The organism is Vreelandella zhaodongensis, from assembly GCF_013415115.1.
Classification (GTDB): domain Bacteria; phylum Pseudomonadota; class Gammaproteobacteria; order Pseudomonadales; family Halomonadaceae; genus Vreelandella; species Vreelandella zhaodongensis.
The window spans coordinates 1-230,686 of sequence record NZ_JACCDD010000006.1 but is presented as its reverse complement, the minus strand read 5'-3'; the positions used below and the strand labels follow the sequence as shown (position 1 = coordinate 230,686).

Below are 230,686 nucleotides of genomic sequence, written 5' to 3'. Positions count from 1 at the left end.
CAGAAAGAATATCGCCAAACATGTTGCCCGTCACTACCACATCAAACTGTTTCGGCGCGCGCACCAGCTGCATGGCAGCGTTATCCACATACATATGAGAAAGCTCAACATCCGGATACTCCGGTGCCAAACGCTCCATCACCTCACGCCACAAAATAGTGACTTCAAGCACATTGGCTTTATCTACCGAGCAGAGTTTTTTGCCACGCTTCTGAGCCATTTCAAAGGCAACGCGACCAATACGCTCAATTTCGCTTTCAGAGTAGATGTAGGTGTTAAAACCTACCCGCTCGCCGTTACGCTCTTCAATGCCACGTGGCTGGCCGAAATAAATGCCACCGGTAAGCTCACGGACAATCATAATATCCAGCCCAGCCACTAGTTCCGGCTTCAAGCTAGAGGCGCTAGCCAGCTGCGGATAGAGCATCGCCGGGCGCAGGTTGCCGAACAAACCCAGGTTTTTACGCAGACCTAGCAGACCTTTTTCAGGACGCTTGGAAAGGTCTTCGAGCTTGTCCCACTTAGGACCGCCCACAGCGCCCAGCAAAATAGCGCTGGCTGCTTTGGCTTTATCAAGGGTTTCAGCAGGCAATGGTTCACCATGAACATCATAGGCGGAGCCACCGACAAGACCTTCTTCAACCTCGATGTCCAAGCCAGCTTCCTGGCAAGCCTTCAGTAAACGAGCCGCCTGGGCTGCAATTTCAGGGCCGATACCATCACCCGGCAGCAGTAATACCTTATGAGTCATGCAATTTCCTTAGCATTTCAAACGTTAAAGGTGGATTAACACTTACGCAGGCTGACGGAACAACCATGGACGCTGCCGGCGATGCTTCTCTTCGAAGCGGCGAATAGCGTCTTCATCTTGAAGTGTAATACCAATATCGTCCAAGCCATTTAGCAAGCAGTGCTTGCGGAACTCATCCACCTCAAACTCAAGAATCTCACCGCTGGGAGTAATCACCCGCTGATTCTCTAAATCGACATCGAGTTGATACCCTTCTCGAGCCTCTGCTTCAGCAAACAGACGGTCTACTTCCTCTTCCGCCAGGGTGATTAGCAAGATGCCATTCTTAAAGGCGTTGTTGTAGAAGATGTCCGCAAAGCTTGGCGCAATGACAACTTTAAAGCCAAAATCTTCCAGCGCCCACGGAGCATGTTCACGGGAGCTTCCGCAGCCAAAGTTACGCCGCGCCAGCAACACTTCCGCGCCCTGATAACGCGGCTGGTTCAATACAAAATCAGGGTTCAGCGGACGCTGTGAGCAGTCCTGTCCTGGCTGACCTTCATCTAAATAGCGCAGTTCATCAAACAGGTTTACGCCGAACCCTGTTCGTTTGATGGATTTCAAAAACTGCTTCGGAATAATCAAGTCGGTGTCGACGTTAGCCCGATCAAGCGGCGCTACCACACCTTCAAAACGTTCAAACTTTTTCATGATCTAGGCCTCCTGGGCGTGGTTGGCATCGTTAGCGGGCAAGGTGCGCACATCAACAAAGTGACCAGCAATAGCGGCCGCCGCTGCCATGGCAGGGCTAACCAAATGCGTACGCCCACCGTAACCCTGACGACCTTCGAAATTGCGGTTAGAGGTCGATGCGCAGTGCTCACCAGCACCTAACTTGTCCGCATTCATCGCCAAACACATGGAGCAACCCGGCTCGCGCCACTCAAAACCTGCCTCAGTAAAGATTTTATCAAGGCCTTCCGCTTCCGCTTGGCGCTTCACCAAGCCAGACCCAGGCACGACCATTGCCAGCTGGATAGAGTCAGCCACTTTCTTGCCTTTAGCCACTTTGGCGGCTTCGCGTAAGTCTTCAATACGCGAGTTAGTGCAGGAACCGATAAATACTTTATCAAGCTTGATATCGGTAATTTTTTGATTCGCCTGCAGGCCCATGTATTCCAGTGCGCGGGCGTGACTACGCTGTACCGTCTCATCCTTCGCCGCCTGGGGGTCCGGCACTTGGCCGGAAATACCAGTGACCATTTCAGGGCTGGTGCCCCAGCTTACCTGGGGCTCGATATCTTCAGCCTTAAGCGTTACCACCTTATCAAACTGTGCGTCGGCATCAGAAACCAGCTGACGCCAGTCGGCTACGGCGGCATCCCACTGCTCCGCCGTAGGTGCAAAGGGGCGCTCGGCAAGGTAGTCAATGGTGGTGTCGTCCACTGCAATCAGCCCCACACGGGCACCGGCTTCAATGGCCATGTTGCACACGGTCATACGGCCTTCCATGGAGAGAGACGCAATGGCACTGCCTGCAAACTCAATGGCGTAGCCCGTGCCACCAGCGGTACCAATTTCGCCGATAATCGCCAGTACCACGTCTTTAGCGGTAACGCCCAGACCAAGCTCACCTTCCACGCGTACCTGCATATTCTTCATTTTCTGCGCCAGCAGGCATTGGGTAGCCAGCACGTGTTCAACTTCCGAGGTGCCAATACCGTGGGCCAAGGCACCAAACGCGCCGTGGGTTGCGGTGTGGGAGTCGCCGCACACAACGGTCATACCCGGCAAGGTTGCGCCCTGCTCTGGACCTACCACGTGGACAATACCTTGGCGAGGGTCGTTGATTTTGAACTCTTCGATACCGTACTCAAGGCAGTTATCGTCCAGGGTTTGCACCTGAATTAACGATACGGGGTCTTTAATACCACTGTTGCCTTCAGCACGCTCTTTTACCGTCGTGGGTACGTTGTGATCAGGCGTTGCCAAGTTGGCATCCAAACGCCAGGGCTTACGATTAGCTAAACGCAGACCCTCAAACGCCTGTGGCGAGGTGACTTCGTGCAGCAGTTGGCGATCGATGTAAATCAACGCAGTGCCATCGTCACGCTGCTTCACCAAGTGCTGGTTCCAGAGTTTGTCGTAAAGCGTTTGACCTGACATGTTGCTCTCCTGGGCATTGCCCTGCTAGTTCGGTATAGCAGCCTCTACGTGCTGCTTAATAGTGCGATACCAGCAGTGTCACGCGAGTCGCACATAAAAGCAATTCATGTTATTCATAGATTAGATTCCAAACTGGAATACTTATTAAGAGATACCTATTCAGGGAGCTGCAAGTGGATACCCAAAGCCTGCAAGCGTTTCTGGCCGTTGCCGAAACCCAAAGCTTCTCCCGCGCGGCGGAACAGCTCTATTTAACACAGCCCGCGGTGAGCAAACGCATCGCCACCCTGGAGGATCTGCTGGGCACGCGGTTATTTGACCGTATCGGGCGGCGCATCGCGCTTACCGAAGCGGGCAATGTACTGCTGCCCAAAGCCCAGCACATACTGTTCACGGTAGAAGATAGCCGCCGCGCACTCGCCAACCTTTCCGGCCAAGTAGGTGGTAAACTCACTCTAGCCACCAGCCACCATATCGGCCTGCACCGCTTGCCACCACTATTGAAGCAGTACACTCAACGGCATCCAGAAGTGGCGCTGGACCTTCATTTTCTGGATTCCGAACTGGCTTACCAAGGCGTCGTAGACGGCACATTGGAAATGGCGATCGTCACCCTTGCCCCTCACCCCATTGAACAGCTTCACGTCGTAGAGCTATGGCGCGACCGGCTGTGCGTTGTATGCGCTACCGACCACCCACTCGCTCAACGTAGCTGTCACCACCGCGCCCCACTCAGCCTAGCTGAATTATGTGAATTCAATTGCGTGCTGCCAGGTGCAAAAACCTTCACCCGCACCCTGATTGGCCAGCGCTTTTCCGAAGCAGGCCTACAGCTTCCCGTCAGCATGGCGACGAACTATTTAGAAACGTTGAAAATGATGTGCAGCGTGGGCCTTGGTTGGAGCCTACTACCCGAAAACATGATCGATAGTGAGCTCGTCGAGCTAGACGTCGACACCGCGCCCATCCATCGCCCGCTGGGCTACCTCGTTCACACCAACCGCACGCTTTCCAACGCTGCCAGAAAAATGATTGAAGAACTGGAAAGCACCCGCGTGTAAGCGCATGAGCACCACACAGCGGCACCTTCGACATTATTATGTTAAGCGCCACTCTAAAATTTCATCACCATTCTCTAATACCTCACCTGTAGGCACCCACCCCAACTGCCGGTAAAAACCGTGAGCACGAACGCCTGCATTGCTATCGGCGGCTAGCCAAATTGGATTTGCACCGCTGCGCTGGAGTTGGTCAACCACGTTACCGAGCAACTGTTTGCCAACCCCCTTCCCTTCGAAATCGGCTAACACTGCGAGTACCAACACTTCTCCCGTCGCCATATCAGCGGTACAAAACCCAACAACGCGCTCTTGGCTCACACACACCCAGCCGAACCACTCACCAGATTCAAACCCTGCAACAATTGCAGCATGAGTAATCCCCATTTGCGCAAGCTGCTGTATGGAAATTGGGTTCTCACGAGTTTTCCCACGCACCTCGAAAAGTGCGCTTACATCATCGCTTTGCGTTTTTCGATAGTGCAGCCCCATCCGCATACACTCCTTATTACTCAATTTTCTATGATAAGAATACGGCACACGTAAGTAGCACGCCATGAACCATGCCGCTTCCGGTAAACACCCAAAGAATGTCATACACGGCAAATGGTGGTAAAAATGAGCGTATGGGAGCAAGCCGTCTCTGCAGATTAATCACAGGAGGATTGATGATGTGCTGCAAACCAAAGCAATCAATAAGGCGTTGGCCGTTGCTATTGATGCTGGTCTTTACTTTCACTGCTACTCAAGCACCCGCGTCGGAGCAACATACTCGCGACTTTTTTGCAGACAATGTTCTCCCTCTCTCTGACCCCGAACACCTCTCCCCATTGTATGACGCCATCGGTGAGCGCCGCTTCGTGCTGCTGGGTGAATCGACCCACGGAACTCACGAATACTATTACTGGCGCGCCAAAATATCCCGTGAGCTAATAACCAACCACGGCTTCTCATTTATTGCTGTCGAGGGTGATTGGAATGCCATTTATCAGCTAAACGACTTCGTGAAGCTGCGTGACGCTGCTGGAGACAATGCCGCGATAGATGCCCGCGCACTGCTGCGCAACCACTCTATTCGCTGGCCCCGTTGGATGTGGGTCAATGAGGACTTTGCGGACTTCCTAGACTGGTTGCGCACCCACAACGCCGAACTGCCCATGGAACAGCGGGTAGGTGTTTTTGGCATTGATATGCAAGACCCTCAAGACTCTATGGAACATGTGTTGGACTGGTTCCAGCACAACGACACCAGCAACTACCCACAGGTGGCTGATGCCTACCGCCGTATACTCGACTTCCCAGAAGCATTCCGTGGTTATGCTCAACACCTAGTGCACGGTGGAGAACGTCTCAACAACCAGATGGCGCTTGCCGCCGAGCTACTGCACGACCAGTTAGATGGCACCCCGGCAGACGCCGATAAAGCGACCTGGGTGGCTCGCGAAAATGCCTTAGTCGCCAAACGTGCAGAAGCGCAATTTCATGGTGCCACGCAGCAAGGGCCGGAATCCTGGAACGCCCGCGCCCGCTTTATGCATGAAGCACTTTTGCGGCTAGCCAAGCGCCACGGTGAAGAAAGCCGAGGAATCGTATGGGCGCACAATACCCATGTAGGGGATTCATCAGCCACTGGTATGAGTCATCGCGGCGAGGTCAATATCGGGCATCTACTGCGTGCTAGTGAAGGCGAAGACAATGTTTTCATTGTTGGCTTTGGGACTAACCAAGGCAGCGTTATCGCCAGCTCGGACTGGGGAGGCGAACAACGAGAGATGACGGTTATACCCGCACACCCAGAAAGCTATGAAGGCTTGCTGCACCAAAGCGGGATTACCCAGGGCCTGTTTGTGTTTGATGATGCTGCTCGGCAAGGAGATTTGCTAACGCCGCGCCATCAACGCGCCATTGGCGTGATCTATCGTCCTCCTAACGAAGCCTATGTGCCTACCATCCTGACGCGCCGTTACGACAGCTTTATTTATGTTGACGAGACCCAAGCACTAAAGCCCTTGTAAGAGGGCTTTTCTTTAAAACACCACCTACATTCTTTAAGTCCTGGTACCGCCTCAGTATCGACCGAAAACGTGAATACTGACTAAGGGCCACAATGCAATCACCTGTTCGCTTCCACCACGTCTCTGATCACACCTCCCAGTTCAGCTATCGCAGTGTTTCTGTCCTCAAATGATGCGGTAGTTTCGGTGATATAAAATGCCACGATAATAGGCTCTCGCTGTGTCGGCCATATAACAGCAGTTATCGCTCGCGAACCGAAACCACCTGCACCCGTTCGATCCCCAATCACCCACTCTTCAGGCATTTGTGATCTAAACAAGCCATCAGCAACTTCATTATTCACTAACCACTCGCGCAATTGTTTTTTAGATGGAGGCGCTAGCATATTCCCCACTACCAGCTTCTCAAGGTTATTAACCATTGCATTGGGCGTGGTGGTATCACGCTCATCACTTGGAACAGCCTCGTTTAGCTCTGTCTCCCAACGATCCAAGCGCGTAACACTATCCCCCAGCTCTCTAACAAACTCCGTCACGGCCTGTGGTCCACCAACCGCCTGTAGAATCAGGTTAGCCGCCGTGTTATCGCTGGTTGTCATCGTGGCTTCACAGAGTTCAAAGAGCGAGATCTCCCGATTATCCGCATACGCCTCGGTAACTGGTGAGTAAGTGACGAGATCAGAAGCAGTCACCTCCACTCGTCTTTCGAGTTGCTCACTCCCTTCATCAACACGCTGAAGCAGTGATGCACACGCTAAGGTTTTAAATGTACTGGACATCGCAAACAGCTGGTCTGCGTTGTATTCCCAGCGCTGCCCTGTTTCCAGGTCATGTGCTGCAAAACCAACACGTGCATCAAGCTGACTCTCTATACGGCCAACTTCTGTAAGTAACTTATCATCCTGAGCCATCAATACAGACGGAACAGCTATTAAGCAAACCGATAAAACCCAGCTCGAAACTCGTTGTTTACCATCCATTCCCATCATCCTTTTTAAATCACAAAATTTATAGCGACAGGTACAAGCAGCCACTTAGCCTGGGCTAGTTATGCTGCATTTTTCAATGCCTGCAGGATAAAACCTGCTTTGGCAGCCGTATATGCTTCTCTATCTAACCGGAATTCTGCTGCCCATAACCGCTTATTCTTCTCATACCGCTGGGCTAGCTCAGGATGGGTGCGAAGTATGTTCCGAAATGCCAAACGCTGATCCCATTCTCGACTACCGTAGACCATGAGGTGTAAATGATGCGTTCTACGCCCCTCGGCCCACCGCATAAGCCAACGCCGACCAACTAACGAGGCATTGAACTCCATCGATGTTGCATAGCTTGCATGGCACAACGGCTCCATTAATTCATCAGCACGTGACATCGAATCCACACCTGCCAAGATATCGATAACCGGCTTGGCAGCAAGGCCTGGTACGGCCGTGCTACCAAAGTGCTCGACCGCCAAAAAATCACCTGGAAGCAAATGCAACAGACGATCTCGCTCCTCCTCGAATATTCGTTGCCATTTCGCGTCATAGGGGAGGATCACCACTTCCTCATCAATCGCTCTCTCTAGGGATTCCTCTTCATCCATCTTTACTAGCCCTTGCAACATAGCGCTATGGTTAAATACCGTATTCACGTTCAACCTTCGCCACCCTAACCCGAAAGCTGGAATACCACCGTTCGTGGCCAAGTCGCTGGGCCTCTCGGTGCTCAGCGTTCCTTTTCCAATGGCTAATCGCCTCGAGGCTTTTCCAGTAAGATACCGTAATGCCCACCCCCTCCCTGGCAGTCTCAATACCCAGAAACCCTGGTTGCTCTGATGCGAGTGCCACCATTCGGTCAGCCATTTCCGCATATCCCTCGGCCACATCCGTACGATGGCTGCTGAAAATAACCGCATAGTAAGGAGGCTCTGGTGTGTTGGCGATTTCTGTCATAGCAATTTCTTTCATAATCACCTCAAAATCGATGTGCAGCTAACCTTTATAGCTCGCAGGAAAACAAGAACTGGGGCGCGAAGCACTAGCGGTAATGGACGATCACTTGGCACAACATGACTGGTTCGTCGCAGATCGCTACACCATCGCGGATATCGCCCTCTTCGCCTATACCCATGCAGCAGAAGATGGCGGATTCACATTGTCAGATTATCCCAACGTTTGCCGATGGCTGAATCGGGTAGCGTCTCAACCGAGCCACACTCCGATCACAGAAGAGTAAGCTTCTGAGGGCAAGCTGGTGACATTGCTTGCCCTCATGTAAGCAGTTTAACTTTCGACGAACGCTTAAAGAGAGGTCGACAGCGTTATGCGAGCTCCCGCTCTACCATTAAGATATTGAACCCCTCTGATTCTTCGGGTGGCTCAAAGTAACCCGTCACCATCCTGAAGACCTCCTCAGTGTCGAACTGTGCTCGTTCAGGTTGTTCCTTTTGCCGCTGTTTCAGCTGTTTTAGACAAATCTCATCATCCGCCACCACATAGTGCAGTTCGTGAGGTATCTGGCATTGCGAGTATATATCCTTGAACCATGCCCTTTGCTTCCTAGTGTTGCCGGGGAAGTCGAGAACCACAGTGGTACCGGCCATGAGTATTTGCTCAACATGTGTTCTGAGCAATGGCTTAAGGCGTGATGAGTAACTGATGTAGTCGTTGAAATTATTGATGTCGCCAGGGAAAAGAGCAGCTAACCATTCGTCTTCTGAAAAAAGCACCGCTCCGCGCTCACGAGCAATACTTGCAGACAACATGCTTTTCCCAGCGCCCATCTTTCCACAGAAGAATATCAACGTTCCGTAAGAACTCACTGCTTGCTCCTTATGAACAATGCAGGCTGCACGCGCGGCCTTGGACACTACTCCACAGCCTCTTCCAAATTCTCTAATGGAACCCACCCCGATTCTGTACTGGTAGGTTTTTCACACCATAACCAGCCGTTCAACATCCGTTTACCCATTAGCAGTTCACCTGCCAGCACATTAAGCTATCTAGCTGTGTAGTTATCACGTGCACGCCCAACTGAACCTTCCTGTCGCTCAATAACTTGCCCAGGCACCCAGCCTGGTTCCTGCCCGGGAGAACTGCAGAAGAACCAGTTATCCCACTCTTCAGCTCCCTCATACTCCTCGCCAACAACAAGAGAGTCACCTTTTCTGAAGGTGATTGGGTTAGGAAACTCACTTTCATGTGGACTAACAACGAGATATTTCTTAGTGCTCATATGGTTCTCTAATTCTGATTAACGCCCGTTTAAGATGTACGAACTTGTGAGCATTGTAGTGGCCACATGCCTCATCTAGCTATGACTCACTAACCCACTTTGAATAACTGGCACGCTCAATATCCACAACCTCGACGGTTAACGAACAACGTGGAAGCTCAAGTTTTTTGAGCTTCGCTAATACTGACGTTGAAAGCATCTGTTTCTGTTCAAGCGTTCTACCTGCCAGAATTTTTAACACCACATGAACAAAGTCTGACGCGGCCTGCCCCGTCAGGTAGCGTTGGTAAGCGATTGACCTTACTTTTATGTCACTGCCATCAGCCTCAAATAGCGCCGACTTCATGGCACCTGAAAATACCAATGGCAAGATCAACTCGCCGTCCAATGAAGCTGAATGTTCAACAATGCAATGTGGCACGAACTACTCCAAAAATATAACGCTGTTAATACGTACGGCTTGTCTGCGGAGATGCAACCACAATGGAGACGCCAATACGACTATTGCGCTTGTCAGGGCAAAGTCTTTGAAAGCCGGAACGAAAAGTTGCCATAGCCCAGCTCTCTATAGAAATCTAAAGCGTCAGCATTGAACGCCATTACCTCTAGCTTGATATCTTCAGCACCTTTCTCTTTTGCATAAGTCTCAGCAGCCGACATAAGCACTCGGCCTAAGCCCCTTCCACGATGGCTTTCGGCCACGACTATTGTGGCGACGTGCCCACGGGGCCGAGCAGTGAGAAACGGGTATGGCGTCGATGTTGATACCACCACAGCCGCGGCGCCTGTTAATACGCCATTGTTCTCTGTCACAAAAACCGCAGAGTCATCCCTGTTCATGAAACTCTGCCAGTATGGCTCATCACGATTGCTTCCATCTGGCTTGGCGAAGTCATTCGGCATATGCGCATAGTGAGTGCCATTAATCTCATTAGAAAGCTGACAAATGGCTTTCAGATCAGCTTCCCTAGCTTCACGGACAGGCAAATTGACGGTCTCCTTTTGTTACTAACGATGAGCTCAGTTGCAGCGCAGCCATTAGCATCAAATATAATTGATGCTGCAGCCACTCACCGAAGACAACCACCTCTGTAATTGCGAAAATATAAACCTTAGTGTACTTCACCCAGGGCCTGCATCCGCCAAGCACTTGATTTTATGTTTTTTCGAATCCCAATAAATAGCAAACGCTATTTGCATGCACACAGACTTGTAGCGGTTAAACGACGCCGATGAACTCCACTCCCAGTTAACCCAAGCAGGCCTGACAGCAACGGTACCGTTGGAAGATCATCCATGGGGAGACAGGGGGTTTGGCCTGATTGATCCCTCTGGCGTCATCGTTTACTGCTACCACCCTATTAAACCAACCGCGGAGTTCGAGAAATACGTTGTTGAAGAAGGCTAAATACTCTGCAACACATCGGGAGCGACAAACCACTCTTGGCGTTGGCCGTATGCTGACCCTCACCATTCTGTATGAAGTAGGTACTTTCTGGGAGATCACCCCGCCACAATTGAAAAGGCCAAGAATGCACCTACGTAGAGTAGGCCTACCATCGCTAAGGCAAATCCCATGTGGGCGGATTGCAGAGCTCCCTCGGTTCGGCTTGTGCCTGAAAGATCAAATATACCAACATGCTTGCGAAAGGTGATTAACGCGGGAGCAGAGCACGCAATTGCCACTATCGAGGCCGGTATTGCGCCGACAAAATAAGGCATGATAATTAACACCAATGGGCCGAGTGGTATTAATGCGAGTAGCATTATCGGACGGCACGCCCCCCTTCCAAATTCTCGGTAGGACTCGGACTGGCTCCAAACGAGCCTCATGGTTTTCACAGAAAATATCAGAAATAGTAGTAGCGGGAGTAAACTAAACACTATAGGTTCCTAACGGGGCTGTAGAAAAACCCGATTTCGAGCCATCTCCACCGCCTGTTGTCCTTATTTACCCAGCCTGTCATCTGACTGGAGATTAATGTCGGCGTCTAGCCATTTTAGGCCTGCGGCTGAGCAAATTCATTCCTAATAAATTTGTCATTCGCAAAGCCAGTATCGGCGGTGACGAGGTGTCTTTTTGGTAGATATTCTCAGAGCTTCTTAAAGCTCGCTTCAACCTGCTCTAGGACTGGCTTCAGGGTGCGATGTTCCTGGCCTTCACCAAAAGTCTGAGCGTCGATGATGATCTGATGTTTCTTATCCACCGTAGCTACACCGTCATAGCCCTGAATCGTGCCCTTACTGGTCGTCATTTTGGCACTTTCGTTATCGGTCAGATTGCTCTTCACTTCCTTGATCCGCTTCCCCTGGCCTATTCTTTGGCTGTGCGTCTTTAGGAAACGGCCCACTTTGTTCATGGCGGCATCTAGCGAGAATCGTCTTAGCCCGTCGGATATCTTTGAAAAAATAATATTGGTCTCGCAGCTCCACTGCATTTCACGGCTGGAGCTGATCTTGGTAGTTGATCACCACCATGGCGTTCTGATCGTAGTTATAAGCCTTGAAGCGCAGCATGCTGACCACTCCTCGTTTGTTTCCTCGATCCTACCAACACTTAGGTGTCAGAGTTTTTTTTATACAGCCTCAACGCTTTACTCACCGGAACACAGCGAACGCCAGCGAGTTATTTTTCCGGTGCAATCGCTTGTTCGCTTTTGAGCTTGACCCAGTTGCTAACCTGCTCTTTGACTTCTTGCACTATTGGTGTTTTGCCTGCGTTTCTATAGCTAAGCAAAGTAGGCTCACCTTCTTGATTTCGAAGCATGTGATCCATGTTTTCAATAATACGAACTGTGACTTCGCTTGCTGTTGTTAATGGTATTTGACGGGTGTCATCAGGATGACACTGAAAATCTTTGCTACCACCAATAGCCAAAATGGGGAGCTTATTCCGGTTCAAGTACGATTTAACATCGTAGTTAAATGTCTCTCTATAAAATTTGGTACTAACCCGAGAAAAAGAGACCCATATTTGCTTGGCTTTTGTTTTCTCCACCTTTCGCCTGAGATCTACCATGGTTTTTTGGGGATCTTTTGTATAAAAGAGCAGCCTGGCCAACCACCCTTTTATTCCTACCATTTTTTCTAAATCCCGATTAAGCACCTCGGCATTTTTAATGGAATCTTCTTCAAAGCTACGCAAACTCGCGCATAACATAATGATCCCTGCAATATCTGGCCTTTTTAAACCAATTTCAGGGGACAATACTGCACCCTCACTATGCCCAAGCACATACATGCATTTTTTATCAATTTCGACCCGTTGACGGGCATAGTCTATAGCTGAGCAGGCATCACTAACCATTTCACTCAACCCTGACTCTTTAAAGCTTCCATCGCTTTGAGCGCAGCCTCGCTTATCGTATCTCAACGCGGCGATACCATTCTCTGCAAAATGCTCAGCTAAAAATTTAAAAACCTGGACATTAAATCCAGATATATTCCCGTCACGGTCTTGTGGACCGCTGCCATGAACCATGATCACGCATGGGCAAGCTACGATATCTGAGGGCAGCGTCAGTGTGCCAGCAAGGGATGTGCCCTCTGATAAAAAGACGACGTCTTCTGTATGCAATGGAATCTCCGCCTAGAGGCCAATAATGGTTTTGTCGAGCTGCGGAGTCCCCCCTCACGGAGCGCGACAAGCTCAGAAAGCTGGCTCAGTGCCTTATTACAGGATGCAAGCATGCTAAACCAATAACTTGAATCCCTGTACACGAGTAAAAGCTGTCGCTCTTTCTTTTAATTAGCTCGGTAATGTCCTTATAGCTCGGAAGTGCCATATGTTCATCTAGAATTTAACGCCTGGCTCATAGCAAGCAAAAGCAGAGTGCAGCGGAGCTTTTGACTTCCTATGTAGCCACTGGTTATTCCGCCATCAATTTCCACTAATTTTACGCAAAATCGGCTCTAATGGACCTCGCCCGAAAATTTTGGCATAAACACCCACAAAAACCATGGCAATAAGAGCAATGATCAAAGAAGCCGGAATCAAAGCCGCATGGCCGAGCGAGTTAAACAGCCCCAAACCATAGGCACTGAACACAAATCCAGCCAGCACCCCTTGAGCAACATATGATGACAGAGAGTTTTGCCCAGCCAATACCAGCAAATGCGGCATTTTAATCATTCTTGAAAGACGAATGAAAAGGTATAAATAAATCAATGAGAGTGCAGGCGCACCTATGGCTATTAACACAAACCCGAGTAAAGATAATATTTCGTAAGTCTCTGGCACAATGCCGCCGACGACTGCTGCATACAAAATGTTCGTCGGTAAGGCGATAATGATTAGAAGTGGCAAATGCTGTTGAATCAGGTTATATCCATCGCTGTTTTCAGAGAAAAAGTCTGTTTTGGCGGCAGCTAAGCCCACAGCAAACGCACCCAAAGCTAATGGGCCTTGCAGGAGAACTAAAAATCCAAATGTGATAGGCCAGTCCGTAAATCTTGCCTGAGTCGCTTCGAGAAAGCCGCCTCCAAGGCTTGCGCCTCCCAGCGCGGAAAATGAAATAGCTTTATCAGCCATCACAGCGTCAATGAGCACCGCAAGTATGGTGAGAAAAATCATACTTAATGGCAACATCCAAGCCGCAAAGGTTATTAATCGCCGAGGCGTAAAGTCTTTTATCAACCAAAGAAATGTGCCCAGAAGTGCATACAAAAATAAGATATCACCACTAAACACCAATATTGCATGGGCGATACCTAACATGGCCAATCCGATCATTCTTCGAAAATAACGTCTTGCAAATGACTGCCCTTTCGACTCTGCTGACTTGTATTGAATGGCCATCCCCCACCCAAAGATAAATGAGAATAGGAGAAAAAACTTCAACTGGAGAAAACTCTCCACGAGAAATCCCACAGACTTATCATAAAAACCATCAGGCGGAGTAAACAAAGACTCTACTGACAATGCCATAAACGGCACATTCACCACACATATACCAATGAGTGCGGCCATCCTAATGATGTCAACTTCATTACTTCGCCGCACAGTACTCATGATGTGATTTATCCTTATGCATAACGCTTGCATACACGGCGGCCTAACAAGGCCGTCCGGTGGAGGCCATTTAGGGCCGGAACGAATTTGATGCACTTGTTAGGTGCTTTTACCGCCGTAGCTAAATCTGCAGATCTTCATAAGAGCAGATGCGAATGCGATCTCGAGGAACCCCGCATTCAACCAATCGTTCAACATGATGAATCTTCTCCTCTTCGCCGAAGCAGCATACTTTCCAGTGGGCATTCAAGGCGCTTACGGCCAATTTCTGAAAGTACGGGAGGTCGACCCTATTGAGCGAATGGCCAACTACTGTGATCTCAGTGATGTGCTCCAACGAGTCGAAGAAGATTTTATTCTTCTCCAACACCTCTGAAACTGGCTTTTTAAGCGCATAAAAAGGGTATTTTGCAGCACCTTCTGCATCTGAGAACATCGTCCGATTGCTATCTCCGTTTTCATCAAGTTCGGGCTCTTCCTCGATTGTGTCGCCATGTCCGAATATCAGGTCATCAAAGAGCTCTGCCCTTCCATGAAGGTGCAAGACTCTGTCGGCCGCAATGCCATACACCACTTCCAAAGTAGATGTGTAGTTAAATGAGGTGAATAACGCATCCTCTGGAACTGCAAGCTGGCTGACAGCTCCAGAAACATTTATTCCTTCTACCCATTCACGGAAGGAGTCTTTTATTCCCTCCACAATCTCATCCGCCTGCTCATTGAGCTCATCTTCAAGCCCGTATACAAAGCTAGGCCTAAAGTCATCAGCGGCAATATCGATGTGGTTATGGGCGTCGTAAAAATCGTTCCAGATAAAGTTACCTAGAGAGTTCTCAAAGTTACACCAGGGCCCGCCTTCTTCAAGCTCAATGGCGTAGTAGCTTTTCAACTCATCGAGCATAGTCTTGGCGAACTGATAGAAGTCACTGTATCTGGTCGGCAGTTGGTGCCGAAGGTCGAATCCGTTTCCTATTACCCAAAGCTCAGCCACCACCTACCTCCTAAAAAGCCCTAACGCCCACGTTCAGGTGCGTTTGAGGCGATGACCGCTTTTGTGAAAGCAAAAGTGGGCAGCGGGTCAAACGTCAACTGAAACGTGTTGTTATGTGACACTTTCTACTGGAACTCAGAATACAGGAACAAAATGGCTGAGGCCGTGGCATTCACTGCATATGTGGCCACATGCTCCGGAACTACCTTGGCCTGAGCCCCAGCCCCATGTGATGAACTCAAGCGATTTCTGAGAGTCGCGATCAGCATTAGAGGCTGCTCCCAATATTGGTCGAGCCGCCCACTTCCCAGCAAAGCCTTTAGCAGCGCGGAAGCGGTATCCTTTTCATTGAAAGAAATCAAATTTTTGGCGCACAAAACCTTCATGACGCTCTCAAAAGAACTGCCACACTTCGTCAGACAATCCCGATAGTCTTCTTTTCGATGATCTTCCAATGCCTTTAAAAATTCATCGTTCGCGTGTTTGAACTCAGCCCCACTTAATAGGTTAAGAGCAGGCTCCATAGCATTTTGATGAACAACCTCGCTATCCTTCCTGATGATTTGGGGGTATTCAGCAATTCGAATCGACATAGTCGGCGTTCCACGAAACGACGATTCCACCTCTTCCATCACATATCCGGTGAGGTGGTAAGGCAATGCATCTATTAGGAAAAATTCGTTGATTCCTTGAATCATCGGGTTATCTGTCCAGGAAACGCCAGAAAGGTTTGAGCGAAAGACTAACTCGATCAGGTCTAGAAAGTTCTCATCACTGCATGTGGTAAAGAAATTCAACAGATCGTCTTCTGGAGAGGAATGAGCAGATGCTCCGGAGAGACCAAACTTGCCGTAGAGATATGCAGCTTTGTTATGCAGTTGACCCAAGAACGCACGGAAATCGTACTGGAGGGTGTCGCGCAGCAACATCAACACGCGATTCCGAAATTCTGGTGTTAGGGGTTTTATCTCACCATTCGCGAAATTCTTCTCACGCCTTGAAAAGACGTCGAACAGCTTCTCAAACACGACGATGTCTCCGTGTCACGTAACGCCGCAAACAGGGGCGTGCGTCAGCACGTCCCTGCTGCTTTGCATTGTTAGCGACCCGAATCATTGGTCGGCGGCGGAGGGTTTGATGGGGGCTTAGGCCGAACATTTGTCGGGGGCGGATTAGTATTGGCCTGCTCACGCCCCCTGCCGCTTGATGGCGGCGGAGGGTTAGACCCTTTTCTCCTATTCGTCATTCTCGTCCTCCTCAAAATTTAGAAACTCTACCCATTTAACATCTTCAGCTCTTACAAGAACCCCATCCAGCTCTGGCAGATCTTGCTGATTACCATCAGGAAGAATCCAAGCGGGCAGCATTATGTAAAACTGGCCATTTCCTGGCTCCAATGGCCATTCTTTAGGCCAGCCATAAAGTCGACGACCATCCTTCATGTGAAGAATAACGAACGTCACTTTCTCAGAGAAAATATAGAACCATTCAGATGGATGCGAGGTTCTGGACGTAAGCTTGAATCGCCTTAAATGACGATGAAGAACATCAGCGTTTACCAAGTAAGCGAAGAGCCCTCCCATCAGGAGTGCAAGAACTAGAGATACAAACGTATCAGAGGAATCATCCCATTCCCCTATCGAGAACCAATTGGTTCCGATTACGTTTAGAATCCACTCCGTAGCAATTACTAAGCCGCGAACCAAAAATGTATAGATTAGCGCCTGAACCAAGCGTTCAAATTGGTGAGGCTTAGGGTGAGACGTAAGTCCGTAAAACACCCAAGCACACACAAAACCTGGCAAGAGGAATATGACCAAATCAATGATATTTCCAGACAAACCCTCTGTCATACACCCTCGCTAACGCCCGGCTTTGGGGCGGACTTGTAGCCGCGAAGCGGCGGAAAGGCCGTCCCAGCCCCGAAGGGGCGACAACAGCCGTTTGTTAGCGTTTTCCTGGGGCACTGCGTAAACGCTCAGAGACTTCAAAATCCATGAGTATTTTTTTGATTTCTTGCTCTCGTTTTCTCGGATCAAGCACTTCTTGAATGTAGCTTACGAACTCTCGCTGGGCAGCGATAAGCTCAGCTTTTATACTTTCGTTAGGGTCGGAATCTCTTAGAAGATCGTAGGCCACCACTACACAATCAAGAATAGCCTGTCGAATCCCACGATACGCGGGTTCTTTATGTGTGCCGTAATCGTCAGTCCATTGGTTTGGAAAATACCATCGGCCAGTGTCAATCAATGAACTTAGCTTAACTAACACAGGGCGCTTATGATCTCCGTTCAGCTCCGGGTGCTCGATAATGTGCGTTGCTTCAGAAATTGCGTGACAAACTTGCTCAGCCCATGCACGCACCGAGTTGAAATATTGATCGGTCCACTCTCTAAGCTTCAATTGGTGTTCTTTTTCTAGTAGCTCTGCGCTCTTCTTTGAGTGTTGAGCCGCTTCTTCTTGATAACGATCTGCGGATCTTGATGATCTAGCCGCCGCTATTGCCGAAATTATGGCGACCGCAGTTGCTAACCATGTTGCGACATCACCAATCTCAATACTTGGCACCATGATCTCCTTGCGCTAACAGTTTATTAGTGTGCATGCGCGTTTTCCTGGAAGGCCTACCTCTCTAAAAGCATTCCAATCGATTGATAAAAAAGAAATATCACCACCTCCCGCTCTAAAGCCTGCTAGAAAAATGCGCATGCGCGTTATCATTTTAAGCCATCCTTACATATTGCACATAAGCATACAAAGAAGCTCACCAACTGCTTGTTATATATGATTATTTAAAAAACCTTCCTTGAAATCGAGCACCCCTTCACTCCGATGGGATAGAAAAATACGCATTGCAGAATGAAAAGACCTAATTATACTGTTTATACATACAGCTAATAATGGGTTCACCAAATGGCCAGCAGCCCTTTCCTGAATGAGGTTCGCACGTCCATCCGCGTGCGTGGGATGAGTATCCGAACCGAGAAAACGTACATTTACTGGATACGTTTTTTCATTCGATACAATAATTGCCGTCATCCTAGTGAGATGGGAGCAACTGAAGTTGTACGTTTCCTAGGCTACCTAGCCACTGACCGCCATGTGGCAGTCAACACCCAGCGTATAGCGCTAAACGCGCTGGCGTATTTGTATAATCAATTCCTGAAACAGCCATTGGGAGATTTTGAATTCAATTATGCTTCTAAGCCACAGCGTTTACCTGAAGTGCTCATGGCGGCTGAAGTTGCCAGCATTCTCAAGGAGATGGTAGGAAGAGATAAACTGATTTTTTCACTTTTGTATGGCTCTGGGTTACGTATCTCTGAGTGTCTGCGCTTAAGGGTGAAAGACATCGATTTCTCCCAGGGATCAATAACAGTGAGAGACGGTAAAGGCTCAAAAGATAGAGTAACCATCTTTAGTTCGACGCTTTATGAAAGCACGAGAGGCATAATCAGCGCTGCAAGAACGAGACAATCAGAAAAGTGTTGGCCCTTCTATACTGGGTGTTTTGGCAAAAAAATACCCTTCTGCCTATCGGCAGCCTGCGTGGATGTATTTATTTCCGTCTAATAGCATCTCTCGCCATCCAGTCACTGGCGTGCTGTGTCGCCACCACTTGCATGATTCTGTGCCCAGAAAAGCGTTAAAGAAAGCCGTAGTTGCTGCAAAGCTGGCTAATAAGCGGGTCTCTTGCCATACATTTCGTCACAGCTTTGCTACCGAGCTGCTGAGAAATGGAAGAGATATTCGAACTGTTCAAGAGCTCCTTGGGCATTCTGATGTATCTACTACACAAATCTATACCCATGTGCTCGGCCAACATTTTGCAGGCTTAACAAGCCCTCTTGATGCGATTACCTAACTACTGAGCAGTTGATGTACTCCGAGGTAAACATACTACTGGCATCTCGCTAGCTAAGCACCATGAAAGCACGCTACCGCCCCGGTACAACTGGGCTACGTTAAAACGCTCCGCTGGCGACCGTCGGTGTTTTTCTTGTCTGATATTACGTTAAGCAAACTATATTTTGACATTACTCAGTTTTCTTCGATATAGCAAAGCAGAAACGCCGCTTTGTTATGCTTCTATCGTTGTATGTGCTGATCCGTGCCCTGCTCTTTCGCAGGTGCCTCGTTCGCTCGTTCCTCGCGAGATTCGTTACCACGCGCTACGAAAATGTGACGTTTCTTTTCGGCAAACGCTTTCTTCACTTCTCTTGTGCTAGCCAACTGTTAAGAATCCTATTAGCCTGCTAACTCAACCAGTAAGGGATTGAGATGCAAGAGACAACGACGCGGCAGCGGGTGGCGGGTGTGCTGGTGCTGCTGGGGCTTTTAGCGCAGATAGTGGGCTTTACCGGTGCAATGCCAACGGCACAGGCGGTGAGCTATTTGCTGTGGGCGGCGGTGGTGCTGCTGTGGCGGGATATCCCAAGGCGTTCGCGCATTCAGGCGGGGGTGTTGATTGTCCTTGGGGTGCTGATGCTAGTGGTGGCGCGAGTGGTCTACAGCGCTAATGTGGATTGGCCTGCCATGCTCCAGGGCAATGTGTTTGTGGCCACGATGCTGGTGGGCGTTAGCTTTATTTCTTTGATTGGCACCCACGGTAATAAGCGCCCACCAGGTAAGCGGGTGACTGGTGCAGATGGCGTGCTGCGCACGTGGCTGGGGGTACACTTTCTCGGCACTATTTTGAATCTTTCGACGGTCTTTATGGTCGGCGACCGTTTAGCCAGGCGCTCACCGCTAACCACGCCCCAGCTGTTAGCGCTGAACCGTGGGCTTTCAAGTGCGGCGTTGTGGTCGCCCTTTTTTGCTTCTATGGCGGTGGTGATTGCGCTGGTACCAGAGGTACAGTACGGCCAGATTGCGATGATTGGGTTCCCGTTGGCGATGCTGTCGGGGCTGTTAACCACACTAGAGCTTAGGCGGCGGTTTGATTTAGCCGAGGTGGATGGCTTTTCGCTTTCACCCCGCAGCCTGCTAATGCCTGCGGGAATGGCAGCGCTGGTGATGCTGTTTCACTTTTGGCTGACGCCGTCGCTCACCATTGTCAGCATCATTACCTTTTTACTACCAGCGGTGGCGGTACTCAGCAACCTGCGGGAAGGTTCGCGCTATACCCTACGGCGCATTCGACAACATACCGCTACACGGCTACCCGCAATGCGTGGTGAAATTTCGCTTTTTTTGGCGGCGGGCTTATTAACCCTGGGGCTTTCTACCCTGGTCGCGGCGGCGGCAGGTGACGACTGGACACTATTTGCCACCTTTGGGATGTGGCAGGCCATGGTGAGCTTTGCGGCGATTACGTTGAGTGCACTGGTGGGATTACACCCGATTATTGGCGTTTCCGTACTGGCATCTATTTTGAATTTAGCGAGTGGTGAGCAAACGCTGTTTGCCTTTGTCGCGCTGAGCGCCTGGGCGGTAGGTACCAGCGTTGGGCCGCTTTCCGGCATTAACCTTTCGCTGCAGGGGCGTTATGGGGTCAGCGGCTACCGCATGATGAAAAATAATTTACTGTATGCCGCCATGATGAGCCTGCTCTCGCTAGGGGCGATCGCAGGCCTGAGCGTGTGGGTCAATTAATTGTTGAGTGCGTTAGCCACTCAGGTTTCGATGATGTTACTGGGAAAACGATAGAAGTAGCGGTGGCCACACTGATGACATGGCTCTATACGTGCCACGCTTTCCAGCATTACCTGGGCATCGCAATGCACACAAGCCATCAGGCCGGGCGCGGCGACTTCACCTTCACAGTAATCCGCACGAGCAGCTTCCAAGTCATCTTCAAAGCGTTCACGCTCAACCACACTACGGTCGGCAATGGATAGCAGCGATTCCGCCACACGCCGTGAAAGGCTGTTAATATCAATACCTAACCAGCTGGCAACCTGCTTGCCGGTATCCGCCATGTAATAGCGCATGTCTTTCAGGTCACGCTCTACCCAGGCACGCAGCAGCGCGAGCTCGTCTTTAGTGTACTCTTCCAGCTCCGCTTCGAACTCAACGGCTTCGTCTAAATCCTTTTGTAGATTTTCCCAGGTAAGCTCGTTAGCCCCGTCCTGCATGCGCTCCAGCAGGCGCTCGTAGCCTTCGCGCAACCGGTGATCGTTATGTTGTTCCATGGTCACTCTCCTTTTGTCGACCCAGGGTGCCGCCTATCATCGGCTACCCGTTCAAGGATACACCTGCATAGGATACAATCGACGCTACTTATCTGACAGTCGTCATCTATTATTCACTTTACGCCCTTTTAGGGGCGAATTACCCCAAGGCATTGAAAACACCGATGGACGCACATTACAGCCCCCGTGAGATCGAACGTGACGCTCAGCAGTACTGGGACAAACACCAGTGCTTTAAAGCAGTAGAAGACGCCAACCGCGAAAAGTTCTACTGCCTATCCATGTTCCCCTACCCCAGCGGCAAGCTGCACATGGGTCACGTGCGTAATTACACTATCGGCGACGTTGTGTCCCGTTTCCAGCGCATGCAGGGTAAAAATGTCATGCAGCCCATGGGCTGGGACGCGTTCGGAATGCCTGCGGAAAATGCCGCGATTCAAAATCAGGTGCCGCCCGCCAAGTGGACCTATCAAAACATTGATTACATGCGCAACCAGTTGAAGGCGCTTGGTTTTGCCTACGACTGGAGCCGTGAATTCGCCACCTGCGATACCAGTTACTACCGTTGGGAGCAGTGGTTCTTTACCAAGCTGGTAGAAAAAGGCTTGGTCTATAAGAAAATGTCCACGGTAAACTGGGACCCGGTTGACCAGACCGTACTGGCCAATGAGCAGGTCATCGACGGTTGTGGCTGGCGTTCTGGCGCACCGGTTGAGCGTAAAGAGATCCCGCTGTGGTTCTTGAAGATTACCGACTACGCCGATGAGCTGTTGGCGGATCTGGAAAACGTCGAGTGGCCCGAGCAAGTTAAAACCATGCAGCGCAACTGGATTGGTAAATCCTGTGGCGTTGAAATGACTTTTGAAATTCAGGCAGAAGACGGCAGCGCTTGCGAGCCGCTGCCGGTCTACACCACCCGCCCGGATACGCTGATGGGCGTGACCTATGTAGCCGTAGCTGCTGGCCACCCGCTGGCGAAGCAGGCTGCCGCAAAAAACACCGAGCTGGCGGCGTTTTGTGACGAGTGCGCCAAAGGTGGCACATCAGAAGCCGAAATGGCCACTAAAGAAAAGCTGGGCATGCTCACTGGGCACAAAGCGATTCATCCGCTAACTGGCGATGAAGTGCCGGTGTTTGTGGCCAACTTCGTGTTAATGGAGTTTGGTACCGGTGCGGTGATGGCGGTACCTGCCCACGACCAACGCGACTGGGAATTTGCGACCAAGTACGGCGTAGAGCTGAAGCCTGTGGTGGCCGATGCCAACGGTAACCAGCCGGACATTTCCGAAGGTGCTTACGTCGAGTACGGTACGCTGATTAACTCAGGCGAGTTCGATGGCCTGGAATTCCAGGCAGCGTTTGATGCGATTGCCGCGAAGCTTGCGGAGCTTGGCCGTGGCGAGGTGAAAACCAACTACCGCCTGCGTGACTGGGGCATTGCTCGCCAGCGTTATTGGGGCGCACCAATTCCCGTGAAATACGGCCCGGAAGGCCAAACCGTACCGCTCTCTGATGACGAGCTACCGGTGGCATTGCCCATGGAAGTGACCGTAGACGCTTCCGGTTCACCGCTGAAGAAAATGCCCGAGTTTTCTGAACTGGGCGATGGCTGGGTGCGCGAAACCGATACCTTCGACACCTTTATGGAGTCTTCCTGGTACTTCGCCCGCTTCTGCTGCGCAGATAACCACGAAGCAATGCTCGATGAACGTGCCAATTACTGGCTGCCCGTTGATCTCTATATCGGCGGTATCGAACACGCGATTCTGCACCTGCTTTATGCCCGTTTCTTCCACAAACTGCTGCGCGATTTCGGCATGGTAGATTCTGATGAGCCGTTCCAGCAGTTGCTCACCCAGGGAATGGTCATCGCAGAAACCTTCTATCGCTTAAAAGATAACGGTGGCAAAGAGTGGTTTAACCCCGCCGACGTGGAAGTAAAACGCGATGAGAAAGGTCGCCCGTTAAGCGCCCTGCTGATGAGCGACGGCCAGCCGGTAGAAATGGGTGGCATCGAAAAGATGTCTAAATCGAAAAACAACGGTGTTGATCCGCAGTCGATGATCGACAAGTTTGGTGCCGACACCGTACGCCTGTTTATGATGTTTGCCGCACCGCCCGAGCAGTCGCTGGAGTGGTCGGATTCGGGCGTTGAAGGTGCGCACCGCTTCTTGAAGCGGATTTGGCGTCAGGTTACCGAGCACCTTGCTGCTGGCACACCGGGCAAATTGACGGTTGATGCGTTGAATGACGACCAAAAAGCACTGCGTCGTAAAACCCACGAGACAATCAAGAAAGCCAGTGATGACATTGGCCGCCGCACCACCTTTAATACCGCCATTGCCGCGGTGATGGAGCTGTCTAACGCGGTGGCTAAGTTCGACGATACGTCCGAGCTTGGCTTGGCGGTCAGTCGCGAAGCGCTTGAAGCATGTGTGCTGCTGCTGGCACCTATTACTCCGCACCTGTGTCACACACTGTGGCAACAGTTAGGCTATGACCAGCCCGCCATTGAAGCCCAGTGGCCCAAGGTGGATGAAGCCGCGTTAACCCGCGACAGTATCGAACTGGTGGTGCAAGTTAACGGTAAACTACGTGCACGCCTGGAAGCGCCGGCCAGTGCCGATAAAGCGGCCATCGAGACGCTGGCGATGGAGAATGAAAACGTCCAGCGCCATCTGGAAGGCAAAACGGTGCGTAAAGTGATCGTTGTGCCCGGCAAGCTGGTTAACATTGTGGTGAGCGGATGAAACCAGTCCAAGGCGTTACACGCCGCCGTTTTCTCGCTACCAGCATCGCCGCTTCAGCGGCGGTGCTGCTCAGCGGCTGTGGGTTCCGCTTGCGCGGCACCGACTCCATGCCACGCTTGCCAGCGCTCTCCCTCGAAGGCGATGACAACAGCACCTTGGCACAACAGCTACGGACGCGTTTGCAGCAGCAAGGTACGGAGATAAGCAGGGGTGCGCCCTGGCAAGTAACCCTGGGCACACCTCTGCTTCGGCAGCGACGTATTGGCAGTGAAGGGCGTGCTAGCCAGGATCATGAGCTCACCTTAAGCACTACCCTGTCTGTGCAGCAGCGGGAAACCAGTGCTTACGCCCTTAATAACGCGACAGTAGCCACCAATACTCGCATCCGAGTAAGCGACGATGACCTGCTCAACCGCGAAGCTTTGTTCCAAGAAGCCGAGGAAACCCTCGCTCGGCAGTTAGCGCAGCGTATCATCGAACGGCTGGCAAACCTTGAGGCCATGCAGTGAAGGTATTTGCCGACCAGCTCCCCGCTGCTCTCGCTAAAAAACTGCCTAAGGCGGTGATTGTTGCTGGCGATGAGCCACTGCAACACCGTGATGCCTGTGATGCCGTGCGCCTAGCCGCTCGGCAAGCCGGTATCGAAGAGCGAGAAGTGCTGGATGTAGAGCCCAACTTCGCTTGGGGGCGGCTGTTGGAAACGGCCAGCAACCTTTCCCTTTTCGCTTCCAATAAGCTGCTGGAACTACGTTTAGGCACACACAAACTGGGCCAGGAAGGCAGTAAAGCACTGGCACAGTACGCAGACATGATGGACGGCAGTGACGACCTATTGCTTATCAGCATGGGTAAGCTAGATGCCAAACAGCAAAAGAGCGCCTGGTTCAAAGCACTGGATAAGAAAAGCTTGTTCGTTCCCGTGTGGCCAGTGGATGCATCGCGCTTAGGCTACTGGCTGCGCGACCGTGCTTCTCTGCATGGTTTGCAGATTGACCTGGAAGCGGCCCGTTTGCTGGGCGAGCGCACCGAGGGCAACCTGCTGGCCGCGGACCAAGAACTACAAAAGCTCGCGCTTATTCATCCGCCTAATACGCGCCTCAACGTCGAAAGCATTGCTCAAGGCGTCGAAGACAATACCCGTTTTGATGTATTTAATTTGGCTGATGCTTGCTTGAAAGGTGAGCCTAGCCGCACATCGCGTATCGTCAATGGCCTACGCAGTGAAGGGGTTGAAGCCCCTATTGTGCTTTGGGCATTAAGCCGTGAGCTGCGCACTCTGCTCTCGCTTCATCAGCATCTGGATCAGGGCCAAAGCTTCGAGCACGCCTGCAAAACCCAAAAGCCGATGATTTTTGATAAGCGACGCCCTGCCTATCAAAAAGCCATTAGCCGCCTTTCGATGAAACGGTTGCACAAACTACTCTTAATGGCACAACGTTTGGATCTTGCGGTGAAAGGAGCTTCTGCAGTGCCCTTATGGCCTGGCCTTCACGACCTTGCCATGACCATGGCGGGCGGCAAGGGCATTTTGGCTGAAACCCCATGGACCTATCGCATTAGTGCAAATAATTAGTACTTTTCGTTTTTGCCTTAAATCCTGCACTAATTGTTTCTATACTGCTGACCCGAGAAACATAACAGCTTGGAAACCTCTGATTAACTATTGCGCTTGACCATACTGCGTTAAAAATCACCTCAAAATGCTCATTTACACCCTGTAAACTGCGCTTTTTCGTTGATTTTTGCCTTGTCTGGTCTGCGCTCATCACATTAATCAAAGGCTCCCTTGCTCCCTGATAAGTCTAAGGATGACAACGATGAAAACTTTTCGTGCTTACCTCTCGGCTTTATTGATCGCCGCTCTGGTGTTTACCAGCTTGCCTGTTGCTGCAGCTCCTACGGCTCCGCAAGAAATGGACGTAGCCTCTACTGGACAGGCTTCTACAGAACGGGCTCCTGTAGAATTAGTCTCAACGCAATCTGTTTTAGCAGGCGACCGTGCGAGTGCCGACCGCGAGCGAATTAATGACATTCTCGCCCGTGCAGATGTGCAAGATCAGCTGCTAAAGCAGGGTGTGAATCCTGATGACGTTGAAGCACGCGTAGCCGCGCTGAGCGATGCTGAAGCTAAGCAAATGGCTGAGCAATTAGAGCAGTTGCCCGCCGGTGCTGGTGTGATCGGAGCCTTGTTTGCGGTATTTATTATTCTGCTTATCACTGACATTCTCGGGCTGACCGATGTCTATCCGTTCACTCGCTGATTTGTCTGTCATGATAAAAGACCTTTTAAACGCCCGCTTTGCGGGCGTTTTACTGCTCGTCATTCTATCAGCTCTTCTGCTTGGCGGCTGTGCCCGCAGCCCAGTGCTGTTAGAGAGCACCAAAACAGACGTAACACCTCAGATAGAACTGACCCAAGTGCCCTTTTTCGCTCAAACCGACTATCAGTGTGGACCTGCGACACTTGCCATGGTGTTGAACCATCAGGGAGTCGATACCAGCCTCGAACAGTTGATTCCTCAGGTATTTTTGCCTGGCAGAGACGGCAGCGTTCAGCCAGAGATGCTAGCCACCGTACGCCGTTATGGGCAGCTGGCGATTCCTATTCGCGGCACCATGGATGCGCTACTTCGCCACCTGGAAGCCGATGACCCCGTCGTGGTGATGCAGAACCTTGCATTACCTGCGTTTCCCATGTGGCACTACGCGGTCGCCATTGGCTTTGACTTACCCAATGAAACGCTCATTCTGCGCAGTGGTGAAATCGAGCGGCATACCATGTCCTTCAGCCGCTTTGATGCGACCTGGGCACGCACGCAGCGTTGGGGATTTGTGGTCAGCGAACCCGGCACGCTACCAGAAGGCGTTTCAGCTCATAATGCCCTGCAAGCCATTAACGCCTATGAAGAATTACATGGGCCCATAGCCGCACTATCTAGCTGGCTGGCATTTACCGACCGCTTCCCCACTAACCCATTTGGCCAGTTTGCCCTGGGCAATGCATTGTATGCCGACGAGCAGCCTAAAGCCGCTCAGGATGCTTTTGAGTCCGCCACCCAGCTCGACCCTACTATGGGTGCTGCTTGGCTAAACTTGGCTATTCTGCAGCTGCACAGCGGTAGTACCGAAGAGGCGCGTCACGCGCTTAATCAAGCCGCCGAACGAGAAGGCGAATCGCAGTCTCGTGCGCAGCAATTACTCGATAAGCTGTGAGGTAAACGTTGTGGGAGTGTATCACTCCCACAATATTCGCTCGTTAAAACACTCTGTTTAAGCCATTTTGAGCGGCCACTCGGTACGCTTCGGCCATGGTGGGGTAATTGAAGGTCGTATTGATGAAGTACTTCACCGTATTCGCATCCCCTTCCTGCTGCATAATGGCCTGGCCGATATGTAGAATTTCCGACGCCTGATCACCGAAACAGTGGATGCCTAGAATTTCTAGCGTATCTTGGTGGAAGAGGATTTTCAGCATGCCAACGATATCGCCCGTTATTTGCGCGCGAGCCGTATCTTTGAAGAACGCTTTACCCACCTCATAGGGAACTTTAGCTTCGGTGAGTTCTCGCTCATTAAGCCCAAAAGAGCTGATTTCCGGAATAGTGTAGATCCCCGTGGGAACATTACTCACAAAGCGATAATCTTTGTCGAGCAGCTCGTTACACGAGTTTAATCCTTGATCATAAGCCGCACTGGCAAGACTAGGCCAACCAATTACATCGCCCGCCGCATACACATGTGGAAGCGCTGTGCGATATTGCTCATCGACACTAAGCTGGCCACGTCCATTGGCTTCCAAGCCAATGTTCTCAAGCCCGAGACTATCGGTATTGCCGGTGCGTCCATTAGCCCAAAGGAAGGCGTCTGCACGGATTTTTTTGCCTGACTTCAGGTGTACCACGACACCCGACTCATTGCCTTCAACACTCGCGTAATCTTCATTATGACGTATCAGTACACCGTGCTTACGCAGATGATAAGAAAGTGCATCGCTAATCTCGTCATCTAGGAATGAAAGCAAGCTGTCGCGGTTATTAATCAGGTCAACTTTGACACCTAGGCCTGAGAAAATAGAGGCGTACTCACAGCCGATAACCCCCGCCCCGAAAATAACCAGCGTACGTGGCGTATGCGAGAGACTTAAAATCGTATCAGAACAATAGATGCGAGGGTGCCGGAAGTTGATATCCGCGGGGCGATACGGGCGCGACCCAGTGGCAATCACTATTTTTTTAGCCACCAGCTCTTCCATGCCTTCCTGGCGATCGCGTACCACGATGGTATGTTCATCTTTGAAACGGGCGACGCCGTGGTAAAGGTCAATCCGGTTGCGCGCGTAAAACGTCGTGCGCATTTCCACTTGCTTATCGATCGTACCGCGCGAGCGCTCCATTACTTTAGGAAATGAGAACCAGCGGGGTTCACCGATATCGCGAAACATGCGATTGGTATTGAACGCCATGATCTGTTTCACCTGATGGCGCAGCGCTTTTGAGGGGATAGTTCCCCAGTGGGTACAGTTGCCTCCTACCTGAACCTGTTTATCAACAATGGCTACCCGCTTGCCATGCTTGGCAGCATTAATAGCAGCACTCTCCCCTGCAGGGCCAGTACCTATCACTACGACATCGTAATTATGAACCGCCATACAGTCTGGATCTCCTCATGCCTATTCTATAAACACATACATATTCTATAAACACATACATAAACGCCCGCCTGTTTAGCGAGCGTTTATGGTGCTACGTGGTTAAATACAAGGCAAAATTAAATACATAGCAAAAAATGATTAACGACGCGTTGCATCGTACCCCAGGTCAGCACCGCGACTTTCATCGCTACGGCGACGCTCGCTTACTCGCTTACGATTCTCTTCTTCGCAAACCTCGTCTTTACCACCGCAGATATCACAGCCTTCTTTTAAACCTAATTGATTCAAACCACCACAGGAGCCCGCGATAGGCTTACGCCCCATGAGAACACCCACGGCCATGGCGGTCATTACCAGTGCCATAAAACCAAATACCAGTAGCCAGATTGTCATGCGTACCTCCCACCATTGCATTGACTGCTCACCTACAGACAACGGCCATGTCAGTAAGTGCCACGTTTTCACTATTGTCTACATCTGCCAGCTATTGTACCTCACACACTCAAAAATGCTCAGCGGTGTGGTTTTTTTCGACATCCATATACAAACGGGGCTGACCCAAAGGCCAGCCCCGTATGTGCCCGCAGGCAGTTTTTAACAGACAGCCTTAGCCGCCGAAGTCATCCAGAAGGATGTTTTCCGGCTCTACGCCCATATCGAGCAATAGCTTGATAACAGACGCGTTCATCATGGGCGGCCCACACATGTAGTACTCACAATCTTCAGGCGCTGGGTGATCCTTTAGATAGTTTTCATACAGTACGTTGTGGATGAAGCCTGTCGGTCCTTCCCAGTTATCTTCTGGCTGTGGGTCTGACAAGGCCAGATGCCACTCAAAGTTCGGGAACTCTTCCGCCAGTTGATCGTACTCTTCATTGTAGAAGGTTTCACGCCAGGAGCGTGCACCGTACCAGAAGGAGATCTTACGCTGAGACTTCAAGCGCTTGAGCTGATCAAAGATATGGCTACGCATTGGTGCCATACCGGCACCACCACCGACAAAGATCATTTCCGCATCAGTGTCTTTGGCAAAGAACTCACCAAATGGCCCCATCACGGTAACTTTGTCGCCTGGCTTCAAGTTGAAGACGTAAGTCGACATCAGACCCGGCGGGTGGCTGGTGCCAGGAGGTGGCGTGGCGATACGGATATTGAACTTGAGGAGGCCTTTTTCATCCGGATAGTTAGCCATGGAGTAGGCGCGAATAACTTCTTCGTTATTCTTATGGGAAATTTTGAACATATCAAATTTTTCCCAATCACCACGATACTCTTCTTCGATGTCAAAATCGGCGAATTTAATATCGTAAGGCGGCGCTACCAGCTGCACATAACCACCGGCGCGGAAGGCAACTTCTTCGCCTTCGGGCAGCTTCAGGTTCAACTCTTTAATAAAGGTCGCGACATTAGGATTCGCGGTAACTTCACACTCCCACTTCTTAACGCCGAAGACTTCTTCCGGCACTTCTACTTTCATGTCCTGTTTAACAGGCACCTGACAAGAGAGACGCCAGCCATCTTTCTTCTCACGCATGGTGAAGTGCGATTCTTCGGTAGGCAAAATAGAGCCACCGCCCTCTTCCACACGACACTTGCACTGGGCGCAAGAACCACCGCCACCACAGGCTGACGAGAGGAAAATACCATTTGCGGCCAAGGTGTTAAGAAGCTTACCACCAGCCTGAGTCTGCAGGGTATGTTCGGGGTCGCCGTTGACTTCAATCGTCACGTCCCCGCTACTCACTAGCTTGCTACGCGCTGCCAGAATGATCCCCGTTAAGCTAATAACGATGACCGTGAACATGACAACACCGAGCAAGATGACAGATGTATCAACCATGTCGGTTTCCTATTGCTGAAGGTTTTCTGTACCTCGGCAGCGTAAGCTGCCGAGAAAACCGGCTCCGGTTAAAGCTGAATGCCTGAGAAGGACATGAAGCCCAATGACATTAAGCCAACGGTGATGAACGTGATGCCAAGACCCTGTAAGCCACCAGGCACGTCACTATACTTCAGCTTCTCGCGGATACCGGCCAGGGCAGTAATTGCTAGCGCCCAACCAACACCGGAACCGAAACCGTAGATTACGGATTCGCCAAAGTTGTAGTTACGCTCAACCATGAACAGTACGCCACCTAAGATGGCGCAGTTAACGGTGATTAGCGGCAAAAATACGCCCAGTGCGTTGTAAAGCACAGGAACATATTTATCCAGGAACATCTCCAGGATCTGAACAAGCGCGGCGATAACACCGATGTAGCTCAGAAGACCCAGGAACGACAGGTCGATGTTTTCAGCACCGCTGACGCCCGTCCAAGACAACGCACCTTCTGCTAGCAGCAGATTGAACACCAAGTTGTTAACCGGTACAGCAATCGTCAGTACGACAATAACCGCAATACCCAGGCCGAAGGCAGCAGATACTTTCTTGGATACCGCTAGGAACGTACACATCCCCAGGAAGAACGCCAGTGCCAAGTTTTCAACAAAAACCGAAGCAACGAAAAGGCTTAGATAGTGTTCCATGTTACACGGCCTCCTTCGGCTTGGTGTTGTGCTTCATCTTGAACTCGTTATCTTCTACTTGCTCAGGATGCGTAGAGCGGATTACCCAGATCAGCAGACCGATAATAAAGAAAGCTGAAGGTGGTAGCAGCATCATGCCGTTTGGCACATACCAGCCGCCGTTCTGCACAGTCGGCAGAATAGTGAGGCCAAATACGCTGCCAGAACCCAGCAATTCGCGGAAAAAACCAACGATCATCAATACAACGCCGTAACCAAGGCCATTACCAATACCATCTAGGAATGACATGCTAGGCGTATTGGTCATCGCAAAGCCTTCCGCACGCCCCATGACGATACAGTTGGTAATGATCAGACCCACAAAGACTGACAGCTGCTTAGACATTTCATAAGCATAAGCTTTAAGGATCTGGTCAACGACGATAACCAGCGAAGCAATGATGGTCATCTGAACAATGATACGAATCGAAGACGGAATGTGATGCCGAATCAACGATACGAACAAGTTAGAGAATGCACAAACGAAGATAACCGCTAGCGACATAACCAGCGACACGCTCATGCTGGTGGTCACCGCTAGTGCCGAACAAATACCTAAGATTTGCAGTGCAATAGGGTTATTTTTAAAGATCGGCGCCGTTAAGACGCTTTTAGCATTTGCATCTGCCATGATCAGGCTCCTTCCGCTTCGAGTTCAACGTCAGCGTCTTGTGCGTCTTCTTGATCGACGCTGCTGCGGAACTTGGCTAGATATTCACCGAAGCCTTCTGGGCTAAGCCAGAATTGCAGCATGTTGTTGACGCCATTGGCGGTCAGGGTGGCACCTGAGAGACCGTCTACCTCGTGATCGCCACTGCCGCTGCCTTTGGCTACGCGGATGGCAGGTATCAAGGCGCCTTCGTCGTCAAAGACCTGTTTACCTTCCCACTGAGCCTGCCAGCGCGGGTTATTCACTTCGGCACCGAGGCCCGGCGTCTCACTATGTTCGAAGTAGGTAATGCCAACGATGGTATTACCGTCACCTTCCACAGAAAGGAAACCGCGCATCAGACCCCATAGCCCTTGGCCACGGATAGGCAGAATGATCTGCTCGGGGTTATCAGGATCACCAACGAGATAAACAGTAGCGTAGTTCTCTACACGAGACAGACCAGCTGGATCACGCTCGCCTGAAAGCGTGCGTGAGGAAGCTGGATCGCGGCGCGCCTCAAAACCGTCGAAAGTCTCCGGATCATGCTGGTCGGAGTATTCGCCAGTTTCAAGATTCACCACTCGCGGCGTCACTTCGCGGAATGCCGCTTCCACGTCCATGCCACGCTCGTACAGATTAGCTACACGTAAAATATTGGTTTTACGGTCAAGTTCCTGGTTGAGCTGCTGTGCGGGACGCAGAGCTACGGCTGCCGTCGAAACGATTACCGAGCACACGATACACAGCGAAAACGCTACGATCAGGATCTTCTTGATGGAGTTGTTACCTTGTGCCATTAGGCAGTCTCCTCGGCCGGTACGCCAGTACGCTTGAGACGACGCTTCACATTGGCCTGGACGAACACGTGGTCGATCAGCGGTGCAAACAGGTTGGCGAACAGAATGGCCAACATGATGCCTTCAGGGAACGCCGGGTTTACAACACGGATCAGAACGGTCATAACACCGATCAGCGCGCCAAACAGCAAGCGGCCCTGGTTGGTCATCGCAGCAGATACGGGATCTGTTGCCATAAACACCATACCGAAGGCAAAACCACCAATGACAAGGTGCCAATACCAGGGCATCGCGAACATGGGGTTGCTATCCGAACCAATCAGGTTGAACAGTGTGCTGGTAACCACCATCCCCAGGAAGACACCTAGCATGATTCGCCAACTGGCAATTCTGGTCCACAGCAACACGGCGGCACCAATCATAATCGCCAAGGTAGACACTTCCCCTACCGAGCCGGGTATGAAGCCAAGGAAGGCATCCCACCAGCTGTAGGTGCTGGTCAGTGCCGTCATGCCGTCTTGGAATGCCATAGAGAGCGCAGTCGCCCCAGTATAGCCATCAGCGGCAACCCATACTGCATCGCCGGAAATTTGCGCCGGGTAAGCAAAGTAAAGGAAGGCACGGCCTGTTAGCGCTGGGTTCAGGAAGTTTTTACCTGTACCACCGAAGATCTCTTTACCGATGACAACACCGAAGGTGATACCCAACGCAACTTGCCAAAGAGGAATCGTTGCCGGCAGGATCAGCGCAAACAGAACTGACGTTACAAAGAAGCCTTCGTTAACTTCGTGACCACGTTTGATAGCGAACAACACTTCCCAGAAACCACCTACCACAAAGGTAACGAGGTAAATAGGTAAGAAGTAAGTTGCACCCAGTACAAAGTTAGCCCATAGACTGCCCGGGTCATGTCCAGATGCCAGGGTCATCATGATCGCTTCACGCCAACCGCTCATGGATGCATAACCTGCATCAATCGCGGTATTGGCTTGCCAACCAGCGCTCCACATACCAAAGAACATGGCAGGGAAGGTACACATCCACACTGTGATCATGATGCGCTTAAGGTCAACACCATCACGCACATGGGAAGTGGTTTTCGCAACGCTGGGCGGTGAGTAGAAAACAGTATCTATCGCCTCATAAAGCGGATAGAACTTTTCGTACTTACCACCTTTATGGAAGTGCGGCTCGAGATTATCGAGTGTTTGTCGAATACCCATCATCAGGCCTCTTTCTCGATCATGGTGAGATTGTCGCGCAGGATGGGGCCGTACTCATATTTGCCTGGGCAAACGTAAGTGCACAGCGCCAGATCCTCTTCGTCCAGCTCAAGACACCCAAGCTGCATGGCAACCTCAATGTCGCCCACAATCAGCGAACGGAGTAACTGTGTTGGCATTACATCCAACGGCATTACGCGTTCATAGTTGCCTACCGGCACCATGGCTCGCTCAGAACCATTTGTCGAGGTAGTCGGCGCGTAGTTGCTCAGGCCTTTGATTTTGGAGAGGTAGATGCCCATTATTGAGTGGCGGTTGGCACCTGGGGATAGCCATCCCAAAAAGGTGCGCTTATTGCCTTCTTCTAGCAAGCTCACTTGGCTATTGAAACGCCCTAAGTAAGTCAAACTGCCTTCAGCGGCAAAACCAGAGAACACAGAACCTGAAATAACGCGGGTGTCGTCAGGTTGGATGACCTCCCCTGCCAAGAGTTCCTCAGTACTAGCACCAATACGGGTGCGAAGCAGACGAGGTTTCTCAGCGCGTGGACCACCTACCGCAATGATGCGGCTCATGTCCAGCTTGCCTTCCACAAACAGCTTGCCAAATGCAATCACGTCCTGGTAACCGATGTGCCACACTTTCTTGTGCAGTGCGACAGGCGACAAGTAGTGAATGTGCGTACCGACCAGACCTGCAGGATGGGGACCTGCGAAGCTTTCGGTTTGTACACCGCTTACATCCCCGCCAGGAATGGAGGTGTCAGCACCCGTACACAGAAAAACGTTGCCCTCGGTCAGGCGGGTTAGCACCTTGAGGCCGTCTTCAAATGCTTGGGTATTTTCGTTAATGACTACCGCCGGGTCAGCGCTGAGTGGGTGAGTATCCACAGCAGTGACAAAAATATCGGCAGGAACGCCATCAATCGCTGGTGTGCGCGAGAAGGGCCGGGTGCGCAAGGCAGTCCATAGGCCTGATTCTACCAGTTGGTCGACAACAGTTTGACGTTCGAGCTGACCTAAAGCCCCACGATCATGAGAGGCGAATGTCATCGCTTCTTCATGTTCATCGACTTTAATAACGACAGACAGCAAACGACGTTTTTCGCCACGGTTTATAGCTACTACTTCACCGCTGGCGGGTGCTGTAAAGCGCACGCCATCAATTTTCTTGTCGGTAAAGAGTAATTGGCCTAGTTTGACCTTATCCCCTTCCTGAACTTCCATTGTTGGCTTCATGCCAACGTAGTCGGTGCCCAGGATTGCCACGTGGCGCACAGGCCGCGCATCTTCAATACGCTGCTCGGGCGCTCCCGTGATGGGGAGATCCAGGCCTTTTTTGACTTCGATCATAGTCTCGCCCAGTTGATGGATCGGATATACGAAGGTAAGGGGTTCGAATGCTTATTTTCTGCTCAGTGAATTCTTGTTTTCTGCTCAGATTGTTACCAGTCCGGATCAAGCAAGCTTGAACCACCCCGAAAAATCTATCGTATTATAAAGATAAGCGCGCCTAATGACCACATCCCTAATGGCCTCCAAAAGTGCTATATGCGCTTTTATATCGCCTAGCGCGGACACGAAAACGCCACCCGAAGGTGGCGTTTTACAATCATCTGCCGTTAAAAGCGCCGCATATGCGACTAATTCAGCGTTTACGCTTTAATTTGCCTGATGCGGCAACTTCAAAAACTCCACATTCGACATGTGCTGGAGAATACGAATAACTTGGCAGCTATAGCCAAATTCGTTGTCATACCACACATATACGACAGCATGATTACCGTTGGCGATGGTCGCTTTGGCATCCACAATCCCTGCATGGCGGTTACCAACGAAGTCCGACGACACAACTTCTGCCGAATCGACGAAATCGATTTGCTTCTGGTAAGACGAGTCAATCGACATGCGACGCAGGTAGTCGTTCAGCGCATCAGCATCGGTGCCCTTTTCCAGCGTCAGGTTCAGAATAGCCATGGAAACGTTGGGCGTCGGCACGCGAATGGCATTACCCGTTAGCTTACCTTCAAGCTCAGGCAGCGCCTTGGCAACCGCCTTAGCAGCACCTGTCTCGGTAAGTACCATATTGAGGGCTGCACTACGACCACGACGATCCCCTTTGTGGTAGTTATCGATCAGGTTCTGATCATTGGTGTAAGCGTGGACGGTTTCCACATGCCCCGTCACCACACCATATTCGTCGTTGAGCACTTTAAGCACGGGCACAATGGCGTTAGTCGTGCAAGAAGCTGCCGATACGATACGGTCGCTGTCGCCGATGGTGTCGTGGTTAATGCCAAACACGATGTTTTTGATATCACCCTTACCTGGTGCCGTCAGCAGCGCTTTTGCAGCCCCCTTGCACTCCAGGTGCTGACCAAGACCAGCTTCATCACGCCAGATCCCAGTATTATCAACGATCACAGCGTTATTGATGCCGTAAGCGGTGTAATCAATTTCACTCGGAGAGTCGGCGTAAATAACCTGAACCACGTTACCATTCACAGTAAGAGTACGCGCTTCAGCATCGACCGAAATAGTCCCATCGAAGGGGCCATGCACCGAATCTCGGCGAAGCAGGCTAGCACGCTTCTCAAGGTCTTTAGCCACATCGCCACGGCCGCGCACTACAATCGCACGCAGGCGCAGCAAGTTGCCGCCCCCCGCTTTTTCAACCATCACCCGTGCTAGCAAACGACCGATGCGCCCAAACCCATAAAGCACGACATCCTGAGGCTCACCTTTGCTGCCACCCGGCTGAAAGCCATCAATAATCTCAGCAAGCTCTTTGCGCAGGAAAGCATCTAGATCACCGCCGCCCTGGCGTTTAAAACTAACCGCAAGCTTGCCAACATCGACATGGGCGGGTCCAAGATTCATCTCGCTCATCGCCTGCACGATGGGGAAAGTATCTTCAACCGAGAGTTCTGTGCCTTCAATTTTGCGCACGAAACGGTGGTCTTTCAGAATCCGAATGACCGACCGCTTGATCAGGGAACGACCGAACATGGTAGCAACCACATTGTTCTGGCGATACAGCCGACCCACTAACGGAATCATTTGCTCAGCCAGAGCTTCGTTGCTTTGCCATTCCTGAAAAACGTTTTCGAGAGCTTGCTGACTCACGTGCGGCCTCATTGAGTAGTGAAAAGGGTTTTCATTGGGCATTATCCTGGGCTTAATAGCGTGCCGCAATGAATGGATAGTCGCACAACATGTAGGGGTATTACAGAAAGAGCGGATTGACTACAAAAAGAAATAGTGCATCACCACTCACCCTTACCGAGCACACTTAGCCTAGGGTTCTGCCTGAAAGTACTGATCGTGTATGATCCAGGTTCCGTTTCAGCGCAACACGATACCGTAACTATGCCCTCTTTCTCTCTGCTCGAACCACCCCAGCCATCAGGGACTCGCGACACGCTTTATCTGACAGCGCCGCCGGGCAGTGCGACTGCCCTAGCGTTAGCTCAGATCGCGTCACGCGCCCCGCTACTGGTTATTACGCCAAGTACTGCCAGCGCTCAGCGCCTGGAGCAGGACCTGGCATTCTATAGCAACGTTCCTGTGTTGCCTTTTCCTGACTGGGAAACCTTACCTTACGATAGCTTCTCCCCCCACCAGGACATTATCTCCGCACGCCTTAGAACACTCCGCCTACTCCAGGATGGCGTTCGCGGCATTGTTCTCGTGCCAATCAATACCCTGATGCAACGCCTACCGCCAGTATCGTACATTGCTGGACGAGTGATGACGCTGAAAGCGGGCGCCACACTTAATCGCGAAGCATTCCGTGAATCGCTGTCGCGGGCAGGCTATCGTGCCGTTGAGACCGTCTATGAACCCGGCGAGTACGCCATGCGGGGCGCCATCATCGACCTGTTCGCAATGGGTATGGATGAACCGATTCGTATTGACTTATTTGATGATGAAATTGACACGCTGCGGCATTTCGATCCCGGCAGCCAGCGCTCTACCAATAAAGTCGACGTTATTGAACTGCTTCCGGCTCATGAGTACTCGCTAAGCCGCAGCGCCATTGCCTGCTTTCGAGAACAGTTTGAAACGCTATTTGATGTCGACCCACGCCAATGCCCACTTTATAACGATGCCCTAAAAGCCATTCCCTCTCCCGGCCTGGAGCAGTATTTACCACTATTTTTTGACGAGACTGCTTCTTTATTTGAACACGTCACTGACGATACCCGCGTAGCGCTTCTGCCCGGTGTTTATGAAGCTGCCGAGCAGCACTGGCAATCCATTGAGTCACGCTACGCCAACTTAGGCGTTGACCCCACTCGCCCTCTACTACCACCACACCGCGCCTTTATAGCGGTTAATGACGTTTTCTCGGCGATCAAAGACCGCCCACGTGTTGAGCTGACCGACGACAGCCGTCAGCGTCATGCGCAAGCACCACAAGCACAAGAACTGCCCGCACTTGCTATTAACGCCCGCGCCAAGCAGCCACTTAGTGACCTGACCCACTTTCTCGACACACAAACCAACACGCGCATTCTGCTGGTAGCCGAGTCACGGGGTCGCAGAGAAGCGCTAGAAGAGGTGTTAGCACCGCTTAAATTGAAACTGCCCCACATTGATAGTTTCCAAGATTTCTTAACCAGCTCCCATCGCATTGCTATCACTGAAAGCTTGGTAGGCAGCGGTCTGTGGCTCACCGAGCCTGACATCGCAGTGATTAGCGAAACAGAGCTATTTGGCGATGTTGTCCGCCAAAGCCGACGACGCGAAAAAGCCACCGATGACAACGAGCTAGCGGTGCGCCATCTATCCGAACTTCGAGAAGGCGCCCCCATTGTTCACCAAGCCCACGGCGTAGGACGCTATTTAGGCCTGGAAGCCCTGGATGCAGGCGGCCAAGCCAACGAGTTTTTAGCGCTCGCTTATGCCGATGGAGCCAAGCTATATGTCCCTGTTGATAGCCTCCATCTCATCTCACGCTATAGCGGTGCCGATGATGAGCTCGCTCCGCTACATAAGCTGGGCTCAGACCAGTGGGAAAAAGCGCGCCGCAAAGCAGCTGAAAAAATTCGCGACACTGCCGCTGAGCTACTCGATATCTATGCCAGAAGAGAGGCTCAGGAAGGGTTTATATATGACGCGCCAGGCGATGAGTACGCGCGCTTCTCAGGCAGCTTCCCATTTGAAGAAACCCCCGATCAGCAGGCTGCTATTGAGGCCGTTATAGGTGACATGATCTCGCCTCAGCCAATGGATCGTGTGGTGTGCGGCGATGTCGGCTTTGGCAAGACAGAAGTCGCCATGCGTGCTGCTTTTCTTGCCGTACAAACAGGTCGCCAGGTCGTGGTACTTGTGCCCACTACGCTGTTAGCACGCCAGCATTTTGAAAACTTCCGCGACCGCTTCGCCGATACGGCAGTTAACATTAGCCTTATCTCACGCTTTACCAGCGGCAAGGAGATGACACAAAACCTAGAAGGCATCAAAAACGGCCAGACCGATATTGTAATCGGCACCCATAAACTGCTTTCGAAAAGCGTCGAGCTCCCCAAAATGGGGCTTTTAATCATTGATGAAGAGCACCGCTTTGGTGTTGCACAAAAAGAGAAACTGAAAACACTACGTGCAGAAATCGATATTCTTACACTGACCGCCACACCGATTCCCCGAACCCTGAACATGGCCATGAGCGGAATCCGCGACCTATCGATTATCGCCACTCCACCGGCGCGGCGCTTGTCAGTTAAAACCTTTGTACAGCAGCGGGATAGCAGCGTCATTAAAGAAGCATTACTGCGTGAAATATTGCGCGGCGGCCAGGTTTATTTTTTGCATAATGAAGTTAAAACCATCGAGAACGCCGCTGAGCAAATTCGTGAGTTAGTACCAGAAGCACGAGTTGCCGTTGCCCATGGTCAACTACCCGAACGCAGCCTTGAACGAGTGATGTCAGACTTTTATCACCGCAGGTTTAATGTACTGGTCTGCTCCACCATTATTGAGACGGGCATCGACGTCCCCAGTGCAAACACTATTTTGATTGAGCGCGCGGATAAGTTCGGCTTAGCGCAGCTGCATCAACTTCGTGGCCGAGTTGGGCGCAGCCACCACCAAGCATACGCCTACCTGCTAACGCCACCACCCAAGGCCATGACCCGCGATGCAGTTAAACGCCTGGAAGCAATTAGCGCCTCTGACGACCTGGGTGCGGGCTTTACGCTAGCAAGTCATGACATGGAGATTCGCGGCGCTGGCGAGCTGCTCGGCGACGAACAAAGCGGCCAAATGGAAACCATCGGCTATACGCTGTATATGGAAATGCTGGATCGCGCTGTGAAGGCTATCCGTGCGGGCAAAACACCCAATATAGATGCCCCTTTCAATACTGGTATTGAAATTAGTCTCAACCTGCCAGCGTTGATTCCTGACGACTATATTCACGACGTACAGCAGCGCCTAGTGATGTATAAACGCATCGCCAACACCCAGAGCAATGCTGAACTAAAAGAGCTACAGGTTGAGCTAATTGACCGTTTTGGCCTACTCCCTCAGCCGCTGAAAAACCTTATCCGCCAAACCAAGCTGCGCCATCGCGCTGAACAACTTGGCGTTGCCCGCATAGAAGCTGGCGAAAACCGCGGAAGAGTACTGTTCAACAATACCACCCAGGTCGATCCTCTAACGCTTGTGACATTGATACAGACCTCGCCACAGCATTACCGCCTGGATGGTTCAGATACCTTACGGTTTGAATTTGCAATGGAAACGGTCGAACAGCGCTTTGAGACAGTCGAGGCTCTACTCACAACCCTTAATCAAAAAGTAGCGGCGGCGTGAACCTTGGTGCAAACTTGTCATTAAGCAGCGCAGTGCGGCAAATCACGCTCATTTCACTATGTATTAGCTGTGCATACATTGATTAGGAACCATCATGAACACTCGTAAGCGTTTTAACCTTTGGGGCCCTACTAGCCTGGCTGTTTTGTTGGCAGCAAGCCTTACGGGCCCCGCTCATGCTCAGCCCTCCTCTGAACAAGACGACAAACCCACGTCGCTTTCTGAAGAGCTTTCTCAAGAAGCTGTTGAAGAAGCTACTGAAGAAGTTGCCGAAGCAACGGCCAGCGCCGAAGATGCTGCTGAGAAACGTGAGCTGCCTCGTGGGCACTTCCATCTACCGGAAAGTGGCGACATTATCGGTGAGCACTACACGGTCGTCGTCGACAACCCAAAAGACACGTTGATTGATATTGCTCGTCGGCACAACATTGGCTACGAAGAAATGCGCATGGCCAACCCTGGCGTCAGCCTATGGGTGCCTGGCGAAGGAACGGAAGTTGTCATTCCTGCACGCTACATTCTACCGCCAGCGGCCCGAGAGGGTGTTGTCGTCAACCTTTCCGAGCTACGTCTGTACTACTACCCCGCTGACAACCCAGGCATTGTCGAAACCTACCCTGTTAGCGTCGGTCGAGAAGAGTTTGCAACGCCGATCGGCATTACCCGCACGACAGTGAAGGTAAAAGACCCTGCTTGGGCTCCGCCTGCCTCTATGCGCCGTGAAGCAGCCGCCCGTGGCGAGCCGGCCCCCTCCATTGTACCTCCCGGGCCTAACAACCCACTGGGTCGTCACGCTATTTTATTGGCGATGCCCAGCTATCTGATTCACGGCACTAACCGCCCTGAAGGCGTGGGCATGCGAGTTAGCCGTGGCTGCATTCGCATGTATCCAGAAGATATTGAATCACTTTATGAGCGCCTACCAAGCGGCACGAAAGTCAACCTAATGGATGCCCCCTTTAAAGCAGGCTGGGGAGCAGACGGCACCCTGTTTGTTCAATCATACCCTCAGCTTGAAGAGAACGTTGGCGACTTTGAGCCTCTGCTTAACGCCATCGAGCGTGTAAGTGAGCTTGCCGCCGATCAAGTAGAAGTAGATTACGCTCAGGTCAAACTAGCCGTAGAAAACCCTGACGGCCGTCTGGTCGCACTTTATGGCCCTCAAGCCCCCGCCCCAACCCCTGAAGAAGAACCTCTGCAACTAGATGGCCTGTTTGAAGAAATTGAGCTGTCCACAAGCACTCATACTGAGAAAGACGCCTAAACGATAGGCATAAAAAAACCCCGCCAAAGCGGGGTTTTTTTACATCTACAGCAACCACTAAACCTGTTGGGGTTTAGGGCCCAGGCAGAATTACTTCTGCATGGAACGCTGGAACATACGGTTCATTTCTTCACGGTTCTGCTGAGACATCTGCAGAGCAGCTTGCGCGTCGCGCTGAGCTTGGTTAGCAGTGTTCATTGCTTGTGAAGCCATGCTGCGTGCTTCTGCGGCATCAGCCTGCGCAGACTCAGCAGTCATGCGAACTTCTTCCAGAGCGCTGGTAGAAGCACAACCAGCTAGGATTGCCAGTGAAGCGGCAGCGGCGGTCATCTTCAGAGTGTTCTTCAGAGTCATAGTGTTCTCCTTGAGTCTTCCTTGGGTACAACGTTAAGGGTATGACACAATTAATGCTAAAGCGTTAGCTTAACTATGTCTACCTGCAATGCAGGTTCTGTGCAGCGACTTGTACCAAGGTTAGGCACCAAGGCACACAAGTCAAACGCTGTTTTATAACAGACAACAGCGGTTGTCTATAGCCACGCATTCAAAACCTAAAACTTCCTTCAGCTTCACAAGCTTAGCGGATCACTACGCGAGTGCCAACTCCCACCAACGACGCGACACGCTCTATTTGCTCGTTAGTCACAGCAACACACCCTTGGGTCCAGTGAAATTGACCGTGTATATCCGGATCACCACCACCGATACCATGTATACCAATAGCGCCACCCAGTGCCGTATTTTGCGGCGGAGATCCGTGGCGCCGGTAGTAATCAAAATACGCATCATAATCCGCTTGGGAATAGATGCCCTTTTCAAGAGCCATTCGCGCATGAGGTGGCGTAGGATAATCGATACCGATGAAGATATGCCACTGACTTTCGTAATTAAATCGATTAATTCGGAACTCACCCAGCGGAGTGACATTACCACCCCGCACTCGCTGCGTTTTTGCGCCACCTCGCCCAAGAGAAACAGGGGCAATGCGCTCCACTAGTGAATTACCACGGAATACACTTAATGTGGCTTCTTTATCATCAATCAACAACCATAGTTCATCGCTATACCTGGGTGTCGCTGCACGGGAAAGCAGAGTCTCCACAAGGTCGGTTGATTGATAATCAGTTAAGGCACTGGTAGTTGCTGCGCTGGCCACAACAGGCCAGCCTAGCGCTAACGCTAAAAAACGGCGACGATTCACGGGCATCATTATTGCTCTCAATACGGGCCAGCATAACCAGCCAACAAAGCATTTATGGCGATTGTTATACCCTATTCATGGCGCAAATGTCAGTGCTTTAACACACGAAATAAGGCTCATCTGCATGGCAAGCTGTTAACCACATGGTTTTTCAACGATGATTTGATGCCTTTACGCTCTTAAATGTTTGCTGGCGGTCGTTCATCCATGGCTATTAGGCCATCCTATCTGGCCATGTCGCAGGTGTTCAAAACTCTCTGCCCCCGTTATGGTCACCACTCTTGGCTGGTCTCACGCAGCGACGCAATGTCATGCTTTGCGGCTTGAAGGTTATCTAGCAATTGCTCAGTGAGCGACAGCTGGCTCCCCACGGCAATCATTGAAGGGCTTTGTACCGCACGTCGTGCTGCCCCCTCATCACTATGTAGTTTCTCTAATTGGCCCACTAGCCAGCACAGCCAACTGTCCTGCCGCTGCATCGTGTCACGCAGTCGCTGCAACTCAGCAACGGCAGGGCCATCACTAGCAAGTAGCCGCTGCCAATTATGGCTGTCTAGACGAGCATGTTCGGTCACTTCTTTAAGTAATGAGTTCAAGGCAAGCTCAAAGAGCGCCAAGGCGCTCTCTTCTATCGCCATTTGGCTAGCGACAGAATGCTCATCATCAGCAATGGAGAGATGAGTAAGTAGCTCCGCTTGATAGAGCAACTGATTGGTTCGCGAACGCGGGCTCACTTCCGCTTATCCTCCACGTGCCATTTGCCTGCTTCAAAGGTTGCTTTCCAACCGGTGGCTTTACCCTCTTCATCCGTCATCACAAACTGCTCTTTATTTTTTCGCGAATAACGAATCTGTGCAGGGCGACCATCCGGATCTTCACTGGGGGCCTTTAGAATAAAGTGATATTTTTCTGGCAGCTCATCGGCGTGCGCTTTTAGCTCTTTTACCAGCGGCGGACGAGTTTCACGGTTTTTTGGAAACTTGCTGGCCGCAAGGAATAAGCCGCTGGCACCATCGCGCAGCACGTAGTGGTCGTCTACCTTTTGGCAGGCCAACTCTGGCATAGGGATCGGATCCATCTTAGGCGGCGCTACATCCCCACTACGCAATAATTTACGCGTGTTCTTACACTCGCTATTGGTGCAACCGAAATACTTACCAAAGCGGCCTGACTTAAGCTGCATCTCGGAACCACATTTATCACATTCGATAATGGGGCCGTCGTAGCCTTTGATTTTGAACTTACCTGCTTCAACCTCATAACCATCGCAATCAGGGCTATTACCACAAATATGCAGTTTACGCCCCTCATCGATCAGGTAGTTATCCATGGCCGTACCACACTTTGGACAACGACGTTTGGCACGTAGCGCGTTCGTTTCTGCTTCCTCTCCCGCGTCTTCAGCAACGGCTTCTTCACCAGGAATAAGATCGATGGTGGTTTTACAGCGCTCCTTAGGCGGCAGGTTATAGCCGCTGCAGCCGAGAAAGACCCCAGTAGAAGCCGTGCGAATCTGCATTTTGCGGCCACAGCTTGGGCAGTCGATATCCGTGGGAACCGGCTGATTAGGGCGCATCCCTTCTTCACTTTCTGCCTTACTAAGCTCCTGGCTGAACTCGTCGTAGAAAGCATCTAATAGCGCTTGCCAGTTGCGCTCACCTTCGGCCACTTCGTCAAGGCTATCTTCCATACGCGCGGTGAACGAGTAATCCATCAAGTCGGGGAAGGACTCTTTTAGTCGCTCGGTAACGATATCACCCAGCTTCTCGGCGTAGAAACGGCGATTTTCAAGCTTTACATAGCCACGATCCTGAATCGTGGAAATAATGGAAGCATAGGTAGAAGGACGACCAATGCCTTGTTTCTCTAGCTCTTTTACTAAACTGGCTTCCGTATAACGTGGCGCAGGCTTGGTAAAGTGCTGCTGCGGATCAAGCTTCTCCAGCGCCATCGCCGTACCTTTCGGCAAATCTGGCAGACTTTGGTCTTCATTTTTGCCGGTTGGCTTCATTACCCGGGTATAACCGTCAAACTTGAGCACGCGACCCTTGGCACGCAGGTCGTAACCATCAACCTCGACACTCAGCGTACTAGACAGGTACTCCGCAGGCGTCATCTGACAAGCAACAAATTGGCGCCAAATCAGCTCGTAGAGGCGCTCTGCATCTCGCTCCATACCAGAGAGGTCTGTGGCTTTACGCTCAACGCTAGAGGGCCTGATCGCTTCGTGGGCCTCTTGGGCACTCTCTTTGCTGCTGTACCGGTTAGGAGACTCTGGCAGGTAGCGAGCCCCATATTCGTCATTAATAAACGAACGGGCGCTCTCTACCGCATCCTTTGAAAGATTGGTGGAGTCGGTACGCATGTAGGTAATATAGCCAGCCTCGTAGAGACGCTGGGCCATGGTCATGGTTTTCTTGACGGAGAACCCTAGCCGGCCACTGGCGGCCTGCTGCAACGTTGAGGTAATAAACGGCGCGGAAGGTTTGGAGCTCGTCGGTTTATCTTCACGAGAGGTGATCGCAAGCTTGGCTTTGCGCAGCTGCTCAATACGTGAAAGCGTGTCTTTTTCGGAGGTGGGACGGAAGGGTTTGCCATCCTGACGTACCAGTGCAAACCTGACTAGCTCGCCATCTGGAGAAGCGAGATCCGCATGCACATCCCAGAACTCTTCAGGGATAAACGCACGAATTTCTCGCTCACGCTCAACAATTAGACGAACCGCGACGGATTGGACACGACCTGCTGATAAGCCCCTGGCAATTTTGGCCCACAGCAAAGGCGACAGCATAAACCCGACAACTCGGTCTAAAAAGCGGCGTGCCTGCTGTGCTTCTACGCGCGGGATATTAAGCGTACCTGGCGCTTTAAAGGCATCCTGAATCGCGTTTTTGGTAATTTCGTTAAACACCACACGTTTGTAGCGACTGTCATCGCCACCAATTGTCTCGCGCAGGTGCCACGCAATGGCTTCCCCTTCGCGATCCAAATCCGTTGCGAGATAAACGGCATCGGCTTTTTCAGCCAGCTTCTTTAACTCGGCGACGACTTTCTCTTTGCCTGGGAGCACTTCATAACGCGCTTCCCAACCATTACCCGGATCAATCCCCATGCGTCTAATTAACTGATCATGGGTCTTACGCTTTTTATACTCTGCCTTTTCATCCGCCGACATCTTGCGTGTTGCCGCAGCCTGGCGAGCGCGCTCCTTCGGGTCGGAGGCTGCCTTACCTGAGCCGCTGGTCGGCAGGTCACGGATGTGACCCACACTCGACTTTACGATGAAATCGTTGCCGAGGTATTTATTGATCGTCTTCGCTTTCGCAGGCGACTCGACGATGACCAGTGACTTGCCCATAGTGCTCCACTTTCCTATTGCTCAGGCGCTATCGCCCATGCTCTGAATACGTTGCCGCCCGCCGTTACCGCTTGACGACCATGAGAAAAATGCGCCTACCCTACCCCAGGCCTGCAACAAGCGCCAGTCACAACCGCCGCGTAGGTAACAAACTTATTCTGAACCGTGAGATCATCGAGACATCGTTTCGCTACTCACGTAGCTAGACACTAGACTGCCGATACGCAGACAGCAACCCAAAACACGGAAACAAAAAAAGCGCCCCTGTATAAAACAGGGGCGGAGATTAACCTATCACAATGCTTAACGCTTGCGCGGGGGCTTCCTGCGCGATGCCGTTCTAGACTTGGGCTTGCTGGCTACGTTGGATGCCGCTGCCTCCGCACTACTGGCAGTAACTGGGGTGCTTTCAGCTGGCTGCGCTGCTTTCGGTGGACGCGCTTGATCAAACAGTGCTTTTATCTGAGCAAATCGCTCTGCCACATGCTCGGAAAGCTCACCGCTTGCAGCCAGGACATGCTCAAGATGCTCAATATGACCATCAATCTCTTGATCGCTTTGACCTTTTAACAGCTCAGGCAAACACGATAACGCACGATCACGATCCAATTTCAAAATAAAGAATTGATCACGAACGAGTCGCTTGAACTCACTCAGTGTTGACGTCGGCTCAAGTTCACTACGCGATGCGCGCAAACGCTTAAAGTTACGCTCATCTGTAGCAGTAGCGCCACCTAGTACGTAGATAACCGAACGCATCACTGCTTCATGCGAACCGCCTTGGGCAATTTTATTGCGCAGCTCATTTTGACGATTTTCAATAAACCGGCGATGTTCGGGCTCAGCACCCGGACGGCGACGATGAACATGCGCATCGCCATGCAAGCCAACCGCAGCCTGCAACAGAGGTTGCCCATAAATATCCATGAACATTCTTTCTGTCGTGCTATCCCGCAAATCACGCAGTGCATTGAGACTAGCGACAATCTGATCGGAGCGCATGGTCTCTATTGCTTTAAACATATTGTCCTGACCTACCTCCTGACGATGGCGGCGAACCATGTCAGCCATTACCGGCAATGGCACCGTCAGTGGGTTACGGTCAGAAAGAAGCTTGTAACCGAGGCGAATGGGATGCATACGGCGAATCCAACGAGCCGCTTCAGGTGTCATGGTGGCCTGAATCCAGGGTTGAACATAAAGCCGATAAAAACCGAGGTTTATTTCGGATATTCGCGCAACTGTTGCAAACCGGCGGTCATCTTCAGGCTTATGCATCACGTCACGATCAAGCTCTTCAAAGTTACGTGCCGTAAACTCAAGCAAGTAGTCACGCTCAAGTAACTCTGCGTCGTCTCGCTCACTGGCATGCGAGACCGTTGTTTCATACAGTCCCGGCGGCATCACATCGATATAGTCCATGTTAGCCGTAAATTCGGTATGCTCTTTGCGTGACACACTGCCAGAAACAAAAATCCCTAGGTGTCCCGTCGTATCATGCTGGCAGTAAACAATCGTCTGTTCGTTGGCGATGATATCTTCTTCGCCTTCGTACAAATCACGGATCCAACCCAACGCTTGGGGCGGCGGCGTAATATCGTCACCACGCGAGCAGAACACGACAACAGGCGAACGCACATTACGTAAATCAATACGCCGACCATCGCGAGTCACTAACTGAGCGGTAGAAAGTCGATTGCCTACAAAAAGATTGTCAACGATATACTGAATTTCGTTACCACCCAGCACCACGTGACCACCCCACCAGCGCTCAAACTCTAGATAGCGCTCTGATTCGGTATCGATGTTGTCATACAGATGGTACTGCTTTTTCCAGTAGGTGTTGGCTGGGTTAAGACGTTCAAAGTTTTGCACCAACCAAGCACCATCAAAAAGACCGTTACCGATATCGCTGGTCAGCGCGGTAATCCAGCTTCCGCCGGTCATACCACCGGTATAGCGCATGGGCGCTTTACCATGCTCGCCTGCCCAATAGGAGAGAGGCGCGCCAGCAATGAGGATCGGGCCAAATACATCTGGCTCTAACGCAGCGGCCATCATGATTTGCCAACCTGCTTGGCAATTACCTACTACCATCGGCTTTTCGGCTGTTTTGGGGTGTAAAGCGATCACATGGCGTAAAAATGCAATCTCCGCCTCAACAACATCCTCAACCGTTTGCCCTGGCTCAGGAAAAGGCAAAAAGCCGATAAAATAGCAAGGGTGCCCGGCCCTCAACGCCACTCCGAGCTCGCTATCAGGCTTGAACCCGCCAATGCCTGGGCCATGCCCTGCACGAGGGTCGACTACCACAAAAGGACGTTTGTCTGGGTCAATCTCGATATGGCTGGGCGGCAGCACCCGAAGCAACTCATAGTTAGTGGGGTGCGGCAGTGTACGTCCATCAACCAGCACTTCGGTATCAAACCCCAGCACATTTGGCTTGGTTTGTTCCATATGCTCAAGATACTGGTTGCCACGTTCACGCATTACATCTAAGTACAGAACGCTACGTTCAACACTGTCGCGCCAGTAGCTCACTGCAGCTCGCCCGAACCCAAAGGGGTCGAGCACACTAGCAAGGGCCTCACCGCCCGGCAGAGCCGCTGATTGATCAGGCGTTCCTGGCAACATACTTTTAAGCATATTACCAGGCAGCAAAGGATGAGCGAGAAAGTTCATAAATTCTCCCATTGGGTTGATGCAAGACACCAACCACGAAGCGATGATGCTGCAATGCAATATAGTTTAGGCCACTCACTGCGTAACGTCGATGCTTACCTTTGCAATTTCATCATTGTTGTCATAAAGACACCCACACATCATCAGTGATAGCATTTCCAGCTGGTATGCTGAGATTTTTGTTTTGCGGCACTTTCTATCTTCGGAGGGTGTATTACTAGAGGCTGTTATGTCATCCCCTACGTTACTCAATCGTTTAACCTTCCGACAATTACAGGTGTTCCAAGCAGTCTATCGTCAGCGCTCTTACTCACGTGCAGCTGAACAGCTAGGCCTTACCCAGCCTGCGGTTAGTGCTCAGATACGCCAGCTTGAGCTTGCCCTTGGCCAGCCACTGTTCAAATATGCTGGCAAGACCCTGCACGCGCTACCCGCTGCCGATACACTGGCACTTTCTACTCGCGAAATCTTTGGGCAGCTTTTCCGGTTGCAAATGAACCTGTCCGAGATTAACGGTAAAATTTGTGGTGAGCTCAATATAGCTGCCGTTTCATCAGCTCAATACGTTGTTCCGTACTTGCTGGCACGATTCAGAGCACGGTATCCAGACGTACGCATACGCTTAAAAGTATGCAACCGCAGCCAAGCGCTAGAGCGGCTAGCCGAACAACAAGACGATGTCGTGATTATGGCCATGGTTCCAGAAGATGAAGGCTTAGTCGTCATGCCCATCCTTGAAAATGAGCTGATTGCTGTTGTATGGCCAGAGCATCCGCTACTTAGTATGAAAACGCCAACGCTGGGCGACTTTGCGCGACACTATCTATTGATGCGCGAACCTGGTTCTGGGGTGCGCAACGCATTTGAGCAGCTGGCTGCTGACCAGGAGGTAGGCCTTCCCCACCGCATTGAATTAGGCACGAATGAGGCTATCAAACAAGGCATTATGGCTCACTTGGGTGTTGCTGTTTTGCCACGCCTGGCCGTTCAACTTGAATTGGAACAAGGCTTGCTATCGGAACTACCTTTACCTAACTTTCCCATTCGTCGTTCGTGGTGCACAGTTTATCGTCGCGACCATTTCCCGACGCCGGTGGCCGATCTTTTTTTACGTTTTATCAGGGAGCACTTGGCAGATTTTCGCCGACATTTCCAAGCACCCTCTAGCCCTTTGCCTAGCCATGGCGTTTCCTGCCTCCCTTTACTGTCACTATAGTAGGCTGTCTATTTAGTGGGTCGATAAAGAGAGCTTAGTGTCTTGTTAACCAACAGATATGTTACATTAACCTACTACCTACGTATCATTCAGAATATTCAGGGTTTGGCATGTATTCGCGCAGGCGATCCAACTGTCAACGCCATGGCTTTAAAATGCCATCGCCACAACATATGGTTAAACGCCACAACGTTTGGGCATTGCCTGCCGCACAGTAGAGAGGCTCTCTCCTATGAGCAACAACCCCACAACGCGTGTCCCTAGCGGCGAAAAATTCCGCAATGAGCATGGCATGTCGGTCATTAAAGACGGCATGAAGCAACGTAAATCTCAGTCAGAAGAAGCGCCTCCTAGTCTTGACCGCAAACCCAAGTGGTTGCGTGCTCAGATCCCCGGTGGCGAACGCTTTGAGGCGGTTAAAAAGAACGTCTCTGCGCATCGCTTAAGCACAGTTTGTGCGGAGTCGCACTGCCCTAATATGGGCGAGTGCTGGAGCAATGGCACCGCCACCATCATGTTAATGGGATCTGTTTGTACGCGCGCATGCCGGTTCTGTGCCGTAGACACGGGCAACCCCAAAGGGTGGTTAGATCAAGATGAACCGGAAAATACCGCCAAATCAGTTGAGTTGATGGGGCTACGCTACATCGTGCTGACCTCCGTCGACCGTGATGACCTGGACGACGGCGGTGCTACGCACTATGCCAACTGTATTAAGGCTATTAAAGCCCGCACACCGGAAGTGGTTGTAGAAGCACTAACACCCGATTTTGACGCAGACAAAGCCGCTATCGAGCGCGTTGTTGACTCTGGCTTGGAAGTGTTTGCCCAGAACGTCGAAACTGTCGAGCGCCTTACCAGTAAAGTGCGCGACCCTCGCGCTGGTTATCGTAAAACGCTGGACGTGCTAGCACATGCCAAACAGCATCGCCCGAACGTCATTACCAAAACCAGCATAATGCTTGGTTTAGGTGAAACTGACGAAGAAATACTTAAAACCTTCGATGATCTAAGAGAGATTGGCGTTGATATCGTAACGCTTGGCCAATATTTACGACCAACCAAAAACCACTTGGCCGTAGAGCGCTGGGTCACCCCAGAAGAGTTCGACCGCTATCGCGTACTTGGCCTTGAAAAAGGCTTTATGGAAGTGCCTTCCGGCCCATTGGTTCGCTCAAGCTATCGCGCTGATCGTGTCTTTGAGAAAAACAACCTGGGTCTTGCATCACCCGCTGCCGTCCCCGGCCAGGAACCTGACGCTAACCGCATACCTGCATTTAATGTTGGGTGAGCTAACTACCACCAACTACCTGCACACACGCCATTCAAATATGAGTAACCTCATCGTGGGCATTATGTGCAGGTAGTTGGTTTTTCTGAGCCTAATCAAAGCGCTAACTAGCTAGCATCCACCAACTCACGACGCAGTAGTTCAGCTAATGCAGCTGCCAGCTGGTCGCCTACTTGGCTTGATGTAGGTGGCAATGCCACTAAATCAGCGAGTCGCGTCACCTTCATACCCGCATAACCACAAGGGTTGATACGCTCAAAGGGCGATAAATCACCATCGACATTCAGTGCAACACCGTGATAGCTCGCCCCTCTTCGAATACGCAGGCCGAGCGAGGCAATTTTGGCTTCGCCATGGGGCGTATCAACATACACCCCAGGCGCATCGGCCTTAGCCCAAGCTGCCACGTTATATAAGGCAAGCACCGCAATCACGGCATTTTCTAGCGCAGTCACCAAATCTCGCACACCAACTTTGCCACGCCGCACATCTAGCAATGGATAGAGCACTATCTGGCCTGGGCCGTGGTAGGTAACTTGCCCGCCGCGATCTGTCTTAACCACTGGAATATCACCAGGCATCAACAAATGCTCTGGCTTGCCTGCCTGCCCCTGGGTGAAAACAGGGTCATGCTCGACAAGCCAGAATTGATCAGGCGTCGTACTATCTCGCGTGTCTGTTAGCTCTCGCATCGCTTCCCAAACAGGCAAATACGTACGATGACCAAGATGGCAAAGCTCGATAGCAGCTTGATTAGCCATGCTCATACCACCATATGCACGCGGCCCGTCGCTTTGAGATCATCAAACAACTGCCTAATCTGCTGTTCGCCTGTGGCGACAATAGTGACACGTACCGACTGGAATCGGCCATTGCGGCTATCAACAACCTGAAGCGTTGACTCATCAAAGTCTGGGGCATGCTTAACGATGACTTGACAGACACTCGCCGTAAAATCGTCTGCCGCATCGCCCACTATCTTAAGTGAGTAATCACAGGGGAATGTGATTTTAGGTGGTTCACTGGCGGTTGGCTGACGCAAATCTCGCAAGCCTTTTTTCGTGCCTTCTTTCATATATCACCTTTGCACTGCTACTCAACACTCACTAAGCCATGTGCTTTCATCACGTGCTGCCAGTAAATGGCAACAAACACGCGTTAGTGCTATCTACTAGCCCGTGAAATTGCCAATCAAGCCGCTAAAGAATCGACGCACTTGGTCAAAAAACCGTTTAAACAGACCGCCCTCTTCAACACTTTCTAACGCGACTAGTCGACGCTCACTTACCACATCTTCGCCTAAATAAACTTCCAGGGTTCCTACCTCGTCACCGATAGCCACAGGCGCACGAAGATCCGAGTTTATGTTCAGGCTAGCACGAAGTTCTTCATTACGATTGCGCGGCAGCGTTACAAATACTTCGCCATTAACACCAACCCGTAGTTCATTGGAATCACCACCCCATACACGGGGCGTTGCTAACACCGCGTCCTGCTCATAAAGCTTCATGGTTTCATAAAAGCGAAAACCGTAGCTCAGCAGTTTTTGTGACTCCTGCGCCCGCGACTCCTCGGAGCTAGTGCCCATGACCACCGAAATTAAGCGCATGTCATCCCGCAACGCAGAGGACACTAAGCCGTAACCTGCTTCAGTCGTCCAGCCAGTCTTCAAGCCATCAACAGTAGGGTCTCGCCAGAGCAGACGGTTACGGTTCGGCTGGTCAATACCGCCGAATGAGAAGTTGCGCTGGGAGTAAATCGCATAGTGGTCGGGGTAATCATTAATAATATATTGCGACAAAAGTGCCATATCGCGAGCAGTGGAGTAATGCTCCTCACCTGGCAGGCCTGTCGCATTTTGGAAATTGGTATTGTGCATTCCCAGACGCGTCGCGTGCTGGTTCATTAGATCAGCAAACGGAGCTTCACCACCGGCCAGGTGCTCGGCCACGGCGACACTGGCATCGTTGCCAGAGACAATGATAATACCTTTTAGCAAGTCACTTATTGAAACCTGGTCACCTACTTCAATAAACATCTTCGAGCCGCCGGTGCGCCAGGCCTTCTCACTAATGCTGACCATGTCATCCAGGTTAATGGTGCCGCGATCTAGCTCCCGCTCTACGAGGTATGCGGTCATCAGCTTGGTTAAACTCGCCGGTGGCAGGCGCTCATCTGAATTGTGCTCCGCCAACACACGGCCACTATCAGCATCCATCAAGATCCACGAGCTAGCCGCTAGCTGAGGCGGAGCAGGAATAACCGTTTGAGGCTGTGGAATCACCTGTGCCATAACAGATGAGGTAACCGTACAGAGCGCTGCAAGTAAACACAGCTGAGCTGTTCGGCGAATAGACTTCGTTACATTCATCGCTAACTTCTCACTAAAAAAGAAAATGACATCGAACACGCATGTCGATTTTGAATCAACAAAATAGTCGCACTATTGCACAACAATTGCATGCGGAAAGCCCGCCTGGCGTAGCTCTTCTCGCGCTTGGTTTTCCTGGCCGGGGCTTACCGGCCCAACCTGCACACGGTGCATCTCAGCATCGCTCATCACTCTTACGCTACGAGGCAATTCGTCAGTTAATCGCTTTTGCAACCGTTGAGCGCCTTCTGCACTTCCTAAAGCGGCAATTTGCAAATAGACCGCACCCCCTGACGCATAGGCGGACTGCTGTGAATAGTGATCATTTGCCCCTGCCTGCGCAGATGAATTTGCCACAGATGTTGGCTCACTACCCTGACCTTGCTCCGCCAGCCATCGTTTAGGGTCAATGGCTTCGACTTTTACTGGGCCAGTGCCTTCATCTAAAAAGCCCAAACGCGCCGCTGCTGCGTAAGAGAGATCGATCTCTCGATCGCTATGAAACGGACCTCGATCATTAACACGCACAATCACCGACTGCCCACTATTCAAGCTAGTCACACGAGCAAAGGTAGGCAATGGCAGCGAACGATGCGCCGCTGTCATTTTATACATGTCATAAATTTCGCCATTTGAGGTGGCATATCCGTGAAACTTTTCACCGTACCAAGAAGCCGTCCCCCGCTTGGCATACCCCGTTGCATCGGGTAGCACGTGATAAGTTTCTCCCCACACTTCATAGGTCGAACGGTTGCCTGCACGGGATAGCGGCTCTATACGCGGTACGGCGTCGGGCACTTTGCTGACATCAGGTGGCTCAAGCGGGTATGCGTCACCCGCCATTGCATAACGCCCACCAGGGTCACTGCTGGTCGCTACCCCAGCTGCTGGCTGTGTGCCACTCATAGTAGGCGCGCTCGTTGGCTGTTCTAAACTGACACTGTCATCTTGTTTAGCTTCATGGCTGGCGCAGCCGCTGACGAGCATCACGATAGCCATTGCGCCACCAACACAGCGAACATCAGACAGCAATGTTTTCATCTTTGATCCTCAACCTGCTGAGCAATCGCTTCTGATAATTCCGCTACGGCCATTGCATAAAGGTGGCTGTGGTTATAGCGCATAATAACGTAGAGGTTATATTCACCCAGGCGATAGCCAATGTTGTCGTCAGCGAACTCAAGCCATACTGGGACGACAGGCAGCTCAGGATCGAGGTCAACCTCTGCCTCAACACCGGCGGCCATCGCATCTGCCGCGGTCACTTTAGGCGCGCCCGTTTGATTAAACGGAAGTTCCTCCGGTACTATCTCGGGGCCGGTCGCCTCATGATAGATGGCACCCTCGCGTTGCCAGCCATGTACCGCGAAGTAGTTGGCAACACTGCCAATGGCATCGGTCGGGTTTTCCCACAAATCACGCATACCATCGCCATCAAAGTCCACCGCATACGCTTGATAGCTAGTAGGAATAAACTGCGGGTACCCCATTGCGCCGGCATACGAGCCGTAGAGCTCAGAAGGCTCGACGTCCTGTTCATAAGCGATATCCAAGAAAGCGGCTAACTCTCCCCGGAAAAAATTGCCACGAACAGGGTGATAAAACGCCAGTGTTGCCAGGGAATCCAGCACACGATGCCGCCCTTTATGGCGCCCATAGTACGTTTCCACCCCTATAATGGCAGTGATTACTTCTGGGGGAACGCCGTATACATCTTCAGCCCGCGACAGCGCTTCCGCATGCGTGTTAATAAACTCCGCACCTTCTTCAATGCGCTGCTGAGTTAAAAAAATGTCACGGTACTCATGCCAGCGTAAGCGCCGCTCAGCCGCCCCCTCCATGGCATCAAGCACCGACTGGCTGAAGACGGCCTGATTGACGGCGTCCGTTAGCCACTCTTCAGGGATTCCCTTAGTCACTAGTTCTTCCACTAGTTTTTGGGTGCCTTCGTGAAACTGGGGATCAAAATGCGCAGTTTCATCAGCCCAAGCGCCAGAATAAGAAAACGCCAGCAATGCGGTGATCAAACAACCGCCTGCGCTAGTCCGGGCTATATTCATTGACTCACCACTCCTGTGAAAAGCACCATCACTTGTCCATTCAATATTAGCGGGGTAACAAACGCCGGTGGGCGTGTATGGACATGAGAATACCGAACCCTGCAAGCAAGGTCACGCTCGACGTTCCACCATAGCTCACCAGCGGCAGTGGCACGCCAACTACCGGCAAAATACCACTGACCATGCCAACATTAACAAACACATAGATAAAAAATGTGAGGATAATACTACCTGCCACCAGCCGCCCAAATGTATCTTGGGATGAGGTAGCTAACCAAAGACCGCGCCCTACGATCATGACGTAAAGACATAGCAGCATTAACATGCCAACCAAGCCAAACTCTTCGCCAAGAACCGCAATTATAAAGTCCGTGTGACGCTCAGGAAGAAACTCTAACTGCGACTGCGTACCTTGTAACCAACCTTTTCCCCAAAGGCCACCACTACCAATAGCGGTTGTCGATTGGATAATGTTCCAGCCAGCTCCTAATGGATCACTTTCTGGGTCTAGAAAGGTGAGAACTCGCTGACGCTGATAGTTATGCATATTCATCCACAGCACGGGTAAGCCTGCTGCAATGAATGCCCCCACCAGGGCAATAAGGCGCCAAGACAGCCCAGCTAGCAGTACAACAATGACTGCTGCGCTTGCCACAACAAGCGATGTTCCTAAATCGGGCTGAATAGCCGTCAGTAGTACCGGCACACCAATAATAACGGCACATACCACGATATCTCGTAACCGTGGAGGAAGTTGACAACGGTTCAAATAGGCAGCCACCATCAGAGGCACCGCCAACTTCATCATTTCAGATGGTTGAAAACGAATAACGCCGGGTATTTCTAACCAACGCTTTGCCCCCATTCCGACATCGCCAGCAACCTCAACCGCCACCAGCATTGCTAACCCCACACCGTAGGCCAAAGGTGCCCATCGCAAAAAAGTTGATGGTGAGAATTGAGCAATAATGACCATACCCACCAATGCAACACCAAAACGAACACTTTGTGCAATGACGGCTTCAATACGCTGACCCGAGGCACTGTAGAGCACTAACAAACCTGCCGCCATCAGCACCAGCAGCATGCCGAGCAGCCATGGGTCGATATGTATGCGCTCCCAAATGCTCTTACGACGTGCAATACCGCTATCCGGAGGGCGCACTGGATAACGGCGAAACGAACGAGGAAGAGTCTGCCAGGTTTTCATTAATTCCCCTCCACGCCAGCAGTATCAGCTTCCAGCTCTTCCTTAATCTCATCAATATCGGGTGCTTCATTGTCTAACAGCCATGCATCAGTCATCGCGCGAGCCAGGTGAGCGGCATGGGTACTCCCTCCACCCGCGTTCTCGACAATCACCGATACCGCAATTTGAGGATCTTCCAGGGGGGCAAACGCCATAAAAAGCGCGTGATCACGCAGGCGCTCCTCAAGCTCGGCAGCATTGTAGCGTTGATCCTGCCCCAGAGAGAACACCTGGGCGGTGCCTGACTTTCCGCCCATACGGTACTCTAGCCCCACCCCGGTGCGCCGAGCGGTGCCTTCGTGACCAGTCAACACTTTTTCCATGCCACTAAAAACCCGGTCCCACCAGGCCTCGTTATCAAGCTGAATATCTGGCAACGTATCCGGTAAGTCTCTGGCTAACGGTTCACCGCCAATTTCCATGGCAATACGTGGTTTCACCCAACGCCCTTGATTTGCCAAGGCCGCTGTTGCGCTGGCCAGTTGTAGCGGCGTCACCTGCCAGTACCCTTGGCCTATACCGACCGAGAGCGTTTCACCAGGGTACCAGGGCTGATTGAATCGCGCTCTTTTCCAATCACGGGAAGGCATCAGCGCCGCACTTTCACCCTGTACATCATGAGCCACCCGCTGTCCAAAACCGAAATTGGACATTTGTTCATGCAGCTTGTCGATGCCAAGGTCATGGGCCAACGAGTAATAGTACGTATTATTAGAGACGGCGATTGAACGCTCCATATCAACCCGACCGTGCCCCCAGCGCAACCAGTTACGATAGCGGCGAGAGTCGTTTGGCAGCTGATAAAAGCCTGGGTCATTAATCGTGCTGTTTGGCGTAATCGCCCCCTCTATTAGTCCCGCTAACGCTAAGAAGGGCTTAATAGTCGAACCTGGCGGGTAATGCCCGCGGATAGCGCGATTAAAGAGCGGTAAGTCGAGATCTTCCTGCAACCCACGGTAGGAGGCGACATCAATACCGGTGACAAACTGATTACTGTCAAACCCTGGGGTCGACACCATCGCAAGGATTTCGCCCGTTGCAGGTGCAATCGCAACGATAGAGCCACGCCTGCCATCCATCAGCTCGTAAGCCAGCGCTTGCATCGACTTATCAAGCGTTAGCGTTAGATTTTTACCAGGGACGGGATCCGTTCGCCCAAGCTCTCTGAGCACGCGTCCGCGAGCGTTGGTTTCTACTTTGCGCAAGCCAGCTTGACCATGCAGCTCCTCTTCGTAAAAACGCTCAACACCTGTCTTACCAATAAAGTGGGTGCCCGCGTAGCGCCCTGTATCCAATGTTTTCAACTCTTCAGCATTAATACGCCCGACATACCCTAGCGCGTGCGCCATTACTTCAGCATCGGGATAATAGCGCAACAGCTGCGCTTCAACCTCAACCCCAGGTAGGCGGTGACGGTTAACCGCCAGACGTGCAATTTGATCTTCGCTCAAATCGCTCATTAAAAGTGCTGGTTGAAAAGGACGCTGGCGCTGGCGAGAGCGAACATTGAAGGCTTCGATATCATCTTGGGGTAAGTCGAGCAGCTCAACTAGCAGCGTCAGCGTTTCTTCCAGGCTGTCTACTCGCTCACGCACAAGAGTCAAGTTGTAGGTAGGACGGTTTTCAGCCAGCAACACACCATTGCGGTCATAGATCAACCCACGATTCGGGGGGAGTGGCTCAACACGTACACGGTTTTTTTCTGAGCGGGTACTGTACAGATCGTGCTGTACGATCTGAAGATAGGCTAAGCGCCCTGTCAGCAAGCCTGTCAATATGACAACAACCAGTACGGCAAGCAGCGCCCTGACACGAAAAATTCGTAACTCTTGTCCAGGGTTTTTAAGCGTGTCAGGGCGCTGAGGCATGGGTAAAGATGACTCTCAAATCAAACAAAAAGCGTTTAGCGATGATAGGGGTGACCCACTAACAAGGTCCATGCCCGATAAAGCTGCTCAGCTAGCATGATACGGACTAACGGATGTGGAAGCGTGAGAGGCGACAGTGACCATGTTTTATCTGCCATTGCTGACAGGGACGGCTCTAAACCATCGGGCCCACCCACCAGCAGTGCAATGTCTCGCCCCTGCATCCGCCAGGCATCTGCCTCGCTGGCCAACTGTTCGGTGCTCCATGGTTTCCCTTTAACTTCCAGGGCAACAATGTATTCATCGCCGCGTAGCTTGTCGCGGATACGCTGTGCTTCCTGAGCACGCGCTTTAGCAACATCGGCATTTTTGCCGCGCTGACCCAGTGAAATTTCTTCAATTTCAAGTGAGAAATCACGCGGCAGCCGTTTGCGGTAAGTTTCGACGCCCTCCTCTACCCAAGCCGGCATTTTCGTACCCACCGCTAACAGCCTAATCCTCATGGTACCTAGGCTCGCTCTTCAAACCGTTTTAGCGATGCTTCGATCGCTCCAGTATCAGTCGGCATATCTGCCCACAAGCGTTCAAGGTCATAAAGAGCACGGGCTTCTGGCAGCATGATATGGACAACAACATCGCCTAGATCTACTAGTACCCAGTCGGCATTATCGCCACCTTCAACACCACGAGGTTTTAGACCAGCCGCCTTCGCTTTTTCGACAACGTTCTGCGCTAACGCAGCAACGTGACGTGTCGACGTGCCGCTGGCAATCAGCATCAAATCGGTGACTTCGGTTAATTTAGAAACATCTAGCTGCGTGATATCACGTGCTTTAAGCTCTTCTAGCGCGTCTACCGCTAGCATTTTCAATTTATCGATGTGCATGACTCCTAAAGGCAACCCCTTGTGGCAATAAAGTAATCATTAACTAGCAAGCCAGCCATTGTAACGGCTTCTTTCGCGACTGCCAGCGCTATTCATCTATTTGGTATAGCCCATACTTAAAAATAGCTTGCTCTACCGATTCTGGAAGCAAATAGCGCACGCTTTTGCCCGCCTGAAGCCGCTCGCGAATATAGGTGGCTGAAATAGCCATGAGCGAGGGTAGCGTCAACATCAGCAGGCCACCATGGGTATTATGCATTAACGACTGAACACTACTGACTTCACGATTTCCAACCAGTTCCTTTAATGCTTCCGGCCAGGGGGATTGATAGCCAGGCCGAGAGATCACTACCAAATGCGCAAAATCAAACAGCTGCTCGGCATTATGCCAACGTGCCAAGCGTAAGAAAGCGTCAAACCCAATTACCATCACCAACGGCACTTTGTCCCCATACTGCTGCCGCAACTCAGAGAGAGTATCCACGCTGTAGGAGGGGCCATCTCGGTGAAGCTCGCGATCATCCGCTAATAAACCCGGTGTATCTCCAATACCTGCTTTCAATAGTTCAAAGCGCTGTACAGCCGACACTTGTGGCGTATCACGCAACGGAGGCTGGGGAGCGGGAATCATATGCAACTTATCAAGCCCTAACGCTTCCCGCACCTCAATAGCACTGCGTAAATGCCCAAGGTGCACGGGGTCAAACGTTCCACCCAACATGCCTATTCGCATTGGCGCTATTTGCTTATGAACTGTTTGGCTATGTACTGGTCGCATCAAATTGTGCTCACTGCCTCACCTGACCATCTCCAAAAACGATATATTTCTGGGTAGTGAGGCCTTCCAGCCCTACGGGGCCTCGCGCGTGCAGCTTATCAGTAGAGATACCTATTTCCGCGCCCAAACCATACTCAAACCCATCGGCAAAGCGAGTAGAAGCATTAACAACCACTGAGCTTGAATCAACTTCTGCCATGAAGCGTCTTGCCAAACTGTAATCCTGGGTGACGATGGCATCCGTATGGTGAGAGCCAAACTGTTCGATATGACGCATCGCCTCATCGATACCATCCACCACTTTAATCGCCAAAATGGGCGCAAGGTACTCTGCAGCCCAGTCCTCTTCTGTCGCCAACACCACGTTAGGCAGCAATGCTTTGGTACGCTCGCAGCCCCTTAGCTCGACATGATGTTCGGCGTACGCGCTGGCTAATTGTGGCAGCACGATATCAGCAATCGGCGCGTCCACAAGCAGCGTTTCCATGGTATTGCAGGTGCCGTAGCGGTGAGTTTTGGCGTTGACAGCAATTGCCATGGCTTTAGCGGGATCCGCCGTGGTGTCGATATAAACATGGCAAACGCCATCTAAATGTTTAATCACCGGCACGGTTGCCTCTCGAGAGATCCGCTCAATGAGCGACTTTCCTCCCCGGGGAATAATCACATCAACATAGTCGGGCATACTGATCATGGCCCCCACGGCCGCTCGGTCCGTGGTCGCTACCACCTGCACAGACGCGGCCGGCAAACCCGCATCAGCCAACCCTTGCTGAATACAGTCGCCAATCGCAGCATTTGAAGCGCTGGCTTCAGAGCCGCCTCGAAGCAAGCAGGCATTTCCTGACTTTAAACAAAGACTCGCTGCTTCAAGCGTCACATTGGGACGAGATTCGTAGATAATGCCAATCACTCCAAGCGGCACGCGCATCTTGCCTACTTGAATACCACTCGGGCGATAACGCATGTCGGTAATTTCACCGACAGGGTCTGGCAACGCAGCGACTTGATGAAGCCCCTCAATCATTGCCTCGATACGCTGGTCATCGAGTGACAGGCGATCTAACAGTGCCGCATCCAAACCGCTCTCTTTCCCACGCTGCATGTCTAGCGCGTTCGCTTCCAGAATTAGCCGCTTTGAAGCCGCCAAGCGCAAGGCCATTGCATTGAGAGCTCGATTTTTCAGCCCTGTATCGGCTCGGCGCAGCTCGCTCGCGGCTGACCGAGCCTCTCGCCCAAGAACCTGAATATAAGCGGGCACATCCCCCGCAGCCAATTGCTGTTGGGCTTCGTTCTGGAATGCGTTTAAACCGCTCATACTGACTCCCTGTGTCATGTCGTGTGCAAGGTAAGTTGCATTATGTGGTAGTGGTACCGAGTGATTGTCAGTATGTTACGTTATTTGAACGTTATACTGATGTAATACGCGGCTTAATATTTACGCATGAGCGTCATCAAGCCGCTCACTAGGCAACCCTGCATTAAAGGTGAATAGTAAGCCACCATGCAAAGCAAGTACAAAATACGCCTGCTAAGAGCCAACTTATTCGCAGCAGCTTGTGTCCTGGCATTCTGGGCACTGACCGCACCTCCTGCCGCATCACTGGCATTATGGCTGTCAGTCGGCTGGTTGTTTGTTACGGCATTGCTACTTGATTTTAGCCATCGACGTTCTAAAGGGCTGCCGTGGCAGCTGCTAGCTGGCATGCTGCTCTTAGGCCTCATCGCGACAGCTCCAGAGCGCCACAGCATATTGATATGGGCATGGGCGGCTATGTTTATGTTGCCACAAAATCGCTGGGTAGCCGTCTTCAACGTGACAACCGCTTTTTTGAGCTGGTTGCTGATCTCTTCATTTCTTTCGCTTGCAGAGAGTCTACTGCTGTTAGCTGCTCTAACAATTCTGGGCATTCTATCTATTACACGGGCATGCCAATTAATTGATATCAACGGATCTATTCGCCAACGCTTGCGCCTTATCCCTGGTCTCAATTTATGGGCTGGAGAGCAGCTGTTAAAAGACCTCAGTCGAGAACAGACGCGCTCTGAGCGCGAAGCGATCTATGCTGAAGTATTCCTGATTCAGGTAAAACGCCACCAGCTTTGGTCAGCAGCACAAAAATTGTGCAGTCTCACCTATAGTTTCGAAAATGTTTATCGATTAGATAGCCATACATTAGCGACCCTAACGTTGTCACATAGCCCAAAGGAAGCCTCACAACGTCGCAAACTGCTGTGTGCGGCACTGCCAGAAAAGCAGCGCTATCAACATATGCCACTCATGGATATGGAACTATCTACCATAACACTCGAAACGCTAACCAGCCTCCTTCCGCAGCAGTTAGGGGAAGCCAATGATTGACCAGCCGCTGCCTAGGCGCTTAATGACATTTGCTTACACGTTCGGTATGGCGGTGATGGCAGGCTATACTCTGTGGCTTTACGGCATGGGCAATTATCGCGACCTTTTAGTCCCCATGTTTGTCACACTGCTCTTGATTACAGCCTTTTTAATGCACCACAGCCCAGGCTTAAACCCTGTTTTTCCTCGCATTATTGTGTTGAGCAGTATTTACATCGTCGTCTTGTCAGCATTTTATTATCAACCAACCACCTCGCCTGTATGGCTAGGCCTGCCTGTGACTGCCGCCTTTTTATTGCTCCCCATGTGGGGCGCTTTGTTGCTAACTGCCCTAGTAGGCCCTTTGTGGTGGCTGTTATTTGCTCACAGTGACTTACCTCTCGTTTTAATCACTGGCTATATTGCTTTAATCCTACTGCTGGCCTTACCTCCATGGGAGCATGCACGCCGACAGGCATTGTTAAGAGCCACTGACCCAAACGATAACGATTGCAATGCTTACCATATAGATACGCTTAAAGAGCGCTTACACAATGAGTTTCAACGTGCGGCAAAGCTCAATAAACGCCTAGCTGTCCTGGTACTGCATTTACCGCAACTGGATATGGTAGAAGAACAATTTGGCCGACGCGCTCAAACGGCCTTATTAGACGCACTTTGCAGTGAAGTTAACAGCCGATGCCGCGACCACGATCTACTCGGGAGAGCCAATAATTCGACATTTTGGCTGGTATTACCTGACACTAGCGAGAGCGGCGCGCTACTGGTACGCGAACGGCTTCAAAGGGCACTGTCACGCCGAGTATTAGTAGAAACCGGCCAGCTAGAAACGCGTATTGCGGTGTGCTTGCCTTGCCGAAATGAAAGTTATGAATGCTATGTGCAGCGCTTAGAATCTCGCTCAAAGGTGTTTACTAACACCTAATTTCTCTTTTATGGAGCTATCTGTGTCTTTCACCGACTCACTTTTTGCTCTCTCGCTATCTCCAACCATGCTTCTGCTGCTGGTACTGCTGATTGCGCTAGCGGAGTCTCTGGCAGTTGTCGGCTTATTGGTTCCAGGCGTGATGCTAATTACGGCTGTCGCGTCAGTTGCGGGGCACCAGGCCATTGGCCTTCCCTGGATCATCAGCGCCGCGCTGATAGGTGCCATTTTAGGCGACGGCATAAGTTATAAGCTGGGTTACCACCACCGTGAACAAGTCACCCAGCGCTGGCCCCTAGCTCAACACCCCGAATGGCTAGGTAGAGGTGCCCGTTTTTTTGAGCGCTATGGCATCTATTCGGTGTTTTTCGGGCGGTTTATAGGCCCCGTACGCCCCATTATCCCATTAGTGGCTGGGATGATGCGCATGCCGCCTCGTACGTTTTTGTGGGCTAATGTTACATCAGCCGCCTTATGGGCTCCGGCCTACGTTCTGCCTGGTTATTTATTGGGGCGCACTTGGCAACAGCATCTCAACCTGCCCCCCAATATAGAGGCAGCCGCTCTTATGATGGCAGCCAGCATCATCGTGTTAGCCATTGTGTTTTCATGGGGCAGAGCGCAGGTCGGGCGTCACGGCTGGGGCTATTTGGTAATTGCACGCGTTATACGCCGCATCCCCTTTATGCGACGCCCCTGGCTTGCCATGAGTCAGTCGGGCGAAGTGCCTATCGCATCGTTACTTTTGTTTATTGTGTCGTTAACGAGTTTTTCAGCATGGACACTACTGGTCATTCATCACCATGGCCCACTGATGATGGACCTACAAGCACAACGGCTGTTTAGCTGGCTAAGCAATGTTCCTACCGTACAGACAAGTCTTGTCTTGTCCGAAATAGGCGACAAGCTAGGAATCGCTGCCCTGCTGCTTCCCTGGGCACTATGGCTCCTCATCCACAAACGTCTGGATGCTCTTTATCACTGGGGCGCTGCCATTGGTGGTATTGCACTGCTCAATACGCTTGGAAAGTCCATTTTTGGGCGGGCCCGTCCAGAGACACCTGAACACTTGATCGGCTCGCTCTCTTACCCTAGCGCCCATACGTCCACGTTTGTTGTCGTCATTGGCCTGGGCGCAGCATTTTTAGTCCCTGCCTTACCTCACAGACGACACTTTTGGATTTACTGGCTTGCTATTGCACTGGTAACACCAATGGCTCTGTCTCGCTTGGTCTTAAATCTACACTGGCTTAGCGATCTCATTGGTGGCGCACTGCTTGGCTTACTTGTGTGCGCCCTTGTTCGCCTTAGCTGGCAACGCCGTTATAGGCCCCCCTTACTCTGTAGCTACTGGCAGTGGGCCATGGCAGCATCCTTCATACTGGTCAGCCTTCGCGTCACCTTGTTGCCACCTGTTTAATCCAGCAATTTTAATGAAACAATGGCTAGCCTAAGGCTAGCCATATACCAACGCCCATCATCAGCGTGCCTGCTATGCGATTAAGCAGACGTACATTACCGCTTTTGCCAAGCACATTACGCAGGGTTTTGCCGCCCGTGGCATATACCAGCATGCTGGCAAACTCGATAATTAAGATAACGGCAATGAGTAAGCTAAGCTGAGGGGCAAGCGGGCGGCTGCTGTCTAGAAATGGTGGTAAAAGCACCATAAAGAAAGCCCACCCCTTGGGGTTAGCCACGGCGGTGACTAATCCTTGAATCGCCAGCGATAGTCGGCCTGCCGGAGGGCCAGCATTTAGCTCGTTGGGGATGGCCATTCGCCCCCGCGAACGCCACATCATAATACCTAAATACCCCAAATAAGCGCCGCCAGCCCACTTAAAAGCGATGAATAGCTCTGGTTGGCGGAGCATTAACGCCGCAACACCTGCCCCAGCAGCGGCGGCGACAAAACCCACGCCGATTAATTCGCCAATCATCATCCACAGCGTGCGTTTTACCCCTTGAGTCATGCCCATCACCATCGCCAAGGTCATACACATACCTGGCGTGAGCGATACAAACAAAAAGGTAGGTACAAAGACAGTTAGCATCGCCCATGAGATCATTCACTCATCCTTATCATCAGCGTGTTCCACTGCTGCGCTGCCCTCTTCGCCCCAGCGAGGAATTAATGCGTGTGTAATGCCCAACTGGTTGAGAATACGAGCCACAATAAAATCAATAAGGTCTTCCAAACACTGCGGCCGATGATAAAACCCAGGAGCAGCTGGCAGAATCACCACCCCAAGACGACTTAGCGCCAACATATGCTCCAAATGAATGGGTGAGAACGGGCTTTCACGCGGCACCAGCACCAGTGTTCGACGCTCTTTGATAGCCACATCTGCCGCACGCTCAATTAAATTATTGCTTGCACCTGTGGCCACCGCAGATAGTGTGCCAGTCGAACATGGGCAGACCACCATCGCAGAAGGCGCGCCAGAGCCAGAGGCCACCGGCGCCATCCAATCCTCACGGCCAAAGCAGCGGATTTGACCAGGCTTAGCACCACTACGCTGAGTTAGCGCGTCTACCAAGCGCTTGGGCTGAGCAGGCAGTGTCACATCAGTCTCGGTAGCGATGACCATATGCGCCGCTTTGGAAATCATTACCCACACTTCATGCCCAGCGTCCACCAGCACCTCTATTAGGCGTAGGCCGTACTGCGCGCCAGAGGCCCCCGTCAATGCCACGGTAATAGGGGGGTTAAAGTCACTCACTCGAATGGCTCCTTAGCATTTAAGGCATTCAACAGGCGCTGATGTACGCCCTCAAAACCTCCATTGGACATCACTACAATACGGTCGAGGGGTGACGCTTGAATGACAACCGCATTCACCAGCTCATCGATGTCACTGAACAGTTTGCTACGCTCGCCTTGCTCGGCTACCAACGCCTCCATAGACCAGTCCAGGCCAGCTGGCTGAAACCAGAACACCGCGTCTGCTTCGGCAACGCTATCATTTAAACGTGTACGCAAAGCACCCAGCCGCATGGTGTTGGAGCGTGGCTCTATAACAGCCAATAAACGCCCCTTGGTAGTGGCTGCACGCAGCCCCCCTAGAGTCGCCGAAATGGCAGTCGGGTGGTGAGCAAAGTCATCAATGACTTGAACTCCGTTAACCTCACCAATCACCTCTTGACGACGACGAGGCGTTTGAAAACGAGCTAATGCAGCGCAGGCACGGGCAAGATCCACGCCACACCGACTAGCTGCGGCAAGTGATGCAAGTGCATTGCGTGCGTTGTGCTCGCCTGTTAACCCCCACTCGACGACACCGTCCTCTTCGCCGTCCGGCCCAACGTGGAGCACTTGAAAACGGGTTCCATCATCGCGCTCCAAACGCAACTGCCACTCGCTAGTGCTCAAACATCCAAAGTGCTCGACTGGCGACCACGCGCCCATTTCAAGCACACGCTCTAACGCTGGCTGCTGATCAGCCACCAGCAAATGGCCCTGGCTGGGCACGGTGCGGACTAAATGGTGGAACTGACGTTCAATCGCGGCCAAGTCAGGAAAGATATCAGCATGATCAAACTCCAGATTATTCATCACCGCAATATGGGGGCGGTAGTGGACAAACTTGGAACGTTTGTCAAAAAAAGCCGTATCGTATTCGTCGGCTTCCACAATAAAAGGGCTAGCGTGGCCACCCAAGCGCGCCGACACGCCAAAATTACGCGGTACGCCACCAATCAAGAACCCTGGCGCTAAGCCTGCGCTTTCCAGCAACCAGGCCAACAGGCTCGCGGTGGTGGTTTTACCATGGGTGCCAGCAACCGCAATGACCTTTCTGCCCGGAAGCACATAGTCGGATAACCATTGCGCGCCTGAGGTATATCGCAAACCGCTGTTGAGCAGCGCTTCGACTTCTTCATTTCCTCGGGACAGTGCATTGCCCACCACCACTAGGTCTGGCATGTCGTCGAGATTTTCGGCTCGATACCCCACCATCAGCGTGATGCCCGCTTCTTCCAGCTGAGTGCTCATGGGTGGATACACATTAGCGTCTGAACCACTCACCTGATGCCCTAGCTCGCGAGCGAGTAGCGCCAAGCTACCCATAAAAGTGCCACAGATACCAATAATATGCAGACGCATAGGTGAAGCGCTCCTTACGTAACTTTTCACTAGGTTGCTGAGACTAGCACGCAACGAGAACAGGCTCATCTAGTTCAAAGTAGCGCCACCTGCTCACCAACAGCCTAAGCTCGATCAGAAAGTGACAAAACGACCCGTTTGTTGCAGGATGCGCCTACCTTTTATCGACCCTTTTCCATTCACTTATCGTTATCGACCAACCACTGTGTTGGCGAGGGAGCTTACGATGCGTATTTTGATTCGTTATTTCTTTAGAGGCGTTCGCCTGATTTTGGCTCCGGTCATGTTGATCTCAGAAAAGCTTTCAACACCTAAGTCTATCGAGCGTTCACCGGAAGAGCAGGCCAAAGTGGATGCCGCCTGCCAGCGTCTCGCCCTCTATCAATTTCGGACATGCCCGTTTTGTATCAAGGTGCGTAAAGAGATCGCGAGGCTAGGCCTAAAGATCGAGCTGCGAGATGCGCAGCTCGATCCTGAACACAAAAAAGCGCTGCAAGAAGGCGGTGGCAAGGTAAAAGTCCCCTGCCTCAAAATCAGTCACGAGGATGGCCAAGAAGAGTGGCTCTATGAATCAGACGCAATTAATCGTTGGCTACACCAACACTTCGCTTAACTGACCGTTGACAGGATGCCGCTATGACGACGATGAGCTAAGTAGCGGCCCCCCACCTTCGTCTAACGACTGCACCTTTCAGCACCGCGCCTAGCCCTATCATTCAGCAGATGAATGATACCTCTCATTATTTCGATTGTATGACGCGACCACCACTCTCTATGTTAACAACATAGCTTACGAGCTAACCGTGTCTGTTTTACTGGCTTTTAAGCGCGTTATGCTTAACCAGTAAAGTGAACAATAAACAATACAAAGGGAATAATAATGACGCTCAAGAAAACGCTACTGGCTTCTGTCATTGGTGCCGTGGTTGCGGGCACGACGATGCTCCCCATGACCGCAAGCGCTGAAACCTTGCGCATTGGTTACTCTGCCGACCCTGAAACGCTTGATATTCATGAGCAGCTGTCTGGCGGTATGCTACGCTTTTCCCATTTAGCGTTTGATCCGCTGGTACGCTGGACAAAAGACTTCCAGTTCGAGCCGCGTCTAGCATCCGAGTGGGAGCAAATTGACGATACCCATATGCGCATGACACTGCGTGAAGGCGTTACTTTCCATTCTGGAAACGAGTTCACCGCCGAAGATGTGGTGTGGACCATTGAGCGTTTGAAAGAGAGCCCCGATTACCGCGCTATTTTTGAGCCAATTGCCAGTGCCGAGGCGGTCGATGATTACACCGTCGAAATCACAACGACAGCCCCCTACCCGTTGCTACTCAACCTCGCTACTTATATCTTCCCGATGGACAGCAAGTTCTATACCGGTGAAACCGATAGCGGCAACGATAAAGCGGAAATCATCAAATCAGGCAACTCATTTGCATCACGTAATGTTTCCGGTACTGGGCCGTTTATTGTCACCGACCGCCGCCAGGGCGTGCGAGTTGATTTTGAGCGGTTTGAAGACTATTGGGACACAGAAACTAAAGGCAACGTCTCTCGAATTGTGCTAACTCCCATTGCTGAAAATGCCTCTCGTGTCGCTGCTTTACTGTCGGGCGGTGTTGATTTTATTGATGCCGTCCCCCCCAACGACCTAGACCGTGTGCGTGATGCTAGCAATGCCAATCTGTTCGAGATTGCTGGTACACGTATCATTGGTTTCCAACTTAATGAAGAACGGGTTGAGGCCTTCCAAGACCCTCGCGTTCGTCAAGCCGTTGATCTCGCCATTAATCAAGAGGCTATCGCTGACCGCTTGATGCGCGGCTTCGCCACCCCTGCAGGCCAATTCTCCCCAGAAGGTTATTCCGGCCATAATCCTGACCTTGTGCCCCGCTACGATATAGAGCGTGCTCAGGAGCTAATGGCTGAAGCTGGCTACGAAGATGGTTTTAGCGTCGATATGATCGCGCCGAATAACCGCTACGTGAATGATGCGCAAATTGCTCAAGCCGTTGCCAACATGCTGGCGCGCATCAATATCGACGTAAGCTTGCGCACCATGCCCCTAGCGCAGTACTGGCCAGAGTACGATACCCGTCAGTCAGACATTGCCATGATTGGCTGGCACTCCGATACCGAAGACAGCGCTAACTTCTTCCAATACCTGTCTTTCTGTATTGATGACGAAACCGGCGCAGGCCAGTACAACTACGGCAGCTACTGCAACGAAGAGATTGACGCACTGGTCACCCAGGCAGATAGCGAAACCGACCTGGAAAAACGCAACGAAATGTTGCGTGAGGCCGAAGCGATGCTTTACGAGGACGTTGGCTATATCATGTTGCACTGGCAAAATTTAGCCTATGCTGCGGCGGATGGCGTAGATATCGAGCCGGTTGTTAATGCTATCGACTTCCCGTACCTCGGTGACTTGGTGATTGACCGTTAAGACCCGCTGTCTCGTAGCATAAACTTGCATGGATGCTTCGCTCTCCAGATGCCTGGAGAGCGAAGTGTTCTGGTTGGTTTAACAGCCATAGGCCAGCTGCGAAACATGCCTCCTATTTTCACTATCAAATCTTATTTTTAATTAAACCTATGACATAGGTGGCGTACGCCATGATTGCTTTTTTAATCAAGCGCCTGATGCACGCAATATTGGTGATGTTTGTCATCAGTGTACTGGCCTTCGCCATTCAGGATAACCTGGGTGACCCTGTACAGCAGATGGTCGGACAGTCGGTTCCCGAAAGTGAGCGTGAGGCTATTCGTGAACGCTTAGGCTTAAATGATTCCTTCCTTGTGCAATATGCCCGCTTTGCTAAAAACGCGGTACAAGGTGATTTCGGCTACTCTTACTTCTACCGCGAACCTGCGCTAGAGGTCATTGCACGCCATTTACCTGCCACACTTGAGCTAGTGTTTGCCGCCACGCTGATTATTGTGGTGTTTTCTGTTCCGATCGGAGTATATAGCGCCATTAAGCCGCGCTCACCGATATCACGATTTTTTATGGGCGTGTCCATCATCGGCATTTCCATCCCCGTATTTCTAACCGCCATTTTGTTAATTCAGATTTTTGCTATAGGCATCACCATTACGCTGTTCCCACAGGGCACTGGCTGGGGAGCCTGGCTAAATGGACTGCTCTCCACTGAAGGCAATATGCCCTCGTTTGGACGCGGCTACGATTTAGTCCATGTGGTAGGGCATTGGGATACCAACCTGGCTACCTGGGATGGTGTAAAACACTTGGTGCTTCCAGCGGTTTCACTCGCCTCTATCATGCTGCCGCTGTTTATCCGTCTAATTCGTGCAGAGATGATGGAAGTACTGCAATCAGACTATGTGAAATATGCACGTGCAAAGGGAATTTCCATGCGCCGCGTGTACTTTGTTCATGCACTTAAGAACACCATGCTGCCGGTAATTACCGTTGGCGGTGTTCAAATCGGCACGATGGTGGCTTACACCATTTTGACCGAAACCGTCTTTCAATGGCCTGGAATGGGGCTGATGTTCCTTGATGCCATCAACCATGCTGATATTCCGCTAATTGTTACCTACCTGATGATTGTCGGCCTCATTTTCGTGGTGACCAATACCATCGTGGATTTGATCTACGGCTTTGTGAACCCCACCGTAAAACTGACTGGGAAGCCAGCATGACAACGTCTACAACAACGACCACTCCCAGCCGCTGGAAGCGCCTACGCGACTCCTACCTGTGGTACAGCTTTAAGCGAGACCGCACTGCTCAGTTATGTTTGGCAGTCTTTATCTGCCTAGTCATAGCGGCTTTTTCAGCGCCCATGCTGGCGCCTACAGACCCCTATGATTTGCGCCATATCGACATTATGTCCTCCGAGCTACCACCGTTTTGGATTGATGGCGCCGATGAGCGTTACAGCCTGGGCACCGATGCGCAGGGGCGCGATTTATGGTCGATCATTCTCTACGGCACCCGTGTATCATTACTCATTGGTTTTGGCGCGGTGATGCTCCAAGCATTGCTAGGCGTTACCTTTGGCCTGATGGCTGGCTACTTAGGCGGACGTGTAGACGCTTTTTTAATGCGGCTAGCGGATATTCAGCTGTCGTTTTCCACATTGATGGTTGCCATTGTGGTGGGAGCCGTGGTGAAAGCCACCATGGGTAGCGCGTTTTATAGCCAATACGCCGTACTAATGCTGATTTTAATTATCGGGCTAGCCGAATGGCCTCAGTACGCACGTACAGTGCGCGCATCCGTCTTGGCTGAAAAGAATAAAGAGTACGTCGATGCCGCTCGTGTAATGGGCCTGCGCAGTAAACGCATAATGTTCCGCCACGTGTTACCCAATACGCTTTCGCCCATTTTTGTTATCTCCACCGTGCAAATTGCCAATGCCATTATTTCCGAAGCGGCCTTGTCGTTTCTGGGCTTGGGGATGCCTGAAACCCACCCTTCTCTTGGATCACTGATCAAGTCCGGCTTTGACTATATTCAGTCAGGATCCTGGTGGATCACACTGATTCCGGGTGCGGTACTAGTTGTGCTGGTGCTGTCTATCAATCTATTGGGCGATTGGCTGCGCGATGTCATGAACCCACGACTCTATAAAGGCTGAGGACACCATGGCACTTCTTGAAGTCTCTCAACTCGACGTGCGTTTTGCCCTTCGTCAGGGCGAAGTCCGAGCACTGCGCGACGTCTCTTTCACACTTGAACGCGGCGAGCGCTTAGGCATCGTTGGTGAGTCTGGGGCAGGTAAATCCGTCGCCGCTTTCTCGCTGCTTAACTTGATCGCCAAGCCTGGGTTTATTGCCGGTGGCACGATTACGTTTGACGGCCAAACGCTCAACACAATGTCCGAGCGTGGTCTGCGCAAAGTGCGCGGTAATCGTATATCAATGATCTTCCAAGACCCGATGATGACGCTGAACCCAGTGCTTTCTATTGGCGAACAGATGGTTGAATGCTTAAAAGCCCATCGACGCATCTCTACGAAAGAAGCCCGCGCGATTGCACTCGATAAACTGCGACAAGTGCAAATCCCTTCGCCAGAAACGCGTTTGGATCAGTATCCCCATGAGCTTTCCGGCGGCATGCGCCAGCGTATTATCATTGCCATTGCGCTACTGCTTGACCCAGATATTATTATTGCCGACGAGCCTACGACGGCGCTGGATGTCACCATCCAAGCTGAAATCATGGCGCTGTTGCTAGAGCTTTGCGAGCAACATAACGTCGGACTTATATTGATTACCCACGACTTAGGGGTCGTCAGCCAAGTGACTCAACGCATATTGGTCATGTATGCAGGTCGCGTCATCGAGCAAGGCTCCACACGCGAAATCATCAATGACCCACAACACCCCTATACCCAGGGATTGATTAACGCACTGCCCCAAATGGCAACCCCGGGCGAAAGGCTCAATCAAATTCGTGGCAGTATGCCATCGCTATCTAACTTGCCCAGTGGCTGCGCTTTCCATCCACGCTGCGATTTTATCAACCGTGCTGATGGTCAACCACGCCCTGCATGTACCCAACAAGTGCCTGCGTTTGTTGAGTCGGGCAACTGTCGTGTCGCCTGCCATATGGTGGCTGAAATGCTTGAAGACCGTCGCCTGAAGGAGGAGTCCCCATGAATGCTCAGGCAGAAACGCTTAGTGTTACTTCTACCCCGACACAAAACGAAGAGAGTAGCGATTCATTGCTGCAAATTCGCGGGTTAAAAAAGCGCTTTTCACTATCAGGGGATTTCCTAGACCAGCTCCGCTTTAAAGGCGGCAAGCTGGTTCGTCACCAAGAGTATGTGCATGCGATCAACGGCGTTAATCTCGATATAAAACGCGGCGAAGCACTTTGTGTGGTTGGCGAGTCTGGGTGCGGTAAATCCACCGTTGCTCGCACCGTGATGGGGCTTATCACCCCTTCAGAAGGTGAGATTCATTATGGTGGCGAACGTATTGACCATTTAAGCTCACGCCAATTGCTGCCCTATCGCAAGCGTATGCAGATGATTTTTCAGAATCCTTACGCATCGCTGAACCCGCGAATGACCATTCAGCAAACCCTGGAAGAACCCCTTCGCTTGCACCATCCAGACTGGAATCAAGCAAAGATTCTCGACAAAGTCGGAGATGTGATGCGCTCAGTTGGGATCGACCCCGACTGGGGCAAACGCTTCGGGCACGAGTTTTCCGGTGGTCAGCGCCAGCGTATCGCCATTGCTCGTGCTTTGGCCGTTGACCCAGAGTTCATCGTTGCTGACGAGCCTATTTCAGCGCTCGATGTTTCCATTCAAGCCCAGGTATTGAACCTGCTGATGGATGCTCAGCGCGACCGTAATCTCACCTACCTATTTATTACTCATGACTTAGCAGTCGTTGAACACTTTGGCACTCGGGTAGCCGTCATGTACTTGGGGACGGTATGCGAGGTTGCCACCACTGCAACACTGTTTGCCAAACCGCGCCACCCGTATACCCAGGCACTGTTATCAGCTATTCCCCGCTTGAAAGATGACCGACCACAGCATATTCGTCTCACTGGCGAGGTGCCTACACCGGTTAATTTACCAAGCGGCTGTGTTTTCCACGGGCGCTGCCCTTACGTCAACGACCGCTGCAAGCGGGAAATCCCTGCTTTACAAACCCAGGATGACGGCACCCGCGTTGCGTGCCACGCTGTTGAAGAAGGTCGGCTATGAAAGCGCTGTTAACAGCAACATCAGGCTTGGCAGCACTACGAGGTAAGACATGGAAATTCGCTGGCTAGACGACTTTATTGCCCTGGCCAGAACGCGACACTTCTCCCGCGCAGCGGATGAGCAGCATGTCACGCAACCCACTTTTTCGCGGCGCATCAAGCTGCTGGAAGAGGAGATGGGGGTCACGCTGATCAACCGGCAAACACTGCCGCTTTCGCTCACGCCAGCGGGAGAAGAGTTTCTAACGCTTTGCGAGCAAGTCACCGACCGGGTGCGCTTGACTCGTGATCGCGTGCGTGAAATTAGCGCCGGACAACAACGCCGCATTATGGCTGCGGCGCCGCAAAGCCTGCTCGCACATTTTTTGCCGGAGTGGCTTGCCGCCACTGGCTGGCAAGAGAGAATACAGCCATATTTACGTGCTACCAGCTGGGTAGCCAGCGACTATTTTCAGGCGCTTGCTCGGGCGGAGTGTGACCTGGCTATCTGTTACTGGCCAATAGGTCGGTGCGATTTAGAGATAGACACCAGCGCCTGCACGTATCGCGTTATTGGCCATGAGCGTTTGATTCCCATCACAGGGCTGAACGCGGACGGTTCTCCCTGCGCCTTACTACCTGGCTCGCGGCAACAGCCAACCCCATGGCTGGCATACCCCAAGCGCGGTTTGTTGGGCTCGGCGGTGAAAGCGCACCTTGCTCGCCTACCTCAAAGTACCTATCTCACTGCGCAAAACGAGAATCTTTATGCCGCAGGCATCAAAGAACTGGTGCTTCTTGGTTACGGCATGAGTTGGTTACCAGAGCGCACCGTCGCAGCAGAACTGGCCAACGGCACCTTAGTCCGAGCGGGCGATAGTCGCTGGGATGTGCCCATGGAATTACGACTATACCGACACCAACATCAGTCTCACGCGGAGCTCGATAAACTCTGGAGTGAACTCGCCTTATCACGACTCTGAGCAAGCTTTTAAGAAGGCTTTTGAGAAAGGACACGCCACCACCATGTCAACTACCCTGTTTAACTTACAACGCGACCACTTAGCCCATCTACAGCGTGCCTACTCTGACATACTCGCCAAACACGAGTTGGATAGCCTCGCTATTTACAGTGGTCATGCCAGCCCACATTTTGGGGACGACCAGTCACCCACCTTTCAAACCTATGGCCACTTTATGCACTGGGTGGGCATGGACGACATTCAACATAGCTGGCTGGTAATTCAGCCAGGTAAACGCCCGCAGCTGTATCTCTATGCACCTGCCGACTTCTGGCACTTGCCGACCCACTTGCCCGACGAGCCCTGGGTTGCTGAATTCGATGTGCAGCTATGCCCCAGTATCACAATGCCTTCTCTACCTGGTCGTGCAGCCATCATTGGTGATATTGATCGCCTTGATGCGATGCCAGCACAAGCGCGAGATGCCCTGCAGCACCCCGTTATGCTGGTTCACGCGCTAGACGAACTGCGTATGTTTAAAACTCAGTATGAAATTGCTTGTCTGAGGGAAGCGAATCGCTTGGCAATGGCAGGGCATCAAGCTGCACAAGCCGCTTTCGTTGGTGCATCTGCAGAGCTGGACATTCAACTGGCTTATTTGGGCGCTAGCAGACAGCGTGAATCAGACGTGCCTTACCAAAACATCATCGGTCTTAATCAGCATGCGGGCGTGCTGCACTACCAGCACTACAACCTGACCACCCCTAAGCAACGGCACAGCTTGCTGGTTGATGCAGGGCGTCGTTTTCGCGGCTACTGCGCTGATATTACCCGCACTTACGCAGGGCCCGATGCACCTAACATGTTTCACGAATTGTTAGGTGCCCTGCACACCTTAAAAAACAACCTTGTGGAAAGCGTTGCGCCAGGCGTTGAATTTATGGCGCTACATGAGCAAATGCACCACCAGCTGGCTGACATTCTCATCACACACGACCTATTTCGAGGCAGCACCAAAGAAGCCGTCAGTGAAGGGGTTACGCGAGCCTTTTGCCCACACGGCTTAGGTCACTCGTTGGGCCTGCAGGTTCACGATGTGGCAGGGCTACGCCATCCGGATGGAACGCCTTCGCCCGCGCCGGAGGAACACCCAGCGTTACGATTAACCCGTACGCTACGTCCAGGCATGGTAGTAACAATCGAACCAGGGTTTTACTATATTCCTATGCTGCTAGAGCCATTGCGCAGTAAGGCACTGCCCATTAACTGGGTGCTGGTCGACTCATTAGCAGCGTGTGGCGGCATCCGGATTGAAGATAACGTACTAATTACCGAAAACGGCTTTGATAACTTAACGCCATAACCTAATCGTGCATTGCGATATAAAAGTACGCCCAGCTTAAAGCTGGGCGTACTGTTTAGACGTACTTCAACAACGTTTGGTTTAGCGATTAGAAGCGGTAAGTAACACCGCCACCGATAGTGACTGGATCAATATCTACCTTGCCAATCGTCGCACCGCCTGAATCAATATCGGCACTCACATCAGCGTAGTTGACGAAACCGTTCAGCATAATGTTATGTGTCACAGCAAGGTCTACCCCTGCTTGCCCAACGATGCCGTAGCTTTTGTCAACGCTCAGACCCTCAGGCTCACCCGAGAAGCGCGTGTAGTTCAAGCCTGCCCCCACGTAAGGCTGCACTCGCGAATCCATACCACCCATTGGATAGTAGTTAACCAGAAGGTTGATCGGCATGCGGTCTACGCTACCCACGCCACCACCTGGGTTTGTGTTCAGGTCATGTTCAAACTTCTCGGAGCTATTAAGCTCAACACCTACGTTGTCAGTGAACAGGTAGCCAGCACCGAAAGTAACACCACGGGCACTTTGGACATTGAGCGATGCGTCACCGACGTTACCGTTGCCAGACCCAGTATTCGTTTGCGCAACACCGATACGTACGAACGTATCGCCTGCTTCGTAGGCTAGTGCTGCTTGGCTTACCATGATCGCGCCAGCTGAAATAACAGCAGCCGAGATTAATTTAATTTTTTTCATCAGGGTTATCCTCTTTAATAATGCACATGTTCCATTGCGCTAGGGATTACGATGCCGATCAATCGACCTACTTGTACAGTATATAATAAAAGAACAGCGTTTCAAAACCTTCTGTAAAATATTAATATAAGTAAATTTTCGTTTACTATTTTCTCTACGCATAAAAAAAGTCCCCCGAAGGGGACCCAGGTGGAGCACGCCAGCTCACTCGGTGTATCGCTTACCAATCTCTGCCGGGGCGATATAGCAAAGAAGGGAGAGTGGCATCTTGCATCTGTCTACTCTGTTCATTTGCTTCTTGTTTAATATAATGCGAGCTGTGTGCCAGATTTTTAATAAATTTTAAAAAACATATACTTACTTAAAAACCGTTGGTTTTTAAATTCTTCATAACGCATTGCAGCAAACAAAATGCACCAGCGCTGCGCATTTCAGAGTGGCCTTGCTTCACAATGCGTCAACATAGTGTTGCTAAAGCAGTAGTAACTATGGCGTTACGATGATTTTCACCTGTGCCTTGTCACTTAGTAGCGCTTCAAATCCCTCCTCCACGATATCTGCTAGCGGGATACGCTGAGTCACCATGTCTTGCGCTCGGAAGTAGCCACGCTGCATTAGCGCCATCACCGCTGGATACACATGGCGATAGGCAATAATACCTTTCATGGTGCGCTCTTTAATGACCAGGTCGTTGGGATGGAAACTGGCCTCCCCTTCCCAAATACTCACCACGATCACTTCTCCGCCTTCGTGAGTACTATGCAAAGACTGATTCAGTACGGCCGGAATCCCAGTCACCTCGAACGCTACGTCAACGCCGCCATTGCTCAACATTTGTAGCTTAGCCACTGCATCTTCTTGCTGTGGGTCCACTACAATAGCGCCAAGCGCTTCGGCCTTGGCTTTACGTGAAGGTGCTACTTCCACGGCGTAAATTTGAGCGGCGCCTGCTGCTTTTAGTGCTTCGATGGTCATTAACCCAATCGGGCCAGCGCCAAATACTGCCGCGCTATCCCCCGCTTTCAAACTACTTTGACGAACGGCATGCAAAGCAACCGCCGCTGGCTCTACCAATGCACCTTGCTCGAAGCTGAGATCATCCGGCAGCTTATGCACCATGTGCTCCCCCATCACGGTGAACTCCGAGAAGCCACCGCCGCCGCCAGAAAGGCCATGAAAACCCAATAGCGGCGTGAGGTTATAGCGCTCCATTTGATAAGCACCGTTCTGATTAGGTGAAAGAATCGGCTCTATGGCAACGCGATCCCCCACTTTCACCCGTGTTACTTTGTCGCCTACCTCAACCACTTCACCAGCGAATTCATGCCCCATGATAATCGGTGCTTGTTCACCGCTAATCGGGTGCGGCTTATCGACCGGAATAAAAATCGGCCCGGCAGCGTACTCATGCAAATCGCTGCCACAAATACCACAAGCAGCCACTTTGACCTTTACCTCATGAGGGTCGTTAATCGTCGGTATCGGCATTTGCTCAACACGAAGATCTTTCGCTGCGTACCACACTGCTGCCTGCATCGTTGACTGGCTCATATACTGCCCCTTATCTCATGCTCTGTGATGAACTGGCTGCAGGCCATAGACAGGGGTGTCTAGCCCTTCCATGCGTGCTTTTAACTGCAGCGCCAAATAACGTGAGTAGTGCCGCGACTGGTGTAGGTTGCCGCCATGGAACCACAGTGCCTCTTGCTGAGTGGGCTTCCACATATTGCGCAGCTCGCCCTCCCATGGGCCGGGGTCTTTGGTGGTATCGGAACCTAATCCCCAACACTTACCCACTTTATCGGCCACTTCTTGAGAAATAAGCCGTGCCGCCCAGCCATTCATCGAACCATAGCCGGTGGCATAGACAATCAAGTCAGCGTCAAGCTCACTGCCATCGGTAAGCGTGATGGAGTGTGGGTTAATGTGGTCAATGCCCACACCGCTGCGCAGCTTGATATCGCCACTGGCCACCAAGTCGCATGCGCCTACATCGATGTAGTAACCCGAACCACGGCGTAGATACTTTAAAAACAGCCCCGATTCATCGTCACCAAAATCGAGCATGAAACCTGCTTTCTCAAGCTTTTGGTAAAACTCAGCATCGCGCTTTTTAATCGCTTCAAAGGCGGGGCGCTGAAAATCCGGCAGCACCTTGTAAGGGATTGAGGCAAACACCAAGTCGGCTTTTTCATGGGTTAAGCCACTCGCCACAGCCTCTTCCGAATAAAGCGGCCCCAGCACCTCCTCCATCAGCGAATCCGACTTCACAATATGGGTAGATGAACGCTGCAGCATGGTGACATCAGCGTCGTGCTCCCATAGTGCGGCGGCAATATCATGTGCCGAGTTATTAGAGCCCACGATGACGCATTTCTTACCTTTATAGGCGTCCGGCCCCGGGTGCTGGCTAGAGTGCTGCTGCTCACCTGCAAAGTTTTCTGCTCCTGGGAATTTAGGCACATTGGGCATTCCTGACATACCGGTAGCCATCACCAACTGTTTGGGTCGTAGCGTGATCTCTTCGCCGTTGCGCTTAACCTTAACCACCCACTCACCTGCGACCTCGTCGTAGCTAGCATTCTGACACTCGGTTGAACTCCAATAATTGAGCTCCATCACTTTTGTGTACATTTCCAACCAGTCCCCCACTTTGTCTTTAGGGGCGAATACAGGCCAGTTATCTGGGAAGGGGATATAGGGAAGGTGGTCGTACCACACTGGATCGTGCAAGCAGAGTGACTTGTAACGGTTACGCCAGGAATCTCCCGCGCGCTCGTTTCGCTCAATGATTATCGTTGGCACGCCCAGTTGCCTTAGCCGTGCGCCTAAACCAATACCACCCTGGCCACCGCCAATAATCACGCAGTAAGGCTGCCGGATGTAGCCCAGTTCAGCTTCTTCACGTTGTCGTAACTCTAACCACGTTTCACGCTGCTTATTGGCACCGTGCTCAGCCCCTTTTGGGCGATGGTGATTGCACTGCTCAGGGTAGTCGTTCAGCGCTTGCATGGTGGTTAACAACGTCCAGCACCTGCCTTCTTTAAGGCGCAAATAGCCTTTACCGCTGGCAACCGCTGTTTCAAAGGTAAACCACGCATCGTAGATATCGCCGTTTTCAGTGGCCTCGCCGTCTAACTGCCAGTTCGAAGGCTGTACGTTATTGAGCGTGGTATTGAGCATGGCCTGAATTTCATCTTTGCCTTCGCAGGTTTTTAAATTCCAGGTGAAGGTAAGAAAGTCACGCCAGTAGCACTCGTCTCCAAACAGAGACAGAACTCGCTCAATATCCTGGGCCTGAAGGGCAGTATCAAAATCGTGCAACCACGCTTGAACAGTATCCGTGGGGGGTTGCTGGACTTGTGCCGTTATCTTTGACATAGCGGGTACTCCATGTGCAGTTGTTATTGTTGAGTTAACTGTGATGCACCCAATACATAGCAGCCGCCGTGCCAAACCAACCATATAAAAAATAAGCAATTGAAAAATATATAATTTATTCACATGCAGACAAATAGATAAGACAGCGAAAGTGCCGTACACCTGTCACGCTGTTTACAGCTAAACGTTACAGGTGTAACGCACGACTAACGGCGTAAGCAGCCCACGTTGACTCTTGGGGGAAAGCGCATAGGCTAAAAGGACAATAACAACAGCGCCCATTGAGTAACGCCATGCTGCATCACACACCCTTACCCACACGGCTTCAATCTGAACAGCGTCGACATATCGAGCATATTTTTCAGCTCGGTGAAGGGCTAGAGGCTCCCTGCTTGCCTGAGCAGGCCACCATTCGTCGCTCCTGGCTGCGCTGCCTGAACGAATATCAACTAGACCCCACTCATCCACGCCCAGCGCGGGTAGTGCCCCAGCAAACACTGATTGAGCACCGCGAGTCCGTCGATGAGTTACTGCATGTCGCCCGTGCCGGGGTCGATCAGCTCTATGGACAAATAGCCCAGCTTGGCTACGTGCTACTCGTCACCGACCACCGCGGCATTACCGTTGAGTTTCGCGGTGATCCCAACCAGGACCAGCAATTACGCAAAGCTGGTCTATACCTGGGGGCTGACTGGGACGAACGCTTTGCCGGCACCTGCGCTGTCGGTACCTGCTTGCATGATCGCCAGGCGATTATCTGCCACCGCCAAGAACACTTCGATGCATCCCATATCTCGCTGACCTGCACCGCCGCTCCTATTGCTGACCCTCAGGGTAATGTGATGGCCGTGTTAGATATCTCCGCGCTGCAGTCACCTACCCAGCACGAAAGCCAGAATTTCAGCCTATCGCTGGTAACGCTTTATGCACGCATGATTGAGGATGCCTATTTTCTTCAGCGCTACCGCGACTGCCTGATGGTGCGTCTAGATACCTCGCGGGAATTCGTCCACGTCAACGGGCGTGGTTTAATCGCCATTGAAGAGAATGGACAGGTGATCGCCGCCAACGCTGTGGGCCGAAAACTCATTGCCGAACACCAGCACCGCTGGCCACCTTGGTCCGCGAATCACACCCCAATGCTTGGCGAACTATTTGAGTGTGAGATCGCCGATATACTGAGCATTAATAGCGGCACTGATGATCAATTGCGCGCCTTCCGCGCTCGTGCCAGCAACACCATCCACTTTATTAGCCTGCTGGAACCCCGCCGCCCCCGCATGTCGCAACGGGCAACGCCGTCTGCTTCTGAGTTGCCGGAACCCTTAGCTCGGCTGGGCGCCGACGACCCCGCGATGCGCAAAGTACAAAAACTGGCCGAACGCTTGCGCAATGAAGCTAACGTTAACGTATTGATTAGCGGCGAAACCGGTACCGGCAAAGAGGTAGTTGCACGGGCGTTGCACGAAAGCGGCAACCGCGCCAAACAGCCGTTTATTGCGGTTAATTGTGCGGCCATTCCCGAGTCACTGATTGAAAGCGAATTGTTTGGCTACGAACCTGGCTCCTTTACCGGCGGCCGCTCAAAAGGGATGCGCGGTCTTATTCCACAGGCCCATGGTGGCACGCTGTTTTTAGACGAAATCGGCGATATGCCATTAGCGCTACAAACCCGACTGTTGCGCGTGCTGTCCGAACGGGAAGTGATGCCGCTAGGGGCTAACACGCCGGTAAAGATCGATATTCGCGTTATTACGGCCACCCATCGGCATATCGAAGAAATGATCCAACAAGGGGAATTCCGTGAAGACCTCTATTACCGGCTAAACGGTGCACAGCTTCGACTACCCGCGCTACGCGAACGCGCCGATAAACTATTTGTTATTCGCCGCGTGTTTGAAGACGTCGCTGCCGAACGCGCCACGCGTGCCTCCCCGCGCCTGCGCGCAGATGCCATTAGTGCGCTGCTCGCGTATTCCTGGCCCGGCAATATCCGCCAGCTTAAAAACGCCCTCGCCTTTGCCCTAGCCACTTCGGAAAGCGACGAAATAACCGTTCACGACCTACCAGAACAATGCCTTAGTCAGCGCATTACCCGCAACGTGGCGGCCCAAATTGAAACGAACGCCAGCGAAGCCCTTTCAGGTTCACTTACTCACCTGCTTAAGCAACATCACTGGAATATCAGCGCGGTTGCCCGTGAGCTAGGCGTTTCGCGGCCCACGGTATATCGGCAAATGCAGCGCCAAGGGATTGTGCCCCCCAACTGGCAGGGCTGATAGCCAATTGCTCTATCCACTAGTTGGCCATGGGGTTTACCCTCACGTACACTTGTTTGAATCTATTTTTAAACAACTCGTTTCGACAAGCCGAGGCACTCCCCATGGCGTTTGATTCAACCTCTTCTTACATCGCAACTGATGCACTCAAACAGGCAGTCAATGCCGCGGTTGTGCTACAGCGTCCACTACTCATCAAAGGTGAACCCGGTACCGGTAAAACACTGCTGGCCGAGGAACTCGCTGAATCCCTGGGCACTAAGCTGATTACTTGGCATATCAAGTCCAGCACCAAAGCCGCTCAAGGGCTTTATGAGTATGATGCGGTCAGCCGCCTGCGCGATTCCCAGCTAGGCGTTGAAGGCGTGGAAAACGTAGGTAACTACATCAAGCCCGGCAAGCTGTGGGAAGCTTTCACCGCAGGCGAGCGTGTGGTACTGCTGATTGATGAAATCGACAAAGCGGATATCGAGTTTCCCAACGACCTGCTGCAAGAGCTGGATCGTATGGAGTTTCATGTTTATGAAACCGGCGAAACCATTCGTGCCGAGCAACGCCCGATTATCGTGATCACCTCGAATAACGAAAAAGAGTTGCCCGATGCCTTCCTGCGTCGCTGCTTTTTCCATTACATCGAATTCCCCGACCGCGAGACCATGCAGGCGATTGTGGATGTTCACTTTCCGGATATCGCCCCCAGGCTGGTCGGCGAAGCTTTGGAAGTGTTTTTCGACCTGCGCAACGCCCCAGGCCTCAAGAAAAAGCCCTCCACTTCGGAGCTAGTGGATTGGCTCAAGCTGCTCATGGCCGATGAACTGGCCCAGGAAGCACTCTATCACCGCGACCCAACCAAAGCCCTACCGCCGATGGCAGGCGCACTAGTTAAAAATGAGCAGGATACTCACCTGCTGGAGCGTCTGGCGTTTATGATGCGTCGCCAAAAGAGTACGGGGCGTTAAGCCATGTTTATTGGTCTGTTTGATGCCCTCAAACGTGCCGGTGTGCCCGTTTCTCTACGCGAATTACTTGATCTTCACGCCGTGGTCGAACGTGGCGTCGTGTTTGCCGATATGGAAGCGTTTTATCAAGTGGCGCGTACGGTCATGGTCAAAGATGAGCGCTACTTTGACCGCTTTGATCGCGCCTTTGCCGCCTGGTTTAAAGGCCTTGAAGACATGGATTCGGCAATCGAGGCGCTCATTCCCGATGAGTGGCTGCGACGCGAATTTGAAAAGCAGCTCAGCGACGAAGAGAAAGCCAAAATTGAGTCGTTAGGTGGTCTTGAAGAGCTGATTGAGACCTTTAAAAAGCGCCTGGAAGAGCAAAAAGAGCGCCACGCGGGCGGCAACAAGTGGATTGGCACGGGTGGCACCAGCCCTTTTGGAGCGTATGGTTACAACCCCGAAGGCATACGTATTGGCCAGGATGGTTCGCGCCACCGTCGCGCTACCAAAGTTTGGGACGAGCGACGTTTTCGCGATTACGATGACTCGCTTGAACTGGGCACCCGCAATATCAAAATGGCCTTACGGCGGCTGCGCAAGTTTGCCCGCCAAGGAGCGCTGGACGAGTTTGATGTGGACAGCACTATCCGCGAAACCGCGCGGGATGCAGGGTTGCTCAACATTCAAATGCGCCCCGAACGTCATAATGCGGTTAAAGTGCTGCTGTTTTTAGATGTCGGCGGATCGATGGATGATCATATTCGCGTCTGCGAAGAGTTATTCTCAGCGGCACGTTCCGAATTCAAACACTTGGAACATTATTACTTCCACAACTGCCTTTACGAAGGGGTTTGGCGCAATAACATGCGTCGCCGTAACGAACGCATCCCGACCATGGATGTGTTGCACACCTACGGGGCGGACTATCAGGTGGTGGTAGTCGGTGATGCCGCCATGTCGCCTTACGAAGTTACTCACTCTGGCGGCAGCGTGGAGCACTTCAATGACGAACCAGGTGGCGTGTGGCTAAAGCGCTTGGCTGATACGTTTCCACGCTTGGCGTGGTTAAACCCCATGCCACCCCGTGCCTGGGAGTACACCTATTCGACCCAGTTAATTCGTGACGTTATCGATGACCGCATGTATCCCATGACCATGGAAGGGCTGGAGACAGCCATGCGTGAGCTAGCCAAGTAGCATCTCATCAAGACGGATAATGCTAGCACCTCGCCTAACATCGTTAGCCAAAAAAATGGGCGCGTTCGATTGAGCGCGCCCATTTTGAAACATGATAAATACAGGTTATCCGGTGTTACGTCATGCGTGACACTACATCATGATTGGTTAGTTTACGGTGCAAGATAGCCATCACGACATGGCCCACAATCAACGCCAGCAGCGCCCAACCGAGTTCACCATGCAGCAGACCACCCAAATTCACCATCCAATCAATGCGCTCGCCTTCAAAGCCAGGCATTAAATTGATACCAAATACATCCAGTGCGCGACCTGAGCCATACTGACGAATCAGCGCGATGGTCGGCACCGCAATCATTAGCCCATATAGAACCAAATGGCCAAATTTAGCCATAACACTCACGGATGGCGGGCGGCGTGATGTATTAATTAACGCCCACACCGCACGTAACAACACCAACAGCATCAAGGTAACCCCTACCGTGCGGTGGGTACCCCACAGGAAAGATTCCAACGCCGTATCTTCCAAAAATACCCGGGCAGCTGCACCGCTAAACTGCCAAACAAATAGCAGTGCCATCCCCCAGTGCAGCGCCTTACTGACGACACCATAGCGGGTAGTAGTATCCATTATTGCCAGCGCCATACGCCCTTCCCTTTAATTAAAGATAAAACATACCGCTATTTTACCCAGGAAAATGGACAACATCATGACGTCAGCGTGCAAGTTCGTTGCATAAAATGGAACGCCTTGTTGCTTTCCAGCCTAAAGCGTTGCAGGAAAGCTGTTGAGACCTGACAAAAACGCATCCTTAGCCTCAGCAAATGCAGTGGGGTCATGCTTAAATCGGCGCAGTATTAGCGCTTCATCCAGGCTCAGCGTGGGCGTCAGTTCATCGCTATGCTTAGCAGGATGACGGGCGCCTAAACCAACACGTTGCCCATTTTCCCCATCAAACCAACGCTTGATACCACACTGCTGGTAAAACGCTTCTTGGCCAGCATCGCTTACCTCAACGCGTAGCGGCGCCTTAAGACTTAGCTCACTGATTAAGCGCGCTTTAGCGCCATCAACAAACTCGCAGGCGTGAGTTACCGTCATGCCCTCGCCAGCCTCATCCAACACCAGCAATGCCAGTGCCAAAGGCTTGCCATCACCATCAACACCCGCTAGCAAACGAGCTGCTTCTTGGTCGAACAGCACATTTTTCGTGCCGGTAAAAACCACCAGTGGCGTTAACCCAGCTTGCTGACCGTATACATTGGCACACAGGGTTGCCAAACATGCATCACGCGGGGCGCTCTGACTAATATGGACTACCTTCATTACGCTCTCTCATGAGGATTTAAAATCACACCAACAACGGGCAAAACCTTAAAAGCTCGCCAGCCTAGAGCAAAGCTATCGCTAGCACCACCCTCTTTTCCCAAAGCAACTACACTCTAGTGGCAGAGTCGCACTAATCGCGACTCGCTTATTTGTCGCTAAGGAGAGCCAATGCCGCAGTATATCGACGATCCCACGTTACCCAAACCGAGTTTCCCTGGTAGTCACATGGTTATCGATGATCACTATGTGTTTATTTCAGGGCTGACCGTTACTGATCTTTCTAACGGCAAAGCCACCCGTGGAGATGTCAAAGAAGAAACTCGCCTCGTCATGCGCGAACTTGAACGCATGCTAGAGCAAGAAGGTGGCAGCCTAGCGGATATTGTACGGGTAGACATCCACCTTGCTGACTTAAGGCAGATCAATGCATTAGACAGTATCTACGCGGAGTTTTTTGAACCTGGACGCTACCCGGCACGCACCTGCACAGAGTCACCTAACATTTGCGGGGGTAGCACCGTCGAAATCACCTTGATGGCAAAGCGTCCACCGCAAGAATAATCCTCAAGCATTCTGGGCGCTTAATGCGCCCTTACCATCGCCAAGATGGCCTCAATATCCAAGTGCGCTTCCAGCGTGTCTGCCAGTCGTTCCAGCGCTTGCTCACGATGGGCGCGATAATCGACGGGTGTCGCACTTTCTAGGCCTAACTGAGTAAGCAGCGCTTGGCAGGCATCGGGGTGATCAAACAACCCATGCAGGTAAGTCCCCATCACTTGGCCATCTATGCTGATAGCCCCATCCACGTGGCTACCTAAATCAAACAGCGGCCGATTGAGTGCAGCCCCGCTGCTCACGCCATTGTGAATTTCGTAGCCCGTCACTGTCGCTTCTTGCCCCACCATGACACCACTGACATTTCGCAGCTGCTTACCCGCGACCATACGCGTGGACACCTGCAACAGCCCCAAGCCTGCTACCCTCCCAGGCACGCCTTCCAGGCCGTCTGGGTCATCTACCCACTCGCCCAGCATTTGAAAACCACCGCAAATTCCCAGTACCTTTCCGCCGTAGCGCAGATGGCGGGCAATGGCATCTCCCCAGCCCTGGCGTGCTAGCCACGCCAAATCGCTGGCGGTGCTTTTACTACCGGGCAGTATAATCACATCAGCAGGCGGAATCGGTTGGTCTGGCTCCACAAAGCTTAGCGATACCTGAGGGTGTAAACGAAGCGGGTCAAAATCCGTGTGATTGCTGATACGCGGTAGCGTGGGAACAATGACCTTAAGGGTGTGATTAGCCTTTTCAGCGTGAACTAGGCCAATGCTATCTTCAGCGTCCAACAGCAGGCCCTGCAGGTAAGGCAACGTACCCAGCACCGGCTTGCCAGTCCGCGTTTCTAACCACTCAAGCCCTGGTTCAAGCAGGGCAATATCGCCCCGGAAACGGTTAATAATAAATCCTTTCGTGCGTGCCTGCTCGCTGTCGCTTAATAGCGCCAGCGTTCCTACTAGCTGAGCAAACACACCGCCACGGTCAATATCGCCCACCAACAATACCGGGCAGTCGGCAGCTTCGGCAAAGCCCATATTGGCGATGTCGCCTTTACGCAGATTGATTTCCGCCGGACTGCCCGCGCCTTCGGCAATGATCACATCAAAGCGGCTTTCCAAGGCCTGCCATGCCGCCATGACGCTCTCTTTCGCCGTGCGCTTAAACGCATGGTAATCCAGTGCATCCATATGGCCATGCACCTTGCCGCGTAAAATCACTTGGGCACCACGATCGGTTTCCGGCTTTAACAGCACCGGGTTCATATCACTATGGGGAACCACCCCCGCCGCCTGAGCTTGTAGTGCAGTGGAGCGGCCAATTTCACCGCCGTCGCTAGTGACAGCACTATTGAGTGCCATGTTTTGCGGTTTAAATGGCGCGACTGAAATACCACGACGCGTTAACACGCGACAAAGCCCGGCAACCACCGTGCTTTTGCCCGCATCCGAGGTGGTGCCCTGAATCATCAATGTGGTCATAGACTGCCAATTACCAAGCGTAAGTGTAATTTACCATCGCAGCGGAATCGCTTGGGGCATCAGCATCATGGCCTGGTTCAAGTGTATGCAACAGATTAAACTGCCACAGGCTGCGGTCACTCGTCGGGAATGCGTACCCCAGCTCAATATCCAATTGACGGCCTGAAGGCTCAAGCGAGGCACTGCGAGTCTCGCGGATGACACTACCGTCTAAGCGACGCCCTACTGGCACATCGAAGAGTGCATTTGCGCTAGCGATCCGCAGTGGCTGGCGGAGGGTAAATGCAGCGCGTTCATCGGCACGCTGACCGCTTCCAGACCACTGTACGCCCAACGCCATTTGCTGTGCCTTTATATCATCTATTCGGGTCAATAGACCGCTGCCGACAGCGCTGCCTCGCCCCTGCTCAAACTCTGCAAAACCGCTAAAACCATTATTAAATGCTGCCTGTAAGCCAATGCCTGCAAACGCCATTTGGTTTTGCTCGCCCAACCCCAGGGCTCCGCTGCCACTGGCCCCCAACAGGCCTTGCTGCTCATCTAACTGGCCTACATAACCACTAACACTAAGGGCAGGTGACACCTGAAGTGCCAGTCCTACGTCTGAACGGTTTGCACGGTAGTCGCTGTGACTCTCCATGCTGTTTACACCACCGACCCAGTGGGAGGCCGTCAAGCTTAGCTGCTCACCCAGCGGATAGCGGGTTTTTACACCATTGACTGACTCAAATGCCTGGGTCAATTCAGACCCTGCTTGAAAGGAGATCATCGGCATCATGGCCGACTCCATATAGCCACTCATGGGATCAGGCTGGTCGCCAGCAAAGCTAAATGCGCTCAACTGTACGTCACCAAAAGTACCGTCGAAACGACTACTCAAGACATCACCCATACTGTTATTGCTAGACGTAAAACGGTAATTCCCCTGCTCGATGGATTGCGTCTGTTTCGCATAGGCAGATGCCTGAGACAGCTGCTCCATTTGATCACGGAGCTGTATCGCACGCCGTGTGCGCGGCTGAGCATGCAAACCAAGGTTGAGTTGGTAATCACGCCCGAGCGCATCGAATACCGCTACATTATCAAGCACACCAGACGCCGCTACCGCATTGCCATAAGCACCGGACAGCTGCATAAACGAACTATCCGCCGACTCACCACCTTCAGATATACGCTGGCTCTGGCTTACCACCAGCTCACCTTCTGGCGCTAGCGCTGCATCGATATCTGCTTCGCCCTGGCCTAGATAGTAAGCGCCGCAATTCAAAGTGCCTGTTTCGCCACAACTATTGTGCTGAAATAACTCATTGTCCTGTCGTGCGGTATCCAGCAGCCGCTGGCTTGCTTCCCGAGCCGTCAGATGAGGCCACTGAGCAACTATTCCCGCCGCATATTCGGAGACACGCGCTGCAGAAATAGACGTCCCTTGAGCCTCTTCCTGGCGATTAGCATATTCAGCGCCTACTGTGCGCTCTTGTAGACGACTATCATCACCTGGATAGCTACTGAGTGGATGAATCGAACCATCTTCTGTCGTACCTACCGCAATGAGCATCATGCGATACAAATCGGGGTGCCTATCATAAATAGCGTTGCCCTGAGTATCGATAGCGCCGCCACTATTGCCAGCGCTGACCACGTAAACGGCTCCTTTGCCATCATTCGCATCCACTACCCGCTGAAACGATGCTCCGGAAGATACGCCATTAAATGAAAGCCGAGGGTCGCTCGCTTCAAGGCGACGAGAGAAACTTGCATTGATTACGCGTGCGCCCCTGAGTGCCGCTTCACCTATGGCGTAATCAAGCGCATTGCTAAAAGTATCTCCTTGGCCGTCTTCAACTTTGAGCAGATCAAGACGCGCACTCCCCAACGAACCTCCGGTAATCGTCGAGGCCACCGCATTACCATGCCACTCATCAACACCACTAACATCTGTCGTGTTGGTATGGACATCTAAGCTGTCTATTACTCGCTCAGCGCTGGTAATCGTGGCGACATCAAAGGCGCTGTCAGCCACTGCAACACGAACCAGCCCAGGTTCGAGAGGAGCAGGACTAGGACGAGATGGCGAACTGCCTGATGCGTGCTGACCGCCGCCGCCACCACCACTTGAGCTGCATCCTGATAAAGACAGCCCAATCGCTATCCCCGCTGCCAGGAAGAGAGGCCGCTGTTTGAGCATCATGGCCACCTTTTGTATCAATATAAGGCTTTACGTATATGCCTCCTAGAGGCGGTATACGAAAAGAGGAGCTGTGTGCATTTAATACTGAGAGAACTCTGTACGCAAGGGATGGGGTTTCAGCAGACAAGCTTGCTAATTTCCGCTAGGGTAGCGCCTCACGCTGCCAAACGAATACGTATTAGATGCAAGAATTACTCAATAATATTGTCGCCGAGCTAGCCCTTGAAACCGAACGGGGCAAAGTGGCCGACTACATTCCTCAGCTTGCTCATGTGGATCCTCACCAGTTTGCCATTAGCCTGGCCACGGTAGACGGCCAACGTTACTCTGCGGGCTGCGCCACCACCCCTTTTTCGATTCAAAGCATTTCCAAGGTCTTCACTCTAACCATTGCGCTTGGAAAATGGGGCGACGGGTTATGGTCGCAGGTCGGGAGAGAGCCTTCTGGCGACCCGTTCAACTCCATTGTTCAGTTGGAACATGAAGGCGGCAAACCACGCAATCCGTTTATTAATGCTGGGGCGATTGCAATCGTTGACGCCATCATGATGGGTCACGAGCCTAAAGAGACACTGGCAGAAATTCTTAGTTTTGTGCGCTACATCGCCGACGATAACAGTATCTGTTTTGACCATCAGGTAGCGGCTTCCGAAATGCAGCATAAAGACCGCAACGCCTCACTGGCTCATTTTATGAAAGCCTTTGGCCGCCTGCGTCATGATGTCGACAAGGTGCTCGGCACCTACTTTCACCAGTGTGCGATTGCCATGAGCTGCGATCAACTTGCCCACGCTGGGCTGTTTTTGGCCTCTGACGGCGTCAATCAGCCGAGCAATTTACGCGTGGTATCGCCTCAGCGGGCGCGCCGAATTAATTCACTAATGATGATGTGCGGCCACTACGATGCGTCGGGGGAGTTTGCCTTCCGCGTTGGCCTGCCCGGCAAAAGTGGCGTAGGCGGTGGGATTTTGGCTATTGCACCTGGGCGTGGTTCGCTGGCCGTCTGGTCACCCGGACTGGATAAATACGGCAATAGCCTATTGGGCACACGCGCGTTGGAAATGTTTGTCCAACACACCGGTTGGTCGGTGTTTGGGCATTAATTCAGAGTTAATGCGGCTCGAGCAAGGGAGAATGCTGGGCCGCTTCCCACGCCTGCACCTGCTGCTTCGTTTCAATGCCCCAGCGGTAGCCGCCTAGCGCACCGCTTTGTTGGATTACCCGATGGCAGGGAATCCAAAGTGCAATGGGGTTAGCGCCTACCGCATTACCCACCGCTCGTGATGATTTCGGCGTGCCTAGTGCCTGGGCAATTTGCGAGTAGCTCGCCAACTGCCCTTCAGGAATGGTGAGCAGCGCGCGCCATACGGCAATCTGGAAATTAGTACCGCTCACGTGGAGCGACAGCGTGGCAGGCGAATGGTTAGCGCACGTCGTTTTAGTAGATGTTGTAAACAGGGCCTCTACCGCATAACGAGTGGTGTCAGGGCGATGGCAGAGCGTACTGCGCGGCCACTGTTTCGCTAGTTGCGCCAGCAGCGCTTCCTGGCTGGTTGACACCACAAAGGCCATTCGACAAATCCCTCTCGGTGTCATCGCCACTAACATCTCGCCAAAAGGCGTGGGATGCACCCCATACGCAATCTCTAGCCCCTCTCCTTGGCGTTTAAACTCACCCGGAGTGACCGCTTCTAACTGTACAAAGTGATCATAAAGCCGCGAGCCGCCGCTCAGCCCTAGTTCATGCACGGTATTGGTAAGGCTTTCTGACGATGCGATTAGCTGTTTGCCCCGCTCCAAGGTCAGCGCCTGTAAAAAGCGCTTGGGGCTGATACCCGCAAAACGACAAAATAGCCGCTGGAAATGGTAAGCACTCAAATGCACTTGCGCCGCCACTGTTTCCAAACTTGGCTGGCTGGCGGCATTGGCCACCATATAGGCCATCGCTTTTTCGATACGGGCATAATCATTCATAAAGACGTTCTCATCGGAGCTAAACGAGGGAAAGCACAGGGCAATCAGAATATAGGGCAAGCTTAACCACCCCATGCCACCAAGCCTACCCGAATCTTGCGCAATGCAGTTAGATGCCCAACAACGTCTCAATTGCAATAGCCAAGCACCACGCCAACCAAGCCATAGCCTCTTTATCTCAGTCAGTTAGCGGCAAAATTCCGTACTCCTTCACCGGCTGAATGGCAAAGTTGCTGCGGATATCGCTTACCCCTGGCAAACGCAGCAGTGTACCGGTCAAGAATGCATCATAAGCAACCAAACTCGGCACCACGACTTGTAGCAGAAAATCTGATTCACCAGATACAAGGTGTGCTGTTACCACTTCAGGTAATTTCACGACGGCTTCACGGAAGGCGTTTGCCTGCTCTTCATGGTGTCGCTCCACCTTAATACCAACAAACACGGTTAGCTCCAACCCAACGCTTCGGCGATCAAGCTCGGCATGATAGCCACGAATAATGCCGCTGGCTTCCAAGCGCCGCACACGGCGTAAGCAGGGAGACGGTGACAAGTTCACCTTCTCGGCTAGCTCTACATTCGTTAAACGCGCATCACCTTGGAGCAACGCAAGCAGTCGGCGGTCAGTAGCATCCAACTTGGAATTTGGCATATATCATTATTTCCATTATTAAAATTGGCACAAAATAGCAAAAAAATAATTCTTATAGGTGTAAATGACAAGATAACGCTCAGCGCTTTAACGTTACCATGAGCCTCCTCTCAACGCGATTTGTCACTAACAGGACGCAACCATGGAGTTCGGGCTTTTTATAGGCGCTTTAGCCATCGTTTACCTAATACCCGGCCCTGATATGCTGCTCGTGCTGCATACCAGCAGCACCCTTGGTCGTGGCCACGGGCTGGCCACCGCGCTAGGGTTGGCAATTGCCAGAGGCGCGCATGTCGCCTTGGCAGGGTTAGGATTGGCAGCACTTTTTATTGCCGCACCATGGCTATTTGATGTGGTTCGCTACGTTGGTGCTGCCTACTTGGTTTGGCTGGCTTTGCAGTTTATTCGGACGCAACCTCGTACATCGATAAATCAACAACAAGTGCCACTTAACGGCAGCTATTACATGGCGTGGCGACGTGGGTTGCTAACGAATCTATTAAACCCCAAATCGCTACTTTTTTGCTCGGTGTTACTGCCGCAGTTTGTCCATGCCGAACAGGGGTCAGTTCCCCTTCAGTTCACTCTGCTAGGAATCATGATGGTGAGCGTAGGGCTACTGTACGATGCCGTATACGCCTGCATTGGAGCAAAAATGCAGCGCTGGGTTGCAGGCAATCAAACAAAGCAAAAAATACAGAACTGGGTATTTGGCACGCTACTGATTGGCTTTGCGCTGCGCTTAGCCTCTTAGCAGGCCAGCTTTTGAAAAGTCGGCGTTGGCAGATTAACCGCCGCCAGCTGTGCTGATTAGCCCACGAGCTAAAGTTGAACGTGCTAAAGCAGCCAACTGGCAGCGGGTTATTTCATGTTTATTCTAAGCATCGTCTTGTTTATTATCCGGCGCTGACGCCTTATGTTTGGCCTTCATGTCCTTAAAGGCTTCCATGATGTCCATTGGCAACGGGAAGACTATCGTCGATGCGTTTTTGTTACTCATATCGCTCATGGTTTGCAGATAGCGAAGCTGCAGAGCAGCCGAATTTTCCTGCATCACATTGGCTGCTTCAACGAGTTTCCTTGATGCCTGAAGCTCCCCTTCCGCGTGGATAACCTTAGCGCGACGTTCACGCTCAGCCTCTGCTTGGCGCGCAATCGCACGGATCATGCTCTCATCCAAATCCACGTGTTTAATCTCGACGTTGGCAACTTTGATCCCCCAAGCCTCTGTCTGAGTATCGATAATTTCCTGGATATCATCATTAAGCTTGTCCCGCTCTGAAAGCATCTCATCAAGATCATGCTTACCTAGCACCGAACGAAGCGTTGTCTGAGCGAGCTGACTGGTCGCCTGAGTGAAGTTTTCTACCTGAATAATCGCCTTCTCTGGATCAACCACGCGAAAATACAGCACGGCATTGACCTTAACCGTTACGTTATCCTGGGAAATCACATCCTGCTCCGGCACATCCATGGTGATGACCCGCAGATCAACCACTTCCATTTTCTGCACCCCAGGAATCACAATCACAAGACCTGGTCCTTTCACCGTTTGATAACGCCCCAGGAAAAAGACAACGCCTCGTTTATATTCCGGAAGAATACGAATAGAGGCGGCCAATAGCATCACCACAAGTACGACGGGAACAAAATAGGAAACAATCATTGCGCACCTCGCTTAGCAGTTGGTTTCTCGTTAATGGGGAGCTACATGAGGAGCCACATGCACAGTTAATCCATCAAGCCGTATTACCTTCAAAGTATCTCCCTGTTTGACGGGAACGTCAGACACCGCATTCCAACGCTCGCCATGCAGGCGGACGTGGCCGCGGGTATTAAAATCCTCGAGTGCTACCGCCTCTTCGCCGATCAACTGTTCAGCACCACTGTGTGCCGGGCGGCGACGCAACGTTGCGAAGCGCATCAGTGTCCACAGCATTAAGCCTCCTGAAATTAAGGCTACCCCGCCAATTAAGGGTACTGATATAGCCAAGTACTCAGCATCCATTAGCATCACTGAGCCCAGCACGAAAGCCACAAGCCCACCTACCCCTAACACGCCAAAACTAGGTAGCAACGCCTCTCCCACCATCAGCGCGATCCCCACGACCACTAACGCAAGTCCTGCATAATTGATAGGCAATAACTGAAAAGCAAACATCGCTAACAGCAGCGAAATTACGCCGATCGTGCCGGGAAAAAGACTCCCTGGGCTAGAGAGTTCAAAAATCAGCCCATAGAAGCCAATAATCATCAAGAAATAAGCAATATTTGGATTGGTAATAAACGACAGCAGCTGGGTACGCCAGTCAGGATCAAAACGCTCGACTGTCAGGTGCTCTGTCACCAAGGTGACATCGCCACGCTCCATCGCCACTGTCATGCCTTCTAGCTGTGTCAGCAGGTCATCGATATCTCGTGCCACCACATCGATAACGTTTAGTTCAAGCGCTTCCGTAGCCGTTAGGTTTACCGCATCGCGCACCGCTTCTTCAGCCCAATCCGCATTGCGGCCATGGCGCTCTGCCAGACCACGAATAAAACTAACGGCATCTTCGAGAACCTTCCGCTCCATGGCACTGCTCTCACGTGCAGAATCTGACGTGTCACCATTGTCATCTTCTGCCTCCCTAGAAAAACCAGGGCTGCCCATCTGTACGGGCGTCGCTGAGCCAAGATGAGTAGAAGGCGCCATGGCTGCTACATGACTGCCATAAAGCAGATAGGTACCCGCGCTTGCCGCACGCGCACCGCTGGGGGAGACATACATGACGACTGGAATGTCAGCGTTGAGCATGGTTTGAATCATGTCACGGGTGGTTTCAACCAGCCCACCTGGCGTGTTTAGCTCAACGATAACCAGCTCACTGCCTTGCTCTTGGGCACGCTTAAGGCCACGCTCAAAATAGTCTTTGGTTGCTGGGCCGATGGCTCCCTCAACGTGAAGCACCAACGCGGTTCTATCACCGTTCTGCGCCACCGCCTGCCAAGCAACTGACAATGTGGCCATCATGACACCCGCCAGCAGTATCCAAAGCCAATGCGATTTGAGAGAAAGGGCTTGCATATTAGCTCCCCGCGCTCCGCGCTATTGCCTAGCTATCTGTATCAGAGCCCGCCTTATATCAAAGAACGCCTTGTACTAAAGACCGCCTCAATGCCATCTTGTTTCACAAAACCTATATTTCGTACAGCCTACGAATAACTAGCGACTCTCACAGGTATCTCATTCAACGTAGCACGCCTGGATGGACGCGCCATAAATCAATAATAGTAAACACTCGTTTTTTTAACTGTTTAGCCTGATGAGGTGAACCACGCTCTTATACAGAAGTCGTACTGCTAGAACATTTTAGATAAGGAGCACAACGATGCGCACCAACGATGACCACTCAAACGAAACCGATACGAAACAGACGCACTACCAGCCACGCGGGCTTTCTGATCGCATCGCCTATCGTTTAGTGCGATTTATGCGCTTTTTCGCTGATGTGTTTTTTGCGGGCCGTTATGGTCACAGAGCGGTCATCTTAGAAACTGTCGCCGCTGTGCCTGGCATGGTAGGAGGAGCGATTCAACACCTGCATTCAATAAGGCGCATTAAAGATGATGACGGCTGGATTCGCACACTGCTAGATGAAGCTGAAAATGAACGCATGCACTTAATGACGTTTATTGAGGTCGCAAAACCCAATCGCTTCGAGCGATTCATCATCATGGTGGCACAAGGTGTTTTCTATAACCTCTTTTTCCTGCTTTACCTATGCTCAAGCAAAACGGCTCATCGAGTCGTCGGCTATTTAGAAGAAGAAGCGGTTTATAGCTATACCGAATACCTTGAAGGTATCGACAGCGGCGAATATGAGAACATCCCCGCACCACAGATCGCCATTGACTACTGGAACCTGCCACAAGATGCGCGATTGCGCGAAGTAGTCATCGCCGTTCGTGCAGATGAAGCTGGCCACCGCGACACTAACCACGATTTTGCCGACCAGCTATCGTAGTGCCTTTGCCCGAGTCACTAATTTGCGCTGCGGTTAAGCGGCAAACGCAGCAAAGAAGTGAAAGCAAACAGCAGTAACATATGGAGAAAACATCAGTTTACATAATAGCCGCTAACACGCCACGTCCCGTTTTCCAGGTGGGGGGTTACGGTTTCAATGCCCCGTGCTTTATTTTCAAAACGGGTTTGAAAAACAAAGACCATGTAGTCGCCATCAGGCGCGCCCGGCATTGATGTATACCTGGAAGCTCGTATGCGCCGCCTTGACTCAACTTGCCCGAACTCGTTACGTGCTAACTCTACCGTGCGAGCCAACATGGAAGATGAAAGCGGCGCTTTAAGTAACGGCGAAGAGGCTTCCCAGGCTTGCTGGTACTCACCGTTATCAATTGATTCTAACCACGCCAACGCCGCCGATTCTGCCGCTTGAACGGAAGCCTGGGCATAGGTGGTCAGGCTGAGTAGTATCGTAGCGAGCAACAGTGCAGGTGATTTTGACATGGCAGACTCTTGTTACGGTTTGGTGGTTTCATACATCTTAATTAATTATCGGAAAATCGTGGGATTTCTTTAGCGCTGATCTGCATAACGGCAGACCAAAGGGGGAGAGCCCATCTGAGCTCTCCCCCTCTATCGCAAATACATCGGTGCTTAGTTGATAGCCGAGCGTAATTGCTTAGTAACCTACATAATAGCCCAGCACCAATGCCGCCCAGCACATCACATAAACCAGTGCTAACAAAGGAGTAATAACGCGTAGCCACTGAGCGTATGAGACCTTGCCCAGCGCCAGCATGGCCAAAGTGCCACCCGAAGTCGGAACAATCAGGTTAGTCAAACCATCACCCACCTGAAATGATGTGATCATCAGTTGACGGCTCATGCCAATTAAGTCTGCTAAAGGGATCAAAATAGGCATGGTCACCAATGCCTGGCCAGACCCTCCGGGGATGAACAAATTGATTACCCCTTGAATAACACTTGAAGCGATAGCCGCCACGGCAGTGGGCATATCCCCCACCAGAGAGCTAAGTGAGTTAACGATAGTGTCGATGATATGAGCATCCTGAAGGATCACCTGAATGGAAGCGGCGACACCAATCACCAGCGCCCCTGCCGTTACGGATGACGCCCCTTCCATCATCTGCCTGACCAGCGCATTGGCTCCCAGACCGTTAGTGAGCCCAATAACAATCGCCATTAACAGGAACATGGCGGCAATTTCATTAATGTACCAATCGCGGGTGAAAACACCGATTAGCATAATAATCAGGCCAGTAATGAAAATGGCTAGCGTGATGATGTTCTTGCGGGTCAAGGTGTAGTCTTCGAGACGCTTAGTTAGCTCGGCCGGGGTATCATCGTGATAATCCATGTTGACAACGTAGCGGCAGATAAAAAGCGACAAGGTTGCCAGACACGCGATGACCATTAAGGTACGCAACCACCAGCCTGAAAACGTTGGTAACTCACCGATACCTTGCGCAACGCCTACGGTATATGGATTGATCGGGGATAAAGCGAATCCGATGCCAATGCCACCGACAGCCATCACAACGCCGACTAAACGAGAGCAGCCAATGGCAGAGGCAATCAGCACACCAATAGGCACGAGCGCGATATTATTCTCGAAACCGACAGCAACGCCAAAGAAGCCATAGATAAAAGTGCCTGCAGCAATAATCAGGTTGCGGCTCTTAACGCTGTTTTCAGCACCGACGCGATGAACGGCGACACCAATGGCATTTTCCAGCGCCCCTGTCCGCTGCAGAATATGAAACAGACCACCAGCAATAAACACGATAAACAGAAATTGCGACGCGTTAATCAGACCTTCCGGTATGGCGACGAAAATCTTGAAAAAATGCAGATTCGCAACATCTGACAAGTACATGAAAGACTCAGGAATAACCGTCGTACGACCATCGACAGTCTGACGTTCAAACTCTCCTGCGGGCACGATAAACGTCATTAGGTAGGCAGCGACCAGAATGAAGAAAATCAGCACCATCGGGTCCGGTACCTGCTTGTACCACTTACCTGATGCAGGGGCTTTCGCGTCTGAAACTTGCTGTTGTTGGCTCATAATCAACCCTTATGATTTTTTTGGCTTTATGTTGAGCTAGTTGGACAAACGTTGTGATACAAGGAAGGTAGCTATTGCTTTTGGGCGAGTCGCTGGCAGGTGTGTAAGAGAACCTCAAGGGCAACGCCGAGATCCTCAGGCTTGATCGCTTCGCTGGGATGGTGGCTGATACCGCCGCGACAACGAACAAATAGCATGCCGATATCACACAGGTCGGCCATGGCTAACCCATCGTGGCCTGCGCCGCTGAACAGCACCCGTGGCTCAATCTGGGCATCATTAAGCGCGCTCTGCATGGTATCGATAAGGTGCTCGGCGCATTGAACAGCAGGTTGTTCATAGGTGTGACGATGCTCAAAGCCAAGGTTCAAGGCTTTCAGGGACGCGTCAATTTGGCTTAACAGTTGAGTTCTTGCTTGGCGGCGAATTGCATCGTCCGGCGAGCGCAACTCAATGCTCAAGGTTGTGGTTTGAGGGATGACATTGACGCCATTAGGGGCATTCTCAATCTTGCCCACGACACCGACGAGTTCATTGGTGCTTTTGCATAGCTTATCGACCAATTGGATGACGCCGGCAGCACCTACCAGTGCATCCTGGCGCATATCCATGGGAACAGTTCCGGCGTGACCAGCCATGCCCTTAACAGTTATCTCGTGGCGTTCGATTCCGGTGATCGCACTGACCACACCCACCGCCACATCAGCCTGCTCAAGCTGCGGGCCCTGCTCGATATGTGTTTCGATAAAAGCGATCACGTCTTCCGATAGGTATCGGTCGGCGTCGATACGCTGGGTGTCACAACCAAAGTCAGCCAGCGCTTGCCCAAGTGTTATGCCCTGATCATCGCGGGCTTCAAGCATCCCTGGTTCAAACGTGCCCGCCAACACTTTAGAGCCAAGCAAGGTAGAGCTGAATCGGGTCCCCTCCTCGTCGCTAAACGCCACCACATCAATGTGAAAGGGCATTTCAATTGCGTTTTCATACAGGTAGCTCACCAAGGCAAGGGGCAGAATAACGCCCATCATGCCATCGTACTTGCCGCCATTAGGAACGGTGTCCTGGTGCGACCCGAGCAACAGCGTACGGGCACCGGCCTGCGGACTGGCATAACGACCGATCAGATTGGCGGCGTTATCCATGCGCACGGACATGCCCATACCTTTCATCCACGTTGCAAGTTCATCCAGCACAGCGCGATGTTCAGGGGTAGCGCAGCGACGGGTAACGCCATCGCGTTCAATATTGTCGGTTTCGCTAAACTTAGCGGCATCTTCCAGCCACTTCCAAGCCTGTTGCCCAGCCTGGGTAAAAGAAAGCGCCATGGTTGCCTCAAGAGGTTATTGATTGTTTGGTGAGCAGCACAACACAGCTATTTATCATGATAAATAGCCTATGGGAGTGTCAAACAAGCTGTCAAACCTTTGAGGAGGCGGACGAAAAGGCGTTTCGACTGGGAAAACAAAAAACTCAGTCAGAATAAAAGGTTAAATTTTTGGGTATTCTCAGTTTTTAGACTTATGTCTAAACAACGTGGTGATGATTAAGGAGCCTCTGATTAATGTGATGAGTGCAGGCCAGACAAGGCAAAAATCAACGAAAAAGCGCAGTTTACGGTTTGTAAATGAGCATTTTGATCGGACTCGCGCACGAGGCGATTTTTAACGCAGTATGGCCAAACGCAATAGTTAATCAGAGGTTTCTTAATAACGATGCGGATAGCTAGCCGTGGGCAGACGAGCAAGAAACGACTGAAAATCACCATCCTGTTCAATACGTAGGTGAAGTTCGCTCAGTGCAGTAATCGCGTTAGGGGCATAATCGATTCGCAAATCGAAGGGCAAGCCGCCTGGGGCGCGTACTTTCAGAGCAGCTGATAGCGTGCCACGATGATCCCCGCCCTGCTGCTGAGCAGCACTTAGCGCGGCTATCAAAGCGCTAGCCATGTCTTTACGCTGACGAGTCTCAAGATAGGCCGCCTCCATGGCGGGAATAACCTCTCGGTTCGCCAGCATATTGCCTGCAATCAGCAAACCATCACTCATTCGCATCTCAGCAACCGGAACGTTTTCATCACCTGTCCAGCCAGCGGCAACGCCATGCTGATCCATCAACGCAAGCTGTCGCCACGCAGCGCCTTTGTCTTGTTCTTGCAGGCTGCTGATAATATCTGCCACCTTTTCCCCGTTGGCTAAGCGCTGCAGCCCTTGTTCAGCACTGAATACATTGGTGCTAAAGCCCTGGGTAATAGCGGCACCAACACCCGGCAATAAATGGGGAACAAACCCGCCCAGTGCGGGTCCTCCGGTGGCACATGCAACACCGAAAGTGCCAGATTGCTTATCAAGTGCTATCAAACTGTAGGTCATGATGGGTTACTCGATTATCAGGTTGAAGGGGTCTTTAAATTTATAATTATAAATTATTTTCACCTCCCTTCTACCGCCTTCACGCGGTGATACACAGGGCGACATTTGCTAGACATCACGTCACTTCAAGGGGATGATTCTTACTAAAACTGCCTCTTCCAATGTTAGCTGAGACAACCATGAAGCAAGCACGCCAGTCTGCTAAACCTAAGCGTAGTGACGTAATCAGTGAGGCGATTAAGGAATATATTGCGCAACATCATTTAAAGCCCGGTGATCGACTCCCACAGGAACAAGAGCTGATTCAGGCGCTAGATGCATCCAAAGGCACGGTGCGTGAAGCCCTCAAGGGGCTTGAAGCCCAGGGGCTGGTTCAAACGCGAACAGGCCCAGGTGGTGGAGCCTTTATCAGTGAAGTCAGTGATGATCGAGCGATGACCTTGCTGGGTAACTATTTTTTCTTTCACTCGCCCACCATTCACGACATCTATGAAGCACGTAAAGCCCTCTGGCCAGCCCTGGTAAAGAGTCTTGAGGGTGTGCTCGATACGGATGCCTTTGATCGACTGGCGTCAGTAATGACCTTTTATGACCACCCGCCAGTATCGCTAGAAGAAGAGCGCGAGCAGCGATTTAAGGAGTTGGAGTTTCATTTAGTACTGATTGATTATTGCCCTAACCCCCTGCTGGCCTTGATGTGCCGATTTCCAGTACGTTTGCTGATGAACATGACAGTCTGCCAGCGAATCTACGAACAGCCCAACCCTGAGTTACGGCGTCAAGGCTATGATTATCAACGTCAATTATTAGAGGCATTGCGTCAAGGAGACATTGAGCGCGGTTGCCAGATTGTCAGCGAACATATGCAGACAGCGCAAACCCTCATGGAGGCTAGAGAAGCAATGCTAGAAAAAACCTTCTTTAAAGCAGGCACGGACAGCGACATCGATAGCAATCGTGACTATCTGGCGCTAACAGGGTATGCGCAAGCCAAGGAGCTAGCTGAGCAAAGTGGAAAAAAGCAACCAAACTAAATAAACACCATTTACCAGCGAAACCTCCCGCTTTATGAAAACGAGCGGGCGTGGCCTTACCCTCGCTTCTAAAACCTTCTCCGCTCGTTTACTATGCGCCACCCAATATTACAGCGCCCACCATTAGGCTACTATGTCCGCCAATCTGTCCGCCAACGCACTCTATACTGACCTATCTGGCTACTACGATTTGATGTGCGTCGATATCGACTATCAAGCGCAAAGCAACGCCATTCGTCGACTCCACCAGATTTTCGGCAACGGCGGGCATGCGCACCTTGATTTAGCCTGTGGAACAGGCCCTCATGTCCGTCACTTTATTGATTTTGGTTATCTCAGCAGCGGGCTTGATATTAACCAACCCATGCTGGATATCGCCGCCAAGCGTTGCCCAGAAGCGCTTTTTTCACGGCAAGATATGAGTGCGTTCGAAGCCAGCGCCCCCCTCGATTTGATCACCTGTTTTTTGTACTCGATCCACTACAACGATGGGATTGAAAAGCTAAAAGGGTGTATTTCCAGTGCCTATCGCGCGCTAAAACAGGGCGGCGTTTTCTATTTTAACGTGGTGGATAAAAACAAAATCAATAACGATTTGTGGGTTAAACACAGCGCCAAACAAGAAGATGATGTTTTCACGTTTCGCTCAGGTTGGCACTACGCTGGGCACGGCGAAAAGCAATCGCTTAGGCTAAGTATTGAAAAAAACAACGCAGGCGCCACCCAGATATGGAACGACGAGCATCCGATGGTAGCGGTCAGCTTTACGGAATTAACCGCCCTGCTGGCGCCATATTTTGAGGTGCATGTATTTGAGCATAACTACCAGACCATCACCCCCTGGGATAACGTCTCAGGCAATGCAATTTTCGCCTGCGTGAAGCGTTAGCGTCGATAAGACAGAGAGGCCTGAGCTGCCCCTCTTGCCGTTACCGTGTGACATAAAGCGAGGTGTAACGCGCTGAACTTAAGACTCAGAACCTGCGTCGTTCGAGCCAGGCCGTAGCTGGCGCTGAATACCGAGCAAGAAATTACGCAGCATTTGATCTTTACACTCACGGTAATTCTTATGACTTGGCTTCCGGAAGAAAGCGCTGAGCTCATGATGGCTTAGCGGTAAGCCCACCAGTTCAAACACTGCTAAGATATCGTCTGCTTTTAAATTCAGCGCAATTCGCAGCTTCTGGAACACCATATTATTGTTTAATTGCGCTTCGGGCGCAGGCTGCGGGCCTTCGCGTTTTCCACGCTTAAAACTGATAAACCCATTCAGAAATGCCGCCAGCTCTCTATTTTTCATCGTGACGAAGGCGTCATCTTCGTCTTTTTTCAGCCAAGCAGTGACCTGCGCCTGGCTCACGCTGACGTCTGCCAGCGAGAAGATATCCACGATGGTGCTATCTTTTAAATCAAAGGTGTAGCGGATACGGCGAAAAATATCATTATTCGTCAAAATAGGGTTCCTAGTTGGTCGTTAGCGTTTCAAGCAGCTGATCGATTTCTGCTTTCAGCTCATCATCTTCAATGCCATGGGCACTGGCTTTGGCATGTTGCAGCCTTTCAATGGCGTCATCCGTTTGGCCTAACTGTACTTGCAACGTTGCCATGGAAAAACCGATAGAGGCCATATGGTCTTTCGAGTTCTTAGCAATGGCTTTCTCAAGCGCCTTTTGGTAGATCGGCAGCGCATCCTCTAACTCCTCGGTAAAGTCCGCCAGGGTTTCCCACTGCTCTGGGTGATCTTTATCAGTGTTTTCGTTATCGGTGCAAATCGCCTGCAACTCAGCATAGAGCGAATCAAATGTTTGTCTGTCATCTTTCGCTGCGGCTTTCATTAGCCTTTCAGCCAAATCATAAACAGCCTTATATATTTTGGTGTTAATCATTCCCAACCACCTTCCTTCCATCAAAACAAACAACAAAAATCAATAAACAAGCCAACTTAGCTACTTATTTGACGATAAAAAATTTTAAAACCTGCCCAATAGGTAACATTCACAGCAGTAAATTCCCACCGAGGCTACGCCATTATAGCCTTTGATAGCGCCTTACCGGGTGATCATTTTACAGCTTTCGATATCAGCAAGATGGCTTTTCACTTCGTTGCACCACTTCTCGTTATCCATCCACATTTGTCCGAAACTGCCCGCTTTGTGTCCGCTCAGGTCATCGTTGACGAAATGTGTAACCGCTAATCTGTCGCCTCACTTCAACACGATGAGATTAGCCATGATCCAGTCTAAAACCGCACTGCTATTAATTGACGTTCAAGCCTCCTTCCCCTCCCGCGATTACTGGCTAGAATCTCTGGCGCAAGCATGGCGCCCCAAACAGCGTGCGTTGTTAAATGCAGCGCAAGCAAGCGATATACCGGTTGTGCGCATTTTGCATGAAGAACCAGGCAGTCAAGGACCTTTTGACCCTGCTGTTGGCCTAATTCGCCCGCTTGATGGTTTTGACGATAAAACGGCGGTGACATTTCATAAACGTGTTCATAATGCGTTCAGCGATACGGAGCTTGAAAGCTGGTTACGCGAACGAGATATTACTCAGCTTGCAATTAGCGGTATGCGCACGGAGCAATGCTGCGAAACAACCGCACGGGTGGCGTCAGATTTGGGGTTTAGTGTCGATTTTGTCAGCGATGCAACCCTAACGTTTCCCATGACGCGCAACGGCATCACCTGGTCAGCAGATGATATTAAGGCACGTACCGAACTGGTACTTGAAGACCGTTTTGCGCGTATTATCAGTACACAAGACTTGATCAACGAATGGTAAAACACGTGTGAATGAAGAGCAACATAATAGCCAACCACCCTCTCACAGAGCCAACACCTTGCGGATTGCGGTATTGATGATGCCTGGCCAAGTGCCGCTTGACTTGGTCGGGCCCCTACAGGTCTTGCAGTGTGCCGACCGGCTGTCAATAGATGTTGAGATTTGCTATGTCGGCCCCAACGCCGCTATGCCATGGTTAGGCCCGCTGACGCTTAGCGGCATTGACCCGTTACCGGAACAGCTTCCCCCTCAACACCTACTGCTAATTCCAGGACAGTATCGCAATAGCGTGGAGCCATTGTCACAGCAAGAGTGTGTTAGTTGGCTCAAGACAAACGCATGCTATGCGGACACACTGATGACTGTTTGCTCCGGCACGCTGTTACTGGCTGACGCAGGCTTGTTGGAGGGGCGACGCTGCACCACGCATCACACGTTAATCGAACAGTTACAAGCCAAAGCGCCAAAAGCTAAGGTGCAAAGCGATTGTATTTTTATTGAAGATGGTCGTTATTTAACCAGCGCTGGGATTTCAACCGGTATAGATACCATGCTGTACTGGCTCACCCGCGCTTGCGGTCATTCATTGGCGCTAGCGGTGGCGCGAGAGATGGTGCTATATCTTCGCCGCAGTGGACAGGAACCCCAGCTGGGTGCTTGGCTTGAGGGCCGCAATCATGTGGATGAACGGCTGCATCGCGTTCAAGATGCAATATGTGCCGCCCCCTCGCAAACCTGGCGTATTGAAACATTAGCGACCCAAGCAGCCATGAGTGAGCGCCATTTTCGGCGCCAGTTCAAAAGTCTCACCGGTATGCTGGTAGGCGAATACATTATGGGGTTGCGCTTGCAACGCGCTAAAACATTAATGACCGAGACGACATGGACCCTAGCAAGGGTTGCCGAAGCATCCGGCTTCGGTGATGAGCGGCAACTAAGGCGTATCTGGGCTCGCCACGAGAAAGTACCACCGAGTGTATGGCGCCGAGCCAGTTCTCAAAAGCTGCTGGATTGAGACAATACGAGCTACCATTAAAAAAACATATCGCTGGTTGACCCATGACCGACTTTATCTTGCCAAGCAACACTAATTATCTCAATTTTCGGCATCGCCTACCTGATAAGCGTTTAGCCCCGTGGGTACAGTGTCTTTGGTCAATGGGTGGCTCAGGGGATGTTACTGAACCCAGAACCGAAAAATTCTATCCCGATGCCGGCGCTAGTCTCAGTATCAAGCTTGCTAGTTCTCACCCCATCATCACGCTCTGTTTTAACAGGCGCACGTTAATAGAAACACTCGACGCCTACACTCCCTGCATGGGGATTCGCTTTAAAGCAGCAGGCGTTCACTGCCTGTTGGGCTTGCTACCCGAAGCATTCACAGATAAACCTCAGCGCTTAGATGACGAACTTGAAACACCGGGGTTACAAGGGTTAATGCACGTGGTAGAGCGCCTCTACCAGTTAGATGCACAACAAGGCTTGCGCCTGCTGGAAACATGGTTGTTACATCGGCTCGCGAGCCATCCACCCGCCAGTAGTCGTATCACCACGATGGTTCAAGCCATCGGAGAACTACAGCTTCCCCCCCAACAGTTAGGCGCCACGCTAGGGTTTACCAGACGTACCCTGGAGCGCAAATTAAAACGCGAGGTGGGCGTTACTCCAGGCCAATTAGTCGCCTATGCCCGACTAAACCGTGCCCGCCACGGGCTGCTTGAAACCACACTGTCCCTAGCGGAAATAGCGCTGCAATGCGGTTACTATGACCAGGCTCACTTCACCCACGCCTTTCAATCACTCGCCTATGAAACACCCGCCGCCTATCGCAAGCGCAAACTGTCGCAAATTTACAAGGCATAAAAAAACCTCGACGTTAAGCTGAGTTCTCAACTTACTCACCGAGGTCACTCACATGTCTACTCGTCTATCTCAGCAGTCGGTGTACCGCCTTGTCCCACGCCTAGCGAAACACCTGACTGCACTGGGCAACGTTGCCCCAGACTCAACGGTTAATCGCACAATAATCCACTTAATCAACCTGCGCATTTCGCAAATTAATCACTGCTGCTTTTGCCAGCATATGCATTCCCAGGAGGCCAGAGACGATGGTGAGCATCAGGTTCGCCTAGACGTATTACCTGCCTGGAGGGAAGCCCCCTGCTTCAACACGCAAGAACGCGCCGCACTCGCCTGGGCCGAAGCACTCACACTCATCAGCCAACAGCCCTCCATTAGCGACGACACTTATCAAAACGCGCTAACTGCCTTTGGTGAGCAGGGGCTAATTGACCTAACTGCCATTATTGTTCAAATCAACAGCTGGAATCGGATATCGGTGGGCTTTCAGTTTTCACCCAATATCACTATCTAAGCCATCTTAGACACTTGAAGCTAAAATTTCAGATGGGTAAATGAAATGAACCGTGTGACGAAACGGCGTCAACAGCTCCCCAACTTTCTGGGTCTCTTATCCAGTTTATGTTTTTTCTTTGGCAGTCTTTTATTCCTACCCAACAGCGCTATCTATGCAACCGTAGGCGTATGGTGTTTTGTAATGGGGTCACTGATCATGTTTATTATTTACGCAATGAGTCTTAAATTACGGGTAAAAAACACGTCTAGTTGAGCCAACATCCAACATTGCTATAGCCGCTAGGGTTTTAGCTACCTAGCGGTTTATAAAAGGCCATGTGGCGAGCCCCCCTATGCTTAGCTAAGGCGCTAGCGCTAGCACTTCCAGTGCTCAGTATTCAGCATAACCATCAAACACTTGTCGCGTTCACAGCATTGCTTTGTAATGCATACCATTGCTGCGGCGCTAACCGGTACAACCTCACTGAGCAGCCATGGAAATCAAGAGTATCAAACTCAGAAAACCCAGCTTTCGCTGCGACCTTAAGCGACGCACCATTCTCAGGTTCAATAAGAACGACCACGGAAGTGAGTTGCTTTTGACTAAAGGCAACGCTGAGTACCGCTTGCACTGCTTCAGTCGCCAAACCCAAGCCCCAGTATTGTTTAGCCAACCGATAACCTAGCCCGATTTCTTCCACACCATTAACCTCTTCGGGGCTAACACCGCAAAAGCCAACAAGCTTATCAGTTCCCTTCTCAACCAAAGCCCACGGCCCAATACGGTGAGATATATAACACTCTAAACACCAGTCGATAAATCGCCGCGTTGCGGCTTCATCACAAACGCCTCGGATCGAGTGCTTCATGACGTCAGGATCACTGAGGATCTTGGTCAATTCGGGAACATCGTTTAAGGACAACGTTCGTATAACCAGACGCTCCGTTTCACAAATTTGCACCATTTTCTCCTTGTGTATGATATCCAAAGTCGCTATCCCACTTTACTGCTGAACGTTAGTAGCTTGATCGGCAATCCACGCTTTGATCTTTTCATTTGCCATTTCACCAGCATGCACACCACCGTGGATGATCAACACATCGATAGGCGGGTGATTATCGACAGCAACACTCCAATCACGGATGCCTTATGGCTCGTTCCTCGTCATGCGTTACACCGCGCTACGATTCGGCAACTCATTAAATTAATAGGTGTTGTAGTGCGTGGTAAGCGAAGCGCACCCGCAGCGGCGGCCCGGCGCAAAAGCAGCGCGCAGCGGTGCTGGGTTACAGCACAATCGACTGCTAACTTGCTAAGCATTTACCACCAACTTTGGCCAAGTTTGAAGCCACCGCTTGTTGTATACCCGAGCTTCAAAATCCGTTCGTTTTGGCCGTTTTGGATTTAATGTAATGGTATAGTCAAACAGTGGCTTAACACCAAAGGGAGCCACAATGATGACCTCCCCACTATCATCCAACGCAGCGCCTACAGCAGTTTCCACCTCGACCCAGAAACTCATCGCATCTTCAGTTGAGGTATACGGATAGTCCCTATTTCGCTCATGCATTCTTGCTTGATTCTTTACTGACCAGGGAAAGGTTGAGACGCCTCTTAACCTTTGCTCGATCTCACGATCACGAGAAACGCTTATATCGTTCGAATCGAAGTAAATTAAATCAATGTCGTTCAATGGCGTACTCGCTGAAACGTCATGCAGCTTGTCCCACACCAAATTTCTAACGAACCCCGCAGCGAGACACCAACCCGGCAGCTCCTGCGCAGCCGCGATAGTCAGCGCCTCCAAACGATCAGGATCACTCATTATCCATTGTTTGATCAGCGCTTCTTGATCCATCTCTATTCCTTGCTTAAGGCCTGTTAACGCATATCTCAACTTTTTGCTGGTTTGTGCCAAGTGACCTACAAGCGACCACAACGCGTTGTTAACCGTAATACTCCATTACTAACTCTGGATGGCCAGTTCGCTCATCAACTTGCTCACCTAATGAAATAAATCCCTGCTTTTTATAAAAGTTGATACTGGGAGTATTTTCCTGATAAACCGTCAGTTGCAAGCACTCCCTTCTGCTCTTGGCATCATCAAGCATCGCTGACCCCACACCTTCGCCCTGTAATTTTGGGGATACAAAAATGGCAGCCAGTGTATTTCCGTACAAACTGTAGAATCCTGCTATCTGATTGTCAGATTCAAAAACAAACGTCTCCGATGCAGGGATATAAACATCACGCATTTCGTTAACCTTTGACGCCCAAAATTCCGCCTCAACAAAAGCATGCGCTTTAATCGATGCTGAAAGCCAGATATCCAAAATCTGGTCAATATCCGTCTCTCGGTATTTGCGAATCATTTAAATATTCCTTACTGATGGTCAGCTGAACCAATGCACTACAGAGACTCGTTTGATAACCGTTGTTTGTGCAGCACAGAGCGAAGTAAATCAGGAAGCCATTTGGGCTTGAAAAGATCAGGGTCGTTATCGAGCAACTCGTCTAAGCTCCACCATTTCCACTTTTGAATCGTACTCTTTTCTTCATCGGTCCACTCTGCAGCAAATACGTCTCTATTAGCAGGCCATTCAACTAAGAAGTACTGTTCAAGCCACCGTGCTGGCACCGATCTCGCAACGGCATAGACGTCATCTCGCTCTCTTATCATTTCACCAACGTTTTGTATTAAGCCTGTTTCCTCATATAACTCACGTTCAGCAGCCTCAACATAGCCTTCACCGGACTTCAGCTCGCCGCCAACGGTCGCCCAAAATGGCGCATGATGCTCATCGTGATATAAAAACAGGAGTAAACGCCCCTCTTCATCGACTATTATTAGCCTGGATGATTTTCTTATCTCCATTTATAACGCTCCATAACTCCTTTAGACATTGACACCGGCACACGTGACCGCTGAGATATACGCAATAGAGCTTACAAAACTTGTTTAAACTGCGTGGCGGTATCCTAATGCGCCTAGACGAAAACCAACACTCACCAGGGCTCGCTTTGTAGCACCACCTCTCCATCCGCGGTTAATTCGCCACAATGCATGAACTCGAAAGTAGAAAGTACTTTCTCACCTTGCTGTAGGAAATAAACGCCACCACGATGCCGCTGATAACCCTGTTTTGCATAGTACGAAACGAGTCGAGACGGACAAAAAAGCGTAAATACATCAGCTCCCAAACGCTTACTCGCCTGATGATGCACTTCATTAAACAGTAAAGCCGGTATGCCTTGCCCTTGATGTTCTGGCCGCACAACAACCCCACCAATACCAATTACAAAGCGTGGCTCGGCATCAATTAGCACTTCAAAACGATCAAAACCAATGTGACCAATAGGATCATTCGCTTCCGAGTAGGCGATGCTATGCCAGGAAACAGGTGACCACTCTTTGCTACGCCCCTCTTCAGGAAATACTCTCTCTTTCCATTGAGTTAAGTAGTGCCACTCGCTTGCCAATATCCCTTTTTGAGTTTCAACTCTCATAAAAAATCTCCTGAATGTCAGCAGCTAATGCAATTTACATTATTTTTTACTAATTTAATGTAAATCTATCACTAGTCAGCACCTGCTGCACGCCCAAGTGAACAACCCTCAAGCCGCAAACTTCTTGCTGACTTGCGCCATCCGCTGGCCTAAATAACGCGCGGCGAGCAAGTCTGTTTCATTTAGCACGCCATCTGTTGAATGAGCGATAAGCCCAGACTGTGCTCCCAGCCGATTACGCATTTCTGGATCGTAGTTACCCGGTATATCCAAGCCGACCCAGCACATGCCATGCTGATTCGCGAACACTTGCATGTACTGAAGGGTATTCAACTGACCTCCGCTTAAGCTGGCACCAATAATAAACCCAGCGGCAATATTTTAAGTATTGATCTGGTTTGCGAAACCAGCATCATCCCTTATACCAACGCGGTTGCCATCGGGGTCGGCGATGTTGATAGTTCTACCCCAAGCATTCTCGATAATGGTGGTTTGAATACCCCAAGCTCTGATCTCCCTTAGCGCCTCTTCCAAGTCATCAACGTTGAATCGCAATTTAAAACTACTTTCTTCTGGCGATTTGACGCCTTTCTTTGCCTTACCACCCTGTTCGACCATCAAATAACCATGACCAAACTCTAAACAGGTTAGCTTAAAGCCGCCTTCGTCTCTCTCAAACAGCTGATGCAAGCCAAATAGTTCCCGATAGAAAGCGACACACTCTAAGTAGTGTTCAGTATTAAGAATTACTCCGTAACGGACCACATTCGCCTTCATGCCCCCCCCTCTTACAGAACGCTATGCTGCGCTGCCGCTCCAGCAGCGACAGCCTGCGCGAGTTGCTTAGTACTGCCCAAAGCAGAATGAAACACAACGGCAACGTTCATTACACTGACCCTTTCCGTTGCTGTACTGCTGGTTGCTAAGCATCACGGTTTAAATTTCGCTCGGCTGGGATGTCACTCAGGTACTCGACAAACTCCACTTCAAAACCCGCCGGATCGACAAAATAGACATTTTTCCGAAACGGCTCTGTAGCGCCAGGTTTGGCAATGGCATAGCCTGCGTTATTGAGCCTAGCAACAACGGCATCGAGGTTATCGACCACATACGCAAAATGGGCCAGCCCAACGCTGTGACCTTTCAAATCGCGATTCGCCCCTTCGCCGTGATCGCTTAACGCCAAGTAATTTTCATCGTCACCAAAGTGCACCCATTTACGTGGTTTGCCATACCACTCGCCATGGCCTTCATCCCGCACCCGCCAGTGTGGAAAGACTGCCCGGTAAAAATCCAGCATGGCATCCATATCAGTAACCACCAGATTCACGTGTTCTAAGTACATAAGCGTCTCCTTGCGTTAAGTGAAATGGCAGGATAAAACCTCAACTTAAGTTGAGGTAAAGTGGTTTATGGGAAAGAATGGCAAAAAAATTTTGGGGTGAGTGATGGCAGAGGCTATTTGGAGTGTCGGAATGGTAGCGAAGCGCTGCGGTATTAAGGTTAGTACCTTGCACTACTACGAGCAGCAAGGGCTGATCCACAGCTGGCGCAATTCGGGCAATCAGCGGCGTTATAAACCAGAAGTGCTAAGGCGAATTTCGGTAATAAAAGCAGCACAGAGAGTTGGCGTCAGCCTGGAGGAAATCAAGCAGGCCTTTGAATCATTACCGAATAACCGCACACCAACAGTGGAAGACTGGCAGCAGCTTTCAAAAAACTGGCAGCAGATGCTTGATGGCCGAATTGCTTACCTGCAAAAACTGCGCGATAACCTAGCGGGATGCATCGGCTGTGGTTGCCTGAGCATGACTAATTGCCCACTCTACAACCCCGACGACAAGCTGGCAGAATCAGGTAGCGGCCCCGTACTTCTCGATCAGGCAGAGCAAAAAGCCAGAACCCGACAAGAAACAAACGTGTAATGAACCGGTGACCTCTCGCTACCCTCGAACTGCCGAGCATGCACGTCACAGCCATTGAGATTATAATTACTGGCCAAGCCAACCCCACTCTACTATTGAGCGCCAAGCCTCAGGCCTATTATTTTGAGCATTCCCCATCGAAGTGAAAAAAGCCAAGCCAAGCCTGTTCGCAAAGGCCTGCACCCGAGGAATCGACACAACCAAGGCTATGACTTCCCGGCCCTCGTAAAAAGCCACCCAGCATTAGCCCCCCATGTGAAACCGAACGCGCATGGCGACCTTTCCATCGATTTCGCAGACCCATTGGCAGTAAAAACGCTTAATGCTGCGTTATTAAACCGGTACTACAACATTGTCGATTGGGATATTCCAGAGGGCGCGCTGTGCCCTCCAATCCCAGGCAGAGCCGACTATATCCATTACATAGCTGACTTGTTGGGGCGTGAACAGCGCAGCATCAAGCTGCTCGATATAGGGACTGGAGCCAATGGAATCTACCCACTACTGGCCTGCCAAATTTACGGCTGGCAGTGTGTCGGTAGTGACATTAACCCTCAGTCGCTTGAAAACGTAGCCACGATTATCGCCAACAACCCCACACTCAAAGAGCGCTTCACGCTGCGCATGCAGCACGATAAAAACCACATTTTTGAAGGGATTATTCAAGCTGGCGAGTTTTTTGATGTCAGTGTATGCAACCCGCCCTTCCACGCCTCGCTTGATGAAGCACTTAAAGGTAGCCAGCTTAAACTCAATAACCTTGCTCGCAGTCGCGGTGAACAACAACCAAAAAACCAATTCCCTACTCTGAATTTTGGCGGGCTGGGAGCCGAGCTTTGGTGTAAGGGAGGCGAACAGCTGTTTCTTAAAAAACTGATAAGAGAAAGTAAGTTGTATTCAACTCAGTGCCGCTGGTTTACCAGCCTGGTTTCAAAAACCGACAATGTTAAGCCTGCCAAGAAGTTGATTCGTAAGCTCGGTGCCGTTGATGTACGGGAAATAGAGATGAAGCAGGGAAATAAGATCACGAGAGTGTTGGCCTGGACATTCATCTGAGCCGCAACCACTGACGTCGACGCTATTTACGCTATACTGCCTCATCTTTAATTTTCGACACACCTTACGACCATCTGTCTGAGCACCTCATGCCATTTTCAAAACTAGGCTTATCCCGTCCTCTTGTTCAAGCGATTACCGAACTAGGTTACAAAACGCCAACGCCCATCCAGGAACAAGCGATTCCTGCCATTCTTTCGGGCAAAGACTTAATCGCCACCGCACAGACAGGCACAGGCAAAACTGCTGCCTTTGTTCTGCCTCTGCTAGAGCGATTCAGCAACGCGGAAACGTTACGCGGCAAGCGCATACGTGCGCTGATTTTGGTGCCGACCCGCGAGTTAGCGGTTCAGGTCGAAGCCAATGTGGCTCAATACGCTAAACACACACAGTTAACCTCTATGGCTGTGTATGGCGGTGTTGATACCGCGCCGCAAAAAGACCGGCTAATCGAAGGAGTGGATATTCTGGTCGCCACGCCGGGTAGGTTGCTTGATTTAGCGCATCAGCGTGCGCTGCACTTTGATGAACTTGAAGTCATGGTGCTGGACGAAGCGGACAGAATGGTCGACATGGGCTTTGTCGATGATATCCACAAAATCATCGTACGCCTGCCTGAAAACCGTCAGAACCTACTGTTCTCAGCCACCATGACCGGCGACGTTCGCGCCCTCGCCTACGGTTTTTCAGATAGTAAGATGACCGACCTGGCGGCTGACATATCCATCTCTCCCAACATCCGCGCCGCCGCCAATATCAAACAGTGGCTAATCACGGTAGACAAAGACACCAAGTCCGCCCTGTTGAGTCACTTAATCAACGAGCAAGCGTGGGATCAGGCGCTTATTTTTGTCGAGAAAAAACACAGTGCAGCCAAGCTTGTTGCTCAACTGGAAAAACGCGGCATCGCTGCCGATTCCATTCATGGCGGCAGAAGCCAGGCCATGCGCGAGAAGGTGTTAGATCAGTTCAAAACTGGCGAACTGAAGTACCTAGTTGCCACGGGCGTAGCCGCTCGGGGGTTGGATATCGGTGAACTGAGCCGTGTGGTGAATTACGATTTACCTTTTCAGCCAGAAGAGTACATCCACCGTATAGGTCGCACCGGCCGCGCGGGTGCCTCAGGTGAAGCCATCTCTCTTGTCGACATCAGTGACTTTAAGAACCTTTGTGCGATTGAAAAGCGTTTGAAAAATACGATTGAGCGCAAAGAAGTTGAGGGCTTTCCGGTTAAAAAAGCAGTACCCGCTTCCAACTTGAACCATGTTAAAAAAAGCAGTCGTTAAGCCTTAACAAAGAAGCTCACCTTTTAGATAAATATAAAGGTGGGCTTCACTGTTAAATACTTCTGGAGTCAACGTCTCTTTTAAAAAACTTGCAGTCGTCAAAGACCGTTTCCACCGCTAGGCGGGTGAAAACGCATCTAACAGCTCGGCATTGGTTGGATATCTCTCCAATAACTCAAACAACTTCTGCGCGCCTTCTACTGGCTTAAGATGTGTCAACGCTCGACGCAATGTGCGTACTTTTTCAATGTCTTTTGCATCAATCAAAAGCTCTTCTCGACGGGTACTGCTTTTGGCAATATCTATCGCTGGGAAAATCCGTTGACTTGCCACTTCCCGTGATAACACGATTTCCATATTGCCCGTGCCCTTGAACTCCTCGAAAATCACCTGATCCATACGACTTCCGGTATCCACCAGTACGGTGGCCAGAATGGTGAGCGATCCGCCATTCTCGATCTTTCTCGCAGCGCCAAACAGTTTCCGTGGTATTTCCATCGCGCGAGAATCCAGCCCACCCGACATGGTGCGACCATTGCCGCGCTGCTCGGCATTATGAACGCGCGACAGTCTCGTAAGAGAATCGATCACAATCATCACATCATGACCCTCGCCCGCCTGCTTACGCGCCGTCTCAAGCAGCTTATTGGCCAAGTGCACATGGTGTGAGTAGCTTTCGTCGGAAGACGATGCATGTACGTCTGCCGACACACTGCGCTTAAAATCGGTCACTTCTTCAGGGCGTTCATCAATCAGCAAGGCATACAGCTTTATGTCAGGATAAGCTTCTGCCACGGCCTGACAGATATGTTTTAACATCGTCGTTTTGCCAGAGCCCGGCGGCGCAACAATCAACCCACGTTGCCCCATCCCAATAGGCGTAATCAAATCCATCGCGCGCACACTACGCTGCTTAGAACCAAGCTCTAAAACAATGCGTGGGGAGGGATGAATAGCGACGCCATTTAAAAAACGTTTTTCGGGATCATCAGGAAATTGATCTTCAACTTCGTCGGCGGGCTTGGCATCTAGCTGCCTTTTCGTTTTCAAACTGAGTGTTTTTCTCGCCATAATATTGATGGATCGCCTTGAAAACCTTGATTGATAACATAGCCAGCCGAGCAGTCGCACAGTTGCGGTACTTGGGATGGAAAAAGGATAAGTCTAACGAGTGCGCGAAGGTACCCGGTTGGAGCTGATCTTGGTAGTTGATCACTACCAGAACTTTGCAGTATACGGAGTTTTTCTGCAGCCTCGACGACCTAACTTTGCGACAATTTTGGAGCCGCGCAGCGGTGGAGAAATTGTCCGGCAACAGCGATTGGTTACGCATTATTCGTAGTGGCTCCAAAGCCGGAGAACTTTTACCACTTGCTCATCTTCGAGTACTTGGTACACCAAGCGATGCTGGATATTGATTCGGCGAGAATAGGCTCCTGCAAGATCGCCAATTAGCTTCTCAAAGGGGGGAGGTTTGCGGTAAGGATCTTCTGCAACCAGTTCCAACAATTCCTGAGCTTTTAGCTTGAGGCCGCTGGAGGCTAGTTTCTTTGCATCTTTCTGGGCTTGTTTGGTGTAGATCAACTTCCATGTCACCAGTCTAGCTCCTCATTGCACTCATCCACGGGGGTATCCATCCCCTCACAAATAGACTCACGCATTCCAGGTACAGATAGCAGGTAAAGTGTTTCTTGAATGGCTGACCAGTCTTCTTCGGATACCAGGACAGCCTTGTTACGCTTGCCCATAATGACAATTGGCTGATGGGACTCGGCCGTTTCGTCAATCAACCTATAAAGGTTGCTGCGCGCCTCAGTCGCTGTGATTCCGGTCATGATGCACCTCTTGCGTGTTAAACTTTCCACCAAGTGTATGCTTTATAACACGTACGTCAAGGCGAACGCTTTGCATAGTGCCCGCAACACGCGCGGCTTAGTAATGAAGGCGCAGCCGCAATGAAAAAGCCGTCGCCGTGACTGCGCTTGTTAGGGCTTTTTTATTAAGGTTCCGCCCTAATATAGCCATCTTCATATAGCTTCTCCTTAATCAAATTGTAATACACTTCCGGCGCGGCAGGTGAAACTTCATAAAGATCTTCGAGCCGCTCATTCCGGTACCAAAATGAGCCATCAGAGATGTAGCACTGGAACCTTACGTTTGAAAATGAGTTAGATCTGACCGGCTTTTTTACTGAGTTAAAATGAGGTGTAACAGTCAAAAACATATAGCCTACGATTAAAGGTAGGTTTTTGCTTGTTTCTAGTAAAACTTTGAACGCCTTCTGAGAATGAAAGTGCGTATCAACAACCTCTATTGCTATGAAAGGCGACTTATCTGTTAAAGCCAAACTTTCTTCATCTCTTCCAAATATATCGAAAACAACATATTTCCCGTATATTAGTCCAAACCTTACCTCTTTACCCCATGTATAATTCTTGACCTTTACCAGTGATTCATACCCTTTGTCTTGCTTATCCCATGGACGCTCATAATAACCAAGATTATGTTTTTCATACTTGTTAAGAAAAGCGCATATCATTTTTTGCTGCTTATTATGCTCTTCGCTCTCTTTGATACCTGGCTGCAAATCAGTCCTGATAGGTTTTTTCTCAAAGAAATGTGGCGTTTTGGGGTGATTTCTGATCCCAAGCTGGAAAAGACCTTGAGGCTTTTCCCTGAGATCCCTTTCGCGCAAATCCGCTCTTCGTTCTTCGCTAGCCAGCTCTAAATAGGAGACAAGCTCCCATTCATTCTGGTCATTTAAATAAGAAGCTTCTTCGTACTTCGGCAATTTACTCTCCTTGCCCTAACGCCGCTAGTACGCGCGGCTTTATAGTGAAGGCGAAACGAAAAAGCCGTCGCCGTGCCTAGCTTTGTTATAAAATTCACTGCCAATGACACTCGACGATTCCAGTATTATTTCCCCCGGTGAGAAAACGAATAAACAACGAATTCTGATAGCTCAACTGATCTCTGAACGCTGAGAGTTTCGCCTGATCTTTAAAGCTATGCTCTTGATTAGTCGATTTCTTGATCTCTACAGCCAGTAAATTCTCGGCTGTCATACGCTTGTAAATAATAATGTCTGGCACTACGTTACGCTCAGAGGCTTCCCCGGTAGGCGAAACCGCATAAATTAGTCTTTTCACGACTTCCATTTTCCGATTGTATTCACAGTCAACGTGCCAATCGGATAAGTAAGGAGATAGTTTCTCGCCAGCTGATGCGATATTGCTTGCTCACTTGCGTCATTCTTGAGTAGTTGAGCCTGCTCGCCAACAAACTCCTCAAGCAATGCCTGAATATTAATGTCGCCAATTAACACACTCTCTCCAGTATTCTATAACTCCGCATTCAGCGGCTTGTCCGCTACAATGCTTTGCTATGCCTTCATAATTGACATATCGTGCAGATCATATGCTTTGCCACTCTTCTGGAACTAGGGCCGGCGGCTTTGTCCAAGGCTCTTCGACCAACGATTTTTGAAACCAGTGGTCACGAAGGTTCGCGTGCTCGGTGATGATTAGTTGGAAACCAGGAACCTCCTCCTGAGTGAACTTTAGCAATAACTCGAACAGTCGACGCACTGCATCTAGGTCGGCATCGGCCTCTGTCTTCTGTATTGATCCATCGGCGTCGTTATAGACCTGCTCAGACGGAAAATAGACCTGGGTCGGCTGATCGATCAGCAGGAAGCGAGGGATTGGCCGGTCATTCTTTGCGGCGAAAAGATGTAGCGCAAGCAGTGCCGATAGGTGGTAGGCCAAATGATTTTCGCCGCCTCCAGTCCGCGCCATCGGAACCGGGCGTTCGGGGCGATCGAAAATTATAGTCAACTGTGGCAGGCTTAACCGCGCGGGGTAAGGACTGAACTCGGCGTTGAACTTTTGGATATAACGTGACAGGTTTACGGAGATAGTGTTGAGAATCGAGGCTAAGCGCTCGTTGCTGTCATCGGCGCCAATCTGGTCTTCAAGCTGCTTAACCTTATTGTTGAGACGACGATTCTGTGCTTCTAACCGAGCAAGTTCTTCGTTCGGCAGAAGCGTCTCCAGAAACAGGCTGATGCGACCAACCACGCGCGCTGCCGCATTATTGCGGGAGCCCATTTGAGATATGACCTCGTTAGCCGAGATCGCCGCAGATAGTTCTGCTTCCTTCTGCTTAATGGCGCCCGCTATCTCGTCCACTTTGCTCGTCAGTTCGGAAAGGTAGGATTCGAGCTTTGGACGCTGGCCGGTCGCGATGCGCAATTCGCTGTCAAGCGACTCCAACTCGCCGAGCAAGGCCGCGGCGATTGGAGACTCCATCGCTAGGTTTCGCTCGCTGAACGGCCATTGCCATTCGCCGTTGTCCGGGTTTTTCGGCATAGCCTTGATCGACGCCAGTCGATCCAATTGTTCGGCTGCCTCATTCTCGTAGCCACCCGCCCGCTTGGCAAACTGTCGTGCCGCGTCGATCCTCGCCTGGGTGTCTCGTCGTTCCTGGCGCAGCTGGCTTAGATCTTCTTCCAAGAGCGAAATCCGGCCGCCGTCGTCGTCGGGTACCATTTCGGGCTTCCACGACAGCGCAGACCTCAGCGCCTCGATGATCCCGCTTCCGTTCGCGCTCTCCCCGCCTCCAATGACACCGACGCTTCTGGCTTCCGAATAGAGGCTGATGGCCTGCTCGTGCGATGTGTCGATAGCGTTGCGCGCCTGTTCCAACTGCTTGCTGTTAATCCTCAGATCCCGCTGGGCTGTGCGCAGACGAGATTCCAGTTCATAGCGGTCGCAGGAAGAGACGCCGAGCAGGATCGGCAGAGTGTCGCGGATTGCCTGAGGCTGGTACGGCTCGTTCTGGCGGTAGAAGAGCTGATCCTTGTTGGCTATCAGCCCTTGCTTCTGGAACAGATAGTAGAACGTGTGCTTGACGTTTGCGTCGTAACTGTCGCGGCTGTGTTCAAGCGCGACATCTGTGCGGTTCTCGGGAACACCGAGCAGGCGCGACAGCAATTCCACAACGCTATCGTCATCAGCGTTGGCCGCCAAATCCTTGAACGCAGGCGTCTGCAACTGAGTACCACGTCGGAGCATCGCCATGCTGCAACTGGCTCCTGCGCTAGCTGGGCTCGGCTTAGCCACTAGAACCTGCTCTTTCTCGAACTGATAGATCACGGCGAACCATGCCACTTTGTCGCGAATTACGCCTTCGGGAACATTAAATGAGGAGCGGCCCATGCAATACTCAATGATCTCGGAGAGTGCAGACTTACCGGTAGAGGAGCGTCCGGTTATGACATTGAGCCCTTCGACCCTAAACCGGAGATCCCGGCGTTGACCGTCGTGGCTGTAGATATGGATAGAGCTAATCTTCATGGACGAATCCCAAAAGTCGTGTAAACGGTCACCGGATCGGCAATGCGCGCGAATTCCCGCCCCAGGATCCGTGCCACTTTCTGGCAAGAAACGGTCTCGTCAGTTCCCCTGACGGTCTTGCGAACCTTGTTGGGCACGGCCTGAATGCGACCGTCATCCCCAACGACGATGCACCCCCGTTCCATCAGCAAACCGAAACCCTCGAAGACATAGGGCAGCATCTGCGTCACTCGGTCAGCGAACCCCAGTGTAATCTGCTGGTTCTTTTCCGTGGTCTTGAGGAGATAACTACGTGGACTGCCTGCAAGGACTTCTCGCGAATCCTTGTGTAGGCACAATGGCAGTACCAGCAGCGAAAGAGAGAAAGGCATGCCGCGGGTATCTTGTTCCTCGTAACTAGAGAGGGCACGGTAAAGGACCAAACCGCAGAAGGCTGGGTTGAACAGATTCCGAATCTCGACAGGGCGCAGGTTCCATTGCTTCACAAGGCCACTCCGAGTACTTTGCCAAGACGATCAAAAAATCTGGGATGCCAGTAGACCCTAGGTTCGGGCGCGGCATCAGCCAAAATATGGAAGCTTCCACGGAGGACATAAGGCTCAGTAACTCGGGCGCGGATGCGTAAGGATTCGAGCTTTCCTGTCTCGAACTCCGCCCAGTTATAGAGCATCGCGCCGGCTTCACGAAGCGCGTTCTCGGCGCTATCGTCTGCCAACTTTTCGAAGACAACATCCTTGTAGCGATTCCACTCGTCAGCAAGACGATCTTCGTATTCCTCGACTTCTTCTGACACCAGCAGGTTCTCGCGTGCCCAAGCGGATCGCTGCTGGAACGCGCGATAGTAATCTAGGACGGCACTTCTGATACGGCTGGAGGAGAGGCCGATCTCGCGGAGTTGCGCCACGAACAAGCGAGGATCTTCCTCGATATCAATCTCGCCTGCGGGCTGTTTTCCTCGGAAAGTGATGGGAAGGTTGTCCGTTTTGTATTCCTCGGCAAAGTTGGAGAGTTTGTCCGATACCTCATAACCGAAAATTCCTTCCGTCCGTGCGTGTGTCAACTGCTTAATCACGGCATCAGTCCACCAGCCTTCCAGTCGCTCGAACACGAACTCGCGGTGTTCGCGCCGGATACTTCGCATGTGCTTATCCCTGATGATCGACGGGATATCATCGATACGCGAGCTGCCGTCTAGGATCAGAATACGTTCGAGAAAATCCTGCTTCTCTGGTTCACTCAGCTCATTGAACGACGCAACGATCGGCGCGATGAGTTGCGACTTAGAGCTGGCGAGCGAGGCATTCGCTAGTTCAGTTAGTGGCGCCAAATCGCCTGAAGGGGCGGGCTGGTTAGGGAGAAGACGTGCGAGAAACGAACCGACACTCACGGTCCCCGTAGTAAACAGGAAGAACTGCAGGCTAGATGCGGAACGTCCATCACGCTTGTACCGCTCCAGCCAGATGTTCACCGACTTCCAAAAGTCCGTGGACAGATTGGCCAGCTTGTCGCCTACCGCCTTGTGCTTGAGTGATGCGAGAGATTTTCCGCCATTACCGTCAATGAAATCGAGGTCGTCGTCCTTTTCCAAGAAGACAGCGGTGTCCTCCGACAATTGCAATAAATGAAGCAGGGCGAGACGAGCTTGGTAGATGTACCCCAAGCCTTGTTCGCTGGCTGAATATTTGTCGGCTTTTGTTATCGTCATTGGCTCAACCGATACCTAATTATATTATCAGGGGTCGCACTCTACCCAGCGTCAATTTCGACGACCATCCTTCTCATCATCTTTATCCATATGGCACTGGTTATGATTACTCCCTGCGGCATAACGCTAATATTCAGCGGCGGCCTTTGCGCAGCGAAGCGGAGAAAAGGCCGTCCGGTGGAAGCCCGTCAGAGCTGGAACGAACTGCATGACTGGTTAGGCTTTGTATTCAGTCCACTCACCGTTGTCTTGATTCTGTCTCTGATCTGACTCAAGCCATTGTTGGAATTCCCGGTCACCGTCTTCGCTCCAATGAAGCCTTATGCTTCTAATGTCGTCTGTTGATCTTAGTGGATTTAGGCCACAAGACATCCCTGGGTAGTACTGTTTAAAACCCCGCGAAAAACAAACTTCAAGCATCCACTGGTTCTGCCTATTATTTTGATGGCTTAAGATAAATCGACGCTGACCGCCAACAGCTTTCGCACCACTAATTTCATGCGTGTGCTCATCCAGCGATCGGTTGGTATCCAGCTCAATGTCGTTCCACTGCTTTACATATCGACGATAAAGTCTGTAAGTGGCTTCTCTCTCTGCTTCTCCAGCCAATATGGTCGCAGAGGTCATTCCTGCCCAGCGCTTGCTATCTGATGGACGCTTGCCAATCCAATATGGAGACTTTCTGGGCATACTCCCTCCTTTTATGATTTTGGTGCCTAACAGAGTGATTAGGCTGCACGTTCTGATATTGAATAAACGCGCTGCGCTGTTCAACCTTCTTATAGCGCGCGCCGAAACGTACCTAACTATCTGACATTAAATTAAATTAATAATAATTTGGCTGTATATCCAAAATTCGTGTGCAAGCTAGCTTTGCTAATCTAATCATACTCTATTCATAAAATTGGCTTAGGTCACGTGGCTTTGAAGAAAAATTGAGCTGGAGCAGGCTTTGGGCAGCTGCCTTCGCGGGTGCCTTTTGGCTCGTTCCTCGCCAAGCGTTACGCCGCGCTACGGGGTGGCTAGATTGTTTTATGTGGCTGGATCTTCGCGAGCTGAAGCGCCCTCCCACAAGCGGTGCTTGCAGGAGGCGCAGCGGGCTTAGGCTTTGAGGATGTAACGCAGGGTTTCAACGACTTGTGATCGGTGGTGGTGCACTAGGCTTGGGATTGGGCGTCGACTTCTTTCAGCGAGTGAACGATGTCTTCGCTGTGCAGGGTGATGTAGGGCTTGGCGAGTGCGGCGCAGTAGCCTGCATCAAAGGCGGCGTTCCATTGTTTGTACTTGTCGCAGAAGTGCACAACCACCAGATCCGCTTGCCCAATCATGATGCGGGTGCAGGTAGCGTTGACCTTGGTGGTGAATCCCCATGCATCAGTGCTTTGAGACAAGTTACTTCAGTAGCGCCGGGTATCCAAAAACTTATGAGCATTCAGCTCGTAGAAATCACCTACCGCGCTCATCGTCTCTTCTGATGCATCGGGATTATGAGTCGCTTGCCTGCCAAGGGGATCCCAGATTCCCTCGTTTGCGATATAGACTGAAACATAACCAAGTTCATCAGAAGAACAGTTAGAACGTAGTCGGCCAAACGATCGGTTTATCAAAGCACTTGGCATCATATCTTTACGGACAGTTCTTAGTGGAGAACACCTCCCCGTTTCGTCGACAATAGTCGTCTCATAAACGTCACGCCAAGCATCCTCAGGGCTTTCATCCGAAACAATGAGATGAGCAACCCCAGCGTAAGGAAATCCGCAGCGTAACAAAGCATTTGCCTGCGAGAATCCGTACTGATTAGGCGAGCGGCCTTGCCGAGCATACGTCGCGCGAACGACCTTCAACTCAATTGCCAGGGTCATTGATAGCAACAGACGGTCGCTTGCATAAGGGATAATGAGCAGGTCTATGTCGCCAGGGAATAGCACACCCGGCAAGACCTTGTCAGTAGGGACGAAGGCGCCGATCATGACACCACTGTCCGGCGGCATGTTGTCAAAAAATTTCGGAAGAAACTCTCTGTAAACAGCTCCAAATAAACGCCGCTTACAGATTAACTGGTGGCCGAGCGCAATCTCGTCAGACTTCTCCTGCATGGCCTGTGGGAACACAAATGCAATGTCCCCGCTATCAAGGAAGGCAGGCCGATTAATTAGTGGCTTGTCATAGCACATATTGAAATCGCCATCTGCCCTTCAGCCCAACTTCTGACCTGGGCTGGCAAAAGCCAAGGAAAACACGAAACTTTGAACAGTCCAACAGAAGCCATTGTACAACTGTTTATTTCCACTCAAGCTTGAGGTCTTTATGTGACTGGGCACAGTCGCGTAGATAGAGATTCATTAAGCACTAATACGGTAGATCTTTTTCTTCCGCCAGTTTTTTGAAATACGCGATGGTATCTTCATCCAGCCGAATCGTGACTTATTTTTTTAGTTTCTTGGCGTAGGGATTCTTAACTGACTCTGAAAAATCGTAATGTTCATGCATACCTACACCCTTTGGAAGTTGTTCGCTCTCGTTTATTCGCCTTACGTGCAGAGATAATTCAAATTGTTTCGCCATCTCTAACACAGTGGCACACCACCAGTAAACGGGAATAAATGCTCGTTCCGAGGAGTATGAACTAACCACCTCAACCCTGTCATTCTCGAGTGGGGTTATCGGGAATCCAATTTGACCTTTTCAGCCGAAGCTAGGGTGCTTAAATCGAAATGGATTCCCGCTAAAGGCATGCGGGAATGACAGCTGGAGAGAAGCAGTCATTCCCGTCGCCTTATTAGGCAACGTAGAAAGCCCAGTGTTAGCAGCGGGCAGTTACTGATCCTATCTGCTCATTGCCTATTAAATCTTCCATGATTCCTCTCAGTAACTGAGTGTGTGCGGTAGACGCGATACTTATATCAGGATGTAGGTTGTAGCCGCCGAATAATGACCATCTGCCTGTTTTCCGACTACTCCAAAACTAGGCATCAGCGGCTTTTACTACAGCCACAATGCCTGCGTAAAGTACGCCGCCAGGCGTCACCTTTGATGCACTTGTTACGCATTAAATACCCCAATCTATGATCTAGCAATACAGTGCCTTGCCACAACCCGCTCGATAGGTGACTGCTTTATTCCTTCTAGAAAACGTTGAGACTTTTCACAACTCTTCGATAAATAAACCGCTGACGCGATTAAATCAGGCTTGTATGCTATTGGAGCCACCTCCCAGCTTTGCATCACCAGTTTAAAGGGAAGCTCACCGAGTTTAGATAGAACCTTAAATCCTTCAACACGTTCTAGCCAATGGGCATATTGATCATTACAGTTTCTACTAATAGCTTCCTTCGTTTTTTCTGCTATTTCTTCACTGCACTCAGCGAGAACTCTATATATCCACGCTTTTTGCCATGCAGTCAAAAACAGGTCGGAGTTAATAATATCTTCTGCTTGAGATGCAACATCACGGGGGCAGACAGATGCCAAAGATATTAGATAGTTACATATCAGCTCTGTTTTGTCTGGAAATTTACCAATTAGGCTTGAGCATTTATCAACAGCGATATCTGACTTACCCGCGGCCAGCCGTAACATTGATTTTTTAATCTGTACGTGAAATTGATCTTTTGGAAGTGGATTTTCACCATCAGGTATACCCTCCATAGTTTCATCAAATAGAGTTTTAGCAATTTCCAGTTCATCGGGCTGAAGATGCTCTCGAATTTCTTCAATTACATCCTCAATGGATATTGACTCATGATAGAACAAATCCCACTTCATTTGATCGTCTAACTCTGCTTCATCCATGAGCTCTTGCAAAACATCAGAATCAGAACTCACACCTTCTACCTTTTCTTCATACAATCTCTGTTTTATAAGATCATATACTTTGCTAGTTTCTTGAAGATGAGAATCATAGTGCTCGGCTCGCTGTATTACACATTTCGATGAGTTCAATACTAACCCAATTTTTCTTAATTCAATCTCTGCAATAGCTATTGATTGCCTAGCTAAAGATATATTCTCAGCGCTCATCCTTATGTCATCCCCATGACGCCAGTAATTAAATCCAGATCTAAGCATTGCAGAATCCACGGATTGAAGATAAAGAGTGGCTAGCGTATCAGAAGCCAAGATACCTTGGGGAATCCCTCGATTCGAACCCATAATCCTAGTGAGAAACGAGCTTATGGCTCGAGCAAAAGCATTCTCACCAATTATCTCAACAATCTTACCCTCTAAAACCGAATGATCTATAGAATCGTAGAAAGCAGTTATGTCGATATTTACAATGTACTCCTCGCCCGTAGAAATCGGAGCTCTTTCAAACTGGCCCCACCTTTTGGGTACATAGTTGGCGCGAGGCCACATAACATACACATCACTTATGAGTTTTTTTTCGATTGCAGGTTTTATGGCATTAATTAGTGCTTCATAAACCAATCTATCTGCTAAAGTGAGTAGTGCTGCAGGCCTTGTGGTGAAACCAGGCTTGGGAACGTGAATGAATGACGCTTCAGCAGGAGAATACTTTTCTTCATGTATGATTTTCACAAGGCTTGCCACAAACTCTTTCCCCAGCTCACCCCCAACTTTGTCTTCATATCTCGAAGGCAATAAATCATTAGGGGTAGATGCGTCTGAAATCACACCCTCAAAGTCTAACCTATCCTGTAATTCTTTTAGCAGTCTATTCATAGGTAGTTCATTCTACGATTTCACATGATGTAGTTGCGTAACAGTGATTATATAGCCTGCTGCATAACACCCTTGAACATGTCAGCACGTTTATTGGTGTTATCTAGCCACCTCAAAAATAATAAATCACTGTTTTTATAGTTTTATTTACCCAGCATGGCAAAATATCCAAAATTCGCGTGCCGGCTCGTTTTTACAATTTAATCATACTTTATTGATAAATTAAGCTTAGGTCACGTGGATTTGAAGAAAAATTGAGCTGGAGCAGGCTTTGGGCAACTGCCTTCGCGGGTGCCTTTTGGCTCGTTCCTCGCCAAGCGTTACGCCGCGCTACGGGGTGGCTAGCTTGCTTATGTGGCTGAGTCTTCGCGAGCTGAAGCTCCCTCTCACAACACCAGGGCAGAGTATCGATTCAGTGGCAGAGGTTGTTTATGTGGCGGGATCATCGCGCGCTAAAGCGCCCCCCACAACATCAGTGCAGTGACGACGTTGCGGGAGGCGCTGTGTGCTTAGGCTTTTAGGACGTAACGCAGGGTTTCAACGACTTGGTCGGTGGTGGTGCACCAGGCTTGGGCTTGGGCATCAACTTCTTTCAGCGGGTGAACAATGTCTTCGCTGTGCAGGGTGATGTAGGGCTTGGCGAGTGCGGCACAGTAGCCTGCATCAAACGCGGCGTTCCACTGTTTGTACTTGTCGCCGAAGCGCACAACTACCAGATCTGCTTGCTCGATCATGGTACGAGTGCGGATGGCGTTGACCTTGGAGGACTGGTGGTCGCGCCAGAAGCCATTTTCCGGCTTGCCCAGGTGATCGCCTGCGGCGTCACTAGCGTCATGATCGGTGACGGGTGCGGTGAAGACGATATCCAGGCCCGCTGCATCAGCGCCGCGCTGAATCTCTTCGCGCCAATCGGTGTGGATTTCGCCAGAAAGATAGACGTAAAAGCTCATAGTCGCTCCTGATAACTTGGTTATTTAATAGGCAGGATTATTTTATGGAAAAATATTCCATATTGATACATGCGCTCACATTTCCGGCTTTTTAGCGAGCAGGTAAATATCCATAATCCAGCCGTGGGTGTCGCGTAGTTCCGCGCGGCGTTGGATGATTTGGTCGCTGACCTCGCTTAGCCAGCCTTTGATTAAGCACTGTTTGTCCATACCTAGGTAGGCGCCCCACCAGATGTAGGTGTCCTCAAACGGTAGCGTGGTAAACGCCCCGCCGCTATCCAGCATTACGGCTACCGTGGCAGCATCATTTGGCCAGCCGCGCTCGCGCAGGCGGCGGCCGGTAGTGATTTGTACTGGCTCGGCAAGCGCATTGAGGGGAATTTTATGTTCGGCGGTAAGCACCTGCAGGCTGGTGATCCCTGGCACTACCTCGATATCCACCTGCTTGCCCGCAGCGCTTAAGCGCTGGGTAATGCGCAGGCTGCTGTCGTAAAGTGAGGGGTCGCCCCACACCAGCATGCCGACCCGCCCGCCATTGGGAAGATGTTCATCCATCAACTGCGCCCAAACGCTGGCAATCGCAGCGTGCCAGTCGTCTACCGCACTAAGGTAATCATTATGATCATCGCGACTGGGAAGATCGAACTCGACGATTTTGGTGGTCACCGGCGCTTCCAGCAGCCGTTCGCAAAGTAAGCGGCGTAGATTGATCAGATCCGACTTGGACTCGCCCTTGCGGGGCAGCAGGATCAGGTCGGCGTTATTGAGGGCGCGCACTGCGGCCAGGGTGACGTGATCAAGGTTGCCGGTGCCGATGCCTATCAGCGATAGCGTGATCATGAGTCGCTCTCTTGATCTTGGTTTGCCGTAGCAAAAGGCGAATCCGCCGATTGGGGGCGAAAGCGACGGTCGTAGCCCACTGCGTAGAGGCTGCTCTCTTGGAAATCATCGCTTTCAAGCACTGGCCCCACCACTATCAATGCGGTGCGCTGCATGGAGTCATCGATCAGTCCTTCTATAGTCGCCAACCGCCCCCGCACGACTCGCTCATCGGGCCAGCTTGCTCGCCACACAATCGCCACCGGGCACTGCGCGCCGTAGTAAGGCGTCAGGCTTTCGACTACCTGGGAAAGATTATGGATGGAGAGATGGATAGCCAGCGTTGCCCCGGTGCGGGCAAAGTTGGCAAGCGTCTCGTTACTAGGCATGGCGCTGGCACGACCCGGTGTACGGGTGAGCACCACCGACTGAGCCACGCCGGGAAGCGTTAACTCCTGACCTAAGGTTGCCGCCGCTGCGGCAAAGGATGGCACGCCTGGGGTAATGCTGTAGGGGATACTCAGCTCGCGCAGGCGACGCAGTTGCTCGCCCATGGCCGACCATACCGAGAGATCCCCCGAATGCAGGCGGGCCACATCCAGGCCTTCGGCGTGGGCGCGGCTGATCTCCTGCATGATCTCATCCAGCGAGAGCGGCGCGGTGTTGATCACTCTTGCCCCTGCCGGGCAGTGTTCCAGAATCTGCTCCGGCACTAAAGAGCCCGCATACAGGCACACCGGGCAGGCGGCGATTAAATCCCGCCCGCGTAGGGTAAGCAGATCCGGCGCGCCGGGGCCTGCGCCAATGAAGTGTACGGTCATTAACTAATTCCTAGGCTTTGTACGAAAAGTCGGCGAGCGAAGACTAGACAAGGCAAAAATCAACGAAAAAACGGAGTTTACGTGGTGTAAATGAGTATTTTGATCGGACTCGCGCACGAGGCGATTTTTAACGCCGTATTGTCGAGCGCAGGCAGTTTTCGTGCAAAGCCTAACGCCAGTGCGGCGGTAGCCTGTCTATCCGCTGAGATGATCCTTGGCCCTAGCAGCGTCGCCCCTGGGCCTGCCGCTAAGAGCGCCACGGCCTCGGCAACGCTGCCTGTGCCGCGTGCCTGCATACTCTGGTTTGAATGGGTAAGCGTTGTCACTGTTGATAGCTCGGCATCCGCTACGGCGATGACTTCAATATTGCGCAGCCGGCCCAATTCTTCTACCAACGGCAGCATAGTACGTGCCGCCGCCAGCTTATCGACAGCACCGTACTGGTCGATAAGTTGATCTAACGCTTGAACAAGCGATTCAAGCGTGGCCTCACTGCGAAAACCAAACCCTGCGATTCTCAATGCTGATGACTTCATCGAACGCCCCGCCACTGAACAATCGGATAGCTGGATTTCCAGCCCCGCCGTGTGCCGATGGGGGCGGCGTTGGCAAGCTCTAAACGCAGCAGTTCGCCGCCTGCCTGTTGGTGCCAGTGCGCCAGCAGCGCTTCGGATTCCAAAGTGACGGCATTGGCGACGATACGCACTCCCTTGGGCAGGCGCTGCCATAAATCGTCTAACAGCGCTTGGGATAACCCTCCGCCGATAAATACCGCATCGGGCAGCGGCGTATCGTTTAGTACGTCAGGCGCGCGGCCCTGTTTTACTTCTAGCCAGTCAACGCCAAGGCTGTTTGCATTGCTGCGCGCTCGTACTGCTCGCTCAGCGTTTTGCTCAAAGCCCACCGCCTGATTATCCGTATGGGTGAGCAGCCACTCAATGGCAACAGAACCCGAACCGGTGCCGATATCCCACAGCCGCTCGCCGGGCATGGGGGCAAGTGCCGCCAGGGTGATGGCGCGAATGGTCTGTTTGGTAATCTGGCCGTCGTGGTCAAAAAAATGATCCGGCAGGCCGGGCATCAGCGGCAAGGCGGGGCCGTTACCGGCAACTTCCAGCCCTACCGCCACCGGATGGGCAATGTCGTCGGGCAAGCTGGCATCGACACGACAATGGCGAATGCGTTCGTTATCGCCGCCCAAAGATTCCAGCAGCGTTAGCTGGGTATCTCCAAAGCCAACGCTAGCTACCAGCGCCGCCAGCTCGGTCACCGCCGCGCCGTCTCTTACCAACACCAGCAAACGCCTACCAACATGCAGGTAAGGCCGAATGCGCGATAGCGGTTTGGCGTGCAACCCCAGGCAAGTGCAACGCTCCAACGGCCAGCCCAAACGTGCAGCCGCCAAGCTAAAGGTGGAAGGGGCTGGCAGTGCCTGCCACTCGTTTGCGCTGAGATGCTGCGCGAATGAGGTACCCGCCCCGAACCAGAACGGGTCGTTTGAGACCAGCATCACCACCCGGCGGCCACGCTGATTTAGCAGCTTAGCAATGCCATCGGCAAAGGGCACTGGCCACTCAATTACCTCGGCGTTTAGGGGCGGTAAAAGGCGCAGGTGGCGGCGTGCGCCGAACACTACCTCGGCACTTTCCAATGCCTGTCGGCTTGCCGCTGTCAGCCCCTGTGTGCCACCCTCTCCCCAGCCTAAAAGGGTAAGCCAGGGAGCGTTGTTAACCTCAGCCATGATCAAAATCCTAATTCTCGGGGGAACCAGCGAGGCCAGCGCCCTGGCCAGCGCTGTTGCCAAGCGAGGTATTCCCGCCATTTTTAGCTATGCAGGGCGCGTTAACACGCCTAAACCCCAGCCACTGCCGACCCGCATTGGTGGCTTTGGCGGCGTTAATGGGCTGGTCACGTTTTTAGCCCAGGAGCGCATTACCCATATCGTTGATGCCACCCACCCCTTTGCCGCACAAATGAGCAGCAACATGTTAGCCGCGGCGGCACAGTGCGGCGTAAAGGCCACCGCTTTTACCCGGCCTGCCTGGCAGCCTGTTACCGGCGACCAATGGCAAAGCGTGGCAAGTATTGATGAGGCAGTTAACGCCTTGGCTGGCCCGCCCCAACGGGTGCTGCTTGCGATTGGGCGAATGCACCTTAGCGCCTTTGCCGCCCAGCCTCAGCACCATTACGTGCTGCGTTTGGTTGACCCGCCGACCAGCCCGTTGCCACTGCCAGATATCAGCACTGTAATTGATAGAGGCCCGTTTACGCTGGAAGGCGACCTTGCCCTGCTGAAAAATCAGCGGGTCCAGCGCATTGTGTGTAAAAACGCTGGCGGCGAAGGTGCGTCGTCCAAACTCAGCGCGGCAAGAAGGCTCGGCCTACCCATTGTGATGATCGAGCGGCCAGCACTACCGCCACGCCATGAAGTTCATCGTATCGATGATGTGCTTAGCTGGCTTAGTGACCACTATTAATCATCACAACGCTTAATCAGCCGAACGCGGCGTATAAACCAGCGGCACACCACTGCGTTCAATCAAGCGGGTTTGCTGGGAACCAACGATGACCAGCGTGCGCATATCAGCCATATCCGGCGTCGCTTGCTCTAATGTGGTGACGCGAATTGTTTCTTCCGGGGTCGAAACCGCGCGGGCGAAGATTATCAATCGATCCGGCCCGCAGGCTTCCCGCAGTACCTCTAGCGTTCGTTCAAAACCCGCCGGCCGTGCCCTGGAGCGCGGGTTGTAAAACGCCATGGCGAAGTCTGCCTCGGCAGCCAGACGCAGGCGCTTCTCAATCAGCGCCCAGGGTTTGAGGTTGTCGGATAGATTGATGCAGCAGAAGTCGTGCCCCAGCGGTGCGCCGACGCTTGCGCTGGCGGCCAGCATGGCAGAAATGCCCGGTAGCACCTGAATATCCAGCGTGCGCCACTGGGCATCGCCCGCTTCCAAGGCTTCGAACACCGCAGCGGCCATGGCGAATACGCCAGGGTCGCCAGAGGAGACAACCACGACCTGGTGGCCCCCAAGCGCCAGCTGTAGCGCCTGCTCCGCCCGACGAATCTCTTCGCGGTTATCAGAGCCATGGCGGACTAATCCAGCCCTGGGAGCCACGCGATTCACGTAGGGCACATAGCCCACCACATCGGTGGCTTCCAGCAGCGCGGCTGAGACCTCAGGGGTAATCATAGTCTCTGCGCCCGGCCCTAGGCCGACGATTTTCAGCCAACCGCTCATGGCCGCCTCCCGTTGCCATGAATCAGCACAATCGAGAAGTACGGCACGCTTTCGCCAACCTCACTCAGTGGCAGCACACGCTGCTGGGTCATGGCGGCGTACTCAATCAGCCACGCCTCGCCTTCACGGCCAGCATGCGTCAGCGCTCTGCGCAGCTTGGCTAGGTTGCGGCCAATTTTCATCACCACCAGTGCATCGGTTTGGGCAATGCGCTCGGCCAGCGTCTCTTCTGGCAGCGTGGCCATCAGCACCGTCATGATGTCATCGCCCCAGGTGATCGGCTGCCCGGTGGCCGTCCAGGCCGCCGACATACCGGTAATACCTGGCACCACCGAGACCGGCACGCGATTCAGCAGCCGCGTGTAGAGGTGCATGAAGGAGCCGTAGAAGAACGGGTCGCCTTCGCAAAGCACCACTACATCGCACCCGGCCTCGGCCATCTCGATCAGTTGGGCCACGCTGCGTTCGTAAAAAGCCGACAGCAGCTCATTGTAGCGAGGGTCATCAAACGGAATTTCCGTGGTGACCGGATACTCCATGGGCAGCTCGGTTGCGCCTGGGGCGATCAGGCCTTCCACAATGGTGCGCGCATGCCCGCAGCGGCCCTTTTTACGAAAATACGCCACATGGGTCGCGCCGCGTATCAGACGGTCGGCGCGCACGCTCATTAGGTCTTGGCTGCCTGGCCCTAAGCCAACCCCGTAAATGGTTCCTTGGGTCATTCGATACGATCCGCCATGGCGTTGATGGCCGCTACCGTGACGGCGCTGCCGCCCAGGCGGCCACGCACGATACAGCTGGGCAGCGCGGGGTTAGCCAACAGCGCTTCTTTGGATTCCGCCGCGCCGACAAAGCCGACCGGGCAGCCAATAATGGCCGCCGGGCGCGGGCAGTCTGGATCTTCGAGCATATTGAGCAGATGAAACAGCGCGGTGGGCGCGTTGCCAATGGCAACGACCGCGCCTTCCAAGTGCGGCCGCCACAGTTCCAGCGCTGCCGCTGAACGGGTATTGGCCATTTCCTGGGCAAGCGAAGGGGTGCGCTCATCGTTGAGGGTGCAGATGATGTCGTTGTTGGCTGGCAGCCGCTTGCGGGTGATGCCTTCCGAGACCATCCGTGCATCGCAAAGAATCGGTGCGCCCTGTTCCAAGGCGGTGCGGGCTTTATTGACCACATCGTTTTGAAAGTGAATATGCGCGGCCAGCTCCACCAGCCCAGCAGCGTGAATCATGCGTACCGCAACCGTTTCTTCTTCCGCTGAAAAGCGATCAAGCTCAGCTTCATTGCGAATAATCGCAAACGATTGCCGGTAAATCGCCGGTCCGTGTGTTTCATAAACGTGAGGCACCCAAACTCTCCAAATAAACTAATTCGCAGTTACTGTTCTGCAAGGCATCCGTGCTAGGGCAAGTTTCCGCGAGGGCGCTGTGAACCCATCCATGGGCGCTACTTTTTCCATCCCTGGAAAAAGACCCTCGCTACAACCTGCCCTGGCACTATGCTATCGAGCATATAAGCCACTATTTTTTAACCTCAATAAACCTAACTGCTTTCATTGAGTTTTCTAATAAAATCCAACGCCTCACTCTCCGTGAGATCTGCCTTAACCGGTGCGCTATCGGCGCGACCGTTAACAATCACGTCAAAGCGCCCTTCGCGGCCGGTTAGGCACAGCGCTGCTGGCCGTTGGCGGGCACAGCCTTTGGCACACCCGGATATGTGTACGCTTGCTTCCACCCAGCCACTTAGCCGTTCGGCAAGCGGCTGGGTGGAAACACTCGCCTGTTCGCAGTATGGCGCACCGGGGCAGGCGTCCATCGCTAACCGCGGGTCGCTATTATGACGGATTAAGCCGTCAACCGTTGGTAGTGTATCGCCGCCCTTCACCAGCAAGCGCCGCCAAGGCGTGACCTGCAAGGCACTGACATTTATTGGCGATACAGCAGCGCGCAACGTATTAACCGCTACCCGCCCAAAGGGAAGCCCCACCACCCGGCCTTCGCTATGTTTGCCCAGCGCTAGCTTCTCGCCAGGTGATGCGGGGGCAGTATCCGCAGGTGCCCAGTCGGGCAGCGGCGCTGTGTGCCGCCGCATGCGCCCAGAGTCCCAACCACCGCTGTCCACGAACCAGTGGGTCAGGCGTATTAACTGCTCAACAGCGGGTTCGGGCTCGTTCACTGCCGTGCCACACTCATAGCCATCGGCGCGTACTATCAGACCGCCTTCCACCGAGCGCTCAATACGGAAATCAGCGGCGCTATCGCACAGCACTGGTGCTTTTCCCGCATCAATCGCAATGCCGATCTTGCCGGGCATGGGCGCTAATTCGCTGCCCCGCGTTTGCAGCAGGCGGGCAATGGTATGAGTGTCATCGCCCACCTGCCAAGCGGGTGCCAGCATCAGTTGCGGCTGGCGTTCTGCTTGCGGGTCGTCGCTCACCAGCTGATGCTCAACCAGAAACGCCATCAGCGGCGGCCAACTGGCGTCGGTGACCCCGCGCAGCTGAATATTGGCCCGGCTGGTTAGCTCGATTAAACCGCTGCCGAAGGTCTCAGCGGCTTCACACAGTGCCACTACCTGTTGCCGTGAAAGCTGGCCCAGCGGTGGGCGTACACGCACCAACAGGCCATCGCCAGTAGCCATGGGCCGCCACGCGCCGGGGCACCAGCCTTTAATGCGCGGGATGGTGGTCATAATGCCCCGTCTCTTTGGCTTCATCCATTTCCAGCAGCAGGTCTTGCAGCGCTTGGCTGTGTTCGCCGGGGGATTGCCACATGCCTCGCTGGGCGGCTTCGAGTAAGCGTTCCGCCATCTCTTCTAAAGCCGCGGGGTTGTGCTCACGCAGAAACTGTTGATTAGCGGCGTCGAGCACCAGGGCGTCACTCACCTGAGCGTACTGGTAGTCGGCGACTAGATCGGTGGTGGCATCGTAAGCAAACAGGTAGTCCACCGTGGCAGCCATTTCAAAGGCGCCTTTATAGCCGTGCTCGCGCATGGCATTGATCCACTTGGGGTTGAGCACTCGCGAGCGAATCACCCGCGCCAGCTCCTCTTTCAAGGTACGAATTTTGGGCACCGCGGGATTGGCGTGGTCGGCGTGATAAATGGTCGGTGCTTTTCCGCTTAGCGAGCGCGTGGCGTTGGCCATGCCACCCTGAAAAGCGTAATAGCTGTTGGAATCAAGAATATCGTGCTCGCGGTTATCCTGGTTTTGCATCACCGCATCCAGCCCTTGGAGCTGCTGCTCGAACGCCGCCCGCGCAGCAGTGCCGGAAGCCTTGAACTGGCCGTAGGCGTAGGCACCTGTATCAATGTAGGCTTCAGCTAAATCGTCGGCGCTGTCCCAAGAGCGGTTTTCAATCAGCCGGTTTAAGCCCGCGCCATACTCACCGGGCTTGCTGCCGAAGATACGGTAGCTTGCCTCTTGGGCGGCCATCTCTGGGCTTAGCCCTTGGTCTTCCAGTGCTTGCTGGCGAGCAAGCACCGCCTCGCGGATGGTGTTGCTGTTACCTGGCTCTTCATAACTGGCCACCGCCTGCACGGCGGCATCAAATAGGCGGATCACATTGGGGAAGGCGTCGCGGAAGAACCCGGAGACACGCAGCGTGACATCAACCCTTGGGCGATTGAGCAGCATCGAGGGGATCACTTCAAAATCACTCACCCGCTGGGAGCCCAGCGACCACTTGGGACGCACGCCCATCAGCGCGAAGGCCTGGGCGATGTCATCGCCGCCGGTACGCATGGTGGCGGTACCCCAAATCGAAAGCCCCAAACGGCGCGGATAGTCGCCGTTATCCTGCAGATAGCGCTCGACAAACGCCTGGGCGGATTTTTCCCCCAGCGTCCAGGCGGCGGGCGATGGAATCGAGCGGTTATCGACGCTGAAAAAGTTACGCCCAGTGGGCAACGTATCCAAACGCCCTCGGCTGGGCGCGCCGCTGGGCCCGGCGGGCACAAAAATGCCCTCAAGGCCGTCGAGCAGCGACTGAATTTCCATCTTAACGCCGCGCTGCATGGCGACCCATAGCTGCTCGCGGGCGTAGCGCAGCTGCTCCGCCGTGTTGGGGTAATCTTGGGCCAGTTCCTTCAGGCAACCAGGGGCTAACACGTAGTCGGCCACCCAACGCTCGGCCAGCAGTTCCAGGCGCTCGCGGGTATCCGCGCCGGTGCGCCAGAGGGTATCGAGCAGCCCTCTTAGAACAACGGGTTTAGGCGCCTGCCAAGGTTCGTTGCCAGCGGCTAGAGGCTCAAAATCCAATCCTAAATCGCTAGCCAGATTGTGCAGCAAACCGCGTTGGGACACGGCTTCGCCTCTGGGTAGTCGTAGCAGCGCCACCAACGTCCCCGCCCGCTTCTCTTGCGGCGGCAGCGTGCCGAGTATGTGCAGGCCATGGCGAATCTGCGACTCTTTGATATCGCACAGAAAGGTATCCAGCTCGTTGAGAATGTCGGCATCATCAGCACTGTTTTCAAAACCGTCGACGGCGTGCGCCAGCTCCTGGTCGATGCCGGTATCTCGCAGGTGAGCGAGAATCTGGCTGCGTATCAACGCTTCCCGGCGCGGGTCCATATCCAGCGCTTGGTAATACTCATCACATAGCGCTTCAAGCTCGGCCATAGCGCCGTAGAGTTCGGCCCGCGCTAGCGGCGGCATCAGGTGGTCGATAATCACCGCCTGACTGCGGCGCTTGGCTTGGGCACCCTCGCCGGGGTCATTAACAATAAACGGATAAAAGTGCGGCAGCGGCCCCAGGGCAATATCAGGCCAGCAGTCAGCGCTCAAGGCAATGCTTTTACCCGGTAACCACTCTAAGTTGCCATGCTTGCCCACATGGATAACCGCATCAACTTGGTAGTGCTCGCGCAGCCAGTAGTAAAACGCCAGATAGCTGTGGGGCGGCGCCAGCTCCATATCGTGATAGGACTGGGTGAGATCGTCGATAAAGTCGCGTTCCGGCTGAATACCCACGAAGGTTTCACCTAACCGGATACCGGCGATCATCAAACGCCCCTGGCGGCATTTGGGGTCTTCGTGAGGCGTCCCCCAACGCGTCCATACGGTTTCTTGAAGCTCGCTGGGCAAAGTTCTAAACCAAGCAAGGTAGTCGTCAACGCTGATGCTCTGCCAGCAGGCGCGCTGGTCGAGGCTGCCGTGATCGTTGGTCACCGCGCCCTGAAGTTGGCGGATCAACGCATCGCCATTTTCCGGTAGCTCGCTGAGCGGATAACCCGCCTCTTTCAGGGCGCTGAGAATCTGCAACGTCGACGCGGGGGTATCCAGCCCGACCCCGTTACCGATCCGGCCATCGCGATTGGGGTAGTTAGCCATGATCAGCGCAATACGCTTCTGCCCATTGGGGGTTAAGCGCAGCGAACAAATGCGTCGCGCCAGCTCGGCGACAAATGCGGCCCGTTCTGGATGAATTACGTGGTGGGTCACTGCCAGCTGGCAGCGCTGGTTATAGTGGGCTTCGGCTTTAAACCCCACCGCCCGAGTGATAATGCGACCATCCATCTCGGGAAGCACCACCTGCATGGCTACATCGCGGCTATGCAGCCCGGCAGCCATGCCCTGCCAGTCTTCCGAGGTGCTGCTGGCAAGAATCGCCTGGAGCACTACCGGACGCCCCACAAACAGGCTGTCGGGTAACTTTTCACCCAGAGCATCCAGGCCGTCGGCGTTGCGATTGACCGCAAAGCTGGTGGTATTAATCACCAGCATGGCGCCGGTTTGCTCAATCAAGTGATTGATAAAATCAATGCATGGCCCCTCTTTCAAAGAGGCCACAGCAACCGCTAGCGGCTCTAGCCCTTGTTCTCTGAGCGCTGCCAGCAATCCGTCGGGTACAGCGGTATTCCCCCCCTGCAAGTGGCTGCGATAAAACAGCAGCAGGCACACCGACCGCTCGGGCACCTGACGATCGCGCCACTCGCTGAGGCTTAGCGCCTGCTGGTCTTGCGACGCATAAATCACCGCTGGCGGGATGACCTTGGGCTCCTGCCATGCCAGAGGAAGCGATAAACATTCGCTGGCAATAAAGCACAGCAACTGCTCGGCGTTATCGACGCCGCCCTCTCTTAAATAGCGCCACACCCGGTAAGCGCCATCAAAGGCGATGGTGGAATCTTCCAACAAGGCGTCATCCGGCGCATCGCAGCCCGGCACTAGAATCAGCTGGCGCTCGGGTTTGGCTGCCGCCCAGGCCAGCAGGCGTTCATGGCCGTACTGCCAGTAGGCTTTGCCGCCCAGCAACGAAACGACGACCAACTGAGCATCTTCCAACACCCGGTCTTCATAGAGATCATAGGCGGCCGGTTTTACCAAATTCATCCAGTTGGCTAGCCGTACCGAGGGGTACGCTTCACCCAGGCGGTCAACCGCCTGGGCCAGCGCCGACAGATTACTATCGGCGGCGGACAGTATCACGACCTCAGCGGAGCTCTGTTGCAGGTCGATAATGCCTTCATCATCGACAAAGCCCCCGGGCTTGGCGGCAAATAAGTGCATTAGGTGGCCGTCTGAACCTCTGCCTCAGTTAGCGCTTCACGTAGCGCGGCGCTATCCAGCGATTTGCCAATAATGACCAGCTGGGTCTGGCGCGTCTCGTCCTGGCTCCAAAGCCGGTCGAAGTAACCTTCCAAACGCTCGCCCACTGCTTGAATCACTCGGCGCATGGGTTTGCCAGGAATCGCGGCAAAGCCTTTGGCGCGATAAATTTCGTGGCTTTTCAGCAGCTGCTGCAGCTTATTGGCCAGGGCGTCGCCATCCACTTCACCCAGGGTAATCACGCAGGAATCAAAGTTATCGTGGGCATGGTCGTGATGCGCGCCTTCAGCGTGGTGCTTATCGTGGTGATTGGTGATGCTATCAATATGCGCTTCGCTGGCCGCACCAATGCCCATCAGTGCTTCCAACTGGGCGGTGTCGGTGATCTGGGTCTGATCGATAAACAGTGTTTTTACAGATTCGCTCACCCGGGTCTGAATCACCGTTTCAACCCGTGCGTGCTCTTCCGGGCTAAGTAAGTCCGCCTTGCTAACCAGCACCAAATCCGCCGCGCTTAGCTGGTCATCCAGTAGCTCGCGCAGGCTGGGGTCGTGATCCAGGCTTTCATCAGCGCGACGCTGGGCTTCGACCTTATCCACGTCGCTGGCATAACGGCCGGCGGCCACTGCAGGGCCATCGATCACGGTAATAATCGCATCGACAGTGCAGTGCTGACGCACATCCGGCCAGTTAAACGCCTGCACCAGCGGCTTAGGCAATGCCAGGCCGCTAGTCTCAATCAGAATGTGGTCGATATCATTGCGGCGGGCAACCAGCTTTTTCATCACCGGTAGGAACTCTTCTTCCACCGTGCAGCAGATGCAGCCGTTGGCCAGCTCATAGATGCTGCCATCTTCCCCGTCTAGCTGCCCGCCTTCGCTACCCTCTTCACACCCCAACGCGCAGCTGCGCAAGAGGCTAGAGTCGATATCCTGCTCGCCGAACTCATTGACGATCACGGCGATCCGCTTGCCGGTGACTTGGCGCAGAATATTGGCCAGCAGCGTGGTTTTGCCGCTGCCGAGAAAACCGGTCACGACCGTGGCGGGAATCTTATTCAGCTGTACGTTATTGGGCTGCATGGGTAAATGCCTCGCTGTGCTGCGGTTCGCAGTGCGCCGGGCTGGCGGAAAAAAGCCTCGCCACAGCGTCAGGATTATTGGGGAAAAACAGATGTAAATAGGTCGCCGTTAAGCGATTTTGACGGTAAATCGCTTCCCCCGGTGCGGGGTGACGCTGACGGCGGCCGTGAGCAATCGGCTCAGGGGTGCCTTCTGCCATAGAGCGGTGGTGCGCATGGCCGCGAACCGGGCCTTCCGGCAGCTCGGCGGTTTGCATCCCCTGGCAGCCTCGGCGACCGCGCATCGCCCCCTGCCCTGGCAACAGGCCGAGCATGGGGTAAATGGTGTCGTCGTAGTCGGTCAGGGTTTCCAGGCAGTACAGCAGACCGCCACACTCAGCCAAGATGGGCTTGTCGGCGCAATAGAAAGCCTCAATGGCCAAACTCATGGCGCGGTTATTCGCCAGTTGCTGGGCGTGAAGTTCCGGGTAGCCTCCCGGCAACCACAGCGCATCGCATTCCGGCAGGCGGCTATCAGTGAGCGGCGAGAAGAAGCGCAGCGTGGCGCCCATCTGCTCCAGCAGATCCAGATTGGCCTGGTAGATAAAGCTGAAGGCGGCGTCACGGGCTACGCCAATAGTGCGGCCTTTAAGTGCAGGCTTGACGGCCGCAAGCTGCTCTTGCGGTGCGGTAAAGGCCACTGGCGGCAGCGCCGAGAGCGCCTCCAGCAACCCTGCCGCTTCCAGCGCTTGGGCACCCGCTTCAAAGCGGGCTTCCAAATCCTCACGAATCTCCGCTGCTTGCACCAGCCCAAGATGGCGTTCGGGGAGCGCTAAATCAGGGTCTCGTGGCACAGCGGCCAGCAAAGGAATCGCCGACGGCAGCGCTGACTCAATCAACTCACGATGACGCTGCGAGCCGCAGGCGTTGGCGACTAATCCGGCGATATGGATATCATCACGAAAGCTGGCAAGCCCTGACACCAGCGCGGCAGCGGTCTGGGCCATGCCTTTTACATCCATGACAATTGCCATGGGAATAGCAAACAAGGCCGCCAGGTCAGCACTGGAGGGCTCGCCGTCGAACAGCCCCATGGCGCCTTCCACCAGGATCAAGTCCGCTTCGCAGGCGGCGTCATAAAACCGCTGGCGGCAGTAGGCCTCGCCTGCCATCCATAGATCCAGCTGATCCACCGGCTGGCCGGAGGCCTGGGCGAGTATCTGCGGATCCAGGTAGTCCGGGCCGGTCTTGAACACCCGCACCACCTTGCCCTGGTTGCGCAGCAGTCGCGCCAGACCCGCCGTGACGGTGGTTTTGCCCTGGCCTGAGGCCGGAGCAGCGATAAACAGCGCGGGGCAGCTAGCGGTTGGCGTGCTCATTAGTATTCGATCCCCGCCTGAGCTTTGACGCCGCCGCGGAAAGCGTGGCGCTCATCTTGAACAACGCTGATGGTATCGGCGATCTCTTGAAGCGGCGTGGCCATGGTGCGCCCGGTAATGATGACGTTCTGGTGCGTCGGGCGACGTTTGAGCGCTTCCACCACTGGCTCGGGGTCGAGATAACCGTACTTGAACATATAGCTCATCTCGTCCAGCACGATCATATGATAAGCGGGGTTCTCCAGCAGTCCTTTGGCGACTGCCCAAGCGGCCTCTGCGGCTTCGATGTCTCGCTCGCGATTCTGGGTTTCCCAGGTAAAGCCGTGGCCCATGATGTGCCAATCAAGCTTGGGATGATCGCGAAAGAACAGGTATTCGCCAGTTTCACGGCGGCCTTTAATAAACTGAATGACCGCGCACTGCTGACCGTGCCCTAGTGAACGCGCCATGGTGCCAAAGGCCGAGCTGCTTTTGCCCTTGCCGTTGCCTTTAAGCAGAATCAGCACGCCACGCTCTTCGGTGGCGCGACTAATGCGCTCATCGACCACGTCTTTTTTGCGCTGCATGCGGTTTAAATGGCTAGCGTCACTCATGGGCTTTCCCCAGGTTGATATGCAAAAACAGAAGGTGCAAAAACAGAATGCGCCAAAGATGGTTGGCCAAACGAGGCTGGCCAATAACGGGCGCCCAGTTGCTGGGCGATGCGTGCGCCCTGCCCGCGTTTAACTCTCGATTGCTCGGTATCGATCAGCAGGCAGTCACCTAGCGGGGCGAGGTCGTCAACGGCTTCCCGTGTGCGGCCATCGGTAATCAAATAAGTACGTACTTGTAAGCCAGGCTCGCGGCGTTGCCACTGTTGAATTAGCCGTTTGGCTTCAATAATCGCTTCCCGCAGCGGGGTGCCCCCGCCGCCCTTGGCACTGTCAAGCGTGCCCCGCGCGTTTTTGGGAGCACGGCGACGTGAGAGTATCGACACCACGCCACCATTACCAAACCCCAGCACCGCGACCTGCTCCCGCGCAGCGTAGGCTTGGGTGACCAGTGACTCAACCAGCCCTTTGGCTTGGCCTAACAAACGCTGCCCCAGGGTGGAGCCGGAGGTATCCAGCAGCACCAAATGCGCTATTGCCTGCCCCGCCCGAGCTTTGCGCATTTTTAACTGCCGCCAAGGCCACTGGCCACGATTGGCGATTAGCGTCGCGAACCCGTCTAGCCGCGAGGTTTCCGCCTGAGAACGCCCTCGACCGGAAACACTTCCTTTGCCTTTGCTAGCCGCTGTATCGGCACGTTGCGCACGCGAGGAAAAGATATCGCTCTCGGGCAGGCTAACCGCTGGCTGGTGAATAGACGCCTGCGCCATGGGCGGCATAGCGCCCCACTGTCCTGAAGAGCCTTGTCCGCCTGATCTGTCCTCTGTGCCGCTTTCCTCACCACTTTCCTCACCACTCTGCCCGCTACTTTCTTCACCACCACTACCATCCCCACCACTGGGAGGATGCTCACGGGAAGGCGGTTTAGGGTCTGAAAGCGTACAGCGATGGGCAAGTACCCAGGGCGCTACCGTATCGATATCTTCTTGGCTGACGCTGTTCGCCCCCCGCCAGGCTGCATGAGCCTGGGCTGCTCGGTGCCAGGTAACATCGGCCCGTAGGCCTTCGACGCCGGCGGCTTCGCAACGCGTCGCAATCGTCTCGTAAACCCAGCTATCGCTGGTCACTGACGCTAGTGCCTGTTGGGCATGGTCAAGCTGCTGAGTCAGCGCTGCCTGCTCTACCGCAAACTGTTGTATGTAAGCCTCAGGGTCGCGGTCAAAGGCTTCGCGCTGCTGAACAATAGCAATGCGCTGTTTAACGCTGACGCGGTCAGCCTGTTCGATGCAGAGGCCAAAACGGTCAAGCAGCTGCGGGCGCAGCTCGCCCTCGTCTGGGTTCATGGTGCCAATCAAGCTAAAGCGCGCCGGGTGGGAGTGACTGATGCCATCGCGCTCAACGATATTGACCCCGCTAGCGGCCACATCCAGCAGCAGGTCAACCAGCATATCCGGCAGCAGATTGACTTCGTCCACATACATCACCCCGCCATGGGCTTTAGCGAGTAGCCCTTCATGAAAAGTGGCTTCACGCTCGGCTAGCACCTTTTGCAAATCTAGACTTCCCACTAGCCGGTCTTCGCTGGCACCAAGTGGCAGAGTGACAAAGGGTGGCTTTTTGCCATTGGTATCTTTTGGCAAAACCGCCGCTAACGCTCGCGCCAGAGTGGATTTCGCACTACCCCGTGGGCCGCTGATCAGCACACCACCAATGCGCGGATTAATCGCATTCAGCAGCAAGGCGGTTTTCAGCGCCTCCTGGCCGACAACACCTACGAAGGGAAACTCACTCACCCGCACCTCCCGTGCAGAGCATGCTCGGAACTTGAACTTGATTCATGAAAAACTGACAAGTAATGATAAAACCATTCATAAGGAAACGATGAAATAAAGTGTTGCAGTATAGAGGAAGGAACAGCGTCGAAGCCAGCTTAGCGGCCAGCGCCTCTATGAGGCAGCCCTCACTAGCACATGATCAGACCCGCATTGGATTAATTATCAAAGTCAATGGATGAAGATAGCCGAAAGATCATGCTTTCTGTTGTTCTACCTTTACCCGCCACCTAGAATAGCTGCCGTCGGTGTTCCTCACGGAACTTAATAGAGAATCCGCCGCGGCTTAGCCGCGAAACGGAACTGCCCCCGCAACTGTAGGCGGTTAGCGATGCTCAATGAGCCACTGGACGCATTGTCTGGGAAGGCGAGCTAGCCATGACCCGTCAGTCAGGAGACCTGCCGACCATGTTAATTAATCGAGCGCGACGGCTCGGCCAGCTATTTTATCTGGTCGAGCACGACGCTCATCATGCACGGGAGTGTACATGATTGAGGTAACAGGACATGAAGAAAGCGTCTGGGGCATTCAGTGCTCACCAAGCGACACCATGGGATTGGTCATGCGAACCCAGATGTGTGACCCCTCCGCTTCTGAGAGCAACTTACCCGGTAACCTACCGCCTGCCGCACGGCATCGATTTTTAGATATTTTGTCTGCAAACAGCTGAGACATGCTAGTGTTCTTCGCTCAGACAAACACAATGTTATAACATAACAATTGATCTAAAAATTATCTTCTGTAGGAACCCGAAATGAAGCATGTATGTTACTCACTGATAGCCGCATCGCTGCTACCTGCCTCATATGCGATAGCCAATGACACCATTTACCCTGTCACACTAACCAATTGCGGCACAGAAATAAGTGTGCCGTCAGCCCCGCAGCGAACGGTGACTATCGGCCAGTCGGCCACGGAGATCCTCTACTCCCTTGGTCTCGCTGACCGAGTGGATGGCACCTCGGTCTGGTTTAATCCGGTCTTACCACAATTTGCTGAGGTCAATGAACAGATCGAGCGAATCGCCAACGACGACCCGAGCTTCGAAGCCGTCGTCAATAAGCGGCCTGATTTGGTTGCGGTACAGTATGAGTGGCACGTGGGCCCCACCGGTAGCGTGGCCAGCCGGGATCAGTTCCATGAACTAGGCATCGCCACGTACATCATGCCCGCCGATTGCGACACCAAGGATAACTCTACTGGCGGCGATGGCACCCGCACCGCCGCTTTCTCCACAGAGTCCATCTATAAAGGAATCACCGAGCTAGCCGAAATTTACGATGTTCAAGACGCTGGTGAAGCTCTGGTGGCAGATCTCAACGCCCGAGAAGAACACGCTATCGATCTAGCGAGCAGCCTGAATTTGCCAGAAGACCTCTCGGCAGTTTTTTGGTTTTCATCGACGGATCTTGGAGTTAGCCCTTTCGTTGCAGGCCAACTTGGCGCACCGGGCTATATGATGGAAAAACTTGGCATTCGCAATGTCATTGAGTCTGATGAAGAGTGGCCCACCGTTGGCTGGGAAAGCATCGCCAAGGCTGACCCTGATGTGATTGTTATCGCGAGTATGGATCGTCGCCGTTTTCCTGCCGATGACATCGAAGCAAAGCGTGAGTTTCTGCGTAGTGACCCCGTCACTCGTGAGATGACAGCGATTAAAAATAACCGCATCGTGGAGATGGATGCCCATGCCATGAGCGCCACAATGCGCAGTATTTACGGTCTTGAGTCACTGGCCGAGGCCCTAGCAAACATGTCGTTTCACGAATGAGCATAGCGCTAACACAGCCCACAACTAGGCGCTTCGGGTTGCGCTGGCTTTGGGTGACGCCTCTTGTACTGGTGGCCGCGCTCATCGCGGGCACCGCTATCGGCGAGACACCAATTCCCGTTGATACGATTCTCAAAGTGCTTGCCAATCAACTGCTAGGTGCGGATTACTCGGTTGACCGAATCGACGAGGGTATTATCTGGAACTACCGCCTCAGCCGTGCCGTTGTCGCCGCCTGTTGTGGTACCAGCTTGGCGCTGGCGGGAGTGGTTTTGCAGGCCCTGCTGCGTAACCCTCTGGCTGACCCCTATTTAATGGGCATTTCTGCTGGAGCTTCTACGGGTGCGGTTGCAGTGGCGGTTGCTGGGTTAGGCGCTGGCATGCTGTCGTTATCGCTGGGTGCCTTCGCTGGCGCTCTACTCGCTTTTGGCATCGTCGTCATGCTCGCCCATGCAGCTAATAGTGGTGTCGGTGGTGGACGTGGTGTTCAGGCAGCAGGAGCGATTATTCTGGCGGGGATTGCTGGCTCGCAGCTGTTTAATGCACTGACTGCTTTTATCATCACCAAGTCAGCAAGTGCTGAACAGGCACGGGGCATTATGTTTTGGCTGATGGGCAATCTCTCTGGGGTGCGCTGGGCTGATGCTACCCTAGCGGTGCCTGCCGCGCTGTTCGGGCTAATGGTTTGCCTATGGCACCGCCGTTCCCTTGATGCGTTTACCTTCGGAGCCGATAGCGCCGCGTCTATGGGCATTGCAGTGCGCCCGGTACGAGGCATGTTGATTATCGCGATGGCGCTGGTCACTGCGGTAATGGTTTCCATCGTAGGAGCGATTGGCTTTGTTGGCTTGGTCATCCCCCATGCGATGCGCTTTATTGTCGGCAGCCAACACACGCGGTTGGTACCCGCCACGGCGCTTGCTGGCGCGGTATTTTTAATCGGTTCAGATATTCTTTCGCGCACTCTAGTATCTGGTCAGGTGCTTCCCATCGGGGTGATTACATCTCTGATCGGCGCGCCCGCTTTTGCGCTTATTCTTGTCCGTGGCAAGAGGCATTAATGCAATTATCCGCAGAACAACTCACCTGGGCGGTACATGGCACGCCACTGGTCGTTGACGTCAATCTCACCGTCGAGCCCGGTCAGACCTTTGGTCTGGTGGGGCCCAATGGCTCGGGAAAAACGTCCCTGCTGCGTCTGCTGGCCGGTTTGAACAAACCTAAGACAGGCCAAGTGCGGATTGATAGCCAGCCTTTACACGCCCTCAAACAACGGACTATCGCTCAATCTATTGCCTTAGTTGAGCAACAGGCTGATACCACCGATAGAATTACCGTACGCCAAGTGGTCGCGCTGGGCCGCACACCTTTCCTTTCCGCATTACGCGCCTGGTCAGTTGAAGATGATGCCATCGTGGCTAAAGCGCTGATAGATGTCGATATGGCGCATATGGCAGACAGGCTTTGGCATACACTTTCTGGCGGTGAGCGCCAGCGCGTGCATATTGCCAGGGCATTAGCTCAACATCCTACTATCCTGCTACTGGATGAACCCACCAACCACCTGGATATTCGCCACCAGCTTTCGATTCTTGAGCTGGTCAGGCAACTGCCAATCACCGTGATTATTTCCCTGCACGACCTTAACCAAGCCATGGAGTGCGACCGCATCGGCGTTATGGATAGCGGCCGCCTGATCGATAGCGGCCCACCGCGTGAGGTGCTCACTGCCAGCAGGCTACAACAGACCTTTGGTGTGCATGCCCATGTGATCGATGACCCTGCCGATGGCAAGCAATTCATGCGTTTTCGGAGTGCTGTTTAGGCTCTATTTGCATCGCCTAGTCAGCCTGAAGTAAGTATATCCATGCTGGCATCACCCTTTTATCGGCACAAACACCGGTGCGCCTTCAACCTCAACCACCGTCAGCCGCTGCCGGTAAAGGCTTTCCAACGCACTGGGCACTAGCATGGTGTCTCGCGGACCCCAGCAGGCCTCACCGTTTGGGTACAGCAACAGAATATGGTCACACCAGCGGGCGGCCAGGTTTAAATCGTGCAGACACATCATCACCGCACTGCCCTGGGCAGCTTGCTGAGCCATCAACGCCATCACCGCACTTTGGTGGTGTAGATCAAGATGATTGGTGGGTTCGTCGGCCAGCCAGATACTGGGGGCTTGAGTTAGCACAGTGGCCACCGCAACACGCTGCCTTTCGCCACCCGAAAGCGTACTGACAAGCCGGTGGCGCAGGTGCGCAACGTCCAACTGCTCAAGCGCTGCCTCGGCCCGAGCATAGTCGTCTGCGCCTTCCATCTGCCATAAAGAAAGATAGGGATGGCGGCCAATCAGCGCGGTTTCCAACACGGTCGCGGGAAAGCCGTCAAGGCGCTCCTGGAATACCATTCCCAGCATTTGTGCAATTTGCCGCCTACGCAGCGTTTCAAGGGGTTGCTCCCCTAGTAACACTTGCCCAGCACGCGGCGCATTTAGCCCTGCCAGGGTATGCAGCAGCGTGGTTTTACCTGCACCGTTGGGGCCAAGCACGCCCCATATCTGCCCAGGTTCGATGGCAATATTCAGCGCCGTGCCATCGTGCCTTTCTGGCACGTTGATGATGAGGTCTTGCGTAACCAGGCGGCTCATCAGCGGCTCCGGTAAAGCAGAAAGAGGAACGTAGGTACACCCAACAGCGCGGTAATCACCCCCACTGGCAACTGTTCCGGGGCAATTATCGTACGGGCCAGCGTATCGGCCAGCACCAACAGGGTACCCCCAGCCAGGGCGCAGGCCGGCAATATCAACCTCTGATCGTTGCCCAGCAACAGGCGCAGCATGTGCGGCACCACCAAGCCGACAAAGCCAATGCTGCCCGCCGTAGTAACGGCTGCGGCGGTTAACAGGCTGGCCGCGATGTAAATCCCCCACTCCAACGGGCGCACGTCAACGCCCAGTGCCGCTGCCTGCTGTGGGCCTCTGGCCAGCACATTTAAGCTACGGCCCAAGGGAATCAAGACAATACAGGTGAGTAATAACAGCAGCAGCGGCGGCCAGGGAGTACGCGCGTAGGAGAGATCGCCCATCAGCCAATACAGCATACCCGGCAGCCGGTCAGCAGGGCTTAATGCCAACATCAGGGTAATCACTGCGCCCCAGCCTGCCGCCACGACTACGCCCGTAAGCAACAGGCGTGAGGGCGTCCAACCGCCGCTACCATGAGCGAGGCCAAACACCAGAAACGTGGAGAGCAGCGCGCCTAAAAACGCCGAGCCTGACATAAGCACGCCGCCCACGCCTGCCAGCATGGCCGCCAATGCACCGATAGAAGCGCCACCGGAAAGCCCGAGCACATAAGGGTCTGCAAGAGGATTGCGCAGCAGCACTTGCATCAGAGCACCCGCTACCGCCAACAAACCGCCGACAGCAAAAGCCGAGAGCGCACGGGGAAGGCGTAAATCAATCACCATGGTCCGCGCCAGCGCATCGCCCTGCCCTTGTACCACCGCCCAAAGCTGTGCGGCGGAAAGCTGAGCACTGCCCACTGCCAGAGAGAACAGCATGGCGGCAATGGCAATGAGCGCCAGCAGGCTAAGGGATTGCCACAGGCGCGCTGTCATTAAGAGCTCCTGCTCATCGCTTGTGCTGCCGTGCGCTTTTGGCGGGTTTGCTCTAGTTTTTCACACAGCAACCGAGCACCCTCTAACAGGCGTGGCGTGGGTCGTTGAATCAGCGATGGGGGCACAAAATAGAGGCTATCATCCGCCACGGCGGAAAGATGAGGGTATTGCTCCCAGTGGGTCAGCCAGTGGCGGTTCTCTTCCCCCATACCACCGGCGATGATGGCTTCAGGATTGGCCACCAACACGGCTTCGTCATCCAACCTTGGCACCAAGCGCGGCTGATCGCCAAACACGTTTTCACCACTGCAAAGTTGCACCACTTGGCCGATGAGGTGCTCATCATTCACACTCATCAGTGGTTGGTCCCACACTTGGTAGAAAGTACGCACGGGGTCACGATCACCATAACGAGCTTCCAGGTCAGCCATGCCCTCTCTAAAATCATCAGCAACCTGCTGGCCTGCAGGCTCCGTTCCCGCTAAACGCGCCAGCCGTTCGATGGTATGAGCGACGTCGTCAACCGTTCGCGGCTCAATATAGAACACCGGCATCCCCAGCGCTTCAAGGGTTTCCATTTGCTCGGCAGGATTTCCGGTTACCCAGCCGATCACTAAATCAGGCGCCAGCCCTACTAACGCCTCTAAATCAATGCGCGTGTGACTGCCAACGGACGCAACGTCTTTGGCCTCTGGTGGATAGTCACTGTAGCTCACCACGGCGACCACTTGTTCTCCTGCGCCCGCAGCGTAGGTCAGCTCAGTCGCCCCAGGTGAGAGCGTGGCAATCCGCCGTGCGGAAAAGTGAAGGCATACCTCACGGTTGCGGTCATCTACCGCACAGCGGCTGTGATCCCCCGCCTGCGCTAAGTTGGAAACCACGCCGCCAAGCACAATGGCCGATATACTGGATAACAGTGCGAGGCCGATGGCCCCGCGACGTTTATTTTTATTGGCCAAAGTGAACACTTAAAAACCCTGCGCGGCCTGCGTTGATGTAGTCGGCACCATCAAATGAGCGCGTTGTAATGTAATCTTGATCCAACGCGTTTTCCAACGTTACCCGCGCACTCCACAGCGGGGCAAACTGCCAGCCGGCACGCAGGTTAACCAGCCCGTAACCGCTTAAGCGATCCTGATTCTGCGCGTCACGGTAACGATGGTTTTGAGCAATCCAGGATCCACCAACCGACCAGTCACCAAGCTCACGGTCTACGTCTAAGCGCAGGCTTTGGGAAGCACGATTTTGCAGGCGCTTGCCTGTTAGGCGGTTTTCAGGGTCGGTGTAGGTCAGCGCGGCAGCTAACGTCCAATCGTCGAGCTCAACACCCGCGGCTAACTCGGCCCCACGGATCCGTGTTTTCGGTACGTTAGACAACAAACCCTGACCAGCAATCAAGTTGTCGATATCGGTTTGATAGAGTGCCGCATCCCAGAACCAATGGGCGTACTGACCGCGCACGCCTACCTCAATGCTTTCCGAAGTTTCAGACTCCAAGTCAGGATTACCAAAGCCAGGGAAGTAGAGCTGGTTATAGGTGGGTGCGTTAAACGCGGTGCCATAGTTGGCACGCAAGGTGTGGTGGCCGTCTAGGTCATAGCCCACGCCTACGCTACCGGTGACCTCTTCGCCATAGGCTTCATTGTCGTCAAAGCGCAGGCTGGCTTGCAGCGTAAAGGGGGCAAAATCCAGCAGCGCTTGAGTAAATACTGCCGCGTTGCTACGGCTAGTTTCATCGTACGCCGTGGTGCTATTGACTCGGTCTTCGCTGTATTCAGCGCCTGCAATTAGCTCATGAGCCCCTGCTATAAAGGTGTTTTCCCAGCGGGCAGTACGCACTTTCGTGTCGAATACGGTGTCACCAAAGTTATCAAAGTTATCGCTTTCATCACGAGATTCACTGAGTGTTAAGCGGCTGCGCCAGTTATCGGTCATTGGCAGTTCACCGTAAACCCCTGCCACCTGCTGAACGAAGTCGTTTTCGCCACCATCGTACTCATTGTGACCACGGACACGAAGCGCAAGGACGCCTGCTTTTGCGCCGTTCTCAAAGGTGTGGGACACCCGCGCTAACGCCGTGGTGTTGTCATAGCCTTTATCGTCACCATCACGCCGAACCGGCTGACCATCAGTGGTAAAGTGGCTACCGGCAAAGCTATAACGAGTGCCACCTTCTTTGCCGCTAATACCGGCACTCAGGCGTTGGGTATTAAACGAACCACCACCGACAGAAATACGCGGTTGCGGGCCGTCCTCTTCACCTTGAGGAGTAAACAACTGAATAACACCGCCAATCGCGTCGGCACCGTATAGGCTACCACGCGGACCACGCACAATTTCAGCGCGATCAAACATGCGCGGCTCCAGATGCTGCCAGGCAGCCCCACCACTAGTGGCGGAGCGAAGACGAATCCCGTCAATCAACAGTACATTTTGGCCGCTACCGCTGCCACGAATAAAAACGCTGCTGTTTTTACCAAAGCTGCCATTTGTAGAAACATCCACCCCAGGCTGGCCGCGCAATAAGTCGGTAATACTTACCGGATCTTGGCGGCGTAACGTTGCTTCGTCCAGCACGGTCACCGAGGACAGGCTTTCATTGGCAGTACGTGGAGCAAGTGCGGCAGTAACGACCACAGGGTTTAAATGAGTAGCAGGCTCGTCGCTCGATTGGGCTTGAACGGCCATGGGTAGCGCAGCCATCGCAAACGCCGCCAGCGTGGCGGTGGAATGAAAACGGTAAGACATGAGGAGATCCCTTGCTCACTGTGCTCACCCGCACAGCGTGTTTTTTTGACCGAGCAAAGGGAGCTTAAGGGAGATCGGTAACCAAGCAGCTACCTATATCACCCTGAGCACGCCCTCCGCGTCTCGGTATGTTGTGGTCCTTTAGAACCATTCCTCTTAGGCCGGTCTCCGGGCTGACGAGCGAAAGGCGGGTAACAGAAACCATGCCTTTCCGAACGACCACCTTCCCGTGCAGAAGCACAGTGGCGTCTTAGCCGTTCTTGTCTCGATCACCGTTGCGGGGGCAGCGTTGGAATCACACAAAGCGTTCACCAACTTCCCGTTTCACTAGCGGCTTTAATCCACCGCCAGCACCTGAGAGTGGGCGTAAGCTAGCAACTTGCCGTGTGGAGGTCAATTCATGATGAGCTGCTAGAGTAAAGGCACTGCACGGAACAGGAGACGGTCATGATCGAGTCCTCGGCAGCTGGTGTACCCCGCTGGTTAAAACTGGCTTTTACACTATGGATCCTGGTCTGGGCACCAAGCTACGTAGTGCTGCTGGGAGCGCAGAACTTCTTTTGGCTATGTAACGTGGCGAGTTTTCTGCTGCTGGTGGCACTGTGGAGAGAGCAGCGCACTCTGATGTCGATGCAATGGCTGGCAGTGGCACTGGTCGGCAGTTTATGGAGTCTGGACGTCGCCATGGCGGCACTCACTGGCATACATCCTATCGGTGGCACCGAGTATATGTTTGACCCAGAGCATCCCCCCATGGCACGGGCTATGTCGCTCTATCACGTGGTGCTTCCGCTGGTGGCGGGTATCGGCATAACCAAGCTTGGCTATGCCCGCCGCGCCCTGCTGTGGCAGACCCTGCTAACTTGGGTTGTGGTGCCATTGACCTACCTGCTCACCGAAGCCGAGCGCAATATCAACTGGGTGCATGGACCCTTCGGCCACCCCCAGGATAGCCTCGACCCGTTGCTCTATCTGTTGCTACTCACGCTGCTCTGGCCCGTTATAGTTTACCTGCCAGTGCATCTGCTGATGATTAGCTGGCAGCGTTGGAGGAGCCAGGCTTAGTCCACTACTTAACCGCCTGCACCAACCCGTGCCGCACATGCCAAACCTGCTCGGATTGAGAGGCGGTATCTTGGCTAAACCAGCCGCTTAAATCGCGCAGGCGACGCTGGTCTCGGGCCATGGGAACGATACCCCGCCCTAACTCGTTCATGATGATGACCAGCGTTACCTCGTGGGTTTGTGCTGCACTCTCCAGGCTTTCCAGATCTCCCCGCCACTGAGCGCGCAACACATCGCTGCTTATATCCAGGCTCTGCACTGCCGCTAACCACTCAAATACACCATGAAGCACAAGCGGTACGCTAGGCTGCATGATGTGGGTCGCTTCGTGTAAACGCTGTCCTGGGGAAAGCCGCCACCAAACAGCACTGGGAAAGCGTGCTTTTACAGCGTCGCGCTTACCTGCGCAGGCACCGCCGATGAACAGCTGCATTGCCACTCTCCTTTGCCACCTTCACGTTCTTGATATGTCAGTTGCCAACGCCGCCCCTGCGCTTGGTGAACGATGCCTTCCCAAAAACCAATGGTTTCGAACCGACGCCGTAACTCGCGTATTACCCCGCCGTGGGTTACGACCAGCACTTTCTGATAATGATGTTCACGCGCATGGGCGGCCACCTGTTCAAGCCAAGCATTTAATCGGTCACGTAGTTGGCCGGAAGATTCACCGCCTGGAATTTGCAGCTCACCCACACTGTCAATCCAAGCGCGATAATGGGGCAAGTCTTTTAACTCATCATAAACTTTACCTTCATAGTCACCAAAATCTAGCTCCCGTAGCCGTGGCTCTAGATACAGAGGCACACCCGGCTTTGCCGCCTGCGACCATCCGAGGGTTTGCTGACAGCGGTTTAAATCGCTTGAATAAATAGCGTCAAAGCGCTCTTCTGCAAGTGCGTCACGCAATGCCAGCAGTCCCGCTTCCGCATCAGGAAACAGCAGCGGAATATCGCGCTGCCCTTGGTAGCGGCGCTCTAAATTCCAGGCGGTGATACCGTGGCGAACTGCCACCAGCTCCACATTAAGACCAGTAGCCAAAGCTCTCCTCCTTCAATAGTGGCACCAACCATATCGCCATTGATGCCGTTAAATAGACGCAGCAGTACCCTTCTGGCGATTACCACCCACACGACGATGGCTACCCCCCAGGCAAACAATGCAGGGGACACCGCACCAAGCAGAACCAACGGTAGCAAGGCATAACCAGCATCACGGGCGCTAAGCGACTGCTGCCAGCTCCATGCGAGACCTTTCGAGTCAGCGCAGGGGGTAAAAATCAGTAGCGCAACCCCAGCAAACCGGCCTAATGCAGGCACCGCCACCAGCCACCACAGCGGTGCTTGATAAGCCAACAGTGCCCACAGCAAAACGCCCTTCCAAGCCAGCAAAAACAGCAAGGCCAGGATGCCGAAACTGCCTATCTGGGGGTCTTTCATGATTTCCCAACGCCGTTCAAGGGGTTGGTTACTACCTAACGCGTCGGCAAGATCCATCACACCATCGAGATGCAAACCACCATAAAGCGCTACCCATAAACTAAGCAGTAACAATGCTGTTATTGGCGCTGGTGAACCTATAAAACTTAATAGCAGCGCGCTTAACGCCAGCACGCTGCCAATTAATAACCCCACCAACGGATAGGCACGGATTGCCCAGCGGCGGGTGGCAGGTGTCCACGGGCAGGCAACAGGAACCGGAATTCGGGTTAGAAACTGCAGCGCGAGCATCAGGCCGAACAGCGCATCTTTCATCGTTTCCACTCCATGGCACAGCCCGCAATGACTTCAAGCACTGAGTCAGCTTCCGCCGCTAACCAGCGGTGCAGGCACTGGATAAACTCAACGTAGCGCCAGGTAGCGGGCTGATTGGGAATTAGCTCTTCGTTGAGATCGTTCGACACAATTACCAATGTCAGCCCCCGTGCTTGTGCATCACGCAGGCAGTGAGCCAACAGCGCCAGACCTTGCTCATCACTGAATTCTTCATTTGGCTCAGCGCCAAACAGCACTTGCCCAGCCCACAGGGTTAAACAATCGAGTAGCACCGCGTGGTGATCGGGCACTTGGGCAATGGCTTGGTCAATTGCCAGGGGCGCTTCTAGCGTCACCCATTGGCCTTCCCGGCGTGCCTGATGGCGCGATACTCGGTCGGCCATTTCTACGTCGTAAACACTGGCAGTGGCAATGTAATAGCAGTTGGCGTCACCCGCCGCGCTGAGCACACGCTGCTCCGCTACTTGGCTTTTTCCAGAGCGAGCCCCCCCACTAACAAAGACAATCATGCAACACCTTTAGCAACCGGTTATTTGCCGACTCATCACGCAGTGCCAAGCGCAGCCAGCTGCCCTCAAGCCCTTTAAAACTATGGGTATGTCTCGCCAATAGTCCTTTATAAAGCATGCGTTCAAACAGATCTGCGCTGGTCACGCCGCGTTCACGCTGTAAAACACTAGGCCGCACAAGGAAAAAGCAGCTATGACTGGTCACCACCTCAAGCCCTAACGCCTGCAACGCCTTACCCATACGTGGCTGCTCACTGGCCAGCCACTGCTGGGTGAGCCGTGCAAATTCACTATCCGCTAGCAGCGGCGCCACCAGTTCGGCGGCAAGGTGGTTCACACTCCAGGGCGGCTGGTGGTGGCTCATGGTGGCTACTATGTTTTTCGAAGCCAGCACGTAGCCTAGGCGCAATCCAGGCAAGGTATAAAACTTGGTCATTGAGCGTAGCAGCACTAAATGACAGTACCGCTTAAGCAGCGGCGTCAACGGCTCAACGTCTATCGATAGGTCGATAAACGCTTCATCAACCACCACCTGGGTACCGGTTGTCTGCGTATGTGCTAGCAGTGTCTCTACTGCGTCAATGGGTATCAGCGTGCCAGTCGGGTTATTCGGGCGGCACAGAAACACCACGTCGGCGGTTGCCGCTTGCTCTAGTAGGTCGGCCATCTCACAAGCGAAATGCGGCTCGGGCAACACATGCTCGGTAATTTCAATACGGTAGGCAGAACAAGCTCTGGCATATTCACCAAAACTGGGAGCCAGTAATAAGGCTCGGCCACCGGCATGCAGCGCCGCGGCAAGAAAAATCGCTTCCGCCCCACCATTAGTCAGCAGTACTTGTGCTGGCTGAACACCGTTGTGCGCCGCAATGGCCTGCCGGGCTGACGCATAGTCTGGCGAGGGGTAGCGGCTAAGCCCGCCAAGTCGAGTTACCAGCCAGCTTGCTACCCACTCGGGCGGCCCAAACGGGTTAAGGTTAGCGCTCACATCGTCAACCATATGGTCGGCAGGTAATCCAAAACGCTTCAGCATCGCTGCGGCCTGGCCACCATGGCTTGGCCAGTCAGCCGCCTCATGAACAGTGGTTTGACGACTCATAACCATACGCCCCCCGCGCCTGCCGAACTCATTAATACGCCCGCTAATACACTCATCAACACGGCCATTAACAAGAAAAACAGCAGCCAAGCGCCGTGCATCAATTTAATCGTGACGTTGATATGCGAAAACGTCAGTGTTTCCAGCGGGGAGCCAAGGGTTGCTCGATGGGAAACCGCGCCCTGATAAACATTGGTGCCGCCCAGTTGCACACCCAACAGATTCGCGACCATGGCTTCTGGCCACCCCGCATTAGGGCTTGGGTGACGGGGCGCTTCGCGGCAGGTGGCCGTAATGGCTCGACGCCAATATAGCGCCGACGAGTGCCAGCTGATCAGCACCCCGGCAGCCCACAAACAGAGCGCGGTCAGCCTTGCGGGCAGCCAGTTAGCCATATCATCGAGCTTCGCCGAGGCATAACCGAAGTCGCTGTAGCGTTTGTTTTGGTAGCCCACCATGGAGTCCAGCGTGTTGATTGCTTTATAAGCCAGCGCCAGCGGCGCACCGCCGATAAGAGCGAAGAAAAGCGGCGAGGTGATGCCGTCCACCGTATTTTCTGCAATGGTTTCCACCGCACCGCGGGTAATTTCCGCTTCATCCAGTTGCTCGGTATCACGCCCCACCACCATGGCAAGTGCATTGCGCGCCGATGCAAAATCACCGTTAGCCAGCGGCACGGCAATGGCGCGCCCCGCTTCCGCCAAGCCTTTTATGGCCAGCGTTGTCGCCAGCAGCCATAGCTCGGCAGCTAGCCCAAGCCAAGGATGCACCCAAGTCAGTACCACCAAACTCAGCCAAGCAAGGCTAAACGTGCCCAGCACAATGGTTGCAGTGAGTAAAAAGCCCAGGAGCCGACGGCGCTTGTCACTTCCCTGGTTCCAGCGCTGCTCAAGTGCGCTGATGGCACGTCCTATTATTACCACGGGGTGCGGTAGCGAACGGGGATCGCCAACGACTAAATCAATGACAATCGCAATCGCTACTAAAACGACAGACGTTAACCCTAGCATGGTGAAGCCTGCTGCGATTTAATCAGCGATCCCAACGTCGCCTGATACACCGCTTGCCCTATCGCTCGCCCAATAGCAGTGCCAGAGCCTGCATAAGGTGTTGGATCGCCACGCTGCGTAACGGCGATAGACAGGCTATCGGTTGATGTGCCGGTGGCGGGCGTTCCGCTGAATGGGTCATTAACGCCTATTTTTCTCAGCGCCTGAACTTTCGCTTCCGTTGCCGAGAGAGAGGCATTAACCAGCGCACCATCAGTTAAATAAGCATCTAAAAAAAGAAACGTATTAATCGTGCCCACCTTGGGTGTGCTTCTCAGCATTAAACGAGGGTCTGCGTCGCTTGAAACGCTAATATCCACCGCGTTGCCAACACCTGCCGTCACCAACGCCAGCACACCATTGGGTGTTTCAGCCAACGGTACGCTGACGGCACAAACGCTGTGCAGGCGCACTGCAGTCATCATGGCAACAGCGGATAGCGGTAGTTGTTGATCATCTAGCCAGCGCATCAGGTCATCTTTCGGGTGATGGCCATCGTAGTCTTTATCGACGTGGAAATTTGCGAAGTGTTGGCGATGACCAAACCCGCCCCCCACAAGCGCACTACTCAGGGTATACAGTGGCTCAGCAGCAGACACCACCAAGCAGTGTTCGCTTTGCGACCACATTAGCGGCTGGCTAAATGAAAGCGTATCAATCTCGCTCATGGGGCAGCATTATCACTAATGCCCGCATCAGCAAAGGTGGCCATTTCACTGAGCATCGCGGCGGCGGCCTGCAATAAAGGAAATGCCAACGCCGCGCCACTGCCTTCTCCCAGGCGCATTCCCAAGGCTAGCAGCGGCGACGCATCAAGCGCCTCAAGGGCCGTGGCGTGACCGGGCTCTTCAGAACGATGTCCAAAAATCAAATAACCGCGCACCGCCGGACATAAACGACAGGCAGTCAGAGCGGCTACCGTGGCGATAAAGCCATCCACAATGGCAGGGCGTCGGTTTGCCGCCGTGGCTAAATAAGCCCCTGTCATGGCGGCGATCTCTAACCCGCCTAGCTTGGCTAACACCTCCATGGGGTCTTCGGCATTAGCTTGGCGTGCGCTTAGCGCCCGCTCGATCACCGCTACTTTATGAGCCTGCTGGGTGCTACTAATACCGGTACCAGCGCCCACTAACTGGGCCACTGGTTTACCTGTCAGTGCCGCCAGCATAGCGCTGCTTGCCGTGGTATTAGCAATGCCCATTTCACCAACAATAATACATTTCGCGCCCGCCTGAACGGCTCGCTCAACGGCCTCGCAGCCTACCTGTAATGCAGCTAACGCTTCGTCACGGCTCATGGCATCTTCAAGCACCATATTGGCGGTGCCCGCGCGCACCTTGGCATCGGTAATACCCGGCATCACTAGGTGTGAAGCAACGCCAACATCCACGACCTCAACCTGGGCGCCAATTTGTCTAGCAAAGACATTAATTGCCGCACCACCACGGTCAAAATTAGCCACCATCTGTGCCGTGACTTCTTGCGGAAAGGCTGACACGCCCTCTTCAGCAACACCATGATCAGCAGCAAAAATCAGCACGCTGGGCGGTGTCACCGAAGGCTTGCTACTGCCCGTCATCTCGCTGAGTTTAACGGCCAACGCTTCTAACTGCCCAAGGCTGCCGGGCGGCTTGGTTAGCGTATCAATATAGCGAAGCGTCAATGCGCCAGTGTGGCTATCAAGTGGCGTGACTTGGTTAACGATGGGGTGCATGGCAGCTCCAGTGCAGCAATCAAATTCATTTTGCGCAAGATGGTAGCAAAAGCGCGGCTGCTATACTTGCGCTTTAAGGCGCTTCACCCCCATGAGGGAACGGATTGCCCTTTTATCCTTACTGTTCACAAAAGCATCATCATTTACGACGATAGTCTTTATTAACCAGGGGGTAATAAAACTACAAATATGGTTTTTATTGCCGTAAAGTCTCTTATATCGACGAAAAAAGATGTAAAATAACTACAAACTTGACTCACCGTCTCTACCATGCAGAGGTCACTATGCCGAGCTCAACACCCGCTACTTTAAATTCTACCGTTGCTGAGGTTACCCAACGCATTCGTGAGCGCTCTGCCGAACGGCGTGCTCTCTATGAGCAACGCATGGCGGACCAGCATAAGCGTGGTGTGCATCGTGCAGAGCTATCCTGCGGTAACCTGGCCCACGGCTTCGCCGCCTGTAGCCCCCAAGAGAAAGACTCCCTGAAGCTGATGAACAGCGCCAACCTGGGGATTATTTCTTCTTACAACGACATGCTGTCGGCCCACCAGCCGTTTGAAACCTTCCCAGAAACCATCAAAGCCGCTGCCAGCGCCATGGGTTCAACCGCCCAGTTTGCCGGTGGTGTTCCTGCCATGTGTGATGGGGTTACCCAAGGGCAACCGGGCATGGAACTGTCGCTGTTTTCCCGCGATGTGATTGCGATGGCTGCTGCGGTTGGGCTTTCACACAACATGTTTGATGCTGCCCTTTACCTGGGCGTGTGCGACAAGATTATCCCTGGCCTGTTTATCGCTGCTGCGCGCTTTGGCCATCTACCCGCCATGTTCGTACCGGCCGGCCCGATGCCCAGCGGCCTACCGAACAAAGAGAAAGCGCGCATTCGCCAGCTATACGCGGAAGGTAAAGTGGGCCGCGAAGAGCTGCTGCAAGCGGAGTCTGACTCCTATCACAGCCCTGGCACCTGTACCTTCTACGGTACTGCCAACTCGAACCAGCTGATGATGGAAGTAATGGGCCTTCACCTGCCGGGTACCTCGTTTGTGAACCCAGGCACGGAAATGCGTGAAGCCCTGACCCGTTACGCGACCGAGCAGGCGATTCGCAACACCGAACCTGGCGGCGACTATCGTCCTTTCTTCAAGCAAATTGATGAGCGCGCCATCGTCAACGCGGTGGTGGGGTTGCTGGCATCGGGTGGTTCAACCAACCATACGCTGCACTTGATTGCCATGGCAGCCGCTGCGGGCATTACGCTGAACTGGGATGACTTCACCGACCTATCCGCTGTAACGCCCAGCTTGATGAAGGTATACCCCAACGGCCAAGCGGACATTAACCACTTCCAGGCGGCAGGCGGTATGAGTTACCTGTTCCGCGAACTGCTGGGCGCGGGCTTGCTGCACGGCGATATCCCGACAGTATTCGGCACTGACTTAACCGCTTATACCCAAGAGCCGTTCTTGGAAAATGGCAAAGTGGTATGGCGTGAAGGGCCAGAAAACAGCCTGGACGAAGACGTCTTACGGCCAGTGACTACCCCCTTCGCAGCTACCGGCGGTCTAACGGTAATGAAAGGCAATCTGGGACGAGGCGTGATCAAAGTATCCGCCGTTGCCGACGAGCACCGCGTGGTAGAAGCACCGGTGAAAATCTTCGGAGACCAGAACGAAATGAAGGCGGCGTTTGAGTCTGGAGACTTAGATCGCGATGTCATCGTTGTGGTGCGCTTCCAGGGGCCAAAAGCCAACGGCATGCCGGAACTACACAAGCTGACGCCGTTCCTGGGCGTACTGCAGGACCGTGGTTTCAAAGTGGCGCTGGTGACCGATGGGCGTATGTCCGGCGCGTCGGGTAAAGTGCCTGCTGCGATTCACATTAGTCCGGAAGCACTGGACGGCGGCCCGCTATCGAAACTGCGCGACGGCGACATTGTGCGCCTGGACGCCAACGCCGGTACGCTGGAAGCCAAAGTAGAGGCGGCTACCTGGGCAGACCGCGAACGCGTGGTGGCTAATCTGGACCACTATCACGTAGGCCTGGGCCGCGAACTGTTTAGCGGCTTCCGCCACTTAGCCATGCGTGGTGAAGAAGGCGCAGGCTCGTTGGGCGGCTTTGAAGCCGATGACCTTGCCCGCCAACAGGACCAGATTCTTCAAGAGGATGCCTGATGCGACCGGCATTAATTGGTGATATTGGTGGTACCAATGCCCGCCTGGCGCTCGTCACGCCAGGTGGGGTGACGCCCCACGATATTATTAATCTTCCCTGTGCTGACTACCCTGGTGTTATCGACGCGATTCAGGACTACCTGGAGCGCGTGGGAGCCACCCGGGAAAATGCACCGGTGGAAGCCTGTCTGGCGTTTGCCTGCCCGGTTCACGCCGAGCGAGTCAAGATGACCAATAATCACTGGGATTTTATGAAAAGCGATGTTCAGCAAACGCTGAATCTGTCGCTATTCAAAGTGATTAACGACTTTACCGCCCAGGCGTTAGGCGTCCCCCATGTGGACACCGACAATTTGGTAGAAGTGCAAGCGGGTGTGGCTCAGTCTCACTCTACCCGCCTAGTGATAGGCCCTGGTACAGGCTTAGGTGTTGCTGGCGTTTTCCCCGGCCAGCATGCTTGGATACCTCTCCCCACTGAAGGCGGTCACGTCACGTTTGCCCCCACTGACAGCACCGAGCGTGCACTGCTGGATGTGTTTCTACAGCATTACCAACGGGTCAGCGTGGAACGCATTTTATGCGGCCAGGGCCTACTGGAGCTGTATCAAGCCCATTGTGCGCTGAACGAGCAAACGCCTAGCTACACGACGCCAGCAGAGGTTACCCAAGCCGCCAACCAGGGTGACCCTACGGCCACCGCCACCCTGCTGCGCTTTTTAAAAATCCTCGGCGATGTATGCGGCGACGCGACCCTAACAATGGGAGCCAGGGGCGGCGTTTATCTATGCGGCGGAATTTTACCGCGCCTGCTGGAGTGGCTACCCAAATCCGAGCTACGTGATAGCTTTGTGAACAAAGGCCGGATGGGCGCTTATAACGCCGATATTCCCGTGTGGATTGTGACTCACCCGTGGACAGGGCTGCTCGGCGCCGCCGAAGCGCTGCATAACGAAGAAGTCTTTTAACTTATTAGGAATGGCCATGCCCGTTCACACCTTCGATGTGCCCTTTGTTCTCGGCATGATGCGCCTGCATGAAGCCCCAGAGATGCACCAAGCGAATCACCTTGCCGACTGGATCGAAGCCCGCATTGAGCAGGGGTTGCACTGGTTCGACCATGCCGACATTTACGGCAGCGGTGCGTGTGAGACGCTGTTTGGCCAAGCGCTGCGCACCCGCCCTAACCTGACCAAGCGGCTTCACGTTGTGACCAAAGCCAGCATTGCCAACGATAACCCAGCCCACGGCTCTGGCAAGGTGAAACACTACAACGCCAGCCCGGATTATCTAAGCCGCGCCATTGACAATGCACTTAACCGCCTTGGCGTCGAACGGTTAGATCACTTTTTAATTCATCGCCCTGACTTATTAATGAACGCAGAAGCGACTGGCCGTACTCTTGATGACGCTATCAATGCAGGAAAAATTGGCGCTGCGGGCATTTCTAACCACTTGCCAAGTCAGTGGCGTAGACTGCAAAACGCCATGTATCACCCTTTACGAGCCAACCAAATCGAGCTTTCCATTAGCCATAACGTCCCGCTATTTGACGGCAGCTTTGATGATCTATGCGCCGACGGCCATGCGCCGATGGCCTGGTCACCGCTAGCGGGCGGCACACTCATGCAAGGCGACGTCGGCAACGTGCTTAACCGCGTAGCCCGAGAGCAAAACTGCACCCCTAACGCGTTAGCGCTGGCTTGGTTGCGGTCACTGCCTAGCCGGCCGATTCCCGTGGTCGGCAGTGTAAAGCCTGAGCGTATTGCTGACATGCTCGACGGGCCAGAGACGCTCTCAAGAGAGACATGGTACGAACTTTTAGAGGCCGCGCGAGGCCACTGCGTCGCGTAACCCCTTCATCAACATTAATAATATAATGATAAGGAATGACTTATGACGCCGGTGATTGCTTTCGGTGAAGCCTTGGTTGACATGCTGTCCAGTCGCTTAGGCGATGACACCGGCCAAGAAACCTTCACGCCTTACGCGGGCGGCGCGCCAGCTAACGTCGCGGTTGCCTGTGCCCGACTTAACGTACCCAGCCAGTTTTTAGGTATGGTGGGTGACGATACGTTTGGCCACTTCCTGATTCGTGAGCTGAAAAGCCATGGCGTGGATACTCAGGGCGTGGTGCTGACTAAAGAAGCACGCACTGCGCTGGCGTTTGTTTCCCGGGACAGCAGCGGCGAGCGCACGTTTGATTTTTATCGCCCACCGGCGGCCGACCTACTTTATCGCCTAGAGCACCTGCCCCACGGCGTGTTTGAACAACAGGCGATTGTTCACTTATGCAGCAACAGTTTGACCGACCCCGAGATTGCCGACACCACCTTGGCGATTGCCGCTATGGCGAAGCGTGCGGGCTGTTTAGTCAGCGTGGATGCCAACCTTCGCCATAACCTGTGGACCGAAGGGTCAGCCGACCTCTGGCTGGTAACCGAGCTATTGGATAGCGCCGATCTCGTTAAAGTCTCACTAGATGAGCTTGATTATCTTCGTGGCGGGCATTCTCAGGAAGCGTGGCTAGCTCAGCGGCTCGCCGCCGGGGTAAAAGTAATTTTAATCACCGACGGCCCTAACAAGGTAGTGCTGAAAGGTGTTGGCCTTGACCATACCATCACACCGCCTCCGGTGGCCGCTGTCGATACCACTGCTGGCGGTGATGCGTTTATTGGCGGCCTGCTGGCTGAGCTTTCACGGCACGGCATTGATGATAACTGGCACCAAGACAGTGCCTTTCTAACCCGCGCGGTGGATATTGCCTGCCGCTGTGGTGCTCACGCAGTAACACGCCCAGGTGCCTACTCCGCACTGCCGACCCATAGCGATATTGAAGCGCTAAGAAATACGTAACGCCTGTAGTGAAAAGGGCGTGCAACAGCACGCCCTTAATCACGCATCCCATTTACACGCTAAATCCCATTAATGCGCTACCGCACCTTTACTCGATACCACACTGCCGCCGAGCAACCCAGCGCTGCCTTCCAAGACGCGCGCATCAATCGAGCCCGTCGTTAGACTTATAAAGCTAACCTGGGAAATCGCTCGTTGTTGCGTATCGCCGTTAACGAGGATCTCCAGCGAGCCATGATCACACCACCACTCTACCGTGACCCTTAAACCATCAACGCTGCCCGCTGCATGGTCACAGGCGAAATGGTCATCGAAAGCTACTTGTCCGTTTACGCCGTTACGCGTGTAGCGAAGTGCAACGTCCTCCTCTCCCGCTTCAAGAGTAAGCTGTTGATGGTCTCCTTGCTGAAGCGACAACGCTACTCGGCTGCCAGCCGCTAAGGTCAGTTCAAGCAAACCACGACTTACCGATGGCAACGAGGTTAAAACGCTATATTGCCCAACACCCAGCATCGCCTGTGGCGGGATAGTATGCGGTACGGCTGTCAGCGCCTCATGGCACTCGCTGGCGATACGCTGGCAAAGCTGAATGCCGCTCGATGTCGCACGCAGGGTTAACTCTCTGGGCAGGCTCATCATTCCCCGCCAGCCAGCTTCAGGCGCATGATTGGCATACTGCCAATTATTCAGCCAAGCCACGACTAAACGACGACCCGGGGTATTCGACCAGCTCTGCACGGCGTAAAAATCACGCCCTTCATCCATCATCATGACGTCATCAGGCGAGTGATCGTTAGTGAAATGCTGCCCGTCAAACTCCCCCACGAAATATTGTGTGAACGAGCCAAAGGCATTATCTGGCGTAGCACCAATGCCCACAATTAATACCCAGCGGCTAGCCACCTGGCCATTTTTAGCGTCTTCCACAGGTAGTTCAAACAGATCAGGGCACTCCCAAGGGTGCTGAGTATGCGCGCCGTGGCCCTCACCAAACGCACTGGCAAACTGCCAGTCCAACAGATTGTCCGAGGTGTAAAAATGAATTTCCTGCCCACAGGCCAGCGCCATTACCCAACGCTGGGTAGCGGCATGCCAGAACACTTTTGGGTCGCGAAAATCTTTAAACCCTGATGCGGGTAGCACTGGGTTATTGGCGTATTGATGCCAAGTGCGCCCCTTGTCGCGGCTATAAGCCAAACACTGTGACTGCTCATAATCTTCAGGGTCATCGGAAAGCACTCGGTGGCAGGTATAAAACGCCAGCAGCCCCGGCTGGCCGTTAAACAGCCCCGTCACATCATACTCATCCACGATGGCACTACCTGAAAAACACGCGCCTTGGGCATCTGGCGCCAGCGCAATAGGCAAGTGTTCCCAATGGCAGAGATCGGTGCTGATGGCATGCCCCCAGTGCATTGGCCCCCATACCGTGTCATGGGGATGGTATTGATAAAAGAGATGATACTCTCCTTCGAAATACACGAGTCCGTTGGGATCATTCATCCAGCCGGTAGGCGGCGTAAAATGCAGCGTTGGCCTGAGAGGAGTAAATTTGACGAGATCCAATGTTAAAAACCCTGACTTAATCGATTAAGTTGAGGCTAACACGCTTTTTTCTTCTCTGCTCTACGCCGTTAGGTGAAGCACACAAAAAAGCCCGAGCATGGCAATATGCTCGGGCAAATGACTTACCCACATGACCCGATATCAGTGAGGCAAGTAACGAGAGTGCTCGTGTCGATTTACATCGTATTCTTTAGTGGTGAAAACGCTCAGCAGCCTGACGGGCCAGCTCGCGAATACCGTCCCAATCTTCCGCTTCTACCATGGCTTTCGGCGTTAACCAGGAACCGCCTACACACATAACATTGGGTAGTGAGAGGTAGGTTTCAGCGTTATCGACCGTGATACCGCCGGTTGGGCAAAAACGCGCTTCGGGGATCGGCGCACCAAAGGCTTTAATGGCTTTGGCACCACCACTGGACTCAGCCGGGAAAAACTTGAAGCGGCGATAGCCGTACTGCCAGCCGGTCATCAATTCAGAGATCGTTGATACGCCGGGCAACATTGGCACCGGGCTTTCTACGCCATAGCGATAAAGTGCTTCTGTCGCGCCAGGGGTCACCACAAAATCTGCGCCCACCTGTTCAGCTTGGCGGTATTGCGCGGGAGTCAACACAGTACCTACACCGATGCTGGCCCCCGGAAGCGCTTCTTTCATGCGTTTAATTGCTTCCAGGGCACAGTCGGTACGTAAGGTAATCTCCAGAACGCTTAAGCCACCTTCCACCAAGGCACGGCCCAACGGTACCGCATCTTCAAGGCGGTCAATGGTAATCACCGGAATGACCTCAGCTTTTAAGCAAATGCTATCAAGCTCGGCGGTGCGCGTTGAGGGTAGCTGTTTATCGATTGTCATCAGTGAGTCTCCAAGCAGGTGTTACTGGCAAACGTTTATTGGCGAAAGCCTGCGGTGCCAAGTGCTATTCAAAAACTAAGCACAGGCCCCAGCGCGACGCATTAGGGGGCCCAATAGATCGCCAATGGGCAAGATAAAAACGCACGAATGGGCAGCTTACGGACATCATCACCATTCATGGCGTTTGCCAATACGCTGCGCTTATCATCGCCAGTAATATGTAAAATATGTCGGTGCGCCTGATGCAGGCGATCAGCCGAGAAAGTAATACGCGGCTGCGGCTGACTAGGTGTGCGAACCGCGACAAGCGGCTCATCGGTAGAGAGCGCCAAACCTAGCTCTAGGCTGTCGGGGAACAGCGACGCTGTATGGCCATCGCCTCCCATTCCCAAAATCACAACGCTGGCGGGCCAAGGCAGAGATGCCGTGCGTTTGGCAACCTCTTCAACACCCTCTTCCGGCGTTGAGTCATCTGAGGTTAGCGGTACGAAGTTGGCGTTCGCAGCCGCTCCTTGAAGCAAGTTTTCTCGCACCAGCTTGGCGTTGCTATCGCTACTTTGCTCATCCACCCAGCGTTCATCGGCCAGGGTAATATCAATGCGCGCCCAAGGCAGCGGCTTCGCTGCCAGGGCTTTAAAAAATGGCACCGGCGTAGAGCCACCCGATACGACTAATAACGCGCGCTCCTGGCGTACCAGGTCTTCGGCCAATGCCTGGAAGACCGCTTCTGCTAGCTGTTGTGCTAGCGCTTGACGTGCTTCGCTCATATTAATAGTCCTCATACCAACTGCGGCCATCTTGGGTAATCATGGCAATGGAGGCGACCGGCCCCCAAGAGCCTGCTGGGTAACGGCGCGGCGGTGTTTCACGTGCTTTCCAGCCGTCGATGAGCTGGTCGCACCAGCGCCAGGCGTGTTCGACTTCATCGCGGCGCACGAACAGATACTGCTGACCCTTCATGACCTCCAGCAGCAAGCGCTCGTAGGCATCGGGGATACGCGATTTGGGGAACGCGCTATTAAAATCCAGGTGCAGCGGGCCAGGACGCAGACGCATACCTTTATCCAAACCGCTGTCTTTGGTGAGCACCTGAAGTGCTATCCCTTCATCCGGCTGCAGACGAATGATCAGCTTGTTAGACGCAATCCCCCGCTGATCAGGATCAAAAATATAGTGCGGTTGCTGGCGGAAGTGGATCACGATTTGGGACAGCTTTTCAGGCATGCGCTTACCGGTGCGCAGGTAGAACGGCACACCCGCCCAGCGCCAGTTGGAAACTTCGGTTTTCATTGCCACAAAGGTTTCGGTCTGGCTTTCAGTATTCGCCCCGTCTTCTTCCAGATAGCCCGGTACTGGCTGGCCGTCGTTGGTGCCCGCAGTATATTGTCCGCGCACCACGTCACGCCCCAGCGCCTCGCCGTTAAAAGGCTTAAGCGCTTTAAGCACTTTTACCTTCTCATCACGAATGGCGTCAGCATCCAGATTGGAAGGCGGATCCATGGCAATCAAACACAACAGCTGGAGCAGGTGGTTTTGCACCATATCGCGAAGCTGACCAGCATCATCGAAGTAGCCCCAGCGTCCTTCAATGCCGACCTTTTCTGCGACGGTAATTTCTACATGGGAAATGTGGTTCTGGTTCCATTGCGTCCCAAAAAGTGGGTTAGCAAAGCGCAGCGCAATCAGGTTCTGTACGGTTTCTTTCCCCAAGTAGTGGTCGATTCGATAGACACGGGACTCTGGGAAAACCGCCCCGATAGCGTCGTTGACTTCTTCTGATGACACCAGGTCATAGCCGATAGGCTTCTCAACGACCACCCGAGTTTGATCATCTAAGCTGCCACTTGCCTCAAGGTTGCGGCAAATATCGCCGTAGATCATGGCGCCAACGGATAGATAGACGACCATGGGGCGCTCGGAGCCTTCGCGCCACTCACGTACCTGTTCAAAGCCCTCTGCTTTTTTGAAATCCAGCTGGCAGTAGTCAAGCCGATTGAGAAAGCGTTCGAGGCTCTCTTTATCCTGCTCATCTTTTTTCAGCCGCTTTTGCAGTGCGCCATTCACTAACTGGCGAAACGCAGCGGTATCATGTGCTTGACGCGCCAGCCCCATGATCCGCGTGCTTTTTGGCATCAAGCCTTCACGGTCAAGGTGATAAAGCGCTGGAAACAGCTTGCGCATCGCAAGGTCGCCCAGCGCCCCAAACAGCGCTAAATCAATAGCGTGATTCGTACCGCCTAGCGGGGCATGTGACTGGCTCATCTCAGCTCCTATTTATAATTAGATGACCTAATGTAGTTAGATTACCTAAAATCTACTTGATACTGGGCATTATACGCAATATTTCATGTAATTTTACTACAAAAATTTAGCATTGACCTCCCCCGGCTGCGCTTTGTTTATGCCTTGTCGACGTCTATACCCTTCGTATTACCTCTTTATTGTTACCTTTTCGTTCACTCTACGCCCCTTAGATACGCCACCACTACGCCCCTTAAGGATGAGGTGTGCACGCGCTTAATTGGCCACGCTGACACTGACTAAAGCGCTGCTTTTCAAACTCTCATAGCAGCACTCTAAGACAACAACAACGAGGTATTCACATTATGGCAACGTATCGACCACTTATGATGCCGCTGCTAGCCGCCACACTGGCTGCCAGCGCTGCCCTGCCCGCCTTTGCATTCGACGATGATCGCATCACCATCTGGATGGGCGACAATAAAGGCCAGGAGGGCATTCGCGCAGTTGCCGAACAGTTTCTTGAAGACACTGGCATCGAGGTGCGGGTGATTTTCCCCGATAACCTTACCGATCGTTTTCAACAAGCGGCTGGCAGCGGCCAAGGGCCGGATATTGTGATCTGGGCTCACGACCGCATGGGCGAGTGGGCACAAAGCGGCCTGCTAAAGCAGGTAGCCCCAAGTGACGGATTCCGTGAGGCGTTTTACGACTTCACCTGGGAAGCGGTGCTGTGGAATGGCGACACTTATGGCTATCCGATATCGGTCGAATCGCTGGGGCTGATTTACAACAAAGCACTCGTAGAAGCGCCGCCAGAAAGCTTTGCTGAACTGATGGAACTTGATGCAGCCCTCTCTCCAGAAGGCAAAAAAGCCATCCTATTTGATTACAGCGAACCTTATTACGGTTGGACATTGCTTGCCGCCAACGGCGGCTATCCCTTCAAGCAGACCGACAGCGGCTATGACATTGGCGACATCGGCGTTAACAACGAAGGAGCCCTGCAAGGGGCTGAGCTGCTGGTGGAATTAATCGAAAGTGGCGTACTGCCCCGAGGCACCGATTACAACCTGATGGACACCCGCTTTAACCAGGGTGAAGTAGCGACCATGATCAGCGGCCCCTGGGCATGGCCCAACCTGGAAAGAAGCGGCATCGACTATGGGGTCGCACTGCTGCCAAAAGTAGGTGATGAGCGCGCCAAACCTATGTTTGGGGTAATGACTGCCATGATCAATGCTGCATCGCCAAATGACTTTCTCGCTATTGAGTTTTTGGAAAATTACCTGCTCAGCGAAGATGGCATGCGTACCTTTAATAGCGATGGCTCGCTAGGTGCAGTGGCCCACATCGAGTATCAAGCTGAGCTGGCCGATGACGCTAACATTGCAGCGACGTTGGAAAATGCTGAGATGGGTATGCCAATGCCCAATATTCCTGAAATGGGTGCCTTCTGGTCAGCAATGGAGCCCGCGCTGCAAAACATAGGTAGCGGACGCCAGACCCCGCAAGAAGCGCTGGATGCCGCCGCACGTCGTATGCGCCAGTAGCCCTTTTTTGCCCTTCTGCTCGGTGGCAATCGCCACCGGGCAGCCTGCAGGATATCGTCATGTATACCACCAACGCCTCTCGTGGCCTTCCCCGCCACCGCTCTCGCCACCTCACTGAACGTTACACCCGATGGGCTTTACGCTGCGCGATTGCGTTCATGGTCATCGCACTACTCTGGTTAGTGCTGGCATTTCACCTCAACGGCCAGTGGATGTTTGCCTTACTATTTCTAGTGCTGGGCGCCTCGCTGGGTGTGGTGTTTACCAAGCGAACGCTAATGAGCCACCGCTATATTTTTCCTGCCGTAGCGGGACTTGGGGTGTTTGTTATTTTCCCGTTGCTGTACACCATTGGCATTAGCTTTAGTAACTACAGCTCCAGCAACTTGCTTTCTGAGGAGCGCGTACGAGGCCAGCTGCTAAGCCAAAGCTATCAGGAAGACGATGCCGCCTTTGACCTTACACTTTATCAAGAAGGCGATCTAACCCGCTTGCTGCTAGATAGCGGCTCACAGCGTTTCAAAACATCACCACTGAACCTGGATAACAGGGAGTCGCGCCAAATAGGCATTCAAGCCGTCACGGAACCGCCTGCGGGTGAGGCACTACCCATGCGCGAGCTTGTCCAGGCACGCAGCGCACTTCAGGGGCTACGGCTACTTACTCCCGACGGCACCGAACTGCGCATGGCGGGAATTCGCCAATTTGCGCCCATGCTTGATCGTTACGACGTGCTGGAAGATGGCTCTCTTTATGACCGGCGGGACGATCGAGTACTGACCCCTGATCACACCATTGGCTTTTTTGTCACTGATGATGGCGAACGGATCACGCCAGGATGGCCAGTCAATGTGGGGTTTGCCAACTATACGAAGATTTTCACCGATCCCGACATTCGCGGTCCGTTCATGCAGATTTTCGTGTGGACCTTTGTCTTTGCCGCACTGACGGTGGTCTTTACCCTGGCCGTTGGCTTTGTGCTGGCGTCACTGTTGCAGTGGGACCAACTCAAGGGCAAAGCCGTTTATCGCACGCTGTTAATTCTGCCTTACGCCGTGCCCGCGTTTATTTCCATTTTGATCTTTAAAGGCATGTTTAACCAACACTTCGGTGAAGTGAATATGATTCTGGACTCGCTGTTTGGCGTTCGGCCAGAGTGGTTCACCGACCCGTGGCTGGCGCGTTCCATGCTACTGATTGTCAATACGTGGCTGGGCTACCCCTATATGCTGCTGCTGTGCATGGGGCTAATCCAAGCCATTCCCCAAGATCTCTATGAAGCCTCAGCGGTAGATGGCGGCGGCCCAATTACCAACCTGTTCAAGATTACCCTGCCGCTGATTATTAAACCGCTAACACCGCTGTTAATTGCCGCCTTCGCGTTTAACTTCAATAACTTCGTGCTGATTGCGCTATTAACGGGCGGCAACCCCGACATTCTGGGCGCAAGTACGCCAGCAGGTACCACCGACCTATTGGTCAGCTACACCTACCGTATTGCCTTCCAGGATGCCGGACAGAACTTTGGGTTGGCTGCCGCCATCGCAACGCTCATTTTCCTCTTGGTCGCGGGTATGTCGATGCTTAATTTGCGCCTTTCCAAGGTTAAGGTTTAGGAGGTTACTTATGGCCATGGTTCAACCCCGCTCGGTGGGTGCACGTCGTTTAGGCGCCCACCTTGCTTTGATCTGCTTCGTTTCGCTAATCGTCTTCCCACTGCTGCTGGTGATTTCGATCTCATTTCGCGAGGGCAACTTTGCCACCGGCAGCCTGATTCCCGAACGTTTCTCGTTAGAACACTGGTCGCTAGCGCTGGGGATCCCCTGGGAACGCCCGGATGGCAGCATTGTTCAACCACCCTTTCCCGTGCTGCTGTGGCTGTGGAACTCAATAAAAGTGGCGGTCGTCTCTTCCGTGCTGATTCTAATGTTAGCGACGACGAGCGCTTACGCCTTTGCGCGTATGCGCTTTAAAGGCAAAGAACCGCTTTTGAAAGGCATGCTGATTTTCCAGATGTTCCCCGCTGTGCTGTCACTGGTGGCGCTCTACGCCCTGTTCGACCGACTGGGACAGTTTGTTGGCTGGTTGGGCATCAACACCCATGGCGCACTGATCGTGGCATCACTGGGCGCGGTCGCTCTGCATATCTGGACCATTAAAGGCTACTTTGAGTCGATTGATGGCTCGCTGGAAGAAGCCGCCATGGTGGACGGCGCCAGCACTTGGCAGGCGTTCCGCTACATCCTGCTGCCGCTGTCGATTCCCATTTTGATGGTGGTTTTCATTCTGGCGTTCGTCATGAGCATTATGGAATACCCCATGGCCTCGGTACTGCTGGTGGATGAACACAAGCTCACCCTGGCGGTAGGTGCCCAACAATACCTTGCCGACCACAACCAGCGCTGGGGCAACTTTGCCGCCGCTGCGGTGCTTTCTGGCCTGCCCATTACCGTCGCGTTCTTGATCTGCCAGCGCTGGATTATTGGCGGGTTAACTGCCGGGGGCGTCAAAGGCTAATCTTAACCAACTTCCGCTTCCTCGCTTGAGCACCTTGCTCGTCACCGGCCCCATTAATGGGGTCGGTTTTTTCATTGCTCAGTTCGTTACTTGCGTGTTTTTTTAGGGAAATTTTACGGACTTTTTGCGGTTGCCATGGTGTGATATCGCGATAAACATCAGGGCAATTTAAGAGCGGATCTATGACCATCTTTCCCAGCGGGATTTACTATCGAGACGCTTACCGCAATTGGGCACAAATTTTTAAAATTATGGCAGTGTTATGGTTAGTTCTTGCCATGTTTATGACACTGCCTTGGATTGTTCTCCTTATTGAGAAAGATCCTGACGCTCCCGCGTTCGGGATGTCTCTTCTAATTATCCTAAGTGCAGCCATCATCACTTGGTTGCTAACCCGTCGAGTGTCGTTAGAGCTGAAGCCCTGGCAAATGTTTATATTGACGGCAGGCAGCTGGACCAGCATCAGCTGTTTTGCCAGCCTTCCGCTTATCTTAGGTGCGCCCCAACTTAGCGTTACTAATGCAGTCTTTGAGTCGGTCTCCGCGATTACCACCACCGGCTCAACCATTTTGTCTGGGATCGAAGATTTATCCGACGGTCTAAAACTGTGGCGAGGCTTAATGCAGTGGATGGGCGGTATCGGCATCATCGTAATGGGCATCGCCATTCTGCCGTTTCTTAAAGTTGGCGGCATGCGGCTATTTCACACTGAATCTTCCGACTGGTCCGATAAAGTGATGCCCCGTACTGGCGGCATTGCCAAAGCGACGCTAAGTATCTATGTAGGTCTGACACTGGTGGCCATGCTGAGCTATTGGGCAGGAGGAATGCTCCCCCTGGATGCCGTTGTACATGGAATGACATCACTGGCGACCGGTGGCTTTGCTAACTCTGACGCATCGTTTAGCGCCTATGCTGAGCAGCCGTGGCTGTTGTGGATGGGTAGCTTTTTTATGCTCAGTGGTGCGCTACCGTTTGTCTTGTATATTCGCTTTATTCGCACATCCCGCAGCGCACTGTGGAAAGACCAGCAAGTGCGCGGTTTGTTAAAACTGCTGCTAACAGCGATCTTGATTCTCAGCGCGTGGCGTTTTTACCAAGGCGATGACTGGTTTGTCTCGCTCACTCATGTCACGTTTAACGTCATTTCAGTCGTGACCACTACGGGCTATGCATCCGACGACTATACCCTATGGGGTTCATTACCCATCGCGGCGTTTTTCTATCTTACGTTTATGGGTGGCTGTAGCGGCTCTACCAGCGGTGGTATGAAAATTTTCCGGTTCCAAATCGCTATGCTGATGTTGCGTAATCAGTTGCGCTACCTGATTCACGCTAATGGGGTTTTCACAACGCGCTATAATCAGCAGCCAGTGACCAGCGATATTTCCCGCAGCGTAGTGGCCTTCTCTTTCTTCTTCTTTATTACGATTGCGGTGCTTGCGTTGGGCCTTTCAGCATTGGGTTTGGACTTAGTCACTGCCCTTTCCGGTGCGGCCACTGCGGTGGCGAATGTAGGCCCTGGTCTCGGTGATACCATTGGCCCGGCAGGTAACTTTGCAACACTACCCGATGCAGCTAAATGGCTACTTTGCATCGGTATGTTAATGGGTCGCCTGGAAATTTTAACGGTCGTGGTACTGCTCACCCCCATGTTCTGGCGGCGTTAGCATATTTAAAACGATACTACGTTCCAGGACGCAGTGCGGCTTCTACCAATAATCGATACCCGACGCCTGCTTCTGTTTGAAGCAGGGTGGGTGTTTGCGGGTCATCTCCCAGTTTCTGCCGCAGGCGACTAATCACGATGCGTAAATAGTGCGTATCGTCTATATGCGTTGGCCCCCATATCTCTTTTAGCAACTGGGTCTGCGTGACGACACGCCCAGCATAACGGCACAGGCGAGCCAAGACAGCGAACTCTTTTCGGGTTAAATGCACATCGTCTTGCTGCAGCGTCACCCGCCTTAGTTCCAGGTCAATCACTAATCCCTGACTGACATAGTAGCTTGATGTTTGCTCTCCCCGCGCCTTCTGTGCCAAGCGTAATACCGCTCTTATACGCGCAAGTAATTCTTGAATACCAAAGGGCTTGGTAACGTAATCGTTGGCACCGTTATCTAACGAAAAGACTTTTTCTTCTTCACGATCACGAACAGATACCACAATGACCGGCACAGTGCTGTGCTCACGTATCCCCTGCAGCACTTCATGACCATCCATATCAGGCAAGCCTAAATCGAGCAGCACGACGTCGGGGGCTTGGGTATATACCATGGCTAACGCCTGCTTACCGTTCTCCGCCTCCAGTACTCCATAGCCCTGGGAGGCTAGGCTGATACGCAGAAAACGCCGAATCTGCTGCTCATCGTCAACAATCAAAATACGACCGCTGCCTTCACTCTTCATCACCCCTCCTGATATCTGCACCTAATAATGGCAGCGTTATAATAATCGCGGTACCTCGCCCACTCTCACCAGTACCGGCCATAATCGTGCCGCCATGGGCACCAATCATGCCACGGCATATGGCTAAACCAAGGCCACTGCCATGGGCGCTCCTGTCGCCGTCGCCACCGCTGTAAAACATATCGAAGACCTGTTCGCGCAGTTCGTGAGAAATGCCCGGGCCTTGATCTTCTACGGTGATGACCAACGTTGCAGGATCACCTTCATTAAGGTGCGCCTTTATACTCAACTCCCCCCCGGGTGGCGAAAAACGTTGAGCGTTATCCAAGACATTCACCAACGCTTGCTCTACCAGCGCAGGGTGGACATAAAGTAGCGGTAACGAAGGAGGCCAAGACTTGCGGACAACGACATGCTTAAGTGATTGACCCAAGCGCTTGAGCGCCGAATTAATGACGTCGTCAAACGCTACCCAGTCTCGCTCAATTTTTAACGTGCCGTGCCCTAGTCGGGTCATATCCAGCAAGTTTTGTATGTATCGATTAAGGCGCTCGCTTTCGGACAAGATGCCATCCAGTAGCTCGCGCTGGTCGCTATCGCTTAGCTGCGGTTTAAGTTCAATCAATGAGCTGGCCGAACCAATAATAGAAGAGAGCGGTGTACGCAGATCATGAGACACCGATGAGAGTAACGCAGAGCGCAGACGCTCGTTCTCCTCGGAGACACGGGTTGTGTTCAGCTCCGCCACTAGCCGAGTGCGCTCTAACGCCATACTAAGCTGACGCACCAGCGTATCCATTAACGACTCTTGTTCATGGTTGAGCGTTTTTAGGCTTTCCGACAGCTTAAGCGCCAACATCCCTACTTTTTCTCCCTGCACTGCCAGTGGTATTAAGCGCCAAGCCTGCTGGCTCAGAGTATCGGTGCCTTGACCGCTGGTTTTTTGATGTTGCCAGCTCCACACCGCTGCCTGCTTGGCCGCCATGTCCAACCGCTCTGAATCTGGCAGTGCATGCACCACTCGCACTTCATTCGCGCTTTCGGCGCTTTCAATAAATACCGTGGGCACCGCAAAGCACTGCACCAATGTATCAACGCCAATTTTTGCTGCACTGGCGCTGTCTGTTGCGGTTGATAGCTGTTCAGCGTAACGCAATAAAAGCTGGGTCTGGTCGCGGCTAGCACGCAGTGCAATCAAGCGCCGACGCCCACGTCCAGCAAGCTGTCCGACCACCACGGCCACGAGCAAGAAGAACACCACAGTTAGCAGTTGTCCCCGCTCCACCATGGCAAAAGTAAGACGTGGCTCGGTAAAGAAGAAGTTAAATACTAAAAAGCTCGCGATGGCACTTAACATTGCCATGGCAGTGCCCGCCCATACGGCACTAAACAGTACGGCCACTAAAAACACCAATGATAAGTTGGCCAGTTCAAGCCAGGGTTCCAGCATGAGCGCTACCCCGAGGGACGCCGATACCGCCAAGCTCGTGCCGAGTAATTGGGGAGGATGCAGTGTCCAGCCACGCTGCCATTGATCGGTGCGCTTTTTCACAGCCCCTTTAGCCACTATAACAATATCGAACGCCTCGGCATGCGCCATCAAGCGTTGGGCCAGAGGCCGTGACCATTTCCACCAGCGACGCTTCGCTTCGCGCCCCACCACAATGGTGGTCGCATTAATTGAACGCGCATAGTTGAGAACTTCACTTAGCTGGCTATGCCCTTGTAAACGTATTGAATCGCCACCCAGCCGAGTAACCAAGCTGAAAACTTGCTCAACGGCCAGTTGCTGCTCTGGAGAGACAATTCCTTTATCAACATAGACCGCTCGCCATACCGCTAAGCGCCGCTCTGCCATCCGATGAGCCGCGCGAACCAGCGATACGTCGTCTTCACTTCCATTAATCACCACCAAGAGATGCGGTCTTACCGGCCAGGGGCCAGCCCTGCCGCCAGCATCCATTGCCACCTTAACGTCAGCATCCACGCGTTCAGCCATGGTTTGAATCGCCAGCTCACGCAGCGCGTTGAGATTGGATTCATTAAAGTAGCCTTCCATGGCAGCACGGGCTTGCTCGGGTATATAGACTTTGCCGCGCCTTAAGCGCTCAAGGAGTTCGTCAGGCGTTAAATCAACAAGCGATACATCTCGGGCGCGCTCTAACAGCGCATCGGGCACCGTTTCGCGCATGCGAATCCCAGTAATCCGCGCAACATCATCATTCAAACTTTCGAGATGCTGGACGTTAACGGTTGTCCACACGTCAATACCTGCATCCAGCAGCTCTTCAATATCCTGGTAACGACGTGGGTGCCGACTACCGGGGATATTACGGTGGGCAAGTTCGTCCACCAGCAAAATAGTGGGACGTCGCGCCAGAGCCGCATCAATATCAAATTCATAGAAGGTTCGGCCATGGTGCTTTAAAGGTGCTAACGGAAGCCGTGCCAACCCATCACACAAGGCTTCAGTATCAGCGCGTCCGTGTGACTCCACCACGCCAATTACAATATCTTCACCTTCCTCTGCCCGTTCACGGGCGGTGCGAAGCATGGTGTATGTTTTACCGACACCGGGCGCGGCTCCCAGAAATACACGCAAACAGCCGCGCGCCTCTCGGCGCGCGGCTTTTAGCAATGTATTGGGATCGGGGCGCTGATCCGCTGAATACATTGGTTTACTCCATGGTGTCTGAAGCCGTCGAGATGACGGGAGCTGGGGTTAATGGCGCTGCGGTGGTTGATGATACTGGAAAACGATCATCCAAACTGACATTCAGCCGCAACACATTCACCAACGGAGAGCCCAGCCAGCCTGTGTTTTCAAGTGCTTGATCAATTAGCGCCGTCACAGTAGCTTCGTCGATGCCGCGTGCTTGCGCTACTCTGGCAACCTGTAGCTCAGCCGCCTCGGGGGAGATATGCGGGTCGATACCGGAGCCGGACGCGGTAATCAGATCAACAGGGATTTGATCGACACTTACGTTTTCACGTTGAGCAATGGCATTTGCATCTGCCTGGGCACGCTCGCGCAGCGATATGTTGCTCGGCGCCAAGTTAGATCCTGAGACATCACCTGCGTCATTGCCTGCCGCTGATGGGCGGCCAATAAAATACTCATCGCTGACAAACGTTTGGGACACCAGGCTTGACCCGACCACCCGACCTGAGACGTCTCGAACCAAACTACCTTGGGCCTGCTCGGGGAATAACCAGCCACCCAGTGTTGTGGTAACCAACGGGTAAATCAGCCCCAGAAGAACTGCCATTACCACCATAAAGCGAAGTGCATTGCCCCAGGAGGCCTTTGCCTGCAGCACATCGTCATTCGCAGCGATCTGGCGTTTCATATCTACATTCATCACATTTCTCCTAGATAAATAACGCAATCAGCATATCGAGAAGCTTGATGGCAGGGAATGGCAGCAGCAGCCCACCCAGGCCATAAATCAGCAGATTTCGACGCAACAACTCCGTCGCCGATGCCGCCTTCACAGACACACCGCGCAAGGCAAAGGGAATTAATGCCGGAATGATTAACGCGTTGAATAGCACTGCTGCTAGCACCGCCGTGGTCGGCGAGTGCAAATTCATAACGTCGAGCACGCCAAGCGCAGGGAAGCTGGCGGCAAACAGCGCTGGCAAAATAACAAAGTATTTAGCCACATCATTCGCCAGCGAGAACGTCGTCAGCGCGCCACGGGTAACCAGCAACTGCTTGCCAATTTCCACCGCACTAATCAGCTTGCCGGGGTCAGAGTCCAGATCCACCATATTGGCTGCTTCACGGGCTGCCTGGGTGCCTGAGTTCATTGCCAGCCCTAGATCAGCCTGAGCGAGAGCGGGAGCATCGTTGGTACCGTCACCCACCATGGCAACCAAGCGACCACTGGCTTGCTCTTCGCGAATCAACGCTAGCTTGCGCTCTGGCGTGGCTTCGGCAATGTAGTCATCCACGCCTGCCGTCGCAGCAATAGCCGACGCCGTAATTGGGTTGTCCCCCGTGATCATTACGGTTTTGATACCCATGGCACGCAGTTCAGCAAACTTCTCCGCGATACCACTTTTAATCACATCAGATAGCGCTACCACGCCCAAAATCTGTTTGCCTTCTGCCACCGCAATGGGGGTTGCGCCATCTCGAGAAATACGTGCAATGACCTGCTCGTAATCGCTGGGTATGTCCCCCCCCTGGGCTTTTACCCAATCGGCGATAGCATTCGGTGCTCCCTTGCGCAGCTTTCTACCGCTGGTCAGGTCAACGCCTGACAGGCGTGTTTCCGCACTAAACGCTTCAAAGGTTGCACCATCGGCTTCTTCACTAAGCTGGACATCGACGCCCTGCTCAGTGGCTAGCTCCACAATGGAACGGCCTTCTGGCGTGGGATCATCCAGGGACGTTAAAAAAGCCACGTCACGAACTCGCTGACGTGGAACCTGCTGGCAGGGAGCAAACTCCGTCGCACGGCGATCGCCAAGCGTTATCGTGCCGGTTTTGTCCAGCAGCAAAGTGTCGATGCTGCCAGCAATCTCGACGGCCTTACCGGATTTAGCCACCAGGTTAGCCCGCATAGCGCGCTCCATACCCGCAATACCGATAGCGGGCAAGAGGCCACCAATGGTGGTAGGAATCAAACAAACCAGCAACGCCACGAGCATGACCGTGGAGGTTTCAACGCCCACGAAAGCCGCCATAGGCACCAACGTGACCACCACGATCAAAAACACCAGCGTTAGCATGGCCAAGAGTACCGATAGCGCCAGCTCGGAAGGTGTCTTCTGTCGGTTAGCACCTTCCACCAGGGCAATCATGCGATCTAACAACGATTCGCCAGGGTTAGCGCTGACTTGAATAATCAGATGATCCGACAGCACTTTGGTCCCAGCACTGACACCGCTGTTATCGGTGCCCGCTTCACGCAGTACGGGCGCAGATTCACCGGTGACAGCCGACTCATTGATCGAGGCAGCCCCTTCAACGATATCGCCATCGGCGGGAATCAGTTGTCCCGCCACAACCTTCACACGATCGCCTTTTCGGAGGGAGTCGGCCGTTACATTGCTAGTCGTACCATCAGCGTTCAGCTTAACCGCCTTCAACTCTCCCTTGGTTTTACGCAGCGCCCCAGCGTGGGCTTTACCACGTGACTCTGCCAGCGACTCGGCACCTGTGGCGAACAGTACGGTGGCCAGCAACAACAACGCTATGGCCAATGCAAAGCCGCCGTTTTCTCCCTGGGCAAAAGCAATGGGCGTCAGCCCAAAGCACACGACGGTACCAATGGCGACCACGGCCATCACCGGGTTACGCGCAAGTTGACGAGGCGCAAGTCCTTTCACTGCGCCAGCAACGACGTGACCAATGGGTACCGGCCGACGCGGCTGTTTAGCAAGCTCAGTATGTGACATCTCGTTTCTCCTAGAAGCCTTGCGTGACGGCTTCAGCAATCGGGCCAAGCACTAACGCCGGTAAGAAGCCCAGCAAGTTAACAATCACAATCACACCGGCGGTCAATCCCATAAATGCAGGGCTATCCATCGGTAAGGTGCCGCGTCCTGCGGGTGCAGTGCGCTTCGCTGCCAACCATCCGGCCACCGCTAATGGCACCAGCATGGGCAGGAATCGACCGACCATTAGTGCGATAACACAGGCGAGGTTCCACCAGGTCGTATCATCGCCAAGCCCTTCAAAACCAGAGCCGTTATTGGCAAATGCTGAGGTGAATTCATAAAGCACTTGGGATAGGCCGTGGAAACCAGGGTTTGAGGTTCCAGCAGCGCCAGGCATCGCCACGGTAAGCGCAGAGAGACCAAGAATGACTAACGGCTGCGCCAGGATTGCTAGCGAGATCCAGCGCATTTCACGGGTTTCTAGCGGCTTACCAAACAGTTCTGGCGCTCTACCGACCATCAATGAGCCAACAAAAGCCGCCAACATCAGATAGAGGAAGAAACCGATAAGCCCAACACCTACGCCGCCAAAGGTGACGTTCACAAACATATCCATCAACAGCATCATCCCGCCCATGGGGTTGAAGCTGTCGTGCATGGCGTTCACGGATCCGTTCGATGTTTGTGTCGTCCAACTGCCCCATAGCGCGGAAAGATCCGTACCAAACCGTAGTTCTTTGCCTTCCAGATTAGCGCCAGGCTGGGAAAGCTCGACAAGAGCAGCATTCGGCATACGTTCCGAAGAAACCACAACCGAGGTTGAAATCAGCGAAAACGTCAGCATCACAGCACCAATACCCATCATTAATCGGCGTCGGCCACTAATAAGTGCGATGGCAATCAGTAATGCGAAGGGAATTATCGTCAGCGAAGCGGTTTCAATCACATTGGATAATGGTGTTGGGTTCTCAAGCGGAACGCTAGAGTTCGGCCCATACCAGCCACCACCATTGGTGCCTAACTGCTTGATCGCGACCATGGATGCAACCGGCCCCAAGGGGATCGACTGCACTTCTTCCACTTGCGAGTCCAACATTTCAATCTGGTGCGCCGCCTGGTAGCTAGAAGGCACTCCTTGCGACGTCAGCAACAGCGCCACCACCGCTGCCAGCGGCAACATCACGCGCACTACTGTACGGGTTAGGTCATGGTAGTAATTACCAACCCCTTTTACCGTTCCCGCAGGCCGAGCTACAAGCAAGGTACGGGCTATTGCGACCAGCACAGCGAGCCCAGTAGCAGGTGTTAAAAACTGCAGCGTTACAATGGCAAAGGTTTGGCTTAGGTGGGAAAGCTGCGCCTGGCCTGAGTAGTGCTGCTGGTTGGTATTGGTGGCAAACGAAACCGCCGTATGCAGCGCTGTATCCCACTTCATGCCGGGTATGCCATCAGGGTTCAGGGGCAGCAAGCCCTGACACATAAACACCAACCATGCCAGTAGTATCAAACCTACATGTAGCTTCAGAATGGCGAGTGCATACACTTGCCACGTCATAATGCTTTGACTGTTAACGCCTGCTAATCGATAAATAGGCGTCTCTATCACGCGAAACAGCGTGTCGACTCGGCTTGGCTGAGTACTTAGCGCGCAGGCAATGTATATTCCCAATGGCACTCCAAGTAATGCCACGATGGCATAAATGGCGATCATGTCGTTCATGGCGATCTCCTAAAAACGCTCGGGGCAAACTAGCGCGTAAAACAAATACGCCGCTGTCCCGGTCGCGATTATCAACAGTGCAAAATTCATCGAAGTGCCTCCTTTGATTGGCACCCAGAGATTAGGGATTGCCTGCGTAAAAAATCGATGGCGTTTAAGGCGTTAGCCGTCAAAAAGGCGTAAAAAAATGGGCTTTTAGCTCCATAAAGGGACTTCCTATCGCTGCAGCGCTCGACAGCCTCCCCGTAGATAGGTGACTATCTTTAGTGACATATCGCCAGAGTGATCTAACCACCGATGAAGATTATTATTTTGGGTGCCGGCCAGGTCGGTGCCACCCTGGCGGAGCACCTAGCCCGCGAAGAAAATGACATCACTGTTGTTGATACTGACGGTGCAAAGCTTCGCGAACTGCACACCAAACTGGATATTCGCACGGTGACGGGCGCAGCTTCGTATCCGATTGTGCTACGTCAGGCGGGCTGTGAAGACGCCGATATGCTAATTGCGGTGACCAACACCGACGAAGTCAATATGATTGCCTGCCAAGTAGCGCATACGCTGTTTCGCACCCCCACCAAAATTGCCCGCGTCCGCTCAACGGCCTACCTCACGCGTAAAGGGCTGTTTGCCCACGAAGCGATTCCTATTGATGTGCTGATCAGCCCCGAACAAGTGGTGACGGATCATGTACGTCGCCTGATTGAGCACCCCGGTGCACTGCAGGTATTGGAGTTTGCCGGGGGTGTGGTGCAGTTGGTCGCAGTCAAGGCATTTTACGGTGGCCCACTGGTGGGGCAGGATTTAGCCTTTTTAGCCAAGCACATGCCCAATGTGGAAACCCGTGTGGCGGCGATTTACCGGCGCAATCGGCCGATTATTCCCCGTGGCGACACGGTGATTGAAGCCGATGACGAGGTGTTTTTCCTTGCCGCACGGCGCGATATTCGCGCGGTAATGAGCGAGCTACGCCGTGTTGAACGGGATTTTCGTCGGGTAGTAATTGCCGGAGGCGGCAATATCGGTGAACGGTTGGCCGAACACCTGGAGCACAGCCATCAAGTCAAGATTATCGAGCACAGTTTAGAGCGCTGCACTGCGCTTTCCGAGCGGCTTGACCGTACGGTGGTTCTCCACGGCAGCGCCACCAGCAAGCGGCTGCTGGAAGAAGAGAACATCGAAGACTGCGATATCTTTTGTGCCCTGACCAACGACGACGAGGTGAATATTATGTCGTCGCTGCTGGCCAAGCGCCTGGGAGCAAAGAAAGTACTGACGCTGATTAACAACGCTGCCTACGTGGACTTGGTTCAGGGGGGCGAAATCGATATCGCCATATCCCCCCAGCAAGCGACCATCGGCAGCCTGCTTACCCACGTCCGCCGAGGCGATATTGTCAATGTGCACTCGCTGCGCCGTGGCGCTGCGGAAGCCATCGAGGCTATCGCCCACGGTGATAAGCAGTCGTCCAAGGTGGTGGGCCGTACCATTGCTGAGATCAATCTGCCTGAAGGCACCACCATTGGTGCCATCGTTCGGGGCAAAGAGGTCATCATTGGTCATGGAGATGTGATGGTCGAAAGCGGCGACCACGTCATTCTGTTTGTGATCGATAAGCGGCGAATTCGTGACGTGGAGCGGCTATTCCAAGTGGGTTTAACATTCTTCTAACCCACTCGGAACTAGCCTCTGAAACATGCTCTTTTTCTAACGCGCTACTGGCTAACACCGTCTACTTCTACCTGTCGGGGGCAAGCATTGCCATGCTGATCAAACAGGTGGCAATGCTGGCCCGCCAGCCCCAAACGCACCGTTTGGCCCTCTTCTAAGTGGGTCAAACCATCTAAACGCTGGGTGAGCGGAACGCTAATACCTGCTACCTGCCAGTGCGCCAGCGTTTCGTAACCCAGCTTTTCCGCCACCATTAAGGTGGCGCTCAGCGTGGCTTCTGCCTGCTCTGCGGCGACAAAATCTTCCGCCCGCAGCCCAAGCGTTACGCTATCCCCTGGCTGAAGATGCTTGCCATTGACCGCCACTGCCAGCGTGTCACCGCTATGTAGACGCACCACCGTTCGCCGCTCGCCTGGATCTATCACCGTCACGGGGAAGGTATTAATGCGCGGCGAGCCGATGAACTCGGCCACCTCAAGGGTTTTAGGGAAGTGATAGAGTGAAAGCGGCGCACCGACCTGGGCGATACGGCCACGGGAAAGCAGCACAATACGGTCAGCCAGCGTCATCGCTTCCACTTGATCGTGGGTCACGTAAATCATGGTGGCATTCAGGCGCTTATGCAGTGCCGCAATCTGCACTCGCATATCCACCCGCAGGGCGGCATCCAGATTAGAGAGCGGCTCATCGAACAGAAACACCGCTGGCTCTTTTACCAAGGTTCGGCCAATAGCGACCCTCTGACGCTGGCCACCGGAAAGGTCTTTGGGCTTGCGCTCAAGCAATTCAGTTAAGTGCAGCATTTCAGCGGCGTGCTGCACGCGGCGATGAATTTCGGCTTTATCAGTACGCGCCAGCTTTAAGCCAAACGCCATATTTTCCGCCACGCTCATATGCGGGTAAAGCGCATAGGATTGGAACACCATACCGATATCGCGCTCCTGGGGCGGAATCTCATTGATCCGCTGACCATCAAGCTGCATATCGCCTTCAGTGATATCTTCCAGGCCGGCAATCATACGCAGCAAGGTGGATTTTCCGCAGCCAGAGGGGCCAACGAACACCACAAACTCGCCATCCTCAATCGTTAGGTCGATATCCCGAGAGATTTCCACGCCGCCAAAGGATTTACCGATGCCACTAAGCGTTAAACGTCCCATGGTGCGTTCTCCTCGGTTTGTGAGCAACGGGCAATCGCTACGCCGTATGGCGGCAGCATCAGTTGGCCACCCTGCCACTCGCCGTTTAGCCATGCAGGAGCATTCTGGAGAGATTCTGCGCTCTCAGGAGCCGAGCGAGTGATGGCTTGATCACTAAAGTTTAGCGCAATCAGCAACCGTGTTTGCTGGTAGGTGCGCTCTAAACAGAGCACATCATCACGCACAGCGTGATAGCGCACGTCGCCTTTTACTAGCGCAGGCAGGGTACGGCGGAACGCCAAAAACTCGCGATAAGCATTGAGCAACGAACCAGCATCGTTATCTTGCTGGTCAACGGCGAGGCTGGCGTGAGACTCGGGCACTGGCAGCCAGGGCGTGACGTTACTAAAGCCAGCATGTGGTACGTCAGCTTGCCAGGGGTGCGGCGTTCGGCAGCCATCACGGCCTTTATAAGCAGGCCAGAAAGTAATGCCAGCAGGGTCCACCAACTGCTCAAACGTAAGTTCGGCCTCAGGCAGCCCTAACTCTTCACCTTGATAGAGACACACGCTGCCCCGCTGGGTAAGCAGGAACACCATATAAAGCCGCAGCTTATCCAGCTGCCCTTCAGCCTGCCAGCGGGTGGCAAGGCGGGTAACATCGTGATTTCCTAGCGCCCAGCAGGGCCAACCGTCGCCAATGCGTGCTTCCATTTCGGTGAGTGTGGCATGCAGGTAATCGGGGTCGGCTTTGTCGGTCAGCAGGTTAAATGAATAACACATGTGTAGGCGCTTGCCGCCCTGGGAGTATTCTGCCATCACGCCTAAGGCATCGTCGTCGCCTACTTCGCCAACGCTGGTCGTGCCTGGGTACTCGTCTAACAGGCCGCGTAGGCGTTCTAAGAACACTACATTTTCCGGCTGGGTTTTATCGTACTGGTGTAACTGGTACCCATAGGGGTTGTCTGGGCGAACGCCTAAAAAGCTTTCAATGACTTCTTCGCGCGGTGGATTATCGTTAAGTTCACCGTGGGTGCAGAAGTTCACCGCATCCAGACGGAAACCGTCTACGCCCCGCTCTAGCCAAAAGCGTACCTCTTCCAACATGGCGTCAACCACGGCGGGGGTGCGGAAGTTAAGGTCCGGCTGGCTCGCCAGGAAGTTATGCAGGTAGTACTGGCAGCGGCGCGTGTCCCACTGCCAAGCGCTGCCGCCAAACACCGACTGCCAATTAGTCGGCGGTGCACCATCAGGCTTGGGGTCGGCCCAGACGTACCAGTCCGCTTTGGGGTTATCACGGCTTTGTCGGCTCTCTTCAAACCAAGCGTGCTGGTCTGACGTGTGCGACATCACCTGGTCGATGGTTACCTTCAGCCCTCGCGCATGAGCGGCTTCTACCAGTCGATCAAAATCTTCCAAGGTGCCAAACATCGGATCAATGCCGCGATAATCGCTAATATCGTAACCAAAGTCCTTCATCGGCGATGTAAAAAATGGCGACAACCAAATCGCATCGACATTAAGCGAGGCAATGTAATCGAGCTTGTCGATTACCCCTTTTAAGTCACCAATGCCGTCGCCACGGCTGTCTAAAAAGCTGCGCGGGTAAATTTGATAAATCACGGCACCGCGCCACCAGTCAGCGCCTTGGCTGCCAACATAGTGGGAAGTTGAAGGCATCTGCATCATCGTATTGTCCTTGTCCTTTTAATGGCCTGTTGCTTGCCATGATGCAGTCTTGCCCCCTATATAAAATCATCCCCCTGAGGCTTAGCTAGGCGTAGGCGTTGGGAGTAGCTACTACCGCCCATGAGCATTGTTTACTCTCCTTGAATATGCGCCAGCAATTGTCCTGCCAGCGCAATGGCTTCGTCACGACGTCGAATATTCTGTTTTTGATAAAGGCTGCGAATATGGGTTTTGATGGTGGTGGGCGCTACTGAGAGCTGTTCAGCGATCTGCTCATTGGAAAGCCCCGCATGAATCAGTCCCAGAATTTGCCACTCCCGGCGGGTTAACGGCGACGTACGAATCAACTCAGGCACATCGGGACGCGCCACAATATCGGCAATCACTGTTTCATCCAGCATTAAGCGTCGGGCGCTACCAAACTCTTTTTGGCGACTGGCGAGTGCTAACAATCGCTCCGCGCGGGCTTGCTCAAGGCTATTTAATTGACCGCTAGTATTTAGCTGGCCCAACAATTCGCCTAACGGCTTGCCTAGGCGTAAAAAGCTTCCTACCAGGGCGGTGCGAGATGCCAGCGCGAGTGCCTTCTGAAGATGCTGAGCCGCTTGTTCGGTACTCCCCTCGTGCCACGCTACCGCCGCTAGGCAAATCTGGTTGCGGTTAGCGTCCGTTATCAGCCCTAGTCGCTGAGTCTGTTCTTCAAGCGTATTTAAAAGTTCTCGGGCTTCCGCATAGTGGCCCAATAGCGTTAGCGCCCGCGCGTGGTTACGCACATTACACTGGGAAAAGTGGTTAGTCGCATGCTCGGTAAGCGGAGCGGGCGCTTCTTGACGCCAGCGCTCAATGGCGTCCCTATCATTGGTGGACTGCCACCAAGCCAGCAACGTAGCGTGGGCGTTGGCAACCCAGTCAATATGGTAGTCCCCTTCTGCGAGGATTTTACGTAGACGCCGAATGTGGTCGGCACACTGGGCTTGATCGCCTCGGCTTTGAGCGATTTTAGCGAGTTGAATATGGCACTGAAGCGTCCAGCGTTCGCCCTGGTTATCCAGCACCGCAATACCGTTCAAAGCGGCTTGTTCGGCTTCATCAAGCCGGTGCCACTCCCACAGCACCTGACTGCGTATGCGATAAAGAAACTCCGCTATCGGTAGATGCTCAAGTTCGGCCCGCTCTATATGGGCAAATGCGCGCTCTTGAATATCGTAGGCAGCCTGTAAGCGTCCCTGAGCAACCAAGGTTTCAGACTGATGACAGTATGACCACAGCAGCAGCTGATGATCGTTGCGCTGACGGGCTTGGCGCTCGACTTCTCTAACGCGCTGAAGCGACTCTTCCAGGTAGCCCAGAACAAAGCGTGCTTCACTAAGAATAGCGGTGGCGGTCAGCGGTGTTGATGCCAGGTAACGAGCAGGCTGCGCGAGCGCTTGCTCTGCCAGCGGTGCTGCAAGCTCAGCATTTCCCTGATTAATCGCCAGCTGGGCTCTCAAGGTGGCAAACTCAGAATGTAGCGCTTGCCACTCTTGCGCACTTAACTGAGCTTCTATCCACCCAATCACCCGTGTCGCGACATCAAATTGAAACTGCGCATGCGACACCCAGCCGTAAAGCAGTGTTAATTTCGGGTCCATAGAGAGCCGTGGTTCGCCCAGTAGTGTGAAACCTTGGGCCAGCAACGCATACGCCCCTCGCCCTATCAATACGGGCCCTTGGGTCACTATCAAGCTGGAAACGTCATCCAGATCCTCGCTCAGAATGGCTTGGCGCAGCGCCATAATGGGATCATTAAGCGCTAGCCATGCGTGACTGGCTCGCTGATGCAACGCCCGCTGGGTCGCTAAGCTAAGCTCGTGGCGACGATGACGTAGGTATTCACCGAATAATCGCTGGAAGCGGAACCACTGAGCGTGGGGATCTGGCCGCTCGATAAATAGCCCCGCCTGGGCAAAGGCTTCCAGGCGCTGGGTGAGCCGCTCCCCTTCCAATAGGCGCGCCATTAGCTCAGGGGAAAAACGCTCTAGCACCCCCAACTGAAGTATTAATTCGCGCTCTTCAGGCGGCAGCGCAGCAGCCAGCAGTTCGTCAAACCAAGCGACAAAATCGGGGTGTGATCCGTTTAACCGTTCGACCAGCGCATCGAATCCTGCACGTGTGGTGGTGCGCTCCACCAGCCAGTTAAGCGCCATAATCCAGCCACCGCTTCTGCGCAGGGCACGCTCCAGACTCACCCGAGTGGGAGGAAAGCTCAGTTGCTCTGCACATAAGGTTTGCGCTTCTTCGCTATCAAACGCCAACCCTTGCAAGTCGATCTCTTCTAATTCGCCCCGGAGCCTCAGGCTTGCTAGACCCAACGCAGGGTGTGAACGACTTGCTACTGTCAGCGTTAGCCACAACGGCTGATGTCGAAGCCAGTGAGCAACACCAGCCAAGATATCCGGATGGGTCAGGTGTTCAAATTCGTCTACGACTAAACGACACGCAGAACGCTGCTCAGGCAACTCACCCAGCCAACGTTCAAGCTGCTCGACGCAGTCAGCATCGTCTGTCATGGGTGAGAGCACATAGGGTGCTTCGAGCAGTGTATTTAACGCTTCCCGCCAGTAAGTTAAAAACCGTACCGGTTGGTTGTCGCGCTGGTCGAAACGCAACCAAGCGGCTTCCTGCTCCAACGCCGGTAGTCGCTCGGCAAGCAGCGTCGTCTTACCGTACCCAGAGGGTGCCTGTACCACTAGCAATCGTACTCGGTCGTTTAGCACAAAATGATCATTCAGGCGCGGCCGAGCGACCACGCTTAGCGGCAGCAGCGGCGCCTTCAACTTCTCTCGCAGCAGTGGCATCGACGCGTCTCCTAATGAATGCCTGTTGTAGCAAAAAGCCCGCGACAAGTCGCGGGCAATCGGCATTGGCGAAACAGTAGTATGCTATAGGGACTAGAACCACACCTCGCTTTGAACGCCGAAGCTCCACTGCCCTCCTGTAAACCCATCATTGCCGAATGAATCTTCCGTGGTGTAACTGTTGAGCTCTGCATCCCAATCTGTGTATGAAGCGAAAAGTCGGATTTCAGGACGCTTCCAAAAACCACCCACATCAGGTTTGAAGGTTGGCGCAATGGTCAGCTTACCAAAATTACCACTAACCGCTTCGCGTCCACTAAACCCATTAGGGTCGAGATCCATGTACTGGTAGCTACCTTCATACTGCATCTCAAAATTCTGTGTGATCTCATTGGCAACACGCAGATTCAAGGTTGCCCACTTGTAACGATCACCATCAGCGAAACGGTCGTCGCTGACTTCCGCTAGCAAGGAGGGTGCAACCCGCCACTGCGGCGCAACATACGTTGTGCCATACACCGCCAGCCTCGTGGCAGCGGCATCATCTGTCAGATCACCATTGCTACCTAAGCCCTTCACTTCAGCACCCAAGCCCTGGCCGTGCAGTAGCGCTGCTTTGAAGTTACCTTCCCCCATACCAAAGAAGCTATCACCGTGGTAAGCCACCATGGTGTGCCAACCACTGTCAGCCGCTGTTTGGCCAACGCCTATGTCGCGCTCATCATTGTCAGCCGCAGACATGGCATTCACCATTACCTGCCAGTTACCAAAGTAGTTATTGGAGGTCAAAATTAAATTATCGGTATCGCTTTCCCCATCTAAACCGGGATTTTCACGATTGATGATGGGATAATCACTAAAGCTACGGCCATAAATTGATAAGTTTGAACGCCAATTATCCGCCAGCTGCATGTCGTAGATACCGCCGCCGGTACCAGCGAGGAAAACCACATCGCTATCGAGCCAGTGAATGTCGAAATTATCACGATCAAAGCGTTTACCCGCCCAGATAGAAGCGTTTTCAAACGCCCCCGTAAAGCTGGGTAGATCACTAAATTCGGCGTAAACCTGACGTACGTTCAGGTTGGTATCATCGCCCACCCAGTCATTACTGGACGTGGTTCCCGCCGCCAACATGGTGGTGTAACGGGCCTTAGCACCGTTATCAAACTGCATCCGGTAGTTAAGAACGGCTTCAGAGTAGGTATCAGGCTCATTCCCTAAGCGCCCTACTGCGCCGCCCAATGGGCCTGCTGGTGTGATATACGGGCCACCATCGATGCTTTTGCGATTTTCGCCAAGAAGTAAGCCTGAGCGGGCGTAAACATTAAACGAGAAGCCCTCCTCACCACTGGACTGCCGCTCTACGCGGGCAAGTCGCTCTTCAATCTCAGCATTACTGACAACCTCAGAAGGGGCACTTGATGCAGGTGCGCTTGACGTTGTTACATGGCCTTGCTCAGCGAGATCGGCTCGGCGCTCTGCGGCTACCGCACGCTGCTCTGCCGCCGCAATTCGCGCTTCAAGCTCCGCAAACCGCTCTTCTAATGTTGTATTCGCATTGGCCGTTGACCCCAAACCAAAGCTGGCGGTAGCTATTGCGATTGCTAGAGGCGTCTTGAATGTCATTTTGTGCATTGTTTTTTAACCCTATTATTATAGTTCCTACGGTTTTCAATCCCAGCCGACCTCTATTAGGGACAGCTAGCACTTATTCATAAAGCGTCCACTTGGGTTTGGGGTATTTAGGTCGCTACCGCACTAGCTAGCCGAATAGCAAACGTTGCAAAGCAACAACTTTTTAACCCTCAAAAGAGTGGAATGCAGAACTTAATCGATTAAGAGCACGTAAACCAACAAGAGATTGTTAAATATCGACCAATGTCTAACACTCTCCTCGTCTTAGGAAAAAGAGAGGCGAAGACATTAGACAAAAGTCGCTATTGAACTTAAGGCAAGGAGACGGCTAACTGGCAACATACTTAATCGTTTAAGTAGGCGCAGTAAGCGCTTTTATCACCCACAACAATAAACGCCGAGGAACGCCATTATGAAAAGGACACTACTCACTTCTGCTATCGCTTTGGCCAGCATTGCCAGCGCCGTTGGCTCTGCACAAGCGGCTCAATTAACGATTTCTTGCGGTGCCGTCGGGGCAGAGCTCACCCTCTGCCAGGAAGGTATTCGCGCCTGGGAAGAGAAAACTGGCCACAGTGTCGACGTCGTATCAACCCCCAACTCGTCCACCGAGCGCTTGTCGCTATACCAGCAAATTCTCTCTGCCAATTCCAGTGATATCGATGTCATGCAGATCGACGTTGTCTGGCCGGGCTTACTTGCAAACCATCTACTTGACCTTAGCGAAGTGCTCGGCGAAGACGCTGCAGCTGGCCATTTTGAAACCATCGTCACTAACAATACTATCGACGGCCGCTTGGTAGCGATGCCGTGGTTTACCGATGCTGGCGTGCTCTACTATCGCGAAGATCTGCTGGAAAAATATGATCATGACGTCCCTACCACATGGCAGGAACTGACCGAGATTGCCCGCGAAATCAAAGAGGCTGAACGCGCTGAAGGCAATAACCGCATGCAGGGGTTTGTCTTCCAGGGTCGCGCCTATGAGGGCCTGACAGTTAATGCTCTTGAGTGGGTCGCCAGCCACGGCGGTGGCACCATCGTAGATCAAGATGGCGAAGTGACGATCAATAACGAGCGCGCTGCTGAGGCACTCGACCTAGCTGCTTCTTGGATCGGCGATATTTCGCCAGAAGGGGTGCTGAACTATACCGAAGAAGAAGCCCGTGGCGTTTTCCAGGGCGGCAATGCGGTGTTTATGCGTAACTGGCCCTACGCATGGTCACTGGCTCAGAGTGATGACAGTGATGTCCGTGACAAAGTCGGTGTTACCCAGCTGCCAGCAGGTGGCGAAGATGGCCAAAGTGCCGCCGGTTTAGGCGGATGGAACCTTGCCGTGTCACGCTACAGCGAGCACCCTGAATTGGCCGCTGACTTGGTCGCCTTTTTAACCGGCGAAGCCGAACAAAAGCGGCGTGCTATTCAGGCATCTTACAACCCAACTATCGATGCGCTTTATCAAGATGAAGAGGTTCTGGAGGCCGTTCCGTTCTTTGGCACACTTTATGACACGTTCACCAATGCCGTTGCCCGCCCCTCTGCTCCGACCGGCGATGCCTACGGACGTGTTAGCAATGCCTTCTTCAGCACCTCTCACGATGTACTCTCCGGCAGCAAAGATGGTGCACAAGCTGTTTCCGACCTTGAAGGCGAACTCCTTCGCCTGAAGCGTCGTAACTGGTAACCGCGGAGACACCTATGTCGACCTCTTCTAATAACAGCGCGCCCATGGAGGCGCGCTCTACCCAAGCGCGTCGGCCTCGCGGCACCAAAGTACGCCGCCAACGGGTAAAAGCGGCTTGGCTATTCCTAGCGCCCATGCTGATTGCCTTAACACTGGTAGCTGGCTGGCCTCTGGTTCGCACCTTCTTTTTAAGCCTAACGGACGCGTCACTCTCTGATCTTGGCGCAGCCAATTTTATTGGTTTAGAAAACTACCTAATCTACGAAGATGGCCGTTGGTATGGGGTGCTAGCAGACCCTATCTGGTGGCGCTCAGTTTGGAACACGGTTTACTTCTCCGTAGTTTCGGTTTCGTTAGAAGTCGTTTTCGGTGTCATTGTGGCACTGATTCTAAATGCGGAGTTTAAGGGCCGTACCATTGTGCGTGCGGCAGTACTGATTCCATGGGCAATTCCCACCATTGTCTCGGCGCAGATGTGGGCATGGATGCTTAATGATCAGTTCGGCATTATCAACCACCTGCTAATGACCGTAGGCATTATCGACGACCCAATTGCCTGGACGGCAAGTGCCACCTACTCCATGTGGGCAGTCATTATGGTTGACGTCTGGAAAACGATTCCCTTTGTTGCCCTGCTCGTACTGGCTGCGCTGCAAATGCTGCCGAAAGACTGCTACGAAGCTGCAGAGGTAGATGGCATTCACCCCGTACGTGTGTTTTTCAAAGTAACCCTGCCACTCATTACACCAGCGTTGATGGTAGCGGTCATTTTCCGACTACTGGATGCCTTGAGGGTATTCGATGTGATTTACGTGCTGACCTCTAACTCGACGAGCACTATGTCGATGTCGGTCTACGCACGTCAACAGCTAGTTGAGTTCCAGGATGTTGGCTACGGCAGTGCGGCGTCTACCCTGCTGTTCTTTATCATTGCGCTGTCCACGGTTGCCTACCTCTACTTAGGCCGCAATAAAATAAAACTAGGAGGTGACTGATGAATCAGCGTCAGTTAGCCAAAATTGCTAAGCGCGTGGGCTTTTGGGCCTTAGTTGGGCTCATCATGCTTTATGCCGTTTTCCCGTTCTACTATGCGGTGATTACTTCTATTAAGCCTTCCAGCGAACTCTTTCGGGTTGAGCTATGGCCCTCGACTTGGAACCTCGATAACTACGCCCAGATCTTTAGCCAATCCAGCTTTGTGCGTGCGATCTTCAACTCGATTATCGTTGCTTTTAGCGTGGTGTTTATCGCGCTACTGCTGGGCATTACCGCTTCCTACGCGCTGGGCCGTGTCCGCTTCCGCGGCCGTTCTACAGTGATGCTGGTTATTCTTGGGGTATCTATGTTTCCCCAAGTGGCAGTGCTCTCGGGCTTGTTTGAGGTGATTCGTGCGCTAAACCTCTACAACAATCCAGCCGGTCTTATTCTGAGTTATACCATTTTCACCCTGCCCTTCACGGTGTGGGTACTGACTACCTTTATGAAAGAGCTCCCCATGGAACTCGAAGAAGCCGCCATCATGGATGGAGCAACGCCCTGGATTACCATTACCAAGGTGTTCCTACCGTTAATGTGGCCAGCCATGGCGACGACCGGCCTGCTCGCTTTTATTGCTGCTTGGAACGAATTTCTGTTTGCCTTGACCTTCACGCTAACCGACGCGCAACGCACGGTGCCAGTCGCTATTGCCCTACTTTCTGGCGGTAGTGCCTACGAGCTTCCCTGGGGGCCCATTATGGCCGCGTCGGTCGTGGTGACAGTACCGCTGGTAATTCTGGTCATTATTTTCCAGCGTCGAATTGTTTCAGGCCTCACTGCAGGTGCTGTTAAAGGCTAAGCGCAAGCGCTATTTACGTTTTATTAAGGATTACTCATGCAAGACAACCTGACGTGGTGGCGCGGTGGCGTTATCTATCAAATTTACCCGCGCAGCTTTTTAGACAGCCGTGGCGATGGCATTGGTGACTTAAGGGGCATTACCGAAAAGCTCGACTACGTGGCCTCTCTAAATGTGGACGGTGTCTGGCTTTCACCTTTTTTCACCTCTCCCATGCTCGATTTCGGCTATGACGTCAGCGACTACCGTGACGTCGACCCGATGTTCGGCACTCTGGAGGATTTCAAGGTATTGCTGGCTAAAGCCCATTCGCTAGGCCTGAAAGTGATGATCGACCAAGTCATCAGCCATACCTCTGAACAGCACCCTTGGTTTAAAGAGAGCCGCCAGGACCGCACCAATGCCAAAGCCGATTGGTTTGTGTGGGCGGATCCAAAGCCCGATGGCACGCCACCTAATAACTGGCTGTCCATTTTTGGTGGCCCTGCTTGGACTTTTGATTCACGTCGCCAGCAGTACTATTTACACAACTTTTTGACCAGCCAACCGGATGTCAACTTCCATAACCCAGACGCTCGTCAGGCACAGCTGGACAACATGCGTTTCTGGCTAGACCTTGGCGTTGATGGCTTCCGATTGGATACGGTCAACTTCTATTTCCACGATGCCGAACTGCGCGACAATCCGCCGGTGCCAAAAGGCGAATCCAAGACCCTTGGCGCGCCCGAAACAAACCCCTATACATGGCAGCGCCATGTCTACGATATCAGCCGCCCTGAAAACGTTGCGTTTTTGAAAGATCTACGGGCATTAATGGATGAGTATCCTGGTACAACCACCGTCGGTGAAATCGGCGATGACAACCCACTTGAGCGTATGGCTGAGTACACCGCAGGTGGTGACAAGCTGCACATGGCTTACACCTTCGATCTACTCAACAAGCCACGTTCCGCCAGCTATATTCGTCAAGTTATTGAGCGCTTTCAGCGTTTAGCCGGCGATGCTTGGCCCTGCTGGGCAACGTCTAACCATGATGTTGAGCGTAGCGCATCACGCTGGGGCGCTGAAGAAGACCCCATTGCTTATCCTAAAGTGATGCTCGCCATGCTGTTTTCCCTACGAGGCAGTGTCTGCCTTTATCAAGGGGAAGAGCTAGGTCTACCAGAAGCCGACGTCCCCTTCGAGCGTATTCAAGACCCTTACGGCAAAGTACTCTGGCCAGAGTTTAAAGGCCGAGATGGCTGTCGCACGCCGATGCCTTGGACCGATGGCACCCAGGCAGGTTTCTCCTCTATTGAACCGTGGCTTCCCGTGGAAACACGCCACCTGGATGTAGCCGTTAGCCGTCAGCAGGAGAACCCCGACTCAACGCTGAATAGTGTACGCCGGATGCTGGCCTTCCGTTACGCGCATCCAGCACTGTTCGACGGTGAGTTGAACGTGGTTGACGTCGGCGAAGAACTGCTTGGTTTTATCCGTGAGAAAGGCGACGAAAAAGTGCTGTGTGTCTTTAACCTGACCGGTAATGAGCAGCAAACAGCACTCCCTGCAAACGTCACCAGTGACCTGGAAGGGCATGGCTTTAATGCGGCACGCAAAGACAATGTGCTCACACTACCTGCTTACCAGGCTGCATTTATGCATATCGGTTAAACATACAATAACACTCAATAACGATAGTCGACCCGATACGAGGAGTGCTGGATCGAGGTCGACAAGGAGCTAACCATGGCAAGTGTTACGCTTAGCAAGGTCAATAAAATTTTTGGCCGTGACCACATTATTAAAGACGTTGATCTAAGTATCGGCGATGGTGAGTTTGTCGTCTTTGTTGGCCCTTCCGGCTGCGGCAAATCCACCCTGCTAAGGCTCATTGCAGGGCTAGAGTCGATCACCGACGGTGACTTAACCATTGGTGACATGCTAGTCAATGATCTCCCTCCACGGGAACGAGGCGTGGGCATGGTATTTCAGTCATACGCGCTCTACCCACATATGACTGTTTACGAGAATATGGCCTTCGGCTTAAAGCTCGCGAAAGCTTCTAAAGAAACAGTCGATGAGCGGGTGATGAGCACCGCTAAAATTTTGCAGCTTGAAGATCTGTTACACCGCAAGCCCAAGGCACTTTCAGGCGGCCAGCGGCAACGAGTGGCGATGGGCCGAGCAATGGCCCGCGAGCCCCGCATTCTGCTATTTGATGAGCCACTGTCTAACCTGGATGCCTCGCTGCGGGTGCAAATGCGTAACGAAATCGCCAGGCTACACACCCGTCTGGGCTCCACCATGATTTACGTTACCCACGACCAAGTCGAAGCAATGACCCTCGCGGACAAAATCGTGGTCCTCAAGGGTGGTCATGTTGAACAAGTGGGTAGCCCCTATGAGCTTTATCAACGTCCGGCTACCCAATTTGTCGCGGGGTTCATTGGGTCTCCGACAATGAACTTCATGCCCGCAGAACTGATCACCGGATCCTCTGATGGCTGTCGAATTAGCGCCAAGGGACTCGGCGAAATAGCCCTGCCTCAGTCGGCTGACGGCTACAATCAAGGCAGCCCACTGACAATGGGCATACGCCCAGAGCACCTGCGCCTTGAAGCTCCAACGGGCAGTAACTGCTTTGATATCGTTAACGTTGAATACCTAGGTAATGAGGTCTACGTGTACCTAGAACCTAAAGAAGGCGACACACTGCTCATTCACCGTAGCGAAGCACCCAGCCAGTGGAAGGAAGGCCAGCAAGTATCCTTAGTTCCCGATATTGAGCATGTGCATCTCTTTGATGAAAACGGTGCAGCACTACTGGTATCCCCGACTCGCTCAGCGGCCTAGCTCATATCGGCAGTGCTCATCAGGATGCTTATACGGCATCTACAACGGCCTTTGATGATCTTCCCCACCTTATGCGAAGGTGGTGGGCCATCAAGGCCGTTATTTTTGTGTGCTTGATTCAAATAATTAGCCTGCGCTATAAAATGGCGCTAACAATTAGACAGGATAGGAAGCCCGTGACCGCTCATCGTCGAATGACCCTTAAGGATCTTGCATCAGAACTCGGCGTTTCCACTGCGACGATATCCAATGCATTTAACCGCCCTGACCAGCTATCTCCACTACTACGAGATCGCATTTTAAGTGAGGCCAAACGCCTGGGGTATAACGGCCCAGATGCAAAAGCACGCAGTCTACGCACCGGCCGCTCTAGCATTGTTGCAGTTATTCTTGCCGAAAGCCTGACCTACAGCCTTAATGATGCCGTCGCTAGTGAGTTTTTGTCCGGTGTGGCTGAAGTGCTCGACGCCCATGGTCATACCCTGCTGTTACTACCTGGCCGTGGCCATGCATCCCAGCCGCCAGGATCCGCAAATATTGCCGACGGATTTATCGTTTATGGCTTAATGCCTAACAACAAACTTCTCAATGAGCTACCGTCCCAACGCCCACTGGTGTCTGTTGATTTCGATATTGAAGGTAGCCCGACCGTTCATATCGATGACCAGAATGCGAGTTACCACATTGCCCAGCACGCCTTACACACACGGCCTAAGCGCCCTGCAGTGATTAATCTTCGCCTCACCAAAGAGCACTGCAATGGCCGTATTACCGCTGAACATACAATGCTACCCAACAGCAGCACTATCAGCCGTGCTCGTTTGGCTGGCTTTCACGCGGCACTCAGCGAATGTGGCTATGACACCGAACAGATACCGCTTTGGAATATCGAAGAAAACGTGTTTGATGTTTGCTCGCCAGTGATTGCAGACATACTGGACGCCCCTGATGGACGGCGGCCTGATTTATTACTTTGCATGTCAGACCGAATTGCCCTTACAGCACTAACGTTAGCTGAGCAGCGCAACATAAAAGTGCCGGAGGAGTTAAGAATAACGGGATTTGATGGCATTGCAGAAGGGCAATATCGAGCACCGCGGCTGACCACTGTTCGCCAGGACAGCACTGACAAAGGCCGTATTGCAGCACAAATGATCCTGGGCCTCCGCCCTAAAGAGCCACAGCTACTGAGCACTGAACTACTGCTGGGAGAAACCTGCCCCTAAGCTGGCAACTTTTGCGTAAAGCCTAATCGGCGCGTCCCTGCGCCTGACACGGAAGACTCATGCAATTTAAGATTACTTGGCGGCTTCCTGCATTGCAATGGCGGTATCTAACATACGGTTGGAGAAGCCCCACTCGTTGTCGTACCACGCCATGACTTTCACTAAGCGGCCATTCACACGGGTATGATTGGCATCAAAGGTAGATGAATGCGCATCATGGTTGAAATCGATCGACACTAGCGGCTGAGCGTTAACCGCGAGTACAGACGAATTCGCCGCCGCTTTCTCAACAATCGCGTTGATCTCCTCTTTGGTGGTATCGCGGCTTGCCGTGAACGTCAGATCCACCAAGGAAACGTTGATTACCGGTACACGTACCGCCAAACCATCGAACTTACCCGCTAACTCTGGCAATACCAAGCCAACCGCCGCTGCCGCACCTGTTTTGGTCGGAATCATCGAGTGTGTCGCGCTACGCGCGCGGTAGGGGTCGGAGTGATAAACATCCGATAGATTCTGATCGTTGGTGTAGGCATGAACCGTAGTCATCAAGCCGTTTTCAATGCCTACAGCATCGTTTAGCGCTTTGGCGATAGGTGCCAGGCAGTTAGTGGTGCACGACGCATTGGAGACCACTGTGTGCTCAGCCGTCAGAATATCGTCATTAACACCATATACGATGGTAGCGTCGGCATCAGGGCTAGGCGCAGAGATCAACACACGCTTAGCCCCCGCTTCTATGTGTTTGGCGGCCGCCTCTCGCTTAGTAAACAGGCCTGTACACTCCATAACGAGATCAATGTTCATGGATGCCCAAGGTAGCTGGCTAGGGTCGCGCTCAGAAGAGATTGCAATGCGATCGCCATCCACACTGATACTTTCGGCATCGTGTTCAACCGCAAACGGGAAGTGGCCGTGAACCGTATCGTGGCGTAGTAGGTGCGAATTAAGGGAAGGATCGCCCAGATCATTAATCGCAACTACCTGGACGCGATCCCGGTAGCTATTTTCATACAGCGCACGCAATACATTGCGACCAATCCGCCCAAATCCGTTAATAGCAACTCTTATTGTCATGATGGCACCTCGATCAAGCAGTGGTAGTAGATGGCGTATCCAGTAAAAAAATTACTAAAAATACGTATTTATTCACCCTTAGGGCAATTCATACCAGTCTAAACTGTCCTTAAAGGCTAATAACGCTCCAATATGTAGTAAAATTACTATATAAACGCTATCGTAGTCCAATAATTAATCACCGCCAAGATGGTCAACTGGAGTAACTTTTATGACTCGCTCAACATCTCCCACTCCCCTTCGCCGCACCAAAATTGTCGCGACACTTGGCCCAGCAAGCGACCGCCCTGGTGTGCTGGAAGCCATGTTAAAAGCGGGCGTTGATGTCGTGCGGCTCAATTTCTCCCACGGTGCGGCAGATGACCATCGTCGGCGCTTAAGCGAAGTTCGCGAAATCGCCCAGCGAATTGGCCGAAGCGTTGCCGCACTGGGTGACCTGCAAGGCCCGAAAATTCGTATATCACGCTTTGCCGAAGGCGCTGTTCATCTAGACATTGGTCAACCCTTTGTGCTCGACATGGCGCTGGATGCCAACAGCGGTACCGCCGAGCGTGTCGGCTGTGATTACAAGTCGCTGATTGATGATGTCACCCCTGGCGACCGGCTACTGCTGGATGACGGGCGTGTCGTACTTGATGTCACCTCTATTACTGGACAAGAAGTGCACACCCGCGTTCACGTGGGTGGCAAGCTTTCCAACAACAAAGGCATCAACAAACAAGGCGGCGGACTATCCGCTCCTGCACTTACCGAAAAAGATAAAGAAGACCTTAAAACCGCGATCGATATTGGGGTGGACTACTTGGCAGTTTCATTCCCACGCAGCGCTGCCGATATGCAAGAAGCGCGCGAGCTGCTCGGCGAAGCAGGCAAGGAAATAGGTCTGGTTGCCAAGCTAGAGCGTGCTGAAGCCGTTGCTGATGATGAGACCCTAGATGGCATTATCCAGGCATCAGAGGCAGTAATGGTGGCCCGTGGCGACTTAGGTGTAGAAATTGGCGATGCTGCGCTAATCGGCACCCAAAAACGCATCATCAAACATGCCCGCACCCTTAATCGTGCGGTGATTACCGCCACACAAATGATGGAATCAATGATTGAGTCGCCACTGCCCACCCGCGCCGAAGTATTCGACGTGGCCAACGCAGTGCTCGATGCCACCGATGCCGTCATGCTCTCAGCAGAAACCGCCGCGGGTGACTATCCGGTAGAAACCATTCAAGCAATGGACCGGGTATGCCTCGGCGCTGAGCGCGAGCGCATTGCCCAATCGTCTGGCCACCGTATCCACGAAGGCTTCGAGCGTATTGATGAAACCATTGCCCTCTCTGCCATGTACGCGGCGAACCATCTAACAGGTGTCAGCACCATTGCATGTATGACGTCTACGGGCTACACCCCGCTAATCGCCTCACGTATTCGGTCAGGATTGCCTATCGTAGGCTTGGCTCACAGCCCGATTGCTCAACGGCGCATGGCGCTTTATCGCGGCGTGGTATCGATTCCTTTCGATACGACCGATATGGATCCTAAAGAGCTTAATCAAGAAGCCGTAAAGCTACTGCAGGCTCATGGTTTGGCACGCCCCGGCGAGCATGTCATTCTTACCCGCGGCGACCACATGAATGCCCACGGCGGTACCAACACAATGAAAGTGCTAGCCGTTGCAGAAGAATAAACCTGACAGCGATTTGGAATATGACTATTACTTGAAATGTAATAGTGACCTGGAGAGCCATACCATGACTGACGCACGCCCACCCCGCCAAGCCGTTCGCACGCTGCAACCGCGTAAACGCATTGCGTTGATTGCCCACGACGGCAAAAAAACCGAAATGCTGGAGTGGGCAACGCGCTGGCAGGAAACGCTCAGCCAGCACACCCTGATTGGTACGGGCACTACCTCTGGGCGGCTCAAAAATGCGCTAGGCCTGGAGGTCGAGGGGTTAATGAGCGGACCACTGGGCGGTGATCAGCAAATTGGCGCGCGTATTGCCGAGCAGCAGTTGGACGTGCTGATTTTCTTCTGGGATCCGTTTGCCCCTCAGCCCCACGATCCTGACGTTAAAGCGCTACTGCGATTAGCCGCGTTATGGAACGTACCGGTGGCATGCAATGCGGCGAGCGCCGACTTCTTACTGTCGTCGCCCTACCTCAGTGAACGCTACGATATGTCTATTCCAGATGCAGAAGCCTGGGCTCAGGCCCGCACGGTATAGATAAGACCGCCCGACTATGTGGTTTTATCGGGTACGCAGGTGACGCGCCACGACCTGCTGCCCACACTGATAATCACCGTTCATAGCATTCAGGGCACAGCTTAGGGTGAGTTCAGCAATGCGATCATAATCCTGCGGGGCTGAATTCACCGGTTGCGGTAAAAAATCCAGCAAGCGGTGGTCACCAAAGGTGGCTAGCCGCATCTCTTCTGGTAGCCCGCCACGCTCTAAAAACACATCAAACACCCCTTCCATCAGCACATAAGACGCGGTCACCAGCGCATCAGCCCCACTCGCATCATCCAACAACTGCGCGGCAAGGCGAGCACCTTCGCTACGCTCATAGTGCGTACCGCTAAGCAAAATTGGCTCGATAGGGCTGTTTTGTAGTGCCGCTTGAAAGCCCATCCGCCGCTCGCGACTGATCGACAAACTTGGCATCGCCTCCAACCACGCCACCCGCCGCGTGCTATCAGAGATGACCGAACGCGTTAGCGCATAAGCAGCGTCCTGATCGTTGCTGACGACGCTGGCAAAGCGCTTCGGAACAAGTCCGCGATCCATTCCCACAACACACCAGCCCTCATCCACCAATTCAGAATAGAAGGTGTCATCTTCAGCTAGGCAGCTGGCGGTAATAAGCACTTCACAGCGCTGCGCGCGCAGCGCTAAGGCCAAGGTGCGTTCGCTATCGGCGCAGTCATCCGAGCTAACCACCAACAGCTGATAGCCACGCTCCCGCGCGCCACGCTCTAAGCGTTTAGCGAGCCGTGCATAGCTAATATTCTCAAGGTCGGGCACGATCAAACCAATCAGCCGACTTGCCCCACGACGCAGCGCCGCTGCCTGCGGATCAATGTGATAGCGATGCTGACGCACCACCGCCATGACTTTCTCAATGGTGGCATTGCTAATGCGCCGCTGCTCGGCCTGACCATTAATTACATAGCTCGCCGTGGTGCGCGATACGCCCGCAAGCCGGGCAATGTCGGCAAGTGTCATGCAATTCTCTCCTCTGGTTGCCGGTGTAGTTTATCAGCCGTTTCACCCCACCCCGACTAAAGTCTAGAAAGACAACCCTTGTGTCTTTAAGTGAATCGATTCAGCATACAACTAATCATAGATGACTCGATTCATCCAGCTAAGCTTAGCGCTCTACGACCAACGTTTAAGCACGATCACGCCGCTCATTGCAGACATCACCGTTGCCTGACAGCGTATACAGGAGAACCTTATGTTAACACTCGGTCCAGACGACATCTTGCTCGACCGCCATGCGGACGACTGGCAAGCTGCACTCGACATCGCCGCTAAGGCGCTAACGGATGCAGGCTTGGTTGAGGCCGAGTACCGTGATGGCCTCCATGCTCGTGAAGCGCAGTCGTCAACGTACCTTGGTAACGCGATTGCTATTCCGCACGGTACGCCGGAAAGTCGCCAGCACGTAAAACGAACAGGCGTACGGGTGCTGCAGTTCCCCAAAGGCGTTCAGTGGCATGATGACCAGACAGTGCATGTTTTGGTGACAATCGCCGCGCAAAACGACGAACATTTAGACATCCTACGTCAGTTGACCCACGTATTAGACCGCGATGGCGTTGCCAGCCAGCTCGCCAGCGCCAGCTCGGCCGTCGAGGTGTCGCGGTTACTGTCTAAGCCTGCGCTTGAACCGCGCCTGGATGCCGATACGCTGTGCATTAACTTCCCTGCTCGCGACCCGCAGGAGCTGGCCCTGGCCGCTGCGGCACGGCTTCGTCAAAGCGGCTGTGTCGATAACGCCTTTATTAGCGCCGTCGCTAGCACCCAGCCCCAATGGCTTGGCAAAGGCCTGTGGCTGACAAGCCACGACCAGGGCGTTAGCCAACCGGCACTGGGCGTTGCCACACCAGCCGACCCACAACTAGAACATAGCGGTCACTCAGTCCATGCCTTGTTCTGCTTGGCAGCCAGCGGCGATGCTCACCGCCCGCTGCTGGAACAGCTCTTAGCCGTGTTGGAAAACGGCGAAAGTGACAGCTTGGTGGGCAAAAGCAGCGCACAGCTGCTGGCCACGTTGGCGGGTGAAACCGCCAGCACTCAGACTCGACGCGTGCGCGTTTTGAACCCCCACGGCCTTCACGCCCGCCCAGCAAAACAGCTGGTACAGGTCGCCCGCGCGCAATCAATACCGATTCACGTGCGCCTTGAAGAAGGCAGCGCCACTACGGTCTCTGCCGCCAGCCTGACCAAAGTGATTGGCTTAGGAGCACGGCGTGGCCAGTGGCTGATCCTTTCTGCCGAGGGCGACCAGGCAAGTGCTGCGCTAGGCGCCGTAGCCGCCGCTGTTGAAGACGGCCTAGGCGAGAAAGTAACACCGTTCGAAGGCGGCTTTGATGCCAAGTCGGTTACTAACACGAGCAAGCCCGTTGAGCCGTTAGTCGCCGATGCGCCCCACACCGGCGTTGCCGCCTCGCCGGGCTTAGCCATTGCACCGGTGTTTGTGATTCGCCCGATGCAGTTCGACTATGCTGAATACGCCAGCGACCCCGAACATGAAATTAGTCGCCTGGAAGTGGCACTTAAAGAGGGTGCAGCACAACTTCAAGCACTGGTGCACAACGCCCCTGGCGGCGAAGTGGCCGATATTCTCTCAATGCACGAAGAGATGCTCGACGACCCCGAGCTGCACCACGCAGCCATTGATGCGATTCGTGAAGGGCGTTCAGCCGAAGCCGGCTGGTGGGATGCCATTGAAACCGCCGCCCACGCCCAGGAAATGCTCGCCGACCGCCTGTTGGCCGAGCGCGCCGCAGACCTGCGCGACGTAGGCCGCCGCGTGCTGGGGGTATTGTGCGATGTCCAACTGCCCGAGCCGCCTGACCACCCGTATATTCTGGTGATGGATGACATAGGCCCTTCCGATGTTGCTCGCCTGGACACCTCACGCGTACGCGGCCTGCTAACGGTACGCGGCGGTGCTACCGCTCACAGCGCCATTCTGGCTCGCGCCCTGGGTATTCCAGCCGTCGTGGGTGCTGGTGAAGCCGTGATGGTACTGCATAACGGCAGCATGATGATTCTGGACGGTGAACGGGGGCGAGTTACCTCCCAGCCTTCCGAAGAGCGCCTGCAGCGCGCTGAACAACAATTGCTCGACCAGCAACAGCGCGAAGCTGATGCGTGGGAGCTGCGTTTTGAGCAAGCCCAGACCCGCGATGGCCACCGGGTTGAAGTGGCAGCCAACCTCGGTAACACCGCCCACGCTGCCGATGCCGTTGAACGGGGTGCCGAAGGCGTTGGCCTGCTACGCACCGAGTTCCTGTTTATGGCCTACTCAAGCGCACCAGACTTAGCGACCCAGATTGCCGAATATCGCGAAGCCACTGATGCTCTGGATGGCCGCCCTCTGGTCGCGCGCACCCTGGATGTAGGTGGCGACAAGCCACTGCCCTACTGGCCGGTTCCCCAGGAAGACAACCCCTTCCTTGGCCTACGCGGCATTCGCTTAGCGCTGACCCAGCCGGAAGTATTGGAAACACAAATCCGCGCGCTGCTGATGGCAGCTATCGACCGTCCGCTGCGGATCATGCTGCCGATGGTTAAGGATGTCGCTGAATTCCGAGCCGCCAAAGTCATCTATGACCGCCTGCTTAGCGAAATCCCGCCAAAACAGCGCGCCACTGATGTGCAACTGGGCGTCATGATTGAAGTGCCCTCCAGCGCACTGCTAGCACCTACGCTGGCGGCCGAGGTGGACTTCTTCTCCGTTGGTACTAACGATTTAACTCAGTATACCCTGGCCATCGACCGCGGCCACCCAGAGCTTTCTGCCCAAGCGGATGGTTTGCACCCCGCCGTATTGCGCCTGATTCAAATGACGGTTGATGCCGCCCATGCCCACGGCAAATGGGTCGGCGTATGCGGCGAACTCGCCTCGGACGCCATGGCCGTTCCGGTGCTGGTAGGATTAGGCGTTGATGAGCTTTCCGTCAGCGCGCGGCAAATTCCACTGGTCAAAGCGCGCCTGCGTGAATTTGACCTTGCCGACGCAAAAACCACTGCCCAGCTAGCGCTTAGCAAAGCCACCAGCGATGAGGTGCGTGACGCCCTGGAGGCCCACTAATGGCCCAGGTAGTGTGCATTACACTCAACCCCGCGCTGGATTTAGCGTTCAACCTTGAAGCGCTGACACTCGGCCATGTGAACCGACCCAACAGCGCCCAGTTAGAAGCCGCAGGCAAGGGCGTTAACGTAGCGCGAGTGCTGGCAAGCTTAGGCCATGAAGTGATCGTTAGCGGCTTTCTCGGTCAGGATAACGACGCCCCGTTCAGCCTGGCATTTCCCCACTACGGCGTGGAAGATGCCTTTGTGCGGGTACCCGGCAGCACGCGCATTAACGCCAAGTTGGCTGAGCAAAGCGGCCGCGTCACTGATATTAACGGTCCTGGCACGCCGATTAAGACAACCCACCTGAATGCTCTACGGCAAACCTTGGACAGTTTGTTTCAACGCACCACACCGCCCCAAGCGATCGTCGTTGCTGGCAGCCTTCCACCGGGTATTGACCAATCTCTCTTTGCTGAGCTGCTAACCACCCTAAAAGGCTATGGTGTCCCCCTGTGGATAGACACCAGCGGCCCGGCACTGCTGACCGCCATTGCGGCTCAGCCTGCTGCTGTAAAACCTAACGAAACGGAACTCTCTGAGTGGGCTGGCAGCGCGCTAGATTCAAACCAACAGCGTCAGGTCGCTGCCGAGCGACTGCACGCCAGCGGCATTGAGCACGCACTGATTTCCGCAGGCTCAGAGGGCGTGTTATGGGTTAGTTCACAGGGCACTTGGCAGTCCGCGCCGCCTAGCGTCAACGCCACCAATACCGTTTGTGCGGGCGATACCTTTGTGGCTGGCATGCTCCACGGGCTACTCAGCGGCTTTACCCCACCAGACACCCTTCGCTTCGCAACGGCACTCTCTGCCGAAGCGGTTCGCCACGTTGGCGTGGGCAGCCCCCACGCAGACGACTTTGACTTACTCCAACAACAGACTTTGGTACGGCGTCTTGACGACACCATCACCGAGGGAGCCACGCGATGAACCTGATTCTAATTACCGCCTGCCCCAGCGGCATGGCGACCACTTTTCTGGCCGCCAAGCGCCTTGAACAAGCGGCCACGCGGATGGGCTGGAGCACTCATGTGGAAATGCACGGTGAGATTGCGCCGCTGCAGGCTGCCACCGCCGAGCAAATTACTAATGCCGATTTAATTGTGGTGGCTGCCGATCACGTCCCCGCCCCAGAACGTTTTGAAGGCAAGCGGCTTTTCCAAGCACCAATTGCCAACGCCCTGCCAGACCCCAGCGCCTTTTTACATCAAGCCAAGCGAGAAGCGCCGATTTACACTGCTCCTGCAACCTCCGCAGCAGCCGCTGCTCCGGCTGTTGCTAGCACCGCCAGTGGCAAGAAGATTGTGGCTATCACCGCCTGCCCCACTGGCGTTGCCCATACCTTTATGGCCGCCGAAGCGTTAGCCGAAGCAGGTAAAGCCATGGGGCACGCCATTCGCGTGGAAACTCAAGGCTCAGTGGGCGCTCAGGATCGCTTAACCGAAGAAGAGATCACCGATGCCGACGTGGTCGTACTGGCCTGCGATATCGATGTTGATCCGTCGCGGTTTGCAGGCAAGCGTATCTACCGCACATCGACCGGCAACGCACTGAAAAAGCCACGCCCCACGCTGGAAGCTGCCCTGGCTGATGCTAGCGTAGAAAACGATAGTAGCAATACGGGCAGTGCCAATAAGAGCGTTAAAGAGAAAGGCGTTTATAAGCACCTGCTCACTGGTGTGTCGTTTATGCTGCCCATGGTGGTGGCCGGCGGTTTGCTGATTGCGCTTTCGTTTGTATTTGGCATTGAAGCGTTCCAAGCAGAAGGCACTTTGGCCGCTGCGCTCATGCAAATTGGTGGCGGCACCGCCTTCGCACTAATGATTCCGGTACTGGCAGGCTACATTGCCTACTCCATTGCTGACCGCCCCGGCATCGCCCCAGGAATGATTGGCGGTATGTTGGCAGCCAATATCGAAGCGGGGTTTATCGGCGGCATCCTGGCAGGCTTCTTAGCCGGTTATGTGGCTCTGGCAGTCACTCGTTATGTGAAGCTGCCTTCTAGCGTTGAGTCGCTCAAGCCTATTCTGATCATCCCACTGGTGGCCAGCCTAGTGACCGGCCTAACCATGATCTATGTGATTGGCGAACCCGTCGCTGCATTGCTCAATGCGCTGACCAGCTTCCTGGCCTCTATGGGCTCTACCAACGCGGTGCTGCTGGGCATTCTATTGGGCGCAATGATGTGCTTCGATTTGGGCGGGCCCGTCAATAAAGCAGCTTATACCTTTGGCGTGGGCCTGTTAGCTTCGGAAACCTACGGCCCAATGGCAGCCATTATGGCGGCAGGTATGGTGCCAGCGATTGGCATGGGTATTGCCAGTTTCGTTGCACGCAATAAGTTCTCTGCACCAGAGCGCGAAGCAGGCAAGGCATCATTTGTACTGGGCATGTGCTTTATCAGTGAAGGGGCCATTCCCTTCGCAGCGAAAGACCCGCTACGGGTTATCCCCGCATGCATGGCGGGTGGGGCAATCACCGGTGCGCTTTCCATGCTGGTGGGCGCGAAACTAATGGCACCTCACGGCGGCATCTTTGTTCTGCTGATCCCCAATGCGATCACCCCTGTACTGCTTTACCTTGGCGCGATTGTCATCGGCTCGCTGGTGACCGGCTTAGGCTATGCATTTATCAAACGCGGTGCCGCTCAAGTTGCCGTTACCAGCTAAACTTTCAAACGTCAGCGCTGGGTAGACTTCTGCCTACCCAGCAACTTTTCTGCAACACATATGCCCTTCAGCACCCATCAGCAACGGTTTATTACTTATTTTTAAGCTTTCAACCGCTTACCAGTTGCTTAAACCAAGGGTTTAGGTAGTATTTTTACATAATTAGATTCGCAAATAGAACAAGGCACGAGTGGGCAACCCAACGCTCGTCACTTAATAATGACCTAAAACAACAGGATCGCCTTCTATGTTTCAACTCACCCGCAGCGTTACTTGGCAGGCACTTGAACGCCTGCGTGACAAAACCGCCAACGACCGCATTCGTGATTACTTCACCAATGATCCGCAGCGCTTTGAAAAAATGAGCCTACGGGTGGGCGGCCTGTTCTTGGATTACTCCAAGCATCACGTCTCTGATGAAGTACTCGCCAAACTGTTGGAATTGGCCGACCACTCTGCCCTGGTGCAGCGCCGCGCACAGATGTTCTCTGGCGATATTATCAATGTTACTGAAAACCGCCCGGTACTGCATACCGCGCTACGCAATTTAAGCGCTGAAGCGGTGCATGTAGACGGCAACGATGTGATGCCGGAAATCAATCGCACCCGGGAACAGATCAAACAGTTCTCAGAAGCGGTAAGAAACGGTGAATGGAAAGGCTATAACGGCCAGCGCATCAAAGACGTGGTCAATATTGGCATTGGCGGCTCAGATCTTGGCCCTAATATGGCCGTACGCGCGCTACTCAAATACCGCCACCCAGAGCTGCACTTTCACTTCGTTTCCAACGTCGATGGCACCCATATTCAGAAAGTGCTCTCTCGGCTCGATCCCGCCACCACGCTGTTTATCGTCTCCACCAAGACCTTCTCTACCCAGGAAACCCTGCTGAATGCTAAAACCGCACGGCGTTGGTTTGTGGAAAACGCCGGTGAAGATGCCGATGTGGGTGCGCACTTTATTGCCGCTTCCACCAACCGCAAAGCAGCGATGGAATTCGGTATTCGTGAAGAGAACGTGTTCGAATTCTGGGCCTGGGTAGGTGGCCGCTACTCCATGTGGTCATCTATCGGCCTACCGATTGCGCTTTCGATTGGCTTTGAAGGTTTTATCGAGCTGCTAGAAGGCGCCCATGAGATGGACCGCCACTTTATAGAAGCGCCCTTCGCGCAGAATATGCCAGTACTGATGGCGCTGATTGGTATCTGGTACATCAACTTTATTGGCGCCGAAACCCAGGCCATCGTGCCCTACGATCAAGCGCTTAACCAGTTGCCCTCTTTCCTGCAACAGCTGGATATGGAGTCTAACGGCAAATCAGTCGATATTTTTGGCCATCCGGTCAACTACAAAACCGGCCCAATTGTCTGGGGCCAAACTGGCTCCAACGGTCAACACGCCTTCTTCCAGCTACTGCACCAAGGCACCCGCTACGTGCCGATTGATTTTATTGCCTCGCTGAAACCCGAGCCCGGCGTGGAAGACCACCACTTCGCCTTACTCACCAATATGCTCGCCCAGGCCAACGCCTTTATGGAAGGCAGCCAAGGGGACAGCAAAGAGCTTAGCCAGCATGACCCCTACAGCTGCCCCGGCAACCGCCCTTCCAGCACACTACTGCTAGATGAGCTAACGCCGAAAAACCTAGGCGCGCTGATTGCCCTCTACGAGCACAAGGTGTTTGTGCAAGGCGTTATCTGGAACATCAACTCGTTTGATCAATGGGGTGTGCAGCTTGGCAAACGCATTGCCGGTGAAATCAGTGAGCGTATTGACACCAACGCCGCGGACTTCGACGCCTCTACTCAAGGCTTGTTGGAACTGGTACGCGCCCACTTTCCTAGTGGCGGTAGCGCAAAGGAAAGCGCACCCGTCAGTGCTGACAAAAAGCCAGCTAGGAAGAAGCGTTAAACGGAAGGTTGAGTAAACGTTAGATAAAAACGCCTTGGTTGAAAAGCCAAGGCGTTTTGGTTTGATCTTTGATGCCAGTATCGACACTGGTTGAAGGCAATCAGAAATCCCAAGCCGCTTAAATTAATCCGGCGCAAATTGCTCGAAGACCTGCTGTCCGGTCATTTTCTCTGTTTGGTTGTTAAACGCGTAATAACTGGGCTTCTCATCAATAAATATTTCGCTAGTGAGTTGGAGTGACTGATCCTGGAACAGGCCTGCTGGGAGAATATACTCATTGCTGGGTAGCAGGTGATAGAACAGATGCGTCCCGCAGGTTGCACAGAAGCCTCGCTCCGCCCACTCAGACGAGCGGTAAGCGGTAGGCTCAGCACCAGAGAATTCTACCGGACCACCGCAATGCACAGCGAACATAGGCCCACCCGACCAACGCCGACATAGTGAGCAATGACAAACACTGACCTGATCGTGGTTAGGCGCAGTCACTTCGATGGAACCGCAAAGACATGTGCCTTTCATCGCAAACTCCTTTAACAGCGGATACCAATAACAATTAGCACACTCAACCATTATCGGCAATAGCGAGGAGCAGAGCTGCTCCCTAGGCCATAGACATGGCGAATATACTCAACGGCTTCAGCCATGCCGCCACTGTTGCTGAGGCTCTGGGCGCTGATATCCACCATGTTGCGCCCGGCAATGGTGTCGCTGTTGTTGAGGTCGCCACTCAGGGCCAGGTCGATATCACGGGCGCTGATCAGCGTGCCATGGCCACCTAATAACTCACCTTTGGTGGCCAGGTCGCCCTCGCGGGGGGCTAGGTAGACCTTGGGCATCAGCGCGGTGGTGGTAGAGCCATTGGGTAGCTGTACGGTTTGTGTGACTAGCCATACGATATCGTTGGTGAGCTGGGCGGTTTGCGATGCTGACAACGCAATACGGTACCACTGACAGTCTACTGCCATGGATATCCATTAAACAGAAACATAACGCCATAACCGATAACAGCAAAGGTGATTGCCATTCCTCTTGCCACAGACCCATCCGATAAATCAGCGCCACCTCCTCCAACATTCATATTTTTATCGTATAAGAATGCTACGATTAATTGACCAAAAAAAATGTGCCCCAAAATAGCTGTTAAAAAAAGTTCCCACTCTCCCCAAAACTTAATGGCTGCATTTATCAACGCCAGTATGGCCAATGAGATAGATAGATACAGCCGAAAGCGATTTCGCCACCGAATCCACGCTGAGTGACCTTCTTGTTTACTCATCATCCCGCCTCAGCATGTTTTTGCCGTTTTTGATCACCTCATCCCAAGTGCCACTTAAGTTAAGCGCCTGTGTGAGCCTTCTCGCTTCAGCTGCAGGGTACCCTCTTGCTTTCGCGTATTCTTCAAAACCAGCCATCAGCATTTCTTTTGATATAGCGCTGACAGCTTCATCTTTTAAGTACCCTGAAAAGAGGCTTGCGCCCGTTCCGGTGGACGCCAAACCAAAACCTAGAGCTCCGGCAGGGTTCATTACCACCCCGGCAGTAGCCACCGTACCTAAATCACCCAACGCCTTGGCATCTACAGCCCTCTCCCATGCCTGCGCTGCAGGATCGCTATAGTCTACGTTGGCTCCCAAACACGTATTCTCACGATCAGCACATGAAAAATGCGGTACGTGATAAATTTTGCCATCCACCACATAACTGACCGTGTAACGGCCTTCTTCATCCAGCGGTCGACCCGTCAGACGGTCTCGCGGCTGACCAGGGGCTGCCTCTTCTGGTGGTAGCTGATAGACAGGCGCCCGATAGGGCGAGCCTTCCCCACCCGTCTGCTCGATGATGTAGCTGATCAGCTCAGGTGGCGTGTTCTCCGGTATTTGCTGGATCAGATAGCGCGTCGTGCCGTCCTCTCCGGGGGTTGCCATCCAGTCACCGCCATAGTCAAAATAGGTGTCATCAACGGCGGTCACATCCTGTAAGTCGACGATGATGTTGGAACCTGGGCTTTCCTCCAACTCGTCGTTGTACATGGCTCTGAGGGCATCGGCGATCTGTTCTGGCGTGTACTCGCTGCCTTCGGCCAGCTGTTCCGCCAAGGATTGCTCGAAGCTATGCAGCTGGCGATTATTGGCATCGAGATTGAACGCCATTGCACCACCCTGGGTGCCGCCTGTCGCCGCACCGGCCAGGGTGGCGGTGAGCGATTCAAGCCCTTGGCGTACTCTATCCGGTAGGTCCATGTCATTCGTGAGACGCTCCACTTCCGGCATCAGCATGGCGCTGGTGAGTGCACCACTGGCACCGTCTACACCGCCACCCGCCAGGCCGAGCAGCGTATGGCCCGAGGTGCGGTAAGCGCCGCCTTCCGCCCAACGTGCTGCTTCCGTCAGCAATGCCGCACGTGTTTCAGGATCGGTGGCGTTTTGTGCCTCACGCCATAACTGGGCTTCCTGTTGGCTGGCGTAATCGCCCCAGGCTTGACTGGCTTGTGACCCAAACTCCTGGGTAATCGTGGCTTGAGCCTGAACGTCTTTTCTGACGCTTTCTGCATCGAAGATCGGCGCAATGCCGGTGTCTGCATCGCCGGTGCGGGCGTCTTGATTGCCTGCTAGGCCGCTGATGGCGGATTGCGTGGTGCTACTGGAGTCCAGGTTGAGGGCAATGCTGGGCGGCCTTGTACGATGAGGGTGCCAGCGGCCTCATTGGTGGCACCTATACCCATATGTTAAATAGCTGTACTAGTCTGACACCGAATATTGACTCTTCTCTTCCAAGCACCCCACTAGCGCGTTAGCAATTAAAGTTGATCCGCAATTGCATAAGCTTGTTCGAATTGCTTTTCAATCTCATCGGAAGAGGCCCTATTGTCATAGATGACTCTAATATCGCCGTCTAAATGACGAGCGATTTTTTTCACACCTATTGGGTCACAGCTATTCGCAATATTTTTTACTTTTTCTATCCCTCTGTATTCTAAAGGATCTTCCCCTGAAGCCTTGAGCAGGTCGCTAAGTTTTTCCATTACAACAACCAGATCATCACAAAGCTTTTCTTTTTCTGGACTTAGAGTCATATCTATTCGCCTTTTATTTAAACTGATCTGGAAACAGTGCCTGAAACTCATCTAAGGTATAAGTAATACCTGTTTTCCCGTCTCGAATTGATGTTATCCAACTTGTCGGATAATCCTGCGGCAGCAGAACCTGATCAGCTTCTCCTCGATGATAAACACTATTTCCAGACCTAGAAGTTTGTGGCGCAACCTTGCCAATATTTAGAACACTATTTTCAGGAATATCTAATTGAGCTTCGAATCTCTGGTTACTCCATTGCTGAAATACTGCAGTTTCAGACCGTGAGGCATTTTGCACAGTGGTAGCAAAGCCACCATTAGCTTTAGCTTGGCTACCTGTGCCACCAAACTTTCTGAATAGCCTTACCGGAGAAGTAGTTTCTACAGTCGCATATTGTCCATCGCGGAAAGTACTTCTAATCCCCCTCGGTAACGAAGCCTGGTCTAAAAATCGGACGCTGTCATTAATCGCTGTTGAAACCGATAAGTCATTTGCAACAACACCGCTATTCTGTATCGCATCACTAGAAGCGTCCCCATCCAGCCCCACTCTCCCAGGCCTGCTCGCAATACTACTCGCCACCTTCGGCAAACTCGCCGCTAGGCCGCCTGCGCCTATGATCATCGTCTGGTTTTCCAGTGCGACACGCATGCGCAGCCTGTCGGCTTCGTCTCGTTGCCCGGCTTGCTCTAGGGCATCGGCGTGGGCGAGTTGCTCTCGGTTGTTCTCGCTGATGTGTTCTGCGGGGTTGGCCGCAAACGCTTTGATCTCGTTGCCCATCTCGCGCAGGATCGCTCGGGATTCTTCGTCTCCCAGCGCGGCTTGACCGGCTAACTGGCCGAGGATCAACGGGGCGGTGGCTGAATCGACCACCATATCCGTCAGCGCTTCAGCGCCAATATGCTCCATGCGTTGTTGCTGGTGTTCTCCCCACAAGGTGGCGGTGTGCTGGTAGTCAGAATAGGTCTCTCGGTCAACATCACCGGGTTGCCAACTACTGAAGGCGGCCTCTAGCAATGAGCGTTCGTAGCTACACGCAGCCGCGCTACCACCTTGGCCACAGGCGGTTTCCAGTGCGTCATCTCGCGAACGGTCCAACTGATGAATCGCTAACCGTTCTTCCTCCAGGGCTTGGCGCTGAGTCTCTGATAGCGCTTGCTCATCGTCCTCGAGCAGTTGATCAATCTCTTGCAACCGCTGCGATTCCTGATGACTCAGATAATTATTCACCACCTCATTAAACGCCGCCGCGCCGCCTTCGGTGCCACCGGTGGCTGCACCCGCAGCGGTGCTGGCCAGTGCCGTGAGGCCGTCGGTGAGGGTGTCGTCGAGGCCAGCGTTTTTCAGGGCACTCGCGATGGCCGGGGCGCTGAGGGTACCCATGGCGGCCCCCGTGGCACCTTGCGTACCACCGGTCAGTGCGCCGATGGCGGTGTGGGCGGCCAGGCGTTTGGTGCCGTTGTCACCCCAGTCGCTTTGTAGCTGATCGGCCTGGGCGTTGAGTTGGTTGGCGCGTTCTGTGTCATCCGCGGCCTGAGCCTGTTGGGCTTGCAGGCGTTTGAGCTGCGCTTCTTCGAGCTTGGCTTGGGCGGTGTCGCCGACTAACTTGCTCGCCCGTGACCCAAATTCTTGGGTAATCGTGGTTTGAGCCTCAACGTCTTTTCTGACGCTTTCTGCATCGAAGATCGGCGCAATGCCGGTGTCTGCGTCGCCGGTGCGGGCGTCTTGATTACCTGCCAACCCGCTGATGGCGGATTGTGTGGTGCTGCTGGCGTCACCGTCGTCGCGGCCAGTGCCAATGCCGGAAAGGCCGGTGCTGCTTTCGCCGCTATCATTTCCACCACTGCTTAAGCCAACACTGATACTTTCCGCGTCATAACTGGCGCTATTGCCAATGTCGCTTAGCGTGAGCGCGCCACTTTCCAGTGCCTCACTGGCGCTTTGTCCGGCGGTGGTGAAGGTGTTGAGGTCTTCATCTATCGCGGTTTGAGTGCTGGTGATGGCACCGCCGGTGAGTTTGGTGATACCGCCGACATTGACCTGGAAGCCACCGTCGCCAGCGCGCAGGCCGCTTTGCTCATTGACGCTTTGGAAATCGCTGTTGAGCTTGGTGCGGCTGGCGTTGAGGCTGGCGGTGGGCTGCCCTACGCCGATCAGCGGTACGCTGAGACTTCCGCCGCTGCTTTGGTGGCGTTCGTTGTGGGTGGCGGTGTCTTGCAGGCTTTCAATGGTCAGGTCGCCGCCGATGTTGGTGGCGATTTGCGGGGCGCTGACCACGGCCCCTTTGAGGGCGGTGTCGCCGCCGCTGGTGAGGATGACCTGATTGCCTGCGCTGAGCTGGGTGTTGTTGAAGAAGGTGCTGTCACCGTTGCCGTGGCCCTTGGCGCGGCTGGCGTCCAGGTTAAGGGCAATGCCATTCGTGCCGATGCCCAGCCCAATACTGCCACTGCTGCTGTTGTGGCGGTCGTGTTGGGAGATGGCGTCGGCACTGGCCAGCAGGTGGATATCTTCGGCGGCGTTGAGCTGGAGCTGATCACCGGCCTCTAGTTGGCTGCCTTGTACGGTCAAGCTGCCTTCGCCCTCTCCCTGGCCGAGCGCATGAATGGCGAGATTACCACCGGCGGTAATCGTCGAGCCACGGGCGGTGTTGCTGCTCGCTTCGCTGTCGCTGCGGCTTTGGCTGGAGCCCAGGCTGATGTTGAGGCTGAGGTCGGTGGCGTTGCCGTTTGTTATCTGCCGCTGAATATCCTTCACCGCCAGGGCGCTGTTGGCCGCCGCCAGGGCTTGCATCCGCGGGCTCTGGGTGTCGCCAGCAGCCTGGGCCTGGCCCTGTAGGCGTTGGCCACTGTCTATCACGGGGCTGCTGAGGGAGAGACTTAGCCCGCTTTGTTTGAAGCGCTGTTCGGCCTGGCTGCTACGGGTCTCTCGGCCTTCGAGGATGTTGACCGTGTTGGCACCAATCAGGATATCGCCGCTGGGGGCCAGCACGTCAGAACCGATCTGGGTGTAGGTGTCGCCGGCGCTCAAGATGACGTTGCCGCCAATGCTGCCCACGGTGGTGGGGGCAACGAAGGTGGCGGTACTTTGGGCATCACTCTCTTGGCGTTGGCTGCCGAGGTTAATGCCGAGACCACCGCTGAACAGGCCACTTCTCTTGCTGTGACTGAAGTGGCTGTCGCTGAGGGTCGTTTGTTCGGCATCGAGAGTGAGGTTGCCCCCAGCATGAATCCCTAGATCCTGGTCGGCCAGGACGTTGGCACCGCTGAGGTGGATATCTTGACCGCTGGTCATGGTGACCGTCTGGCCGCCTAGCTCGCTGGCTAGTGCCTGAGTGTTGATGCTGCTCGTGCGGGTGGTGCGGGTGCGGCTGGAAAACAGGCCGCTACTGCGGGTTTGGCGGCCTTCGGCCAGGCTGTCAGTACGCTGCCCGGCTTGCAGGGTGATATCACCGCCAATGGCGTTCAGGGCCAGGGCACCCTGGGCGTCTACGGTGGCGGCACGCAGGTTAATGTCTTGCCCAGCGGTGAGGCTCACCGCCCCGCCTCCAGTGATCACGCTGCCAATCTCTTCGCTGTGGCTCTGGTGATGGTAGTTGTTGGCATCCCAGTTGAGTTCGCGACGTTGGCCCACTTCCAATGTGTCCAGGTTGATATCGCTACCTGCAATGAGCTGAGTCACGCCACTGCCAATGTTGTGTAGTTCGGCAGCGGTGAGGTTGATCGCACCGCCCGCGCTGGCCAGCAGGTTGCCCGCCTCGCCGTTGACATAAAGCCCGGCCATCCGGTCAATGCCTTGCAGGCTGAAGGTATTACCATCGACCTCATTGGTGGCGCTGTGGAGCGTACTGGCGATGTTGATATCCCTGCCCGCCTGCAGCGCCATGCCGGTTGTGGCGGCAATGCTGCCACCGTCGATACTGATGTCCTGACGGGCATCGATTAACGCGATATCGCCCTGGATGCGGCCGCTGTTGTTAAGGTTCTGGGCGCTGATATCCACCATGTTGCGCCCAGCAATAGTGCCGCTGTTGTTAAGGTCGCCACTCAGGGCCAGGTCGATATCACGGGCGCTGATCAGGGTGCCATTGTGGCCGCCTAACAGCTCGCCATTGGCGGCCAGGTCGCCCTTGCGTGGGGCTAGATAGACCTTGGGCATCAGGGCGGTGGTAGTGCTGCCGTCGGGCAACTGCACCCTTTGCGTCACCAGCCAGACGATGTCGTTGGTGAGCTGGGCCATTTGGGTCGACGTCAATGCAACGCCGGGGCGCAGCTTGTGTTCATGGGCAAAGGCTGCCCCGGCGTTCATCAGGTCGGCATATTGCGCATCATCCGTGCGGTAATCGCCCAGGAAGCGGTAGCCGGTGAGCGCAGCGACTTGGTCACGAATGAGCTTTTGCTCGTAAAAGCCGTCACCCAGGCGTTTTTGGACATGCGCAGGATCCTTTTCCAATGCATTAAGCAAGTAGTCACTGGAAAGCCAGTGTTCGTGATTGGTGAACTCAGGGTCTGTCGCCACTAGGTAACGCGCGTTACTACCAGGATCAATGGTGTAAAGACTACTGGTCGGCAGCAAGACAGCAGGCGCGGATTGCGTTCCCAAGCCTGCTGTTGCCTGCGCCCCTTCGCTTGCGCTGGCGTGATCGACTGGGGCGTTGCCGGTGGGAAGTGCAGCCGTCTCTTGAGCAACGCTTGAAGAACGGGTGTTCAACGTGGCCTCGGTGGCGCCTTGAGATCCCGTACTAACCGCGCTGGCACGGTCGGTCGCGGTGCCTGGGTTGTTAGAGCTATCAACTGGATCAGCATCACAGAAACTTGGCACCGTGTTTAAACTTAATGCATCAATCGAGAGGCTCTTGATCAGAATACTCAAACTTCGTCGTCACGGTTCCATCTTCATTAATAAACAATGTGAATGCATTCCAGTCACCACCCGTATGAGCTTTCATCTTCGCGTGGAGCTGTGGAACCAAATCCATTACAGGAAAAGCGAGTGTATGATTTAAAGCCGCTGAGATATTCTTTCCATCTTGTATATAGTGAAAAGTTTCACCAACACTCTCGCTACCATCTTCATAGCCATGATCATACTCAAATCGGCACTTCGCTGAAGTTATATCTTCAGGGCAGCTTGACCTGACAATACGGTACAACTGCTCAATGATCAGCCTTTGCTCTTCTATAGGATGTTCCATTTATCCTCCTGCCTGATTTCTGAAGTTTCTGACCTTGATCTCACCATTAATAGTATATTCAACTCGGACACTATCAGGTCGAGGGTTATAAGGATCAGCTCGATTTAGATGCACAGTAACATTCCCAACCTCGTCGCCGTTTTGCAGTGAGCGGGTGATTTCATTCTCCCACCGCTTATAAGCACTGTTATTAAAGTTCGAGTTCTGTGGGAACAGGTTGAAGCGATCACAGGTTCCACCATGACGACATGCTTGAATATGCCCACCAACATCACCAGCAACACCTTCTTTTCCTACAGCCGTTTGGCGGGAGTCCCTGACTCCAGAGCTATTAACAGGTTTGAACGTTACCTCGTCTACATACCCGCCCTCGCCGGTTCTAAATTCAGTGCCATTATTCAATTTAACATGGCTATTGGCTGGCGGGTTGTTGCGCAACTCATACTCCGATACTCCTCGGCCTGTATTGGACGCACCGATTTGACTCGTTCTATTTGAGCTACCTTTATTATACCCCACAGGCATTCCAGCCAGCACTGCTGCCATTTCCGGCGAGATGCCGCCCTCGCTCAGCAACCGCGCAATCGTCGCCTCGCCAAAGGCATTCTGCACGCCGATGTTCTCATCAAACAAAGCTTGCATGTAGGGCAAGGCTTCATTGGGCAGATCCCATAGCGTGTCATCCGCGTAACGAGCGTATTCGCCCTCCGCGGCGGCGAGTGAGTGTTCCTGACAGGCGGCTAGGTCAGTAGAACAGGCAGCGTTAGCGGCTTCGTTTTGTTCCTGGCTGATGGCTTGGTAGCGTTCGACGACATCCGCCATACAGCTACTATCACCGTCACACGCCACTAGCTCTGTTTGTGCTGCCGCCAGTTGTTCGTGTGCCAGATAATTATTCACCACCTCATTAAACGCCGCCGCGCCGCCTTGGGTGCCACCCGTGGCGGCACCGGCAGCGGTGCTGGCCAGTGCCGTGAGGCCGTCGGTGAGGGTGTCGTCGAGGCCGGCGTTTTTCAGGGCACTCGCGATGGCCGGGGCGCTGAGGGTACCCATGGCGGCCCCCGTGGCACCTTGCGTACCACCGGTCAGTGCGCCGATGGCGGTGTGGGCGGCCAGGCGTTTGGTGCCGTTGTCACCCCAGTCGCTTTGTAGCTGATCGGCCTGGGCGTTGAGTTGGTTGGCGCGTTCTGTGTCATCCGCGGCCTGAGCCTGTTGGGCTTGCAGGCGTTTGAGCTGCGCTTCTTCGAGCTTGGCTTGGGCGGTGTCGCCCACTAACTTACTCGCCCGTGACCCAAATTCTTGGGTAATCGTGGCTTGAGCCTGAACGTCTTTTCTGACGTTATCGGCATCGAAGATCGGCGCAATGCCGGTGTCTGCGTCGCCGGTGCGGGCGTCCTGATTACCTGCCAACCCGCTGATGGCGGATTCGGTGGTGCTGCTGGCACTGCCATCGTCGCGGCCGGTGCCGATGCCGGAAAGGCCGAAGCTGCTTTCACCGCTATCATTTCCACCACTGCTGAGGCCAACGCTGGTGCTTTCAGCATCAAACGTGGCGTTGTTGGCAAGGTCGGTTAACGTGAGCACGCCACTTTCCAGTGCCTCACTGGCGGTTTGACCGGCGGTGGTGAAGGTGTTGAGGTCGTCGTCAATCGCCACGTCTGTGCTGGTGATGGCACCGCCCGTAAGATTGGTGGTGCCGCCGACGTTGACCTGGAAGCCGCCATCGCCAGCGCGCAGGCCGCTTTGCTCGTTGACGCTTTGGAAGTCGCTGTTGAGCTTGGTTCGGCTGGCGTTGAGGCTGGCGGTTGGCTGCCCTACGCCGATCAGCGGTACGCTGAGACTTCCGCCACTGCTTTGGTGGCGTTCGTTGTGGGTGGCGGTGTCTTGCAGGCTTTCAATGGTCAGATCGCCGCCGATGTTGGTGCTGATTTGCGGGGCGCTGACCACGGCACCTTTGAGGGCGGTGTCACCGCCGCTGTTGAGGATGACCTGATTACCGGCGCTGAGCTGGGTGTTGTTGAAGAAGGTACTGTCACCGTTGCCGTGGCCCTTGGCGCGGCTGGCGTCCAGGTTAAGGGCAATGCCATTCGTGCCGAACCCCAGCCCAATACTGCCACTGCTGCTGTTGTGGCTGTCGCGCTGGGAGACGGCATCGGCACTGGCCAGCAGGTTGATATCCTGGGTAGCGTTGAGCAGTAGCTGATCACCGGCCTCTAGTTGGCTGCCTTGTACGGTCAAGCTGCCTTCGCCCTCTCCCTGGCCGAGCGCGTGAATGGCGAGGTTGCCACCGGCTGCCAGGGTGGAGCCGCGGGCGGTGTTACTTTCAACCGTGCTGTTGCTGCGGCTTTGGCTGGAACCCAGGCTGATGTTGAGGCTGAGATCCGTGCCCTGCCCGCTTTGCAGCTGTTGCTGAATATCCGTCACCGCGAGGGCGCTGTTGGCCGCCGCCAGGGCTTGCATCCGCGGGCTCTGGGTGTCGCCAGCGGCCTGGGCCTGGCCCTGTAGGCGTTGGCCACTGTCTATCACGGGGCTGCTGAGGGAGAGACTTAGCCCGCTTTGTTTGAAGCGCTGTTCGGTCTGGCTGCTACGGGTCTCTCGGCCTTCGAGGATGTTGACCGTGTTGGCACCAATCAGGATATCGCCGCTGGGGGCCAGCACGTCAGAACCGATCTGGGTGTAGGTGTCACCGGCGCTCAAGGTGACGTTGCCGCCAATGCTGCCCACGGTGGTGGGAGCAACGAAGGTGGCGGTACTTTGGGCATCACTCTCTTGGCGTTGGCTGCCGATGTTAATGCCAAACCCACCGCTGAACAGGCCACTCTTGCGGCTATCGCTGAAGTGGCTCTCGCTGAGGGTCGTTTGTTCGGCATCCAGCGTGAGGTTGCCCCCAGCATGAATCCCTAGATCCTGGTCGGCCAGGACGTTGGCACCGCTGAGGTGGATATCTTGACCGCTGGTCATGGTGACCGTCTGGCCGCCTAGCTCGCTGGCTAGTGCCTGAGTGTTGATGCTGCTCGTACGGGTGGTGCGGGTGCGGCTGGAGAACAGGCCACCGCTGCTTGAGCTATGCCCTTCGGCCAGGCTATCCATCCGCTGGCCGGCTTGCAGGGTGATATCACCGCCAATGGCGTTCAGAGCCAGCGCCCCCTGAGCGTCTACGGTGGCGGCACGCAGGTTAATGTCTTGCCCAGCGGTGAGGCTCACCGCCCCGCCGCCGGTGATCACGCTGCCAATCTCTTCGCTGTGGCTCTGGTGATGGTAGTTGTTGGCATCCCAGTTAAGGGCGTGGCTTTGGCCAACTTCCAATGTGTCCAGGTTGATATCGCTACCTGCAGTGAGCTGAGTCACGCCACTGCCAATGTTGTGTAGTTCGGCAGCGGTGAGGTTGATCGCACCGCCCGCGCTGGCCAGCAGGTTGCCCGCCTCGCCGTTGACATAAAGCCCGGCCACTCGGTCGATGCCTTGCAGGCTGAAGGTATTACCATCGACCTCGTTGGTGGCGCTGTGGAGCGTACTGGCGATGTTGATATCCCCGCCCGCCTGCAGCGCCATGCCGGTCGTGGCGGCAATGCTGCCACCGTCGATGTTGATGTCCTGACGGGCATCAATTAACGCGATATCGCCTTGGATGCGGCCGCTGTTGTTGAGGTTCTGGGCGCTGATATCCACCAGGTTGCGCCCGGCAATAGTGCCGCTGTTGTTGAGGTCGCCACTCAGGGCCAGGTCGATATCACGGGCGCTGATCAGCGTGCCATTGTGGCCACCTAATAACTCACCATTGGTGGCCAGGTCGCCTTCGCGGGGGGCTAGGTAGACCTTGGGCATCAGCGCGGTGGTGGTAGAGCCATCGGGTAGCTGTACGGTTTGTGTGACTAGCCAGACGATATCGTTGGTGAGCTGGGCGGTTTGCGACGCTGACAACGCAATGCCGGGGCGCAGCTTGTGTTCATGCGCAAAGGTCGCCCCCGCGTTCATCAGCGCCGCGTATTGTGCATCATCCGTGCGGTAATCGCCCAGGAAGCGGTAGCCGGTGAGCGCAGCGACTTGGTCACGAATGAGCTTTTGCTCGTAAAAGCCGTCACCCAGGCGTTTTTGAGCATGAGCCGGATCGTAGGCCAACGCTGAAAGTAGATAGTCACTGGAAAGCCACTGGCGGTGATCAGTAAAATCGGGGTCAGTCGCCACCAGGTAACGCGCGTTACTACCAGGATCAATGGTGAAGAGACTACTGGTCGGCAGCAAGACAGCAGGCGCGGATTGCGTTCCCAAGCCTGCTGTCGCTTGCGCCCCTTCGCTTGCGCTGGCGTGATCGACGGGGGCGTTGCCGGTGGGGAGCGCGGCGCTTCCTTGGGTAGTGCTACTGGAAGACGGGACAGTTAACGAGGCGCCGTTGGTCCCGTGGATATCTGTATTGACGCCATTGGTGCTATGGGTCGCACTATTAGTGTTGGTACTAAAAGATGCTTCAGTCGCTCCATGGACATCCGTATTCACCGCATTAGTGCTATTGGTGACGTTGCCCGAGCTGTTGGCACTGAACGAAGTACCAGCGGCTCCGTGGGTTTCCGTGTTCACTGCATTGGCGCGACGAGTTGCGTCACCTGAGCCATTGGCACTAAACGATGCTCCTGTCTGCCCATGAGCCCCCGTATTCACCGCATTAGTGCTATTGGTGACGTTGCCCGAGCTGTTGGCACTGAACGAAGTACCAGCGGCTCCGTGGGTTTCCGTGTTCACTGCATTGGCGCGACGAGTTGCGTCACCTGAGCTATTGGCATTAAACGATGCTCCTGTCTGTCCATGAGCATCCGTATTCACCGCATTGGCGCTGTTGGTGACATTGCTCGGCCTGTTGGCACTAAACAATGCCTCGGTCTGCCCATGAGCATCCGTATTCACCACATTGGCACTGTTGGTGGCATTGCCTGGCTTGTTGGCACTGAACGGTGTGCCAGCCGCGCCATGGGTTTCCGTGTTCACAGCGTTGGCACTGCTGGTGGCGTTGCCAGAATCGTTGGCACTGAACGACGTGCCAGTCGCCCCATAGGCATCTGTGTTCACAGCGTTGACACTGCTGGCAGCGTTGCCAGCTTCATTCGCGCTGAACGCTGCTTCGCTCACCCGATGAGTTTCTGTATTTACGACATTGGCGCTGTTGGTCACGTTACCTGAGTTGTTGGCACTAAACGATGCTCCCGTCACTCCATGAGCATCCGTGTCCACTCCATTAGTGCTGTGCACACTACCTGGGCTATTGGCACTGAAGGATGTTTCGCTTGTCCGATAAGTTTCCGTGTTCACGCTGTCGGCGCTATTCACCACGCTGCCTGAGTGGTTAGCCTTAAACGATGTATCAGTCACCTCGCGGGCATCCGTACTTACCGCACTGGTGCTGTTGGTCGCATCGCCTGAGCGGTTGGCACTGAACGTTGTTTCGCTAACCCCATGGGTTTCCGTGTTCACGGCGTTGATGCTATTACTCGCCTTAGCCACCTCCTGTGTATCGTGACTGGCGCTTTGATCCGCCAGTGCGGAACCGGTGGCATCTGTGCTGCCGGTGCTGACGCCGCTAGCGGTGCCAAGGTCAGCTTTACCACCAATGCTAACACCGGTACCTGAAACGGCTGTGTTTTGTCTTATCTCACCAACGCCTAGGTTGATGGTCGTGACTTCATCAGGCGGGTTGTAACTCGTTGGAGCGTGCCATTGACGTCTTGTATAATGAATTCCACCAAAGCCGTCGGGTCCACTGAAAGATGTCCCTTGGGGATTCGTTTTTTGTGCTGAGCCTTCGTCACTTACACGCCTTTCTCCCAGGGCCTCTCTGTTTTCCAGATTACCCGTATCCCCGTACAGAGTTCGGCCAACGATAATGCGGCTTTTATCGTTGAGTATGTGCTGCCCTCTTAGGCCAAGATATCCTCCCGCCATAATCTGGCTAGGGGCGCTAGAAACCACACGACTTTCATGCTCTTTACGATTAAGAACGTACTGAGTCCAACGTCTGATTATCGATACGCCTGAATCGGTATGATGAGCATAAAACCCTGAAAAATCTTTTCCTTGATAGTCCCAAGTATATATTGGATCGTACTGCCCTCCTTCAGGTCTTACATCCCCCTCATGCCAAACAAGATCCTCCTTATTCAATTTGGTACTCCAGCCCTCTGGCTGAATCAACGTTAACGTAGTCTCACCAAGATACTCCTCAGTGATCGCAAAATGCTCATTGGTATTGCGTAGCGTGTCGGCCGCCAGCACCATGTCTCCTAAGCTTTCAATGGTGGCGCTGTTGTTGTTGAGCGTTGCTGCATTGCCAGTGCCGTCTGCCACGGCCTGATAGTTAGAGAAGAGTGAGCCACCGATGGCCATATCGCCGCCGCTAAAAATCAGCGCACCCTCACGGTTGGTAATATGCTGGGCGCCAACATCCAGCCGTTCTCGGGCGGCAATCGTAGCAGCTTTCGTCTGGCCACCCACCGTTTCTTCACGATTGCTAAGGTGATTGGCGGCAATGGCAATATGGTCACCATAGAGACGTCCAGTACCTACGTTGTCGACCTTGTGGCTGTTGATTCGCGTATCAGCCCCATCGATTAAGCCTCGATTGGTTGTTTGTACGGCGTCTAGTGCGGTGACACCCCTGCTACGTAATTCACCACTAGCCTGGTTACGAATCTCATCGGCGCGTATAGCCAGACCGCGTCCGCCCTCCCACTTTCCAGCATTATTAAAGGTGTTACCACTGGGTTCGCCATGTAACCGTAAACTCAAGACGCCTTCCGTGCGCACTTGCTGATCAGCGGCGGTGTTAAGGTCACCCACTAGATCCAACGACATATCACCGCCACTTTCCATGGTTCCATCCAGACCCAGCGTCTTAGCAGTAATAGTGATAGAGGCAGCCGCTGGGGCGATGTCATTATTAGCAACAATCTCGCCCCCCACATTGCTGATAACTAGGTTGCGCTCACCAGGGAGGGTGTCTGAACCGGGCACACCATCTTGAAGATTAAGATGACGCTGAGCGTTGATTTTACCATGCGTATTGTTAATGAACCTGTCGGCAGTGATGGTTAGATCGCGCCCAGCTAGCACCTGTCCTTCGGTATTGTCGACGAAGCTGGCAGTGATCTGCACGTCATCACCTACAATACCCTGGGTATCTTCGCCGGTCTGGCGGTTGTTGACGGTGTCAGCACTCAGGCTGATAGCCGCATTGGACTGAACGATACCACCCGTGTTGAGAATGTCGGCGTGGGTCGACAGGCTCATGTCACCTTGGGACAGGATGTCACCACTGATATTGTTAATATTGTTGCTATTGGCCTCGATACCCAGTTCGGTGGCCGCTACCATCAGGCCACCGGTATTTGTCACGCCGTTGGCATTGCTCATTAGGCTACCCGCTTTGGAAGCCAAGACACCGTCTTTATTGTCAATCGCACCGGCGGCACGAAGCGACAACTCTTCTTCAGTGACGACATTAGCCTGCCAAGTGGTGAGATCGCCACGAGCAACGATATCGGCATTGTAGGCACTGGTCTGGCTGCCGCTCAGATCAATATTATTAGCATCAAGCGTCAGGCGTCCCGCCGCCAAGTTGGTGCCAGAGGAACTCAAGTCCCCGATGGCGATGACGCTGAGCACACCGCTTCCTTGGGCAGACTCTTTTAAGGTTCCATCTTGGTTCATACCAGCGGCCAGGGTGCCGCTACTTTCAATACTATTGGCGTCGATGATGAGATTATGGGCCCCTGCGATAGTGCCAGTGTTGGTGAGCACACCGGTATCTAAAGTGGCATTGTTGCCTGCATACACAGTGCCCCCCATGTTATTCAGGCTCTGAGCATCAATATCGATATCGCTATGGGAAATGAGCGCGGCATTGTCAGTATGTAGTTCACCACGCGCGACAATGGCCGCACTGTTGGCGCTGGTCTGGCTGTTGCTCAGATTGACATTGCCACTTTCCAGAGTCAGGTGGCCCGCCGCCAAGTTGTTCCCTGTAGCGCTAAAATGATCGGTGGCGGTGATGCGTAGCTCAGCGCCGTTAGTATCAAATGCAGCGAGATTGCCATCGCTGTTCAGGCCAGCAGCCAAGGTGCCAGTGCTATCCACGCTGGTAGAATCAATAATCAGGTCATTGGCAGCGGCAACGGTACCGGCATTGGTAAGCACATCGACATCGAGGGAGGCATTGCCGCCTGCGTAAATAGTGCCGTCTGTGTTGTTTAGGGCTTCGCCGAGGACCGCCAAATTATTATCTGCCAACAGGCTGCCCTGTTCGTTGTTTAGACTCAGCGCTTTAACGCTAAGGTCACCGGCTTGGCTGGACAAGGTACCTGCTGTGTTATCCAACGCGCCTTTAGCCTGTAGGGTTAAATTTTCCTGGGTAACGACATTGGCTTTCCCACTCTTCAAATCACCACGGGCAGTAACGGTCGTGCGGTAGGCGCTGGTCTGGCTCTCGCTCAGGTCAATATGGTCACCGCCCAAGATCAGCGAGCCCGCTGCCAAGTTAGTGCCGGTAGCGCTCAGGTCACCGCTGGTGATGACACGCAGTGCAGTACCATTCGCGTCAAACGTGTTGAGGCTGCCATCGCTCTTCAGGCCCGCCGCCAGAGTGCCGCTGCTCGCAACGCTGCCAGCATCAATAGTCAGGTTATCGGCCGCCGCGATGGTGCCGGTGTTCGTCAACGCATTGACGTCGAGAGTGGCATTACCACCGGCGTAGACGGTGCCGTCGGCGTTGTTTAGGGCTTCGCTAAAGACAACCGACACGTCATTCCCCGCCAACAGCGTAGCCTGTTCGTTGTTCAGGCTACGCGCCTGGGCATTCAGGTCGCCTTGATGACTGAACAGGGTGCCCTTGGTATTGTCGAGTGCACCGTCGGCGTAGAGCGATAAGTTATTCTGGCTGACGATGCTGGCTTCCCAGGTGTCAAGATCACCACGGGCGGCAATGTCAGCACTGTAAGCGCTGGTCTGACTCTCACTCAGGTCAACGTTGTCACCTTTCAGCGTCAAGTTACCTGCAGCTAGGTTGATGCCAGTGGCCGCTATATCATTTATCGTCGTTATGTTGAGCGCACCGCTGCCGTCGGCGAACGTTTTCAGAGTGCCGTCTTGGTTCAGACCAGCAGCCAGAGATCCACTGCTGTCCACACTAGTAGCATCAATAGTCAGGTCATCTACCGTGGCGATAGTACCTGTATTGACCAATGCACCAGTATCTAGAGTAGCGCTCCCCCCAGCATAGACGGAGCCGTTTGTGTTAATCAGGGTTTCACTAAGGCTGACCTTGAGGTCATTTCCTGCCAACAGGCTGCCCTTTTCGTTGTTCAAGCTTAGCGCTTTGACACTCAGGTCACCGGCTTGGCTCGACAGCGTGCCCTCGGTGTTATCCAATGCGCCGGCGGTATGAAGCGATAAGCTATCCTGAGTGACGATAGCGGCTGCTCGTATATCGAGATCGCCCTGGGCGGAAAATATTGCGTGGTAAGCGCTGGTTTGACTACCGCTTAGATCAACATTATCGCCGTTTAGAGTCAGCGTGCCTGCAGCCAAGTTAGTGCCGGTAGCACTCAAATCACCACTGGTGGTAACACGCAGTGCGGCACCATTCGCGTCAAACGTGTTGAGGCTGCCATCGCTATTCAGGCCCGCCGCCAGAGTGCCGCTACTGGTAACGCTGGCGGAATCAATAGTCAGGTTATCAGCCGCCGCAATGGTGCCGGTGTTAGTCAGCGCACCA

Annotated in this window: 201 protein-coding genes, 2 pseudogenes and 2 riboswitches (1 of these 205 cut by a window edge); of the genes and pseudogenes, 70 read left to right on the top strand and 133 right to left on the bottom strand. The window is 53.2% G+C overall.

The annotated features are described in order from the left end of the window. The 3 genes in view from leuB to leuC are tightly spaced (at most 42 nt apart) and all read right to left on the bottom strand, a layout consistent with a single transcriptional unit that may run on beyond the window. Positions 1-751, bottom strand: partial view of a 3-isopropylmalate dehydrogenase gene (gene leuB, locus HZS79_RS12230; protein ID WP_179928025.1) — the 5' portion only. It extends 329 nt beyond the left edge of the window; the window shows 751 of its 1,080 coding nt (coding positions 1-751); the start codon lies at positions 749-751; the stop codon falls past the left edge of the window. Between the two features lie 42 nt (positions 752-793). After that, the gene (gene leuD / locus HZS79_RS12225) at positions 794-1,441 is read right to left on the bottom strand and encodes a 3-isopropylmalate dehydratase small subunit (RefSeq protein ID WP_179928024.1); all 648 of its coding nucleotides are present in this window, start codon (positions 1,439-1,441) and stop codon (positions 794-796) included. Between the two features lie 3 nt (positions 1,442-1,444). Continuing rightward, positions 1,445-2,896 carry a 3-isopropylmalate dehydratase large subunit gene (leuC, locus tag HZS79_RS12220; protein ID WP_162219857.1) on the bottom strand — a complete coding sequence of 484 codons (1,452 nt, stop codon included), beginning with the start codon at positions 2,894-2,896 and terminating at the stop codon, positions 1,445-1,447. 173 nt (positions 2,897-3,069) lie between these two features. Here leuC and HZS79_RS12215 point away from each other — a divergent pair, with 173 nt between their 5' ends. Beyond that, the gene (locus tag HZS79_RS12215; protein ID WP_179928023.1) at positions 3,070-3,957 is read left to right on the top strand and encodes a LysR substrate-binding domain-containing protein; all 888 of its coding nucleotides are present in this window, start codon (positions 3,070-3,072) and stop codon (positions 3,955-3,957) included. 36 nt (positions 3,958-3,993) lie between these two features. On the opposite strand, the gene HZS79_RS12210 is transcribed toward HZS79_RS12215, so the two are convergent. Beyond that, entirely contained in the window at positions 3,994-4,446 is a 453-nt protein-coding gene (locus HZS79_RS12210; protein WP_179928022.1) for a GNAT family N-acetyltransferase, read from the bottom strand. Positions 4,447-4,622: 176 nt separating this feature from the next. Between HZS79_RS12210 and HZS79_RS12205 the strand changes: the two genes are divergently transcribed. Then, complete coding sequence (locus HZS79_RS12205; RefSeq protein WP_179928021.1) at positions 4,623-5,969, top strand: erythromycin esterase family protein; 1,347 nt, start codon at positions 4,623-4,625, stop codon at positions 5,967-5,969. 98 nt (positions 5,970-6,067) lie between these two features. On the opposite strand, the gene bla is transcribed toward HZS79_RS12205, so the two are convergent. The 3 genes from bla to HZS79_RS12190 all read right to left on the bottom strand — a co-directional run bounded on the left by bla (position 6,068) and on the right by HZS79_RS12190 (position 7,906). Further along, a complete protein-coding gene (bla, locus tag HZS79_RS12200; protein WP_371829571.1) occupies positions 6,068-6,949 on the bottom strand; it encodes a class A beta-lactamase in 882 nt (293 codons plus the stop codon). 68 nt (positions 6,950-7,017) lie between these two features. After that, complete coding sequence (locus tag HZS79_RS12195) at positions 7,018-7,605, bottom strand: GrpB family protein (RefSeq protein WP_340159023.1); 588 nt, start codon at positions 7,603-7,605, stop codon at positions 7,018-7,020. After that, the gene (locus HZS79_RS12190; RefSeq protein ID WP_179928065.1) at positions 7,589-7,906 is read right to left on the bottom strand and encodes an antibiotic biosynthesis monooxygenase family protein; all 318 of its coding nucleotides are present in this window, start codon (positions 7,904-7,906) and stop codon (positions 7,589-7,591) included. The genes HZS79_RS12195 and HZS79_RS12190 overlap by 17 nt, the downstream gene beginning before the upstream one ends. 70 nt (positions 7,907-7,976) lie before the next feature. On the opposite strand from HZS79_RS12190, the gene HZS79_RS12185 reads away from it, so the two are divergent. Continuing rightward, entirely contained in the window at positions 7,977-8,189 is a 213-nt protein-coding gene (locus tag HZS79_RS12185; RefSeq protein WP_281373499.1) for a glutathione binding-like protein, read from the top strand. Positions 8,190-8,274: 85 nt separating this feature from the next. Here the strand turns inward: HZS79_RS12185 and HZS79_RS12180 are convergent, their stop codons facing one another. The 11 genes and pseudogenes from HZS79_RS12180 to HZS79_RS12130 all read right to left on the bottom strand — a co-directional run bounded on the left by HZS79_RS12180 (position 8,275) and on the right by HZS79_RS12130 (position 17,761). Continuing rightward, complete coding sequence (locus HZS79_RS12180; protein ID WP_179928019.1) at positions 8,275-8,775, bottom strand: AAA family ATPase; 501 nt, start codon at positions 8,773-8,775, stop codon at positions 8,275-8,277. Positions 8,776-8,951: 176 nt separating this feature from the next. Beyond that, positions 8,952-9,188, bottom strand: a complete 237-nt coding sequence (locus HZS79_RS16975) for an SH3 domain-containing protein (RefSeq protein WP_218927992.1) — start codon at positions 9,186-9,188, stop codon at positions 8,952-8,954. A 79-nt stretch (positions 9,189-9,267) separates the two neighbouring features. Beyond that, entirely contained in the window at positions 9,268-9,609 is a 342-nt protein-coding gene (locus HZS79_RS12170; RefSeq protein ID WP_179928018.1) for a 5-carboxymethyl-2-hydroxymuconate Delta-isomerase, read from the bottom strand. A 92-nt stretch (positions 9,610-9,701) separates the two neighbouring features. Then, positions 9,702-10,175: a GNAT family N-acetyltransferase gene (locus HZS79_RS12165; protein WP_179928017.1), complete on the bottom strand. Its 474-nt coding sequence runs from the start codon at positions 10,173-10,175 to the stop codon at positions 9,702-9,704. A gap of 1,109 nt (positions 10,176-11,284) precedes the next feature. Further along, a pseudogene (locus tag HZS79_RS16725) lies at positions 11,285-11,563 on the bottom strand (IS1182 family transposase); the annotation flags it as partial. A gap of 251 nt (positions 11,564-11,814) precedes the next feature. Next, positions 11,815-12,765: an alpha/beta hydrolase family protein gene (locus HZS79_RS12155; RefSeq protein ID WP_218927991.1), complete on the bottom strand. Its 951-nt coding sequence runs from the start codon at positions 12,763-12,765 to the stop codon at positions 11,815-11,817. Positions 12,766-13,068: 303 nt separating this feature from the next. Continuing rightward, a complete protein-coding gene (locus HZS79_RS12150) occupies positions 13,069-14,199 on the bottom strand; it encodes a DUF418 domain-containing protein (RefSeq protein WP_179928016.1) in 1,131 nt (376 codons plus the stop codon). A 121-nt stretch (positions 14,200-14,320) separates the two neighbouring features. Then, on the bottom strand, positions 14,321-15,190 hold the full coding sequence (locus HZS79_RS12145) for an AbiH family protein (protein ID WP_179928015.1): 870 nt from the start codon (positions 15,188-15,190) through the stop codon (positions 14,321-14,323). Positions 15,191-15,315: 125 nt separating this feature from the next. Next, the gene (locus HZS79_RS16945) at positions 15,316-16,218 is read right to left on the bottom strand and encodes an abortive infection family protein (protein WP_179928014.1); all 903 of its coding nucleotides are present in this window, start codon (positions 16,216-16,218) and stop codon (positions 15,316-15,318) included. Between the two features lie 207 nt (positions 16,219-16,425). Next, positions 16,426-17,043, bottom strand: coding sequence for a DUF6338 family protein (locus HZS79_RS12135; protein WP_179928013.1), 618 nt, complete (start codon positions 17,041-17,043; stop codon positions 16,426-16,428). A 94-nt stretch (positions 17,044-17,137) separates the two neighbouring features. Next, positions 17,138-17,761: a hypothetical protein gene (locus HZS79_RS12130; protein ID WP_179928012.1), complete on the bottom strand. Its 624-nt coding sequence runs from the start codon at positions 17,759-17,761 to the stop codon at positions 17,138-17,140. Positions 17,762-18,103: 342 nt separating this feature from the next. Between HZS79_RS12130 and HZS79_RS12125 the strand changes: the two genes are divergently transcribed. From HZS79_RS12125 to HZS79_RS12120, 3 genes are all read left to right on the top strand, one after another. After that, entirely contained in the window at positions 18,104-18,763 is a 660-nt protein-coding gene (locus tag HZS79_RS12125) for a phage integrase N-terminal SAM-like domain-containing protein (protein ID WP_281373492.1), read from the top strand. Then, on the top strand, positions 18,744-19,055 hold the full coding sequence (locus HZS79_RS16890; RefSeq protein WP_281373491.1) for a tyrosine-type recombinase/integrase: 312 nt from the start codon (positions 18,744-18,746) through the stop codon (positions 19,053-19,055). Before HZS79_RS12125 ends, HZS79_RS16890 begins: the two co-directional genes overlap by 20 nt. 416 nt (positions 19,056-19,471) lie before the next feature. After that, a complete protein-coding gene (locus HZS79_RS12120; protein ID WP_179928011.1) occupies positions 19,472-20,785 on the top strand; it encodes a hypothetical protein in 1,314 nt (437 codons plus the stop codon). A 20-nt stretch (positions 20,786-20,805) separates the two neighbouring features. Here the strand turns inward: HZS79_RS12120 and HZS79_RS12115 are convergent, their stop codons facing one another. Further along, positions 20,806-21,324 (bottom strand): zinc ribbon-containing protein, encoded by a 519-nt coding sequence (locus HZS79_RS12115; protein WP_162219201.1) that lies wholly within the window; start codon positions 21,322-21,324, stop codon positions 20,806-20,808. A 164-nt stretch (positions 21,325-21,488) separates the two neighbouring features. Here HZS79_RS12115 and leuS point away from each other — a divergent pair, with 164 nt between their 5' ends. From leuS to HZS79_RS12090, 5 genes are all read left to right on the top strand, one after another. Beyond that, positions 21,489-24,074, top strand: a complete 2,586-nt coding sequence (leuS, locus tag HZS79_RS12110; RefSeq protein ID WP_179928010.1) for a leucine--tRNA ligase — start codon at positions 21,489-21,491, stop codon at positions 24,072-24,074. After that, positions 24,071-24,583 (top strand): LPS-assembly lipoprotein LptE, encoded by a 513-nt coding sequence (locus HZS79_RS12105; RefSeq protein ID WP_162219203.1) that lies wholly within the window; start codon positions 24,071-24,073, stop codon positions 24,581-24,583. Before leuS ends, HZS79_RS12105 begins: the two co-directional genes overlap by 4 nt. Next, complete coding sequence (gene holA / locus HZS79_RS12100; RefSeq protein WP_162219204.1) at positions 24,580-25,647, top strand: DNA polymerase III subunit delta; 1,068 nt, start codon at positions 24,580-24,582, stop codon at positions 25,645-25,647. Before HZS79_RS12105 ends, holA begins: the two co-directional genes overlap by 4 nt. Before the next feature lie 244 nt (positions 25,648-25,891). Continuing rightward, positions 25,892-26,335 carry a PA2779 family protein gene (locus tag HZS79_RS12095; RefSeq protein WP_179928009.1) on the top strand — a complete coding sequence of 148 codons (444 nt, stop codon included), beginning with the start codon at positions 25,892-25,894 and terminating at the stop codon, positions 26,333-26,335. Next, complete coding sequence (locus HZS79_RS12090) at positions 26,313-27,287, top strand: PA2778 family cysteine peptidase (RefSeq protein ID WP_179928008.1); 975 nt, start codon at positions 26,313-26,315, stop codon at positions 27,285-27,287. Before HZS79_RS12095 ends, HZS79_RS12090 begins: the two co-directional genes overlap by 23 nt. A gap of 43 nt (positions 27,288-27,330) precedes the next feature. Here the strand turns inward: HZS79_RS12090 and sthA are convergent, their stop codons facing one another. The 9 genes from sthA to HZS79_RS12045 all read right to left on the bottom strand — a co-directional run bounded on the left by sthA (position 27,331) and on the right by HZS79_RS12045 (position 37,087). After that, positions 27,331-28,722 (bottom strand): Si-specific NAD(P)(+) transhydrogenase, encoded by a 1,392-nt coding sequence (gene sthA / locus HZS79_RS12085; protein ID WP_162219207.1) that lies wholly within the window; start codon positions 28,720-28,722, stop codon positions 27,331-27,333. 141 nt (positions 28,723-28,863) lie between these two features. Further along, positions 28,864-29,118 (bottom strand): (Na+)-NQR maturation NqrM, encoded by a 255-nt coding sequence (gene nqrM, locus HZS79_RS12080; protein WP_162219208.1) that lies wholly within the window; start codon positions 29,116-29,118, stop codon positions 28,864-28,866. 214 nt (positions 29,119-29,332) lie between these two features. After that, positions 29,333-30,565, bottom strand: coding sequence for an NADH:ubiquinone reductase (Na(+)-transporting) subunit F (gene nqrF, locus HZS79_RS12075; RefSeq protein WP_162219209.1), 1,233 nt, complete (start codon positions 30,563-30,565; stop codon positions 29,333-29,335). A 68-nt stretch (positions 30,566-30,633) separates the two neighbouring features. Beyond that, positions 30,634-31,251, bottom strand: coding sequence for an NADH:ubiquinone reductase (Na(+)-transporting) subunit E (gene nqrE / locus HZS79_RS12070; protein WP_162219210.1), 618 nt, complete (start codon positions 31,249-31,251; stop codon positions 30,634-30,636). Between the two features lies 1 nt (position 31,252). After that, positions 31,253-31,921 carry an NADH:ubiquinone reductase (Na(+)-transporting) subunit D gene (locus HZS79_RS12065; protein ID WP_162219211.1) on the bottom strand — a complete coding sequence of 223 codons (669 nt, stop codon included), beginning with the start codon at positions 31,919-31,921 and terminating at the stop codon, positions 31,253-31,255. 2 nt (positions 31,922-31,923) lie between these two features. Then, positions 31,924-32,739, bottom strand: a complete 816-nt coding sequence (locus tag HZS79_RS12060; protein ID WP_162219212.1) for a Na(+)-translocating NADH-quinone reductase subunit C — start codon at positions 32,737-32,739, stop codon at positions 31,924-31,926. Further along, on the bottom strand, positions 32,739-33,965 hold the full coding sequence (locus HZS79_RS12055; protein WP_162219213.1) for an NADH:ubiquinone reductase (Na(+)-transporting) subunit B: 1,227 nt from the start codon (positions 33,963-33,965) through the stop codon (positions 32,739-32,741). Before HZS79_RS12055 ends, HZS79_RS12060 begins: the two co-directional genes overlap by 1 nt. After that, complete coding sequence (locus tag HZS79_RS12050; RefSeq protein ID WP_162219214.1) at positions 33,965-35,314, bottom strand: Na(+)-translocating NADH-quinone reductase subunit A; 1,350 nt, start codon at positions 35,312-35,314, stop codon at positions 33,965-33,967. The genes HZS79_RS12055 and HZS79_RS12050 overlap by 1 nt, the downstream gene beginning before the upstream one ends. 309 nt (positions 35,315-35,623) lie before the next feature. Further along, entirely contained in the window at positions 35,624-37,087 is a 1,464-nt protein-coding gene (locus tag HZS79_RS12045) for a glyceraldehyde-3-phosphate dehydrogenase (RefSeq protein WP_179928007.1), read from the bottom strand. Positions 37,088-37,330: 243 nt separating this feature from the next. Here HZS79_RS12045 and mfd point away from each other — a divergent pair, with 243 nt between their 5' ends. Together mfd and HZS79_RS12035 are read left to right on the top strand one after the other, a co-directional pair. Continuing rightward, positions 37,331-40,780, top strand: a complete 3,450-nt coding sequence (mfd, locus tag HZS79_RS12040; RefSeq protein ID WP_179928006.1) for a transcription-repair coupling factor — start codon at positions 37,331-37,333, stop codon at positions 40,778-40,780. 94 nt (positions 40,781-40,874) lie between these two features. Beyond that, entirely contained in the window at positions 40,875-42,044 is a 1,170-nt protein-coding gene (locus HZS79_RS12035) for a L,D-transpeptidase family protein (RefSeq protein ID WP_162219217.1), read from the top strand. A 90-nt stretch (positions 42,045-42,134) separates the two neighbouring features. Here HZS79_RS12035 and HZS79_RS12030 read toward each other — a convergent pair whose 3' ends face one another. The 5 genes from HZS79_RS12030 to HZS79_RS12010 all read right to left on the bottom strand — a co-directional run bounded on the left by HZS79_RS12030 (position 42,135) and on the right by HZS79_RS12010 (position 49,285). Next, a complete protein-coding gene (locus HZS79_RS12030) occupies positions 42,135-42,398 on the bottom strand; it encodes an Lpp/OprI family alanine-zipper lipoprotein (RefSeq protein ID WP_162219218.1) in 264 nt (87 codons plus the stop codon). Positions 42,399-42,621: 223 nt separating this feature from the next. Next, the gene (locus tag HZS79_RS12025; protein ID WP_179928005.1) at positions 42,622-43,254 is read right to left on the bottom strand and encodes a L,D-transpeptidase family protein; all 633 of its coding nucleotides are present in this window, start codon (positions 43,252-43,254) and stop codon (positions 42,622-42,624) included. Between the two features lie 263 nt (positions 43,255-43,517). After that, a complete protein-coding gene (locus HZS79_RS12020; protein ID WP_162219220.1) occupies positions 43,518-43,979 on the bottom strand; it encodes a DUF6586 family protein in 462 nt (153 codons plus the stop codon). Continuing rightward, positions 43,976-46,603 carry a type I DNA topoisomerase gene (topA, locus tag HZS79_RS12015; RefSeq protein ID WP_162219221.1) on the bottom strand — a complete coding sequence of 876 codons (2,628 nt, stop codon included), beginning with the start codon at positions 46,601-46,603 and terminating at the stop codon, positions 43,976-43,978. The genes HZS79_RS12020 and topA overlap by 4 nt, the downstream gene beginning before the upstream one ends. Before the next feature lie 303 nt (positions 46,604-46,906). After that, positions 46,907-49,285 carry a DUF3141 domain-containing protein gene (locus HZS79_RS12010; RefSeq protein ID WP_179928004.1) on the bottom strand — a complete coding sequence of 793 codons (2,379 nt, stop codon included), beginning with the start codon at positions 49,283-49,285 and terminating at the stop codon, positions 46,907-46,909. Between the two features lie 229 nt (positions 49,286-49,514). Here HZS79_RS12010 and HZS79_RS12005 point away from each other — a divergent pair, with 229 nt between their 5' ends. Together HZS79_RS12005 and lipA are read left to right on the top strand one after the other, a co-directional pair. Then, a complete protein-coding gene (locus HZS79_RS12005; protein ID WP_162219223.1) occupies positions 49,515-50,501 on the top strand; it encodes a LysR family transcriptional regulator in 987 nt (328 codons plus the stop codon). A gap of 232 nt (positions 50,502-50,733) precedes the next feature. Beyond that, on the top strand, positions 50,734-51,792 hold the full coding sequence (gene lipA / locus HZS79_RS12000; protein WP_162219224.1) for a lipoyl synthase: 1,059 nt from the start codon (positions 50,734-50,736) through the stop codon (positions 51,790-51,792). A gap of 107 nt (positions 51,793-51,899) precedes the next feature. Here lipA and lipB read toward each other — a convergent pair whose 3' ends face one another. The 11 genes from lipB to HZS79_RS11945 form a co-directional block, all read right to left on the bottom strand. Then, positions 51,900-52,553 carry a lipoyl(octanoyl) transferase LipB gene (gene lipB, locus HZS79_RS11995; RefSeq protein ID WP_179928003.1) on the bottom strand — a complete coding sequence of 218 codons (654 nt, stop codon included), beginning with the start codon at positions 52,551-52,553 and terminating at the stop codon, positions 51,900-51,902. 2 nt (positions 52,554-52,555) lie between these two features. After that, positions 52,556-52,867, bottom strand: coding sequence for an HP0495 family protein (locus HZS79_RS11990; RefSeq protein WP_162219226.1), 312 nt, complete (start codon positions 52,865-52,867; stop codon positions 52,556-52,558). 96 nt (positions 52,868-52,963) lie between these two features. Beyond that, positions 52,964-54,163: a D-alanyl-D-alanine carboxypeptidase family protein gene (locus HZS79_RS11985; RefSeq protein ID WP_162219227.1), complete on the bottom strand. Its 1,200-nt coding sequence runs from the start codon at positions 54,161-54,163 to the stop codon at positions 52,964-52,966. 72 nt (positions 54,164-54,235) lie between these two features. Further along, positions 54,236-55,204, bottom strand: coding sequence for a septal ring lytic transglycosylase RlpA family protein (locus tag HZS79_RS11980; protein ID WP_179928002.1), 969 nt, complete (start codon positions 55,202-55,204; stop codon positions 54,236-54,238). Continuing rightward, the gene (gene mltB / locus HZS79_RS11975) at positions 55,201-56,223 is read right to left on the bottom strand and encodes a lytic murein transglycosylase B (RefSeq protein WP_179928001.1); all 1,023 of its coding nucleotides are present in this window, start codon (positions 56,221-56,223) and stop codon (positions 55,201-55,203) included. The genes HZS79_RS11980 and mltB overlap by 4 nt, the downstream gene beginning before the upstream one ends. 46 nt (positions 56,224-56,269) lie before the next feature. Beyond that, positions 56,270-57,433: a rod shape-determining protein RodA gene (rodA, locus tag HZS79_RS11970; protein WP_162219230.1), complete on the bottom strand. Its 1,164-nt coding sequence runs from the start codon at positions 57,431-57,433 to the stop codon at positions 56,270-56,272. Beyond that, positions 57,433-59,340 carry a penicillin-binding protein 2 gene (gene mrdA / locus HZS79_RS11965; protein WP_162219231.1) on the bottom strand — a complete coding sequence of 636 codons (1,908 nt, stop codon included), beginning with the start codon at positions 59,338-59,340 and terminating at the stop codon, positions 57,433-57,435. The genes rodA and mrdA overlap by 1 nt, the downstream gene beginning before the upstream one ends. A gap of 35 nt (positions 59,341-59,375) precedes the next feature. After that, on the bottom strand, positions 59,376-59,843 hold the full coding sequence (gene rlmH, locus HZS79_RS11960; RefSeq protein WP_162219232.1) for a 23S rRNA (pseudouridine(1915)-N(3))-methyltransferase RlmH: 468 nt from the start codon (positions 59,841-59,843) through the stop codon (positions 59,376-59,378). A gap of 5 nt (positions 59,844-59,848) precedes the next feature. Continuing rightward, positions 59,849-60,226, bottom strand: a complete 378-nt coding sequence (gene rsfS / locus HZS79_RS11955; protein ID WP_162219233.1) for a ribosome silencing factor — start codon at positions 60,224-60,226, stop codon at positions 59,849-59,851. Between the two features lie 88 nt (positions 60,227-60,314). Beyond that, the gene (gene nadD, locus HZS79_RS11950) at positions 60,315-60,959 is read right to left on the bottom strand and encodes a nicotinate-nucleotide adenylyltransferase (protein ID WP_179928063.1); all 645 of its coding nucleotides are present in this window, start codon (positions 60,957-60,959) and stop codon (positions 60,315-60,317) included. 55 nt (positions 60,960-61,014) lie between these two features. After that, positions 61,015-62,322, bottom strand: coding sequence for a glutamate-5-semialdehyde dehydrogenase (locus HZS79_RS11945; RefSeq protein WP_162219234.1), 1,308 nt, complete (start codon positions 62,320-62,322; stop codon positions 61,015-61,017). Positions 62,323-62,508: 186 nt separating this feature from the next. Between HZS79_RS11945 and HZS79_RS11940 the strand changes: the two genes are divergently transcribed. The 3 genes from HZS79_RS11940 to HZS79_RS11930 are packed head-to-tail and all read left to right on the top strand — an operon-like array spanning position 62,509 to position 65,711. Then, positions 62,509-63,366 carry a hypothetical protein gene (locus HZS79_RS11940; protein WP_162219235.1) on the top strand — a complete coding sequence of 286 codons (858 nt, stop codon included), beginning with the start codon at positions 62,509-62,511 and terminating at the stop codon, positions 63,364-63,366. Next, positions 63,359-64,291: a diguanylate cyclase domain-containing protein gene (locus HZS79_RS11935; RefSeq protein WP_162219236.1), complete on the top strand. Its 933-nt coding sequence runs from the start codon at positions 63,359-63,361 to the stop codon at positions 64,289-64,291. The genes HZS79_RS11940 and HZS79_RS11935 overlap by 8 nt, the downstream gene beginning before the upstream one ends. Before the next feature lie 22 nt (positions 64,292-64,313). Further along, positions 64,314-65,711: a VTT domain-containing protein gene (locus tag HZS79_RS11930; protein WP_179928000.1), complete on the top strand. Its 1,398-nt coding sequence runs from the start codon at positions 64,314-64,316 to the stop codon at positions 65,709-65,711. Positions 65,712-65,736: 25 nt separating this feature from the next. Here HZS79_RS11930 and HZS79_RS11925 read toward each other — a convergent pair whose 3' ends face one another. From HZS79_RS11925 to mpl, 3 genes are read right to left on the bottom strand one after another with little or no spacing between them, the layout of a single operon-like run. Further along, the gene (locus HZS79_RS11925; protein WP_179927999.1) at positions 65,737-66,360 is read right to left on the bottom strand and encodes a LysE family translocator; all 624 of its coding nucleotides are present in this window, start codon (positions 66,358-66,360) and stop codon (positions 65,737-65,739) included. Next, positions 66,361-67,014: a UbiX family flavin prenyltransferase gene (locus tag HZS79_RS11920; protein ID WP_179927998.1), complete on the bottom strand. Its 654-nt coding sequence runs from the start codon at positions 67,012-67,014 to the stop codon at positions 66,361-66,363. Beyond that, on the bottom strand, positions 67,011-68,396 hold the full coding sequence (gene mpl / locus HZS79_RS11915; protein WP_162219239.1) for a UDP-N-acetylmuramate:L-alanyl-gamma-D-glutamyl-meso-diaminopimelate ligase: 1,386 nt from the start codon (positions 68,394-68,396) through the stop codon (positions 67,011-67,013). Before mpl ends, HZS79_RS11920 begins: the two co-directional genes overlap by 4 nt. Before the next feature lie 226 nt (positions 68,397-68,622). Here mpl and HZS79_RS11910 point away from each other — a divergent pair, with 226 nt between their 5' ends. The 8 genes from HZS79_RS11910 (at position 68,623) to pepQ (ending at position 77,400) form a co-directional block, all read left to right on the top strand. After that, on the top strand, positions 68,623-69,009 hold the full coding sequence (locus HZS79_RS11910; RefSeq protein WP_162219240.1) for a glutaredoxin family protein: 387 nt from the start codon (positions 68,623-68,625) through the stop codon (positions 69,007-69,009). Between the two features lie 267 nt (positions 69,010-69,276). Further along, on the top strand, positions 69,277-70,848 hold the full coding sequence (locus HZS79_RS11905; protein ID WP_179927997.1) for an ABC transporter substrate-binding protein: 1,572 nt from the start codon (positions 69,277-69,279) through the stop codon (positions 70,846-70,848). Positions 70,849-71,018: 170 nt separating this feature from the next. After that, a complete protein-coding gene (locus HZS79_RS11900) occupies positions 71,019-72,068 on the top strand; it encodes an ABC transporter permease (RefSeq protein WP_162219242.1) in 1,050 nt (349 codons plus the stop codon). Next, positions 72,065-73,009, top strand: a complete 945-nt coding sequence (locus tag HZS79_RS11895) for an ABC transporter permease (RefSeq protein ID WP_162219243.1) — start codon at positions 72,065-72,067, stop codon at positions 73,007-73,009. The genes HZS79_RS11900 and HZS79_RS11895 overlap by 4 nt, the downstream gene beginning before the upstream one ends. A 7-nt stretch (positions 73,010-73,016) precedes the next feature. After that, positions 73,017-74,033 carry an ABC transporter ATP-binding protein gene (locus tag HZS79_RS11890; RefSeq protein ID WP_162219244.1) on the top strand — a complete coding sequence of 339 codons (1,017 nt, stop codon included), beginning with the start codon at positions 73,017-73,019 and terminating at the stop codon, positions 74,031-74,033. After that, positions 74,030-75,097, top strand: a complete 1,068-nt coding sequence (locus HZS79_RS11885) for an ABC transporter ATP-binding protein (protein ID WP_162219245.1) — start codon at positions 74,030-74,032, stop codon at positions 75,095-75,097. The genes HZS79_RS11890 and HZS79_RS11885 overlap by 4 nt, the downstream gene beginning before the upstream one ends. A gap of 49 nt (positions 75,098-75,146) precedes the next feature. Then, a complete protein-coding gene (locus tag HZS79_RS11880) occupies positions 75,147-76,058 on the top strand; it encodes a LysR family transcriptional regulator (protein ID WP_162219246.1) in 912 nt (303 codons plus the stop codon). A 43-nt stretch (positions 76,059-76,101) separates the two neighbouring features. Next, positions 76,102-77,400 carry a Xaa-Pro dipeptidase gene (gene pepQ / locus HZS79_RS11875; protein WP_162219247.1) on the top strand — a complete coding sequence of 433 codons (1,299 nt, stop codon included), beginning with the start codon at positions 76,102-76,104 and terminating at the stop codon, positions 77,398-77,400. A gap of 88 nt (positions 77,401-77,488) precedes the next feature. Here the strand turns inward: pepQ and HZS79_RS11870 are convergent, their stop codons facing one another. The 3 genes from HZS79_RS11870 to HZS79_RS11860 all read right to left on the bottom strand — a co-directional run bounded on the left by HZS79_RS11870 (position 77,489) and on the right by HZS79_RS11860 (position 81,478). Continuing rightward, positions 77,489-78,097, bottom strand: coding sequence for an OmpW/AlkL family protein (locus HZS79_RS11870; RefSeq protein ID WP_179927996.1), 609 nt, complete (start codon positions 78,095-78,097; stop codon positions 77,489-77,491). Positions 78,098-78,583: 486 nt separating this feature from the next. Continuing rightward, positions 78,584-79,648: a 2,3-butanediol dehydrogenase gene (locus HZS79_RS11865; RefSeq protein WP_274380174.1), complete on the bottom strand. Its 1,065-nt coding sequence runs from the start codon at positions 79,646-79,648 to the stop codon at positions 78,584-78,586. A gap of 15 nt (positions 79,649-79,663) precedes the next feature. Beyond that, positions 79,664-81,478, bottom strand: a complete 1,815-nt coding sequence (locus HZS79_RS11860; protein ID WP_179927995.1) for an NAD(P)/FAD-dependent oxidoreductase — start codon at positions 81,476-81,478, stop codon at positions 79,664-79,666. A 293-nt stretch (positions 81,479-81,771) separates the two neighbouring features. Between HZS79_RS11860 and HZS79_RS11855 the strand changes: the two genes are divergently transcribed. The 3 genes from HZS79_RS11855 (at position 81,772) to HZS79_RS11845 (ending at position 85,898) form a co-directional block, all read left to right on the top strand. Then, entirely contained in the window at positions 81,772-83,757 is a 1,986-nt protein-coding gene (locus HZS79_RS11855; protein ID WP_179927994.1) for a sigma-54-dependent Fis family transcriptional regulator, read from the top strand. Between the two features lie 104 nt (positions 83,758-83,861). Then, the gene (locus HZS79_RS11850) at positions 83,862-84,716 is read left to right on the top strand and encodes an AAA family ATPase (protein WP_179927993.1); all 855 of its coding nucleotides are present in this window, start codon (positions 83,862-83,864) and stop codon (positions 84,714-84,716) included. Positions 84,717-84,719: 3 nt separating this feature from the next. Beyond that, complete coding sequence (locus HZS79_RS11845; protein WP_083003343.1) at positions 84,720-85,898, top strand: vWA domain-containing protein; 1,179 nt, start codon at positions 84,720-84,722, stop codon at positions 85,896-85,898. Positions 85,899-86,013: 115 nt separating this feature from the next. Here HZS79_RS11845 and HZS79_RS11840 read toward each other — a convergent pair whose 3' ends face one another. Together HZS79_RS11840 and HZS79_RS11835 are read right to left on the bottom strand one after the other, a co-directional pair. Beyond that, positions 86,014-86,544, bottom strand: coding sequence for a cytochrome b (locus tag HZS79_RS11840; RefSeq protein WP_162219251.1), 531 nt, complete (start codon positions 86,542-86,544; stop codon positions 86,014-86,016). A gap of 120 nt (positions 86,545-86,664) precedes the next feature. Beyond that, the gene (locus HZS79_RS11835) at positions 86,665-87,225 is read right to left on the bottom strand and encodes a hypothetical protein (RefSeq protein ID WP_179927992.1); all 561 of its coding nucleotides are present in this window, start codon (positions 87,223-87,225) and stop codon (positions 86,665-86,667) included. Between the two features lie 171 nt (positions 87,226-87,396). Here HZS79_RS11835 and HZS79_RS11830 point away from each other — a divergent pair, with 171 nt between their 5' ends. Next, a complete protein-coding gene (locus tag HZS79_RS11830; protein ID WP_009723567.1) occupies positions 87,397-87,789 on the top strand; it encodes a RidA family protein in 393 nt (130 codons plus the stop codon). A gap of 20 nt (positions 87,790-87,809) precedes the next feature. Here the strand turns inward: HZS79_RS11830 and HZS79_RS11825 are convergent, their stop codons facing one another. Next, the gene (locus tag HZS79_RS11825; RefSeq protein WP_179927991.1) at positions 87,810-89,261 is read right to left on the bottom strand and encodes a cobyric acid synthase; all 1,452 of its coding nucleotides are present in this window, start codon (positions 89,259-89,261) and stop codon (positions 87,810-87,812) included. Between the two features lie 10 nt (positions 89,262-89,271). After that, entirely contained in the window at positions 89,272-91,446 is a 2,175-nt protein-coding gene (locus HZS79_RS11820) for a S8 family peptidase (protein ID WP_179927990.1), read from the bottom strand. A gap of 185 nt (positions 91,447-91,631) precedes the next feature. Between HZS79_RS11820 and HZS79_RS11815 the strand changes: the two genes are divergently transcribed. Then, complete coding sequence (locus HZS79_RS11815; RefSeq protein ID WP_162219255.1) at positions 91,632-92,552, top strand: glutaminase; 921 nt, start codon at positions 91,632-91,634, stop codon at positions 92,550-92,552. Positions 92,553-92,559: 7 nt separating this feature from the next. Here the strand turns inward: HZS79_RS11815 and HZS79_RS11810 are convergent, their stop codons facing one another. Continuing rightward, positions 92,560-93,423: a bifunctional transcriptional activator/DNA repair enzyme AdaA gene (locus HZS79_RS11810; RefSeq protein WP_179928062.1), complete on the bottom strand. Its 864-nt coding sequence runs from the start codon at positions 93,421-93,423 to the stop codon at positions 92,560-92,562. A 178-nt stretch (positions 93,424-93,601) separates the two neighbouring features. Continuing rightward, positions 93,602-94,075, bottom strand: a complete 474-nt coding sequence (locus HZS79_RS11805; RefSeq protein WP_179927989.1) for an Lrp/AsnC family transcriptional regulator — start codon at positions 94,073-94,075, stop codon at positions 93,602-93,604. Between the two features lie 142 nt (positions 94,076-94,217). Here HZS79_RS11805 and HZS79_RS11800 point away from each other — a divergent pair, with 142 nt between their 5' ends. Beyond that, positions 94,218-94,829, top strand: a complete 612-nt coding sequence (locus HZS79_RS11800; RefSeq protein WP_162219257.1) for a LysE family translocator — start codon at positions 94,218-94,220, stop codon at positions 94,827-94,829. Between the two features lie 123 nt (positions 94,830-94,952). On the opposite strand, the gene HZS79_RS11795 is transcribed toward HZS79_RS11800, so the two are convergent. Together HZS79_RS11795 and HZS79_RS11790 are read right to left on the bottom strand one after the other, a co-directional pair. Then, entirely contained in the window at positions 94,953-95,741 is a 789-nt protein-coding gene (locus tag HZS79_RS11795; RefSeq protein WP_162219258.1) for a slipin family protein, read from the bottom strand. Between the two features lie 30 nt (positions 95,742-95,771). Next, positions 95,772-97,142, bottom strand: coding sequence for an NfeD family protein (locus HZS79_RS11790; protein ID WP_162219259.1), 1,371 nt, complete (start codon positions 97,140-97,142; stop codon positions 95,772-95,774). Between the two features lie 304 nt (positions 97,143-97,446). Between HZS79_RS11790 and HZS79_RS11785 the strand changes: the two genes are divergently transcribed. After that, positions 97,447-98,082, top strand: a complete 636-nt coding sequence (locus HZS79_RS11785) for an alternative oxidase (RefSeq protein ID WP_162219260.1) — start codon at positions 97,447-97,449, stop codon at positions 98,080-98,082. Between the two features lie 92 nt (positions 98,083-98,174). On the opposite strand, the gene HZS79_RS11780 is transcribed toward HZS79_RS11785, so the two are convergent. From HZS79_RS11780 to HZS79_RS11765, 4 genes are all read right to left on the bottom strand, one after another. Continuing rightward, entirely contained in the window at positions 98,175-98,582 is a 408-nt protein-coding gene (locus tag HZS79_RS11780) for a DUF4019 domain-containing protein (protein WP_162219261.1), read from the bottom strand. A 175-nt stretch (positions 98,583-98,757) separates the two neighbouring features. Further along, positions 98,758-100,167, bottom strand: a complete 1,410-nt coding sequence (locus tag HZS79_RS11775) for a YfcC family protein (RefSeq protein WP_246311462.1) — start codon at positions 100,165-100,167, stop codon at positions 98,758-98,760. 71 nt (positions 100,168-100,238) lie between these two features. After that, entirely contained in the window at positions 100,239-101,492 is a 1,254-nt protein-coding gene (locus tag HZS79_RS11770; protein WP_179927987.1) for an allantoate amidohydrolase, read from the bottom strand. Between the two features lie 378 nt (positions 101,493-101,870). Continuing rightward, positions 101,871-102,536, bottom strand: a complete 666-nt coding sequence (locus HZS79_RS11765) for a DUF1028 domain-containing protein (RefSeq protein ID WP_179927986.1) — start codon at positions 102,534-102,536, stop codon at positions 101,871-101,873. 179 nt (positions 102,537-102,715) lie between these two features. Here HZS79_RS11765 and HZS79_RS11760 point away from each other — a divergent pair, with 179 nt between their 5' ends. Together HZS79_RS11760 and HZS79_RS11755 are read left to right on the top strand one after the other, a co-directional pair. Then, the gene (locus tag HZS79_RS11760) at positions 102,716-103,570 is read left to right on the top strand and encodes a FadR/GntR family transcriptional regulator (protein ID WP_179927985.1); all 855 of its coding nucleotides are present in this window, start codon (positions 102,716-102,718) and stop codon (positions 103,568-103,570) included. 145 nt (positions 103,571-103,715) lie between these two features. Continuing rightward, positions 103,716-104,459, top strand: a complete 744-nt coding sequence (locus tag HZS79_RS11755; protein ID WP_162219265.1) for a class I SAM-dependent DNA methyltransferase — start codon at positions 103,716-103,718, stop codon at positions 104,457-104,459. Positions 104,460-104,537: 78 nt separating this feature from the next. On the opposite strand, the gene HZS79_RS11750 is transcribed toward HZS79_RS11755, so the two are convergent. Both HZS79_RS11750 and HZS79_RS11745 read right to left on the bottom strand, forming a co-directional pair. Further along, on the bottom strand, positions 104,538-105,023 hold the full coding sequence (locus HZS79_RS11750) for a YehS family protein (protein ID WP_083003283.1): 486 nt from the start codon (positions 105,021-105,023) through the stop codon (positions 104,538-104,540). Between the two features lie 10 nt (positions 105,024-105,033). Next, positions 105,034-105,456, bottom strand: coding sequence for a tetratricopeptide repeat protein (locus tag HZS79_RS11745; RefSeq protein WP_162219267.1), 423 nt, complete (start codon positions 105,454-105,456; stop codon positions 105,034-105,036). Between the two features lie 343 nt (positions 105,457-105,799). Here HZS79_RS11745 and HZS79_RS11740 point away from each other — a divergent pair, with 343 nt between their 5' ends. From HZS79_RS11740 to HZS79_RS11720, 5 genes are read left to right on the top strand one after another with little or no spacing between them, the layout of a single operon-like run. Beyond that, positions 105,800-106,351 carry an isochorismatase family protein gene (locus tag HZS79_RS11740; protein WP_179927984.1) on the top strand — a complete coding sequence of 184 codons (552 nt, stop codon included), beginning with the start codon at positions 105,800-105,802 and terminating at the stop codon, positions 106,349-106,351. 7 nt (positions 106,352-106,358) lie between these two features. After that, a complete protein-coding gene (locus tag HZS79_RS11735; RefSeq protein WP_179927983.1) occupies positions 106,359-107,366 on the top strand; it encodes a helix-turn-helix domain-containing protein in 1,008 nt (335 codons plus the stop codon). 44 nt (positions 107,367-107,410) lie between these two features. Continuing rightward, positions 107,411-108,214: a helix-turn-helix transcriptional regulator gene (locus HZS79_RS11730; RefSeq protein ID WP_179927982.1), complete on the top strand. Its 804-nt coding sequence runs from the start codon at positions 107,411-107,413 to the stop codon at positions 108,212-108,214. 52 nt (positions 108,215-108,266) lie between these two features. Continuing rightward, the gene (locus HZS79_RS11725) at positions 108,267-108,725 is read left to right on the top strand and encodes a carboxymuconolactone decarboxylase family protein (RefSeq protein WP_162219270.1); all 459 of its coding nucleotides are present in this window, start codon (positions 108,267-108,269) and stop codon (positions 108,723-108,725) included. A 45-nt stretch (positions 108,726-108,770) separates the two neighbouring features. Continuing rightward, complete coding sequence (locus HZS79_RS11720; RefSeq protein WP_179927981.1) at positions 108,771-108,980, top strand: YrhK family protein; 210 nt, start codon at positions 108,771-108,773, stop codon at positions 108,978-108,980. 136 nt (positions 108,981-109,116) lie between these two features. Here the strand turns inward: HZS79_RS11720 and HZS79_RS11715 are convergent, their stop codons facing one another. The 8 genes from HZS79_RS11715 to HZS79_RS11680 form a co-directional block, all read right to left on the bottom strand. After that, positions 109,117-109,695, bottom strand: coding sequence for a GNAT family N-acetyltransferase (locus HZS79_RS11715; protein ID WP_238401471.1), 579 nt, complete (start codon positions 109,693-109,695; stop codon positions 109,117-109,119). Positions 109,696-110,019: 324 nt separating this feature from the next. After that, a complete protein-coding gene (locus tag HZS79_RS11710) occupies positions 110,020-110,565 on the bottom strand; it encodes a nucleotidyltransferase family protein (RefSeq protein ID WP_179927980.1) in 546 nt (181 codons plus the stop codon). An 88-nt stretch (positions 110,566-110,653) separates the two neighbouring features. Beyond that, on the bottom strand, positions 110,654-111,079 hold the full coding sequence (locus tag HZS79_RS11705) for an N-acetyltransferase (protein WP_162219273.1): 426 nt from the start codon (positions 111,077-111,079) through the stop codon (positions 110,654-110,656). A 38-nt stretch (positions 111,080-111,117) separates the two neighbouring features. After that, positions 111,118-111,582 (bottom strand): NUDIX hydrolase, encoded by a 465-nt coding sequence (locus tag HZS79_RS11700; protein ID WP_179927979.1) that lies wholly within the window; start codon positions 111,580-111,582, stop codon positions 111,118-111,120. A 131-nt stretch (positions 111,583-111,713) separates the two neighbouring features. Further along, the gene (locus HZS79_RS11695; RefSeq protein WP_179927978.1) at positions 111,714-112,214 is read right to left on the bottom strand and encodes a GNAT family N-acetyltransferase; all 501 of its coding nucleotides are present in this window, start codon (positions 112,212-112,214) and stop codon (positions 111,714-111,716) included. Positions 112,215-112,322: 108 nt separating this feature from the next. Next, complete coding sequence (locus tag HZS79_RS11690; RefSeq protein ID WP_218927989.1) at positions 112,323-112,547, bottom strand: flavodoxin family protein; 225 nt, start codon at positions 112,545-112,547, stop codon at positions 112,323-112,325. Positions 112,548-112,595: 48 nt separating this feature from the next. Further along, positions 112,596-112,991, bottom strand: coding sequence for a VOC family protein (locus tag HZS79_RS11685; RefSeq protein ID WP_179927977.1), 396 nt, complete (start codon positions 112,989-112,991; stop codon positions 112,596-112,598). A gap of 145 nt (positions 112,992-113,136) precedes the next feature. Continuing rightward, on the bottom strand, positions 113,137-113,559 hold the full coding sequence (locus tag HZS79_RS11680) for a VOC family protein (protein WP_179927976.1): 423 nt from the start codon (positions 113,557-113,559) through the stop codon (positions 113,137-113,139). A 103-nt stretch (positions 113,560-113,662) separates the two neighbouring features. Between HZS79_RS11680 and soxR the strand changes: the two genes are divergently transcribed. From soxR to HZS79_RS11665, 3 genes are all read left to right on the top strand, one after another. Further along, positions 113,663-114,139: a redox-sensitive transcriptional activator SoxR gene (gene soxR / locus HZS79_RS11675; RefSeq protein WP_179927975.1), complete on the top strand. Its 477-nt coding sequence runs from the start codon at positions 113,663-113,665 to the stop codon at positions 114,137-114,139. Between the two features lie 123 nt (positions 114,140-114,262). Next, the gene (gene rlmF, locus HZS79_RS11670) at positions 114,263-115,195 is read left to right on the top strand and encodes a 23S rRNA (adenine(1618)-N(6))-methyltransferase RlmF (protein WP_179927974.1); all 933 of its coding nucleotides are present in this window, start codon (positions 114,263-114,265) and stop codon (positions 115,193-115,195) included. Between the two features lie 89 nt (positions 115,196-115,284). Then, positions 115,285-116,481: a DEAD/DEAH box helicase gene (locus HZS79_RS11665; RefSeq protein ID WP_179927973.1), complete on the top strand. Its 1,197-nt coding sequence runs from the start codon at positions 115,285-115,287 to the stop codon at positions 116,479-116,481. Positions 116,482-116,598: 117 nt separating this feature from the next. On the opposite strand, the gene rho is transcribed toward HZS79_RS11665, so the two are convergent. From rho to cbiE, 16 genes and pseudogenes are all read right to left on the bottom strand, one after another. Further along, positions 116,599-117,552 carry a transcription termination factor Rho gene (gene rho / locus HZS79_RS11660; protein ID WP_179927972.1) on the bottom strand — a complete coding sequence of 318 codons (954 nt, stop codon included), beginning with the start codon at positions 117,550-117,552 and terminating at the stop codon, positions 116,599-116,601. A 261-nt stretch (positions 117,553-117,813) separates the two neighbouring features. Then, a complete protein-coding gene (locus tag HZS79_RS11655) occupies positions 117,814-118,077 on the bottom strand; it encodes a Txe/YoeB family addiction module toxin (protein ID WP_179927971.1) in 264 nt (87 codons plus the stop codon). After that, positions 118,074-118,316 (bottom strand): type II toxin-antitoxin system Phd/YefM family antitoxin, encoded by a 243-nt coding sequence (locus tag HZS79_RS11650; protein WP_179927970.1) that lies wholly within the window; start codon positions 118,314-118,316, stop codon positions 118,074-118,076. The genes HZS79_RS11655 and HZS79_RS11650 overlap by 4 nt, the downstream gene beginning before the upstream one ends. Before the next feature lie 164 nt (positions 118,317-118,480). Next, positions 118,481-119,272, bottom strand: a complete 792-nt coding sequence (locus HZS79_RS11645; protein WP_179927969.1) for a hypothetical protein — start codon at positions 119,270-119,272, stop codon at positions 118,481-118,483. A 622-nt stretch (positions 119,273-119,894) separates the two neighbouring features. Beyond that, positions 119,895-121,838 (bottom strand): DUF3732 domain-containing protein, encoded by a 1,944-nt coding sequence (locus HZS79_RS11640; RefSeq protein WP_179927968.1) that lies wholly within the window; start codon positions 121,836-121,838, stop codon positions 119,895-119,897. Then, a complete protein-coding gene (locus HZS79_RS11635) occupies positions 121,835-122,323 on the bottom strand; it encodes a three component ABC system middle component (protein WP_179927967.1) in 489 nt (162 codons plus the stop codon). Before HZS79_RS11635 ends, HZS79_RS11640 begins: the two co-directional genes overlap by 4 nt. Beyond that, positions 122,320-123,543 (bottom strand): ABC-three component system protein, encoded by a 1,224-nt coding sequence (locus tag HZS79_RS11630; RefSeq protein WP_179927966.1) that lies wholly within the window; start codon positions 123,541-123,543, stop codon positions 122,320-122,322. The genes HZS79_RS11635 and HZS79_RS11630 overlap by 4 nt, the downstream gene beginning before the upstream one ends. A 216-nt stretch (positions 123,544-123,759) precedes the next feature. After that, the gene (locus HZS79_RS11625; RefSeq protein WP_179927965.1) at positions 123,760-124,233 is read right to left on the bottom strand and encodes a hypothetical protein; all 474 of its coding nucleotides are present in this window, start codon (positions 124,231-124,233) and stop codon (positions 123,760-123,762) included. A gap of 411 nt (positions 124,234-124,644) precedes the next feature. After that, positions 124,645-124,904, bottom strand: a pseudogene (locus HZS79_RS11620) (YtoQ family protein); the annotation flags it as partial. A 36-nt stretch (positions 124,905-124,940) separates the two neighbouring features. Then, positions 124,941-125,717, bottom strand: a complete 777-nt coding sequence (locus HZS79_RS11615) for a hypothetical protein (RefSeq protein ID WP_179927963.1) — start codon at positions 125,715-125,717, stop codon at positions 124,941-124,943. Between the two features lie 889 nt (positions 125,718-126,606). After that, complete coding sequence (locus HZS79_RS11610; RefSeq protein WP_179927962.1) at positions 126,607-128,226, bottom strand: RNA-directed DNA polymerase; 1,620 nt, start codon at positions 128,224-128,226, stop codon at positions 126,607-126,609. Positions 128,227-128,735: 509 nt separating this feature from the next. Then, positions 128,736-129,176 (bottom strand): YtoQ family protein, encoded by a 441-nt coding sequence (locus HZS79_RS11605; RefSeq protein ID WP_009723617.1) that lies wholly within the window; start codon positions 129,174-129,176, stop codon positions 128,736-128,738. Between the two features lie 75 nt (positions 129,177-129,251). Next, positions 129,252-130,016, bottom strand: coding sequence for a precorrin-6A synthase (deacetylating) (cobF, locus tag HZS79_RS11600; protein ID WP_179927961.1), 765 nt, complete (start codon positions 130,014-130,016; stop codon positions 129,252-129,254). Next, the gene (gene cobM / locus HZS79_RS11595) at positions 130,013-130,816 is read right to left on the bottom strand and encodes a precorrin-4 C(11)-methyltransferase (RefSeq protein WP_179927960.1); all 804 of its coding nucleotides are present in this window, start codon (positions 130,814-130,816) and stop codon (positions 130,013-130,015) included. Before cobM ends, cobF begins: the two co-directional genes overlap by 4 nt. 77 nt (positions 130,817-130,893) lie before the next feature. Continuing rightward, complete coding sequence (locus HZS79_RS11590; protein WP_246311461.1) at positions 130,894-131,352, bottom strand: cobalamin biosynthesis protein; 459 nt, start codon at positions 131,350-131,352, stop codon at positions 130,894-130,896. Next, on the bottom strand, positions 131,349-132,557 hold the full coding sequence (cbiE, locus tag HZS79_RS11585; protein WP_179927959.1) for a precorrin-6y C5,15-methyltransferase (decarboxylating) subunit CbiE: 1,209 nt from the start codon (positions 132,555-132,557) through the stop codon (positions 131,349-131,351). The genes HZS79_RS11590 and cbiE overlap by 4 nt, the downstream gene beginning before the upstream one ends. Between cbiE and HZS79_RS11580 the strand changes: the two genes are divergently transcribed. Beyond that, a complete protein-coding gene (locus tag HZS79_RS11580; RefSeq protein WP_179927958.1) occupies positions 132,556-133,293 on the top strand; it encodes a cobalt-precorrin-6A reductase in 738 nt (245 codons plus the stop codon). The genes cbiE and HZS79_RS11580 overlap by 2 nt on opposite strands. Positions 133,294-133,305: 12 nt before the next feature. Here the strand turns inward: HZS79_RS11580 and cobJ are convergent, their stop codons facing one another. The 9 genes from cobJ to HZS79_RS11535 form a co-directional block, all read right to left on the bottom strand. Further along, complete coding sequence (cobJ, locus tag HZS79_RS11575; RefSeq protein ID WP_179927957.1) at positions 133,306-134,055, bottom strand: precorrin-3B C(17)-methyltransferase; 750 nt, start codon at positions 134,053-134,055, stop codon at positions 133,306-133,308. Continuing rightward, positions 134,052-134,777 (bottom strand): precorrin-2 C(20)-methyltransferase, encoded by a 726-nt coding sequence (locus tag HZS79_RS11570; protein ID WP_179927956.1) that lies wholly within the window; start codon positions 134,775-134,777, stop codon positions 134,052-134,054. The genes cobJ and HZS79_RS11570 overlap by 4 nt, the downstream gene beginning before the upstream one ends. Further along, on the bottom strand, positions 134,774-135,403 hold the full coding sequence (locus HZS79_RS11565) for a precorrin-8X methylmutase (RefSeq protein WP_179927955.1): 630 nt from the start codon (positions 135,401-135,403) through the stop codon (positions 134,774-134,776). The genes HZS79_RS11570 and HZS79_RS11565 overlap by 4 nt, the downstream gene beginning before the upstream one ends. Before the next feature lie 194 nt (positions 135,404-135,597). Then, entirely contained in the window at positions 135,598-136,749 is a 1,152-nt protein-coding gene (locus HZS79_RS11560) for a ferredoxin-like domain-containing protein (protein ID WP_179927954.1), read from the bottom strand. Further along, entirely contained in the window at positions 136,727-140,566 is a 3,840-nt protein-coding gene (gene cobN, locus HZS79_RS11555) for a cobaltochelatase subunit CobN (RefSeq protein ID WP_179927953.1), read from the bottom strand. The genes HZS79_RS11560 and cobN overlap by 23 nt, the downstream gene beginning before the upstream one ends. Continuing rightward, the gene (gene cobW / locus HZS79_RS11550) at positions 140,566-141,687 is read right to left on the bottom strand and encodes a cobalamin biosynthesis protein CobW (protein WP_179927952.1); all 1,122 of its coding nucleotides are present in this window, start codon (positions 141,685-141,687) and stop codon (positions 140,566-140,568) included. Before cobW ends, cobN begins: the two co-directional genes overlap by 1 nt. Next, positions 141,674-143,044 carry a cobyrinic acid a,c-diamide synthase CobB gene (locus HZS79_RS11545; RefSeq protein WP_179927951.1) on the bottom strand — a complete coding sequence of 457 codons (1,371 nt, stop codon included), beginning with the start codon at positions 143,042-143,044 and terminating at the stop codon, positions 141,674-141,676. The genes cobW and HZS79_RS11545 overlap by 14 nt, the downstream gene beginning before the upstream one ends. After that, a complete protein-coding gene (cobO, locus tag HZS79_RS11540) occupies positions 143,044-143,637 on the bottom strand; it encodes a cob(I)yrinic acid a,c-diamide adenosyltransferase (RefSeq protein ID WP_179927950.1) in 594 nt (197 codons plus the stop codon). The genes HZS79_RS11545 and cobO overlap by 1 nt, the downstream gene beginning before the upstream one ends. Beyond that, positions 143,634-145,427 (bottom strand): AAA family ATPase, encoded by a 1,794-nt coding sequence (locus HZS79_RS11535; protein WP_179927949.1) that lies wholly within the window; start codon positions 145,425-145,427, stop codon positions 143,634-143,636. The genes cobO and HZS79_RS11535 overlap by 4 nt, the downstream gene beginning before the upstream one ends. 268 nt (positions 145,428-145,695) lie before the next feature. Continuing rightward, positions 145,696-145,887, top strand: a riboswitch (cobalamin riboswitch). Between the two features lie 67 nt (positions 145,888-145,954). Here HZS79_RS11535 and HZS79_RS11530 point away from each other — a divergent pair. The 4 genes from HZS79_RS11530 (at position 145,955) to HZS79_RS11515 (ending at position 149,063) form a co-directional block, all read left to right on the top strand. Then, on the top strand, positions 145,955-146,137 hold the full coding sequence (locus tag HZS79_RS11530) for a cupredoxin domain-containing protein (RefSeq protein ID WP_179927948.1): 183 nt from the start codon (positions 145,955-145,957) through the stop codon (positions 146,135-146,137). A gap of 84 nt (positions 146,138-146,221) precedes the next feature. Next, positions 146,222-147,238 carry an ABC transporter substrate-binding protein gene (locus HZS79_RS11525; RefSeq protein ID WP_179927947.1) on the top strand — a complete coding sequence of 339 codons (1,017 nt, stop codon included), beginning with the start codon at positions 146,222-146,224 and terminating at the stop codon, positions 147,236-147,238. After that, positions 147,235-148,299, top strand: coding sequence for a FecCD family ABC transporter permease (locus tag HZS79_RS11520; protein ID WP_179927946.1), 1,065 nt, complete (start codon positions 147,235-147,237; stop codon positions 148,297-148,299). Before HZS79_RS11525 ends, HZS79_RS11520 begins: the two co-directional genes overlap by 4 nt. Beyond that, positions 148,299-149,063: an ABC transporter ATP-binding protein gene (locus HZS79_RS11515; RefSeq protein WP_179927945.1), complete on the top strand. Its 765-nt coding sequence runs from the start codon at positions 148,299-148,301 to the stop codon at positions 149,061-149,063. The genes HZS79_RS11520 and HZS79_RS11515 overlap by 1 nt, the downstream gene beginning before the upstream one ends. A gap of 51 nt (positions 149,064-149,114) precedes the next feature. Here the strand turns inward: HZS79_RS11515 and HZS79_RS11510 are convergent, their stop codons facing one another. From HZS79_RS11510 to HZS79_RS11495, 4 genes are read right to left on the bottom strand one after another with little or no spacing between them, the layout of a single operon-like run. Then, positions 149,115-149,885 (bottom strand): ABC transporter ATP-binding protein, encoded by a 771-nt coding sequence (locus tag HZS79_RS11510; RefSeq protein WP_179927944.1) that lies wholly within the window; start codon positions 149,883-149,885, stop codon positions 149,115-149,117. After that, positions 149,885-150,856 (bottom strand): FecCD family ABC transporter permease, encoded by a 972-nt coding sequence (locus HZS79_RS11505; RefSeq protein WP_179927943.1) that lies wholly within the window; start codon positions 150,854-150,856, stop codon positions 149,885-149,887. Before HZS79_RS11505 ends, HZS79_RS11510 begins: the two co-directional genes overlap by 1 nt. Then, positions 150,856-151,824 (bottom strand): helical backbone metal receptor, encoded by a 969-nt coding sequence (locus HZS79_RS11500; RefSeq protein WP_179927942.1) that lies wholly within the window; start codon positions 151,822-151,824, stop codon positions 150,856-150,858. The genes HZS79_RS11505 and HZS79_RS11500 overlap by 1 nt, the downstream gene beginning before the upstream one ends. Continuing rightward, positions 151,805-153,604 (bottom strand): TonB-dependent receptor domain-containing protein, encoded by a 1,800-nt coding sequence (locus HZS79_RS11495; protein ID WP_179927941.1) that lies wholly within the window; start codon positions 153,602-153,604, stop codon positions 151,805-151,807. Before HZS79_RS11495 ends, HZS79_RS11500 begins: the two co-directional genes overlap by 20 nt. Positions 153,605-153,746: 142 nt before the next feature. Next, a riboswitch (cobalamin riboswitch) is annotated at positions 153,747-153,977 on the bottom strand. Positions 153,978-154,051: 74 nt separating this feature from the next. Between HZS79_RS11495 and HZS79_RS11490 the strand changes: the two genes are divergently transcribed. Beyond that, positions 154,052-154,669, top strand: a complete 618-nt coding sequence (locus HZS79_RS11490) for a hypothetical protein (RefSeq protein WP_162219302.1) — start codon at positions 154,052-154,054, stop codon at positions 154,667-154,669. A 4-nt stretch (positions 154,670-154,673) separates the two neighbouring features. Here HZS79_RS11490 and HZS79_RS11485 read toward each other — a convergent pair whose 3' ends face one another. The 8 genes from HZS79_RS11485 to cobT are packed head-to-tail and all read right to left on the bottom strand — an operon-like array spanning position 154,674 to position 160,812. Beyond that, the gene (locus HZS79_RS11485; RefSeq protein WP_179927940.1) at positions 154,674-155,102 is read right to left on the bottom strand and encodes a bifunctional adenosylcobinamide kinase/adenosylcobinamide-phosphate guanylyltransferase; all 429 of its coding nucleotides are present in this window, start codon (positions 155,100-155,102) and stop codon (positions 154,674-154,676) included. Continuing rightward, the gene (locus HZS79_RS11480) at positions 155,054-155,707 is read right to left on the bottom strand and encodes a histidine phosphatase family protein (protein WP_162219304.1); all 654 of its coding nucleotides are present in this window, start codon (positions 155,705-155,707) and stop codon (positions 155,054-155,056) included. Before HZS79_RS11480 ends, HZS79_RS11485 begins: the two co-directional genes overlap by 49 nt. Further along, on the bottom strand, positions 155,644-156,420 hold the full coding sequence (gene cobS, locus HZS79_RS11475; RefSeq protein ID WP_162219305.1) for an adenosylcobinamide-GDP ribazoletransferase: 777 nt from the start codon (positions 156,418-156,420) through the stop codon (positions 155,644-155,646). Before cobS ends, HZS79_RS11480 begins: the two co-directional genes overlap by 64 nt. Beyond that, positions 156,417-156,950 carry a bifunctional adenosylcobinamide kinase/adenosylcobinamide-phosphate guanylyltransferase gene (locus HZS79_RS11470; RefSeq protein WP_179927939.1) on the bottom strand — a complete coding sequence of 178 codons (534 nt, stop codon included), beginning with the start codon at positions 156,948-156,950 and terminating at the stop codon, positions 156,417-156,419. The genes cobS and HZS79_RS11470 overlap by 4 nt, the downstream gene beginning before the upstream one ends. Next, entirely contained in the window at positions 156,934-158,049 is a 1,116-nt protein-coding gene (cobD, locus tag HZS79_RS11465) for a threonine-phosphate decarboxylase CobD (RefSeq protein WP_179927938.1), read from the bottom strand. Before cobD ends, HZS79_RS11470 begins: the two co-directional genes overlap by 17 nt. Next, on the bottom strand, positions 158,046-159,059 hold the full coding sequence (gene cbiB, locus HZS79_RS11460; protein WP_179927937.1) for an adenosylcobinamide-phosphate synthase CbiB: 1,014 nt from the start codon (positions 159,057-159,059) through the stop codon (positions 158,046-158,048). Before cbiB ends, cobD begins: the two co-directional genes overlap by 4 nt. Then, positions 159,053-159,766, bottom strand: a complete 714-nt coding sequence (locus HZS79_RS11455) for an adenosylcobinamide amidohydrolase (protein WP_179927936.1) — start codon at positions 159,764-159,766, stop codon at positions 159,053-159,055. The genes cbiB and HZS79_RS11455 overlap by 7 nt, the downstream gene beginning before the upstream one ends. Further along, positions 159,763-160,812, bottom strand: coding sequence for a nicotinate-nucleotide--dimethylbenzimidazole phosphoribosyltransferase (gene cobT, locus HZS79_RS11450; protein ID WP_179927935.1), 1,050 nt, complete (start codon positions 160,810-160,812; stop codon positions 159,763-159,765). The genes HZS79_RS11455 and cobT overlap by 4 nt, the downstream gene beginning before the upstream one ends. Before the next feature lie 284 nt (positions 160,813-161,096). On the opposite strand from cobT, the gene edd reads away from it, so the two are divergent. The 4 genes from edd to HZS79_RS11430 are packed head-to-tail and all read left to right on the top strand — an operon-like array spanning position 161,097 to position 165,839. Further along, complete coding sequence (gene edd / locus HZS79_RS11445) at positions 161,097-162,986, top strand: phosphogluconate dehydratase (protein ID WP_162219311.1); 1,890 nt, start codon at positions 161,097-161,099, stop codon at positions 162,984-162,986. Continuing rightward, positions 162,986-163,951, top strand: coding sequence for a glucokinase (gene glk / locus HZS79_RS11440; protein WP_179927934.1), 966 nt, complete (start codon positions 162,986-162,988; stop codon positions 163,949-163,951). Before edd ends, glk begins: the two co-directional genes overlap by 1 nt. A gap of 16 nt (positions 163,952-163,967) precedes the next feature. Continuing rightward, on the top strand, positions 163,968-164,837 hold the full coding sequence (locus HZS79_RS11435) for an aldo/keto reductase (protein WP_179927933.1): 870 nt from the start codon (positions 163,968-163,970) through the stop codon (positions 164,835-164,837). Positions 164,838-164,879: 42 nt separating this feature from the next. Beyond that, positions 164,880-165,839: a carbohydrate kinase family protein gene (locus tag HZS79_RS11430; RefSeq protein WP_179927932.1), complete on the top strand. Its 960-nt coding sequence runs from the start codon at positions 164,880-164,882 to the stop codon at positions 165,837-165,839. 69 nt (positions 165,840-165,908) lie between these two features. Here HZS79_RS11430 and HZS79_RS11425 read toward each other — a convergent pair whose 3' ends face one another. The 4 genes from HZS79_RS11425 to zwf all read right to left on the bottom strand — a co-directional run bounded on the left by HZS79_RS11425 (position 165,909) and on the right by zwf (position 170,520). Then, positions 165,909-167,405, bottom strand: coding sequence for a glycoside hydrolase family 32 protein (locus tag HZS79_RS11425; protein WP_246311459.1), 1,497 nt, complete (start codon positions 167,403-167,405; stop codon positions 165,909-165,911). A 190-nt stretch (positions 167,406-167,595) separates the two neighbouring features. Continuing rightward, positions 167,596-168,258, bottom strand: coding sequence for a bifunctional 4-hydroxy-2-oxoglutarate aldolase/2-dehydro-3-deoxy-phosphogluconate aldolase (locus HZS79_RS11420; RefSeq protein WP_009723656.1), 663 nt, complete (start codon positions 168,256-168,258; stop codon positions 167,596-167,598). 101 nt (positions 168,259-168,359) lie between these two features. Beyond that, the gene (gene pgl, locus HZS79_RS11415) at positions 168,360-169,025 is read right to left on the bottom strand and encodes a 6-phosphogluconolactonase (RefSeq protein WP_179927931.1); all 666 of its coding nucleotides are present in this window, start codon (positions 169,023-169,025) and stop codon (positions 168,360-168,362) included. Between the two features lies 1 nt (position 169,026). After that, the gene (zwf, locus tag HZS79_RS11410) at positions 169,027-170,520 is read right to left on the bottom strand and encodes a glucose-6-phosphate dehydrogenase (protein ID WP_179927930.1); all 1,494 of its coding nucleotides are present in this window, start codon (positions 170,518-170,520) and stop codon (positions 169,027-169,029) included. Positions 170,521-170,864: 344 nt separating this feature from the next. Here zwf and malE point away from each other — a divergent pair, with 344 nt between their 5' ends. From malE to HZS79_RS11390, 4 genes are all read left to right on the top strand, one after another. After that, a complete protein-coding gene (gene malE / locus HZS79_RS11405) occupies positions 170,865-172,052 on the top strand; it encodes a maltose/maltodextrin ABC transporter substrate-binding protein MalE (protein WP_179927929.1) in 1,188 nt (395 codons plus the stop codon). Positions 172,053-172,111: 59 nt separating this feature from the next. After that, positions 172,112-173,668 (top strand): maltose ABC transporter permease MalF, encoded by a 1,557-nt coding sequence (malF, locus tag HZS79_RS11400; protein ID WP_179927928.1) that lies wholly within the window; start codon positions 172,112-172,114, stop codon positions 173,666-173,668. Between the two features lie 10 nt (positions 173,669-173,678). Beyond that, positions 173,679-174,569: a maltose ABC transporter permease MalG gene (gene malG, locus HZS79_RS11395; protein WP_096651441.1), complete on the top strand. Its 891-nt coding sequence runs from the start codon at positions 173,679-173,681 to the stop codon at positions 174,567-174,569. Positions 174,570-174,751: 182 nt separating this feature from the next. Then, a complete protein-coding gene (locus HZS79_RS11390) occupies positions 174,752-176,239 on the top strand; it encodes a TrkH family potassium uptake protein (protein WP_179927927.1) in 1,488 nt (495 codons plus the stop codon). 16 nt (positions 176,240-176,255) lie between these two features. Here HZS79_RS11390 and HZS79_RS11385 read toward each other — a convergent pair whose 3' ends face one another. The 6 genes from HZS79_RS11385 to kdpF are packed head-to-tail and all read right to left on the bottom strand — an operon-like array spanning position 176,256 to position 184,179. Then, positions 176,256-176,978: a response regulator gene (locus HZS79_RS11385; protein ID WP_179927926.1), complete on the bottom strand. Its 723-nt coding sequence runs from the start codon at positions 176,976-176,978 to the stop codon at positions 176,256-176,258. Continuing rightward, positions 176,968-179,652 (bottom strand): ATP-binding protein, encoded by a 2,685-nt coding sequence (locus tag HZS79_RS11380; protein WP_179927925.1) that lies wholly within the window; start codon positions 179,650-179,652, stop codon positions 176,968-176,970. The genes HZS79_RS11385 and HZS79_RS11380 overlap by 11 nt, the downstream gene beginning before the upstream one ends. 4 nt (positions 179,653-179,656) lie before the next feature. Further along, complete coding sequence (kdpC, locus tag HZS79_RS11375; RefSeq protein WP_238401477.1) at positions 179,657-180,340, bottom strand: potassium-transporting ATPase subunit KdpC; 684 nt, start codon at positions 180,338-180,340, stop codon at positions 179,657-179,659. Positions 180,341-180,350: 10 nt separating this feature from the next. After that, positions 180,351-182,387: a potassium-transporting ATPase subunit KdpB gene (gene kdpB, locus HZS79_RS11370; RefSeq protein WP_179927924.1), complete on the bottom strand. Its 2,037-nt coding sequence runs from the start codon at positions 182,385-182,387 to the stop codon at positions 180,351-180,353. Positions 182,388-182,397: 10 nt separating this feature from the next. Beyond that, positions 182,398-184,089 (bottom strand): potassium-transporting ATPase subunit KdpA, encoded by a 1,692-nt coding sequence (kdpA, locus tag HZS79_RS11365; protein WP_179927923.1) that lies wholly within the window; start codon positions 184,087-184,089, stop codon positions 182,398-182,400. A gap of 9 nt (positions 184,090-184,098) precedes the next feature. Further along, positions 184,099-184,179 carry a K(+)-transporting ATPase subunit F gene (kdpF, locus tag HZS79_RS16970; RefSeq protein ID WP_371829572.1) on the bottom strand — a complete coding sequence of 27 codons (81 nt, stop codon included), beginning with the start codon at positions 184,177-184,179 and terminating at the stop codon, positions 184,099-184,101. 207 nt (positions 184,180-184,386) lie between these two features. Between kdpF and trkA the strand changes: the two genes are divergently transcribed. After that, complete coding sequence (gene trkA, locus HZS79_RS11355; protein WP_162219325.1) at positions 184,387-185,760, top strand: Trk system potassium transporter TrkA; 1,374 nt, start codon at positions 184,387-184,389, stop codon at positions 185,758-185,760. Positions 185,761-185,804: 44 nt separating this feature from the next. Here trkA and ugpC read toward each other — a convergent pair whose 3' ends face one another. The 4 genes from ugpC to HZS79_RS11335 all read right to left on the bottom strand — a co-directional run bounded on the left by ugpC (position 185,805) and on the right by HZS79_RS11335 (position 193,062). Next, positions 185,805-186,920, bottom strand: a complete 1,116-nt coding sequence (ugpC, locus tag HZS79_RS11350; protein ID WP_179927922.1) for a sn-glycerol-3-phosphate ABC transporter ATP-binding protein UgpC — start codon at positions 186,918-186,920, stop codon at positions 185,805-185,807. Next, positions 186,908-188,587, bottom strand: coding sequence for an alpha-amylase family glycosyl hydrolase (locus HZS79_RS11345; protein ID WP_179927921.1), 1,680 nt, complete (start codon positions 188,585-188,587; stop codon positions 186,908-186,910). Before HZS79_RS11345 ends, ugpC begins: the two co-directional genes overlap by 13 nt. 131 nt (positions 188,588-188,718) lie before the next feature. Beyond that, positions 188,719-191,424: an HTH-type transcriptional regulator MalT gene (malT, locus tag HZS79_RS11340; RefSeq protein WP_179927920.1), complete on the bottom strand. Its 2,706-nt coding sequence runs from the start codon at positions 191,422-191,424 to the stop codon at positions 188,719-188,721. A 93-nt stretch (positions 191,425-191,517) separates the two neighbouring features. Further along, positions 191,518-193,062 (bottom strand): carbohydrate porin, encoded by a 1,545-nt coding sequence (locus HZS79_RS11335; protein WP_162219329.1) that lies wholly within the window; start codon positions 193,060-193,062, stop codon positions 191,518-191,520. A 412-nt stretch (positions 193,063-193,474) separates the two neighbouring features. Between HZS79_RS11335 and HZS79_RS11330 the strand changes: the two genes are divergently transcribed. From HZS79_RS11330 to HZS79_RS11305, 6 genes are all read left to right on the top strand, one after another. Continuing rightward, positions 193,475-194,746: an ABC transporter substrate-binding protein gene (locus HZS79_RS11330; RefSeq protein WP_162219330.1), complete on the top strand. Its 1,272-nt coding sequence runs from the start codon at positions 193,475-193,477 to the stop codon at positions 194,744-194,746. A gap of 14 nt (positions 194,747-194,760) precedes the next feature. Further along, positions 194,761-195,741: a carbohydrate ABC transporter permease gene (locus HZS79_RS11325; RefSeq protein ID WP_162219331.1), complete on the top strand. Its 981-nt coding sequence runs from the start codon at positions 194,761-194,763 to the stop codon at positions 195,739-195,741. Then, the gene (locus HZS79_RS11320) at positions 195,741-196,583 is read left to right on the top strand and encodes a carbohydrate ABC transporter permease (RefSeq protein ID WP_162219332.1); all 843 of its coding nucleotides are present in this window, start codon (positions 195,741-195,743) and stop codon (positions 196,581-196,583) included. The genes HZS79_RS11325 and HZS79_RS11320 overlap by 1 nt, the downstream gene beginning before the upstream one ends. A 36-nt stretch (positions 196,584-196,619) precedes the next feature. Further along, complete coding sequence (locus HZS79_RS11315; RefSeq protein WP_179927919.1) at positions 196,620-198,236, top strand: alpha-glucosidase; 1,617 nt, start codon at positions 196,620-196,622, stop codon at positions 198,234-198,236. A 75-nt stretch (positions 198,237-198,311) separates the two neighbouring features. Next, positions 198,312-199,418: an ABC transporter ATP-binding protein gene (locus HZS79_RS11310; RefSeq protein WP_179927918.1), complete on the top strand. Its 1,107-nt coding sequence runs from the start codon at positions 198,312-198,314 to the stop codon at positions 199,416-199,418. A gap of 176 nt (positions 199,419-199,594) precedes the next feature. Further along, complete coding sequence (locus HZS79_RS11305) at positions 199,595-200,644, top strand: LacI family DNA-binding transcriptional regulator (RefSeq protein ID WP_340159022.1); 1,050 nt, start codon at positions 199,595-199,597, stop codon at positions 200,642-200,644. Between the two features lie 72 nt (positions 200,645-200,716). Here the strand turns inward: HZS79_RS11305 and gap are convergent, their stop codons facing one another. Continuing rightward, complete coding sequence (gene gap, locus HZS79_RS11300) at positions 200,717-201,721, bottom strand: type I glyceraldehyde-3-phosphate dehydrogenase (RefSeq protein WP_179927917.1); 1,005 nt, start codon at positions 201,719-201,721, stop codon at positions 200,717-200,719. Between the two features lie 211 nt (positions 201,722-201,932). Between gap and pyk the strand changes: the two genes are divergently transcribed. Both pyk and HZS79_RS11290 read left to right on the top strand, forming a co-directional pair. Next, positions 201,933-203,399, top strand: coding sequence for a pyruvate kinase (gene pyk / locus HZS79_RS11295; protein WP_162219336.1), 1,467 nt, complete (start codon positions 201,933-201,935; stop codon positions 203,397-203,399). A gap of 64 nt (positions 203,400-203,463) precedes the next feature. Beyond that, the gene (locus HZS79_RS11290) at positions 203,464-203,940 is read left to right on the top strand and encodes a methylglyoxal synthase (RefSeq protein ID WP_179927916.1); all 477 of its coding nucleotides are present in this window, start codon (positions 203,464-203,466) and stop codon (positions 203,938-203,940) included. Positions 203,941-203,964: 24 nt separating this feature from the next. On the opposite strand, the gene cra is transcribed toward HZS79_RS11290, so the two are convergent. Continuing rightward, entirely contained in the window at positions 203,965-204,942 is a 978-nt protein-coding gene (cra, locus tag HZS79_RS11285) for a catabolite repressor/activator (RefSeq protein ID WP_179927915.1), read from the bottom strand. A gap of 232 nt (positions 204,943-205,174) precedes the next feature. On the opposite strand from cra, the gene ptsP reads away from it, so the two are divergent. The 4 genes from ptsP to pgi all read left to right on the top strand — a co-directional run bounded on the left by ptsP (position 205,175) and on the right by pgi (position 212,664). Beyond that, positions 205,175-208,042 (top strand): phosphoenolpyruvate--protein phosphotransferase, encoded by a 2,868-nt coding sequence (ptsP, locus tag HZS79_RS11280; RefSeq protein WP_179927914.1) that lies wholly within the window; start codon positions 205,175-205,177, stop codon positions 208,040-208,042. Beyond that, on the top strand, positions 208,042-209,013 hold the full coding sequence (pfkB, locus tag HZS79_RS11275) for a 1-phosphofructokinase (RefSeq protein WP_179927913.1): 972 nt from the start codon (positions 208,042-208,044) through the stop codon (positions 209,011-209,013). The genes ptsP and pfkB overlap by 1 nt, the downstream gene beginning before the upstream one ends. Further along, positions 209,010-210,752, top strand: a complete 1,743-nt coding sequence (locus tag HZS79_RS11270) for a PTS fructose-like transporter subunit IIB (RefSeq protein WP_179927912.1) — start codon at positions 209,010-209,012, stop codon at positions 210,750-210,752. Before pfkB ends, HZS79_RS11270 begins: the two co-directional genes overlap by 4 nt. A 247-nt stretch (positions 210,753-210,999) precedes the next feature. After that, the gene (gene pgi / locus HZS79_RS11265) at positions 211,000-212,664 is read left to right on the top strand and encodes a glucose-6-phosphate isomerase (RefSeq protein WP_179927911.1); all 1,665 of its coding nucleotides are present in this window, start codon (positions 211,000-211,002) and stop codon (positions 212,662-212,664) included. 123 nt (positions 212,665-212,787) lie between these two features. On the opposite strand, the gene HZS79_RS11260 is transcribed toward pgi, so the two are convergent. The 8 genes from HZS79_RS11260 to HZS79_RS11225 form a co-directional block, all read right to left on the bottom strand. Beyond that, positions 212,788-213,183, bottom strand: a complete 396-nt coding sequence (locus tag HZS79_RS11260) for a GFA family protein (protein ID WP_179927910.1) — start codon at positions 213,181-213,183, stop codon at positions 212,788-212,790. 50 nt (positions 213,184-213,233) lie between these two features. Further along, positions 213,234-213,629: a hypothetical protein gene (locus HZS79_RS11255; RefSeq protein ID WP_179927909.1), complete on the bottom strand. Its 396-nt coding sequence runs from the start codon at positions 213,627-213,629 to the stop codon at positions 213,234-213,236. After that, a complete protein-coding gene (locus HZS79_RS11250) occupies positions 213,620-213,940 on the bottom strand; it encodes a hypothetical protein (RefSeq protein ID WP_179927908.1) in 321 nt (106 codons plus the stop codon). Before HZS79_RS11250 ends, HZS79_RS11255 begins: the two co-directional genes overlap by 10 nt. Further along, positions 213,933-215,057 (bottom strand): hypothetical protein, encoded by a 1,125-nt coding sequence (locus HZS79_RS11245; protein WP_179927907.1) that lies wholly within the window; start codon positions 215,055-215,057, stop codon positions 213,933-213,935. Before HZS79_RS11245 ends, HZS79_RS11250 begins: the two co-directional genes overlap by 8 nt. Positions 215,058-215,461: 404 nt before the next feature. Beyond that, positions 215,462-215,737 (bottom strand): hypothetical protein, encoded by a 276-nt coding sequence (locus HZS79_RS11240; protein WP_179927906.1) that lies wholly within the window; start codon positions 215,735-215,737, stop codon positions 215,462-215,464. A gap of 13 nt (positions 215,738-215,750) precedes the next feature. Next, a complete protein-coding gene (locus HZS79_RS11235) occupies positions 215,751-220,607 on the bottom strand; it encodes a hemagglutinin repeat-containing protein (RefSeq protein WP_179927905.1) in 4,857 nt (1,618 codons plus the stop codon). After that, positions 220,576-220,929 (bottom strand): hypothetical protein, encoded by a 354-nt coding sequence (locus HZS79_RS11230; protein WP_179927904.1) that lies wholly within the window; start codon positions 220,927-220,929, stop codon positions 220,576-220,578. The genes HZS79_RS11235 and HZS79_RS11230 overlap by 32 nt, the downstream gene beginning before the upstream one ends. Continuing rightward, a partial coding sequence (locus tag HZS79_RS11225; protein ID WP_179927903.1) for a hemagglutinin repeat-containing protein occupies positions 220,930-230,686 on the bottom strand: 9,757 nt, incomplete at its 5' end.

Coding starts and splice junctions, on each gene's coding strand:
- leuD (WP_179928024.1), bottom strand. CDS start 1,441: ATGAAAAAGTTTGAACGTTTTGAAGGTGTGGTAGCGCCGCTTGATCGG.
- leuC (WP_162219857.1), bottom strand. CDS start 2,896: ATGTCAGGTCAAACGCTTTACGACAAACTCTGGAACCAGCACTTGGTG.
- HZS79_RS12210 (WP_179928022.1), bottom strand. CDS start 4,446: ATGGGGCTGCACTATCGAAAAACGCAAAGCGATGATGTAAGCGCACTT.
- HZS79_RS12205 (WP_179928021.1), top strand. CDS start 4,623: ATGATGTGCTGCAAACCAAAGCAATCAATAAGGCGTTGGCCGTTGCTA.
- bla (WP_371829571.1), bottom strand. CDS start 6,949: ATGGATGGTAAACAACGAGTTTCGAGCTGGGTTTTATCGGTTTGCTTA.
- HZS79_RS12190 (WP_179928065.1), bottom strand. CDS start 7,906: ATGACAGAAATCGCCAACACACCAGAGCCTCCTTACTATGCGGTTATT.
- HZS79_RS16975 (WP_218927992.1), bottom strand. CDS start 9,188: ATGAGCACTAAGAAATATCTCGTTGTTAGTCCACATGAAAGTGAGTTT.
- HZS79_RS12150 (WP_179928016.1), bottom strand. CDS start 14,199: ATGAGTACTGTGCGGCGAAGTAATGAAGTTGACATCATTAGGATGGCC.
- HZS79_RS12135 (WP_179928013.1), bottom strand. CDS start 17,043: ATGACAGAGGGTTTGTCTGGAAATATCATTGATTTGGTCATATTCCTC.
- HZS79_RS12130 (WP_179928012.1), bottom strand. CDS start 17,761: ATGGTGCCAAGTATTGAGATTGGTGATGTCGCAACATGGTTAGCAACT.
- HZS79_RS12125 (WP_281373492.1), top strand. CDS start 18,104: ATGGCCAGCAGCCCTTTCCTGAATGAGGTTCGCACGTCCATCCGCGTG.
- HZS79_RS16890 (WP_281373491.1), top strand. CDS start 18,744: ATGTATTTATTTCCGTCTAATAGCATCTCTCGCCATCCAGTCACTGGC.
- HZS79_RS12120 (WP_179928011.1), top strand. CDS start 19,472: ATGCAAGAGACAACGACGCGGCAGCGGGTGGCGGGTGTGCTGGTGCTG.
- HZS79_RS12115 (WP_162219201.1), bottom strand. CDS start 21,324: ATGGAACAACATAACGATCACCGGTTGCGCGAAGGCTACGAGCGCCTG.
- leuS (WP_179928010.1), top strand. CDS start 21,489: ATGGACGCACATTACAGCCCCCGTGAGATCGAACGTGACGCTCAGCAG.
- HZS79_RS12105 (WP_162219203.1), top strand. CDS start 24,071: ATGAAACCAGTCCAAGGCGTTACACGCCGCCGTTTTCTCGCTACCAGC.
- HZS79_RS12095 (WP_179928009.1), top strand. CDS start 25,892: ATGAAAACTTTTCGTGCTTACCTCTCGGCTTTATTGATCGCCGCTCTG.
- HZS79_RS12090 (WP_179928008.1), top strand. CDS start 26,313: ATGTCTATCCGTTCACTCGCTGATTTGTCTGTCATGATAAAAGACCTT.
- sthA (WP_162219207.1), bottom strand. CDS start 28,722: ATGGCGGTTCATAATTACGATGTCGTAGTGATAGGTACTGGCCCTGCA.
- nqrM (WP_162219208.1), bottom strand. CDS start 29,118: ATGACAATCTGGCTACTGGTATTTGGTTTTATGGCACTGGTAATGACC.
- nqrF (WP_162219209.1), bottom strand. CDS start 30,565: ATGGTTGATACATCTGTCATCTTGCTCGGTGTTGTCATGTTCACGGTC.
- nqrE (WP_162219210.1), bottom strand. CDS start 31,251: ATGGAACACTATCTAAGCCTTTTCGTTGCTTCGGTTTTTGTTGAAAAC.
- HZS79_RS12065 (WP_162219211.1), bottom strand. CDS start 31,921: ATGGCAGATGCAAATGCTAAAAGCGTCTTAACGGCGCCGATCTTTAAA.
- HZS79_RS12060 (WP_162219212.1), bottom strand. CDS start 32,739: ATGGCACAAGGTAACAACTCCATCAAGAAGATCCTGATCGTAGCGTTT.
- HZS79_RS12055 (WP_162219213.1), bottom strand. CDS start 33,965: ATGATGGGTATTCGACAAACACTCGATAATCTCGAGCCGCACTTCCAT.
- HZS79_RS12050 (WP_162219214.1), bottom strand. CDS start 35,314: ATGATCGAAGTCAAAAAAGGCCTGGATCTCCCCATCACGGGAGCGCCC.
- mfd (WP_179928006.1), top strand. CDS start 37,331: ATGCCCTCTTTCTCTCTGCTCGAACCACCCCAGCCATCAGGGACTCGC.
- HZS79_RS12035 (WP_162219217.1), top strand. CDS start 40,875: ATGAACACTCGTAAGCGTTTTAACCTTTGGGGCCCTACTAGCCTGGCT.
- HZS79_RS12030 (WP_162219218.1), bottom strand. CDS start 42,398: ATGACTCTGAAGAACACTCTGAAGATGACCGCCGCTGCCGCTTCACTG.
- HZS79_RS12025 (WP_179928005.1), bottom strand. CDS start 43,254: ATGATGCCCGTGAATCGTCGCCGTTTTTTAGCGTTAGCGCTAGGCTGG.
- topA (WP_162219221.1), bottom strand. CDS start 46,603: ATGGGCAAGTCACTGGTCATCGTCGAGTCGCCTGCGAAAGCGAAGACG.
- HZS79_RS12010 (WP_179928004.1), bottom strand. CDS start 49,285: ATGAACTTTCTCGCTCATCCTTTGCTGCCTGGTAATATGCTTAAAAGT.
- HZS79_RS12005 (WP_162219223.1), top strand. CDS start 49,515: ATGTCATCCCCTACGTTACTCAATCGTTTAACCTTCCGACAATTACAG.
- lipA (WP_162219224.1), top strand. CDS start 50,734: ATGAGCAACAACCCCACAACGCGTGTCCCTAGCGGCGAAAAATTCCGC.
- lipB (WP_179928003.1), bottom strand. CDS start 52,553: ATGGCTAATCAAGCTGCTATCGAGCTTTGCCATCTTGGTCATCGTACG.
- HZS79_RS11990 (WP_162219226.1), bottom strand. CDS start 52,867: ATGAAAGAAGGCACGAAAAAAGGCTTGCGAGATTTGCGTCAGCCAACC.
- HZS79_RS11985 (WP_162219227.1), bottom strand. CDS start 54,163: ATGAATGTAACGAAGTCTATTCGCCGAACAGCTCAGCTGTGTTTACTT.
- HZS79_RS11980 (WP_179928002.1), bottom strand. CDS start 55,204: ATGAAAACATTGCTGTCTGATGTTCGCTGTGTTGGTGGCGCAATGGCT.
- mltB (WP_179928001.1), bottom strand. CDS start 56,223: ATGAATATAGCCCGGACTAGCGCAGGCGGTTGTTTGATCACCGCATTG.
- rodA (WP_162219230.1), bottom strand. CDS start 57,433: ATGAAAACCTGGCAGACTCTTCCTCGTTCGTTTCGCCGTTATCCAGTG.
- mrdA (WP_162219231.1), bottom strand. CDS start 59,340: ATGCCTCAGCGCCCTGACACGCTTAAAAACCCTGGACAAGAGTTACGA.
- rlmH (WP_162219232.1), bottom strand. CDS start 59,843: ATGAGGATTAGGCTGTTAGCGGTGGGTACGAAAATGCCGGCTTGGGTA.
- rsfS (WP_162219233.1), bottom strand. CDS start 60,226: ATGCACATCGATAAATTGAAAATGCTAGCGGTAGACGCGCTAGAAGAG.
- nadD (WP_179928063.1), bottom strand. CDS start 60,959: ATGCGAATAGGCATGTTGGGTGGAACGTTTGACCCCGTGCACCTTGGG.
- HZS79_RS11945 (WP_162219234.1), bottom strand. CDS start 62,322: ATGAGCGGTTTAAACGCATTCCAGAACGAAGCCCAACAGCAATTGGCT.
- HZS79_RS11940 (WP_162219235.1), top strand. CDS start 62,509: ATGCAAAGCAAGTACAAAATACGCCTGCTAAGAGCCAACTTATTCGCA.
- HZS79_RS11935 (WP_162219236.1), top strand. CDS start 63,359: ATGATTGACCAGCCGCTGCCTAGGCGCTTAATGACATTTGCTTACACG.
- HZS79_RS11925 (WP_179927999.1), bottom strand. CDS start 66,360: ATGATCTCATGGGCGATGCTAACTGTCTTTGTACCTACCTTTTTGTTT.
- mpl (WP_162219239.1), bottom strand. CDS start 68,396: ATGCGTCTGCATATTATTGGTATCTGTGGCACTTTTATGGGTAGCTTG.
- HZS79_RS11910 (WP_162219240.1), top strand. CDS start 68,623: ATGCGTATTTTGATTCGTTATTTCTTTAGAGGCGTTCGCCTGATTTTG.
- HZS79_RS11905 (WP_179927997.1), top strand. CDS start 69,277: ATGACGCTCAAGAAAACGCTACTGGCTTCTGTCATTGGTGCCGTGGTT.
- HZS79_RS11900 (WP_162219242.1), top strand. CDS start 71,019: ATGATTGCTTTTTTAATCAAGCGCCTGATGCACGCAATATTGGTGATG.
- HZS79_RS11895 (WP_162219243.1), top strand. CDS start 72,065: ATGACAACGTCTACAACAACGACCACTCCCAGCCGCTGGAAGCGCCTA.
- HZS79_RS11890 (WP_162219244.1), top strand. CDS start 73,017: ATGGCACTTCTTGAAGTCTCTCAACTCGACGTGCGTTTTGCCCTTCGT.
- HZS79_RS11885 (WP_162219245.1), top strand. CDS start 74,030: ATGAATGCTCAGGCAGAAACGCTTAGTGTTACTTCTACCCCGACACAA.
- HZS79_RS11880 (WP_162219246.1), top strand. CDS start 75,147: ATGGAAATTCGCTGGCTAGACGACTTTATTGCCCTGGCCAGAACGCGA.
- pepQ (WP_162219247.1), top strand. CDS start 76,102: ATGTCAACTACCCTGTTTAACTTACAACGCGACCACTTAGCCCATCTA.
- HZS79_RS11870 (WP_179927996.1), bottom strand. CDS start 78,097: ATGAAAAAAATTAAATTAATCTCGGCTGCTGTTATTTCAGCTGGCGCG.
- HZS79_RS11865 (WP_274380174.1), bottom strand. CDS start 79,648: ATGAGCCAGTCAACGATGCAGGCAGCAGTGTGGTACGCAGCGAAAGAT.
- HZS79_RS11860 (WP_179927995.1), bottom strand. CDS start 81,478: ATGTCAAAGATAACGGCACAAGTCCAGCAACCCCCCACGGATACTGTT.
- HZS79_RS11855 (WP_179927994.1), top strand. CDS start 81,772: ATGCTGCATCACACACCCTTACCCACACGGCTTCAATCTGAACAGCGT.
- HZS79_RS11850 (WP_179927993.1), top strand. CDS start 83,862: ATGGCGTTTGATTCAACCTCTTCTTACATCGCAACTGATGCACTCAAA.
- HZS79_RS11845 (WP_083003343.1), top strand. CDS start 84,720: ATGTTTATTGGTCTGTTTGATGCCCTCAAACGTGCCGGTGTGCCCGTT.
- HZS79_RS11840 (WP_162219251.1), bottom strand. CDS start 86,544: ATGGCGCTGGCAATAATGGATACTACTACCCGCTATGGTGTCGTCAGT.
- HZS79_RS11835 (WP_179927992.1), bottom strand. CDS start 87,225: ATGAAGGTAGTCCATATTAGTCAGAGCGCCCCGCGTGATGCATGTTTG.
- HZS79_RS11830 (WP_009723567.1), top strand. CDS start 87,397: ATGCCGCAGTATATCGACGATCCCACGTTACCCAAACCGAGTTTCCCT.
- HZS79_RS11825 (WP_179927991.1), bottom strand. CDS start 89,261: ATGACCACATTGATGATTCAGGGCACCACCTCGGATGCGGGCAAAAGC.
- HZS79_RS11820 (WP_179927990.1), bottom strand. CDS start 91,446: ATGCTCAAACAGCGGCCTCTCTTCCTGGCAGCGGGGATAGCGATTGGG.
- HZS79_RS11815 (WP_162219255.1), top strand. CDS start 91,632: ATGCAAGAATTACTCAATAATATTGTCGCCGAGCTAGCCCTTGAAACC.
- HZS79_RS11810 (WP_179928062.1), bottom strand. CDS start 93,423: ATGAATGATTATGCCCGTATCGAAAAAGCGATGGCCTATATGGTGGCC.
- HZS79_RS11805 (WP_179927989.1), bottom strand. CDS start 94,075: ATGCCAAATTCCAAGTTGGATGCTACTGACCGCCGACTGCTTGCGTTG.
- HZS79_RS11800 (WP_162219257.1), top strand. CDS start 94,218: ATGGAGTTCGGGCTTTTTATAGGCGCTTTAGCCATCGTTTACCTAATA.
- HZS79_RS11795 (WP_162219258.1), bottom strand. CDS start 95,741: ATGATTGTTTCCTATTTTGTTCCCGTCGTACTTGTGGTGATGCTATTG.
- HZS79_RS11790 (WP_162219259.1), bottom strand. CDS start 97,142: ATGCAAGCCCTTTCTCTCAAATCGCATTGGCTTTGGATACTGCTGGCG.
- HZS79_RS11785 (WP_162219260.1), top strand. CDS start 97,447: ATGCGCACCAACGATGACCACTCAAACGAAACCGATACGAAACAGACG.
- HZS79_RS11780 (WP_162219261.1), bottom strand. CDS start 98,582: ATGTCAAAATCACCTGCACTGTTGCTCGCTACGATACTACTCAGCCTG.
- HZS79_RS11775 (WP_246311462.1), bottom strand. CDS start 100,167: ATGAGCCAACAACAGCAAGTTTCAGACGCGAAAGCCCCTGCATCAGGT.
- HZS79_RS11770 (WP_179927987.1), bottom strand. CDS start 101,492: ATGGCGCTTTCTTTTACCCAGGCTGGGCAACAGGCTTGGAAGTGGCTG.
- HZS79_RS11765 (WP_179927986.1), bottom strand. CDS start 102,536: ATGACCTACAGTTTGATAGCACTTGATAAGCAATCTGGCACTTTCGGT.
- HZS79_RS11760 (WP_179927985.1), top strand. CDS start 102,716: ATGAAGCAAGCACGCCAGTCTGCTAAACCTAAGCGTAGTGACGTAATC.
- HZS79_RS11745 (WP_162219267.1), bottom strand. CDS start 105,456: ATGATTAACACCAAAATATATAAGGCTGTTTATGATTTGGCTGAAAGG.
- HZS79_RS11740 (WP_179927984.1), top strand. CDS start 105,800: ATGATCCAGTCTAAAACCGCACTGCTATTAATTGACGTTCAAGCCTCC.
- HZS79_RS11730 (WP_179927982.1), top strand. CDS start 107,411: ATGACCGACTTTATCTTGCCAAGCAACACTAATTATCTCAATTTTCGG.
- HZS79_RS11725 (WP_162219270.1), top strand. CDS start 108,267: ATGTCTACTCGTCTATCTCAGCAGTCGGTGTACCGCCTTGTCCCACGC.
- HZS79_RS11720 (WP_179927981.1), top strand. CDS start 108,771: ATGAACCGTGTGACGAAACGGCGTCAACAGCTCCCCAACTTTCTGGGT.
- HZS79_RS11710 (WP_179927980.1), bottom strand. CDS start 110,565: ATGGATCAAGAAGCGCTGATCAAACAATGGATAATGAGTGATCCTGAT.
- HZS79_RS11705 (WP_162219273.1), bottom strand. CDS start 111,079: ATGATTCGCAAATACCGAGAGACGGATATTGACCAGATTTTGGATATC.
- HZS79_RS11700 (WP_179927979.1), bottom strand. CDS start 111,582: ATGGAGATAAGAAAATCATCCAGGCTAATAATAGTCGATGAAGAGGGG.
- HZS79_RS11695 (WP_179927978.1), bottom strand. CDS start 112,214: ATGAGAGTTGAAACTCAAAAAGGGATATTGGCAAGCGAGTGGCACTAC.
- HZS79_RS11685 (WP_179927977.1), bottom strand. CDS start 112,991: ATGAAGGCGAATGTGGTCCGTTACGGAGTAATTCTTAATACTGAACAC.
- HZS79_RS11680 (WP_179927976.1), bottom strand. CDS start 113,559: ATGTACTTAGAACACGTGAATCTGGTGGTTACTGATATGGATGCCATG.
- soxR (WP_179927975.1), top strand. CDS start 113,663: ATGGCAGAGGCTATTTGGAGTGTCGGAATGGTAGCGAAGCGCTGCGGT.
- HZS79_RS11665 (WP_179927973.1), top strand. CDS start 115,285: ATGCCATTTTCAAAACTAGGCTTATCCCGTCCTCTTGTTCAAGCGATT.
- rho (WP_179927972.1), bottom strand. CDS start 117,552: ATGGCGAGAAAAACACTCAGTTTGAAAACGAAAAGGCAGCTAGATGCC.
- HZS79_RS11650 (WP_179927970.1), bottom strand. CDS start 118,316: ATGACCGGAATCACAGCGACTGAGGCGCGCAGCAACCTTTATAGGTTG.
- HZS79_RS11640 (WP_179927968.1), bottom strand. CDS start 121,838: ATGAAGATTAGCTCTATCCATATCTACAGCCACGACGGTCAACGCCGG.
- HZS79_RS11630 (WP_179927966.1), bottom strand. CDS start 123,543: ATGACGATAACAAAAGCCGACAAATATTCAGCCAGCGAACAAGGCTTG.
- HZS79_RS11625 (WP_179927965.1), bottom strand. CDS start 124,233: ATGCCCAGAAAGTCTCCATATTGGATTGGCAAGCGTCCATCAGATAGC.
- HZS79_RS11615 (WP_179927963.1), bottom strand. CDS start 125,717: ATGTGCTATGACAAGCCACTAATTAATCGGCCTGCCTTCCTTGATAGC.
- HZS79_RS11610 (WP_179927962.1), bottom strand. CDS start 128,226: ATGAATAGACTGCTAAAAGAATTACAGGATAGGTTAGACTTTGAGGGT.
- HZS79_RS11605 (WP_009723617.1), bottom strand. CDS start 129,176: ATGAGCTTTTACGTCTATCTTTCTGGCGAAATCCACACCGATTGGCGC.
- cobF (WP_179927961.1), bottom strand. CDS start 130,016: ATGATCACGCTATCGCTGATAGGCATCGGCACCGGCAACCTTGATCAC.
- cobM (WP_179927960.1), bottom strand. CDS start 130,816: ATGACCGTACACTTCATTGGCGCAGGCCCCGGCGCGCCGGATCTGCTT.
- HZS79_RS11590 (WP_246311461.1), bottom strand. CDS start 131,352: ATGAAGTCATCAGCATTGAGAATCGCAGGGTTTGGTTTTCGCAGTGAG.
- HZS79_RS11580 (WP_179927958.1), top strand. CDS start 132,556: ATGATCAAAATCCTAATTCTCGGGGGAACCAGCGAGGCCAGCGCCCTG.
- cbiE (WP_179927959.1), bottom strand. CDS start 132,557: ATGGCTGAGGTTAACAACGCTCCCTGGCTTACCCTTTTAGGCTGGGGA.
- cobJ (WP_179927957.1), bottom strand. CDS start 134,055: ATGAGCGGTTGGCTGAAAATCGTCGGCCTAGGGCCGGGCGCAGAGACT.
- HZS79_RS11570 (WP_179927956.1), bottom strand. CDS start 134,777: ATGACCCAAGGAACCATTTACGGGGTTGGCTTAGGGCCAGGCAGCCAA.
- HZS79_RS11560 (WP_179927954.1), bottom strand. CDS start 136,749: ATGACCACCATCCCGCGCATTAAAGGCTGGTGCCCCGGCGCGTGGCGG.
- cobN (WP_179927953.1), bottom strand. CDS start 140,566: ATGCACTTATTTGCCGCCAAGCCCGGGGGCTTTGTCGATGATGAAGGC.
- cobW (WP_179927952.1), bottom strand. CDS start 141,687: ATGCAGCCCAATAACGTACAGCTGAATAAGATTCCCGCCACGGTCGTG.
- HZS79_RS11545 (WP_179927951.1), bottom strand. CDS start 143,044: ATGAGCACGCCAACCGCTAGCTGCCCCGCGCTGTTTATCGCTGCTCCG.
- cobO (WP_179927950.1), bottom strand. CDS start 143,637: ATGAGTGACGCTAGCCATTTAAACCGCATGCAGCGCAAAAAAGACGTG.
- HZS79_RS11530 (WP_179927948.1), top strand. CDS start 145,955: ATGATTGAGGTAACAGGACATGAAGAAAGCGTCTGGGGCATTCAGTGC.
- HZS79_RS11525 (WP_179927947.1), top strand. CDS start 146,222: ATGAAGCATGTATGTTACTCACTGATAGCCGCATCGCTGCTACCTGCC.
- HZS79_RS11520 (WP_179927946.1), top strand. CDS start 147,235: ATGAGCATAGCGCTAACACAGCCCACAACTAGGCGCTTCGGGTTGCGC.
- HZS79_RS11515 (WP_179927945.1), top strand. CDS start 148,299: ATGCAATTATCCGCAGAACAACTCACCTGGGCGGTACATGGCACGCCA.
- HZS79_RS11510 (WP_179927944.1), bottom strand. CDS start 149,885: ATGAGCCGCCTGGTTACGCAAGACCTCATCATCAACGTGCCAGAAAGG.
- HZS79_RS11505 (WP_179927943.1), bottom strand. CDS start 150,856: ATGACAGCGCGCCTGTGGCAATCCCTTAGCCTGCTGGCGCTCATTGCC.
- HZS79_RS11495 (WP_179927941.1), bottom strand. CDS start 153,604: ATGTCTTACCGTTTTCATTCCACCGCCACGCTGGCGGCGTTTGCGATG.
- HZS79_RS11490 (WP_162219302.1), top strand. CDS start 154,052: ATGATCGAGTCCTCGGCAGCTGGTGTACCCCGCTGGTTAAAACTGGCT.
- HZS79_RS11485 (WP_179927940.1), bottom strand. CDS start 155,102: ATGCAGCTGTTCATCGGCGGTGCCTGCGCAGGTAAGCGCGACGCTGTA.
- cobS (WP_162219305.1), bottom strand. CDS start 156,420: ATGAAAGATGCGCTGTTCGGCCTGATGCTCGCGCTGCAGTTTCTAACC.
- HZS79_RS11470 (WP_179927939.1), bottom strand. CDS start 156,950: ATGATTGTCTTTGTTAGTGGGGGGGCTCGCTCTGGAAAAAGCCAAGTA.
- cobD (WP_179927938.1), bottom strand. CDS start 158,049: ATGAGTCGTCAAACCACTGTTCATGAGGCGGCTGACTGGCCAAGCCAT.
- cbiB (WP_179927937.1), bottom strand. CDS start 159,059: ATGCTAGGGTTAACGTCTGTCGTTTTAGTAGCGATTGCGATTGTCATT.
- HZS79_RS11455 (WP_179927936.1), bottom strand. CDS start 159,766: ATGAGCGAGATTGATACGCTTTCATTTAGCCAGCCGCTAATGTGGTCG.
- cobT (WP_179927935.1), bottom strand. CDS start 160,812: ATGCACCCCATCGTTAACCAAGTCACGCCACTTGATAGCCACACTGGC.
- edd (WP_162219311.1), top strand. CDS start 161,097: ATGCCGAGCTCAACACCCGCTACTTTAAATTCTACCGTTGCTGAGGTT.
- glk (WP_179927934.1), top strand. CDS start 162,986: ATGCGACCGGCATTAATTGGTGATATTGGTGGTACCAATGCCCGCCTG.
- HZS79_RS11435 (WP_179927933.1), top strand. CDS start 163,968: ATGCCCGTTCACACCTTCGATGTGCCCTTTGTTCTCGGCATGATGCGC.
- HZS79_RS11430 (WP_179927932.1), top strand. CDS start 164,880: ATGACGCCGGTGATTGCTTTCGGTGAAGCCTTGGTTGACATGCTGTCC.
- HZS79_RS11420 (WP_009723656.1), bottom strand. CDS start 168,258: ATGACAATCGATAAACAGCTACCCTCAACGCGCACCGCCGAGCTTGAT.
- pgl (WP_179927931.1), bottom strand. CDS start 169,025: ATGAGCGAAGCACGTCAAGCGCTAGCACAACAGCTAGCAGAAGCGGTC.
- zwf (WP_179927930.1), bottom strand. CDS start 170,520: ATGAGCCAGTCACATGCCCCGCTAGGCGGTACGAATCACGCTATTGAT.
- malE (WP_179927929.1), top strand. CDS start 170,865: ATGGCAACGTATCGACCACTTATGATGCCGCTGCTAGCCGCCACACTG.
- malF (WP_179927928.1), top strand. CDS start 172,112: ATGTATACCACCAACGCCTCTCGTGGCCTTCCCCGCCACCGCTCTCGC.
- malG (WP_096651441.1), top strand. CDS start 173,679: ATGGCCATGGTTCAACCCCGCTCGGTGGGTGCACGTCGTTTAGGCGCC.
- HZS79_RS11390 (WP_179927927.1), top strand. CDS start 174,752: ATGACCATCTTTCCCAGCGGGATTTACTATCGAGACGCTTACCGCAAT.
- HZS79_RS11385 (WP_179927926.1), bottom strand. CDS start 176,978: ATGAAGAGTGAAGGCAGCGGTCGTATTTTGATTGTTGACGATGAGCAG.
- HZS79_RS11380 (WP_179927925.1), bottom strand. CDS start 179,652: ATGTATTCAGCGGATCAGCGCCCCGATCCCAATACATTGCTAAAAGCC.
- kdpC (WP_238401477.1), bottom strand. CDS start 180,340: ATGAATGTAGATATGAAACGCCAGATCGCTGCGAATGACGATGTGCTG.
- kdpB (WP_179927924.1), bottom strand. CDS start 182,387: ATGTCACATACTGAGCTTGCTAAACAGCCGCGTCGGCCGGTACCCATT.
- kdpA (WP_179927923.1), bottom strand. CDS start 184,089: ATGAACGACATGATCGCCATTTATGCCATCGTGGCATTACTTGGAGTG.
- kdpF (WP_371829572.1), bottom strand. CDS start 184,179: ATGAATTTTGCACTGTTGATAATCGCGACCGGGACAGCGGCGTATTTG.
- trkA (WP_162219325.1), top strand. CDS start 184,387: ATGAAGATTATTATTTTGGGTGCCGGCCAGGTCGGTGCCACCCTGGCG.
- ugpC (WP_179927922.1), bottom strand. CDS start 186,920: ATGGGACGTTTAACGCTTAGTGGCATCGGTAAATCCTTTGGCGGCGTG.
- HZS79_RS11345 (WP_179927921.1), bottom strand. CDS start 188,587: ATGATGCAGATGCCTTCAACTTCCCACTATGTTGGCAGCCAAGGCGCT.
- malT (WP_179927920.1), bottom strand. CDS start 191,424: ATGCCACTGCTGCGAGAGAAGTTGAAGGCGCCGCTGCTGCCGCTAAGC.
- HZS79_RS11335 (WP_162219329.1), bottom strand. CDS start 193,062: ATGCACAAAATGACATTCAAGACGCCTCTAGCAATCGCAATAGCTACC.
- HZS79_RS11330 (WP_162219330.1), top strand. CDS start 193,475: ATGAAAAGGACACTACTCACTTCTGCTATCGCTTTGGCCAGCATTGCC.
- HZS79_RS11325 (WP_162219331.1), top strand. CDS start 194,761: ATGTCGACCTCTTCTAATAACAGCGCGCCCATGGAGGCGCGCTCTACC.
- HZS79_RS11320 (WP_162219332.1), top strand. CDS start 195,741: ATGAATCAGCGTCAGTTAGCCAAAATTGCTAAGCGCGTGGGCTTTTGG.
- HZS79_RS11315 (WP_179927919.1), top strand. CDS start 196,620: ATGCAAGACAACCTGACGTGGTGGCGCGGTGGCGTTATCTATCAAATT.
- HZS79_RS11310 (WP_179927918.1), top strand. CDS start 198,312: ATGGCAAGTGTTACGCTTAGCAAGGTCAATAAAATTTTTGGCCGTGAC.
- gap (WP_179927917.1), bottom strand. CDS start 201,721: ATGACAATAAGAGTTGCTATTAACGGATTTGGGCGGATTGGTCGCAAT.
- pyk (WP_162219336.1), top strand. CDS start 201,933: ATGACTCGCTCAACATCTCCCACTCCCCTTCGCCGCACCAAAATTGTC.
- HZS79_RS11290 (WP_179927916.1), top strand. CDS start 203,464: ATGACTGACGCACGCCCACCCCGCCAAGCCGTTCGCACGCTGCAACCG.
- cra (WP_179927915.1), bottom strand. CDS start 204,942: ATGACACTTGCCGACATTGCCCGGCTTGCGGGCGTATCGCGCACCACG.
- ptsP (WP_179927914.1), top strand. CDS start 205,175: ATGTTAACACTCGGTCCAGACGACATCTTGCTCGACCGCCATGCGGAC.
- pfkB (WP_179927913.1), top strand. CDS start 208,042: ATGGCCCAGGTAGTGTGCATTACACTCAACCCCGCGCTGGATTTAGCG.
- HZS79_RS11270 (WP_179927912.1), top strand. CDS start 209,010: ATGAACCTGATTCTAATTACCGCCTGCCCCAGCGGCATGGCGACCACT.
- pgi (WP_179927911.1), top strand. CDS start 211,000: ATGTTTCAACTCACCCGCAGCGTTACTTGGCAGGCACTTGAACGCCTG.
- HZS79_RS11260 (WP_179927910.1), bottom strand. CDS start 213,183: ATGAAAGGCACATGTCTTTGCGGTTCCATCGAAGTGACTGCGCCTAAC.
- HZS79_RS11255 (WP_179927909.1), bottom strand. CDS start 213,629: ATGGCAGTAGACTGTCAGTGGTACCGTATTGCGTTGTCAGCATCGCAA.
- HZS79_RS11250 (WP_179927908.1), bottom strand. CDS start 213,940: ATGAGTAAACAAGAAGGTCACTCAGCGTGGATTCGGTGGCGAAATCGC.
- HZS79_RS11240 (WP_179927906.1), bottom strand. CDS start 215,737: ATGACTCTAAGTCCAGAAAAAGAAAAGCTTTGTGATGATCTGGTTGTT.
- HZS79_RS11230 (WP_179927904.1), bottom strand. CDS start 220,929: ATGGAACATCCTATAGAAGAGCAAAGGCTGATCATTGAGCAGTTGTAC.